186 protein-coding genes, 1 pseudogene and 1 riboswitch (2 of these 188 running past the window's edge) are annotated in these 230,686 nt (G+C 72.1%); of the genes and pseudogenes, 100 read left to right on the forward strand and 87 right to left on the reverse strand.

The annotated features are described in order from the left end of the window. Together ACZ6AA_RS26660 and ACZ6AA_RS26665 are read right to left on the reverse strand one after the other, a co-directional pair. On the reverse strand, positions 1-167 hold the 5' portion of the coding sequence (locus ACZ6AA_RS26660) for a sugar transferase (RefSeq protein ID WP_468455591.1). The gene continues 1,312 nt to the left of window position 1, outside the view; only the first 167 of its 1,479 coding nucleotides appear in the window; it begins with the start codon at positions 165-167; its stop codon lies beyond the left edge, outside the window. A 765-nt stretch (positions 168-932) separates the two neighbouring features. Further along, entirely contained in the window at positions 933-2,393 is a 1,461-nt protein-coding gene (locus ACZ6AA_RS26665) for an FG-GAP-like repeat-containing protein (protein ID WP_471460388.1), read from the reverse strand. Positions 2,394-3,348: 955 nt separating this feature from the next. On the opposite strand from ACZ6AA_RS26665, the gene ACZ6AA_RS26670 reads away from it, so the two are divergent. The 8 genes from ACZ6AA_RS26670 (at position 3,349) to ACZ6AA_RS26705 (ending at position 15,183) form a co-directional block, all read left to right on the forward strand. Further along, on the forward strand, positions 3,349-4,365 hold the full coding sequence (locus ACZ6AA_RS26670; protein ID WP_468455594.1) for a hypothetical protein: 1,017 nt from the start codon (positions 3,349-3,351) through the stop codon (positions 4,363-4,365). Positions 4,366-4,468: 103 nt separating this feature from the next. Further along, entirely contained in the window at positions 4,469-5,995 is a 1,527-nt protein-coding gene (locus ACZ6AA_RS26675) for an amino acid permease (RefSeq protein ID WP_468455596.1), read from the forward strand. Between the two features lie 110 nt (positions 5,996-6,105). Next, positions 6,106-6,912 (forward strand): GNAT family N-acetyltransferase, encoded by an 807-nt coding sequence (locus ACZ6AA_RS26680; protein WP_471460391.1) that lies wholly within the window; start codon positions 6,106-6,108, stop codon positions 6,910-6,912. A gap of 174 nt (positions 6,913-7,086) precedes the next feature. Then, the gene (locus ACZ6AA_RS26685) at positions 7,087-7,920 is read left to right on the forward strand and encodes a PIG-L family deacetylase (RefSeq protein ID WP_471460392.1); all 834 of its coding nucleotides are present in this window, start codon (positions 7,087-7,089) and stop codon (positions 7,918-7,920) included. A gap of 168 nt (positions 7,921-8,088) precedes the next feature. After that, positions 8,089-9,012, forward strand: coding sequence for an endo-beta-N-acetylglucosaminidase H (locus ACZ6AA_RS26690; RefSeq protein WP_468455602.1), 924 nt, complete (start codon positions 8,089-8,091; stop codon positions 9,010-9,012). A 309-nt stretch (positions 9,013-9,321) separates the two neighbouring features. After that, the gene (locus ACZ6AA_RS26695; RefSeq protein WP_471460394.1) at positions 9,322-10,902 is read left to right on the forward strand and encodes a DUF11 domain-containing protein; all 1,581 of its coding nucleotides are present in this window, start codon (positions 9,322-9,324) and stop codon (positions 10,900-10,902) included. Beyond that, positions 10,899-12,974: a hypothetical protein gene (locus tag ACZ6AA_RS26700; protein ID WP_471460396.1), complete on the forward strand. Its 2,076-nt coding sequence runs from the start codon at positions 10,899-10,901 to the stop codon at positions 12,972-12,974. Before ACZ6AA_RS26695 ends, ACZ6AA_RS26700 begins: the two co-directional genes overlap by 4 nt. Positions 12,975-13,062: 88 nt before the next feature. Continuing rightward, positions 13,063-15,183 (forward strand): COG1361 S-layer family protein, encoded by a 2,121-nt coding sequence (locus ACZ6AA_RS26705; protein WP_468455607.1) that lies wholly within the window; start codon positions 13,063-13,065, stop codon positions 15,181-15,183. A 105-nt stretch (positions 15,184-15,288) separates the two neighbouring features. Here the strand turns inward: ACZ6AA_RS26705 and ACZ6AA_RS26710 are convergent, their stop codons facing one another. Next, a complete protein-coding gene (locus ACZ6AA_RS26710) occupies positions 15,289-15,888 on the reverse strand; it encodes a DUF4389 domain-containing protein (protein ID WP_468455608.1) in 600 nt (199 codons plus the stop codon). A gap of 206 nt (positions 15,889-16,094) precedes the next feature. Between ACZ6AA_RS26710 and ACZ6AA_RS26715 the strand changes: the two genes are divergently transcribed. From ACZ6AA_RS26715 to ACZ6AA_RS26725, 3 genes are all read left to right on the forward strand, one after another. Beyond that, complete coding sequence (locus tag ACZ6AA_RS26715) at positions 16,095-16,664, forward strand: TetR/AcrR family transcriptional regulator (RefSeq protein WP_468455610.1); 570 nt, start codon at positions 16,095-16,097, stop codon at positions 16,662-16,664. Between the two features lie 112 nt (positions 16,665-16,776). Beyond that, positions 16,777-17,661, forward strand: coding sequence for a hypothetical protein (locus tag ACZ6AA_RS26720; RefSeq protein WP_471460399.1), 885 nt, complete (start codon positions 16,777-16,779; stop codon positions 17,659-17,661). Further along, positions 17,658-18,104, forward strand: coding sequence for an RDD family protein (locus ACZ6AA_RS26725; RefSeq protein ID WP_468455614.1), 447 nt, complete (start codon positions 17,658-17,660; stop codon positions 18,102-18,104). The genes ACZ6AA_RS26720 and ACZ6AA_RS26725 overlap by 4 nt, the downstream gene beginning before the upstream one ends. A gap of 868 nt (positions 18,105-18,972) precedes the next feature. Here the strand turns inward: ACZ6AA_RS26725 and ACZ6AA_RS26730 are convergent. Further along, a complete protein-coding gene (locus tag ACZ6AA_RS26730; protein ID WP_468455616.1) occupies positions 18,973-20,376 on the reverse strand; it encodes a DUF2252 domain-containing protein in 1,404 nt (467 codons plus the stop codon). Positions 20,377-20,529: 153 nt separating this feature from the next. Between ACZ6AA_RS26730 and ACZ6AA_RS26735 the strand changes: the two genes are divergently transcribed. Beyond that, positions 20,530-20,922 (forward strand): SHOCT domain-containing protein, encoded by a 393-nt coding sequence (locus ACZ6AA_RS26735; protein ID WP_468481825.1) that lies wholly within the window; start codon positions 20,530-20,532, stop codon positions 20,920-20,922. Positions 20,923-20,959: 37 nt separating this feature from the next. Here ACZ6AA_RS26735 and ACZ6AA_RS26740 read toward each other — a convergent pair whose 3' ends face one another. Further along, positions 20,960-21,370, reverse strand: coding sequence for a DUF7144 family membrane protein (locus tag ACZ6AA_RS26740; RefSeq protein WP_468455620.1), 411 nt, complete (start codon positions 21,368-21,370; stop codon positions 20,960-20,962). A 140-nt stretch (positions 21,371-21,510) separates the two neighbouring features. On the opposite strand from ACZ6AA_RS26740, the gene ACZ6AA_RS26745 reads away from it, so the two are divergent. Then, positions 21,511-21,762: a hypothetical protein gene (locus ACZ6AA_RS26745; RefSeq protein ID WP_468455622.1), complete on the forward strand. Its 252-nt coding sequence runs from the start codon at positions 21,511-21,513 to the stop codon at positions 21,760-21,762. Positions 21,763-21,833: 71 nt separating this feature from the next. Beyond that, positions 21,834-22,358 carry a helix-turn-helix transcriptional regulator gene (locus tag ACZ6AA_RS26750; RefSeq protein ID WP_471460404.1) on the forward strand — a complete coding sequence of 175 codons (525 nt, stop codon included), beginning with the start codon at positions 21,834-21,836 and terminating at the stop codon, positions 22,356-22,358. Positions 22,359-22,401: 43 nt separating this feature from the next. Here the strand turns inward: ACZ6AA_RS26750 and ACZ6AA_RS26755 are convergent, their stop codons facing one another. From ACZ6AA_RS26755 to ACZ6AA_RS26765, 3 genes are all read right to left on the reverse strand, one after another. Further along, complete coding sequence (locus ACZ6AA_RS26755; protein ID WP_471460406.1) at positions 22,402-24,741, reverse strand: winged helix-turn-helix domain-containing protein; 2,340 nt, start codon at positions 24,739-24,741, stop codon at positions 22,402-22,404. 109 nt (positions 24,742-24,850) lie between these two features. Further along, entirely contained in the window at positions 24,851-25,336 is a 486-nt protein-coding gene (locus ACZ6AA_RS26760) for a DUF1269 domain-containing protein (protein WP_468455628.1), read from the reverse strand. Next, a complete protein-coding gene (locus ACZ6AA_RS26765) occupies positions 25,336-25,887 on the reverse strand; it encodes a DUF1269 domain-containing protein (protein ID WP_468481824.1) in 552 nt (183 codons plus the stop codon). Before ACZ6AA_RS26765 ends, ACZ6AA_RS26760 begins: the two co-directional genes overlap by 1 nt. A 156-nt stretch (positions 25,888-26,043) precedes the next feature. On the opposite strand from ACZ6AA_RS26765, the gene ACZ6AA_RS26770 reads away from it, so the two are divergent. From ACZ6AA_RS26770 to ACZ6AA_RS26790, 5 genes are all read left to right on the forward strand, one after another. Next, entirely contained in the window at positions 26,044-27,426 is a 1,383-nt protein-coding gene (locus tag ACZ6AA_RS26770) for a hypothetical protein (protein ID WP_471460409.1), read from the forward strand. Further along, positions 27,426-27,932, forward strand: coding sequence for a hypothetical protein (locus ACZ6AA_RS26775; protein ID WP_468455634.1), 507 nt, complete (start codon positions 27,426-27,428; stop codon positions 27,930-27,932). Before ACZ6AA_RS26770 ends, ACZ6AA_RS26775 begins: the two co-directional genes overlap by 1 nt. A gap of 121 nt (positions 27,933-28,053) precedes the next feature. Further along, positions 28,054-30,753: an MGH1-like glycoside hydrolase domain-containing protein gene (locus ACZ6AA_RS26780; protein WP_471460411.1), complete on the forward strand. Its 2,700-nt coding sequence runs from the start codon at positions 28,054-28,056 to the stop codon at positions 30,751-30,753. After that, complete coding sequence (locus tag ACZ6AA_RS26785; RefSeq protein WP_471460413.1) at positions 30,750-32,234, forward strand: alpha-amylase; 1,485 nt, start codon at positions 30,750-30,752, stop codon at positions 32,232-32,234. Before ACZ6AA_RS26780 ends, ACZ6AA_RS26785 begins: the two co-directional genes overlap by 4 nt. A 73-nt stretch (positions 32,235-32,307) precedes the next feature. Continuing rightward, positions 32,308-33,603: a diacylglycerol/lipid kinase family protein gene (locus ACZ6AA_RS26790; RefSeq protein ID WP_471460668.1), complete on the forward strand. Its 1,296-nt coding sequence runs from the start codon at positions 32,308-32,310 to the stop codon at positions 33,601-33,603. Here ACZ6AA_RS26790 and ACZ6AA_RS26795 read toward each other — a convergent pair. Both ACZ6AA_RS26795 and ACZ6AA_RS26800 read right to left on the reverse strand, forming a co-directional pair. Next, positions 33,585-34,061, reverse strand: a complete 477-nt coding sequence (locus ACZ6AA_RS26795; protein WP_468455642.1) for a DUF7144 family membrane protein — start codon at positions 34,059-34,061, stop codon at positions 33,585-33,587. The genes ACZ6AA_RS26790 and ACZ6AA_RS26795 overlap by 19 nt on opposite strands. Before the next feature lie 84 nt (positions 34,062-34,145). Further along, positions 34,146-35,861, reverse strand: coding sequence for a SulP family inorganic anion transporter (locus tag ACZ6AA_RS26800; protein WP_471460415.1), 1,716 nt, complete (start codon positions 35,859-35,861; stop codon positions 34,146-34,148). Between the two features lie 286 nt (positions 35,862-36,147). Between ACZ6AA_RS26800 and ACZ6AA_RS26805 the strand changes: the two genes are divergently transcribed. Further along, positions 36,148-37,542, forward strand: a complete 1,395-nt coding sequence (locus ACZ6AA_RS26805) for an MFS transporter (protein ID WP_468455645.1) — start codon at positions 36,148-36,150, stop codon at positions 37,540-37,542. A 178-nt stretch (positions 37,543-37,720) separates the two neighbouring features. Here ACZ6AA_RS26805 and ACZ6AA_RS26810 read toward each other — a convergent pair whose 3' ends face one another. Both ACZ6AA_RS26810 and ACZ6AA_RS26815 read right to left on the reverse strand, forming a co-directional pair. Next, the gene (locus ACZ6AA_RS26810; protein ID WP_471460418.1) at positions 37,721-38,155 is read right to left on the reverse strand and encodes an STAS domain-containing protein; all 435 of its coding nucleotides are present in this window, start codon (positions 38,153-38,155) and stop codon (positions 37,721-37,723) included. A 419-nt stretch (positions 38,156-38,574) separates the two neighbouring features. Continuing rightward, positions 38,575-39,207 carry a hypothetical protein gene (locus ACZ6AA_RS26815; RefSeq protein WP_468481819.1) on the reverse strand — a complete coding sequence of 211 codons (633 nt, stop codon included), beginning with the start codon at positions 39,205-39,207 and terminating at the stop codon, positions 38,575-38,577. Between the two features lie 335 nt (positions 39,208-39,542). Here ACZ6AA_RS26815 and ACZ6AA_RS26820 point away from each other — a divergent pair, with 335 nt between their 5' ends. Both ACZ6AA_RS26820 and ACZ6AA_RS26825 read left to right on the forward strand, forming a co-directional pair. Next, complete coding sequence (locus ACZ6AA_RS26820) at positions 39,543-39,923, forward strand: hypothetical protein (RefSeq protein WP_468455653.1); 381 nt, start codon at positions 39,543-39,545, stop codon at positions 39,921-39,923. Positions 39,924-40,005: 82 nt separating this feature from the next. Beyond that, positions 40,006-40,869 carry an MBL fold metallo-hydrolase gene (locus ACZ6AA_RS26825; RefSeq protein ID WP_468481818.1) on the forward strand — a complete coding sequence of 288 codons (864 nt, stop codon included), beginning with the start codon at positions 40,006-40,008 and terminating at the stop codon, positions 40,867-40,869. Positions 40,870-40,931: 62 nt separating this feature from the next. On the opposite strand, the gene exaC is transcribed toward ACZ6AA_RS26825, so the two are convergent. The 5 genes from exaC to xylB form a co-directional block, all read right to left on the reverse strand. Next, the gene (exaC, locus tag ACZ6AA_RS26830) at positions 40,932-42,455 is read right to left on the reverse strand and encodes an acetaldehyde dehydrogenase ExaC (protein WP_468455657.1); all 1,524 of its coding nucleotides are present in this window, start codon (positions 42,453-42,455) and stop codon (positions 40,932-40,934) included. Positions 42,456-42,602: 147 nt separating this feature from the next. Then, a complete protein-coding gene (locus ACZ6AA_RS26835; protein WP_471460421.1) occupies positions 42,603-43,886 on the reverse strand; it encodes a GAF domain-containing protein in 1,284 nt (427 codons plus the stop codon). A gap of 209 nt (positions 43,887-44,095) precedes the next feature. Continuing rightward, entirely contained in the window at positions 44,096-44,740 is a 645-nt protein-coding gene (locus ACZ6AA_RS26840; protein ID WP_468455660.1) for an N-acetylmuramoyl-L-alanine amidase, read from the reverse strand. An 811-nt stretch (positions 44,741-45,551) separates the two neighbouring features. Beyond that, the gene (locus ACZ6AA_RS26845; protein WP_471460669.1) at positions 45,552-46,682 is read right to left on the reverse strand and encodes an ROK family protein; all 1,131 of its coding nucleotides are present in this window, start codon (positions 46,680-46,682) and stop codon (positions 45,552-45,554) included. 130 nt (positions 46,683-46,812) lie between these two features. After that, entirely contained in the window at positions 46,813-48,258 is a 1,446-nt protein-coding gene (gene xylB / locus ACZ6AA_RS26850; RefSeq protein ID WP_468481815.1) for a xylulokinase, read from the reverse strand. Positions 48,259-48,395: 137 nt separating this feature from the next. Between xylB and xylA the strand changes: the two genes are divergently transcribed. Together xylA and ACZ6AA_RS26860 are read left to right on the forward strand one after the other, a co-directional pair. After that, complete coding sequence (gene xylA, locus ACZ6AA_RS26855) at positions 48,396-49,562, forward strand: xylose isomerase (protein ID WP_471460423.1); 1,167 nt, start codon at positions 48,396-48,398, stop codon at positions 49,560-49,562. A 342-nt stretch (positions 49,563-49,904) separates the two neighbouring features. After that, positions 49,905-50,153 (forward strand): hypothetical protein, encoded by a 249-nt coding sequence (locus ACZ6AA_RS26860; RefSeq protein ID WP_468455665.1) that lies wholly within the window; start codon positions 49,905-49,907, stop codon positions 50,151-50,153. Between the two features lie 21 nt (positions 50,154-50,174). Here ACZ6AA_RS26860 and ACZ6AA_RS26865 read toward each other — a convergent pair whose 3' ends face one another. The 3 genes from ACZ6AA_RS26865 to ACZ6AA_RS26875 form a co-directional block, all read right to left on the reverse strand. After that, the gene (locus tag ACZ6AA_RS26865; RefSeq protein ID WP_468455667.1) at positions 50,175-51,545 is read right to left on the reverse strand and encodes an esterase-like activity of phytase family protein; all 1,371 of its coding nucleotides are present in this window, start codon (positions 51,543-51,545) and stop codon (positions 50,175-50,177) included. Positions 51,546-51,899: 354 nt separating this feature from the next. Beyond that, positions 51,900-53,264: an SWIM zinc finger family protein gene (locus tag ACZ6AA_RS26870; protein ID WP_471460427.1), complete on the reverse strand. Its 1,365-nt coding sequence runs from the start codon at positions 53,262-53,264 to the stop codon at positions 51,900-51,902. Beyond that, entirely contained in the window at positions 53,261-56,140 is a 2,880-nt protein-coding gene (locus ACZ6AA_RS26875; protein WP_471460429.1) for a DEAD/DEAH box helicase, read from the reverse strand. The genes ACZ6AA_RS26870 and ACZ6AA_RS26875 overlap by 4 nt, the downstream gene beginning before the upstream one ends. A 247-nt stretch (positions 56,141-56,387) precedes the next feature. Here ACZ6AA_RS26875 and ACZ6AA_RS26880 point away from each other — a divergent pair, with 247 nt between their 5' ends. Further along, entirely contained in the window at positions 56,388-57,452 is a 1,065-nt protein-coding gene (locus ACZ6AA_RS26880) for a fatty acid desaturase family protein (protein WP_468455673.1), read from the forward strand. A gap of 106 nt (positions 57,453-57,558) precedes the next feature. Continuing rightward, positions 57,559-57,741, forward strand: coding sequence for a hypothetical protein (locus ACZ6AA_RS26885; protein ID WP_030359293.1), 183 nt, complete (start codon positions 57,559-57,561; stop codon positions 57,739-57,741). 68 nt (positions 57,742-57,809) lie between these two features. Here ACZ6AA_RS26885 and ACZ6AA_RS26890 read toward each other — a convergent pair whose 3' ends face one another. Further along, on the reverse strand, positions 57,810-58,730 hold the full coding sequence (locus tag ACZ6AA_RS26890) for a hypothetical protein (RefSeq protein ID WP_468455675.1): 921 nt from the start codon (positions 58,728-58,730) through the stop codon (positions 57,810-57,812). Positions 58,731-59,207: 477 nt separating this feature from the next. Beyond that, positions 59,208-59,507, reverse strand: coding sequence for a hypothetical protein (locus tag ACZ6AA_RS26895; protein ID WP_468455677.1), 300 nt, complete (start codon positions 59,505-59,507; stop codon positions 59,208-59,210). Between the two features lie 99 nt (positions 59,508-59,606). On the opposite strand from ACZ6AA_RS26895, the gene ACZ6AA_RS26900 reads away from it, so the two are divergent. After that, on the forward strand, positions 59,607-60,512 hold the full coding sequence (locus tag ACZ6AA_RS26900) for an oxygenase MpaB family protein (protein ID WP_471460432.1): 906 nt from the start codon (positions 59,607-59,609) through the stop codon (positions 60,510-60,512). 20 nt (positions 60,513-60,532) lie between these two features. Here ACZ6AA_RS26900 and ACZ6AA_RS26905 read toward each other — a convergent pair whose 3' ends face one another. After that, positions 60,533-61,054, reverse strand: a complete 522-nt coding sequence (locus ACZ6AA_RS26905) for a PadR family transcriptional regulator (protein ID WP_471460434.1) — start codon at positions 61,052-61,054, stop codon at positions 60,533-60,535. Positions 61,055-61,173: 119 nt separating this feature from the next. On the opposite strand from ACZ6AA_RS26905, the gene ACZ6AA_RS26910 reads away from it, so the two are divergent. Then, positions 61,174-61,929 (forward strand): alpha/beta fold hydrolase, encoded by a 756-nt coding sequence (locus ACZ6AA_RS26910; protein ID WP_468455798.1) that lies wholly within the window; start codon positions 61,174-61,176, stop codon positions 61,927-61,929. 62 nt (positions 61,930-61,991) lie between these two features. On the opposite strand, the gene ACZ6AA_RS26915 is transcribed toward ACZ6AA_RS26910, so the two are convergent. Continuing rightward, positions 61,992-62,591 (reverse strand): class I SAM-dependent methyltransferase, encoded by a 600-nt coding sequence (locus tag ACZ6AA_RS26915; RefSeq protein WP_468481806.1) that lies wholly within the window; start codon positions 62,589-62,591, stop codon positions 61,992-61,994. Positions 62,592-62,744: 153 nt separating this feature from the next. Here ACZ6AA_RS26915 and ACZ6AA_RS26920 point away from each other — a divergent pair, with 153 nt between their 5' ends. From ACZ6AA_RS26920 to ACZ6AA_RS26940, 5 genes are all read left to right on the forward strand, one after another. After that, positions 62,745-63,518, forward strand: a complete 774-nt coding sequence (locus ACZ6AA_RS26920; protein ID WP_468455685.1) for an MHYT domain-containing protein — start codon at positions 62,745-62,747, stop codon at positions 63,516-63,518. 61 nt (positions 63,519-63,579) lie between these two features. Further along, positions 63,580-66,159, forward strand: a complete 2,580-nt coding sequence (locus tag ACZ6AA_RS26925) for a sensor histidine kinase (protein WP_471460436.1) — start codon at positions 63,580-63,582, stop codon at positions 66,157-66,159. Beyond that, positions 66,156-66,590 (forward strand): roadblock/LC7 domain-containing protein, encoded by a 435-nt coding sequence (locus ACZ6AA_RS26930; protein WP_468455689.1) that lies wholly within the window; start codon positions 66,156-66,158, stop codon positions 66,588-66,590. Before ACZ6AA_RS26925 ends, ACZ6AA_RS26930 begins: the two co-directional genes overlap by 4 nt. 18 nt (positions 66,591-66,608) lie before the next feature. Beyond that, the gene (locus tag ACZ6AA_RS26935; protein WP_471460438.1) at positions 66,609-67,031 is read left to right on the forward strand and encodes a DUF742 domain-containing protein; all 423 of its coding nucleotides are present in this window, start codon (positions 66,609-66,611) and stop codon (positions 67,029-67,031) included. Next, positions 67,012-67,662 (forward strand): GTP-binding protein, encoded by a 651-nt coding sequence (locus ACZ6AA_RS26940; RefSeq protein WP_468481804.1) that lies wholly within the window; start codon positions 67,012-67,014, stop codon positions 67,660-67,662. Before ACZ6AA_RS26935 ends, ACZ6AA_RS26940 begins: the two co-directional genes overlap by 20 nt. Positions 67,663-67,681: 19 nt before the next feature. On the opposite strand, the gene ACZ6AA_RS26945 is transcribed toward ACZ6AA_RS26940, so the two are convergent. Then, a complete protein-coding gene (locus ACZ6AA_RS26945) occupies positions 67,682-68,110 on the reverse strand; it encodes a PPOX class F420-dependent oxidoreductase (protein ID WP_468455694.1) in 429 nt (142 codons plus the stop codon). Between the two features lie 93 nt (positions 68,111-68,203). Between ACZ6AA_RS26945 and ACZ6AA_RS26950 the strand changes: the two genes are divergently transcribed. Further along, the gene (locus ACZ6AA_RS26950) at positions 68,204-68,617 is read left to right on the forward strand and encodes a roadblock/LC7 domain-containing protein (RefSeq protein WP_468455696.1); all 414 of its coding nucleotides are present in this window, start codon (positions 68,204-68,206) and stop codon (positions 68,615-68,617) included. A 283-nt stretch (positions 68,618-68,900) separates the two neighbouring features. After that, positions 68,901-69,848 (forward strand): DUF6397 family protein, encoded by a 948-nt coding sequence (locus tag ACZ6AA_RS26955; protein ID WP_471460670.1) that lies wholly within the window; start codon positions 68,901-68,903, stop codon positions 69,846-69,848. A gap of 19 nt (positions 69,849-69,867) precedes the next feature. Here the strand turns inward: ACZ6AA_RS26955 and ACZ6AA_RS26960 are convergent, their stop codons facing one another. From ACZ6AA_RS26960 to ACZ6AA_RS26970, 3 genes are all read right to left on the reverse strand, one after another. Then, a complete protein-coding gene (locus ACZ6AA_RS26960) occupies positions 69,868-70,401 on the reverse strand; it encodes a tetratricopeptide repeat protein (RefSeq protein WP_468455800.1) in 534 nt (177 codons plus the stop codon). A 67-nt stretch (positions 70,402-70,468) separates the two neighbouring features. Further along, positions 70,469-71,371, reverse strand: a complete 903-nt coding sequence (locus ACZ6AA_RS26965) for an acyl-CoA thioesterase (RefSeq protein WP_468455700.1) — start codon at positions 71,369-71,371, stop codon at positions 70,469-70,471. Between the two features lie 37 nt (positions 71,372-71,408). Beyond that, on the reverse strand, positions 71,409-73,982 hold the full coding sequence (locus tag ACZ6AA_RS26970; RefSeq protein WP_468481655.1) for a DEAD/DEAH box helicase: 2,574 nt from the start codon (positions 73,980-73,982) through the stop codon (positions 71,409-71,411). Positions 73,983-74,043: 61 nt separating this feature from the next. Between ACZ6AA_RS26970 and ACZ6AA_RS26975 the strand changes: the two genes are divergently transcribed. Next, entirely contained in the window at positions 74,044-74,838 is a 795-nt protein-coding gene (locus ACZ6AA_RS26975) for a metal-dependent hydrolase (RefSeq protein ID WP_471460443.1), read from the forward strand. 139 nt (positions 74,839-74,977) lie between these two features. On the opposite strand, the gene ACZ6AA_RS26980 is transcribed toward ACZ6AA_RS26975, so the two are convergent. From ACZ6AA_RS26980 to ACZ6AA_RS27010, 7 genes are all read right to left on the reverse strand, one after another. Further along, entirely contained in the window at positions 74,978-75,592 is a 615-nt protein-coding gene (locus ACZ6AA_RS26980; protein ID WP_468481654.1) for an FMN-binding negative transcriptional regulator, read from the reverse strand. Between the two features lie 4 nt (positions 75,593-75,596). Then, on the reverse strand, positions 75,597-76,868 hold the full coding sequence (locus ACZ6AA_RS26985; RefSeq protein WP_468455708.1) for an MFS transporter: 1,272 nt from the start codon (positions 76,866-76,868) through the stop codon (positions 75,597-75,599). 9 nt (positions 76,869-76,877) lie between these two features. Next, positions 76,878-78,254 carry a C4-dicarboxylate transporter DctA gene (gene dctA / locus ACZ6AA_RS26990; protein WP_468455710.1) on the reverse strand — a complete coding sequence of 459 codons (1,377 nt, stop codon included), beginning with the start codon at positions 78,252-78,254 and terminating at the stop codon, positions 76,878-76,880. A 173-nt stretch (positions 78,255-78,427) separates the two neighbouring features. Beyond that, positions 78,428-79,513: a tartrate dehydrogenase gene (locus ACZ6AA_RS26995; protein ID WP_471460445.1), complete on the reverse strand. Its 1,086-nt coding sequence runs from the start codon at positions 79,511-79,513 to the stop codon at positions 78,428-78,430. A gap of 72 nt (positions 79,514-79,585) precedes the next feature. After that, positions 79,586-80,494 (reverse strand): LysR family transcriptional regulator, encoded by a 909-nt coding sequence (locus ACZ6AA_RS27000; protein WP_468455713.1) that lies wholly within the window; start codon positions 80,492-80,494, stop codon positions 79,586-79,588. Positions 80,495-80,603: 109 nt separating this feature from the next. Then, entirely contained in the window at positions 80,604-82,385 is a 1,782-nt protein-coding gene (locus tag ACZ6AA_RS27005) for an ABC transporter ATP-binding protein (RefSeq protein WP_471460447.1), read from the reverse strand. Then, complete coding sequence (locus tag ACZ6AA_RS27010) at positions 82,382-84,244, reverse strand: ABC transporter transmembrane domain-containing protein (RefSeq protein ID WP_471460449.1); 1,863 nt, start codon at positions 84,242-84,244, stop codon at positions 82,382-82,384. Before ACZ6AA_RS27010 ends, ACZ6AA_RS27005 begins: the two co-directional genes overlap by 4 nt. Positions 84,245-84,404: 160 nt before the next feature. On the opposite strand from ACZ6AA_RS27010, the gene ACZ6AA_RS27015 reads away from it, so the two are divergent. Next, positions 84,405-85,184 (forward strand): L,D-transpeptidase family protein, encoded by a 780-nt coding sequence (locus tag ACZ6AA_RS27015; RefSeq protein WP_471460451.1) that lies wholly within the window; start codon positions 84,405-84,407, stop codon positions 85,182-85,184. A 42-nt stretch (positions 85,185-85,226) separates the two neighbouring features. On the opposite strand, the gene ACZ6AA_RS27020 is transcribed toward ACZ6AA_RS27015, so the two are convergent. From ACZ6AA_RS27020 to ACZ6AA_RS27035, 4 genes are all read right to left on the reverse strand, one after another. Next, positions 85,227-86,699, reverse strand: coding sequence for a Gfo/Idh/MocA family protein (locus ACZ6AA_RS27020; RefSeq protein WP_468482689.1), 1,473 nt, complete (start codon positions 86,697-86,699; stop codon positions 85,227-85,229). Positions 86,700-86,917: 218 nt separating this feature from the next. Further along, positions 86,918-87,211: a hypothetical protein gene (locus tag ACZ6AA_RS27025; protein WP_468455723.1), complete on the reverse strand. Its 294-nt coding sequence runs from the start codon at positions 87,209-87,211 to the stop codon at positions 86,918-86,920. 244 nt (positions 87,212-87,455) lie between these two features. After that, on the reverse strand, positions 87,456-90,410 hold the full coding sequence (locus ACZ6AA_RS27030; protein ID WP_471460454.1) for an FAD-binding and (Fe-S)-binding domain-containing protein: 2,955 nt from the start codon (positions 90,408-90,410) through the stop codon (positions 87,456-87,458). Positions 90,411-90,470: 60 nt separating this feature from the next. Continuing rightward, entirely contained in the window at positions 90,471-90,914 is a 444-nt protein-coding gene (locus ACZ6AA_RS27035; protein WP_468455727.1) for a MarR family winged helix-turn-helix transcriptional regulator, read from the reverse strand. 171 nt (positions 90,915-91,085) lie between these two features. On the opposite strand from ACZ6AA_RS27035, the gene ACZ6AA_RS27040 reads away from it, so the two are divergent. From ACZ6AA_RS27040 to ACZ6AA_RS27085, 10 genes are all read left to right on the forward strand, one after another. Beyond that, positions 91,086-92,894 (forward strand): ABC transporter ATP-binding protein, encoded by a 1,809-nt coding sequence (locus ACZ6AA_RS27040; RefSeq protein ID WP_468455729.1) that lies wholly within the window; start codon positions 91,086-91,088, stop codon positions 92,892-92,894. 65 nt (positions 92,895-92,959) lie between these two features. Then, positions 92,960-93,796, forward strand: a complete 837-nt coding sequence (mltG, locus tag ACZ6AA_RS27045; RefSeq protein ID WP_468455731.1) for an endolytic transglycosylase MltG — start codon at positions 92,960-92,962, stop codon at positions 93,794-93,796. Positions 93,797-93,975: 179 nt separating this feature from the next. Continuing rightward, the gene (locus tag ACZ6AA_RS27050) at positions 93,976-95,322 is read left to right on the forward strand and encodes a S8 family peptidase (RefSeq protein ID WP_471460457.1); all 1,347 of its coding nucleotides are present in this window, start codon (positions 93,976-93,978) and stop codon (positions 95,320-95,322) included. Between the two features lie 490 nt (positions 95,323-95,812). Then, on the forward strand, positions 95,813-96,718 hold the full coding sequence (locus ACZ6AA_RS27055) for a helix-turn-helix domain-containing protein (RefSeq protein WP_468482691.1): 906 nt from the start codon (positions 95,813-95,815) through the stop codon (positions 96,716-96,718). Then, positions 96,702-97,565: a hypothetical protein gene (locus ACZ6AA_RS27060; RefSeq protein ID WP_471460460.1), complete on the forward strand. Its 864-nt coding sequence runs from the start codon at positions 96,702-96,704 to the stop codon at positions 97,563-97,565. The genes ACZ6AA_RS27055 and ACZ6AA_RS27060 overlap by 17 nt, the downstream gene beginning before the upstream one ends. Before the next feature lie 142 nt (positions 97,566-97,707). Further along, the gene (locus ACZ6AA_RS27065) at positions 97,708-99,237 is read left to right on the forward strand and encodes an MFS transporter (protein WP_468455738.1); all 1,530 of its coding nucleotides are present in this window, start codon (positions 97,708-97,710) and stop codon (positions 99,235-99,237) included. A gap of 205 nt (positions 99,238-99,442) precedes the next feature. Further along, positions 99,443-99,586 (forward strand): lasso RiPP family leader peptide-containing protein, encoded by a 144-nt coding sequence (locus tag ACZ6AA_RS27070; protein WP_468455740.1) that lies wholly within the window; start codon positions 99,443-99,445, stop codon positions 99,584-99,586. A gap of 131 nt (positions 99,587-99,717) precedes the next feature. Further along, the gene (locus ACZ6AA_RS27075) at positions 99,718-101,691 is read left to right on the forward strand and encodes an asparagine synthase-related protein (protein WP_471460466.1); all 1,974 of its coding nucleotides are present in this window, start codon (positions 99,718-99,720) and stop codon (positions 101,689-101,691) included. Between the two features lie 237 nt (positions 101,692-101,928). Further along, on the forward strand, positions 101,929-102,192 hold the full coding sequence (locus tag ACZ6AA_RS27080; RefSeq protein WP_468455744.1) for a lasso peptide biosynthesis PqqD family chaperone: 264 nt from the start codon (positions 101,929-101,931) through the stop codon (positions 102,190-102,192). Next, entirely contained in the window at positions 102,189-102,626 is a 438-nt protein-coding gene (locus tag ACZ6AA_RS27085) for a lasso peptide biosynthesis B2 protein (RefSeq protein WP_471460468.1), read from the forward strand. Before ACZ6AA_RS27080 ends, ACZ6AA_RS27085 begins: the two co-directional genes overlap by 4 nt. A gap of 165 nt (positions 102,627-102,791) precedes the next feature. Here the strand turns inward: ACZ6AA_RS27085 and ACZ6AA_RS27090 are convergent, their stop codons facing one another. From ACZ6AA_RS27090 to ACZ6AA_RS27115, 6 genes are all read right to left on the reverse strand, one after another. After that, entirely contained in the window at positions 102,792-103,889 is a 1,098-nt protein-coding gene (locus ACZ6AA_RS27090) for an NAD(P)-binding domain-containing protein (protein ID WP_468482697.1), read from the reverse strand. A 53-nt stretch (positions 103,890-103,942) separates the two neighbouring features. After that, positions 103,943-105,151 carry an LLM class flavin-dependent oxidoreductase gene (locus ACZ6AA_RS27095; protein WP_468455749.1) on the reverse strand — a complete coding sequence of 403 codons (1,209 nt, stop codon included), beginning with the start codon at positions 105,149-105,151 and terminating at the stop codon, positions 103,943-103,945. Between the two features lie 2 nt (positions 105,152-105,153). Next, on the reverse strand, positions 105,154-106,227 hold the full coding sequence (locus tag ACZ6AA_RS27100) for an ABC transporter substrate-binding protein (RefSeq protein ID WP_471460473.1): 1,074 nt from the start codon (positions 106,225-106,227) through the stop codon (positions 105,154-105,156). Positions 106,228-106,372: 145 nt separating this feature from the next. After that, a complete protein-coding gene (locus ACZ6AA_RS27105) occupies positions 106,373-107,173 on the reverse strand; it encodes an ABC transporter ATP-binding protein (protein ID WP_471460477.1) in 801 nt (266 codons plus the stop codon). After that, entirely contained in the window at positions 107,146-108,048 is a 903-nt protein-coding gene (locus ACZ6AA_RS27110; protein ID WP_468455755.1) for an ABC transporter permease, read from the reverse strand. The genes ACZ6AA_RS27105 and ACZ6AA_RS27110 overlap by 28 nt, the downstream gene beginning before the upstream one ends. A gap of 177 nt (positions 108,049-108,225) precedes the next feature. Beyond that, positions 108,226-108,327, reverse strand: a complete 102-nt coding sequence (locus ACZ6AA_RS27115; protein ID WP_468455757.1) for a putative leader peptide — start codon at positions 108,325-108,327, stop codon at positions 108,226-108,228. 114 nt (positions 108,328-108,441) lie between these two features. On the opposite strand from ACZ6AA_RS27115, the gene ACZ6AA_RS27120 reads away from it, so the two are divergent. Further along, a complete protein-coding gene (locus ACZ6AA_RS27120; protein WP_471460480.1) occupies positions 108,442-108,864 on the forward strand; it encodes a secondary thiamine-phosphate synthase enzyme YjbQ in 423 nt (140 codons plus the stop codon). Here the strand turns inward: ACZ6AA_RS27120 and ACZ6AA_RS27125 are convergent. Continuing rightward, positions 108,837-109,043: pseudogene (locus ACZ6AA_RS27125) on the reverse strand (monooxygenase family protein); the annotation flags it as partial. The gene ACZ6AA_RS27120 and the pseudogene ACZ6AA_RS27125 overlap by 28 nt on opposite strands. 24 nt (positions 109,044-109,067) lie before the next feature. Beyond that, entirely contained in the window at positions 109,068-110,888 is a 1,821-nt protein-coding gene (locus ACZ6AA_RS27130) for an FAD/NAD(P)-binding protein (RefSeq protein WP_471460483.1), read from the reverse strand. Between the two features lie 202 nt (positions 110,889-111,090). Between ACZ6AA_RS27130 and ACZ6AA_RS27135 the strand changes: the two genes are divergently transcribed. Both ACZ6AA_RS27135 and ACZ6AA_RS27140 read left to right on the forward strand, forming a co-directional pair. Then, the gene (locus ACZ6AA_RS27135; RefSeq protein WP_468455762.1) at positions 111,091-111,756 is read left to right on the forward strand and encodes an LmbU family transcriptional regulator; all 666 of its coding nucleotides are present in this window, start codon (positions 111,091-111,093) and stop codon (positions 111,754-111,756) included. Positions 111,757-111,848: 92 nt separating this feature from the next. Further along, positions 111,849-113,075: a methyltransferase domain-containing protein gene (locus tag ACZ6AA_RS27140; protein WP_468455764.1), complete on the forward strand. Its 1,227-nt coding sequence runs from the start codon at positions 111,849-111,851 to the stop codon at positions 113,073-113,075. Positions 113,076-113,115: 40 nt separating this feature from the next. On the opposite strand, the gene ACZ6AA_RS27145 is transcribed toward ACZ6AA_RS27140, so the two are convergent. The 5 genes from ACZ6AA_RS27145 to rfbA all read right to left on the reverse strand — a co-directional run bounded on the left by ACZ6AA_RS27145 (position 113,116) and on the right by rfbA (position 118,034). Then, positions 113,116-114,465 (reverse strand): beta-ketoacyl-[acyl-carrier-protein] synthase family protein, encoded by a 1,350-nt coding sequence (locus tag ACZ6AA_RS27145; RefSeq protein WP_471460488.1) that lies wholly within the window; start codon positions 114,463-114,465, stop codon positions 113,116-113,118. 14 nt (positions 114,466-114,479) lie between these two features. Beyond that, positions 114,480-115,805, reverse strand: a complete 1,326-nt coding sequence (locus ACZ6AA_RS27150) for a nucleotide disphospho-sugar-binding domain-containing protein (RefSeq protein WP_471460491.1) — start codon at positions 115,803-115,805, stop codon at positions 114,480-114,482. Continuing rightward, on the reverse strand, positions 115,802-116,050 hold the full coding sequence (locus ACZ6AA_RS27155) for a hypothetical protein (RefSeq protein WP_468455770.1): 249 nt from the start codon (positions 116,048-116,050) through the stop codon (positions 115,802-115,804). The genes ACZ6AA_RS27150 and ACZ6AA_RS27155 overlap by 4 nt, the downstream gene beginning before the upstream one ends. A gap of 69 nt (positions 116,051-116,119) precedes the next feature. Continuing rightward, a complete protein-coding gene (rfbB, locus tag ACZ6AA_RS27160) occupies positions 116,120-117,130 on the reverse strand; it encodes a dTDP-glucose 4,6-dehydratase (RefSeq protein ID WP_468455772.1) in 1,011 nt (336 codons plus the stop codon). A gap of 31 nt (positions 117,131-117,161) precedes the next feature. Further along, entirely contained in the window at positions 117,162-118,034 is an 873-nt protein-coding gene (rfbA, locus tag ACZ6AA_RS27165) for a glucose-1-phosphate thymidylyltransferase RfbA (RefSeq protein ID WP_468455773.1), read from the reverse strand. Positions 118,035-118,120: 86 nt separating this feature from the next. Between rfbA and ACZ6AA_RS27170 the strand changes: the two genes are divergently transcribed. Then, positions 118,121-119,401 carry an activator-dependent family glycosyltransferase gene (locus ACZ6AA_RS27170; protein WP_471460495.1) on the forward strand — a complete coding sequence of 427 codons (1,281 nt, stop codon included), beginning with the start codon at positions 118,121-118,123 and terminating at the stop codon, positions 119,399-119,401. A 474-nt stretch (positions 119,402-119,875) separates the two neighbouring features. Here ACZ6AA_RS27170 and ACZ6AA_RS27175 read toward each other — a convergent pair whose 3' ends face one another. Together ACZ6AA_RS27175 and ACZ6AA_RS27180 are read right to left on the reverse strand one after the other, a co-directional pair. Next, entirely contained in the window at positions 119,876-122,650 is a 2,775-nt protein-coding gene (locus ACZ6AA_RS27175) for a class III lanthionine synthetase LanKC N-terminal domain-containing protein (RefSeq protein WP_471460499.1), read from the reverse strand. A gap of 142 nt (positions 122,651-122,792) precedes the next feature. Next, on the reverse strand, positions 122,793-123,488 hold the full coding sequence (locus ACZ6AA_RS27180) for a GNAT family N-acetyltransferase (RefSeq protein ID WP_471460502.1): 696 nt from the start codon (positions 123,486-123,488) through the stop codon (positions 122,793-122,795). Positions 123,489-123,716: 228 nt separating this feature from the next. Here ACZ6AA_RS27180 and ACZ6AA_RS27185 point away from each other — a divergent pair, with 228 nt between their 5' ends. Further along, on the forward strand, positions 123,717-124,496 hold the full coding sequence (locus tag ACZ6AA_RS27185; RefSeq protein ID WP_471460506.1) for a TylF/MycF family methyltransferase: 780 nt from the start codon (positions 123,717-123,719) through the stop codon (positions 124,494-124,496). A gap of 25 nt (positions 124,497-124,521) precedes the next feature. On the opposite strand, the gene ACZ6AA_RS27190 is transcribed toward ACZ6AA_RS27185, so the two are convergent. Genes ACZ6AA_RS27190 through ACZ6AA_RS27210 form a run of 5 tightly spaced genes read right to left on the reverse strand, consistent with a single transcriptional unit; the run spans position 124,522 to position 131,110 of the window. Continuing rightward, positions 124,522-126,291, reverse strand: coding sequence for a fatty acyl-AMP ligase (locus ACZ6AA_RS27190; protein WP_471460509.1), 1,770 nt, complete (start codon positions 126,289-126,291; stop codon positions 124,522-124,524). After that, a complete protein-coding gene (locus tag ACZ6AA_RS27195) occupies positions 126,288-128,174 on the reverse strand; it encodes an ABC transporter ATP-binding protein (RefSeq protein WP_468456402.1) in 1,887 nt (628 codons plus the stop codon). The genes ACZ6AA_RS27190 and ACZ6AA_RS27195 overlap by 4 nt, the downstream gene beginning before the upstream one ends. Continuing rightward, positions 128,155-129,690, reverse strand: a complete 1,536-nt coding sequence (locus ACZ6AA_RS27200; protein WP_468456403.1) for an aromatic amino acid lyase — start codon at positions 129,688-129,690, stop codon at positions 128,155-128,157. The genes ACZ6AA_RS27195 and ACZ6AA_RS27200 overlap by 20 nt, the downstream gene beginning before the upstream one ends. Next, on the reverse strand, positions 129,687-130,829 hold the full coding sequence (locus ACZ6AA_RS27205) for a class I adenylate-forming enzyme family protein (RefSeq protein WP_468456405.1): 1,143 nt from the start codon (positions 130,827-130,829) through the stop codon (positions 129,687-129,689). Before ACZ6AA_RS27205 ends, ACZ6AA_RS27200 begins: the two co-directional genes overlap by 4 nt. Positions 130,830-130,846: 17 nt before the next feature. Then, positions 130,847-131,110 carry an acyl carrier protein gene (locus tag ACZ6AA_RS27210; protein WP_078618763.1) on the reverse strand — a complete coding sequence of 88 codons (264 nt, stop codon included), beginning with the start codon at positions 131,108-131,110 and terminating at the stop codon, positions 130,847-130,849. Between the two features lie 752 nt (positions 131,111-131,862). Here ACZ6AA_RS27210 and ACZ6AA_RS27215 point away from each other — a divergent pair. The 5 genes from ACZ6AA_RS27215 (at position 131,863) to ACZ6AA_RS27235 (ending at position 137,216) form a co-directional block, all read left to right on the forward strand. Continuing rightward, entirely contained in the window at positions 131,863-132,600 is a 738-nt protein-coding gene (locus ACZ6AA_RS27215; protein ID WP_468456407.1) for an LmbU family transcriptional regulator, read from the forward strand. 40 nt (positions 132,601-132,640) lie between these two features. Continuing rightward, on the forward strand, positions 132,641-133,750 hold the full coding sequence (locus ACZ6AA_RS27220; protein WP_471460519.1) for a DegT/DnrJ/EryC1/StrS family aminotransferase: 1,110 nt from the start codon (positions 132,641-132,643) through the stop codon (positions 133,748-133,750). A gap of 185 nt (positions 133,751-133,935) precedes the next feature. Continuing rightward, positions 133,936-135,300, forward strand: coding sequence for an NDP-hexose 2,3-dehydratase family protein (locus tag ACZ6AA_RS27225; protein WP_471460521.1), 1,365 nt, complete (start codon positions 133,936-133,938; stop codon positions 135,298-135,300). A 76-nt stretch (positions 135,301-135,376) separates the two neighbouring features. Beyond that, positions 135,377-136,030, forward strand: coding sequence for a dTDP-4-dehydrorhamnose 3,5-epimerase family protein (locus ACZ6AA_RS27230; protein WP_471460524.1), 654 nt, complete (start codon positions 135,377-135,379; stop codon positions 136,028-136,030). Between the two features lie 22 nt (positions 136,031-136,052). Beyond that, positions 136,053-137,216 (forward strand): NAD-dependent epimerase/dehydratase family protein, encoded by a 1,164-nt coding sequence (locus ACZ6AA_RS27235; protein ID WP_471460527.1) that lies wholly within the window; start codon positions 136,053-136,055, stop codon positions 137,214-137,216. 303 nt (positions 137,217-137,519) lie between these two features. Here ACZ6AA_RS27235 and fabG read toward each other — a convergent pair whose 3' ends face one another. Both fabG and ACZ6AA_RS27245 read right to left on the reverse strand, forming a co-directional pair. Beyond that, complete coding sequence (fabG, locus tag ACZ6AA_RS27240) at positions 137,520-138,224, reverse strand: 3-oxoacyl-ACP reductase FabG (protein ID WP_471460528.1); 705 nt, start codon at positions 138,222-138,224, stop codon at positions 137,520-137,522. Between the two features lie 50 nt (positions 138,225-138,274). Continuing rightward, positions 138,275-139,078: a TetR/AcrR family transcriptional regulator gene (locus tag ACZ6AA_RS27245; RefSeq protein ID WP_471460530.1), complete on the reverse strand. Its 804-nt coding sequence runs from the start codon at positions 139,076-139,078 to the stop codon at positions 138,275-138,277. A gap of 148 nt (positions 139,079-139,226) precedes the next feature. Here ACZ6AA_RS27245 and ACZ6AA_RS27250 point away from each other — a divergent pair, with 148 nt between their 5' ends. Both ACZ6AA_RS27250 and ACZ6AA_RS27255 read left to right on the forward strand, forming a co-directional pair. Next, positions 139,227-140,924, forward strand: a complete 1,698-nt coding sequence (locus tag ACZ6AA_RS27250; protein ID WP_471460534.1) for an MFS transporter — start codon at positions 139,227-139,229, stop codon at positions 140,922-140,924. Positions 140,925-141,166: 242 nt separating this feature from the next. Further along, positions 141,167-141,538 (forward strand): STAS domain-containing protein, encoded by a 372-nt coding sequence (locus ACZ6AA_RS27255; RefSeq protein ID WP_468456422.1) that lies wholly within the window; start codon positions 141,167-141,169, stop codon positions 141,536-141,538. Positions 141,539-141,636: 98 nt separating this feature from the next. Here ACZ6AA_RS27255 and ACZ6AA_RS27260 read toward each other — a convergent pair whose 3' ends face one another. After that, complete coding sequence (locus ACZ6AA_RS27260) at positions 141,637-142,023, reverse strand: DUF5997 family protein (RefSeq protein ID WP_468456424.1); 387 nt, start codon at positions 142,021-142,023, stop codon at positions 141,637-141,639. A gap of 58 nt (positions 142,024-142,081) precedes the next feature. On the opposite strand from ACZ6AA_RS27260, the gene ACZ6AA_RS27265 reads away from it, so the two are divergent. Then, positions 142,082-142,933, forward strand: a complete 852-nt coding sequence (locus tag ACZ6AA_RS27265) for a LysR substrate-binding domain-containing protein (RefSeq protein WP_471460540.1) — start codon at positions 142,082-142,084, stop codon at positions 142,931-142,933. A gap of 133 nt (positions 142,934-143,066) precedes the next feature. Then, the gene (locus ACZ6AA_RS27270) at positions 143,067-144,512 is read left to right on the forward strand and encodes a M20/M25/M40 family metallo-hydrolase (RefSeq protein ID WP_471460542.1); all 1,446 of its coding nucleotides are present in this window, start codon (positions 143,067-143,069) and stop codon (positions 144,510-144,512) included. Here the strand turns inward: ACZ6AA_RS27270 and ACZ6AA_RS27275 are convergent. After that, entirely contained in the window at positions 144,410-145,354 is a 945-nt protein-coding gene (locus tag ACZ6AA_RS27275) for a helix-turn-helix transcriptional regulator (protein WP_468456430.1), read from the reverse strand. The two genes, ACZ6AA_RS27270 and ACZ6AA_RS27275, sit on opposite strands and share 103 nt — an antisense overlap. A 321-nt stretch (positions 145,355-145,675) precedes the next feature. Here ACZ6AA_RS27275 and ACZ6AA_RS27280 point away from each other — a divergent pair, with 321 nt between their 5' ends. Continuing rightward, positions 145,676-146,464 carry an SDR family oxidoreductase gene (locus tag ACZ6AA_RS27280; protein WP_471460545.1) on the forward strand — a complete coding sequence of 263 codons (789 nt, stop codon included), beginning with the start codon at positions 145,676-145,678 and terminating at the stop codon, positions 146,462-146,464. Positions 146,465-146,516: 52 nt separating this feature from the next. Here ACZ6AA_RS27280 and ACZ6AA_RS27285 read toward each other — a convergent pair whose 3' ends face one another. Further along, positions 146,517-147,773, reverse strand: a complete 1,257-nt coding sequence (locus tag ACZ6AA_RS27285) for an MFS transporter (protein WP_468456434.1) — start codon at positions 147,771-147,773, stop codon at positions 146,517-146,519. 454 nt (positions 147,774-148,227) lie between these two features. Here ACZ6AA_RS27285 and ACZ6AA_RS27290 point away from each other — a divergent pair, with 454 nt between their 5' ends. The 11 genes from ACZ6AA_RS27290 to ACZ6AA_RS27340 all read left to right on the forward strand — a co-directional run bounded on the left by ACZ6AA_RS27290 (position 148,228) and on the right by ACZ6AA_RS27340 (position 165,603). Next, on the forward strand, positions 148,228-149,559 hold the full coding sequence (locus ACZ6AA_RS27290; protein WP_468482709.1) for a condensation domain-containing protein: 1,332 nt from the start codon (positions 148,228-148,230) through the stop codon (positions 149,557-149,559). A 214-nt stretch (positions 149,560-149,773) separates the two neighbouring features. Beyond that, positions 149,774-150,775, forward strand: a complete 1,002-nt coding sequence (locus tag ACZ6AA_RS27295) for a fatty acid desaturase family protein (RefSeq protein WP_471460549.1) — start codon at positions 149,774-149,776, stop codon at positions 150,773-150,775. Between the two features lie 43 nt (positions 150,776-150,818). Beyond that, positions 150,819-151,475 (forward strand): GNAT family N-acetyltransferase, encoded by a 657-nt coding sequence (locus ACZ6AA_RS27300; protein WP_468456440.1) that lies wholly within the window; start codon positions 150,819-150,821, stop codon positions 151,473-151,475. Next, complete coding sequence (locus ACZ6AA_RS27305; protein WP_468456442.1) at positions 151,447-153,198, forward strand: aspartate aminotransferase family protein; 1,752 nt, start codon at positions 151,447-151,449, stop codon at positions 153,196-153,198. Before ACZ6AA_RS27300 ends, ACZ6AA_RS27305 begins: the two co-directional genes overlap by 29 nt. Before the next feature lie 2 nt (positions 153,199-153,200). Beyond that, positions 153,201-154,697 (forward strand): AMP-binding protein, encoded by a 1,497-nt coding sequence (locus ACZ6AA_RS27310; RefSeq protein WP_468456966.1) that lies wholly within the window; start codon positions 153,201-153,203, stop codon positions 154,695-154,697. Then, on the forward strand, positions 154,697-155,737 hold the full coding sequence (locus ACZ6AA_RS27315; RefSeq protein ID WP_468456444.1) for an amidohydrolase family protein: 1,041 nt from the start codon (positions 154,697-154,699) through the stop codon (positions 155,735-155,737). Before ACZ6AA_RS27310 ends, ACZ6AA_RS27315 begins: the two co-directional genes overlap by 1 nt. Next, positions 155,734-155,982, forward strand: a complete 249-nt coding sequence (locus ACZ6AA_RS27320) for a hypothetical protein (protein WP_289943370.1) — start codon at positions 155,734-155,736, stop codon at positions 155,980-155,982. The genes ACZ6AA_RS27315 and ACZ6AA_RS27320 overlap by 4 nt, the downstream gene beginning before the upstream one ends. After that, complete coding sequence (locus ACZ6AA_RS27325; RefSeq protein ID WP_468456446.1) at positions 155,979-156,917, forward strand: amidohydrolase family protein; 939 nt, start codon at positions 155,979-155,981, stop codon at positions 156,915-156,917. The genes ACZ6AA_RS27320 and ACZ6AA_RS27325 overlap by 4 nt, the downstream gene beginning before the upstream one ends. 172 nt (positions 156,918-157,089) lie before the next feature. Next, positions 157,090-163,614 (forward strand): amino acid adenylation domain-containing protein, encoded by a 6,525-nt coding sequence (locus tag ACZ6AA_RS27330; RefSeq protein ID WP_471460559.1) that lies wholly within the window; start codon positions 157,090-157,092, stop codon positions 163,612-163,614. 8 nt (positions 163,615-163,622) lie between these two features. Then, positions 163,623-164,630, forward strand: coding sequence for a thiamine pyrophosphate-dependent dehydrogenase E1 component subunit alpha (locus ACZ6AA_RS27335; RefSeq protein WP_471460562.1), 1,008 nt, complete (start codon positions 163,623-163,625; stop codon positions 164,628-164,630). After that, positions 164,623-165,603, forward strand: a complete 981-nt coding sequence (locus tag ACZ6AA_RS27340) for an alpha-ketoacid dehydrogenase subunit beta (RefSeq protein WP_468456452.1) — start codon at positions 164,623-164,625, stop codon at positions 165,601-165,603. The genes ACZ6AA_RS27335 and ACZ6AA_RS27340 overlap by 8 nt, the downstream gene beginning before the upstream one ends. A gap of 70 nt (positions 165,604-165,673) precedes the next feature. On the opposite strand, the gene ACZ6AA_RS27345 is transcribed toward ACZ6AA_RS27340, so the two are convergent. Continuing rightward, a complete protein-coding gene (locus ACZ6AA_RS27345; RefSeq protein WP_468456454.1) occupies positions 165,674-166,273 on the reverse strand; it encodes a TetR/AcrR family transcriptional regulator in 600 nt (199 codons plus the stop codon). 392 nt (positions 166,274-166,665) lie between these two features. Between ACZ6AA_RS27345 and ACZ6AA_RS27350 the strand changes: the two genes are divergently transcribed. From ACZ6AA_RS27350 to ACZ6AA_RS27365, 4 genes are read left to right on the forward strand one after another with little or no spacing between them, the layout of a single operon-like run. Beyond that, on the forward strand, positions 166,666-167,247 hold the full coding sequence (locus ACZ6AA_RS27350; RefSeq protein ID WP_468456456.1) for a (2Fe-2S)-binding protein: 582 nt from the start codon (positions 166,666-166,668) through the stop codon (positions 167,245-167,247). Continuing rightward, positions 167,244-168,245 (forward strand): FAD binding domain-containing protein, encoded by a 1,002-nt coding sequence (locus tag ACZ6AA_RS27355; protein WP_471460565.1) that lies wholly within the window; start codon positions 167,244-167,246, stop codon positions 168,243-168,245. Before ACZ6AA_RS27350 ends, ACZ6AA_RS27355 begins: the two co-directional genes overlap by 4 nt. Next, positions 168,242-170,389 carry a xanthine dehydrogenase family protein molybdopterin-binding subunit gene (locus ACZ6AA_RS27360; protein ID WP_468456460.1) on the forward strand — a complete coding sequence of 716 codons (2,148 nt, stop codon included), beginning with the start codon at positions 168,242-168,244 and terminating at the stop codon, positions 170,387-170,389. The genes ACZ6AA_RS27355 and ACZ6AA_RS27360 overlap by 4 nt, the downstream gene beginning before the upstream one ends. Then, positions 170,382-171,506 (forward strand): XdhC family protein, encoded by a 1,125-nt coding sequence (locus ACZ6AA_RS27365; RefSeq protein WP_468456462.1) that lies wholly within the window; start codon positions 170,382-170,384, stop codon positions 171,504-171,506. Before ACZ6AA_RS27360 ends, ACZ6AA_RS27365 begins: the two co-directional genes overlap by 8 nt. Before the next feature lie 13 nt (positions 171,507-171,519). On the opposite strand, the gene ACZ6AA_RS27370 is transcribed toward ACZ6AA_RS27365, so the two are convergent. Further along, entirely contained in the window at positions 171,520-174,057 is a 2,538-nt protein-coding gene (locus ACZ6AA_RS27370; protein ID WP_468456464.1) for a polysaccharide lyase family 8 super-sandwich domain-containing protein, read from the reverse strand. Positions 174,058-174,256: 199 nt separating this feature from the next. Here ACZ6AA_RS27370 and ACZ6AA_RS27375 point away from each other — a divergent pair, with 199 nt between their 5' ends. Then, positions 174,257-177,337, forward strand: coding sequence for an NACHT domain-containing protein (locus ACZ6AA_RS27375; RefSeq protein WP_468482715.1), 3,081 nt, complete (start codon positions 174,257-174,259; stop codon positions 177,335-177,337). On the opposite strand, the gene ACZ6AA_RS27380 is transcribed toward ACZ6AA_RS27375, so the two are convergent. The 5 genes from ACZ6AA_RS27380 to ACZ6AA_RS27400 are packed head-to-tail and all read right to left on the reverse strand — an operon-like array spanning position 177,332 to position 181,827. Next, positions 177,332-178,330 (reverse strand): ABC transporter substrate-binding protein, encoded by a 999-nt coding sequence (locus tag ACZ6AA_RS27380; protein ID WP_471460570.1) that lies wholly within the window; start codon positions 178,328-178,330, stop codon positions 177,332-177,334. The two genes, ACZ6AA_RS27375 and ACZ6AA_RS27380, sit on opposite strands and share 6 nt — an antisense overlap. Positions 178,331-178,386: 56 nt before the next feature. Beyond that, the gene (locus tag ACZ6AA_RS27385; RefSeq protein WP_468456470.1) at positions 178,387-179,157 is read right to left on the reverse strand and encodes an amino acid ABC transporter ATP-binding protein; all 771 of its coding nucleotides are present in this window, start codon (positions 179,155-179,157) and stop codon (positions 178,387-178,389) included. Further along, positions 179,154-180,179 (reverse strand): amino acid ABC transporter permease, encoded by a 1,026-nt coding sequence (locus ACZ6AA_RS27390; RefSeq protein ID WP_471460573.1) that lies wholly within the window; start codon positions 180,177-180,179, stop codon positions 179,154-179,156. Before ACZ6AA_RS27390 ends, ACZ6AA_RS27385 begins: the two co-directional genes overlap by 4 nt. Then, the gene (locus ACZ6AA_RS27395; RefSeq protein ID WP_471460576.1) at positions 180,176-180,679 is read right to left on the reverse strand and encodes a GNAT family N-acetyltransferase; all 504 of its coding nucleotides are present in this window, start codon (positions 180,677-180,679) and stop codon (positions 180,176-180,178) included. The genes ACZ6AA_RS27390 and ACZ6AA_RS27395 overlap by 4 nt, the downstream gene beginning before the upstream one ends. After that, positions 180,676-181,827 (reverse strand): LLM class flavin-dependent oxidoreductase, encoded by a 1,152-nt coding sequence (locus tag ACZ6AA_RS27400; RefSeq protein WP_471460581.1) that lies wholly within the window; start codon positions 181,825-181,827, stop codon positions 180,676-180,678. The genes ACZ6AA_RS27395 and ACZ6AA_RS27400 overlap by 4 nt, the downstream gene beginning before the upstream one ends. 570 nt (positions 181,828-182,397) lie before the next feature. On the opposite strand from ACZ6AA_RS27400, the gene ACZ6AA_RS27405 reads away from it, so the two are divergent. Continuing rightward, on the forward strand, positions 182,398-185,211 hold the full coding sequence (locus tag ACZ6AA_RS27405; protein WP_471460583.1) for a tetratricopeptide repeat protein: 2,814 nt from the start codon (positions 182,398-182,400) through the stop codon (positions 185,209-185,211). A gap of 65 nt (positions 185,212-185,276) precedes the next feature. Here the strand turns inward: ACZ6AA_RS27405 and kdpA are convergent, their stop codons facing one another. From kdpA to ACZ6AA_RS27450, 9 genes are all read right to left on the reverse strand, one after another. Further along, complete coding sequence (gene kdpA, locus ACZ6AA_RS27410) at positions 185,277-186,926, reverse strand: potassium-transporting ATPase subunit KdpA (protein ID WP_471460584.1); 1,650 nt, start codon at positions 186,924-186,926, stop codon at positions 185,277-185,279. Between the two features lie 2 nt (positions 186,927-186,928). Then, the gene (locus tag ACZ6AA_RS27415) at positions 186,929-187,822 is read right to left on the reverse strand and encodes a potassium-transporting ATPase subunit C (protein WP_471460585.1); all 894 of its coding nucleotides are present in this window, start codon (positions 187,820-187,822) and stop codon (positions 186,929-186,931) included. A 2-nt stretch (positions 187,823-187,824) separates the two neighbouring features. Continuing rightward, positions 187,825-189,999 carry a potassium-transporting ATPase subunit KdpB gene (gene kdpB, locus ACZ6AA_RS27420; protein WP_471460586.1) on the reverse strand — a complete coding sequence of 725 codons (2,175 nt, stop codon included), beginning with the start codon at positions 189,997-189,999 and terminating at the stop codon, positions 187,825-187,827. Beyond that, a complete protein-coding gene (gene kdpF / locus ACZ6AA_RS27425; RefSeq protein WP_468456486.1) occupies positions 189,999-190,088 on the reverse strand; it encodes a K(+)-transporting ATPase subunit F in 90 nt (29 codons plus the stop codon). The genes kdpB and kdpF overlap by 1 nt, the downstream gene beginning before the upstream one ends. 91 nt (positions 190,089-190,179) lie before the next feature. Further along, on the reverse strand, positions 190,180-191,547 hold the full coding sequence (lysA, locus tag ACZ6AA_RS27430; RefSeq protein ID WP_471460589.1) for a diaminopimelate decarboxylase: 1,368 nt from the start codon (positions 191,545-191,547) through the stop codon (positions 190,180-190,182). A 9-nt stretch (positions 191,548-191,556) separates the two neighbouring features. Then, on the reverse strand, positions 191,557-192,024 hold the full coding sequence (locus ACZ6AA_RS27435) for an SAV_915 family protein (protein ID WP_471460592.1): 468 nt from the start codon (positions 192,022-192,024) through the stop codon (positions 191,557-191,559). Positions 192,025-192,210: 186 nt separating this feature from the next. Further along, on the reverse strand, positions 192,211-192,774 hold the full coding sequence (locus ACZ6AA_RS27440; protein WP_468456492.1) for a universal stress protein: 564 nt from the start codon (positions 192,772-192,774) through the stop codon (positions 192,211-192,213). 148 nt (positions 192,775-192,922) lie between these two features. Further along, positions 192,923-194,002: a chitinase gene (locus ACZ6AA_RS27445; RefSeq protein ID WP_468482725.1), complete on the reverse strand. Its 1,080-nt coding sequence runs from the start codon at positions 194,000-194,002 to the stop codon at positions 192,923-192,925. Between the two features lie 75 nt (positions 194,003-194,077). Continuing rightward, positions 194,078-195,001: an MBL fold metallo-hydrolase gene (locus ACZ6AA_RS27450; RefSeq protein WP_471460599.1), complete on the reverse strand. Its 924-nt coding sequence runs from the start codon at positions 194,999-195,001 to the stop codon at positions 194,078-194,080. Positions 195,002-195,140: 139 nt separating this feature from the next. On the opposite strand from ACZ6AA_RS27450, the gene ACZ6AA_RS27455 reads away from it, so the two are divergent. From ACZ6AA_RS27455 to ACZ6AA_RS27465, 3 genes are read left to right on the forward strand one after another with little or no spacing between them, the layout of a single operon-like run. Beyond that, entirely contained in the window at positions 195,141-195,365 is a 225-nt protein-coding gene (locus ACZ6AA_RS27455; protein ID WP_468456498.1) for a hypothetical protein, read from the forward strand. Beyond that, a complete protein-coding gene (locus tag ACZ6AA_RS27460) occupies positions 195,352-196,797 on the forward strand; it encodes an amidase (protein WP_471460604.1) in 1,446 nt (481 codons plus the stop codon). The genes ACZ6AA_RS27455 and ACZ6AA_RS27460 overlap by 14 nt, the downstream gene beginning before the upstream one ends. Positions 196,798-196,813: 16 nt before the next feature. Further along, positions 196,814-197,410 carry a TetR/AcrR family transcriptional regulator gene (locus ACZ6AA_RS27465; protein WP_468482728.1) on the forward strand — a complete coding sequence of 199 codons (597 nt, stop codon included), beginning with the start codon at positions 196,814-196,816 and terminating at the stop codon, positions 197,408-197,410. A 16-nt stretch (positions 197,411-197,426) separates the two neighbouring features. Here ACZ6AA_RS27465 and ACZ6AA_RS27470 read toward each other — a convergent pair whose 3' ends face one another. Together ACZ6AA_RS27470 and ACZ6AA_RS27475 are read right to left on the reverse strand one after the other, a co-directional pair. Next, positions 197,427-198,044, reverse strand: coding sequence for a hypothetical protein (locus ACZ6AA_RS27470; RefSeq protein ID WP_471460609.1), 618 nt, complete (start codon positions 198,042-198,044; stop codon positions 197,427-197,429). Between the two features lie 343 nt (positions 198,045-198,387). Then, positions 198,388-198,825, reverse strand: coding sequence for a universal stress protein (locus ACZ6AA_RS27475; protein WP_468482730.1), 438 nt, complete (start codon positions 198,823-198,825; stop codon positions 198,388-198,390). A 345-nt stretch (positions 198,826-199,170) separates the two neighbouring features. Between ACZ6AA_RS27475 and ACZ6AA_RS27480 the strand changes: the two genes are divergently transcribed. Then, positions 199,171-201,552, forward strand: a complete 2,382-nt coding sequence (locus tag ACZ6AA_RS27480) for a phosphoketolase family protein (RefSeq protein ID WP_471460613.1) — start codon at positions 199,171-199,173, stop codon at positions 201,550-201,552. 79 nt (positions 201,553-201,631) lie between these two features. On the opposite strand, the gene ACZ6AA_RS27485 is transcribed toward ACZ6AA_RS27480, so the two are convergent. Next, positions 201,632-202,069 carry a spore-associated protein A gene (locus ACZ6AA_RS27485; RefSeq protein ID WP_471460614.1) on the reverse strand — a complete coding sequence of 146 codons (438 nt, stop codon included), beginning with the start codon at positions 202,067-202,069 and terminating at the stop codon, positions 201,632-201,634. Between the two features lie 386 nt (positions 202,070-202,455). Between ACZ6AA_RS27485 and ACZ6AA_RS27490 the strand changes: the two genes are divergently transcribed. The 12 genes from ACZ6AA_RS27490 (at position 202,456) to ACZ6AA_RS27545 (ending at position 218,514) form a co-directional block, all read left to right on the forward strand. Next, entirely contained in the window at positions 202,456-203,571 is a 1,116-nt protein-coding gene (locus ACZ6AA_RS27490) for a WD40/YVTN/BNR-like repeat-containing protein (RefSeq protein WP_471460615.1), read from the forward strand. 358 nt (positions 203,572-203,929) lie between these two features. Continuing rightward, complete coding sequence (locus ACZ6AA_RS27495; protein WP_468456506.1) at positions 203,930-205,342, forward strand: family 2B encapsulin nanocompartment shell protein; 1,413 nt, start codon at positions 203,930-203,932, stop codon at positions 205,340-205,342. 123 nt (positions 205,343-205,465) lie between these two features. Then, positions 205,466-206,851: a family 2 encapsulin nanocompartment cargo protein terpene cyclase gene (locus ACZ6AA_RS27500; RefSeq protein WP_471460616.1), complete on the forward strand. Its 1,386-nt coding sequence runs from the start codon at positions 205,466-205,468 to the stop codon at positions 206,849-206,851. A gap of 5 nt (positions 206,852-206,856) precedes the next feature. Continuing rightward, complete coding sequence (locus tag ACZ6AA_RS27505; protein ID WP_468456510.1) at positions 206,857-207,750, forward strand: geranyl diphosphate 2-C-methyltransferase; 894 nt, start codon at positions 206,857-206,859, stop codon at positions 207,748-207,750. 415 nt (positions 207,751-208,165) lie between these two features. Further along, on the forward strand, positions 208,166-209,230 hold the full coding sequence (tsaD, locus tag ACZ6AA_RS27510) for a tRNA (adenosine(37)-N6)-threonylcarbamoyltransferase complex transferase subunit TsaD (RefSeq protein WP_471460617.1): 1,065 nt from the start codon (positions 208,166-208,168) through the stop codon (positions 209,228-209,230). After that, positions 209,230-209,805 carry a GNAT family N-acetyltransferase gene (locus tag ACZ6AA_RS27515; protein ID WP_471460618.1) on the forward strand — a complete coding sequence of 192 codons (576 nt, stop codon included), beginning with the start codon at positions 209,230-209,232 and terminating at the stop codon, positions 209,803-209,805. The genes tsaD and ACZ6AA_RS27515 overlap by 1 nt, the downstream gene beginning before the upstream one ends. 83 nt (positions 209,806-209,888) lie before the next feature. Further along, entirely contained in the window at positions 209,889-212,549 is a 2,661-nt protein-coding gene (alaS, locus tag ACZ6AA_RS27520) for an alanine--tRNA ligase (RefSeq protein WP_471460619.1), read from the forward strand. Positions 212,550-212,632: 83 nt separating this feature from the next. Continuing rightward, positions 212,633-212,811: riboswitch (cobalamin riboswitch) on the forward strand. A gap of 211 nt (positions 212,812-213,022) precedes the next feature. Beyond that, positions 213,023-214,522 (forward strand): CoA-acylating methylmalonate-semialdehyde dehydrogenase, encoded by a 1,500-nt coding sequence (locus ACZ6AA_RS27525; RefSeq protein ID WP_468456518.1) that lies wholly within the window; start codon positions 213,023-213,025, stop codon positions 214,520-214,522. A gap of 5 nt (positions 214,523-214,527) precedes the next feature. Then, positions 214,528-215,676: an acyl-CoA dehydrogenase family protein gene (locus ACZ6AA_RS27530; protein WP_471460620.1), complete on the forward strand. Its 1,149-nt coding sequence runs from the start codon at positions 214,528-214,530 to the stop codon at positions 215,674-215,676. Further along, positions 215,673-216,776 carry an enoyl-CoA hydratase/isomerase family protein gene (locus ACZ6AA_RS27535; RefSeq protein WP_471460621.1) on the forward strand — a complete coding sequence of 368 codons (1,104 nt, stop codon included), beginning with the start codon at positions 215,673-215,675 and terminating at the stop codon, positions 216,774-216,776. Before ACZ6AA_RS27530 ends, ACZ6AA_RS27535 begins: the two co-directional genes overlap by 4 nt. Before the next feature lie 32 nt (positions 216,777-216,808). Then, positions 216,809-217,702, forward strand: coding sequence for a 3-hydroxyisobutyrate dehydrogenase (gene mmsB, locus ACZ6AA_RS27540; protein WP_471460671.1), 894 nt, complete (start codon positions 216,809-216,811; stop codon positions 217,700-217,702). Further along, positions 217,699-218,514, forward strand: coding sequence for an enoyl-CoA hydratase (locus ACZ6AA_RS27545; RefSeq protein ID WP_468456523.1), 816 nt, complete (start codon positions 217,699-217,701; stop codon positions 218,512-218,514). The genes mmsB and ACZ6AA_RS27545 overlap by 4 nt, the downstream gene beginning before the upstream one ends. 57 nt (positions 218,515-218,571) lie before the next feature. Here ACZ6AA_RS27545 and ACZ6AA_RS27550 read toward each other — a convergent pair whose 3' ends face one another. Further along, complete coding sequence (locus ACZ6AA_RS27550; RefSeq protein WP_471460622.1) at positions 218,572-221,508, reverse strand: ABC transporter substrate-binding protein; 2,937 nt, start codon at positions 221,506-221,508, stop codon at positions 218,572-218,574. Between the two features lie 260 nt (positions 221,509-221,768). On the opposite strand from ACZ6AA_RS27550, the gene ACZ6AA_RS27555 reads away from it, so the two are divergent. Then, the gene (locus ACZ6AA_RS27555) at positions 221,769-224,552 is read left to right on the forward strand and encodes a discoidin domain-containing protein (RefSeq protein WP_471460623.1); all 2,784 of its coding nucleotides are present in this window, start codon (positions 221,769-221,771) and stop codon (positions 224,550-224,552) included. 169 nt (positions 224,553-224,721) lie between these two features. Continuing rightward, a complete protein-coding gene (locus ACZ6AA_RS27560; RefSeq protein WP_468456528.1) occupies positions 224,722-224,943 on the forward strand; it encodes a hypothetical protein in 222 nt (73 codons plus the stop codon). 66 nt (positions 224,944-225,009) lie between these two features. On the opposite strand, the gene ACZ6AA_RS27565 is transcribed toward ACZ6AA_RS27560, so the two are convergent. The 3 genes from ACZ6AA_RS27565 to ACZ6AA_RS27575 form a co-directional block, all read right to left on the reverse strand. Beyond that, positions 225,010-225,258, reverse strand: coding sequence for a hypothetical protein (locus ACZ6AA_RS27565; RefSeq protein WP_468456530.1), 249 nt, complete (start codon positions 225,256-225,258; stop codon positions 225,010-225,012). A gap of 79 nt (positions 225,259-225,337) precedes the next feature. Next, positions 225,338-226,033: an HAD family hydrolase gene (locus tag ACZ6AA_RS27570; RefSeq protein WP_471460624.1), complete on the reverse strand. Its 696-nt coding sequence runs from the start codon at positions 226,031-226,033 to the stop codon at positions 225,338-225,340. 46 nt (positions 226,034-226,079) lie between these two features. Continuing rightward, a complete protein-coding gene (locus ACZ6AA_RS27575) occupies positions 226,080-226,562 on the reverse strand; it encodes an Lrp/AsnC family transcriptional regulator (protein WP_468456534.1) in 483 nt (160 codons plus the stop codon). 249 nt (positions 226,563-226,811) lie between these two features. Here ACZ6AA_RS27575 and ACZ6AA_RS27580 point away from each other — a divergent pair, with 249 nt between their 5' ends. The 3 genes from ACZ6AA_RS27580 to ACZ6AA_RS27590 form a co-directional block, all read left to right on the forward strand. Further along, the gene (locus ACZ6AA_RS27580; protein ID WP_468482737.1) at positions 226,812-227,507 is read left to right on the forward strand and encodes a L,D-transpeptidase family protein; all 696 of its coding nucleotides are present in this window, start codon (positions 226,812-226,814) and stop codon (positions 227,505-227,507) included. Between the two features lie 292 nt (positions 227,508-227,799). Beyond that, the gene (locus ACZ6AA_RS27585; protein ID WP_468456969.1) at positions 227,800-229,308 is read left to right on the forward strand and encodes an FUSC family protein; all 1,509 of its coding nucleotides are present in this window, start codon (positions 227,800-227,802) and stop codon (positions 229,306-229,308) included. Between the two features lie 552 nt (positions 229,309-229,860). Continuing rightward, positions 229,861-230,686, forward strand: partial view of a lactonase family protein gene (locus tag ACZ6AA_RS27590; protein ID WP_471460625.1) — the 5' portion only. 215 nt of this gene lie beyond the right edge of the window; 826 of the gene's 1,041 nt are visible here — the first part of the coding sequence; the start codon lies at positions 229,861-229,863; the stop codon falls past the right edge of the window.

Raw genomic sequence — 230,686 nt, forward strand, 5'->3', positions numbered from 1 at the left:
AAGAAGCCCCCGATCGCCGCCACCACGAAGGCGGTGGCCACGGTGTCGCTGGTGATCACGGCACGTCGGTACCGTTGTTCCCAATCGCTCGCGGGCTGGCTGCTCGTCCCGTTCGTCAGACGCCCGCGCGTCGACGGAAACGGGTTGACTAATTCCCCCTGCTGCACAGAACCCCCCCAGGTTGCGCCAGTGGTTCGACGTCTTTCCTGCTCCCCTGTTCATCCCCCCGGGAGGTCTCACCCCCGGCGCCGCGCTGTTCCTCTCAAGCGGAGGCCCCCGCCTCCCGCGCATGACTGACCGACTGCTTCAGCGCTACGTGAACAACTCACCCTGGCGGCAGAGGACTTGAAGCCCTGCCGCACTCCTGAAACATGTCGGAACCCGTCGAAACCCCCGGGTGCTCCCCGCACCCGAGCCCCCCTGCCGGGCCCCACGATGATCATCCCCAAGCCTGGCGCCGGGGACGCTACTGCTGGCTGTGCGTGGTGCTGGAACCCATAGATCATTAAGGGCCGCTTCGTCTCCGAACAGCTGAAGCACGGTCAATTTAGACCATGGGGGTCAGGTTGTAGAGGGGGTGTGTGCAATTCGTGCCCAAGCTTTGAGAATGGATTCACCAACCGGTGCCCGTCCAAAGGTGTCCGCACGCCGGTGACATGCTGTGTGACCTGCGGCGACGCAGTTCCGCGGACTGTTGGCACCGGCGACTTCAAGCCGTACCGGCGCGGATAACTTGACCGATCTGAGGGCCTATTGGGGGCCTTGACGGCGGAATCGGGGTGAGTGTGCGGAGGGTTGCGTCGAACAGGAGCGCGACTTTGCGGCCGGTCGAACTTCCTTGCTATGGCGACTGGTCGAACTCGCTTGCCATAGGGGTGTGTTGAGCCAAGGTCGTGGCGCCGTCCTCGATCAGCCACGCGCGGTGGGCATCGTCAGCTGAGCGGCTTGCCGTACTTCTGGACCGTGGAGAGGTACGGGAGGCCGAGCGTGCGCGGGGAGAAGGCCGCCGAGTCGCCGGCCGAGCCCCGGGGGAGGAGCCAGGCGGCGCCCAGGGAGGCGTTCTCGCCCGGGGATCCGACCGTCACGTCCGGCACTCCGTCACCGTTGTAGTCGCCCGTGGCGCCCGCCGCGCCGAAGGCGTCGCCCGCCTCGGCGACACCCGGGACGCCCGGCGTGTCCTGGTTCCAGGCGACGGACGTGGCGGCGCCGCCCGCGTCGAGCAGACCCCGCGCTCCGCCGCGGAGCAGCCAGGCGGCCCCCGCCCGCGCTTCGCTTCCGACGGCCTCGCCGGGCGCGCCCGCGATCAGGTCGTCGCGGCCGTCGCGGTCGACGTCGGCGACGGCGAGGGCGGCACCGAAGCGGTCGCCGTCCTCGGCCACGCCCGGGACGCCCGCGGTGTCCTGGTTGAGGGTCTGGGCGCGGGTGCCGAACGAGCCGCTCGCGGCGCTTCCGTAGTGGATGTGGACGCCGCCCCCCTTGGCGAGCTTCTCGGGGCCGCACGGGTCGTCGATGTTCTCGTCGGCGATCTCGCGGCATTCGCCGAGCGCCAGGTCGTCGTGGCCGTCGCCGTCGAAGTCGCCGGTGGCGAGGTCGGTCACACCGGCGTTGTCCGTGTTCCAGAAGTTGGCCATCTCGGACCGGTCGGCGTCCCACTTCCACAGGCGTACGTGGGACTGGGTGCTGGGGGCGCCCGCGGTCCAGTACGCCACGGCCAGGTCCGGCGTGCCGTCGCTGTCGAAGTCGCCGGTGGCCAGGACGGGCGCGCGACCGCCCATGGGGGCGGCGACGACGGTGGTGACCATGCTGTCCTCGCCCTGGATGACACGAGCGACGACCTTGTCCGTGCCGCCGACCACGATCGCCTTGTTGCCGCCGTCGGTGAGGTCGGCCGCGACGACCGACTTGCCGTACGCGGCCGACGGGGACGGCCCGGTGAGGACCGTCGACCCCGGTCCCGGCCCGCTCGTCGAGCCGCCGACGACGATGACCATGCCCGCGTCCGCGCCACGGTCGGTGACGTCCTCGCCGGGGGCACCCGCGAGCAGTTCCGCGACGCCGTCGCCGTTGAGGTCCGTCAGGGCCACGGACGCGCCGAAGCGGTCACCCGCCTCCGGCGTGCCGGGAACCTCGGGCGTGGCCTGGGTGACACGGATGCTTCCGTGGGCACCGACGCCCTTCGGGCCGCCCCAGACGACGTTCACGTACCCGGCCTTGGCCTGTCCGCCGACGGTCCCGTCCGGAACGCCGACGGCGAGGTCCGCGAAGCCGTCACCGTTGAAGTCACCGGCGGTGGCACGGGGTGCGGCGACGGCGGCGCCGGACGGGAGCACGGCCCCGGCGGCGGCCGCGGCGACTGCGATGGCGTACGTCAGGATGCGGCGGCTGTGTGGCACGGAGGCCCCCACTCGGTCGACGGGATGAGGCTTTGTCAGGTGTGACCGTCGAGCGGAGGGGCTGGTTGTACGGAGTTCACCGGTGGTTGGTGCCGGGTTCACGGTGGAGGTGAGGTTCCGGGCGGCCGAGACCCGTCGCCCCGGGGCGGCGGCGGGGCATCGTCGTGCACGAAGAAGATGGATGCACGGCGGCTCGCCGATGTGGTGGTGCCGAAGCGTGGCTTCGCCGCAGAACCCGCGGTTTCCACGCGTGGCGAGGGGGCGGTTTCCAGCCAGCCTCGGCGGGGCGTGACGAAGAGGGCGTGCTCGTGGTGAGCGGTCGTGTCGTCCGCCATCCGGCCGTGCGGTTGGTCCAGCTCGTGTTCAACCGTCCACCCGCGACGCGAGCCGACCAGCACCGCACCCTGGCGCGTGGGCGGTCGAATCCGGCGCTGAACTCGGCGTAGGGCCAGGTCACTTGGGGTGCGCCTACATCCGGTCCGGACGGCGTCCCTGGTCGCCATGCCGGTGAGCACAGGGCCGCCCGCGCCCGAACCGAGGCGGTGCGGGATCTGAGTACAGCGGTCGGCGGGTCCGGTCACAGATGGCTACGGTCGCTCACCGCGTGGCCGGAATTTGCAGCCAAATAACCAAACAATCTTGGGATTCTCTGGTCACGCGCCTCTGCAGACACATAAGTTCCTTCAGGCATTCGCTACCGGCCAAGGGCGACAGCCACCGGCCGGGTTGTGCCCCCGCGGCCGTCTCCGCCCTGCCCGTCGGTGCACGCCGCCGCCCTCCGCCCGACCGCGCCCCACCCGCCCAACTGCCCGAAGGACCCTCTGCTTATGGCCGCCAGTGAACACCGTGCGGTGTCGTGCTCACACCACACGGTGAGCCGCAGCGCCGACGGCGGCGGCCGGAAGGGCCGGTCGAAGGTGCACGGCGCCTGCCCGGTCGGCCGAGGACGGCGCTGATGGCGAGTGTGAACCCGGCCGGTCGTGACACGGACCTGTACGCGGCGGTGCAGGACATTCAGGCGGGTTACTGGATGGAGATGCGGCAGGTGCTCGCCCGGACGGGCAACTGGCCGCAGTGGACGTCCCGTACCCAGGTCCTCGGGATCGTCGCAGCCCAGGCCAACGTCGTGGAGTTGTGGCTGAAAGAGGAGCCGGAGAGCCTCGCCGCCCGGGTGATGTACGCCCGAGTCGCCACCGAACGGGTGCTGCAGGCCCACCGGAGGCAGTGGGGGCGGGACTCCCGGAAGGCGGGGGACCTGGAGAGACTGGTGGCCCGGGCCCGGGACGCGTGCCACAAGGCGAGTGAGGGCAATCCCGACGACGCGGTGCCCTGGATCTGCCGCCTGGCGCTGGCCGAGACGGACACAACAGGGCGCTACCCGGAGCACGACGTGGCTCCGCCGCCCCACGAGTATCTGCTCCCTCGCGGACCCTGGGGGCTGCTCGGAGAGGTGCACCGACGCGATCAGTTCAACCGCGAGGCATGGCACCGCATGTCCCAGGCGCTCCAGGCCCACCCGGGGCCCGCGGGCCGTCAGGCGGTCGCGACGGATTTCGCCCGCTGGACGGCCTCCTTCGCGCCGCCCGACTCGCCCCTGCTTCTGCTGCCCCTGTACGCCCGTGTGCAGGAGCACCGGGAGCGGCAGGACAGGGGCGCCGAGGTCATGCTGAACCTGCTGTGGACCCGCGAGGACATCACCCGAGCCGTCACGCAGGCGTTCGAGGGCTGGTTCCAGAAGTGCGATCCGGCCACCAGTTCCCAGCTGGATCTGAACTACCTCGCCTACGCCCTGGCGAGGGGCGGCTTCGCTCAGTGGGCGACCGAAGTGTTCGATGCCATCGGCGACTTCGCCACTCCCGCCCCGTGGCAGTTCGACGCCCGGCATCCGGCGGACCAGTGGCGGAAGGCATTCGAGGAGGACCGCGTCGCCTGTCTGAGATCCCACCCGCGGCACACGGGGAAACGCCCATGACCGTCGACCTGCCCCCACGGACGGGCACCGCCACGTCCCGCCGGCGGCCCGGCGTTCACCCCGCCTGCATCCCCTACTTTCAGCTTTCCTGTGCGGAGAACCCATGACTTCGGTAAGAGCACGGCGCCAGCAGCCGAACCCGGTCGACGACGACGGGGAGGACGCACGCATCCTCCAATCGCTGGGCTACACCCAGCAACTGCACCGCCGGATGGGGGCGTTCGGTAATTTCTCCGCCTCCCTGTCGGTCATATCGATCATGTCGGGGACCCTGCTCCTGTTCGGCTTCGGCCTGAACTCGGGAGGCCCCTCGGTGATCGTGTGGGGATGGCTCGCCGTCGGTCCGCTGGTGCTGTGCCTGGCCGCGGCCCTTGCCGAGATCACCTCCCGCTACCCCACCAGCGGCGGCCTGTACTACATGGCCCGCCAGCTCGGCGGCGAGCGGTGGAGCTGGTACACCGGCTGGCTCAACCTGCTGGGCCTGCTCGGCGGAATCGCCGCCCAGGACTACGGCATCGCGACGTTCACCGCCGCGTGGATGAACCTGCAGTTCGGCTACACGCCGACCCCGGAGTCCCTGCTGCTCGTGTACGGGATAGTCCTCGCGCTGCACGCCATCCTGAACCTCTTCGGCACCCGGCTGATGAACATCCTGACGTCCGTGAGCGCGTGGTGGCACCTGGCGGGCGCCGTCGTCATCATCGGCGCCCTGGCGTTCGTGCCCTCCGACCACCAGTCGGCCGGCTTCGTCTTCACCGAGTTCACCAACAACACGGGCTGGGGCGTCCCGGTCTACGTGATCCTCATCGGCATGCTGCTGCCGGTCTTCGCCCTGGCGGGCTACGACACCTCGGCCCACTTGAGCGAGGAGACGAACCATGCCTCCGTCGCCGCGGCCCGCGGGATCTTCCGCTCGGTGGCGGTGTCCTGGATCGCCGGTGGCATCCTGCTGCTGACGCTTTTGTTCGCCATCCAGGACTACGCCACGACCCTGTCCGGCCCGACCGGCGTACCCGTGGCACAGATCCTCCTGGACGCGCTGGGCGAGGCGGCGGCCAAGGCGCTGCTCCTTGTGATCATCGTGGCCCAGTTCCTGTGCGGCTACACCGTGACCGCCAGCGCCAGCCGGATGATCTACGCCTTCGCCCGTGACGGTGCCCTGCCCGGATCGGAGCGCTGGAAGAAGGTCAGCCCCCGCACCGCCATCCCCGCCAACGCGGTCTGGCTCGCGGTCGTCGTGGCCTTCGTGCTCGCCCTGCCGTCCCTGTACTCCAACACGGCGTTCTCGGCGGTGACCGCCATCTCGGCCGTGGGATTCACCTCGGCCTACGCCATCCCGGTGCTGCTGCGGCTGCTCCACCGCGACCGCTTCACCCCGGGGCCCTGGAACCTGGGCCGCTGGAGCCGGCCGATCGGCTGGGTCGCGGTGTTCTGGGCGGCCGGGGTCACGGTCCTGTTCCTGCTGCCGCAGAGCAGCCCGATCACGGTCGACACCTTCAACTACACCCCCGTCGCCGTCGTGGTGGCCTTCGTCATCGCCGCCGTGTGGCGACGCTTCGGACGCGGTTCCTACCACGTGCCCCGCTCCAGTTCCCCCAGCGAGGACAAGCAGTTCGAGGGCATCATCTGATGACGGCGACACCGCGTGCCGCACGCGGAGCACCCACTGGCCCGGAGGCGGCGCAGCCTTCCGCTCCCGCCTCCGGGGCCGCCACGACCTCAACGATCCAGGGGAGTACGGTGACCGGCCTCACGGAGTCCATCGAATCGGCAGAGCAGCTCGCCGTGGCCTGGCGCGCCATGGTGCTCGACCGCGCCGAGGACGCGGACGTGCGCGACCTCCCCGGCATCGCCGTCCGCTGGGCCGACAGCCCCTTCTCGTTCTGGAACTGCGTCACCCTGACCGACCAGGGAGCAGGAGCCGACCTCCTCGCACGGCGTCTGGGCGAGGCGGCGGACATCATGCGCGCGAAGAAGCACCCGGGCTTCCTGTGGCTCTTCGAGGACCTCCTCGACGACGAGGCCCGCACCGTGCTGGCCCCGGCGGCCGAGCAGGCGGGCCTGCAGTACGCCTTCCCCGGCACGGGCATGGCCTCAGACCTGCTGCCCATCCCCGACCCCGCCCACCCCGACCTGACGTTCGTGCGGGTGCGCACCGACGAGCACCTGCGGGCCTACGCGGACCTCCAGTCGCGCGCCTACGGGTTCCCCTTGGAGGAAGGCCGCGAGGGTCTGGTCGGATCCGCGCGCTGGAAGAGCGAGATGCACGCCTACCTGGCCATGCGGGGCGACGTTCCGGTGGCGTGCGCCGCGACGGTCGAAGCGGAGGGCCGCCTCTTCGTCGCCTTCGTCGCCACCGACCCGGAGTGGCAGCGCAGGGGCTATGGCGAGGCGGTCACGCGCAAGGCGCTGTACGAGGGTGCTCAGGCCACCGGGCTGACCCGCGCCACGTTGCACGCGACCGAGGCCGGGGCCCCCGTATATCCGCGGATCGGCTTCACGCCGAACACTCCCATCCACTTCTACCAGCTGAAGGTCGCGTCGTAAGAAGGAACAGCGGGTCCTGTCGGCGCTGTTGCATGAGCGAGGGACCGGCGCCGCACGGGCGGGGAACACGGCAGACCACGAGGTCGTCCGCCCCGCCAGGATCCGGTCCCTGGCGCGGCGGTATGCCCGCCGCGCCCTCGGACCGAGACGCTTTTTCCGCAGGAGGACTGTTCCATGACTGACCGGCCCTTGACGCTCATGGCTGTGCACGCCCACCCCGACGACGAGGCCACCGGAACCGGAGGGGTCCTCGCGCGGTATGCGGCGGAGGGTATCCGCACGGTGCTCGTGACCTGTACCGACGGCGGTTGCGGCGACGGACCGGACGGCGTCAAGCCGGGCGACCCCGGGCACGATCCGGCGGCCGTCGTCTCGATGCGCCTCCGGGAACTCCAGGAGAGCTGTGACGTCCTGAAGGTCAGCGATCTGGAGACGCTCGACTACGCCGACTCCGGGATGATGGGCTGGCCGAGCAACGAAGCGCCCGGATCCTTCTGGCAGACCCCCGTGGAGGAAGGCGCCGCCAGGCTCGCGGGGCTCATGCGCCACTACCGACCCGATGTGGTCGTCACCTACGACGAGAACGGCTTCTACGGCCACCCCGACCACATCCAGGCCCACCGCATCACGATGGCGGCCCTGGAGATGACCGACCTGACGCCGAAGGTGTACTGGACGACGATGCCCCACTCGGCGATGGGGCGGTTCGAAGCGGTCATGCGCGAGCTGGACGGGGACATGCCGGAGCCCGATCCGGCCGAGGCCGCCGCGATGGCCGAGATCGGACTCCCCGACGACGAGATCGGCACCTGGGTCGACACCACCGCGTTCAGCGGTCAGAAGTTCGACGCGCTGGCCGCGCACGCCAGTCAGGGCGAGAACATCTTCTTCCTCAAGATGGGCAAGGAGAAGTTCGGCGATCTGATGGGCATGGAGACCTTCGTACGGGTCCAGGACCCCACCGGCGCGGCCCTGCCCGAGGACGATCTCTTCGCCGGACTCCGCTGATCCGTCCGTGCGCGGGTGCGCCGGGCTGGGGCGCGATGTGCGGAGGAGTCGTGAAGAGATTCCGTACGATTCTTGGGATTCGGTCACGGGAGCGGAAAACTCGGAGGGCTCACTCGGCGCTTCCGAACAGGTCGGGCGCCGACCCATGCGATGGGAGACCGATCAACGATGTTCACTCTGGTACGGAGCAGAGCGCGGACGGCCGCGCTCGCGCTCTCGGCAGTCGCGGCCCTCGCCTTCGGCACGACCACCACGACCGGAGCGGCGGCGGCCCCCGCCCCCGCTCCGGTGAAACAGGGGCCGACCTCGGTGGCGTACGTCGAGGTGAACGACAACAGCATGCTGAACGTCGGCAAGTACACCCTCGCCAAGGGCGGCGGCAACGTCTTCGACGTCGCCGTGATCTTCGCGGCGAACATCAACTACGACACGGGCAAGAAGGCGGCGTATCTGCACTTCAACGAGAACGTGCAGCGCGTCCTCGACAACGCCGCCACCCAGATACGCCCGTTGCAGCAGAAGGGCATCAAGGTCGTCCTGTCGGTGCTCGGCAACCACCAGGGCGCGGGCTTCGCCAACTTCCCGTCCCAGCAGGCGGCTTCGGCGTTCGCGAAGCAGCTGTCGGACACCGTGACCAAGTACGGCCTCGACGGCGTCGACTTCGACGACGAGTACGCCGAGTACGGCAACAACGGCACCGGCCAGCCCAACGCCAGCTCGTTCGTGCACCTGGTGACGGCGCTGCGCGCGAACATGCCGAACAAGATCATCAGCCTCTACAACATCGGCCCGTCCGCGTCGCGCCTCTCCTACGGCGGCGTCAACATCTCGTCCAAGTTCGACTACGCCTGGAACCCGTACTACGGCACCTGGCAGGTCCCCGGCATCGCACTGCCCAAGTCGAAGCTCTCACCGGCGGCCGTCGAGATCGGCCGGACCTCGCAGAGCACGGCCGCCAACCTCGCCCGCCGCACCGTCAGCGAGGGGTACGGCGTCTATCTGACGTACAACCTCAACGGCGCCGACCGCAGCGCCGATGTCTCCGCGTTCACCAGGGAGCTGTACGGCAGTGACGCCGTCTACACGCCGTAGGGCGACCGCAGGCCCCGGCGTGCGGCGCTCCCTCGGGGCGGGCCGTATCCCGTAAGGCCGAGACCCGCGCAGGCCGCGCCCTCGACAACGATGTCGGGGGCGCGGTGCGGAGGGCCCGGGCAGGCGGCCTGCGTGCCGTCCTGGGCTCGCCCTGGACGCCGTCAACTGGGCTGTTCGGTGTCCCCCTCTCACTCGTTCGCTCCCCATGATCATCTCAAAGCGGCAAAAGTCGGATAAACAGAGCATGCGTTTCGGATCGCGCGAAAACGGTGCCGCTGTGCCGTGCCCGATGTGAAGGGGTCCCTCTCGATGCGACACAACCTCAGACGGCGTGCGGCCGGACGCCGTTGGCCGCGCGGCGCGGTGGCCCTCGCGGCCGGTGCGGCGGCCCTGGTGGCGCCGCCCGCGGCAGCGGTCACGGCGGTCGCCCTCGTGGCCCCGCCCGCCCCGTCGCCGTCGAGCCCGCCACCTGGCCCGGCATCAGGTCCGGTGTCCGGCGCGGCGGCCGCGGCGGTGTCGCCGTCGGGCTCCGCGTCCGGCTCGCCCTCCCCGGCGGCGTCGGCCTCCCCCTCGGGCTCGCCCTCCGGTGCAACGGCGCCCTCGGCCTCGGCGCCCCGCGCAGGAACGTCGGTGCCCGCGACCTCGGCCTCCCCGTCGGGCACGGCTTCCGGTGCGACGTCACCCTTGGCCTCGGCTCCCCGCACGGGCGCGCCGCAGCGGGGCCCGCAGGCGCTGCCCCGCGAAGCCGCGTCGGCCCTGCCGCCCACGGCCCCGACGGCGACCCCGTCCACCGTCCCGTCCGCCACCCCCGCGCGGACCGGCCCACCCCCGCACGCCCCGCGCGCCGAGCCGGAGCCCAGGCGCACCACCCCACGGGCGTCCGCCTCGTCGTCACCGTCGCCGGAGGCCCGCAGGCACCGCGGCCACCGCCCGGCGGCGGCTGCCGGGGCCGACCTGGAGGTCCGGTCGCGCCCCGGGGCGGGACCGGCGCGGCGCGCCGCGGGCTCGGTCCCGGCGCCGGACGGCGTGTACGACTACCGCATCACCGCCGTCAACCACGGCCCCTCGCAGGCCGTCGGCGTCAGGGTCCAGGACCGGCTTCCCGACTCCCTCGTCTTCGTCTCGTCCGCGGACGGCTGCACCGCGAGCGGACGCACCGTCACCTGCGGCCCCCTGCCGGAACTGGCCGTCGGCGCGTCCCACACCTGGGTCGTGACCGTTCGCCTCGCCGACGACTACGAGGGCGACGGCCGGGACATCGTGAACCTGGCCTCGGTGTCCGCGCGGACCAGCGACCCCGACACGAGCAACAACACGTCGTCCGTGACCGGCCTGCCCGTCCCACCGGACTGGGGTCGCGCCGACCTCTCGCTGACCAAGACGGCCGTGCTGCCCGGCGGCCGCTCCTGGGTCAGGCCCGGCGAGACCTTCACGTACCGGATCACCGTGCACAACAACGGTCCCGGCACGGCGCGTGGGCTGCGGGTGACCGACCCGCTGCCCGCGGGCCTGCTCTTCGTGGGCTCCCCGGACGGCTGCGCCCCGGACGACGGCGGGCGTCTCGTCGTCTGCCCGGGCCCCGACCGCCTCGCGGCGGGCGCCTCGGTCTCGTACGCGCTCACCGTCAAGGTGGCGACCGCGCGGACCCGCCACCTCGGCAGGATCGAGAACGTCGCCACGGTGACCTCCACGACGAAGGACCCGGACCCGAGCGACAACCAGAATCCGCCGCACACGGTGTACGTCAGGACCGGTCACGGCGAACTGCCGGACACCGGCGGTGACGTGCCCGCCTGGCTCGGCTGGGCCGCGGGCGCCGCGGTGGCCTGCGGCGGCCTCCTGATGGCGGCGGCCCGGCGCCGCGGGGCGGGGGAGGGGCCCCGGCGATGACGACCTCCCGGCACCCGGCGGGCCCGCGGCGGCTCGCCGCCCTGCTGCTCGCGCTCGGCGCCCTGTTCTGCGGACTGCTCGCCCCCGCGGCCTCGGCCGCGGAGGTGGCCTTCCCGGTCCACGAAAGCTTCGACAACGGCAACGACCTGGGCACCGCCACGGGCAGCGCGTCCTACCAGGACGGCTGGCTGCGCCTGACGCCCGCCCAGGCGACCAGGGCCGGGTCGTGGCAGATGAAGGACTCGTTCTCCACGAGCCTCGGCATCGTCGCGGAGTTCACCTACGCCACCTACGGGGGCAGTGCCTTCGACGGCAAGCGGGGTGACGGTCTGGCGTTCTTCCTCGCCGACGGCTCCGCGTCGACCGGGACCGGCGCCACCGGCGGCGCCCTCGGCTACGCCTGTGCCGGCAACGCGCTCCGCTGCACCAGCAACGGCGTGCCCGGCGGGTTCCTCGGCATCGGCATCGACGAGTTCGGGAACTTCTCGGCCAACTCGACCGGGGCGAGCGGACCCGGCACCCAGGCCAACAAGATCGTGCTGCGCGGCGGTGGCAACGGCACCTCCGGCTACCGCTTCGGCACCTCCGCCAACGGCCCCGGCGGCACCGTCGAGACGGGCAGCCGCACCAACTTCCGCACCGTGCGCGTCACCGTGCAGCCCCAGGGCGGCAAGCTCCTCGTGTCGGTCTGGTCCGACTCGGGACCCGGCACCACGTTCACCAAGGTCATCAGTGACTTCGACGTGTCGACCGTGAGCGGCCAGCCGTCGCTGCCGTCCACCCTGCGCGTCGGCTTCTCCGCGGGCACCGGCGGCGCCACGAACAACCACGAGATCGGCGACCTGAAGATCAACGTCCCGGCGGACCTGTCGGTCACCAAGTCCGGCAAGCCCGCGACCGCGGCGGCCGGGAGCAGACCGGTCACGTACACGGTCACCGTGGCCAACAGCAACGCCAACGCGGTCACCGGCGCGACCGTGAAGGACGCGGCACCCGGGCTCACCGACGTCACCTGGACCTGCACGGCGAGCAAGGACAGCGCCTGCGGCAAGGCGTCTGGGACCGGGCCCCTCGACACCACCGCCGACCTGGCGCGCGACGGCACCGTGACCTACACCGTCACCGGCACCGCCCCGGCCCAGCCGACGACCCTGACCAACACTGCGACCGTCATCGCCCCCGGCAACCGCACCGACACCGACCCCGCCGACAACACGGCGACCGCGTCCACGACCGTCACCGCGCGGGCCGACGCCGCCGTGACCAAGGCGGGGGTCGGGCAGGGGCCGGTGCGGCCCGGCGAGGAGTTCGCGTACCGGATCACGGTCCGCGACAACGGGCCGTCCGACACCGCCAACGTCCGGGTCACCGACACCCTCCCCACCGGCCTGACGTTCGTGTCCTCCGCCGACGGCTGTACGGCCTCCGGGCAGGCCGTCACCTGTCCCACCGTGAGCAGGCTGGCCGCGAGCGCCTCGGTGTCCTGGACGTTCCGCGTCAAGCTCGACGCCGCGTACCAGGGAGACGGCTCCGACCTCGGCAACGTCGCGAGGATCAGCCACGACGTCACCGACCCGGACACGGCCAACAACACCAGTACGGAGGCCCTGCCGCCCGGCGGGGTGCGGGCGCCCGCCGCCGACCTGTCGACCATCAAGGCGACGACGACCCGGACGACGGTGGCGCCCGGCGAGGAGTACGCGTACCGGGTGACGGTCACCAACAACGGCCCGTCGGTCGCGCGGGCCGTGCGGATCTCGGACCCGCTGCCGGCCTCGCTCACCTACGTCTCGTCCGCCGACGCCTGCGCGCTGTCGGGCCGCACCGTCACCTGCGGACCGGTCACGACCCTGGCGCCGGGCGCCTCCGTGTCGTGGACCTTCCGGGTGCGCCTGAACGCCGACTACACCGGTGACGGCACGGACGTCCTCAACGTCGCCACGGCCGACTCCGACACCGCCGACCCCGACACCGGCAACAACAGCGGCAGCGCCACCGTGCCCAGCGGCAAGGTCAGGCCGCCGACCGCCGATCTCGAATTCGGCAAGAAGGCCGAGAACACCCCCGCTTGACGGTGTCCCGCCGAGGTGGCGGGACACCTCTCCTCGCACGTCCGTACAGCGGTGTACGCGACCGGAGCACGAACGGAACCGATGTGAGATGAGTACGACACGACATCGCCGACGCGCCCTTGTGGGTGTGGCGGTCGCCGCGTTGGTCTGTGCGTTGCCGCAGTGGTCCGGCCAGGACCCGGCCCGGGCGGCGGCGCCGTCCGGCTCCGGGCCGCGGGTGACCACGCAGCTGAGCCGCGCCCTGCCCGCGGCGGGCCGGGCGGACACACCGCCCGGCGGGCTGATCACGTACACGCTGACGGCGAAGAACAACGGGCCTTCCGTGGCCCGCAACGTCACGGCGTCGGACACGCTGCCCGAGGGCATGGCCTTCGTGTCGTCCGCCGACGGCTGCTCGGCCAGCGGCCGCACGGTGACCTGCGGTCCGGAGCCTCAGCTCGGCGTGGGCCAGACCAAGAAGTGGACGTTCCTCGCCCGGCTGAGCTCCTCCTACCAGGGCGACGGCTCGGACCTCGGCAACAGCGCGTCGGGCACGTCGGACGCCACCGACCCCGACCCGGACAACAACAAGCCGGACCCGGTCAAGCCGCCGGGGCCCTTCACTCCCGAGTCGGACATCTCGACCGTGAAGACGCCCCTCGGCACCGGGCCGATCGTGCCCGGCGAGGAGTACGAGTACGAGATCGAGGCCTTCAACGCCGGGCTCTCGGACGCCCGCAACGTGAGCGCCACCGACACGCTGCCCGACGGCGTCTCGTTCGTGTCGTCGGCCGACCCCTGCACGGCCTCCGGGCAGCGGGTCGCGTGCGGACCGCACGCGAAGCTCACCCCCGGCGCCTCCGTGAAGTGGACGTTCAAGGTCAAGCTGAGCGCCGCCTACCAGGGTGACGGCTCCGACCTGCGCAACACCGCGACGTCGACGTCCGACTCCAAGGACCCCGACCTCAGCAACAACACCAGCAAGGCCGTGCTCCCGCCGGGCGGCGTCACCGAGCCCCGGGCCGACCTCTGGGCGGCCAAGGAGCCCGCGACCACCACACCCATCGCGCCGGGCGAGACCTTCGAGTACGCCGTGACCGTCACCAACGACGGCCCCTCCCGGGCGCTCAACGCGAAGGCGACCGACACCCTGCCCGCGCGCCTCGCCTTCGTGGGCTCCGCCGACGGCTGCACCGCCTCCGGCCAGGACGTCACCTGCGGGCCGCAGGCCGTCCTCGAACCGGGCGCGTCGAAGACATGGAAGTTCACCGTCCGCCTCGACTCGGAGTACACCGGCGACGGCAGCGACATCCGCAACACCGCCACCGTCTCCTCCGACACGGCGGACCCCGTCCCGGCCAACAACACCAGCGCGGCGGCGGGCCTGCCGGGCAGCAAGGTCAACAAGCCCACGGCCGACCTGGCCGTGACCAAGACCGCCGTCGGCGACATCGCGCCGCGCCCCGGCGAGACCTTCGACTACAAGATCACCGTCACCAACAAGGGCCCGTCGGCCGACGCCTACAACGTCAAGCTCACCGACGACCTGCCCATGGGCCTGTCGTACGTCGCCTCGTCGCCCGCGGGCTGCACGGTCTCCGGGCAGGTGGTGAACTGCCGGCGCACCGCCCCGCTCAAGGTCGGCGAGACGGTGGAGTACACCCTGACGGTGAAGGTCGACCCCGCCTACCAGGGCGACGGCAGCGACATCAAGAACACCGCCCACGTCACCGCCGACAACATCGACCCGAGCAGCGAGAACGACACCGACACCGCGGGACCGCCCGACGGCGGCATCGCGGCGCCCTCCGCCGACCTCGCGATCGTGAAGAAGCCCACCACGGACACGCCGGTCGCCCCCGGCGAGACCTTCGACTACACGGTGACGGTCACCAACAAGGGCCCGTCCCAGGCCGAACAGGTCCAGGTGTCCGACGTCCTGCCCACGGCGCTGAGCTTCGTCTCGTCCGACGACCCGTGCACCGCGGGCCGCACGGTCACCTGTGGGCCGCTGGCGACCCTGGCGCCCGGCGCCTCGGTCAGCTGGGTGTTCAAGGTGAAGCTCGCCGCCACCTACACCGGTGACGGCGACGACCTCGACAACACGGCCACGGTGTCGTCGGCGACCAAGGACCCGGTCACCGGCAACAACTCCAGCACCACGGGCCCGCCCGGAGGCAAGGTCACCAAGCCGAAGGCCGACCTGGAGGTGAGCAAGCAGATTCCCTGACGCGCTCCGACCCGTGCGGGACGTCGGCCTCCCTGGCCCGATTGAGGTCAGGGAGGCCGACGCGGCCGTCCGGCACATCGAGCGGGCCCGTTGCCGCGCGGCCGGTCAGCCGGCCTGCAGGCTGAAGGGCGGGTAGCTGTCGGTGAGCAGTCCGACGTAGGCCTGGACCCGCAGGTTGTAGCGGTAGACGCCGACGACGAAGTCGCGGATCCCCAGCGGGTATGCGCCCGTGATGAGCACGGCGAAGAAGCCCACGATCACGGAGGCCAGCGCGGCGATGCTCAGCAGGACAAGCACCAGGTAGTGCGGGAGGGCGAGCAGCCACTTGATCAGGGGCTGCCACCGTGACATCCGCTCGGGGTAGGCGAATGTGACGACGGTGTGCGGATCGAGACCGTCGTCGCCGGAGGCGGACTGGAAGTCGAAGGGCGGGTAGTCCGCACGCAGGAACAGCGCGTAGCTCGCGACCCGCCACTCGTAGCGGAAGGTCATGGCGATCGCGTCGAAGAGCGGACGCGGGATGCGCCGGGTGAACAGCACGGTGAAGAAGGCGATGAACGTCAGGACCTCACGCAACAGGCCGAGCACGTAGGCGATCAACAGGTGTGGAATCGCGAGGAGCCACTGCACGAGCGGCCGCCAACGGGCCATGTGCCGTGTGCTCTTGAGGCCGAGTTGAGCGGGATAGGGAGTGGCCAGTGTCATGGTGCCCTCCTTGGACGGCACTGCATGGATGAGCGCGGCGACCGCTCGCCGCCGCACGCGTGACCCGCAGGCGACCTGCTGCCCGGGACGGGCCCTTCGGTCTGCGCTGCTCGGACACCATGATCGGCCCGTGACAACGTACGCTTGCTCTGCAAGTCGTACGCTTACGCCGTAAGCATGTCAAGGCACGGGACCGGAGGGCGCGGATGAGCCACTCGGAGCCTGCCCCCCGGCCCCCGCTGACCAGGGATCGGGTGCTGCGGACCGCCATCGCCCTCGCCGACGCGAGCGGGATCGACGCGCTCACCATGCGCAAGCTCGGCGTGGAACTCGGCGTCGAGGCCATGTCGTTGTACCGCCACGTGGCGAACAAGGTCGACCTGCTCGACGGCATGATCGACACCGTCTTCGCCGAGATCGACCTTCCGGACGACGAGGCGGACTGGCGGACCGCCATGCGCCGCCGGTCCCTCTCGGCCCGCACGGTCATGTCGCGCCACCCCTGGGCGACGGGTCTCATGGAGTCGCGGGCCACTCCCGGGCCCGCGACCGTGCGCCACCACGACGGAGTCATCGCCACTCTCCGAGGAGCGGGCTTCTCGACCGAGCTGACCACCCACGTGGTGTCCGTCCTGGACAGCTACATCTACGGATTCTCGCTCCAGGAGACGACCGCCGAACACCTCCTCAAGGCGGACTACGACCGCGGCAGCGAATTCCTGTTCGGGCTCGACCTGATCCTCGACGGCCTCGAGCGGGCCCGCCACGGGGCCTGATCCCGCCGGGAGCGCGGTCAGGATCACCTGCCACGGGTGAGGGCACGCGGCCGGATTCTGTTCCACGGTGTCCTGGTCTGGGGCGGTGAGGTCTGTGGCGGTGAGTTCGCGGATGAGTGCACGCGGAGCGGAAGAGACGGGCGGCCTGCCGGAGCAGGCGTTACGGACGGCGCTCGGCCTCCTGGGGCTGACCGGGTCCGGTCTGCGGCGCCTGCTGGACCCCGCGGACGCCGAGGACACGGAGCCTGCGCGGCAGCCCGAACTGCTGCGCGTGCTGCCCCGCGCGGCCGTGGCGCTGGGCCTCGCCGCCCGACGACGCACTGCCCGGACGGTCCGTGGCACCGGCTCCCGGGTCGGCGCGGTCGTCGCGTGCGCCGCGCACCCGGTGGTGACGCGTGAGCCGTTCGTCTCGTCGTGGCGGCTCCTGCTGCGGTGGGGAGAGCGAGGGGCCGCGGAGCAGGCGCGCAATCGGGAAGTAGCCTCGGGGTTCGTCCGGGCGGTCGTCCGGGAGGCGGTGTCCGTCGTACTGGACCAGGTCGATGTGGACGCAGTGGCGGACCGCGTCGACCTCGACCGCGCGGCACGCAGGCTCGACCTGGACACGGCCGCGGACCGTCTCGACGTCGAGCGTGTCGCGAGGCGCGTGGACGTCGATCGCGTCGCGGACCGGATCGATGTCGACCGCGTCGCGGACCGGATCGATGTCGACCGCGTGGCCTCGCGGATCGATGTCGACGCCGTCGTGGCGCGGGCGGACCTCGACGCGGTGATCGCGCGTCTCGACCTCGCCGACCTGGTCCGGCGCGTGCTCGACGAGATCGACTTCGCCCGCATCGTCCGGGAGTCCAGCGGCAGCATGGCGGTCGAGTCGGTGGACGCCTTCCGGGACCGGGGCGTGAGCGCGGACCGGTTCGTGAGCAGGATCGCGGACCGGGTCCTGTACCGGTCCGGCGCGCGGAACACGGCAGGACCGCGACCCGGGCCGGAGGGGCGGTGAGTCAGGCGTCGGCGGTCCAGGGGCAGCGAGCGGGGATCGTCTCCCGGACGGTGGCGGACGTGATCGACCTCGGGCTCGTCGGCGCGCTCTGCGGAGCCGCTCTGCTCCTGTACGGCGTCGGCGACTACGTGCTGACCGGCGCTCCGTTCGCGCTCCCGCGCCTTCCGAGGCCGGGCGGCGCCGCGGGCAGCTCCCTGATCGCCGTCGGATACCTCGCCGCGGGCTGGGCGGTGGCGGGCCGGACGCCCGGGAAACAGTTCGCGGGCCTGCGCGTGGTCCGCGTCTGTGGCCGTCCCCTCACCGCCGGGCGGGCACTGCTGAGGGCCGCACTGTGCGTGCTCTTCCCGCTGGGGCTCCTCTGGGTGCTCATCAGCCGCCGCAACGCCTCGCTCCAGGATCTGCTGGTGCGCACCGCGGTGCTCTACGACTGGGGTACGAGGTGACGGGGCCCCGGCCGGACGGGGACCGGCAGCCCGACGCGAGGGGACTGCGCGCGCGACTGCGGTCAGTGGTGCGGGAGATGAAGGGCGCGGCGACGAAGCCGTCGGGCGGGGTGCGTCGTGTGGTGGCGCAGCTGGCGCGGGTGAATGTCCTCGACACGGCGACCCGTCTCGCGGCGCAGGTCTTTCTGGCCGCCCTGCCCGTGCTCTTCGTCGTGGTGTCCTTCGGGCCGCCGGTCGTGCGTGAGGAACTGCTCTCCTCGCTGCGTGCGTTGCTCGGCCTCTCGGGTGTCTCGGCGGACCAGGCACGGCAGTTCACGGCCGGGAGGCCGCCGCCCCGTGAGACGTGGGGGGCGTTCAGCATCCTCATGACGCTGCTGTCGGCGACCGCCGTCAGTCGGACGTTGCAGCGGCTGTGCGAGCGCTCCTGGCACCTGCCGCCCGCGGGCGGCAGGCCGGCCGTGTGGCGGTGGCTCGTCTGGCTGTTCGGGTGGGTCGCCTCACTGGTGTTCCACGGTGCCTGCAGGGACGGCTTCGGGGCGGGCCCCCTCGTCGGATTCCCGCTCGCGGTGGGGTCCACCGTCCTGATGTGGTGGTGGACCCAGCACCTCCTGCTGGGCGGACGCGTGCCGTGGGGGCCGTTGCTGCCCGGAGCCCTGCTCACCGGATGCGGCATCACCGTCTGCGACGCCGTGTCCCGGCTCTACCTGCCGCGGGCCCTGAACGAGAGCATTCACCGGTACGGCCCCGTCGGTTCGGTCTTCACCCTGCTCTCCTGGCTCATCGTCCTCTTCGTCGTCGTCACCCTGGGCATCGCCCTGGGGTACCTGCTGGCCCAACAGCCGCCCTTCGAACGGTGGCTGAGGCCGCGTCAGGACGTATCCGCGCGGACCCGTCCGGCGCGGACCGCCTTGCCGAGGGCCCGGAAGTCGTCCTCGTTCTGGTCCGCGTACGCCTCCGCGAACTCCGCGACGGCACGGTCGAAGGTGTCGCCGCGACCGAGATAGGCGGCGAGCGCGATGCGGTCCCCCGAGCGGGCGTGGGCCCGGGCCAGGGTGGCACCGCAGACCTGACCGAAGAGTGCCATGCCCCGCGGGCGCATGGTGTCGGTGAGGGCGATGCCCTTCCAGTCGTGCAACTGGCGTACGTAGAAGTCCCGTTGAATGCCGTCGAGGCCTTCGACCCGCTCCCAGCCGAGCATCATGTCGCTCGTGGCCTGCATCAGGCGCTGGCCCGCGACGACCCGTTCGCCCTGGTTCTCGTACCGGCTCGGCCCCACGTGGTCGGCGAGGGCCGAGGTCTGGGCCTCCTTGGCCTGGAGGAGCAGGGGGTCCTGTTCGTCGCGGCCGAGCATGAGGATGATCCAGCAGCGGGTGCCCACGCTGCCGACGCCGACGACCTTGCGGGCCATGTCCACGAGGCGGAACTGGTCGAGCAGGGCCCGCCGGTCGGACGGCAGGCTCTGGCCGTACCGCTGGATCAGCCCCTTGAGCTGCTCCTCCATCTGATCGCGCTCCATGCCGGGCAGCAGGTCGTCCACCGGGACGATCAGCGGGGGATCGGGCGTGATCCTGCGCTCGCCCTTGACCAGGTGCGTGAGCTTCTCGAACGCGTGCAAGTGATCGCGGGTGCGCGCCTTGGCCAGGGCCAGCGCCGTCCTCTTGCGGATCACGGGCCTGCCCTTGCCGCCGAGGGCCCGGTAGAGGTCGTCCGCCTCGACCTTCGCGTACCAGACGTCGAGATGGCGCATCTTCGCGAAGCCGCCCATCGACTCCCGGTACGTCCGCACCGCCCCGCGCACCACCGCCGACCGGTGCGCGTCGTTGAAGCCGTTGTTGCGGCCCGCGATGACCAGGCTCGCCGCGAGCCGCTTGACGTCCCACTCCCAGGGCCCGGGGAGCGTCTCGTCGAAGTCGTTGATGTCGAACATCAGATGGCGCTCGGGGGACGCGAGCAGCCGGAAGTTGAGCAGGTGGGCGTCCCCGCACAGCTGCACCTCGATGCCGGTGCCCGGGGTGCCCGCCAGATCGGCGGCCATGAGCGCGGCGGCACCCCGGTAGAAGCGGAACGGGGACTCCAGCATCCGCCCGTACCGCACGGGCACCAGGTCCGGCAGCCGCGTCGCCGACTGCGCCTCCAGTACGTCCACGGGGTCCGCGCGGTCCGCACGCGGCGTGAATTCCGCGTGGGCGGAGCGCGGCACGGCACCGCGGGCCGCCTTGCCACGGGCGGCCCGTTCCTGAGGAGTGAGATGCGCGGTCCCGCTGCCGGTCATGGCGAGGCCCCCTTCGCTCGGCACACCCGCTCTTCGGGCTCGTGCCGCCGACTCTCGTTCCGCGGCCCTGCCCGGACATCACCCGGCAGGGGTGAGGCGGCGCGGAGCCCGGCGCACCACCGTGCGTCTCACCGACTGCCGAGGAGGCTCACGATGGACTATCCACTCATGAACCTGTTCCTCACCATGCTGTGGTTCTTCCTGTGGATGGCATGGCTGATCCTGGTGTTCAGGACGATCGCCGACATCTTCCGCAGCCGCGACATCGGAGGCTGGGCGAAGACCGGCTGGCTGCTCTGCGTCCTCGTACTGCCGTTCATCGGCGTCTTCGTGTACCTCATCGTCCGGGGACGGACGATGGGCGAGCGGGACATGCGCCAGCTGGAGGCCCGCGACGCCGCGTTCCGCTCGCACGCACGGGAGGCGTCCGGCGAATCGACCAACGGCGGGGCGGGCCGGCTGGTGCAACTTGCCGAGCTCAGGCGGTCGGGGGACCTGACGGATCAGGAGTTCCAGCAGGCCAAGGCCATGTACCTGGATCGCTGAGGTCGGTGCCCCGCAGCCGTCGGGCCGGACCGGGCCGTCAGGTCCGGCTCGACGGTTTCCTGCCGTACACCGCGAGGGCCCAGATCACGATGACGTCCAAGGTGATGATGATGACGGACCAGACCGGGTAGTACGGGATGAAGAAGAAGCTCTCGATGGCGCTGGCCCCGGCGAGGATCATGCCGACGGCGCGCCCCCACGTGCGGCCCGCGAACACGCCGAAGGCGGCGGCCGCGACGAAGATGCCCGAGAGCAGTTGGATCCATCCCCACACCGATGTGTCGAACTCGTACGTGTAGTTGCGTGTGACCACGTAGAAGTCGTCGTCGATGATCGCGACGAGTCCCGCGATCGCGTGGTACGAGCCGACCAGCAGCATGATGCAGCCGGCGAGCATCGAGAATCCGACGGCCGCCGGGTTCCGCTCCGACACGGTTTGCTGAGTCATCAGGTGGCTCCTCCCTTGAGGTGAGGGGGAGCATCCCGCGCCGCACCCGGAGCCGTACTCACCCACGCGGGGTGATGTCCGCTCCTTCGGCCCGGACGAGGATGCGGTGCGTACCGCCCGATCCGGACGGAGGTGACGCCATGGCCGCCGCGGCCGACGGCTTCGAGATCCGGATCAGGGGACGGGTGGGGGAGTCGTTGCGGGAGGCGTTCAGCGAGCTGACGATCTCGGTGCACCCGGCGGAGACCGTGTTGCGCGGCTCGCCGCTCGACCAGGCCGCGCTGTACGGGATCCTGGACCGGATCCAGTCGCTCGGGCTCGAACTCGTCGAGGTGCGCAGGCTTCCCGGAGGCGGCGGTCCGGGCCTGGACGGCGGAGCGACGGCCACTTAGCGACTGGCGGGCCGGGCACGGCGGCCCGAGGATGTGGGCAGAAGCCGGAGTTCCCCTTGAGGGGTGAGGACATGCCCACGACATGCCAACGACCGTCGCTGCATCCGCAGTTGAGCCGAGGTCAGATCGGCTCCGTGCGCGTCGCCACGCTGCGCGGGGAGCTCCGGGCACTCGGCTGCGACCGCCGCTCCGTGGAGGCGGCGGTTTCCCTGTCCGTGTCCTGGGTCACCGATGTGCTCGCGGACGTCGCGTACGCGCTGCACGACCCGCCGCTCGCCGACGCGTTGACGGGGGAGGCCGCCGCCCTCCAGGACTCGGTGCACCCGGTCAGGGCGGCTGCGCGGACGCAGGTGGCGCCACCGCAGGGGCGGCCCGCGGAGGGGCCTCGTCCGCCGGAGCCCGCCGCCCGGCTCACCGAGCGCGAGGCGGTCGTGCTGAGACGGCTTCAGGGCGAACAGACCCTCCGGGAGATCGCCGCCGACCTGTACGTCTCGGTGAACACCGTCAAAAGTCATGTGCGGTCCATCTACCGGAAGTTCGACGTCACCTCCCGTGGCGAAGCGGTCAGCAGGGCCCGCGGACTCCAGCTCCTGTGACGCGGCCCCTGTGCGGTCCCGGGCCGACTCGTGCCGCCGCGCCTCACAGCAGACGCAGCTCGCGTGCCCGTCGTACGGCCGCCGTCCGCCGCGTGACGGCCAACTTGCGGTAGACGCTCTTGAGATGGGTCTTGACCGTGTTGACCGACAGATACAGCTCTGCGGCGATTTCCTCGGTGGTCATCATCTGCGCGAGGTGGACGAGTACGTCGAGTTCACGCGCGCTGAGGGTGCCGAGAACGCGCGGAATCGCCGCCTCCGGTGTGGGTGTCCGGTCATCCGCCGTACGGAGGCCGCCCACGGGACACGGCCGTACGACGTGCGCGGCACGCTCCGCGACATCGAGGCGCTGGGCCAGCCAAGGGGCGGGACGTGCTTCGCGCGCGCCCGCCAGCACGCGCAGGGCACGGTCGCCACGGCCTTCCGCGATATGCGTCAGGCCCAGGACCAGTGCGCGCACGGCCCGGACGAACGGGTCGGGTGACGCCTGGAGCGCGACCTCGGCCCTGCTCAGCTCGTACTCCGCGGCATCGAGCCGGTCACCGGCCAGATCCACCCAGCCCTTGGCGACGAGAACCGCCGCTCCCGCGCGGTCCGGGCGGGACCGGGTGGCCAGGGCGACGTGTTCGGCCCTCGCCGTGAACTCGGCGGCCGCACGGAACCGGCCCCGGAGCGCCTGGAGCAGCGCGAGGTCTTCCAGACAACTGCGGCGCAGGGCGGTGTTGCCCACCGTGGTCGCCGCGGCCAGACCCGTCAGGAGCGTGGTCTCGGCCGCCTTCAGCCTGCCGCCGCGCAACTCGTCGCCGCCGCGTGCCGACAGGACGAGCGCCCTCAGCTCGGGGCGGTCGGCCAGCTTTTCGGGGGAGACCTCGCCGAAGAGGGCCTGTGCCGCGGCCGCCGCGCTCACGGCGGCGGGCACGTCGCCGGTGCGTGTGCGCGCGAGGGTGATCACGGCGTGCGTCAGGCGGACCGTCGCGCTGTGCTCGCCGTCCGCCTCCGGCAGGTGTGCGAGCGCCTGTTCGGCGTGCCCGAGCGCGTCCTCGCAGGCAGGGGTGTCGCCGCGGGACAGGGCGGCCGCCGCGCACAGGAGCGCGGGCTCCGGTTCGTGGCGGGCCGCGGCCCGGGTGACCACCCGGTGCGGCATGCGCCGGAACAGTTCGGCGGTGAAGCGGTCGTGGGTCAGCCCCAGGGCCTGACCGATCGCCAGCTGATGGACGACCAGACGGCTCGCGTAGGGCCAGTCCCCGGCCTCGGCCGCACTGCGCACGGCCTCCGCGAGCAGCCCCTGGCCGCTGAACCACGCGGCGGCCTTGCGCTGGAGGTCCCCCGCGAGGCCGGGCGTCTCGTGGCGCAGGCGCAGTCGCAGGAAGGTGGCGAGCATCTGGTGGCCGCGGTACCACCCGTGCCCCAACGGCCGGAAGAAGGCGTTCTGTTCGACCATGGAGGCGAAGAGCCGGCCCGTGGTGCGGCCGACGAGTGCCGTGGCCAGTTCGGCGTTGACGCGTTCCGGGACGCTCGTCGCCAGCATGAGGCGCCGCATGTCGGCGGACTGGGTGTCGAGGACCTCTTCGAGGAGATAGCTCGCCACGGCCTGGTCGTCGCCGGTGAACTGGCGCACGAACCCCTCCGGGTCGCTGTGCCCGGCCATCGACATGGCCGCGAGGCGCAGACCGGCAGCCCACCCCTCGGTGCGCTCCCGGAGGGCGGTCACCGACGGCCTCGACAGCGAGACGCCGTGCTGGCCGAGGAGCGCGGCGGTCTCCAGATCGCTGAAGGCCAGGTCGTCCATGCGCACCTCGGCCAGGTCACCGACCAGCCGGTAGCGGTGCAGCGGCAGAGGCGGGTCGCGGCGGCCCACGACGACCAGGCGCAGTGCGGGGCCCGCCTGCTTGAGCAGATGGGTCACGCCTTCGGCGAGGACGGAGCCGGCCGCGGGCGCGAAGTCGTCGAGCACCAGGGTGACCGGCGTGCTCCTCGTGGCAAGACCGGCCGCGAGACGCGCGATGAACACGTAGTCGAGGGCGTCGCCGCGCACCGGCGCCTCGCCGACCGCGGCGACGTCGACACCGGCACGGCGCAGTGCCGCGAGCACACAGGGCCAGAAGACGCCCGGCATTTCGTCGCCGCTGTCGCAGGAGACCCAGGCCAGCGGTCCCGGCACCCTCCCCGTGTGCGCCCAGAGCAGCACGAGGGCCGACTTGCCGGAGCCCGCGGGCCCGGCCACGACCGTCAGCGGGCCGAGCGCCCCTCGGGAGAGGCGCTCGGTCTGCCGCGGCCTGGCGATCGCCCAGGTCGGCAGGGGAGGCAGGTCGATCTTGGAGTGGAGCGTCGGGAATCGTCCCGGCAGGGCGGACGAGGACACCCCTTCCGACGGGTCGGCCATCGCGGTACCGCCTCCACTGCTCAGGCTGTCGTGCGAAGGGCCAGTGTGGGACGGGAAAGGGTGAGACGGCATCGTCCGCGGTCGCCATCTCACCCGGGTGAAATGTCCCTCAGACGCCGTGCAGCGCCGCGATGAGCTCCTCCTCGCGCTCCTTCGTCAGGGATGTGCGGATCACGGTCGGTGCGAACGGACGCAGTGCTTCGCGGACCCGGTCGGGCGTGGACTTGCGTACGAGCGCGAACACCGCGGCCCGGTCGGGCTCCAGCGTCGCGGCCACCTCCTTGATGAAGGCGTCGTCGATGCCCACGTCGCGCAGCCTCCCGGCCGCCGCGCCCGCCGCGGCGCCGACCGCGGCACCGAACACCGGCATCAGGAACAGCATGCCGAACAGCGTGCCCCACACGGCCCCGGTCACGGCTCCGGCCCCGGTGGTGCTGTGTGCCTGCTGGACGTGGACCTTCCCGTCCGGGGTCCGCCAGGTGAGCGCGGCGTCCTCGAGGTCGAGCAGCTCCTGACGCGACAGGTCCGCTCCGAGACGGAGTACGGCTTCGGCCTTCTCCTTGTCGGAGAAGCCGAGGACGACGAGGTCGGTCATCACAGCCTCCCCAGGCGCCTGCGGGCATGGCGCTTCGACGTCTCCTCGGCGGCGGCCGCATCGAGCGCCCGCACGGCCTCGGCGACCTCGGCGGCCACCGGACCGAAGGTCTCCGGGGTGAGGAAGCCTTCCGCGATGGGCACGCCCCCGGCCTCGCGGATCACGCGCCGCAGCGTCCTCGCCCACACGTGCTCGAGCAGGACGAACCCGGCGGAGGCGCCGGGGTCGAGCGCGGACGCCATCTCCCTGATGTCGTCCTGCGAGAGCCCGAACGGATAGCCCTCGTCGGCCATCTCCTCCAGCGCTTCGACCTCCCGCAGGGTCCTGGTCTCCAGGCCGAGCAGGGACGCGACCGTGGTGCCCATGCCCTCGGCCTGGTAGTCGCGGCTCGCGAGCGTGCCGTCCCGCTCCTTCTGTACGAACAGCAGGTCGATGACGCGGATGAAGCCGAAGCGTTCGAGGCTCTCCAGCTCCTCGATGATCTTCCCCGCGAACTTGGCGTCCGGTCCGAACTCGACGGCCAGCATCTGAACCGGTCCGATCGTGACCATGGTGTCTCCCTCCGGTCGGTACGCCCCCATCCAGCCGCACCGCGGGCGTGCGCGCGTCACCCGCGAGGGGTGATGGACGGGCGCCCCGAAGGGCCCGAGGGTGACCGCACCGCCGACGGCGCGCACCCGCCCCGATGGCGCGGCAGAGGGGGAGTCATGCCCACTGAACTGGAGCGACTGCGCGAGGAAGTCGAGGCACTGCGCGCCGAGGCGGCGGCGCGCACCCGGCGCAGGGGCTTCGGCCTCACCGTCCGCAGGACCGTCGCCGCCGTGCTCATCGCCCTGGTCGGCTTCTGCACGGTCGCCTCGGTGATCGGCGTCTGGGGTGCGCGGACCACGCTGAACACGGACCGCTGGGTCGCCACGGTCGGCTCCTTGCCGCAGGACCGCGAGGTCAACGCGGCGGTGACGACGTTCCTCACCGACGAGATCTACGGCGAGCTGCACGTCGAGGAACGTCTGTCCGAGGCGCTGCCGCCCAAGGCGTCGTTCCTGGCCGCACCGGTCAACGGCGCCGTACGGGACTTCGTGCGCGACAAGATCTCCAAGCTCCTCGGGACGGACAGGTTCCGGTCGCTGTGGGAGCGGACGAACCGCACCGCGCACGACCGCATCGTCACCGTCCTGGAGGACCGGGCGGAGAACGTGTCGGTGGACGGCACCACGGTGACGCTGAACCTGCTGCCCCTCATGAACGACGTCCTGAAGGCCGTCGAGGAGCAACTGCCCACGCTCTTCGGCAAGAAGCTGGACCTCCCGGCCATCGGCACCGGAGAGATCCCGCCGAACCTGCACGACAGGATCGAGAAAGCCCTCGGTGTCTCGCTGCCCACCGACTTCGGGCAGATCACCCTGTACGACCGGGACAAGCTCGGCCCCCTCCAGGACGCCGTGCTGCTCTTCAAGCGAGGCGTGGTGGGCCTGGTCGTCGGCACGTTCGTCCTGCTCGGCGCCGCGCTGTGGATCTCGCCGAACCGCCGCCGCACGGTACTCCAGCTCGGCCTGTGGCTCGTCATCTCCGTGACGGTGCTGACCAGCGTGATCCGTGCCGTACGGGACGAGATCCTCGCGGGACTGCCGGAGGGCGTCTACCACGACGGCGTGCGGGCCGCCCTGTACACGGTGTTCACCACCCTGCGCGTACGGGGCGACCAACTGCTCTGGCTCGGCGTCCTCCTCGCCGCGCTCGCCTACCTCCTCGGTCCGGGACGCCTGCCGCAGGCGCTGCGCCGGTACACGACTCAAGGGGCTAGGGCGGTCGGCGGGTTCACCGCGACTGCCGCACAACAGGTCGCCACCAACGGCGGGTTGAGGACGTGGGTCCACCAACACGTCGACGCGCTCCGCGTCGCGGGTGTCGTGGTCGCCGCCGCCCTGGCCCTGCTGTTCTCCTCGTGGACCGCCCTGCTGGTCGTCGCGGCACTGCTCGCCGGATACGTCCTGCTCGTCACCGTCGTCGCCCGCTCGGCCGAGCCCGGAGAAGGGGAACACGAGCGGACTCCCGATGAGCCCGCCGTCCCGACCGGATCCCCGGGGTGATGCTCGCGCGACGGCGCAGCGGGATCGCCGTGGCCACGCTCGGAAAGTTCGCCGCGCGCGGCGTGTACGGCTGCATCATCGTCCTGTCGCTGCTGCTGGCGCTGGAGGACCATCCGCCGCCCGCGTTCGAGGCCGCCCTGCTCCTCGCGGCCACACTCATCGGCATCGTGGCCGCCGAGGCCTTCGCCTCGCTGATCGGACAGGAGGTGGAGCGAGGCCGCCCGCCCACCCGCGCCGAGCGGCGACGGACGGTCGCCGAGCGTTCCATGGCGTTCTCGGCCGCGGCCGGGCCCCTGCTCTTCTTCGTCCTCGCCGGCTTCGGACTCTTCGCCGAACGCCTCGCCTTCACGCTGTCCCGCTGGGTCACCCTGATCCTGCTGTTCGCGTTCTGCAGCGCGGCGCGCGGCCTGTCCGGACGTACGCGGACGAACGCCCTGCTGACCGGCGTCGCCGCGGCCGCGCTCGGCGTCGTACTCGCCAACTTCAAGTCCCTGACCCACGGATAGCCGCCCCGCGCATCTCACCCCCGGGAGGTGAGGCCGGACGGCAGCCCGACGCGGAAGGCTGCGCCCCAGCAGGCCGTGCGCTGGACGAGGCAGCGCAGACTACCGGCAAGGAGGCCGCCGAATGAACGCGCAGAGGAAGGCACGGACCGAGCAACAGCGCACCGCACTGACCGGCGAGGAAGGCGCCGCATGGCAGCGCTGGGGCCCGTACCTCAGTGAACGCCAGTGGGGCACCGTCCGCGAGGACTACAGCGACAACGGCGACGCCTGGTCCTACTTCCCGCACGACCACGCGCGCTCCCGCGCCTACCGCTGGGGCGAGGACGGCCTCGGCGGCATCAGCGACGACAAGCAGCGCCTCTGCCTGGCCCTCGCCCTGTGGAACGGACGCGACCCGATCCTCAAGGAGCGGGCGTTCGGGCTCACCAACAGCGAGGGCAACCACGGCGAGGACGTCAAGGAGTACTACTTCTACGTCGACAGCACGCCCACCCACTCGTACATGCGCTACCAGTACAAGTACCCGCAGGGCGCGTTCCCGTACGACGACCTCCTTGCCACCAACCGCGCCCGCGGCCGCCAGGACTTCGAGTACGAACTGCTCGACACCGGGATCTTCGACGACGACCGCTACTTCGACGTGACCGTCGAATACGCCAAGGCGGACCCCGAGGACGTACTGATCCAGATCACCGCCGAGAACCGCGGACCCGACGAGGCATCCCTCCACCTGCTGCCGACGCTCTGGTTCCGCAACACCTGGTCCTGGACGGACGGCGCCGCCAAACCCGAACTGGCCGCCGTGGCGGGCGCCAAGGGCACGTCGGTCATCCGTGCGACGCACCCCGAACTCGGCGTCCGCGAACTGCACTTCGAGGGCGACGTGCCCCTCCTCTTCACCGAGAACGAGACCGACCACGAGCGGCTCTTCGGCTCCGCCAACGCCTCGCCGTACGTCAAGGACGGCATCGGCCGCTGCGTCGTCGACGGCGCGACCGGGGCCGTGAACCCCGAGCGCACGGGCACCAAGGCCGCCGCCCACTACACGCTGACCGTACCCGCGGGCGGCTCGGCTTCCGTCCGCCTGCGACTCGCGCCCGAGGGCACGGACATCTCCCTGAGCCGCGGCTTCGACACCGTCCTGCGCGACCGCGTCAAGGAAGCCGACGCCTTCTACACCGCCCTGACCCCGCCCTCGCTCGGCGAGGACGAGGCACGCGTCCTGCGCCAGGCCCTCGCCGGAATGCTCTGGAGCAAGCAGTACTACTACTTCGACCTGGAGCAGTGGCTGGCCGAGCACGGCCTCGATCCATGGAGTCCCGAGGCACACGGCGTCCGCAACCGCGAGTGGTTCCACATGGTCAGCGACTCCATCCTGTCCATGCCGGACAAGTGGGAGTACCCGTGGTTCGCGGCCTGGGACCTGGCGTTCCACACCGTGGCGCTCGCCGTGGTCGACACGGGCTTCGCCAAGCAGCAGCTCGAACTGCTCCTGCACGACTCCTACTTGCACCCCAACGGGCAGATCCCGGCGTACGAGTGGAACTTCGGGGACGTCAACCCGCCCGTCCACGCCTGGGCCGCCTACTTCGTGCATCTGATCGAGGAGCGGCTGACCGGCAACTCCGACCACGCCTTCCTGGAGCGCACCTTCCAGAAGCTTCTCACCAACTTCACCTGGTGGGTCAACCGGAAGGACCCGAACGGCCGCAACGTCTTCCAGGGCGGCTTCCTCGGCCTCGACAACATCGGCGTCTTCGACCGCAGCGCCCCCCTGCCCACCGGCGGCCGGCTCGAACAGGCCGACGGCACGGCCTGGATGGCGCTCTACTGCCAGACCATGCTGCAGATCGCCGTCGAACTCGCCCAGGACGAGCCCGCGTACGAGGAACTCGTCGTCAAGTTCGCCGAACACTTCCTGTGGATCTCCGCGTCCATGGACCGCGTCGGTGAGCGCGGCGACGAACTCTGGGACGAGGAGGACGGATTCTTCTACGACGTGCTGCGCCTGCCCGACGGGCAGGCGACACGCCTCAAGGTCCGCTCCATGGTCGGCCTGCTGCCGCTGTGCGCGGCGACCGTGTTCCGGCCCGACCAGCTCAGCGGAATCGCCCACATCACCGAACGCCTGCGGGAGTTCGGGCGTCGGCACCCGTCCCTGAACGCGACCCTCGCGGCGGCGCAGGCGGGCAAGGCGGGCGGCGCGCGGCTCCTGTCGGTCGTCGACGAGAAGAAGCTGATCCGCGTCCTCGGCCACCTCCTCGACGAGGGGGAGTTCCTCAGCCCGTACGGCATCAGGGCCCTGTCCCGCCACCACGCGGAGCACCCCTACACCTTCTACGTCCACGGCGAGGAGCTGCGCGTCGGCTACCTCCCCGCGGAGTCCGACTCCGGCATGTTCGGCGGCAACTCCAACTGGCGCGGCCCGGTGTGGTTCCCGATGAACGCCCTCGTGATCCGCGCCCTGCTCAACCTCTACGTCTTCTACGGCGACGACTTCACGGTCGAGTGCCCGACAGGATCCGGCACTCAGATGAACCTCTTCGAGGTCGCCAAGGAGATCTCCGACCGGCTCGGCCGCATCTTCCTGCGTGACGAGGACGGGCGCCGCCCGGTCTACGGAGGCCAGGAGAAGTTCCAGAGCGACCCGCACTGGCGGGACCTGATCTCCTTCCACGAGTACTTCCACGGCGACAACGGCGCGGGCATCGGCGCCGCCCACCAGACCGGCTGGACCGGCCTGGTCGCCACCCTGATGGTGGTCTTCGGACGGGTGTCGGCCGAGGACTACCTCCACCGGCCCGGAAGGCGGACATCATGAGCGCGCTGCCACCGCAACCCGTGATCCACGAAGTCAACACCTGGGTCTGGCTCCGGGAGTTGGAGCGCCGCACCGGCCGTCCCGTCGGTCTGGGCGACGTGTCGAAGGACGCCTGGGACGAGATCACCCCGCACGGCGTCGACGCCGTCTGGCTGATGGGCGTGTGGGAGCGCAGCACCGAAGGCCTGGGCATCGCCCTCGCCGACCCCGCCCTGCGCGCCGCGTTCACCCGCGCGCTGCCGGACACGGGCGAGGACGACATCGTCGGGTCCCCGTACTGCGTCCGCCGCTACGCCGTCGACGAGCGCATCGGCGGCCGCGGAGGGCTCGTCACGGCACGGGCGGAACTCGACCGGCGCGGCATCGGCCTCCTCCTCGACTACGTGCCCAACCACGTGGCACCGGACAGCCCCTGGCTCACCGAGCACCCCGACTACTTCGTGCGGGGCACCCGCGAGGACCTGGAGCGCGACCCGGCCGCGTACTACGAGACCGGCGGCACCGTGTACGCGCGCGGCCGCGACCCCTACTTCGCGCCCTGGCCCGACGTCGTCCAACTCAACGCGTACAGCGACGCGTTGCGCGAAGCCACCACCGACGAGCTGTGGCGGATCGGCGGAATCTGCGACGGGGTCCGCTGCGACATGGCGATGCTGATGATGAACGACGTCTTCGGCAGGACCTGGGGTGAGCGGGCGGGCCCCGTTCCGTCGCGGGACTTCTGGCCGACGGTCCTCGGCGCCGTGCGCGAGCGACGGCCCGGCATGACCTTCGTCGCCGAGGCCTACTGGGACCTCGAATGGGCCTTGAAGGAGCAGGGCTTCGACTTCTGCTACGACAAGCGCCTCTACGACCGGATCGTCCACGAGGGCCCGGAGTCGGTGCGCGGCCACCTCCAGGCGGACATCGACTACCAGCGCCATCTCGTCCGCTTCCTGGAGAACCACGACGAGCCCCGCGCCGCCCGGACCCTCGGCCCCGCAAAGGAGCGCGCCGCGGCCACCCTGATCGCCACCCTGCCCGGCGCCACGCTGTGGCACGAGGGCCAGTTCACCGGTCGCCGCACCCACCTGCCCGTCTTCCTGAGCCGCCGCCCCGACGAGATGCCGGACGACCAGCAGCGGGCCTTCCACGAACAGCTCCTCGCGCGCGTCCACAAGAGCCGTATGCGCACGGGGGACTGGCGGCTCCTGGAGTGCGAAGGCTGGCCCGACAACCCCTCCCACCGGTCGCTGCTCGCGTGGTGCTGGTCGGGCGAGGCGGGTCGGCACGTGATCGTCGTCAATCTCTCGGACCGGCGGTCCCAGGCCAGGATCCGGCTGCCGTGGCCAGAACTGGCAGGATCCGTATGGCAGTTGATCGACGTGGTGGACGGGGCGCGGTACGAGCGCGAAGGCGACGAACTGCTCGCCCCCGGCCTCTACACCGATCTCGACGCGTGGGGGAGTCACGTCTTCTCGGTCGAGGCGGGCCGTGGTTGAGCGGGGTGGTGCGCCCCGCTCGTCGAGGTGGCTGGCGCGTGCGTCACTGGCGGGCGCCGCGGCAGCCGTGGCGGTGCCTGCCGTGTTCGCGGGACTGCGGACCTTCGGCCTGTTGCTCGTCGGACTCATCGGCACGGGGGCCGCGGTCGCGGCGGTCTGGTGGATCCTCACCCGCAGGGGTGTCCTGCGCGTGCTGTCCGTGGCCCTCGCGCTCGCCGCCCCTGCCTGGGTCCTCCTGGCGTACACCCGGGCCCATCTGACGTGGGTCGTCGCGGTGTCGGGCGCGCTGTGGCTGGTCGCGGTCGGCACGGGGCGCGCCGCCCTCGCGCGGCGGGAGGCTTCCGCCTCGGCGCCTTCGGCGGCCTCGACAACCTCGGCGGCTCCGGCGGCCTCGACGCGTCAGCCGGCCCCGATGGCGGAGCGCCCGGCGGCCGAGTCCCGGCACCCTTTCCTGATCATGAATCCCCGCTCGGGCGGCGGCAAGGTCAACCGGTTCGCCCTGCGCGAGAAGGCCGAGGCCCTGGGCGCCGAGGTGCTGCTCCTCGAGGGGCCCGTCGAGATCGACGTGGCCGAGGCGGCCCGCAAGGCCGCGGCGGCGGGCGCCGACCTGCTCGGGGTCGCCGGGGGCGACGGCACCCAGGCGCTGGTCGCCGACGTCGCCGCCTCGCTCGGCCTCCCCTTCCTGGTGATCCCCGCCGGTACCCGCAACCACTTCGCGCTCGACCTCGGCCTCGACCGCGACGACCCGTCCAAGGCGCTGGACGCCCTGCGCGACGGCGTGGAACTCCACGTCGACCTCGGCCGCGCGGCAGGCAGGCCGTTCGTGAACAACGTGTCGTTCGGGGCCTACGCCGAGGTCGTGCAGAGCCCCGCGTACCGCGACGGCAAGACCCGCACCACGCTGGAACTGCTTCCCGACCTGCTTCTCGGGCACGAGGGCGCACGGCTCACCGCCCGTGCCGGTGCGCACATCTTCTCCGCGCCCCAGGCCCTGCTGGTCAGCAACAACCCCTACGGCACAGGTGACGTCGCCGGGCTCGGCCGCCGTGCGCGGCTGGACAGCGGTGAGCTGGGCTGCGTCGGAGTGAACATCACCAGCGCCGCGCGGGCCGCGGCGCTGGTGGCGGGCCGACGGTCCAGCGGCATGACGCGGACGACTGCGACGGACGTCCTGGTCGAGGCCGACCAGGAGTGGATTCCCGTCGGCGTCGACGGTGAGGCTCTGCGCCTGCGCGTGCCCGTGCGCATCGAGGTGCGGCCGCTGGCACTGCGGGTGCTCGTGCCCCGGCGTCGGCCGGGCGTGCGCCGGGTCCGGCCGCCGATCGACTGGCGGCTGCTCGGCCAACTCGCCTACAGGGGTGCCCCGTAGGCCTTGTGCGCCTCCCGGTGCCCGTACACCGCCAGGGACCAGATCACCAGGACGTCGAGGACGATGAGGACCCCGGACCACACCGGGTGGTACGGGGTGAAGACGAAGTTCTCCACCGCGCTGAGGCTCGCGACGGTGATGCCGACGGCACGCGCCCAGGTGCGGCCGCTGAAGATGAGGAACGCCGCCGCCAGGACGACGACCCCGGAGACCATCTGGATCCAGCCCCGCCAGGCGACATCGAAGTCGAAGGCGTAGTCGTCCTGTTGCCGGGCGAAGTTGTGGTCGAGGACCGTGGCGAGACCCGCGATCGCGTGGTAGACGCCGATGATGCTCAGGACGCACACGGCGAACACGACACCGCCGATGGCGACCGGCTGGATGTGGGGCTCGGGCTCCGGCGCGCCGGGGCCGGTCCGACCTGAGGGGTTCTGCCCGGAGGTGGTCTGCTCGGTCATGTGTGGGCCTCCTTTTCTGTGGGCTCAGAGCGTGCTGTCCGGCCGGTCCGCGCGGCTCACCCCCAGAGGATGAGCTTCACGCGGTCACCGCGGCCCGGGTTCCCAGCCCGCGTCCATGCCGGTTTCCGCGCGGAACGCGGCGACGGCCGCCTCGACGGTGGGGAAGAAGTGCCGCGGGTCGATGGTGCGCGTCAGCTCATAGCGTTCGACCTTGCGCCGCACCGGATCCTTCAGCTCGGCGAAGACCAGGTTGATGCCGAGCTCGTTGAGCGTCCGGTCGAGTTCCTCCAGTACGTCGGCGGCGGTGGTGTCCACGTCGGTCACGGGCTCGGCCGCGATCAGGATCCAGCGCGGCTGCGGCTCGCCACGGGCGAGGCGCAGCACCTCGCCCCGGAAGGACTTGGCGTTGGCGAAGAACAGCGGGGCGTCGAAGCGGTGGATGGCCAGACCGGGCAGCTGCTCGGCGGTGGGGTAGGAGCGGATGTCGTGGTAGCCCGCCAGGCCCGGCACCCGCCCGAGGACGGTGTTGTACGGCCACCAGGCCCGCCGGAACACGTTGAGGATGGAGAGGCCGACCGCGACCGCGATCCCGGGCAGCACACCGAGCAGGGCCACACCGAGGAACGCCGCGACGGACAGCAGGAACTCCGCCTTGCGCTGCTGCCACAGCCGTCTCGTCCCCGCGAGGTCGGCCAGCGACAGCGACGCCGTGATGACCACCGCGGCGAGCGCGGGCTGCGGCAGGGTCCGGAAGAGCCCCGGCACCAGGACCAGCATGACGAGGATCAGCAACGCGCCGACGACCCCCGTCAGTTGAGTCCTCGCACCCGCACGCTCGGCCACCGCCGTCCGCGACCCGCTCGTACTGACGGGGAACCCCTGGAACAGACCGGCTGCCAGGTTCGCCGATCCGATCGCGACCATCTCCTCGCTGCCACGCACCTCCTGCCCCGAACGGGACGCGAACGCCGAGGCGTTGGAGATGGTGTCGGCGAGGGACACCAGAGCGATGCCGAGCGCCCCGACGCACAGCGGGGCGAGATCGTCGAAGCGGATGTCGGGAACCGTCAACGGCGGGAGGCCCTGCGGCAGTTCCCCCACGAGGCGTACGCCGTGGTCGTCCAGGTCGAAGAGCGCCGACGCGCCCATCGCCAGGAGCACCATCACGAGCACGGCCGGGATCTTCGGCAGCCAGCGCTGCAGCACCAGGACGAGGACGATGCCGAGGACGCCGACCGTCACGGCGGCGATCACCGTCTTCCCGTCGGCCAAACCGCTTGCGAAGTCGGCCACTTCACCGACCAGCCCGTCGGCGTCCGTACTGAAGCCGAACAGCTTCGGCAACTGGCCGATCAGGATGGTCAGGGCCAGGCCGTTCATGTAGCCGATCATGGTGGGCTTGGAGATCAGATCGGCGATGAAGCCGAGTTTCGCCACTCCGGCGAGGAGCGTGATCGCCCCGACCATCAGCGCGAGCACCGAGGCGAGGGCGACCGCCCGTTCGGGATCCCCGTCGGCGGCGATCAGCGGCAGGATCGTCGCCGCGATCATCGGGCCGAGCGAGGAGTCGGGACCGAGCACCAGGATCCGTGAGGGGCCGAAGACGGCATACCCGAGGAGGCACAGCACAGAGGTGTACAGGCCGGTGATCGGAGGCAGGCCCGCAAGTTCCGCGTACGCCATGCCCTGCGGCACCAGCAGAGTGGTGAGGACGACCCCCGCGACGACGTCCTTGACGAGCCACTCGCGGCGATAGCCCGCGAGCGTCCGCACGCCGGGCGGCGTACCGCGCACGGTCACCACGCGCCGGTGGCCGACATCAGGCGGGCGCCATGCGCGCGGTGGTCCGGCGCCGGTGCCGCGCGGTCATGGTGGCCATGGCGGGGCCTCCGTCTCCGGGTCGGGTGGGGTGACGCACAGCGTCGTCCGAGGATCCTGCTCCCGGGCGGCGGCCTCCGTCGTCACCCGCGGAGGGTGACGACGCACGCCCGGTGGCCCACGACGATGAACGGCTCCGGCACCCGCATGCCGCACACGGCGTGCAGCGGTGCCGGATGTCCTGACGGCCAGGAGCGGAGACGAGGTGATGGCCGTGGCGCCCACGTCCACCGGAGCAAGCGGCCCGGGGCGGGCACCGAGCACAGCCCGGCAGATCCTTGTGCCGCTCGCCCTCGCCCAGTTCATCTGCAGCTTCGCCGGTTCCAACATGAACGTGATGATCAACGACATCAGCGAGGACCTCGACACCACCGTGCAGGGGGTGCAGATCGCGATCACCGTCTTCCTGCTCGTGATGGCGGCGCTGATGATTCCGGGAGGCAAACTGACCGACCGCTACGGCCGCAAGCGGTGTCTCATGGCAGGTCTCGCCGTGTACGGCGTCGGCGCCCTGCTCAGCGCCGCCGCGCCCGGTCTCGGCGTCCTCATCCTCGGCAATTCGATTCTGGAGGGCATCGGCACGGCCCTGCTGATCCCGCCCGTCTACATCCTCGCCACGCTGCTGTTCACGGAAGTCGTCTCCCGCGCCCGCGCGTTCGGGGCCATCATGGCGCTCGGCGGCATCGGCGCCGCCGCGGGCCCGCTCATCGGGGGACTGATCAGTTCGGCGCTGAGCTGGCGTGCGGCGTTCGTCTTCCAGGCGCTCGTGGTCGTAGTGATCATCCTGCTCGCCCGCCGAATCGATGACCCGCTGCCCCCGGACCCGACGCGCGAATTCGACACCGGCGGGGCGGTCCTCTCGGCCGTCGGCCTCGTCCTGGTCGTCATGGGAATCCTCGCCGCCGACAACGACGTCTGGCTCATGGCCGGTCTGCTCGCGGCCGGCGCGCTCATGCTCCTGTGGTTCTTCCGGTGGACGCACGCCAAGGAGCGCTCCGGCGCGGAACCCCTCCTCTCGACCAGCTTGTTCCGTGACCGGACGTCCAACCTCGGCCTCGTCACCCAGCACACCCAATGGCTGGTGCTCATGGGGCTGTCCTTCGTGGTGTCCGCGTATCTGCAGGTGGTGCGCGGGTACGACGCGATCCGCACCGGGGTGATCTTCACGGCTGCCACGGCTGGTCTCCTCGTGGCGTCCTTCGGCGCCGAACGCCTCGCCAAGCGCTACGCGCAGCGGACCCTCATCATGGCGGGCTTCGCGCTCACCCTCGGCGGAATCGGCGTCCTCCTCGGCCTGGCGAGCGGTTCGCCGGACCCCTGGGCCCTGGTCCCCGGTCTGCTCCTGATCGGTCTGGGCATCGGTGCCATGCTGACTCCCTCGGTCAACGTGGTGCAGTCGAGCTTCCCCGAGGACCAGCAGAGCGAGATCTCGGGCCTTTCCCGCAGCGTGTCCAACCTCGGCTCCGCACTCGGCACGGCCGTCGCGGGCACCGTCATCGTCGCCGACCCGGCCGTCGGCGCGTACGCCGCCGCCCTGATCGTCCTTGCCGTCATCGGACTCGGCGGGTTCGTCGCGGCGGCGCTGCTTCCCCGGGGCGGGTAGGGTCTCGCCACTGGCGTACGAGGCTCTGCGCTGGGCAGGGGCGCTGTACCTGTTGTGGCTCGGTGGGCGCATACTGTGGGACGCACCGCGCCGCTCGGGCCGCGCTTGGCCGTGTCCGACTGACAAGGGCCGGGAAGGCCCGCATGACGTGGCCGCGGTCACCGGCTGATCTCCGGCATCAAGGCCGCCGCGCAGCCATCGACTGTCGCGCCGCCGCCCGCTCGCACCTCCTCTTCGCGCGCCGCCGCGCCGGGGCGGCGTCGGCGAGGGCGGCGTCCAAGGTGGGGTAGGGGCGGAAGACGTCGCAGAGTCGCACGATGCGCAGGAGTGCGAGCGTGCGCGGGTCGGGGCAGACCAGCAGGAGCTGTCCGCGGTGACCCGCGACACGGCTTCTGGCACGGCACAGCAGCCGCAGACCGGAGCAGTCGAAGAAGGTGGTCGGGGTCAGGTCGATCACGACCAGGGCCTCGCGCGGCTGGGTCGCGCGGTCCAGATGGGGAGTGATCTCCAAGGCGGCGGCGATGTCGATCTCGCCGTGGAACTCCAGGACCGTGTGTCCTTGGGTGCGGTACGCGCGCATGTGCCGCGTGGAGGGCGGAGGGCCGAAGGCCACGATGCTTCACCTCGGTACGCGTCGGCCTGTCCCTGAGTGGTGCAGGCGAAGCAGTTGGGGCAGAGCCACCGGGGACTTGGGCGACACGGATGTGGCGAGCTGAGGTACTGGCACGGACATGGGGCATGGGGCAGGGGAAGGGATGCCTGAGAGGGTCTCCCCGGGGTCCGGTTTCCCTCATACATGTGGTTCCCCCAATGTTCCCCTTTCAGCCATGCGCCAGCAAGGACACGGACCCGACTTGGGGTGCCCTGCCTGGTGGCGGCGCGTCGCACGCCGGGCGCACGCCCTTGGGGAGGTGTGGTTCGAGCCGGGCCGCCACCCGGCCCGGCAGATTACGTCTCCGGTGGCCCGGTGCCGCTGCTGAGCGTTCGGGTCCTTTGAGGGCCGATCAGGTCAGTCCGATCGGGCGAGGCCGGTCAGGCGAGGCCGGTCCTGAGTGCGGCGAGGGAGTCGTCCAGCGCCTTCGCGGCGGCGGGCACGTGCGGGGCGAGGGCGCAGTCCTTGGTGGAGTCGGGGCGGCTCTTGTGCCGACTGCGCCGGTAGCGGGTCTCCAGAACCGGCTTCAACTCGCCCTCGACCAGCAGGAACCGGTCGCACAGCAAGGTGTCCCGCATCAGCGGTACCTGAGACCCCGCCCCGTCCTTCACATGGTCGTCGCGCCCGGGGTCGCCCGAAGCGCCGCCGCCGTTCCGCTGGAACACCGCGTCGGGGTGTTCCGCGCCGATGGACTGCCGCATGACCACGAGGTACGTACCGTCGGACAGCACGTGGAACGGCGCCGGAGCGGTGAGGCGAGCCGTACTGGACAGGAAGGCGTCCACCTCGTCCGCCTCCAGGCGCTCGTCCTCCCGCGCCTCGACCCGGCCTCCGCGCTTGACGACCGGCATCCTCGTCGCCCCGGCCACCGCGTAGCCGACATCGGTCACTTCGGCCGGGAAGGGCAGGGGTCGGGGGTTCTCCGACCAGTAGGCGGGGTCCAGTTCGCCCTTCGCCTCGTCGTGCCGGGAGAGATCGAGCACGGTGTAGACGAGGCGGCGCTGGTCGTCCATGGCCGGCGCGACTGTCGTGCCCTGGTGTCGGCGGCGGTGGTGTGGACGTACGCGCGGTCGCTGTAGACCTTCGCGAGATGCTGCTCGCTGGACACGAACTCTCCCTTTGATGGCATGCGTTGCCTTGGTTACAGAGCGTTCACGCGGTTGTCTTCGGGGATCACGAGCTCAAGACGGCGTTTCGCGCCACTGGTCGGTGCGCGAATGCTCGGCCTGTGGCGGACGGCGGCCGCGACGCAGGTGCCCCACGGCAGGCGCGGCTCCACGTCCTCCCATGGAACAGGCTTCGGAAATCGTGCCGATTTAGCTGGAATGTCCCCTGGTAGCGTTCCGGCGTGACGTCAACGCCACCCCGGTTTCCGCCGTATCCGATCCGCGGCGTGTACGTACGGCATCAGAAGCAGAACTGCGCGCCACACTTCGCGGAGATCGCGGTTGACTTCGAGCCCGCAGCCGAGGGCTTCGCCTTCGAGGTGGCCCAAGGGCTGACGGTGGAGTACGAACCTGCTGAGGACCTGCCACGCTTCTTCGCGGCCGCCGCCGCGGGGATCGAGGAGCAGCTGGGCTTGCCCGAGCACGGAGTGGTGATCGCCACTCGGGTGGTGCTGCGGCGTGCCCGCGCCGACGCCTTCGGCTCTCACGAACTGGCCTTCAAGATCGCGGGCTACCTCGCCGCCCGCAAGGCTTTGGAACGTACGGGAGTGGCGCGACCCTGAGCGGTGCCCCTCGCGACGGTGGGTGCTTCTCCAGGCTGTCAACTCCGCTGCGCTGCGTTGTGGGACGCCCTAGGATCCCTGGATGATCGACGACTCGTTCCGGCTCACCGTCCTGGGTTCCGCGACTCCTTACGCGAGTGTGGACAACCCGTGCTCCGGCTACCTCGTATCCAGCGGCGGCACCCGGATCTGGGTGGACGCCGGCAGCGGGACGCTCGCGCAGCTGCAGCGCCACGCCCGCCTCGACGAACTCGACGCGATCTGGATCTCCCACCTGCACGCCGACCACAGCGCGGACCTGCTCACCGCCTACTACGCGGCGCTCTACGCGGACCTCCGACTCACCGCGCCCATCCCCCTGTACGGCCCGCCGGGCACCGCCGACCGCCTGGCACACTTTCTGACCAACGGCCCGGCGCGCAGCCCCGTCGAGTCCGCCTTCGCCGTCCACGAGCTGCACGACGGGCATCAAGTACGGCTGGGCGAGCTGACGTTGACGAGCGGGGCCGTGCGGCACGGCATGCCGGCCTTCGGCGTACGGATCGAGGCCGCGGGCCGTTCACTGGTCTACTCCGGGGACACCGCACCGTGCGCGGCCCTCACCCGGCTGGCCGAGGGCTGCGACGTACTGCTCTGCGAGGCCGAGGCCAACGAGGCGGCGGCCGAGGGCGATCAGGTGCACCACACGCCCGAGGACGCCGGCGACACGGCGAGCGCGGCGCGGGCGGGGCGGCTGATCGTCACCCATGTCGGCCGGTTCCTCAGCCCGGAGGACGCGGTGGCGCGGGCTTCGGAGCGGTTCGGAGGGCCGGTCGATCACGCGGCGCCCGGGGCGACGTTCGCGGTCGGCCAGGCCGCTTCGCCCGGATCATCGGGACGGCCAAGCGTGGGGACGGGTGCCGTTGACCGGTCCCGGCAACGCCAGGGCGCGTCCCTTGAGGGGTGAGTTGGGGCGGACGGAAGGCGCCTGACGGGCAGAAGACCAGGCCAGACGCCTTCCTCAGGCCCCTAGAAGAAGCCGAGCTTCTTCGGCGAGTACGACACCAGGAGGTTCTTCGTCTGCTGATAGTGCTCCAGCATCATCTTGTGCGTCTCACGGCCGATCCCGGACTGCTTGTAGCCGCCGAACGCCGCGTGTGCCGGGTACGCGTGGTAGCAGTTCGTCCATACACGGCCCGCCTGAATCGATCGTCCCGCGCGGTAGGCGGTGTTGATGTCCCGCGTCCACACCCCGGCGCCCAGCCCGTAGAGGCTGTCGTTGGCGATCTTGACGGCGTCGTCGAAGTCGTTGAACGACGCGACCGACACGACGGGGCCGAAGATCTCCTCCTGGAAGATCCGCATCCGGTTGTCGCCCTCGAAGATGGTGGGCTGCACGTACCAGCCACCCGCCAACTCGCCGTCGTACTCGATGCGCTGCCCGCCCGTCAGGACCTTCGCCCCCTCCTGCTGGCCGATGTCCAGGTACGAAAGGATCTTCTCCAGCTGGTCGTTGGAGGCCTGCGCGCCGATCATTGTGTCCGTGTCGAGCGGGTGCCCCGGCTTGATCGCCTCGGTGCGGGCGATCGCCGCCTCCAGGAACTCGCTGTAGTGACCGCGCTGGATCAATGCCCGCGACGGACACGTACAGACCTCGCCCTGGTTGAGAGCGAACATGGTGAAGCCCTCGAGCGCCTTGTCGCGGAAGTCGTCGTCGGCGGCCCATACGTCGTCGAAGAAGATGTTCGGGCTCTTGCCGCCGAGCTCCAGCGTCACCGGCTTGATGTTCTCCGAGGCGTACTGCATGATCAGCCGCCCCGTCGTCGTCTCCCCGGTGAACGCGACCTTCGCGACACGCGGACTCGACGCCAGCGGCTTGCCCGCCTCCACGCCGAAGCCGTTGACGACGTTGACCACACCGGGCGGCAACAGGTCGCCGACCAGGCTCAGCCAGACATGGATCGACGCCGGTGTCTGCTCGGCGGGCTTCAGGACGACCGTGTTCCCGGCGGCGAGCGCGGGCGCCAGCTTCCACGCCGCCATCAGGATCGGGAAGTTCCACGGAATGATCTGCGCCACCACACCCAACGGCTCGTGGAAGTGGTACGCGATGGTGTCGCCGTCGACCTCGCTGAGCGAGCCCTCCTGCGCCCGGATGACCCCCGAGAAGTAGCGGAAGTGGTCGATGGCCAGGGGAATGTCGGCGGCCAGCGTCTCCCGCACCGGCTTGCCGTTCTCCCAGCTCTCCGCCACCGCGAGGGTTTCGAGCCCGGCCTCCATACGGTCGGCGATCTGCCTCAGGATGGCCGCGCGCTCACCCACGGACGTACGCCCCCACGCGGGCGCCGCCGCGTGCGCCGCGTCCAGGGCGCGCTCCACGTCCTCGGCCGTGCCCCGGGCGATCTCCGTGAACGGCTGCCCGTTCACCGGGCTCGGGTTCTCGAAGTACTGCCCCCGCGCCGGCGCCACATACTCCCCGCCGATGAAGTGGTCGTACCGGGCCTCATAGGCGACGACTGCGCCCTCCGTACCGGGCGCTGCGTAACGGGCCATCTTGACTGCCTCCCCGGACACGCCGCCCGCCATTGGGCAGCTCTCCGCCGGAGGTTAGGGAGAGGGAGGTTGCAAGTACGTTGCGCGCCACGGGCGTGGGGCCGTGGCGCGGCGTGCATGGAGGGCCCGTGAGTCCCGGCGACGGCGTTACTGCGGGCGACGGCAGGCGTTGTCCGCCGCGTCGGCCGTCAGCTCGCTGTCGAGCGACCGCAGTCTCGCCACCACAGGCGCCGTCGGCCGCACCGCCGCCAGGGCCCGCCACACCTCCGCATCCTCCGCACCCCACGACGCGTGCACCCAGTCCGACAGGAGGTCGGGGTCACCGCGCGCGATGAGCGCCGCCCGCACCTGGTCGGACAGCCGCCGCCGCAACCGCACCACGGCCGGTGCCTGCGACCCCGGAAGCAGTGGCCCCGCGTACCCGGACACCGCCGCCGTCACCGCCCCGCACCCCAGCCGCCGCTCCACGACGTCCACATCCGACATGACCCGCACCGCCAGACGGTACGGCCGCGACCGCAGCATCTCGGGCCCGAGCACCTGCCGCAGCCGCGCCAACTCCGCCCGCAAGGTCACCGGCGTCACCGACTCGTCCTCGTACAACGCGCACAGCAACGCATCACCCGTCAGCCCCTCGGGGTGCCGGGCGAGCAGTACCACGATCTCGCTGTGCCGTCGGCTCAGCCGCATCTTGCGACCGTTCGCGACGAGCAGCGCCTCATCCCGGCCGAGCGCCGTCAGCTCCAAGGTGCCGTCCGCCTCCACCGGGGGATCCAGCAAGGCCAGTTGGGACTCCGCCGCCCGCGCCACCGCCTGCACGAATGCCAGGCTGTGCGGGTGCGCCAGACCGTCCCCGCCGGTGATGTCGACGGCCCCGAGCAGTCGGCCGGAACGAGGGTCGTGCACAGGGGCAGCCGCGCACGTCCAGGGCTGCACCCTGCGCACGAAGTGCTCCGTCGCGAACACCTGTACCGGCCTGTCCACGGCGACCGCCGTTCCCGGCGCGTTCGTGCCCATCGCCGACTCCGCCCACCGCGCGCCCGGGACGAAGTTCATCCGCCCCGCCCGCATCCGGGTGGCGGGATGCCCCTCGACCCACATCAGCCTGCCGTGCGCGTCGCACACCGCCAGGAGATGCTCCCCGTCCTTGGCGAATCCGCCCATCAGCTCACGGAACACCGGCATCACCCGCGACAACGGATGCTCCGCCCGATACGCCCCCAGGTCTCCGGCCGTCAGCTCGACCGATGCCCCGCTGTCCTCCGGACTGACCCGCGCCCGCAGCGAGCGGCGCCAGGACTCGGCCACCACGGAGCGCACGGGGCGGGTCACGGTGCCCGCCACCGTGAACCGCTCATGCGCGCTCCGTATCGTCCGGACCCGCTCGGCAGGGTCGGTGCCGAACTCCAGGGCTACCCATGGATCGGTCAACTCGGTCCTCCCGGGGCGGCGATGCGGTGCTGCCATCGTCACCCCGGGAACTCAAGCCGACAAGCGTCCGCGCAGTGACGTCGGCTGGTCCTCGACCGTCCACGGTTGGTCCTCACCCGGCCCTGGGCCGGTTCGTGGGCCCTGGGCTGGTTCGCGGGCCCTCGGCTGGTTCGCGGTCGGCGTCGGCCGCCGCGCTGTCGGTGCCGCGGTCAGGCGAAGTTCACCATGCGTATGTAGCGTGACCAGTCCCAGTACCGGCCGGGGTCGGTGTGATCCGTCCCTGGAACCTCGACGTGGCCGATGATGTGCTCCCGGTCCTTCGGGATGCCGTACTTCTTGCAGATCGCCGCGGTCAGGGCCGCGGACTGCTCATACATCTCATTGGTGAAGTACTCCGGCTTGTCCACCCACCCTTCGTGCTCGATGCCGATGCTGCGTGTGTTGTAGCTCCAATTGCCCGCGTGCCAGCCGACGTTGCGCTCGCGGACGCACTGGGCGATGTGCCCGTCCGCCGAGCGGACGACGTAGTGCGCGGAGACCTTCTTCGCCGGGTTCTTGAAGATGGCGAGTGTGTCGGCGTACGTCTCCTGTGTGACGTGAATGATCACGTACTCGACCGGATACGTGGTGGGGCGGTTGGCGGCGGTGTAGTTGGAGGTGCTGGCCGGTACCGACTCGGCCAGGGGGTAGTCGACCGCCCGTTCTCGCGCGTCGGCCGGACGTGCCGTCAGGAGCGCGGAGGGGAGGGCGGCGAGAGCGGCGCCTTGGAGGATCCGGCGTCTGGCGGGCCGGAGTATCGGTGCGGGTGTTTCGGCCTGTGGTGTGTCCTTCGCTTGGTGTTCTGCTCGATCCATGGCTGTTCTGCCTCTCGGTGGGGGGAGCAGCTGGTCGGCTCGGTTCCTCGGGGGAGGATGCGGCGCGGCGTCGTAGCGGGGAGGGGGGTGGTGCAGGGCTGTAGTGGGGGCGGGTAGGGGAGGCCGCAGGGGGAGGGTAGGCGCCCGGTGCCTGCACAGTGTGAGTGGCGAATTGGTGGGCGTCCAGGGAGTGGTGGGCGAAATTCCCGTTGGTCTGGCTGCTTGTGGTGAGTTTCGCGTCGGTCTTGAGTCGTTGAGTCGTTCCTCCGCATCCTTTCCTGAGTCGCTCAGGTGAACTGTCTGCGCTTGTTTGTCCGGGCCGACTTCCTCAAATCATTTGTGCCTCGGTGATCTTTCCGCGCCCGTGCGGCCGCGCTCCCGTCCCGTCGGCGGCCCGATGTGACCTCACGCGAAATACGTTACGGGTCAGGTCTGTTGAGGTGGAAGGGCTTGAGCGGCATCTGTGCACGGGGCCGCGAGTGTGGATAACTCGACCACTCGTGTGGGGGATAGAGGCGGACGCTTTGGGGGCGTAGGAGCGGAATCCTGGATTCATCCGCCATGTCCGCAGCGGGCTGGACGTCCGTAGGTCAGACAGGACTGAAGTCGTTTAGGCGGTTCTGTCATTGGGCTAAACCGGTGGCATTCCCGAGCACTCGAAAGGGAATTCCCGGCGAGTGAGGGCGCCCGGGCCGCGCCTAAAATGCCGGGCAGGCCGCTTGGAAGGGTCGGGGAAGCCTCCCAAAGCGGACCGGGCAGGCCGCCCCTGGAGGGGTCGGGGAAGCCGCCCGGAGCAGCCGGGCAAGCCGCCCTAAGCCACCCCCGCCGGATCATCGAGCACCGCCCGCACCACCGCATGAGCCGCCCCCAGCAGCGGGCCGTCCGACCCGATGCCGGAGACGACGACCTCGCAGCCAGGACCCGTGATGCGGCGCCCCAACTCGCCCTCCAAGGAAGGGAGAAGCCACGGCGCGAGCCGAGACAGTGCGCCGCCGAGCACCACCGCCCGTGGATCAAGGAGATTCACCGCACCGGTGAGTGCGATCCCGAGCGCGGCCCCGGCGTCATGCAGGGCCGTCCTGACCTTGGTGTCACCCGCGTGGGCCCGCTCGGCGAGTACCGTCACCCGGTCGGCCCCGGGCGCCAGACCCGCCGCCCGCAGCACCGCCTCCTCGCCCGCGTACTGCTCCAGACACCCACGGCCACCGCAGGCGCACTCCGGCCCTTCCGGCCAGACGGGCACGTGCCCCAACTCGCCCGCGAAGCCCCGGCTTCCCCGCAGCAGCCGCCCGTCGACCACCAGCGCCGCACCGATACCGATCTCCGCCGACACATGCAGAAAGTCCGCCGGTGCCGTGCCGTCGAGCCACAGTTCCGCCAGGGCGCCGAAGTTCGCCTCGTTGTCGACGGTCAGCGGAAGCTCCGATGGCAGCAGGGCGCCGAGGTCGACGTCGTGCCAGTCCAGGTTGGGGGCGCGTACGACCGTGTGGGTGTCCCTCGTGACCAGGCCGGGGACGGCGACCGCCAGGCCGGCCGGACGCAGCCCTGCCTTCGCGGCCGCGTCGACCACCTCCCGCACCAGGGAGGCGAGGTCGGCAAGCACGGCTCGGGGAACGCGGCCTCGGTTGCCGACCCGCCGCACGGCACGCGCGCGCACCTCACCGCGCAGGTCGACCGCACACACCGCCAGGTGATCGACACCGACTTCCGCCCCGATACCTGCCGGCCCCCGAGCACTGACCGCGAGCGCGGAGCCCGGACGGCCCACCCGCCCCGGACGCTCGGGGCCCAGCTCCTCCAGGAGCCCCGCACGGATCAACTCGTCCACCAACGTGGACACGGCGGCTCGTGTCAGGCCGATCCGCGACGCCACAGAGGCGCGCGACAGCGTGCCCTGCGAGGCGACCGCGTGCATCACCCGGGAGAGGTTGCGGCGGCGCATGCCCTTCTGAGTGTCCGCGAGGCGCTCGCGGGTGCCGCGGGTGGGCCGTTCCCGCGGAGCGGTGAGTGTTCGCTCCCGCGCCGCACCCGCCTCCGCCGGACCTCGGCCGTCCCCCACCCGCTCTGTTCCGTCACGCCCCATGAGCCCCATCCAGCAAGGGTGCCGCACCGGAGAGGAACGACGAGATCCTGGAGAGCGTCGACTCGTCCCGTTCGACCGCCTCCAGGACCGGCCCCCGGGCGGTGCCCCAGCGCCGTGCCACCGCGGCCGGGTCTTCCCCGGAGAGGAGCCCTGCGGCTTGTGCGGCGGCGCCCAGGGCGACGAGTTCGTGTGCTTCGGGGATCTGGACGGGCCTTCCGGAGAGGCGTCGTACGGTCTCCTGCCAGGCCGTGCCGCGCGCCCCGCCGCCGATGAGCAACAGGGGCTCGGAAGGGTCGGCATCCACGCCCTGTACGGCATCCAGCGCCCCCAGGAGGGCGTGGACCGCGCCGTCGTACGCCCCTTGGAGCACCTGCCCCGGTGTCGTGTCGTGGCGCAGGCCGTGCAGCATCCCTGATGCGTGCGGCAGTGCAGGCGTGCGCTCGCCGTCCAGGTAGGGGAGGACGGTCACGGCTCCGCCGGGCTGTACGGCTTCCCGGTCGAGGCTCAGGAGTGCGGCCACCCGGTCGATGGCCTGGGTGCAGTTGAGCGTGCAGGCCAGCGGCAGCCACGCACCGCGCGCGTCGGCGAAACCGGCGACTGTTCCGGTCGGATCCGTGGGGCGGCGTTCGGAGACGGCGTACACCGTGCCGGACGTGCCGAGGCTCAGGACCGGTGTGCCGGGCCGCAGCCCGAGGCCGAGAGCGGCGGCCGCGTTGTCGCCGGTCCCGGGGGCCACCAGCGTCCCCTTGGAGAAGGGCAGTTCGTCGCTGCCGCGCACCGTCCCGGCGACCTCTCCGGAGTGCACGACGCGCGGCAGGAGCGCGGGGTCGAGGTCCGCCAGGCGCAGGATCTCCTCGTCGTAGGACTCGGTCGCCGACGCCCACCAGCCCGTACCGGAGGCGTCACCACGGTCCGTCGTCCCGGAGCCCGTCAGACGCTGCGTCAGGTAGTCGTGGGGCAGGCGCACCGCGGCTGTGGCGCGGACCGAAGCGGGCTCGTGCTCGGTCAGCCAGGCCCACTTGGCCACCGTGAACGAGGGCCCCGGCACGCTTCCGACGCGGTCCGCCCACGCCTTGGCGCCGCCCAGCAGCTCCACCAGCCGTCGGGCCTGCGGCGCGGAGCGCACGTCGTTCCACAGGAGCGCCGGCCGCACGGACCTGCCTTGGGCGTCCAGCGTCACGAGCCCGTGCTGCTGGCCGCCGACCGACACCGCGGCGGCCTCGCGCGCGGCGGCGCCGCACTGGTGGAGGGCCTCGCAGAGCGCGTCCCACCACTGTTCGGGGTCGCTCTCCCGGAGGGCCCCGGAACTGACCGTGTGGGGGGCCTGGCCGCTCGCCACGACCTCTCCGGTGCCCGCGTCGACGACGAGGGCCTTGGTGGACTGCGTGGAACTGTCCACACCGACGACGAGGGGGCCTGATGGCGCTGATGACATCGACGACTCCGTTCTGGTGCTTCTCCCGGGCGTGCGCACGGGAACTTGTCTTCCTTCGACCTTCCCAGTGGTGTGTGAGGACACTAATTTGTAAATCGCCATGACGAAATGGTCGAGGAGCCTCTGAGGAGTCGCACATGAACTATCAGCCCACCCCTGAGGACAAGTTCAGCTTCGGCCTGTGGACCGTCGGCTGGCAGGGCCGGGACCCGTTCGGGGATGCCACCCGTGCCCCGCTGGACCCGGCCGACTCCGTGCGGCATCTGGCCGAACTGGGTGCCTACGGAGTCACCTTCCACGACGACGACCTCATCCCTTTCGGGTCGACGGACGCCGAGCGCGCCGGGCACATCAAGCGCTTCCGGGAGGCCTTGGACTCGACCGGTCTGGTCGTGCCGATGGCGACCACCAACCTGTTCACGCACCCGGTGTTCAAGGACGGCGCGTTCACCGCCAACGACCGTGACGTTCGCCGCTACGCGCTGCGCAAGACGATCCGCAACATCGATCTGGCGGCCGAGCTCGGTGCCCGCACCTACGTCGCCTGGGGCGGCCGCGAAGGCGCGGAGTCCGGCGCCGCCAAGGAAGTACGCGACGCCCTGGACCGGATGAAGGAGGCCTTCGATCTGCTCGGCGCCTATGTGACCGAGCAGGGGTACGACCTGCGTTTCGCCATCGAGCCCAAGCCGAACGAGCCGCGCGGCGACATCCTGCTCCCCACCGTCGGACACGCCCTCGCCTTCATCGAGCGCCTGGAGCGGCCCGAACTGTACGGCGTGAACCCCGAAGTGGGCCATGAGCAGATGGCGGGCCTGAACTTCCCGCACGGCATCGCCCAGGCCCTGTGGGCGGGCAAGCTCTTCCACATCGACCTGAACGGCCAGAACGGCATCAAGTACGACCAGGACCTCCGGTTCGGAGCGGGCGATCTGCGCAGCGCCTTCTGGCTGGTCGACCTCCTGGAGAGGGGCGGTTACGAGGGGCCGCGTCACTTCGACTTCAAGCCGCCGCGTACGGAGGATGCTGCCGGAGTGTGGTCTTCCGCCGCCGGGTGCATGCGCAACTACTTGATCCTGCGCGACCGAGCGGCGGCCTTCAGGGAGGACCCCGAGGTGACCGAAGCGCTTCTGGAGGCACGCCTGCCCGAATTGGCGCGCCCCACCGCCGAGGACGGGCTCGCGGGCCTTCTCGCCGACCGCGGCGCCTACGAGGCCTTCGACGTGGAGGCGGCCGCCGCGCGCGGTATGGCCTTCGAACGGCTCGACCAGCTGGCCCTGGACCACCTGCTGGGCGTGCGGGGCTGAGCCCGGTTCGGCCGCGGCGGTGCCGTCCGAAGCGCACCGGGATCTGTGCCGGAATCGTCCGGTCCGTGGGGCGGGCGTGTAGCAACCTCCGCGCGAGGGTCGCTTCTCGACCGGTTCGGGACGACTCTTGGTGGTATGAGCATGCCGCCGGTACCGCCGCAGCCTCCCCCTCCGCCGGGTGACGTACCCCCTCCAGGGAGTGGCGACTTCGGGCCACCTCCCGGAGGGTACGGCCCTCCACCGGGCGGATACGGTCCGCCTCCTGGAGACGACGGACTGCCGTCACAGCCACCGCGGGGCAGGCCGCCCGGACGGCGCAACGGACTGGTCATCCTGCTCGCCGTGATCCTGGCCGTCGCAGCCGTCGTCGTGGTGGTGCTCCTCGCCACCGGAGGCGACGACTCCCCGGACAAGAAGAGCCCTTCCGAGAAGACCAAGAGCCGCGAGCCCAGGCCCACGCCCTCGCTGAGCATCCCCTCGGAGATCCCCTCCGAGCTGCCCAGTGACATCCGGACCCGACTGCCCAGCGACCTCCCCACGCTGCCCTCGGGGCTGCCGAGCGACCTCGAATCGCTGATCCCGACGGGCTGAGGAACCTGCGCCCTGAGCGGGTCACAGCCCCCTGGGGAGCCGCACGTACGTCACGCTGGTCTCGATACCGCTGTCCACCAGCCGGCCGTGCTTGTCGAACGCCTCCGGCCCGTCGGTCATCCCGAAGTCGTTGTCGTTGATCAGTGCCAGCGTGCGGTCGTCCACCCGGGCGACGCCCTCGATCTTCCCGGGCACGCCGTCGACGGTGCCCAGGTCGACCACCAGGCGCTTGCGCAGGACCGGTACGCCGGAAGCGGCTGGGTCCTCCAACTGCTCCAAGGACGGGCGGGTCGCCGCGTCGTCCCAGCGGCCGCCGAGAATGTCCGTGCGCCGGTCAAGGCGTACGACCTGCAGCCGGGCTGCCTTGTCGGTGCGCTCCTCGACGAGCAGCCGGTCACGGCCCACGGCGACCACGGAGGAGATCTTGAGCTCGGAGGTGTCGTCCTCGCCCGGGTCCACGACACCGACCGGGTCGAACCGGTACGCGTACTCGGCGGTGACCGCCTGCTTCCGCGGCGAGAACCGCAGCAGCCGTGCCGTCCGCGAGCCGTCGCCCGCGTCCCCGTCCGGAAGTGACAACGGGCTCTGTACCGCAAGGACCAGCTCACCGTTCGGCAGGAGGGCGAGCCCTTCGAAGCCGCGGTTGATCTTCCGGTGCAGCAGCACCGCGGGCAGCGACTCAGACACCGGATAGCCCGCGCCGCGCAGCTTCAGGCCCTTGGGGACGTACCGCTTGATGACCTTCCCGCGCGCGGACACGTGGACCAGCGACGGACCGTACTCGTCGACCAGCCAGAAGGAACCGTCCTTGGCCCGGACGATGCCCTCGGTGTCCAGGCCGTTCGGGTCGTAGGAGAGCGGCTTGCGGGCGTTGTACGTGTACGGGGCCTCGTCGCGGCCCTCCTGGTTGGGCAGACCGGTGACGGGCTTCCCGGAGCGGGTGGTGATCGGCAGCGCGTCGACCACCTTCACGGAGCGCCCGGACACCCGGACCTTCACGATCGTGGGGTTGAAACCGGGCACGGGGAACGTGCGGCGCTTCTTCCCATCGATCTTGATCTGGCCGTTGGGGCCACGGTCGGTGACTGTCCAGAACTCGCCCTTGCGGCCCGCCGGGTAGATGTCGCTCCCGATGCCCCCGAGGTCAACACCGCGGTCGTCTCGCACGGTGCCGGGGAGCAGACGGTTGCTGAAGGGGCCCAGAGGGATGTCTCCGAGTGTCGCGGTGGCAGTGACGCGTGCTCCATGGCCCTTGCTCCGAGCATCGTCTGCCGAGCCGGTCGGCGCGCCCACCGCGGTTCCGGTGACCACCACGGCGGTGAGCAGGGCGAGCGGCATGCCGAAGACGACGGAGCGGTGGACACGGCGCTGGTCGGCGGCGCGCGAGGGCATCAGGCCTCCTGGGGCACGATTCGGGTGACGGCGCCACCCTTCGCCGCCGTCACGAACGCCAGGGGGCCCAAAGGTGAACGGCGCATGGCGACGCGCCGACGGCGCCTCCCGCGAGGGGCAGGAGGCGCCGTCATCACCGGGGCGATCAGCAGTGGCGGGGGCACAACGCCCTCTCATCTCCCCTTCGGCTTGACCCGCACGACTGAACCGGCGTGATCCACGGTCCTGGATGTCATGACCGCACTCAATCGCTGACCAGGGTGAGTGCGTGCGCCGGTGTTCCCGGCGCACGTGTCACCACCGCCGTCACGCCGGTGGCCGCTGACTGTGTTTCAGCCACAGCCGCCGTGCCGGTCACTCACCCGCGGTGACGGCGGCCAGCGCGGTCGCCGGGTCGTGCGCCGCCGGACCGGCGGGCATCCAACGGCCGCGCTCCTTGCGGTAGGGCCACCAGCGTCCGTCGCGCCCGTGGCGCAGCTGGGCGTCGGCACCCACCACCGTCCAGCGGTTGCGGGCCGCGCGCAGCGTGGGACGCTCGCCCTCGTCCCAGGCCGCGTCCAGCGCGGCACGCGCGCGTGCCGACGCATCCGCCTCCAAGGCCCACTCGTCCTCAAGGACGACCAGCGCGGCACGCCCCCCGTACTCCCACGCCCGTACGGCACGGGCCAGACCGTCCCGGTCGCGGCCCGAGGCCGCGGCGAGACGGTCCACGATCGCGGACTCCGGAGAGGCGGCGGCGAGCCGGACGGCATCCTCGTCGAGCGTCAGCCCCGGCTCGGCGGGCTGCTCCTCGTGCCCGGGAGCGAGCGCTTCGGTCAGCAGGCGGTGCGCCTCGGCCGCCGCGCGTGCCGCCAGGAACTCCAGCGCGGACACGTCCACACCGGGCGCGGGCTCCACCTCCGTGTCCAGCGAAGGCGGCAGGCCGGGTTCTGCGGGCAGTGCGGGCGGTTCGGGCAGCGGGGGCAGCACGGCGCCGTCCGCGTACGCCTCAGCGGCGTCCACGCCCTCCTGAGCGGCCTCCGGCGCTTCCTCCTGCGGGGAGTCCGCCACGGACTGCCGCGCGACGCTGCGGACTTGCAGCTCGTCGAGGAGTTCGCGTTCGCCGCGCCCCCGCATCAGGAGCAGCACGAACGGATCCTGGTCGAGCAGGCGGGCCATCTGGTAGGACAGCGCGGCCGTGTGCCCGCAGTGGTCCCAGGCGTCGCAGTCGCACTCCGGCTCCAGATCACCGATGCCGGGCAGCAGTTCGACGCCGGCGGCCGCGGCGTCCTCGACCAGGTGCGGGGGCATTTCCCGGTCGAGGAGCGCGGCGATGTGCCCGGCCCGTTCGACGGCCATGTCGAGGAAGCGGTCCCACTCGTCGTCGCTCAGCTCCTGGAGCAGCACGTCGGAGCGGTGCGGAGTGCGGTCCTTGTCCTGCACGACCGCGGTGATGCGCCCGGGGCGCACGGAGACCGCGCCCACGGAACCGGCCCGCGCGAGCCGACGACCGGTCTTGAGCTGCTGGAGGTCCAGCGCCGTGTCCTCCAGTGCCTTCAGCCACGCCTGGCCCCACCAGGTCTGTGCGAAGCCCCGTCCGTGGGCCGGAGGCAGCGCCGCGAAGGTCCGTTCGTTGTCCTGCCCGGTCGATTCGTCGTACCCGGTCAATGCGTCGCCCCCGCCGTCGATCCTGCTGTCCTCGTGTGCCTCGTCGTGCGTCTCGTCGTAGGTGTCACTCATCGCGTCGTCCCCCCTCGCAGCGCGACCAGGTCCGCCAGCTCGGCGTCGGTCAGCTCGGTGAGCGCTGCCTCCCCGGAGCCGAGGACGGCGTCGGCGAGTTCGCGCTTGCGCAGCAGCATCTGGGCGATGCGGTCCTCGATGGTGCCCTCCGCGATGAGCCGGTGCACCTGCACGGGCTGCGTCTGCCCGATGCGGTACGCGCGGTCGGTCGCCTGGGCCTCGACGGCGGGGTTCCACCACCGGTCGTAGTGCACGACGTGCTCGGCCCGCGTGAGGTTCAGGCCCGTACCCGCCGCCTTCAAGGAGAGCAGGAAGACCGGGACCTCACCGTCCTGGAAGCGCCGGACCATCGCCTCGCGCTCGGCCACCGGGGTGCCGCCGTGCAGGAACTGCGAGGGGATGCCGCGGGACGACAGATGCTGCTCGATGAGGCGCGCCATCTGCACGTACTGCGTGAAGACGAGCACGCTCGCATCCTCGGAGAGGATCGTGTCGAGCAGTTCGTCGAGGAGCTCCAGCTTTCCGGAGCGCCCGGTGATGCGCGGCTTGTTCTCCTTGAGGTACTGCGCGGGGTGGTTGCAGATCTGCTTGAGCCCGGTCAGAAGCTTGACGATGAGGCCGCGCCGGGCGAAGCCGTCGGCTCCGGAGATCTCGGCCAGTGTCTCCCGGACCACCGCTTCGTAGAGGCCCGTCTGTTCCGCGCTCAGGGAGACGGCGCGGTCGGTCTCCGTCTTCGGGGGCAGTTCGGGGGCGATGCCCGGATCCGACTTGCGGCGGCGCAGCAGGAAGGGGCGCACCAGCTGGGAGAGCCGTTCGGCCGCGGCCGGGTCGGAACCGCTCTCGACAGCCTGCGCGTAGCGGGTGCGGAACGTGCCGAGCTTGCCGAGCAGCCCGGGAGTCGTCCAGTCGAGGATCGCCCACAGCTCGGAGAGGTTGTTCTCCACAGGAGTACCGGTGAGCGCCACGCGCGCGCGGGCGCCGATGGTGCGCAGTTGCTTGGCCGTCGCCGAGTACGGGTTCTTGACGTGCTGCGCCTCGTCGGCCACGACCATGCCCCAGCCGACCGCGTCGAGCCGGTTCGCGTCGAGCCGCATCGTTCCGTAGGTGGTCAGTACGAACTCGCCGTCCACGAGGTCGTCGAGTCCGCGCTGCGCTCCGTGGAAGCGGCGTACGGCCGTGCCGGGTGCGAACTTCTCGATCTCGCGCTGCCAGTTGCCCATGAGGGAGGTGGGGCACACGACCAGCGTGGGGCCCGCGGTCGCCTCGTCGGTCTGACGGTGCAGATGCAGCGAGATCAGGGTGATGGTCTTGCCGAGGCCCATGTCGTCGGCGAGGCACCCGCCGAGCCCCAAGGACGTCATCCTGGCGAGCCAGTTGAGTCCCCGCAGCTGATAGTCGCGCAGGTCCGCGGCGAGAGCGGCGGGCTGTCCGACGGGCTCCATGCCCTCCGGGTCCGCCAGCCGCTCACGCAGGGTCGCGAGCCAGCCCGTGGGCTCGACGTCGACCCGGCGGCCGTCCACCTCGGTGGAGCCGGTCAGAGCGGCGCTCAGGGCGTCGATCGGGGTGACCTTGCGGTCCTGCTGTGCGCGGGCGCGCCGTGCCTCGTCGGGGTCGACGAGCACCCACTGGTCCCGCAGGCGCACCACCGGGCGGTTGGCCTCCGCGAGCCGGTCGAGCTCTGCGCGGCTCAGCTCCTGGTCGCCCAGCGCGAAACGCCAGTTGAAGGCGAGGAGCGCATCGGCCGAGAGGTACGACGGGGTGTCCGACCCGAGCTTCTCGGGCCCCTTCCCGCCCTCGCTCCCGGCATCTTCGGGGCCGATGTACGCGCGGGCGGTGAGGCTGCGTGCCAGCTCCCTGGGCCAGTGCACATCCACCCCGGCCGCTGCGAGCATGCGTGCTCCCGAGCCCAGGAGTTCGGTGACATCCTCGTCGGCGAGCTCGATCGCGTCCGGCACCGGTGCCGAGAGCAGCGGCCCGAGCGGCGCCCACGCGCGCGTGGCGCGACGCAGGGCCAGCAGGGCGTCCATCCGGGCGCGTGGCCCGAAGGCACCCGCTGCGGCGCCGGAACCGGCCCACACCTCGGCGGCGTCCGCGACGAGCGAGGGGTCGCTGACGCTGTGGATCTGCAGGACGGCCCGGAACGGCAGCCGGGTCTCGGCGGAGGAGTCGGCGAGCAGGCCGGGCACCTCGACGCGCAGCGAGATCCGGACACCGGCGTCGTGGCCCGCCGCGACGTCCATGGCCCAGGCGCGCTGGGCGGGCAGGTGCTGCGGTTCCTGTGAGGCGAACGCGGGCTGGCCTGCCGCCGCAGCGGCTGCGGGGGAGCGCGGCAGCGTATCGGCCACGGCGTCGAGGAACTGGCGCAGCAGCCGCTCCGGTGCGGGCAGACGCGGCGGCGTGGCGCTGTCGAGAGGGACGGCGTGGGCGGCCGGCGGCATCGACGCCGCGAGGTCACGCAGCCGCCGCAGGTCGTCCGAGGTGAGCGGGCCCGCACGCCAGGCGTCGTGATCGCTGTCGGTGAGGCCCGGCAACAGCAGGCCTCGGGCGGCCAGTTGCAGGGCGAGAACGGCCGCCGCCCCCCAGAAGGCGGCGGTGGGGTGCGCGCCGGATGCGGCCCGTGCACGGGTGAGGAGGGGCAGTGCGGTGCCGACCGGCAGCAGCGCCGCGGGGACGACGTCGAGGTGGATGCCGTCGGTGCCGGGCACGGCGACCGTCAACTCGCCGACGTCGCCAACCGCCGGGGCGGTCGGGGTGCGGCCGTCGGCATGCCAGAACGCGACCTGGCCGGTGCGTCCGGGGTCACCGGGGACGAACACAACAGAGCAGCGGGACAGTTCTGCGATCTCGGAAGGGGTGACAGCGGAGTGCTTGTGCACAGCTATGGCGCATTCCTCAAACTTGACTAATGTGACGGGAGCGGCCGAGGATACCTTGCAATCCACATCCTGAGGCGCTTCGCATGCTGTGATGCGCGCCACTTCTCGTGAAGGGTGTACCCAGCACCCCTGTGCGCGGGCGCTTGCCCCCGGTGGAACACGGGGGGTGGCGCCATGGTCGCCGAAGGTCACAGATCCGTACGTTTCCTGAGGTCAGAGCATCCTCACGGAGACCGGAGAAATCGTCATGGCTCAGGCTGCCGCAGCCGTCGCGGAACGCCCCGGTGGCATCAGCGCACGACATCGCTCCGGAAGCGACTTCGCACCACTCCTGAGGGCCGTCAAAACGGAAGGGCTCCTCGATCGTCGCACCGGCTGGTACGCGCGCGGCATAGCCCTGAACGCCGCGGCCCTGGCGGCCGTCGGCGCGGGACTGTTCGCCATCGGTCACACCTGGTGGGTGCTGCTGCTCGCGCCGGTGCTCTCCGTCCTGTGCGCGCGCACCGCCTTCATCGGGCACGACGCCGGGCATTCCCAGATCACCGACAACCGCGCTGTGGCGCGCCTGATCGGCCTCGTCCACGGCAACCTGCTCCTAGGGATGAGCGTGAGCTGGTGGAACGACAAACACAACCGCCACCACGCCAACCCCAACCACACCGAGAAGGACCCCGATGTCGCCGCCGACATCCTGGTGTTCACGGCACGGCAGGCCAGGCCCCGGGCCGGATTCCGGCGCTGGCTCACCCGCCATCAAGCCTGGCTGTTCTTCCCCCTGACGCTGCTCCAGGGCATCGCCATGAAGGTGTACGGATTCCGTGACCTGCGCCGCCAGAGCCGACGCGAGCGAGCCGTCGAGGGCCCTCTCCTGGTCGCCCACCTCGTGGGATACGTGACGCTTCTGCTGACGGCCATGCCCCTGGGGCACGCGCTCGCCTTCGCCGCCGTCCACCAGGCCCTCTTCGGCCTGCACCTGGGCATGGCCTTCGCCCCCAACCATAAGGGCATGGACATGCCCGATCCGGACGGCGAACGCTGGGGCCACCTGAAGCGCCAGGTCCTCACCTCGCGGAACATCCGCGGCGGCGCGGTCACCGACTGGTTCCTCGGCGGGCTGAACTACCAGATCGAACACCATCTCTTCCCGAGCATGCCCCGGCCGCATCTGCGGCTCGCCCAGCCCCTTGTCCGTGCGCACTGTCATGCTGTGGGTATGTCTTACGCGGAGACCGGGCTCGTCGACTCCTATCGGCAGGTGCTTCGCCACATGCACGAGGTGGGCGAACCGCTGAGGGCACTCAGGGTCGAGTAGGGGACGCACGTCAGGGATCGGTCAGGGTCGCGACCTGGAACTGGGTGCGGTCCGATCCCGTTTCTCAAGACAGAGAGCGGCACCTGCCGCGAAGGAGGCGACGGACATGTCGAAGAAGGCGAAGATCGCCGCAGGAGGCGTGGCGGCCGGGCTCATCCTGCTCATCTGGCTGCCCTGGTGGCTTGCGTTCCTGATCGTGGTCGGCGTCCCGGCCGCGGCCTATCTGACCCTCGATTCCGGGCAGCGGCGCAGGCTGCGTCGCGTCACCCGCAAGGAGCTTGGCCGCTGAGCCGCCAAGGCTCAGCAGCGCGCCCCGCCGCGGCTTGATATGGCATGAGGCGGTGCCGAACGCCTGCGTCAGGAGGGGCGCACCGCCATCTTGTCGAGCGCTTCGAGCAGCCCCGGGAGCTCCGGCCCGCGTCCGACCGGCAGCACCTCTCCCGGCTCCTCGTCGAGCAGGACGAAGGCGATGTCGTCGGTCCTCGCGACCATGGACCAGCCAGGACCGTCGGCGCGCAGCGTGCGTGCCTCACCGGAGGCGAAGGACGACCGCACCCGCCCCAGCGGCGGCGGCGTCTCCACGTACGCACGCGCCTCGGCGAGGACCCGTCGTACACCGGTCAAGGGTGCTGAGGCCGAGCCTTCGGGGCCGCCCCCTCCGGCGGGGCGCGCCCTGTTGGCATCCCCGCTCGGGTCTCCGCCCATGGAGGGCTCGGCCTTCGTGCCGTCGGCGCCCGCCACGCCGTCTTCCGTAGCGGCGCTGTCCGTGGCGAAGTCCGCGTCGTCGATCTGCTCGCGCCACGCGGCCCACTGGAGGGCTATCTCGTCGGCGCCCAGACGGCGCTGGGCCGGTCCCCAGGCGTCCGACTGCGGCGGGGCGAGCGGGAGTTGGTCGGGCTGTTCGGGGTCCGGCTCGGGGTCGTGCGGCGCGGGCACGCCGGGGGCCGCGACCGCCACCGCGAGGGGCCAGCCGGGCAGCGCCGCGACCACGGTGCGCTCGTCGGGCGACAGGTCGTACTCCATGCCGCAGTCCCAGGAAGCGATCGCGACGGCGACGAGCGACACATCGTCGGTGACGACGGTCCAGCGCGCACCGGCGCCGTCCTGCCCGAGCACCAGGCCGTACCCGGCGGCCAGCGGCGGCAGCCCCAGCGCGGCACAGGCTTCCGGATAGTCGTCGCCGAGCACACTCGGGAACTTCGCGGGCGTCAGCAAGACCGCCGTCAGCACGTACAGCGCGTCGTCATCGGTGGCGACAGCCTCGTCCGCCGCGGCCATGCTGCCTCCCCATCACCAGCCACTGCTTGCTCCGTCGGCGCACCTTAACCACTGGCTCAACTCGTCGTCGAGGGTGGATGACCAGGAAATTCGCTCGTACGCCGACGGAACGGCCACCTAAGCTGCCGGTCATGCCCAGCGCCAGATCGCACTTCATCTGCCTGCCGTGCCGCGCCTCCTTCAAGAAACCGGCCGACTTCACACGGGTGCGCCACGACGTCTGCCCGCAGTGCGGTGACCAACTGCTCGACGCGGGCACCGCCCTCGCCGTGCCCAAGCGCAGGGACACCGCAGCGTGGCGAGCGCTCGCGGTCCTCCTGACCGCCGGTGTGCGCTTCCGGCCGGACTGCTGCGGCTGGGGGCCCGGCTACCGGCCCCGTACGCCCCGAGAGGTCCGAGAACGCCTCCTGCACGCCGCCGATTCAGGGACACCCCTCAGCGCGGCGCTCGTGTGCCCGGATCCGACGCACACCGACGTCAGGCGGCAGGCAGGCCGAGGAGCGTACGCGCCACGGCGCTCGGCGACTCGTCGCGCTCCCGCGCGAGCGCGATGACGGCACGGCAGGCGAGTTCGTTCACCCCGAAGGACAGGGCCTCCGGAGACACCCAGCCCGCGGCCTCGTCGAGGCCCTCCTGGTCGTCCTCGGCGCACGCCGCCACATAGACGGCGGCGGCCTCGAAGAGATTGTGCGGGCGCTGCTTCTCGGCGACCGTCGCAGGGGTCGCCGGGTCCGTCGACGCGCCCCGACGCCAGAGCTTGCGGATCTTGTCGAACATGACGACCGCCTTCCCCCATATGGATCACGCCGTGAAGCGCTTGAACTACAGATCCCCAACGTAGAGTTGGAGTCCCGGCTGTAGAAGGGGGACCGTGCGGTGAAGCGTTACGAACGGCTCCGGCAGATCCGGCGTCTGGACCCGGAGAAGGACTTCCTGACGATCTACCGGCTCTCGGCGACGTACGAGTTCCCCTGGGACTTCACCCGCGCCCTCGAGCTCGCGCTCTACCGCACCTACGCCGTCCCGAGCATCGGCCGACTCCTCGCACGGACCGCGGAGCTGACGGACCGTACGCAGAAGCGGTACGACGACACGGCCCTGCTCCTCGACGCGGTCGTCGAGCACGGCTTCGACAGCGACGTGGGCCGCATGGCCCTGCGGCGCATCAACCAGATGCACGGCAGCTACGACATCACCAACGACGACATGCGGTACGTGCTCTGCACCTTCGTGGTGACGCCCAAGAGGTGGATCGACACCTACGGATGGCGCCGGTTCTCAGAGCACGAGGCCGCCGCGTCCGCCGTGTACTACCGCACGCTCGGACGGCACCTGGGTATCCAGGGCATCCCCGGCTCCTACGAGGAGTTCGCCGCGTGCCTCGACGCCTACGAAGAGGCCCACTTCGCCTGGAACGCGGACGCGCGAACGGTCTCCGACGCGACCATCGACCTGATGGCCTCCTGGTACCCCCGCCCCGCCGCTCCCCTCCTGCGCGCGGCCACCGTCGCCCTGCTCGACGACACCCTGGTGCACGCCTTCCGCTACGACCAGCCCCATCCCGTCACCAGGACGCTCGTCCGTGGTGCGGTGCGGCTGCGCGGCCGTGCGGTACGCCTGCTCCCGCCGCGCACGGCCCCGCACTACGCTCGGCAGAACCGCGAGATCAAGGGTTATCCCGACGGCTACCGGGTGGACGAGCTCGGTACGCGCCCCGTGCCCGGCGTGCGTGGCTGTCCGGTGCGCCTCGCGGATCCGTTGGCGGCGCCCCACCCTGAGTGACCGTGGTCTGTCTGTCGGCCTCAGCCGAGTGACGCCATGGTCTTGCGGAGCCAGGCGAGCTCCGCCCGGCTCGTGGCGCGGGCGATGGTGAGGATGCCCTGTCGGAACGGATCGTCGAGCTCTTCGGCACGCAGCGGTCGGTCGCCCTCGTAGAAGAAGCTCGCGGGCTCCTGCAGGAAGTCCAGACGGCGCCGCAGCACGTCGGCCTGGGCATCGGCGTCGTCGAGGTGGCGCAGGAACGCCAGCAGCGTGAACCAGCGGTTCTCGTCCGTGATGTCCGCCCGCGCGGGCTCCGTGAGGCGACGGCGGAGCTCGATCCTGCCGGCGTCGGTGAGGCTCAGGACGTGGCGCGGCGCGGCGACGGCGCCGGGCTGGGTCTCACGGGCCAGCAGCCCGGCCTTCTCCAGGCGCTTGATGGCTGGGTAGAGCGTGCTCTCCGCGACCGGGCGCACGTGCCCGGTGAGGGCGGTGATGCGTTTGCGCAACTCGTAGCCGTGCAGCGCGTGGTCGTAGAGGAATCCGAGGATGGCGAGCTCCAGCATGCCTGTATTCTGCCGCACTCACGGTGTACATCGAGACCGAGATACTACGGTGACGATGTATAGTCTCCGAGAGTTGAGGTAACGGGACGTCGGAGCGAAGGCGGGGGATGAACGTGGCCATGCGTGACGCGCGGTTCGACACGCGGGGAAGCCGGATCCGGTGGACGGAGTCCGAAGGCACGGGACCGGCGCGCGTGTACGTCCACGGCCTTGGCGCGGCCTCGGCCGCCTACCACGCGCATATCGCCGCACGGCCCGAACTCGCCGGGCGCAGATCGCTGTTCCTGGACCTGCCGGGCCACGGCCTCAGCGACCGCCCCGCCGACTTCGGCTACACACTGGAGGATCACGCGGATGCCGTGGCCGCCGCACTGGACGGGGCCGCGGTGCGTGGGGCGGAGCTCATCGCGCACAGCATGGGCGGCTCCGTCACCATCGTGCTCGCGCATCGGCGGCCGGACCTCGTGTCACGCCTGGTCCTCACAGAGGCCAACCTCGACCCAGCACCTGCCGGGACGGCGGGCAGCAGTCGAATCGCTGCATACGAAGAGGAGCAGTTCGTGAAGGAGGGACACGCCCGTGTGCTGGAGCAGGCGGGGCCCGTGTGGGCTGCGACCATGCGGCTCGCCGATCCGCGCGCACTGCACCGCAGCGCGACGGGGCTCGTCCGGGGAACCGACCCCACCATGCGCGTGATGCTGATGGGGCTCTCCGTAGAGCGCGTTTTTCTGCAGGGCGCGCTCAGCGGTGAACTCGAGGGCCACGAGGAACTGGTGACGTCCGGGGTGCGGGTCGTCACTGTGCCGGGCGCCGGGCACAACGTCATGCTGGACAACGCTGCGGCCTTCGCCGCAGTGGTCGCCGGCCGGCTCTGATCCGCTGGTGCAGCGGCTTGTGGGTGACGCCTGTCGCCGGGACCAGGCGTCACCGGCCGTCGTCAGCTCTCGCGCACGGCCAGCGCGAGGAACTGGGTGTCCTCGTCGACGTACGACTTCATGTGCCAGCCCGAACCGGACAGGAGCGGCCGGAGGTTGGGCTCCGCGCGCAGATCGTCCGGCGTGATCTGACGTCCCTGGCGGGCCGCGAGCGCTGCCCGGCCGATGGGGTGGAACAGGGCGAGCAGCCCGCCGGGGCGCACCACGCGAGCCAGCTCCCGGAGATTCGCGGCGGGCTCGGGCAGATGAGAGATCAGACCCGCGCCGAACACGGCGTCCAGGGAATGGGTGCACACCGGCAGCCGTGCCACATCGGCGAGCAGCAGCTGTCCGTGCGCGTCCCTGCCCGCCCGGACGGCGGCTTCGAGCATCGCCGGGGTGAGATCCGCCCCGAGGACGGCGCCCGAGGGCCCCACGGCGTCCCTGAGGGCGGGCAGGGCGCGCGCGGTGCCGCAGCCCGCGTCCAGGACGCGGTCGCCCGGCCGCAGACCGAGCTCGGCCACCGCCGCGCGGTACGCCGGACCGTCGTCCGGGAAGCGGTTGTCCCAGTCGGCGGCGCGTGCGGTGAAGAACTCCTGGACGTGCGTGTGGTCGTCGGTCATACGCATCATGATCCCGCACGCGCAGGTGTTCGCGTGGGGTGCGATCGTTCAGGGACAGCAGGTGTCGCATCACGGCAGCATTCGAAACTTCGGGAGCAGCTTTCGAACTGCGCCCCCGTTGTGCGCCCCCGACGGGTCTAGCGTCCATGGGCCATGGGACACCTGGACCACGCCACGTTCGGCTGGCTGACCCCCGTGCTGTCGTACGCGATGGCCTGCGTCGGTGCGGCGCTCGGACTGCAGTGCACCGTGCGAGCGCTGGGCACCACGGGACGTTCGCGCCGCAACTGGCTCATCACCGCCGCCTCCGCGATCGGCACCGGCATCTGGACGATGCACTTCGTCGCGATGCTCGGATTCGGCGTCAGCGGCACAGAGATCCGCTACGACGTGCCGCTCACGCTGCTGAGCCTGCTCGTCGCGATGGTCGTCGTGGGTGCGGGCGTCTTCGCCGTCGGCTACGGCCGTGAGCGCGGCCGCGCCCTCGCGCTCGGAGGGCTCACCACCGGCCTCGGGGTCGCGAGCATGCACTACCTGGGCATGGCCGCGCTGCGGCTGCACGGTGACGTGCGGTACGACCCGATGCTGGTCACGCTGTCCGTCGTCATCGCCGTGATCGCGGCGACGGCCGCGCTTTGGGCCGCCCTGAACATCACATCACCCCTCGCGGTGGCCGGAGCGTCGCTCGTCATGGGCGGGGCCGTGAGCAGCATGCACTACACCGGAATGCTGGCCGTCAGCGTCCGCGTCACGCCCTCGGGCGCGGAGCTGCCCGGGGCGACGACGATGCAGTTCATCTTTCCGCTCGCCGTCGGCCTCGGCTCCTACCTGTTCCTGACCTCGGCGTTCGTCGCACTGTCCCCGAGCGCCGGTGAGCGGGCGGCCACCGTGTCGGCCCAGCGGCCCGTCGAGAGCGCCACTCCGTAGCGCACGCGGACCGGCCACGGCCGGGAGGCACACGTCACGCACCCTGCCGAGCGAGGAGGCCATGGAGACACCCCGGACCACCCCCGAAACCGGCTCACCACACCCGGGCGCGGCACATGCCCGAGGCCGCCGTGCCCACGCGGGCCCGCCCGCCCACGAGAACCGCGCCACGGAGGAACCCCGTACGGACGGGCGGCCGGTCGCCTCGCCGCCCACAGCCCGGTGGCGACTGCGACCGCGGACCGTCCGGGCCAAGGTCGTCTGCCTCCTCATGGTGCCGGTCGTCTCCCTGCTCGCCCTGTGGGCGTTCGCGACGGTCAGCACCGCACAGGAGGTCGCGGGCCTGCGGCGGACGCAGCATGTGGACTCCGCCGTACGCGCGCCTGTCGTCGCGGCCGTTACCGCGCTCCAAGCCGAACGCGCCGACGCCGTGCGGTACGCGACGAAGCCCGCCGCCGACCGCGCAGCCGCCCTCAAACGGCAAGCCGCGCGCACCGACCGGGCAGTGGCGGCGTTGCGCCTCGGCAAGGGCAACACCGTGGCCGACGGCGCGGGCCTTCCCGCACCGGTGGGGGACCGGCTCGCAGAGTTCGTCACGGGGGCCGAGAGGCTGCGTACCGTGCGCACGTCCGTGCTCGACCGCCGCACCGGATGGGACGACACGTACGGGCAGTACACCAAGGCCATCACCGCCGCCTTCAAAGTCAACGGTGCGCTCTCCGCCGTCCAGAGCGGCGAATCGGGCTCCCACGCGCGCGTACTGCTCGAATTCTCACGGGCGGGCGAGATGCTGGCCCGCGAGGACGTGCTGCTGGCGAGCGCCCGGCTCGCGGGCACCTTCGACGGCGAGCGACTGCGCAGGTTCACCGGCGCCGCCGACACCCGGCAGACACTCGTCGAGACGGCGACGGCCGACTTGCGCGGCCCTGAACGCGCCGCGTGGCAGCGCCTCGTGGCAGGAACCGCGTACGCCGACGTGACGGCCACCGAGGACAAGGTGCTCCTCGCCGAACCCGGTGAGCAGGCCCTCGCGGCAGCCCCGACCGGCACCTGGGACACCGCCCACGCGACCGTGCTGGACAGGCAGCGAACCATCGCCGACCGCGCGGCGCGGGACGCGGCCGACCGCGCCGACCCCTTGACCCGAGGCGTGTTCACCGCGGCCGGGGCCGCGGTGTTCCTCGGGCTCGTCGCCGTGGTGGCCTCCCTGGTCATCTCCGTACGCATCGGCCGCGGCCTTGTCGTCGAACTCGTAGGGCTCCGCAATCGCGCCCTGGAGATCGCCCGCCGCCAACTGCCGCACGCCATAGGGAAGCTCAGGGCGGGTGACGAAATCGACATCCACGTAGAGGCGCCACAAGGACCCCCGGCCGAGGACGAGACGGGGCAAGTCGCCGAAGCGCTCGGCACGGTGCACCGCGCCGCCCTGCGCGCCGCCGTCGAGCGTGCCGAACTCGCGAGCGGCATCTCCGGAGTCTTCGTCAACCTCGCCCGCCGCAGCCAGGTCCTCGTCCACCGGCAGCTCAGCCTGCTCGACACCATGGAACGCAGGGCCGACGACCCGAACGAACTCAGTGACCTGTTCCGCCTCGACCATCTGACCACCCGCATGCGACGGCACGCGGAGAGCTTGATCATCCTCTCCGGAGCCGCGCCCGGCCGGGCCTGGCGGATGCCGGTCCCGCTCACGAACGTGGTCCGCTCCGCCCTCTCCGAAATCGAGGACTACGCGCGAGTGGAGGTACGCCAACTGTCCGCCGCCGACGTCGTGGGCGCCGCCGTCGCCGACCTCACCCACCTCCTCGCCGAACTCGTGGAGAACGCCGCGCAGTTCTCACCACCGCACACCAAGGTCCGCGTCAGCGGCGAACCCGTGGGCAACGGTTACGCCCTGGAGATCGAGGACCGTGGACTGGGCATGGGCACGGAGGTCCTGGTCGAGGCCAACCGCCGCGTCACGCAGTCCGAGGCACTGGACCTCTTCGACAGCGACCAACTGGGCCTCTTCGTAGTGAGCAGGCTCGCCGCCCGGCACAACATCAAGGTGCACCTGCGGACCTCGCCGTACGGCGGCACCACAGCCGTGGTCCTGCTGCCGACCGCACTTCTGCACAGCGGCACGGCCCAGCCCTCCACAGGGCGTACGACGGATCGTCACGAGCACGCAGAGACGCGTGAGACCGACGCCGCCGAGTACGCGAGCGTGGGCGGTGCGGCATCCCACAACGCCCGTCTCGCCGCCTCGGCCGGATGCCCCGCCCTCGGCCCGAAGGCGGAACCCGGCCGCCCCGCACCGCCGCCCCCTGGCGTCACCACGCTCCACCTGCGCAAACAACCGGAAGGCGCACCGCCCGGGACACCGGACACCGGCGCCCCGGAGGCCTCGGACGAACTCCCACGCCGGGTGCGCCAGGCGAGCCTCGCCCCACAACTGCGCCATGGCCCGCCCACTGCCGCACCCGGGGCCGCCGACGCCCGGCGCGACAACGACCGCAGCCCCGAGCACGTACGGGACCGCATCTCCGCCTACCGGGACGGCTGGGCCCGTGGCGGCGGACGGCTGCCCGGCGTCATCGGAGCCGTGCCGGACCCCGACGGGGCCCACACAAGCACTGACCGCAGCGAAGGAGAGCCCACATGATCCGGGATTCGAGTCTCACCGCCGGACGGTCCGGTGAACTGGACTGGCTGCTGGACGACCTGGTGCTGCGCGTCGGAGATGTGCGGCACGCCGTGGTGCTGTCCAACGACGGGCTCGCGGTCGGCGCCTCCACGGCGCTCACGCGTGAGGACGCCGAGCATCTGGCCGCCGTCGCCTCCGGGTTCCACAGCCTCGCCAAGGGCGCGGGTCGGCACTTCGGAGCCGGGGGCGTGCGCCAGACGATGGTCGAGATGGACGAAGCGTTTCTGTTCGTGGCCGCTGCGGGCGACGGGTCGTGCCTCGCCGTACTCAGCACGGTCACGGCCGACATCGGCCTGGTCGCGTACGAGATGGCACGCATGGTGAAGCGCGTCGGCGAGCACCTGGACACCCCGGCGCGCTTCTCCGGCCGCGAGCCGGGCTCCGGGTGACCGAGGCGGGCGGCAGCCATGACCGACGACAGGAGCGGTGCCGAGTACCGGCACGGGAGCCAGTGGTACGACGTCGAGGCCGGGCCCCTGGTCCGTCCGTACGCCATGACCGGCGGGCGGACCCGGCCGGGACCCAGCGGTGTGCGCTTCGACCTGATCGCCCTCGTCACCTTCACCGAATCCGGCATTACCGCGACCGGGCCTGGCGGCGACGGGGCACTCGGCCCGGAGCACCGTGCGCTCATCGGACTGTGCCGCGTCGAGACCCAGTCCGTCGCGGAGCTCGCCGCCGGTGCCGACCTGCCCGTGGGCGTGGTCCGGGTGCTGCTCGGCGACCTCATGGAGGGCGGCCACGTCGTCGTGCACCGGCCCGTGCCACCCGCCCAGCTACCCGACGAGAAGATCCTGCGAGAGGTGATCGATGGGCTCCGAGCGCTCTGACGCCACGGGCGGCGACACCACGGTGACCGGCCAGACCACCGGTCCCGGAGGAACCGCCGAGAGCACCGCCATGGCGTTGAAGATCCTGGTCGCCGGAGGCTTCGGCGTGGGCAAGACCACCTTGGTCGGCGCCGTCAGCGAGATCCGGCCCCTGCGTACCGAAGAACTCCTCAGCGAGGCGGGTCAGTCGGTCGACGACACCGAGGGTGTGGACCGCAAGGTCACGACGACGGTCGCGATGGACTTCGGCCGCATCACCATCAGAACCGGCCTTTCGCTGTATCTCTTCGGGACGCCGGGGCAGGACCGTTTCTGGTTCCTGTGGGACGAGCTGTCACAGGGGGCGCTCGGTGCCGTCGTCCTCGCGGACACCCGTCGGCTCGAGGACTGCTTCCCGGCCGTGGACTACTTCGAGCACCGCCAGATTCCGTTCGTCGTGGCGGTCAACTGCTTCTCGGACGCGCGGACGTACGGCGCGCACGACGTCTCACGTGCCCTGGACCTCGACCGTGGGACTCCTGTGGTGCTGTGCGACGCACGTGACCGCGATTCGGGGAAGGAGGTGTTGATCCGACTGGTCGAGTACGCCGGGCGGAGGCATACCGCCCGGCTGCTCGACTCCATCGGGTGAGCCGTCCGCGGCGCGACGGTCAGTCGGCGACCGCGTCGAAGGCCAGCACCTTGTCGATGCTGACCCGGACCAGCAGTTCACCGGGTACGCCGTTGCGCTTGCCGAACTCCTCGGCCCGGTCCTCGCCCATGTACCGGCCGCCGAGACGGGTCGCCCAGTGACGCACCTGCTCGATGTCCTCGATCAGCTCGGCGCGGCCCTGCAGGACGACGAACGCGAACGGAGGCTGATCGTCGTCCACGCACAGGGCCACGCGCCCGTCGCGCGCCAGATTGCGCCCCTTGACGGTGTCCTTTCCGGTGTTGAACACCACGTCGTCCCCGTCGAGGAGGAACCAGATCGGTGCGATGTGCGGGCTGCCGTTCGCACGAACGGTCGACAGCTTCGCGGTGCGGGTGCCGTGCGAGACGAAGGCCCGCCACTGTTCATCGGTCATCTTCTGTGCCATGTCCCCATCATGCTTGCCGGGACGCCGGAGGTGGGGAAGGCTGGCAGGGCAGATCCTCCAGCCAGGGGGAGCGACGCAGGGGGAGAAGGGACCATGGCCCAGAACACGGGGCTCGGTTGGCTGCTCGACGACTTGACCAAGCGTGTGGAGCACGTACGGCACGCCCTGGTGCTGTCCAACGACGGCCTGGTGACCGGGGCGAGCTCGGACCTGGAGCGGGAGGACGCCGAACATCTGGCGGCGGTGTCGTCCGGGCTGCACAGCTTGGCGAAGGGGTCCGGCCGCCATTTCCACGCGGGCAACGTACGCCAGACGATGATCGAGTTCGACGACGCCGTCCTGTTCGTGACGGCAGCGGGCGACGGCAGTTGTCTGTGCGTGCTCAGCTCCGCGCAGGCCGACATCGGCCAAGTCGCGTACGAGATGACGCTGCTGGTGAACCGCGTCGGCGAACACCTCGGCGTAGGCGCCCGGCATCCGGGAAAGACACCCGTTGTAGACCTCTGACCTGCGGAAACGGACCCTCAGGCAGAGTTATCCACAGGCCGAGCGGGAAATGGGGCGGCCAGGCTACGGTTTTTCCACGAGCAATGACCACGCACGGGGGAGAACCGCCATGAACGGCGAGACGCAGACTATTGCCCATCTTGTAGCCGCAGTTGGACCGGAGCCCGCATTCAGGCCTGCCGGCGCGGCCGGGCGAGTCGGGTCGGTCGCGACGCAGGCCAGGCCCAGCTCTTCGGGTCCTTCAAGTCGCCCGCCGACCTCACGGGCCGGTGCGCCGCCGACGGTGGCGCGCACCAGTGCGGCGCGAGAACTGGGTCTGAAGCGCGGCGAGTTCGACTTGGCCGTGATGCTGGGCCGGATCCGTACCGTCGCGGACCCGGCCGGAGGACGCCGTCGTGTGCGGCGAGAGGAGATCGACCGCGTGCGCGCGGTGCCGGGCTTTCCCGAGTCCTTGCGGCAACGCGTCAAAACCGTGGGGACGGCGGAGGGCGCGGCCCTCCTGCACATCACACCGGCCCGGTTCACACGTCTTGCCCGCGCGGGTGTGCTGACGCCGGTGAAGTGGTACGTGAATCGCTACCGGGCGGTTGTCTGGCTGTATCTCGAGGAAGAGCTACGTCAGTTCACCGCGTCCGCGGCCAGCACGCCTCTGCTCACCGGGCGTGCGCCGGAGGGGCTGAGTACCCGGCTGGAAGGCGGCGCCGACCTGCGGGCGCGCACCTGGCGGAGCAGGCATGCGGGGTTTCTGCTGCGCCAGTCGGAGGACCCGTGGGAGCGCGCCGCCGCCGGTGCGTCGCTGCTCGACCCGGTGCAGCTCGCGGAGGTGGTCAGGGACCCCTACGAACGCGTTTACCTCAACCGACTCAAGCCCGAGCCGCTGACGCAGGCGGCACCCGAATCACCCACGACACGCATCGTCGAGCGGATCATGACCGCCGACGACCCGAACGAGATCAGTTGGCTGCGGGCCAATCTGATCCTCGCCCTGGAGGAGGCCAGGCGACTGCGTCCCGCACCCCGGCCGGGCCGCCCACCCATTTCCGCCTCACCCCGTCCCCATCCGGCGCTCGACCCGGTGCCGTGGCCGACCGCGCACATCACCGGGGCGGCTCCCCGCCAGCGGACGCACGAGACAGAGCCGCCGGAGAGCCGGATGCCGGAACCGGACGGGGGTGGGCGGCGCGAGGAGCCGAGAGGACTCTTCAAGTGGCTGCGCCGCAGGCGGACCTAGCCGACGCGGGCGGACCTGGCTAGACCGTCGCGTCGAGATCCTTGGCGTAGTGCTCGATGGCGGGGCCGTACACGGCGATGTCCTGATCCCGGCTCGTCGCCGCGAGCAACTGCAGCAGGATCCCCATCGCGTCGTGGGCCTTGCCCGTGTTGTACAGCGCCATGGCCAGGAAGGTCTTGAGGGCTCCGTCGTCGGGGAACTCCTCGGACGCGTGGCTGAGCGCGGCGACGGCCTCCTCGTACCGACCGAGGACCCGGTAGGTACTGCCGAGGCCCAGGAGGGCTCCGCGGCGGTCGCTCTCGGACAGGCCGGGTCGCTGGATCGCGCGCAGGTAGTACGGCAGGGCCTCGGCTTCGAGGCCGAGGGTGTCGTGCACCCACGCGGTCTGGTACGCCACCTCGGGGTCGCCCGGGAAGCGCTCGCTGAGGGGGACCAGGAGAGCGCGCGCCTCCTCGCGGTGGCCGGTCTCACGGAGCCGTACGGCCTTGGCGAGTACCTCGTTGCGACTGTCGTCGGCTTCCGGACCGTTGCTTGTGCTCGTGCTGGTGCTCATCGGCTCGCTCTCGTCCGGTCTGTGGCTGTCGTTCATGCCGGTTGTCCCTTGCGATGGATGCGGTGGCTCAGGCGTCCGGAGTGGGCGTGCCCATGTGCCGGGGGGTGTGCGGACGGAAGAGCCCCTCCTGGACGACCGAGACGAGAAGTCGGCCCTCGATGTCATAGATACGGCCCCGGGCGAGACCGCGGCCGCCCGTCGCGATCGGGGACTCCTGGTCGTACAGGAACCACTCGTCGGCGCGGAAGGGCCGGTGGAACCACATGGCGTGGTCGAGCGAGGCCATGTCGAAGCCGCGCGGGCCCCACAGCGGCTCCACCGGGATGCGGACGGCGTCGAGCAGGGTCATGTCGCTGGCGTAGGTCAGCGCGCAGGTGTGCACCAGCGGATCGTCGCCGAGCGGGCCGACGGCGCGCATCCACACGGCGCTGCGCGGCTCGGCGTCCTTGATCTCCTCGGCGGTCCAGCGCAGCCGGTCCACGTAGCGGATGTCGAAGGGCTGCCGCCGGGCCATCCGCTCCAACTGCTCGGGGAGCGCGCCCAGATGCTCCTTGATCTCCTCGACGACCGTCGGCAGCGACTCCGGGGCGGGCGCCTCGATGCGGGGCGGCAGTTGGTGTTCGAAGGCGCCCTGTTCGGGCTGATGGAAGGAGGCGGTGAGATTGAAGATCGTACGACCCTGCTGGATCGCCGTGACGCGGCGCGTGGTGAACGAGCGACCGTCGCGCACCCGCTCCACCTGGTACACGATCGGCACACCCGGGCGGCCGGGACGCAGGAAGTACGCGTGCAGCGAGTGTACCGGCCGGTCGCCCTCGGTGGTGCGGCCGGCCGCGACCAGCGCCTGCCCGGCGACCTGCCCGCCGAAGACACGCTGGAGGGACTCCTGCGGGCTGCGGCCGCGGAAGATGTTGACCTCGATCTGCTCCAGGTCAAGCAGATCGACCAGGCGGTCGGCGGGATTGTTCATGACGGCTCTTCGACTCCTGTCCGGGGGCTGGGGGCGGTCAGAGCTGGCCGACGTCCGTGACGCGGACGACGGCGCGGCCCTCCTCGTCGGAGGCCGCGAGGTCGACCTCCGCACTGATGCCCCAGTCATGGTCGCCGTTCGGGTCGGCGAACGTCTGGCGGACGCGCCACAGACCGTGCTCCGGATCCTCCTCGATGCGCAGCAGCTTGGGGCCGCGCGCGTCGGGGCCGGTGCCGAGGTCCTCGTACTCGTCCCAGTACCTGTCCATGGCCGCGCCCCAGGTGTCCGCGTCCCAGCCGGACTCGGCGTCCAGCTCGCCCAGCTCCTCCACGTGGTCGAGGGCGGCGAGTTCGACGCGGCGGAACAGGGCGTTGCGGACCAGGACGCGGAAGGCGCGGGCGTTGGCCGTGACCGGCTTGACCTGGTCGGCCTTCTCCTGGGCTTCCTCGGCCGTCATCACCTCGGGGTTGGCGAGCTGCTCCCACTCGTCCAGGAGGCTGGAGTCGACCTGGCGGACCATCTCGCCGAGCCAGGCGATCAGATCCTCCAGGTCCTCGGACTTCAGGTCGTCCGGGATGGTGTGCTCCAGGGCCTTGTACGCGCTCGCGAGGTAGCGCAGGACGATGCCCTCGGTACGGGCGAGTTCGTAGAAGGAGGTGAACTCGGTGAAGGACAGCGCCCGCTCGTACATGTCCCGGATCACGGACTTCGGGGAGAGCGGGTGGTCGCCGACCCACGGGTGGCTGGTGCGGTACGTGTTGTAGGCGTGGAAGAGGAGCTCCTCCAGCGGCTTCGGGTACGTGATGTCCTGAAGGCGCTCCATCCGGTCCTCGTACTCGACGCCGTCGGCCTTCATCAGCGCGACGGCCTCACCGCGCGCCTTGTTCTGCTGGGCGGCGAGGATCTGACGCGGGTCGTCGAGGGTGGACTCCACGACGGAGACCATGTCGAGGGCGTACGAGGGGGACTCGGGGTCGAGGAGTTCGAACGCGGCGAGGGCGAAGGTCGACAGCGGCTGGTTGAGCGCGAAGTCCTGCTGGAGGTCGACCGTCAGGCGCACGATGCGGCCGGTGGCGTCCGGCTCGTCGAGCTTCTCGACGACGCCGCCGTCCAGCAGGGAGCGGTAGATGGCGATCGCGCGGCGGATGTGGCGCAACTGCTGCTTGCGCGGCTCGTGGTTGTCCTCGAGGAGGTGACGCATCGCCTCGAAGGCGTTGCCGGGCCTCGCGATCACCGAGAGCAGCATGGTGTGGGTGACGCGGAAGCGCGAGGTGAGCGGCTCGGGCTCGGAGGCGATGAGCTTCTCGAAGGTGCCCTCGGTCCAGCCCACGAAACCCTCGGGAGCCTTCTTGCGCACCACCTTCCGGCGCTTCTTCGCGTCGTCGCCGGCCTTGGCGAGCGCCTTCTCGTTCTCGATGACGTGCTCGGGGGCCTGCGCGACGACGAAGCCCGCCGTGTCGAAGCCCGCGCGCCCGGCGCGCCCGGCGATCTGGTGGAACTCCCGCGCGCGCAGCGTCCGGACGCGGCTGCCGTCGTACTTGGTGAGCGCCGTGAACAGCACCGTGCGGATCGGCACGTTCACGCCGACGCCGAGGGTGTCCGTGCCGCAGATGACCTTCAGGAGGCCCGCCTGGGCGAGCTTCTCCACGAGACGGCGGTACTTCGGCAGCATGCCCGCGTGGTGCACGCCGATCCCGTGCCGCACATAGCGCGAGAGGTTGCGACCGAACTTGGTGGTGAAGCGGAAGTTGCCGATCAGCTCGGCGATCTGGTCCTTCTCGGCCCGCGTGCACATGTTGATGCTCATCAGCGACTGCGCCCGCTCCACGGCCTGCGCCTGCGTGAAGTGCACGATGTAGACCGGCGCCTGCTTGGTCTCGAGGAGTTCGGTGAGCGTCTCGGTGATGGGGGTGAGGCGGTACTCGTACGAGAGAGGGACGGGGCGGGTCGCGGAGCGGACCACCGACGTGGGGCGGCCGGTGCGGCGCGTGAGGTCCTTCTCGAACATCGAGACGTCGCCGAGCGTCGCCGACATCAGGATGAACTGCGCCTGCGGCAGTTCGAGCAGCGGGATCTGCCAGGCCCAGCCGCGATCAGGCTCCGCGTAGAAGTGGAACTCGTCCATCACGACCTGGCCGATGTCGGCGTTCTTGCCGTCGCGCAGCGCGATGGAGGCGAGGACCTCGGCGGTGCAGCAGATCACCGGGGCGTCGGCGTTCACGGAGGCGTCGCCGGTCAGCATGCCGACGTTCTCGGTGCCGAACAGCTTGCACAGGTCGAAGAACTTCTCCGACACCAGCGCCTTGATCGGAGCGGTGTAGAAGGTGACCTTGTCCTGGGCGAGCGCGGTGAAGTGCGCGCCGGCCGCGACCAGGCTCTTGCCGGAGCCGGTGGGTGTCGACAAGATCACATTTGCCCCGGAGACCACCTCGATCAGCGCCTCCTCCTGGGCCGGGTAGAGAGTGATCCCCTGGTCCTCGGCCCACGACGAGAAGGCTTCGAAGAGGGCATCGGGGTCGGCATCCGGCGGCAGCTGATCAATAAGGGTCACACCCCCATCTTGCCTCCCTTCCCGCCCGATGAGGGAACCGGACGGCCGCACGAAGATCACGAACGCTACGCTGTGTCGCCAACAGGGCGTCAGAACAACAGGAATGGGGCGGGGAGCAGCGATGATGGGACCGGCACACTCACTGTCGGGGGCGGCGGCCTGGCTGGGCGTCGGCGCCGCCGCGGCGGCCGCGGGGCACTCGATGCCCTGGCCGGTCCTCGTCGTGGGAGCCCTGATCTGCGCCGGGGCCGCGCTCGCGCCCGACCTCGACCACAAGTCGGCGACCATCTCGCGCGCCTTCGGACCGGTCTCGCGCGGCCTGTGCGAGATCGTCGACAAGCTCTCCTACGCCGTGTACCGGTCGACCCGGAAGCCGGGCGACCCGCGTCGCTCCGGGGGCCACCGGACGCTCACACACACCTGGGTCTGGGCGGTGCTGATCGGCGCGGGCTCGTCGGTGCTCGCGGTGACGGGCGGGCGCTGGGCGGTGCTCGCGCTCCTCTTCGTGCACATGGTGCTCGCCATCGAAGGCCTGCTGTGGCGGGCCGCGCGCGGGTCGAGCAGCGATGTCCTGGTGTGGCTCCTCGCCGCCGCCAGCGCGTGGATCATGGCGGGGGTGCTGGACAAGCCGGGCAACGGTTCGGACTGGCTGTTCACGGCGCCGGGCCAGGAGTACCTGTGGCTGGGGCTGCCGGTCGTGCTCGGCGCGCTGGTGCACGACATCGGGGACGCACTGACCGTCTCCGGCTGCCCGATCCTGTGGCCCATCCCGATCGGCCGCAAGCGCTGGTACCCGATCGGGCCGCCGCGGATAATGCGGTTCCGCGCCGGGAGCTGGATCGAGCTGAAGGTGCTGATGCCGGTGTTCATGCTGCTTGGGGGAGTGGGCGGCGCGGTCGCGCTCAATTTCATCTGAAGCGCCGACGGAGATCCCGTCGGGGACTCGGCATCCGCGGGAGCGGCACAGTGCGCGTGAGTGCCCGGGCGGTGGCCCCACCCGGGCCGTGGCCCCGCGCGGGCGGTGGCCCGGTCTGCGAAGCGAGTGGCGCGGCTGCTCAGCCGTCCGACCTGCGCAGGAGGTGTTCCCGTGCGGCTGGATCCCGTGGCCCGTCGCGCGCCAACAGGCGGGTGGCGACCGCTGAGCGATGCGCCTCGTCCACGTTGCCCCCGAATTTGAACTTGCCAGTGACCTCTCTGATGGTCAGCCGCAGCGCACGGATCTCCCGGAGACGGTGCTCGTGCACGGACGGATCCGCGATGCCGCTCCCCGGCTCCAGCTCCTGGATCTGCCTTCGCAGGACTTCGAGCTTCTCCTCCGGAGTCTCCAGTACCTCGGCCGTGCATCGCAGTTGCACAGCCGCGTAATACACCGTGGGAATTCCCCGCGCGGGATCCTCGCTGTTGATCGCCTTCCAGGCGCCTGGAATGTAGGTCCAGTCGCCGACGAGGCTCAGCAGGACGGCGGGATTCTCGCGTACCGCGGGGAAGACGGGATTTCCTGATGCCAGGTGCAGCAGTACCGTCTCGTTGTTGGCCAGGAGGAACTGTGTGGGTACCGCGACGGGGAAATCGCGGTCGCGTCCTGCGGCGATGAGTTGCCCGAATCCATGACTTCGCGCGAATTCCAGGGACTCTTCGCGACTGCCGCGATCATGAGGTCGTATCAGCATGGGGTTACGGGCGCACCTCTTCTGATTCTGCGCTGGGTTCCGCCACCGCGGCTCCCTGCGTTCGGGTTCGCGTGCCCCAGCGTTCGAGCGGTGGGCCGAAGGCGCCCGCAGCGGCGAAGAAAGCGCCGAGGAGCAGCCATCCGGCGGTGCCCAGTCCAAGGACGACGGTGGTGAGGACGGCGGGGGCGAGCGCCTGGCCCGCGCTGAAGCCAAGCCCGAGAAGCCCTTGGTACTGGCCTTGGGCGTGGTCCGGTGCCAGGCCGAAACCAAGGGCGAAGCCGGCCGAGGACTCCCAGATCTCCCCGAGGCTGTGGACGAAGATCGCTGCGACCGCGAGGGCGACGGCGGCCCACACGGGGGCGTACGCGGTCAGGGCCATCATCGGGCAGCTGAGGAGGAAGAGCAGTCCCGCCGTCCGGAACGCTCTGCCACCATCACGCGGGGTTTCGATGCGGGATCCGATTCTGGTCTGCAAGAGGACGCAGACCGCGGAATTGAACGCGGATACCGCCGCCACGGTCCAGCGCGGTGCGTCTGTGTGCTCCGAGATCCAGATCGGCAGAATCAGGGACACCACTGTGTATTGCAGCCCCATCGCCCCATAGAGCGCTGTGAAGGTCATGTAGGGGCGGTCGGTGAGGGCGATCCAGCGGCGTTCCTGCGGCGGCGGCGCCAATGCCTTGTAGCGGGGAAGCAGGAAAAGGAGGAGAGCACACAAGGCAAAGCTGGCCGCGTTGCCGAGGATCAGTACGAAGTAGGCGGCACGCGTATTCACTGTCACCGCGAATCCGGCACCCACGGTTCCCAGGACGACGCCCAGATTGACGTACGTGCGGAGCTTCGCCCGGAAGAGTGCCGGGCGGTCGGTACCGACCCGGACGACCAGGGCTCCCCAGGCCGCGCCGCCGACGGCCGCGGCGAGCTGGTCGACGGTGGCGATGACAGCGAGGGCGCCCCAGCTCTCGACGAGCACGAGAGCGGACATGGCCACTGCCTGGACCATCAGAGCGAGCATCATGATCGTGCGGGGCCCACGTCGATCGGCCAGGTGGCCTCCCGGTATTCCCGCGAGGAGGCCGATCAGGCCGGCGACCGTGAGGGCGGCCCCCACCTGCACCGCCGGTAGGTCCACGATCAGCGTGAAGTAGAGCGCCGCCACCGCGTTGAAGAGCCCATTGCCGACGCGGTTCACGAAGCTGGCCAGGATCAGTACGCGCTCTGACCTGTTGCTCCCCGCCATGTGGGCTATTCGCCCGGACGATCCCCCCATGATCATGAGCGCAGGCTAGCAGCGGTCGTACACACCGTCACTGGTGCGAAGCTGCAAGCCGTCCACCGGAGGCGGATCGGGAGTCCCGGTGCGCAGGACCCGATTGACGCGGGCGGTGTCCAGGACGCCCTCCCAGCGGGCCACCAGGAGGGTCGCGACGCTGTTGCCGGCGAGGTTGGTCAGGGCGCGGCACTCGGACATGAACTTGTCGATGCCGAAGATCAGCATGATGCCGGCCGCGGGTACGGTGCCGACGCTGGAGAGGGTGGCGGCCAGGGCGATGAACCCGGCACCGGTGACGCCCCCCGAGCCCTTCGAGGTGAGGATCATCACGGCAAGGAGGCCGAGTTGCTGCCCGAGGGACAGCGGGGTGTCCGTGGCCTGGGCGATGTAGACGGCCGCCAGGGAGAGGTAGATGGAGCTGCCGTCGAGGTTGAAGGAGTAGCCCGTCGGGACCGTCAGGCCGACGATGTCACGGCGTATGCCGAGGCCTGTGAGCTTGGTCATCAGGCGGGGCAGCACGCTCTCGGAGGACGACGTGCCGAGGACGATGAGGAACTCCTCGCGCAGGTAGTGCAGCAGCCGGAAGATGCTGATCCGCAGGAGGGCCAGGGCGCCGCCGAGGACCACCACGACGAAGAAGAGCGAGGTGCCGTAGAACAGGCCGATGAGCCGGCCGAGGCTGGTCAGGGTGGAGATGCCGTACTTGCCGATGGTGAACGCCATCGCCCCGAAGGCGCCGACGGGCGCCGCCAGCATGACGTAGTGCAGGATCTTGAACACGACGGTGCTCAGCCGGTTGATCCCCTCGACGATCGGGGCTCCGGTTGGTCCCACGGCCTTCAGCGCGATGCCGAACAGCACCGAGAAGAAGATGACCTGCAGGATATTGCCCTCGGCGAAGGCGCCCACGGCGCTGGAGGGCACCACGTCGGTCAGGAAGTGCCACCAGCTCTGGCCCTCGCCGTCCTTGACGTACTGGGCGGCGTCCCCGGCGAGGCGCAGTTCGCCGGGGTCGGCGTGGACTCCCGCGCCGGGCCGGACCACGTTCACGGCGATCAGCCCGAGAGCCAGCGCCACCAGCGTGCCCACCTGGAAGCAGGCCAGGGACTTGAGCCCGACCCTGCCGACGCGGCGCAGGCTGTCGACACCGCCGATCCCGCCGACGATGGTCAGGAACACGATCGGCGCGATGAGCATCTTGATGGCGGACACGAACGTGGTGCCCACCGGCTCCAGACCCACACCGACCTCCGGCCAGAGCCAGCCGGTCAGGATGCCGCAGACGATCGCGGTCAGGACCCAGAAGTAGAGCTGCCGGTACCAGGGTTTGGGCGGCGGGCGATCAAGAGCGGGAGCGGGGGAGGGGCCTGGGGACGTGGGCGCTGCCATGGTGGTTCTCCTCGTCTCTCCTCGTCGAGGAACGTGGAACGTGAACGCGGCCGGGACGCCGGAGCGGTGAGCGCGGGTGGTGCGGCGCGAGTGGTGCGGTTTGAGCGGTGCGGCGCGAGTGGTGTGGTGCGAGCGGTGCGGCGTTCACGGTTCGCTACGAGCGGTTCGGACGGTCAGAGCAGACCGAGGAGCTTGTCGGTGAACTCGGCGGTCGTCGCGCCGCCCCCGAGGTCCGGCGTGCGGACGTCCGTCTTGGCCAGCACCGCGGCGATCGCGTCCGTGACGTCCTTGGCTGCCTCGGGGTGCCCGAGGTGGTCGAGCATCATGGCGGCCGACCAGATCGCGCCGAGCGGGTTGGCGACGCCCCGGCCAGCGATGTCGGGCGCGGAGCCGTGGACCGGCTCGAACATCGAGGGGAAGTCGCGCTCGGGGTTGAGGTTGGCGGCCGGGGCGATGCCGATGGATCCCGCGACGGCGGCGGCGAGGTCGCTGAGGATGTCACCGAACAGGTTCGAGGCGACGACCACGTCGAAGCGGGCCGGGTCGAGGACGAACTTCGCTGCCAGCGCGTCGATGTGCTCCTGGTCCCACGACACCCCCGGGTGGGCGGCGGCCCGTTCGACGACGAGTTCGTCCCAGAACGGCATGGTGTGCACGATGCCGTTGGACTTGGTGGCCGAGGTGAGCGTGCCGCCGTGCCGCGCGGCCAGGTCGAAGGCGAAATCGAGGACCCGGGTCACCCCGGCACGCGTGAAGACCGCTTCCTGGACGGCCAGCTCCTCGGGGGTCCCCCGGTTCAGTCGGCCGCCGATCTCGCTGTACTCGCCCTCCACGTTCTCGCGTACGACGACGAACTCCACGCCACCGTCGGCGCCACCGGAGGCAGCCGCACGCAGCGGGCTCCCGACCCCTTCGAAGACGCGGATCGGCCGCAGATTGACGTACTGGCGGAAGCCGCGCCGGATCGGGATGAGCAGTCCCCACAGGGAGACATGGTCGGGCACGCCCGGGTAGCCCACGGCGCCGAGCAGGATCGCGTCCTTGTCGCGGAGCCGGTCGAGGCCGTCGGCGGGCATCATCGCGCCCTCGCGTACGTACCGCTCGCAGGACCAGTCGTACGTGGTGTACGAGAACTCGATGCCGTGGCGGGCGCCGACGGCGTCCAGGACCTGCTGGGCGGGCGGCAGGACTTCGGCGCCGATGCCGTCGCCGGGGATGAGTGCGATGTGGTGGCGGGTCACGGGGTGGTGGCGGGTCATGCGCCGATTGCAGCAATCAGGTCGGTGGGCCGTCCAAGTCGCTCTGTCGATCTGGCATATAAGGCCGGGTTATCAGCGGCCCACGTGCGGTTTTCCCTGCTCTTTGACGGCCTCCAGTGCGTACGTAATGAAGGTGCGGGCAGCCGGGGACAGCCCCGCGCGGCGGCTCACCAGGGCGATGCGCAGCGTCGTCTTCGGCTCGATGTCCATGACCAGCGCCCCGGCCCGCTCGGCCATGGTGCGCCAGGACTCGGTGACGACGGCGAGCCCGACCCCGGCGAGGACCAGGGGGAGGATCGCCACCCGGTGCTCGGTCTCCGCCGCGACGGTGATGTCGATGCCGCGTTCGCGCAGGCCGTCGACGTACGCGCGCATGCCCGTGCCCGGCTGCCCGACGATCAGCCGCTGCCCGTCCAGATCCTCGCAGGCGATCGTCCGACCGGAGGGAAACGGCCCGTCGGGCGGCGTGACCAGGACAAAGCGCTGTTCCCCGGCGGCATGGGACACCACTTCCTTGTCGGGAAGCGGCCCCGACGTGGCGAGGAGGCCCAGCTCGGCGGCGCCGGTGCGCACCATGTCGACGACGTCGCGGGAGGTGAAGGCGGCCCGCACACTCACCGATACGCCGGGGTACGGGCCGCTGAACGCGCGGACCATCGTGGTCAGCGGCTCGACCGCCTGGGAGGGCATGGCGGCGATGTCCAGGCGGCCCGCGCGCAGCTCGTGCACGGCCGCGACGCTGGCGCGGGCCGTCTCCAGGCCGCGCACGGCGGCGCGGGCCGGTTCGATCAACGCCGTCCCGGCTTCGGTGAGCACCGCGCGGCGGCCGATCCGGTGGAACAGACTGCCGCCCAGGTCCCGCTCCAGCGCCTGCACGGCCTGGGAGAGCGCGGGCTGTGAGACGTACAGGGCGTTCGCCGCCCGGTTGAACCCTCCCTGATCGACGATCGCGAGGAAGTACTCCAGCTGCCGGATGTCCATGACGGCCATCCTGCCTGCGGCTCGGCGGGAGTCTCACGCACGCGGCGCCCGACGCCCCGTGCCGCCCGACATCCCCGCCGCCCGCCGCCCCCGCCGCTCAGCGGCCATCTCACCCGTGCCAGGACCTCCACAACGCCGCATACGCCCCGTCCGCCCGCACCAGCTCGTCATGGCTGCCGAGTTCGCTGATGCGGCCGTTCTCGACCACGGCGATGACGTCCGCGTCGTGCGCGGTGTGCAGCCGATGGGCGATGGCCACGACGGTGCGGCCGTCGAGGACGCGGGCCAAGCAGCGCTCCAGATGGCGGGCCGCGCGCGGGTCCAGGAGCGAGGTCGCCTCGTCGAGGACCAGCGTGTGTGGGTCGGCAAGGACCAGGCGGGCAAGCGCGATCTGCTGCGCCTGCGCGGGGGTGAGCCCGGAACCGCCGGAGCCGACCTCCGTGTCGAGCCCGTCGTCCATGCCCCGCGCCCAGTCGCCCGCGTCGACGGCGCCCAGCGCCGCCCACAGCTCGGCGTCGCTCGCGCCGGTCCGTGCGAGCAGCAGGTTGTCCCGCAGCGAGCCCACGAAGACGTGGTGCTCCTGGTTGACGAGCGCCACATGCGCGCGGACGTCCTCGGCGGGCATCCGCGTCAGCTCGGCGCCGCCCAGCGTGACCTGGCCGGTCCGCGGCCCGTAGATCCCGGCGAGCAGCCGCCCCAGCGTGGACTTGCCCGCGCCGGAAGGACCGACGAGCGCCACCCGCGAACCGGGCTCGACGGCGAGGGAGACCTCACGGAGCACGTCCACGCCCGCGCGGTAGCCGAAGTGCACGTCGTCCGCGTGGACGGCGCGCCCCTCCGGCCGCACGGAGGGGTCGCCCGCGTCCGGCTCGATGTCGCGCACGCCCACGAGCCGGGCCAGCGACACGTGTGCGACCTGCATCTCGTCGTACCAGCGCAGAATGATGTTCAGCGGGTCGACGAGCATCTGCGCGATCAGCGCGCCCGTCGTGAGCTGACCCACGCCGATCCACCCCTGGAGCACGAACACGCCGCCGATCATGAGGACCGAGCAGAGCACGATGATGTGGGTGGCGTTGATGACCGGGAAGAGGACGGAGCGCAGGTAGAGGGTGTAGCGCTCCCAGGCGGTCCACTCCTTGATGCGCTGCTCCGACTGCTCGACACGGCGCGCCCCGAGCCGGTGCGCCTCCACGGTCCGGCCCGCGTCGACGGTCTCGGCGAGCGCGGCGGCGACGGCCGCGTACCCGGCGGCCTCCGAACGGTACGCGGACGGCGCCCGGTTGAAGTACCAGCGGCAGCCGACGACCAGCAGCGGCACGGCCAGGAGCAGCGCGGGTGCGAGCGGCGGCGCGGTCACGGCGAGGCCGCCGATGAGGAGGCCCGCCCAGACCACGCCGATGGCGAGCTGCGGCACGGCCTCGCGCATGGCGTTGGCGAGCCGGTCGATGTCCGTGGTGATCCGGGACAGCAGGTCGCCGGTGCCCGCGCGCTCCAGGACGCCCGGCGGCAGGCCGACCGACCGGACCAGGAAGTCCTCCCGCAGGTCCGCCAGCATGCGCTCGCCGAGCATCGCCCCGCGCAGCCGCACCTGGTGCACGAAGAACGCCTGCACGAGGAGTGCGACGGCGAACAGGCCGATGGTGCGCTCCAGATGGAGCTCGCGGGCGTTGTCGGAGACGCTCTCGACGAGGTCCCCGAGGAGGTACGGGCCCACCATGGAGGACGTCACGCCGATCGTGTTCACGGCGATGAGCGTCAGGAAGGCGCGCCGGTGGCGCCGGAACAGCTCGCGCACATAGGCCCGTACGGTGGCGGGCGCCCCGACGGGCAGCGTCTCCGCGGTGGTCGGGGCGGCCGGGTCGTACTCCGGCGGCGCCAGGCCGATCATGCGGGCTCCTCGATGTCGATGCCGATGGGGAGGTCGATTCCGGTTTCGGTGGTGGCACTCACGCGGTCGCTGTCGGCCGCCTCGTCGTCCGTCTCGCGGGTCACCACGGCCCGGTAGCGGGGCTCGCCGACGATCAGTTCGCGGTGCTCGCCGACCGCGGCGACCTCGCCGTCGTGCAGGAACACGACACGGTCGGCCCGGTCCAGGAGCAGGGGAGACGAGGTGAGGACGACGGTCGTGCGGCCGGCGCGCAGGTCGCGCAGGCCGTCCGCGATCCGGGCCTCGGTGTGCGAGTCGACTGCGGACGTCGGCTCGTCGAGGACCAGGGCCTCCGGGTCGGTGACCAGCGACCGGGCGAGCGCGAGGCGCTGGCGTTGGCCGCCGGACAGGGAGCGGCCGCGCTCGGTGAGGCGGGCCTCCATCGGATCGTCGGCGACCGAGCCCTGGACTAGGGCGTCGAGCACGTCGTCGCACTGCGCGGCGGCGAGGGCCTGCTTGGCGCTCACGGCTCCCGACGACGGTACGTCGAGGAGCGCGCGGAGCGTTCCGGACAGCAGGACGGGGTCCTTGTCCTGGACGAGGACGGCGGTGCGGGCGGTGTCGAGGGCCAGATCGTCCAGCGGCACGTCGCCGAGCCGCACGGACGGCAGGTCCGCCGCCTCCGGGAACGCCGGGTGCCCGCCGAGCCGCTCCGCGAGCCGCCCGGCCGCGTCCGGGTCGCCGCAGACCACGGCGGTGAGGCGGCCGGCCGGGGCGAGGAGGCCGGTGGCCGGGTCGTGCAGGTCGCCGGAGGGCACGGCGTCGCCGGACGTGGCCTTCGCGGACCTGGACGTGGCCTGTGCGGACGTACCCTTCGCCGCCGTCGTCCGCTGGAGGGCGAGCACCCGCGCCGCCCGCTTCGCCGACGGCCGCGAGAAGGAGTACGCCATCGCGATCTCCTCGAAGTGCCGCAGTGGATAGTTGAGCAGCATCACCGCGCTGTACACGGTGACCAGTTCGCCCACCGTGATGCGGCCGTCGCGGGCGAGATGAACGCCGTGCCAGAGCAGTACGACCAGCAGCAGCCCCGGCAGCAGGACCTGGATCGCCGAGATCACCGCCCACATGCGCGCGCTGCGCACCGCCGCCGTCCGCACCTCCTGCGAGGCACGGCGGTAGCGCTCCAGGAACAGTTCCTCGCCGCCGATGCCGCGCAGCACCCGCAGGCCCGCGACCGTGTCCGACGCCAGCTCGGTGGCGTGCCCGGCCTTCTCCCGCTGGACGTCCGCGCGCCGCGTCGCGCGGGGCAGCAGAGGCAGGACGGCGAGCGCCAGGACCGGTATGCCGACGGCGACGACGATGCCGAGCGAGGGCTGGTACACGAGCAGGCCCACGCACACCGCGACCACGGTGAGCGCAGCCGCCGCGAACCGCGAAAGCGCCTCCACGAACCAGCCGATCTTCTCGACGTCCCCGGTGGACACCGCTACGACCTCACCTGCGGCGACGCGCCGGGTGAGCGCGGCACCGAGCACCGCGGTGCGGCGCGCGAGCAACTGCTGGGTGCGGGCCGCCGCCATGATCCAGTTGGTGACGGCGGTGCGGTGCAGCATCGTGTCACCGGCCGCGACGGCGATCCCGGCGAGCAGGATCACACCGCCCGCGAGGGCGAGCCGGGTGCCGGAGCGGTCGACGACGGCCTGCACCGCGAGCCCCACGGTGTACGGCAGCGCGGCGATGCCGAGGAAGTGCAACAGGCCCCAGCCGAGCGCCTTGAGCTGGCCGCCGAGTTGGTTGCGGCCGAGCCAGATCAGGAAACGAGGGCCGGAGCGAGTATCGGGTTCGCCCGGATCTGCATACGGAAGATCGCGAATGTGCATGATGTCCCAGCGCGCGGAGGTAACAAACCGTGAAAGGTTCGCCTCGTACGGTGGTGCGAAGCAAACGATTTTCCGTGGCCGGGCAAAGAGTCGGCCATCCCGCCGGGGCGGCGCGCGTCCGTGGCGGGGGGCGTGAGCGCCCGGTGCGACGATGGGGGACATGCGAATAGCTGCTCTGGTGCGAACGGCGGCCGCGACAGCGGCCTGCTCCGTCCTGTTGACGTCCTGCGGTGGTTCGGGCGACGACGGGGACGGCGGGGGCGAGGGCGCCGCACGCGAGGAGGGGCGCACGGGCGCCGGTGCGGCCGAGAGTTCGCGGCTCATTCCGGACGTGGGCGACCGGCTCCAGTCGCGGATCCCGAAGAACTCCCGTCAGGTCGTGGCGGTGTACGGGGAGGGAAGGAACTCGGCGGACGCGACGGTCGTTCTGTACACGAGGACGGGCGGGAAGAAGTCCGGCACGGGGAAGTCCGGGTCGGGCGCGTCCGGCCCCACCTGGAAGAAGACCCGCAGCTGGCCCGCCCACAACGGCAAGAAGGGCTGGACCCCCGACCACCGCGAGAACGACAAGCGCAGCCCTGTCGGCGTGTTCACGCTCACCGACGCGGGCGGCGTCCTCGACGACCCCGGCGCCCGGCTGCCGTACACCGAGTCGGCCGCCTTCCAAGCACCGCACTACTGGCCCAAGACCCACTGGCACGACTTCGACCACGTCATCGCCATCGACTACAACCGCGTGAAGGGCGCCCCGCCCAACGACCCGACGCGCCCCCAGGGCCAGTCCAAGGGCGGCAGCATCTGGCTGCACATGGACCACGGCAGCGGGACGTCCGGATGCGTGAGCCTGTCGAAGTCCGGCATGCGCTATCTGCTGCGCACGCTGGACCCGAAGCTGCGCCCGGTCGTCGTGATGGGGGACAGGGCGGCCCTGCGGAGCTGAGACGCGGGGTGGGCCCGGTGGGCCCGGGCCCACCCCGCGGCTTCAGGACTCCTTCGGCTTCTCCGAGTCCATGCCCGGGCGCGCCTTCTTCCACAGCCCCCGGGTGAAGTCCGGGATCGCCTGCGGAGCGCCCTTCGCCTTGATCGAGGCGTGGCTCAGCGGCACCGGCGCCGTCCACGTCGCCGCGTCGTACACGTCGAAGTCCGGCAGCAGCCCGAGCCGCATGCACTGCATCAGCCGGAAGATCATCATGTAGTCCATGCCGCCGTGCCCGCCGGGCGGGTTGGCGTGCTCCTTCCACAGCCAGTGGTCGAACTCGGCGGCGTACTTACCGAAGTCGCCCCACTCGTCGTTCGTGTGGTCGGGCTCGATGTAGATGCGCTCCGGGTAGTCCTCGAAGACGCCCCTCGTGCCGCCGAGGCTGTTGATGCGGCTGTAGGGGTGGGGTGTGGAGACGTCGTGCTCCAGGCGGATCACGCGGCCCTTGGCGGTCTGCACGAGGCTGATCGTGCGATCGCTCTCGATGTACGTCTCCTTCCAGCTCGGGTCGCCGGGCGGCATGTGCTCCTTGCGGTACTCGGCGAGGCCGAGGGAGGGCGTGCCGAAGCTGGATATGTGCGTGACGCGGTCGCCGCGGTTGACGTCCATGTAGTTGGCGACGGGGCCGAAGCCGTGGTTCGGGTAGAGGTCGCCGCGCAGCCGCGTGTGCCACAGGCGGCGCCACGGGCCCTCGTAGTACTTGGGGTCGAACATCAGGCCGCGCAGGTCGTGGTTGTACGCGCCCGCGCCGTGCAGCAGATCGCCGAACTTGCCCGCGTGCGCCATCCGCAGGACCCGCATCTCGTTCTTGCCGTAGCAGCAGTTCTCCAACTGCATACAGTGTCTGCGGGTCCGCTCGGACAGGTCGACCAGCGCCCACAGTTCGTCGAGGCGCATCGCGATCGGACACTCCACGCCGACGTGCTTGCCGTTCAGCATCGCCGACTTGGCCATGTCGAAGTGCAGGTCCCAGGGCGTCGCCACGTACACGAAGTCGAGGTCGCCGCGCTCGCACAGCTTCTCGTAGGCGTGGTCGCCATTGGTGTACGTCGCCGGGGCGGGCTGGCCGGCGGCCACCACCTTCTTCGCAGCCGCGGCCGTCTTGTCCTTGACCGGGTCGCACAGGGCGACGACGCGGACGCCGGGCAGGGCGAGGAACAGGTCGATCATGCTGCCGCCGCGGTTGCCGAGGCCGATGATGCCGACGCGGACCGTGGAGCGGCGCTCGAACGGCACGCCGATCATCGTCTTGCCCTTGCGGGCGGGGGCCTCGACGGGGGACTGGGCCGGGCCCGCGGCGGCGCCCGCGGGGGCTTCGGCGGGGGCGTCCGCATGGGCGGTGCCGGACGCGAAGGCACCAAGGCCCAGGCCTGCTCCGGCGATTCCTGCCGTGCGGAGGACCGTGCGCCTGGAGTGACCGCCAGTGGATTCGTCGGTGGACTCTTCGGGTGCCGGTGTCGCGTTCTCGTCGTGCATCGGACCTCCGTCATCGCGGTGCCTACCTAGGGGCGGAAGACACCTTGATGGCGGGGCGGTCGGGGCGCAAGAGACCGAAGTGGCCAGGGGGTTGGACTTTTCGCGGGGCGGGCTTGCACTTGCGGACCCGGCGGGTCCGGGGGAGGACGGTGATCCGCTCCGCGTCGCCGCCCCCCCACGTCGCCGACCCGCCCCGCGCCGCTGACCGAGTGCGTCGGTCAGCGCGTGACGACGTTGTGCGCCGGGATGATCTGCGGCTCGCCGTCGGCGTGGCCGAGATCGGCGAGGATCGGTTGGAGGATCTTCGCGAAGTTCTCGAGGGCTTCCTCGGACTCCCACACGTCGATGACCCGCCACCCGCCTTCGACCGGCCCGGCCGCGTGGGAGATCAGCCCGGGTGCGGGAATGTCGGCGAGCGACGCGAACTCGCCGCCGTCGGTGAGACGGCTGATGCAGGCGTCGTAGAGCTCCTGTCCGACGCCCGGAATCTCGAAAGTGACGATGATGGCCATGTCGTCCCCCCACTGCTCGCTCAACTCGTGCGGCGATCGCTCCGGTCGGTGCGACGCCCTTCATGCCTACCCGACGGCCGTGCGCGCGTCGACGTCTTGTGGGGGCCGGGCGAGGGGAGGTGAGGTGCGCGGGGGCGTCCCGCGCCCCCGGTGAGCCGACTGCCACCTGATGTGCGCCGCACGGCGCCGTTCGAGGAGGGCAGGGACGACGGTCCGGAAGCACCCACCGGAAGTACGAGCCGTGTCACTCCGGGCCCGTCGGGCGCGTGGCCCGCTCCAGCTCCTGCAGCACCGAGCCGTACTCCCGGCCCGTCGCGTGCTGCATGCCCACCTCGCACAGGCGGTTCGCCGAGAGGTGGGCGTCGAAGTGACGGGACGTCACCTCGACGGCCTCCCGGTGCGTGGCCGACTCGGTGAGTTCCTTGTGGAGCATGCCCCGGTCGCCCGCGAAGGCGCAGCAGCCCGCGTCGTCCGGGACCACGACCTCGTCGGCGCAGGCCTCGGCGACGGCGCTCAGCTGCGGCTCGTCGCCCAAGTGGCGCATGGAACAGGTGGGGTGGAGGACGGCGGAGGCCGCGGTGCGGTGGATGGTCAGGTGGGGGAGGAGGTCGTCGGCGGCCCAGACGACGGAGTCGAGGACCGTCAGCTCCTTGTGCAGTTGGTGGTTGTCGGGCGTGAGGTACGGCACGACCTCGTGCGCGATGCCGAGCGTGCAGGACGAGGCGTCCACGATCAGGGGCAGCGCGCCGCCCGCCGTCCAGCCCCAGGCCGCCTCGACGATGCGGTTGGCCATGACGCGGTTCCCCGCCTCGTACCCCTTGGAGTGCCAGATCGTGGCGCAGCACGTCCCGGCGACGTCGTCCGGGATCCACACCGGCTTGCCCGCGCGGGCCGAGACCGCGACGACGGCCTGCGCGAGGGGGATCTCGCCGGGGCTGGCGAAGATGCGGTTCACACACGCCGGGTAGTAGACGGCGGCCGCGCCCACGCGCGCGGTGCGCGGGAGCCGGGCGGGGGCGGCGCCCGGGATCTCCGGCAGCCACTCGGGGACCAGGTCGGGGCGGACGGCCTTGCGGGCGGACCGGGTGACGGCGGTCAGGAGCCGGTCGCCCCGGCCGCCGCCGAGGCGGGCGCCGAGCAGGTCGGCCGCGGCCACCGCGAGCCGGGCGGACGCCTCGACCGCCTTGAAGTTCCGCGCGGCGAGCGCTGCCGCCCTCTCCTCGCGCGGCGAGTGCCGGGTGTGCCGGAAGTCCTTCATCAGGGCGCCCGTGTCGATGCCGACCGGGCAGGCCAGCTTGCACGTCGCGTCGCCCGCGCAGGTGTCCACGGCGTCGTATCCGTACGCCGCCACGAGGCCGTCCTCGACCGGTGAGCCCGGCCGCTGGCGCAGCATCTCGCGGCGCAGCACGATGCGTTGGCGGGGTGTGGTCGTCAGGTCCTCGCTGGGGCAGGTCGGTTCGCAGAAGCCGCACTCGATGCACGGGTCCGCGAGCAGTTCGATCTTCGGGATCGTCTTGAGGCCCCGGAGATGGGCCCGCGGGTCGCGGTCCAGGACGACGCGGGGCGCGAGCACGCCGTCCGGGTCGATGACGCGCTTCGTGCGCCACATCAACTCCGTGGCCTTCCGGCCCCATTCGAGCTCCAGGAACGGCGCGATGTTGCGGCCCGTGGCGTGCTCGGCCTTCAGCGAGCCGTCGAACCGTTCCACGGTGAGGCGGCAGAACTCGTCCATGAACGCGGCGTACCGGTCCACGTCGGCAGGCCTGCCCGCGTCGAAGGCGAGCAGGAAGTGCAGGTTGCCGTGCGCGGCGTGCCCGGCGACGGCCGCGTCGAAGCCGTGCCGCGTCTGGAGTTCGAGCAGGCTCTGGCAGGCGTCCGCAAGGCGCGCGGGGGGCACGGCGAAGTCCTCGGTGATCAGCGTCGTGCCCGCGGGACGGGAGCCGCCGACGGCCGTCACGAACGCCTTGCGCGCCTTCCAGTAGCCCGCGATCGTCTTCGCGTCCCGGGTGAAGCCGTTCGTCACGGAGGCCACCGGCGCCACGAGGGTGAGGCCGTCGAGGACCCGCGCGGCCGCTGCCTCGTACGCCTCCTGGCGGGCCTCGTCGGGTGCGCGGAACTCCACCAGGAGCGCGGCGGTGTCCTTCGGCAGCCGCGCCCAGTCGGCCGGGACGCCCTGGACGCTGACGGACGCGCGCAGGGTGTTGCCGTCCATCAGCTCCACGGCCAGGGCGCCCGCCTCGTTGAAGCGCGGCACGGCGGCAGCGGCGGCGGGCAGGGACGGGAAGAAGAGCAGCGCCGTCGACACGCGCCGGTCGAGCGGCAGCGTGTCGAAGACGACTTCGGAGATGAAGCCGAACGTGCCCTCGGAGCCGACCATCAGGCCGCGCAGGATCTCCACGGGCGTGCTGCCGTCGAGGAACGCGTCCAGACGGTAGCCGTTCGTGTTCTTGATCTCGTACTTCGCTCGGATGCGGGCCGTGAGTTCCGGGTCCGCCTCGATCTCGCGCTTGATGTCGAGCAGGCCCGCGCACAGGGCGGGCTCCGCATGGGCGAGCTGCTCGTCGGCGTCCGGCTCGGCGGTGTCGACGACCGTGCCCGAGGGCAGCACGCACGTCAGGGACGCCACCGTGCGGTAGGAGTTGCGGGTGGTGCCCGCCATCATTCCGGAGGCGTTGTTCGCGACGACGCCGCCGACGGTGCAGGCGATGGCGCTTGCCGGGTCCGGGCCGAGTACGCGTCCGTGCCGGGCGAGGGTGACGTTGGCGCGCGCGATCGTCGTGCCGGGGCCGATCCGCGCGCGCGAGCCGTCCCCGAGGACCTCGACGCCCGCCCAGTGCCTGCGTACGTCCACGAGGATGTCCTCGCCCTGCGCCTGGCCGTTGAGGGAGGTCCCGGCGGCGCGGAAGACGACCTCGCGGCCCCGGCCGTGCGCGTACGACAGGACGGCCGAGACGTCGTCGATGTCCTCGGCGACGACCACGACCTGCGGCACGAAGCGGTAGGGGCTCGCGTCGGACGCGTACCGGACCAGGTCCGACACCTTCGTCAGGACCTTCTCGGCGCCGAGGATCGCGGTGAGATCGGCGCGCAGCGGCTCGGGGGTGCCGCCCGCGCGGCTGTCAGGGACCCGGTCGGGGGACGGCGCGCGGCCGTCCGGGGCGGGGCGCAGTGCGTCGGGGTCGGGCTCCAGCAGGGGCATGGCCTCTCCTCGGCAGATCGGCTGCGGTTCCTCGCGGGCTCGCCGCGGTCCCCGGCGGGGTCAGCAGCGGTGTCGCTCCGGCACGTCGAACAGGGCGTCGAGCAGGCCGCCCAGCTGCGCGCGCTGCGCGGCGTCCAACGGAGCCAGGATGTCCTCCGCGGCGGCCCGGCGCGCGCCGCGGAGCCGTCCGAGGGCCTTGAGTCCGCCTTCGGTCAGCTCGATGCGGATGACCCGGCGGTTCGTGGGGTCGGGGACGCGGCGCACCATGTCGGCCGCCTCCAGGCCGTCGACCAGGCTGGTCACGGCGCGCGGCACGACTTCCAGGCGCTCCGCGAGGTCGGCCATGCGGGGCGGCTGCTCGTAGTGCGCGAGGGTGCGCAGGAGGCGGGACTGCGCCGGGGTGACGCCGATGGGCTCCAGGTGGCGCTTCTGGATGCGGTGCAGCCGACGGGTGAGCCGCAGCAGCTGCTCGGCCAGCAGTCCGTCGGTGTCCGGGGTGTTCATGGGCGAAGGTCCGGGGTGCTCATGCCAGGAATATTATCAGGACCTGTTTCATTGTGAGTATAGGTAACAATGAGCTACGCTCTCATGGTCATCGTCGGTGCGCTCTCGACGTCGGTGCGGATGCGCCGCCGCCCGCGCGCGCCGCCCTCCGTCACCCTCCCGTAGGAGCCCATGCGCCACGACAACCCCCTGTGGAAACCCCCGACCGATGATCCCGGTGCCGCGGAGCAACCGCGCCAGTTGCGCCGGATCCTGCGTCTCTTCCGTCCCTACCGCGCCCGTCTCGGCCTCGTCGGCCTGCTGGTCGCCGCCGCGTCGCTGGTGTCCGTGGCCACCCCCTTCCTTCTGAAGGAGATCCTCGACACCGCGATCCCCGAGGGCCGCACGGGCCTGCTGAGCCTGCTGGCGCTCGGCATGATCCTCAGCGCGGTCGTCACCAGCGTCTTCGGCGTCCTGCAGACCCTGATCTCCACGACCGTCGGCCAGCAGGTCATGCACGACCTGCGCACCGCTGTGTACGGCCGCCTCCAGCGCATGTCGCTCGCCTTCTTCACGCGCACCCGCACGGGCGAGGTCCAGTCCCGCATCGCCAACGACATCGGCGGCATGCAGGCGACGGTCACGTCCACGGCGACGTCCCTGGTGTCGAACCTGACGAGCGTCATCGCGACCGTCGTCGCCATGCTCGCCCTCGACTGGCGCCTGACTGTCGTCTCCCTCCTGCTGCTCCCGGTGTTCGTCTGGATCAGCCGCCGCGTCGGCCGCGAGCGCAAGAAGATAGCGACCGAACGACAGAGACAGATGGCGGTGATGGCCGCCACGGTCACCGAGTCGCTGTCCGTCAGCGGCATCCTGCTCGGCCGCACGATGGGCCGCGCCGACTCGCTGACCCGCTCCTTCGAGGAGGAGTCCCGCCAACTCGTCGACCTCGAGGTCCGCTCGAACATGGCGGGACGCTGGCGCATGGCCGTGATCACGATCGTGATGGCCGCCATGCCCGCCGTCATCTACTGGAGCGCGGGACTCGCCTTCCAGTTCGGCGGGCCCACCGTCTCGATCGGCACCCTCGTCGCCTTCGTCTCGCTCCAGCAGGGCCTGTTCCGGCCGACCGTGAGCCTGCTGTCGACCGGCGTGCAGATCCAGACGTCCCTGGCGCTGTTCCAGCGCATCTTCGAGTACTTGGACCTGCCCATCGACATCACCGAGCGCGCCGACGCGGTCCGCCTGGAGGCGATCAAGGGCGAGGTCCGGTTCGAGAACGTCTCGTTCCGGTACGACGGCCAGGGCGCCGCCCTCCTCGACGGCATCGACCTCGCCATCCCCGCGGGCGGGAGCCTCGCGGTCGTGGGGCCGACGGGATCGGGCAAGTCCACCCTGAGCCACCTGGTGCCCCGCCTGTACGACGTGACCGGCGGCCGCGTCACGCTCGACGGCGTCGACGTGCGCGACCTGGACTTCGACACGCTCGCCCGCGCGGTCGGCGTCGTCTCCCAGGAGGCGTATCTCTTCCACGCCTCGGTCGCGGAGAACCTGCGCTTCGCCAAGCCGGACGCCACGGACGAGGAACTGCACGCGGCCGCGCGGGCCGCCCAGATCCACGACCACATCGCCTCCCTGCCCGACGGGTACGACACCGTCGTCGGGGAGCGCGGCCACCGCTTCTCCGGCGGCGAGAAGCAGCGCCTCGCCATCGCCCGCACCATCCTGCGCGACCCGCCCGTCCTCATCCTCGACGAGGCGACCAGCGCGCTCGACACCCGCACGGAGCACGCCGTGCAGCAGGCCATCGACGCCCTGTCGGCCAACCGGACGACGCTCACGATCGCCCATCGCCTGTCGACCGTCCGCGACGCCGACGAGATCGTGGTCCTCGACTCCGGGCGCATGGCCGAGCGCGGCACCCACGGCGAGCTGCTAGACCGGGGCGGCCGGTACGCCGCGCTGGTCCGCAGGGACGCCCAGCTGGAGCCGGCGACGTGAGGCAGTGGGGCGAGCTGCGCTCAGATATGCAGCAAATAAGAGGAATGTCGGGTTAGCGTGCCCGCATGCACAACACGACCCCCCGACGGGGCTTGAAGCGGGGCGCGATCCGGCTGACGCGCCGGGGCCGGATCGCCGCGATCGCGATCGGCACCGCGGCGGCGGCCACCGCCGTGGCGGTGCCGCTCCTGCTGCCCGAGGAAGAACCCCGGCCCAAGACGCTCACCATCCCCGAGGGCTGGCGCTCCGTCCAGGTGTACGAGGCCGTCGACAAGGCCCTTGACGTGCGGTCCGGCACGACGAAGCAGGCTGTGTCGAAGACCGACCTCAAGCTCCCGGGCGACGCCGGCGGCAACCCCGAGGGCTATCTCTTCCCCGCGACCTACCCCCTCAGCTCCCAGTCGACGCCCGCCTCCGTCCTGTCGTACATGGTCAACACGGCGAACAAGAAGTTCAGCGGCGGCCATGTCACCGCCGGGGCCGACCGGAACGCGGTGAACGTCTACCAGACCGTCACCATCGCGAGCATGGTCGAGGCCGAGGCGGACAACCCGGCGGACATGGGCAAGGTCGCCCGCGTCATCTACAACCGCCTCGATCGGGGCATGCCGCTCCAGATGGACTCGACCATCAACTACGCCCTGAACCGCTCCACCCTCAAGACCACCAACCGTGACACGAAGATCGGCAGCCCCTACAACACCTACGCCCGCATGGGCCTGCCGCCCACCCCCATCGCCAACCCCGGCGAGGCCGCCATGCGCGCCGCGACCAGCCCGCCCCAGGGGGACTGGCTGTACTTCGTGACGGTGAAGCCCGGAGACACGCGGTTCACCGCGAACTACGAGGAGCAGCAGCGCAACGTGGCGGAGTTCAACAGGAACGGGCAGCCGGCCGCCTGAGGAACAGCCTTGTGCCGTCCCGAGGCGGCGCGAGACGCTGGCGTGCGCTCCTCGCCGTACCGCGGGCACCCCTCGCGCCGCGCCGCACCAGAGGCACCGTACGCCCGGCGCGCGACCCGCAATGCACCGCACATGATCCGACCCATCCATGGTCCATGAAAGGTTCAGGTGCACCGCAGATGAGAACGTCCATACGTCGTCGCCCGGCAGCCCTGGTGCTGCCCGGCGTGCTGCTCGCCGCAGGTCTTCAACTCGGGTCCGGTCCCGCCGCCCAGGCCACGTCCGCCACCGAGGCCGCGCCCGCCGACCGGGCGGCCCCGGAAGGGAAGTTACGGCTGGCCGGTACCGGCGAGACCGCCGTGCCGGACAGCTGGATCGTCGTCCTGAGAGAGCCCGGGGGCACCGCGCCCGCCCCTGATTCCCCTTCCCCTTCCTCCTCGTCCACCACCGCCTCTGATGTGTCCGCGGTAGCGCGCGATCTCGTCGGGCGAGCCGAAGGGGCGCGCGTCGGGCATGTGTACCGGGCGGCGCTGCGCGGCTTCTCCGTGCGGATGAGCCACGCGCAGGCGGCCCGCACGGCCGCCGATCCCCGCGTCGCGTACATCCGCCAGGACACCCGCGTGCGGATCGCCGCGCCGCCGACACGCCCGGCACCGACGCACCTCGCGGCGACCGACGAGACGCAGCCCAACGCCCCCTGGGGCCTCGACCGCATCGACCAGCGCCGGCTCCCGCTGTCCACGACGTACACGTACCGGACCACGGCGCCGAACGTCAGCGTGTACGTGATCGACACCGGACTGCGCACCACGCACACGGAGTTCGGCGGCCGGGCCTCGGTCGGGATCGACACCGTGAACGACGGGCAGAACGGCAACGACTGCCACGGTCACGGTACGCACGTCGGCGGCGTCGCCGCGGGTGCCACCTACGGGGTGGCCAAACAGGCCAAGCTGGTGGCGGTCCGCGTCCTCAACTGCCAAGGGTCCGGCACGACGTCAGGGGTCGTCGCGGGAGTCGAGTGGGTGACGGCCAAGGCGGCGAGGCCCGCTGTGGCGAACATGAGCCTGGGCGGCGGGATCAGCGACGTCCTGGACCGCGCGGTGCGCAACTCCATCCGCTCGGGGGTCACTTACGCCGTCTCGGCGGGCAGTGCCGGACAGCCGGGCGGCGCCTGCTCCACCTCGCCCGCGCGGGTGCCCGAAGCGATCACCGTCGCCGGAAGCGACCGCTCCGACCGCGTGATGTCCTCGTCCAACACCGGCAAGTGCGTGTCGCTGTTCGCGCCCGGCGCGCAGATCCCCTCGGCCTGGAAGGACAGCGACACCGCCACGGCCACCCTCAGCGGCACGTCGATGGCCACCGCGCACGCCACCGGGGCCGCCGCGCTGCACCTCGGATTCCGGCCCGGGGACACCGCGGCGCAGGTGAAGCAGGGCCTGGTCGACAACGCCACCACCGGGGTGCTCCAGGGCCCCGCACCGGTCGCGCCCGACAAGCTCCTCTACACCCTGTATCTGCCCTAGCCGGTCCCTGAATCCGCCCCGAGCCACCCCCGCACGTACCCGGCACAACCCCTGTGGGCAGCTGGCCTGTCCGGCGGCGCCGTGCCGCCGGACAGGTCCGTGCGGGTACGAGTCGGCGGCTCCCGCCGCAGCGGCGCAGGGTGGCCGAGTGCGGTGGCCGAGGGCCGGTCAGAGGGGTCGCGCTGCTGACATCTGGTCAGTAACTGACCTCGCCGCGAACTGATTTGAGTCAGCATGAGTCACTGATTGTTCCCCGATCGCCAGTTTCAGTCGCCGACGCCGCGCGAAGGTTCCATGCTGGGCTCCCGGTTCCCGGCACGAGGGCGTCCACAGGCGTCCGAGGGGTCGGCTCCGGACTCGACGCATATCTCGAACGCATATCTCGAACGCATATGAGGAGCCTGATGCACGGGCGAGACAGGAAAGACCCAGGCGGCGGGCACGACGAGCTGGGCCCACCACCGGCCGGCCGGGGTGAGGAGGGCACCGGGTGACCGGCAAGCCCATGTCGCCCGAGGACACCCCGCGCAGCAAGCGGGGCCGCAAGCTCGGGCCGATCACGGCCGGGACGGGGCGTGCGCACCGCGCCTGGCTGGAGCCGCTGCGCGGGGCCTACCAGGCCAGCGGCCTGACCATCGGCCAGTTGGAACGCGAGACGGGCTGGTCCCGCTCGAAGATATCCGAGCTGCTGCGCGCCGCGGGACGCTACCCGCGCTGGGAGTTCACGCGCAGCCTGCTCACCGCGCTGCACTGGCCCGCCCCGTCGATGGCGGACATGCGCGCGCTCTGGGCCCTTGCCGCCCGCGAGGCCAACAAGCGAACCATCTGGATCAACAGCTGCCTGCAGGGGGACGGCCTGTCCGCCGACGACCGCCTTCCCGTGCACTTCTCCGCGTTCCAGGACCTCTACCGCGACGCCTACACCGGCTACGCGCACACGTTCCTGCGCCGCCGCGCCGAGGCGCGCCGCGCCGTCGACGACGTCTTCATCCTGCTGCTGTTCCTCTGGGACGAGGCGCTCGCCAGCGACAACCCGGAGCGGTTCGCCTGGCAGATCCTGCGCCAGACCGTCATGGAGCGCACCCCGCATCCCGACAACAGCCCCGCGCTGGTGGAAGCGGCCTTCGACACCCTCGCCCTGCGTACGGCCGCCGACCCCGTCGCGCAGATCGAGGAGTCGATGTTCCTCTTCGACGGGATGCGCAGGCTGCCGGCCGGGCAGCTCGACGTGATGGTGCTGCTGCATCTGCGCGGCCTGGACGAGACCGCTGTCGCCGCCGTCCTCGGCATTCCGCTCGCCGCGGTGCGCTCCACCGCCCGGCATGCCCGGCGCCACCTCGACGGCCGCCTCCGCACCGCCACCCAGGAGGGACACCCCGGTGACCGTAGCGATTGACGAACTGCTCGCCCGCGCCCGGCTCCTCGACGACACCGACACCCCGTACGACCATGTGCGCGCCGTCCGCCCCGGCGCCGCCCCCGCCCACGGGCGGCTCGCGGCCACCGGCGCCGGTGTGTGCGCCGCGGCCGGTCTCCCGCCGGGGTCGGTGCACGCCGTCATGCCGCAGGCGGGCCGGGGCAGGAAGGACGGCGTGGCCCGGGCCGCGGCGCGGGACCTGCAGAGCCTGTGCGAGGCCGTCGTGACCACCGCGGCGGTCACCTCGCTGAGCGACTTCCTCACCCAGGCGCTGCCGAAGCCGCCGGGCGCCCGGGTCCTCGGCTGCATCCTGCAGTTGAGCGGCGCTGAGGACTCGGCCCGGTTCTGGTGGCAGTACGCGGCGGGCGCGGGCGACACCGCCGCCTCGTACTGCCTCTATCTGCATCACCTCTCGCTCGGGGAGCGAGGTGAGGCGGCGTGGTGGCAGCAGCAGACGCCCAGCGCGGTGCTCCCGGCGCGGGCCGCGGACGAGCCGGGCGGCTGCCCGGAACCGGGCTTTCCGCTCAACCATCCGCCCGTGCGGACCGACCCGAGCGTGCCGACGACGCTGCGCGTCCTGAGCAGACTGAAGGTCTCCGAACGGGCGGCGGGTCTCGGGACCAGGCCCGCGGTCGTGGGCGCGGTCATGGACTATGTGGCGACCGCCGTCAGCTACGTCGACCCCGACATCGAACTCCCGCTGCCCGACGCCGACTTCACCGATCACATCCGCGTCCTGACGACCAGGTCCACGGGCGCCCCCCGCACGGCGTCGCGGCGCCGTCCGCTCGCCGTACGACGGCGGAGACGTTCGGAGAGCGCGTGACCGGAGCGGAGAAAAGGCGCATAGCGGGCATGTGGGTGATACTTGGACGGAATTTCCCTGACAGGTAGGTACGCAGAGGGCCTTTGGCCCGGTGCGCGGCGAGCGCACGGGGCCGGAGGGCCGCGAAGGGATGAGATGTCCCGTGGCCCGTGACCTGGACTCCTCGGGCCCCGCCGCGGTCGGCCGTGCGACGCCAGGGCGCGGCCGCTGGGCCGCGCTCGCCGTGCTGTGCGCCAGCCTGCTCCTGGTCGCGATGGACGCCACCATCCTCAATGTGGCGCTGCCGTCGCTGATCGACGACATGCGGCCCACCGCCGTCGAACAGCTGTGGATCATCGACATCTACGGTCTGGTCCTCGGCGGCCTGCTCGTCACCTCCGGCGCGGTCAGCGACCGCCTCGGCCGCAAACGCCTGTTCCTCACCGGCTTCGTGCTCTTCGGCCTCGCCTCGGTGGTGGCCGCGACCGCCGCGGACCCGTGGCAGCTCATCGCCGGACGCGTCCTGCTCGGCATCGGCGGCGCGATGGTCATGCCGTCGACGCTCTCGCTGATCCGCAACATCTTCACCGACCCGCGCGAGCGCACCCTCGCCATCGGCATCTGGGCGGCCGTCGCGGGCGCGGGGGCCGCCGTGGGCCCGCTGGTCGGCGGCCTGCTCGTCGAGAGTTCCGGCTGGTCGGCGGCGTTCTGGGTCAACGTCCCCGTCGTCGTGGTGACCGTGGTCGCCGGTGTGCGGCTCCTGCCCGAGTTCCGCAGCGGCGCGAAGGGCCCGCTGGACTGGCCCGGGGCCGCGCTCTCCGTCGTGGGCGTGATCGCGCTCGCGTGGGGCATCAAGCACGTCGCCAAGGGCAGCCTCGCCGTCGGTGACCTCGCGATCCTGGCCCTCGGCGTGGTGCTCCTCGTGGTGTTCGCCCGCAGACAGCTCACGCGCGACGACCCGCTGCTCGACGTCCGGCTCTTCACCGACCGCGCGTTCACCGCGGCCGCGCTCGCCACGTTCCTCGCGATGCTCGCCATCGGCGCGGCGCTCTTCCTGATGTCGCTGTGGCTCCAGTACGTCCACGGATACTCGCCGTTCGGCGCGGGCCTGCGGACGCTGCCCGCCGCAGGTGCGATGCTCGCGGGGTCGCTGCTCTCGCCCTTGCTGATGGAGCGGTTCGGGGTACGTGCCGTGATGGCCCTGGGGCTCGGCGGGCTGATCGCCGGGTTCCTGCTGCTCGCCCTGTCGGCGGAGCCGACCCCGTACGGCGTCGTGGCGGTCGTGTTCGTCGCGCTCGGCCTCGGCGACGGGCTCGCCATCACCGCGGCCGCTTCCGTCCTGGTGTCCACGGTGCCCGCGGCACGGGCCGGACAGGCCGGTGCCGTCTCGGAGACCTCGTACGAACTCGGCATCGGCCTCGGTGTCGCTCTGCTCGGCTCCATCCACGGCTCTGTGTACGCCGCCCACATGGAGGGCCGGACGGCGCAGGCCCGGGAGTCCGTCGGCGGGGCCGTGGAGGCCGCGGACCGTCTGGGCGGCGCGGCGGGGGAGCGGCTCATGGACGCGGCCAGGGCGGCGTTCGAGTCCGCGCTGACGACCACGGCGTACGTCAGCGCCGGGATCGTGACCGCCGTCGCGCTGCTCGTCGTGTGGCTGGTGCCGCGCGGGCTGCGGGCCGGCGGCGGCCACTGAATCCGGGATTCCGGGCGGGAGCCGAGGGGCGGCTCCCAGCGGCTCCTCGTGATCTCGATGCGTCTGTGGCGCAAGTGGCGGTGTAGACGCCTGAGTTGGGGGGTAGTCCGCTTTCCGGCAAGCAGTTCGAATACTTGCCGCGCGTCACCCGGGGCCCTCGGACCGAGGGCTCCTTCATCTGTCAGGGCACCTCACAGGAGGAACCATGGAAGACAAGACGGGTATCGACGAGCGCGACCAGGCCGCCAGCTATGAGCCCCCGGCTCTCATCGCCGTCGGCGACTTCTCGGAGGACACGCTGGGCTTCGGCAACCGGTACACCGACGTCCTCGGCGAGCAGGGCTGGTGACCAATCGTTCCGGAGCCTGACGCCAGACATGTGTGGTGCGGGTCCCCTTCCCAGGGCGAACCTCGTGCGCGAGGCAGGCCCCTTTTTGAGATCGATGGTCATGAGCTCGATGAGAACTGAGGCCGTGTGACATGAGTGCCGGTTTCGTCGTCCTTCCGGATACGCCGGGTACGCCGCCGCTCGACGACGCGTACCCCTTCGCGGCGCCCCGGCTGGTCCCCCACCCGTCAGGCCGTCTGTGGCTGGTGGGGAGCTGGGAGCCGGACGAGGTCCGGCAGGTGACGGTGGGGCCGGTACGGGTGGTGGTGATCGGGCGCTGCCCGGTCACCGCCACCCACCTGGAGCGGCTGTGCCGACGGCTGCGCACGCTGGCCGATGTCGACGCCCTGGCACGGCAGTTGCCGGGCAGTTTCCACCTGGTGGCCGCCGCCGGGAACGCCACCCGGGTGCAGGGGAGCGTCACCGGACTGCGGCAGGTGTTCCACGCGCGCCTCGACGGCGGGATCCCCGTCGCCGCCGACCGGGCCGACGCGCTCGGGGCGCTCACCGGCGCCGGGATCGACGAGCACACCCTCGCCCTGCGCGTCGTCTGCGGCGGCATGCTGCCGCCCCCGCTCTCCGACCGCAGCGCGTGGACCGGCGTGTCCACGGTGCCGCCCGACCACTGCCTCATCCTCGAACCCGACCGTGCTCGCGAGCGCCGCTGGTGGTCGCCGCCCAGCCCCGAACTCGGCCTGGAGGAGGGCGCGTCGGCGGTGCGGGAGGCGTTGGTCGCTGCGGTGGAGGGGTTGAGCGGGGCGGGGCAGGGCGGTGGAGGCACGGGCGGGGTGGCCACGGCTTCGTACGACGAAAGCAGTTCGAGCGCCGAGAGTGGTCCGGGCTCCGAGAGTGGTCCGGGTGCGGCGAGCCGTTTGAGCGCCGACACCGGCCGTAGCGCCGCAGGCAGGCTCGGCGTCGGCACCGGCCTCAGCGCCGACATGTCCGGCGGCATGGACTCCACCTCCCTCGCCTTCCTCGCCGCGCGGCACACCCCCGACCTGCTCACCTTCCGCTGGGCCGAGGCCGAGGCGGGCAACGACGACGCCCGCTTCGCCGCGCTCGCCGCGGCCGAACTGCCCGGCGCGCGCCACCTCGTGGTGGCCCAGGGCGACCTGCCGTCGATCTTCACCGATCCGGCCGCGCTCGCCGACACCGAACGGCCGTACCTCTACACCCGCACCCAGGCCCGCATGCGGCACACCGCCGCCGTCCTCGCCGAGCACGGATCCCGGCGGCACGTGGCCGGGCACGGCGCCGATGAACTCTTCGGCCGCATGCCCGGCTATCTGCACCGCCTCGCGCGCCGCCACCCCCTCACCCTGATCCGGCACCTGCGCGGCAGCCGAGCGCTCGGCCGCTGGCCGCTGTGGGGCTGTCTGACCCAGCTCGCCCGCGCCGAGAGCGTCTCCCAGTGGTGGCGCTCCCAGGCCGACGGCCTCACCGCACCGCCCCCGCCCGCCCGGCTGCCGTGCATCGGCTGGGGCCTCGCACCGCTGCGCGCGCCCGCCTGGGCCACGGACGCCGCGATCGAGGCCGCCCGGGCCGCCCTGCGCGCCACCGCCGAGCACGCCCGCCCCCTCGCCGAGGACCGGGGCCCGCACCAGAACCTCGCCGCCCTGCGGATCACGTCACCGGCCTACCGCCAGGTGTCCCGCCTGTTCGCCGCCGAGGGCGTCCGCCTCGAACAGCCCTTCCTCGACGACCGGGTCGTCGAGGCGGTCCTGGCCGTTCGCCCGCACGAACGCACCACGCCGTGGCAGTACAAGCCGCTGCTCGCCCGGTCCATGCGCGGGCTCGTCCCGGACACGATCCTGGACCGGACGACGAAGGGCGACTTCAGCGCCGACCTGCGGGCCGGTCGCCAGGCCAACCTCGCCGCGATCATCGACGTGTTCTCGTCCGGCAGCGTCCTCGTCGACCTCGGACTCATCGATGCCGACGCGGTGCGCGCCTACCTGCTGGCCCCGCAGGCCGACTCCTCCCGGGACATCGCCGTGGAGCAGCTCCTCGGCTGCGAGACCTGGGCCCGCGCCGCCCGCAGCCCCCTTCCGCTCGGGAGCCCGTGACGACCGCGACCGGGGGTTCGCCGCCCCCCTGACCGCGAGGCGTCGACCCCGCCGACGGCGAGGCCCCGATGCCCCTGACCGCAGGGAGGCACCGCGCCCCGACCGCTGCGAGGCCCCGACACCCCCGACCGCCGTGAGGCAGCGTCCCACCCGACCGCAGCGAGGCGCCGCCCCCTGACCGCCGCGAGGCACCGCCCCCGACCGACAGACCCCGACGACCGTGACCGGGAGACCCCGATGACCCTGACCCTGCACCCCGACGTCTCCCTGGCCGAGACCGACGACGGCGCCGTCCTGCTCCACCAGCGCACCGGCCGCTACTGGCAGCTCAACCCCACCGGCGTCCTGGTCCTCAGGAACCTGCTCGACGGCCGCACCCACGACCAGGCCGCCCAGGAGCTGACCACCCGCCACCGCGCCGCCCCCGACGCCGCGCACCGCGACGTGTCCCGCCTCGTCGAGGCGCTGCGCGAGGCCCGCCTCGTCGTGGAGTCGCGATGAGCGCCCCCGTCGCCCTGTCCACGAGGGACCGGCTTCCGCTGCACCGCAGGCTGCTGCCGCTGCTCGCCGTCGCGGTGGCCCGGATGCTCGCGGGCACCCGCCCCGCCCGGGTGCGCGCGGTCCTGGAGTTCCTGCGCCGCGGGGCCCGGCCCGCCACCGCCGAGCAGGCCCGCGCGGTGCGCCGCGACATCGTGTCCGTGAGCCTGCGCTGCGCGGGCCAGGCCTGTCTCCAGCGGTCCATCGCGACGGCCCTGCTGTGCCGGAGCCGGGGGGTGTGGCCGACGTGGTGCACGGGGGTGCGGACCAGCCCGTTCCAGGCGCACGCGTGGGTGGAGGTCGCGGGGGAGCCGGTGGGGGAGCCGCATCCGGCGGGGCACTATCGGACGCTGTTGGCGATCCCGCCGGTCGAGTCGGCGCGGAGCGAGAACGCCTGACGGTACGTCATGCGTCAACTCGCCGGAGCCTGAGGGCGTCTCACGGGACGGAACCGTCAAGTCGCCCGACGGCCGGTCGGCCTCGCGGAAAGCCCCGCCTGCCCTGCCTGGCGGGTAGCCCACCCCGCCCTGCCTGGCGGAAAGCCCACCCCACCCGCCAGCACCTCACACGACAGCAGGCTCCCCCTCCAGCAGCCGCACGATCTCCCGCACCGCCGCCCGCCCCGCCCGGTTGGCGCCGATCGTGCTGGCCGAAGGCCCGTACCCGACCAGGTGCACGCGCGGGTCGGCCGCCGCGCGCGTGCCGTCCATGCGGACCCCGCCGCCCGGCTCGCGAAGCCGCAGCGGAGCCAGATGCTCGATCGCCGCGCGGAAGCCGGTCGCCCAGAGGATGACGTCGGCCTCGACGTGCCGTCCGTCGTCCCACTCGACGCCGGTCGGGGTGATCCGGTCGAACATCGGGAGGCGGTCCAGGACGCCGTCCTCGCGTGCCTTGCGCACCGCGTCGTTGACGGGGAGTCCGGTGACCGACACCACGCTGAGCGGCGGCAGCCCCTGCCGCACCCGCTCCTCGACCATCGCGACGGCGGCCCGGCCCCGCTCCTCGTCGAAGGGCCCCTCGGCGAAGACGGGCGGGCGCCGCGTCACCCACCAGGTCTCGGCCGCGTACGGCGCGATCTCCATCAGGTGCTGGGTGCCGGACGCGCCGCCGCCCACGACGATCACCCGCTGGTCGCGGAAGGCCTCCGGGCCCGGGTAGATCGCGGTGTGCAGCTGCCGGCCCCGGAAGGTGTCCTGACCCGGATAGCGCGGCCAGAAGGGCCGGTCCCAGGTGCCCGTCGCGTTGATCAGCGCCCGGGTCGACCAGACGCCCGCCGAGGTCTCGACGAGCAGCCGCCCGTCGGTGCCCTCGCTGACGCGGTGCACGTCGACGGGGCGGCGTACGCGCAGGTCGAAGCGCTGCTCGTACCGCTCGAAGTACTCCCCGATCACCTCCGAGGAGGGCCGCTCGGGGTCCGCGCCCGTCAGCTCCATGCCCGGCAGCGCGTGCATCCCGTGCACCTTGCCGTACGTCAGTGACGGCCACCGGAACTGCCACGCGCCGCCCGGCCTGGGCGCGTGGTCGAGGACGACGAAGTCCCGCTCCGGCTCGAACCCCCTGCGCCGCAGGTGATAGGCGCTGGACAGACCCGCCTGACCTGCGCCTGTCACCACGACGTCCACGTCGGTGACGCCCGCGTCTCGTACCCCGATGTCGTTCACGCTTCTACTAACTACGGCAGGAGCCGAGATCTTCCCCGGGCCCGCGGGCGTGCTCAGCGCCCCCCGGCCACCAACAGCGGCGCGCCGCCCGGAGCGGACGCGGGCCGCCCGTTCGCCGCCGGGACGCCGGTCAGCGGCGAGGCCGGGATGCGGGGGAGCAGCCCGCGCGCGGCGAGGTCGGGGAGCACGCCCTCGCCGAACCAGTACGCCTCCTCCAGATGCGGATAGCCGGAGAGCACGAAGTGCTCGATGCCGAGCGCGTGGTACTCCTCGATCCGGTCGGCCACCTCGGCGTGGCTGCCCACGAGCGCGGTGCCCGCGCCGCCGCGCACCAGGCCGACGCCCGCCCACAGGTTGGGCGAGATCTCCAGGTCGTCGCGGGAGCCGCCGTGCAGCGCGAGCATCCGCTGCTGGCCCACCGACTCGCTGCGGCCGAGCGCCTCCTGGGCGGCGGCGACAGTGTCAGGATCGAGGTCGTCGAGCAGCCGTGCCGCGGTGGCCCAGGCCTCCGCGGAGGAGTCGCGGGAGATGGTGTGCAGCCGGATCCCGAAGCGCACGGTGCGCCCCTCGGCCTCGGCGAGCCCCCGGATCCAGTCGATCTTCCGCTTCACCTGCTCGGGCGGCTCGCCCCAGGTGAGGTACACATCGCTGTGCCGGGCGGCGACCGGGCCGGCGGCGGCCGACGAACCGCCGAAGAAGATCTCCGGCAGGGGGTCCGGCGGCAGCGCGGTGAGACCGCCCTCGACGTGGTAGTGCTCGCCCTCGAAGTCGTAGGGACGGCCGCTCCACACGCCGCGCACCACCGAGAGGAACTCGTCGGTGCGGGCGTAGCGGCGGTCGTGGTCCAAGTGGTCGCCGAAGCGCCGCTGTTCGGTGGAGTCCCCGCCCGTCACGACGTTCAGGAGCAGCCTGCCGCGGGTGATGCGCTGGTATGTCGCCGCCATCTGCGCCGCGAGGACCGGCGAGATCACCCCGGGCCGGAACGCCACCAGGAACTTCAGGCGTTCGGTGTGCTGGGCGAGCGCCACGGTGGTGAGCCAGGCGTCCTCGCACCAGGTGCCCGTCGGCGTGAGCACGGCCTCGAAGCCCAACTGCTCGGCGGCCTTGGCGATCTGGGCCAGATACTCGATGTCGGGGGCGCGCACGCCGGAGACCGGGGTGACGCGGGAGCGGGTGATGCCGCCGTCGGTGTAGGCGTGCCGGTCGACGAGGGTGCGGCCGTCGCCGCCGGTCGGCAGGAACCAGTGGAGGTGCACGGTCATGCTCAGGACTCCTTGTACGTACGGGGCGCGGTGGTGGAGGGCGGCAGCGAGCCGTTGAACCGGGTGTCCGTGAAGTCGCCGAAGTCGACCCGGCGCGGGATGAGCTTGAGCTCGGCGAAGGCGTCGACGATCTCCTGCTCGGAGTCGACGACGTTCTGGTCGACGGCGACGAACACGCGGGTGCCGTGGGTGCGTTTGACGGCGTCGAGCGCCACCTCGTACGGCAGCCCGGTGTCCTTCGCCCACACCTTCGCCCACGCCCCGGGGTGCTTGAAGACCCAGTCCTGGGCCTTGCGCAGCCGCTTCAGATAGTCGGCGACGGCCGCGGACTTCTTCTTGTCCTTCAGCGCGTCGGGCGCGGCCACCTGGAAGCCGAGCCCGTTGACGACCCCCTCGCCGTCGGTGAGCACCCGGGCCTTCCCGCCGCGCAGCACCTGCGAGGTGTACGGGTCCCACACCGCCCACGCGTCCACCTTGCCGCCGCTGAACGCCGCGAGCGCGTCGGCGGGTTGCAGATACTTGACGTCGACGTCCTTGAGCGTGAGCCCCGCCTTCTTGAGCGAGGCGAGGAGTTGGTAGTGCGCGGACGAACCCTGCGCCACGGCCACGGACTTGCCCTTGAGGTCCGCGGTGTCGCGCAGCTCGGAGTCCTTCGGTACGGCGATCACCTCGCCGTGCGCGGTGCCGTGCGTCGCCGCGATCACGGAGACCTTCGAGCCCGCGCCCGCGGCGAACACCGGCGGGGTGTTGCCGACCGCGCCGACGTCGACGGCCTTGGCGTTCACGGCCTCCAGGAGCGGCGGACCGGACGTGAACGTCGACCACTTGATCTTGTACGGGAGGTCGTCGAGCTCCCCGGCGGCGCGCAGCACGGCCTCCGAACCGCCTTTCTGGTCACCGACGTTGAGGGTGAGCGACCCCTTGCCGTCGGTGTTGCCGCCGCCGAGGCCCCCGCTGGAGGTGTTGGCGGAGGAGGAACCGGCGCAGGCGCTGAGCGCCAGGGCCAGAGGGAGGAGCAGGAGAGGAGCGAGATGCCGGAGGCGGCGTGCGGGCGGGGAGTGCGGTGGGCGTGGCATGGGCGGGGGTCCGTTCTACGAGGTCGGGGGGAGGAGGCGGGGGTGTCGGCGGCCGGGAGGATGCGGCGGCGGAGGTGGTCGCGGGGGCGGTCGGGGAGGATGCGGCGGCGGACATGGCCGCGGGGGGCGGTCGGGGAGGGGGTGGCTAGGAGGTGGTCGCGGCGGCGGTCGGGGAGGAGGCGGTCTGGGCGGCGGCGGTGCTCGGGGCCTCGACGCCGAGGCGTTCCAGGAGCCCGGTGCGCAGGGCGGCGAAGCGGGGGTCGGCGATGTCGCGCGGGCGCGGCAGATCGATCCGCTGCTCGTGCGCGATGACGCCCTCGTCCATGACCAGGACCCGGTCGGCGAGCAGCACCGCCTCCTCCACGTCGTGGGTGACGAGCAGGACGGCGCAGCCGCGGCGCTGCCACAGCTCGTCGACCAGACGCTGCGCCTTGACCCGGGTCAGCGCGTCGAGCGCGCCGAACGGCTCGTCGAGGAGCAGCAGATCCGGCTCCCGCACCAGCGCGCGGGCCAGCGAGGCGCGCTGGGCCTCGCCGCCGGACAGCGTCTTGGGCCAGGCGTGCGACCGACGGCTGAGCCCCACCTCATCCAACGCCCTTTCCGCCACCGCCCGTTCGGGCTTTCCGGGGAGGCCGAGGAGGACGTTGCGCCACACCCGCTTCCAGGGCATGAGGCGCGGCGCCTGGAACGCGACGGCCTTGCGGCGCGGCACGAGCACGGTGCCCTCGATGTCACGGTCGAGGCCCGCGAGGATCCGCAGGAGAGTGGACTTGCCGCAGCCGCTGCGTCCGAGCAGGGCCACGAACTCCCCGGCCTGGACGTCGAGTCGGAGCCGGTCGATGACGGCGCGCCCGTCGAAGGCGCGAGTGAGGCCGTCCACGCGGACGACGGTGGCGTCGGCCCGGCGGGAGGGGCCGATCACCGGCCGGTGAACGTCGGTCGCCATTGCAGCAGCAGCCTTTCGAGAGTGCGGACCACGAAGTCGGCGAGCAGGCCGAGGAAGGCGTACACGATCAGGCAGACGACGATCACGTCGGTCCGCAGGAAGTCCCGGGCCTGGACCATCAGGAAGCCGATGCCGGAGTCGGCGTTGATCTGTTCGGCGAAGACGAGGGCGAGCCAGGCGATGCCGAGGGAGTAGCGCAGGCCCGTCATGGCGCCGGGCAGGGCGCCGGGGAGGATCACATGCCGTACGAGGCCCCACCGCGAAAGGCCCAACGACTCACCGGCCTCGATCAGTTGGGAGTCGACGCCACGGATCCCGGCGTACACGTTGAGGTACAGCGGAAACGAGACGCCGAGCGTGATGATGGCGATCTTGGGTGTCTCGCCGATGCCGAACCAGATGATGAACAGCGGGATGAGCCCGACGAACGGCACGGTCCGCAGCATCTGCACGCTGGCGTCGACCAGGTCCTCGCCGATGCGGAAGAGGCCGGAGACGAGTGCGAGGCCGGTGCCCACGAGGGTGCCGAGCAGCAGCCCGACCGCGACCCGCTGGAGCGACACGCTCATCGCGGAGGTCAGCGAGCCGTCCTCGATCAGATCCCCGGCGACCCGGGCGATGGTCCCGGGGGAGGCGAGCACATCACTGCTCAACACCCCCGTGGCGCTGAGGAGTTGCCACAGGGCGAGCAGCAGTACGGGTCCGGTGGTGCGGCGGAGCCAGCGAGGGACGCGGGTGCGGCGGGCGGAGGAGGGGACGAGCGCGACGAGATCGGGCGGAGCCGCCGCGGGCTCGGCCTCGACCGCCTCTTTCTCGGGTTTTCCTGAAATGTCGGGTGCCGGGACGGATGAGGGCGGGGCATGGCTGATGCTCATGGCGCTCCAGGGCGGGGGAGTTCGGCGCGGGCGAGGACTCCGGCACGGGGAGGAGAAGCGGGCCCGTACGGCCGCAGGGGAGCGTCCCTCAGGGCCGGGCGGGCTCAAAGGGGACGGCTGGGGCCGGGCAGGACCGCGGAGAGGGCGGGGAAGCCGGAGAGCGGAGAAGGGAAGGCGTCAGCGGCCGCGACGACACGCGGCGGAAGCCACTCGCAGCAGGTCGATGTGACCGCGCGAAGTGAGCAGAGCTGAACGCGACATGCGCCAGAACGTAGCCATCCGCTCCGGTAACGGTCAACGATGTCTCGCAGAATGGACACCACGTATCACGGACTGGAAGAACGCCCGGTGTGCCGACTCGCCGGACAGTCGGACTGGGGGAGGATGGGAAGCATGTCCGATGCCTTCACCACCCGCATTCTGAACGTCGCGACCGGCTCGGCGGAGACCGTCGTCGACCTCACCCGCCAGTGCGAGAGCTTTCTGAGCGAGGCGGCCCGCGGCCGCGACGGCCTGCTCAATGTGTTCGTCCCGCACGCCACGGCCGGTGTCGCTGTCCTGGAGACCGGCGCGGGCAGCGACGCCGACCTCATCGCCGCGCTGCACACGCTCCTCCCGGCCGACGACCGCTGGCAGCACCGCCACGGCAGCCCCGGCCACGGCCGCGACCACGTCCTGCCCGCCCTGGTCGCCCCGCACGCGACGCTGCCCGTGATCGGCGGGTCCCTGGAGCTCGGGACGTGGCAGTCGGTGTGCCTGGTCGACACCAACAAGGACAACCCGAACCGTCAGGTGCGGTTGAGCTTCCTGGGCTGATCCGCCCGGTGCGCGAACCGCTGCGCCGCCCGCCGCCCCCGGCGTTCCACGGGCAGGCTCCCGGTGGCCGCCGCGAGGCCGAAGGGTGGCATGTCGAAGTAGATGGACTCGTACGAGCCCTCGGGGGCGATGTACGTCTCGTGCCACAGGCCGACGTGCCCGCGCAGCCTGCCCGCGCGGACTTGTCCTTCATGGCAGCAGTGCTACCACAGTGCGCCGGTGGGCCCGGCCGCCGCCCGCCGCAGGACGGCGCGGGCCATCTCGTCGTTGCGGCGGAAGAACCCCGCGTCGGTGCCCGCGTGCGGGAACTGCTCGGGACCGGCGACGTACCAGGTGTCGTGGGCGTGACCGGCCGCGTCGAGCGGGTGGCCGTCGCGGATCCGCAGGGCGCCGGTGGGGCGGGCGGCGCCCGTGGCGTCCGGCGCGGTCTCCTCGCTGATGTGGCCCGCCGCCAGGAGACGGCGAAGCAGCGGGTCGGCGGTGCGGGCGAGGTCGGGCTCGGGCAGATGGGCGTCCAGGAGGATCCGGGCCGTGTACGCCGCCCGGACCTGCGGGCTCGCGGAGCGGAAGACGGACGCTTCCTCGTCGGCGGTCACGGTGGTGCCGGGGCCGGTGAAGGTGACGACGCCCGCCTCGCTCAGCGCGATCAGCTGCTCCATGCGCAGCGGCGGCGGCCCGCTGCTGAGGAAGGCGCCGACGGAGAACCGGCGCAGGGCCACGGCGGCGGCCGCGGGCGGGAGTTCCCCCGCGTTGTACAGGTCCCCGAGGACGCCGCCGACCGCGCCGAGCGCGCGGATCACCGCCACGTGCGCGCTGTGCCGAGGCTCCCGGCGTCGGCGCACGCTGTCCCGCAGATGCGCGCGGACGCGGTGCTGGAGCGCGAGTGGGTCGGGGGAGCGGTGGTCGGCGAGCGGGGCCGTGAGCCGTTCGGGGTCGAAGTGGTCGTCGGGGTCGGGGACGGCGGCGCCGACGAGCTTGGCGGCACGGTCGTCGTGGCCCGCGAAGCGCTCGTACTGCGCGGCGAACGACGCCCAGTCCATGCGGGTGCGCTCCGGGTGGGCCGTGAACAGCTCGTGGTAGTACGCCCAGCACAGCTCCTGGAGCGCCGGTACCCAGAGGTCGCGGTCGAAGTCGAACCCCGGGCGGCGCAGCCGCGCACGGCACATCTCCGCGGTGAGGTGACGCGGCGGCGGACAGGGCGAGTTGAGGGTGTACGCGGGTTTGGGGTACGGCGGGACTCCGCGCCGGGAACCCGCGTACAGCACGGGCTCGCGGCCGGAGGGGCGGTAGGAGAGACGGCCGTCGGAGCGCGAGCGCGTGAAGCGGCCGCCGCGGCCCTCGGTGAGCAGCAGCAGACAGTCGATGAAGACGAGCCCGAGGCCGCGCACGACGACCGGGGCGCCGGTGGGTATCCGGTCGAGCCCGTCCTCGTCGGCGCGCCCGGGGCCGATGCGGGTGAGGCCACGAGGGGTGTCGGTGACGACGTCCGTGTGGCCCTGGGCGAGGACGAGTTGGGGCGCGGGCACCGGTCGGCGGCCGCGGTCGAGGACGACGGACTGGCGGTCCGTACCGGCGTGGCGGACGTCGACGGCGGTCGCGCGGTGCAGGTGCAGACGCAGGTTCGGGGGCAGGTGGGTGCGTACACCACGGAAGAACTCCTGCAAATAGCGGCCCTGCGCGGCCCGTGACGCGTAGTGGCCGTCGTGGAGCGGGCCGCGGCCGGTCTCCGCCAGCCACCGGCCCGTCGTCGGCCCGGGGTGCGCGGGCCCGGCGCAGCGCACCGCGCTGTCCGGGAACATCGTCACCTGCTCGGCCGCCGAGTTCATCCACAGCAGTTCGCTCTGCGTCGTCCGCCAGGTGCGTCCCGAGCCGGGCGGAAAGGGGTCGACCAGATGGATCGCGAATTCCCGGTCGCCAAGGATTTCCGGCGCGTTGGCCGCGATGCGTTCCAGGATCGACGTTCCGCGCGGGCCCGCGCCGATGACGCACACGGCCGCTGAAGGATCACCACGGTCCTGCTTCATGGTCCTCTTTCCGGCAGGGTGCACGAGACGGCTGGGGCGGAACGGAACGGACGGGGTGACGGCGCGGGCGGCCGGAGCGGTGCCGCGGCCGACGGCCGAGAACGGCGCACTCCCCTTGTGCCAACCCGGACCCCTCATTACTGTTTCTTTACTGACCGCTCGAATCGCTTCATGATGAGCCGTCACCGGGGGAGACAGTGACATGCCGAATCTACGACATCCCACACCGAACATCAGCGGCCCGCAGGAGAAGTTAACCGTGGACGACCGGGCGCGCACGCGACGGTCCTCGCTCTCCTTGCCCGATTATCTGCCACTGGAACACTGGAAAACCATCGGGGAGCAGATATTTGCCATTGTCGATTCATCCGCGTGGTGGTTGGGAGACTGGCTGGTATTCGGTCAGCAGACGTATCCCCGCCGATATCGCGATGCGATCGAGCAGACATCCCTGGATTACCAGACGTTGCGCAACTACGCCTGGATCGCGCGCAAGTTCCCGCCGTCCCGCCGGCGGGACGGCCTGAGCCTGCAGCACCACGCCGAGGTCGCGGCGCTGCCCGCACCGGCGCAGGACCACTGGCTCGGCCAGGCGGAGGCGCACGGCTGGTCCCGCAATGAGCTGCGCCGCCATCTGCGGGCAGCGCGCACCGAGCCGCAGGATGCGGGGGCGACGGAGGATGTGCAGGTGACCGCGTCCGCCGAGCAGTGCGACCGGTGGGAGAAAGCCGCCCAGCACATGGAGAGCGACCTCAACGACTGGATGATCCGGAAAGTCGACGAGGCCGCGGCCACCGCACTCGGCCCGGAAATCGCGGACGACCCGGCCCGTTCCCCTCACCCCGACTCGTCCGTAGCCTCTGAGTAATTCCCCGGTCCGGTGGCCGTGATATCCGCGGTCGCCGCATCGCGGTGTTCTGCCGCAGCCGGGGAGCAATCCGCTCACGGAGGAGATGCCCCATGCCGGATTCTGCCGCGTGCCGCGTCTGCGGCGGTGCGGTCGTCGCATTCATGGACTTCGGGAAACAGCCGATATCGGACTGTTTCCTGCCACCCGGATCAACGGCCCCCGAACACTTCTTCCGGCTGGTCGTCGGAGCCTGCGACTCGTGCACGATGGTGCAGCTTCTCCATGAAGTACCGCGCGAGCGCATGTTCCACGATCATTACCCTTACCATTCCTCCGGATCCGCCCGAATGCGGGAACACTTCCGGGGCGTCGCCGAACGTTTCGTCGGCACCGAACTGACCGGCGACGACGCGTTCATCGTCGAACTCGGCTGCAACGACGGGGTCATGCTCGCGACGGTCGCCGAGGCCGGTATCCGGCATCTGGGCGTGGAACCCTCCGGCTCGGTCGCCGACGTCACCGCCGCGCGCGGCATCCGGGTGCGCAAGGACTTCTTCGAGGAGGAGACCGCGCGCGCCATCCGCGCCGACGACGGCCGGGCCGCGGTCATCTACGCCGCCAACACCCTGTGCCACATCCCGTACATGGGCTCGGTGCTGCGCGGTGTGCGCGAACTCCTCGCGCCCGACGGCGTGTTCGTCTTCGAGGACCCCTACTTCGCCGACATTGTGCGGCAGACGTCCTTCGACCAGATGTACGACGAGCACTTCTACTACTTCACCGCCCGGTCGGTGACGGAGATGGCACGCCTGCACGGCCTCGACCTCGTCGACGTGGAGCGCCTGACCGTGCACGGCGGCGAGGTGCGCTACACGCTGGCACGCGCGGGCGCACGCGAGCGCACCGCGGCCGTGGGCGAGCTGCTCGCCGAGGAGGCGGCCGCGGAGCTGACCGCGCGCCACACCCTGGAGGGCTTCCGCGACCGGGTCCTGAAGGCCCGCGACGACCTCACCTCGCTCCTGCGCGACCTGCGCGCCCAGGGCAAGGACGTCGTCGGCTACGGAGCCACCGCCAAGAGCGCCACGGTCCTCAACTACTGTGGCATCGGGCCCGAGTTGATCGCATACGTCACCGACACCACGCCCGCCAAACAGGGCCGGTTGACCCCCGGATCCCACATCCCGGTGGTGCCCCACCAGCGCTTCGCCGACGACCGCCCGCCGTACGCGGTGCTGTTCGCGTGGAACCACGCGGAGGAGATCATGGCGAAGGAGCAGGAGTTCCGGGACGCGGGCGGGCGGTGGATCCGGTACGTGCCCGGGGTGCGGGTGGACTGACGGGCGGGGTGCCGGTGGGGTGGCGGGCTGGCGGGTGCCGTCAGCCCCGCCAGCGCCGCAGGACCAGCACGGCGTTGTGGCCGCCGAAGCCGAAGGAGTGGCTGACGCCGACCTCCACGTCGTGCTCCTGGGCCTGGTGCGCGACGAAGTTCATCGCCGGGTCCTCGGGGGAGTCGCAGTTGAGGGTGGGCGGCACGACGCCCGTGCGGATGGCCTCCGTGACGACCGCGGCCTCCACGGCGCCGCCCGCCGCGAGCATGTGGCCCGTCATGCTCTTGGTCGAGCTGACGGGGACGCGGGGGGCGTGGTCGCCGTACACCCGGCGGATCGCGGTGAGTTCGGTGGCGTCGTTGAGGCGGGTGCCGGTGCCGTGGGCGTTGATGTAGCCGACGTCGGCGGGCGTGGCGCGGGCGGACTCCAGGGCGGTGCGCATCGCGCGTTCGGCCTGGGCGCCGTCGGGGGAGGGCGCCGTGAGGTGGTGGGCGTCCGTGGTGGACGCGTACCCCGCGAGCTCCGCGTGGACCGCGGCGCCGCGACGCCGGGCGTGGGCGGCGCTCTCCAGGACCAGGACGCCCGCGCCCGCGCCCATCACGAAGCCGTCCCTGTCCTTGTCGAAGGGGCGGCTCGCGGCCGTCGGGTCGCCCGCCCTGCGGGACAGCACCCGGGCCCGCGCCGCCGCCGCGAGCTCCAGCCGGTCGAAGGCGTCCATCCCGCCGGCCACCACGACGTCGGCGCGGCCCTCGCGGATCCAGCGTGCCGCCTCGCCGACGCACACCGTGCCGGTGGCGCAGGCGGCGACCATCTCGGCGGACGGACCGCGCGCACCCAGCTCCAGGCACACCTCGGCGGCCGAGCTGATGCCCATCGTGGGGAACACCTGCGGGCTGACGGCGGCGTAGCCCTCGTCGCGCATGGCCATGGCGTTGCGGGAGGCGACACGTGTGGAGCCGATGATGGACCCGACGGCGACGCCGACCCGCGGCGCCAGCCCCTCGACGATCTCGATCCCGGCCTCCTGGAGCGCCGTGCGGGCCGCCGCGACGACCACCTGGATGGTCCAGTCGGTGCGCCGGACGACGTGCCGTGGCAGGTGCCGCTCGGGCTCGAAGCCGGGCACCTCGCCGCCGATGCGGACCGGCAGGTCGCCCACCTCGAACCCGGTGATGTCGCGGATGCCGCTCTTCCCGGCGACGAGGGCGGCCCAGGTGTCGGGCCAGTTCGGGGCGAGCGGGGAGACGACGCCGCGGCCGGTGACGACGACGCGCTGCGGCGCGGGGGGCGGCTCCCGGCCGGGGGGAGGGGTGGTGCGGGGCGCGTGCCCCGGTGCTGTGGCCGGGGTTCCGTCGCCCGGTGTCGCCGTGGGGTTCTCGTGTCCTGGTGCGTCGGTCATGTCGTCGCCTGCCTTCACTTGGTCTTCGCCTGGGGGTGGTGCGCGGCTGCCAGGGGTGGGCGTCGGTGCCGTTCGGCGAGGCGGAGCAGGTGGGGAACGGCTTCGGCGGCGCTCGGCATGGCGCGCAGGTCGGCGCGGAGCCGCCGGGCGCCCTCGGTGAACGAGGGGTCGGTGAGGAGCCGCCGCACTTCGTGGGCGACGCGTTCGCCGGTCGCCTCCGCCACGGAGAGGTCGATCCCGGCGCCGTAGGAGGAGACACCGCGGGCGAGCCAGATCGCGTCCAGCTGTTCGGCGATGGCGAGTTGGGGGACGGCGTGGAGCGAGGTCGTACCGATCGTGCCGAACCCGCCGTGATGAACCATCACCGCACACGTCGGAGCCAGCGCCGCCAACGGCACGAACTCCTCCACCCGCACCCGATCCCCCACCACACCCAACTGCTCCCGGATCTCCGCCGCCCCCGGCAACGCAGCCACCACCTCCACATCAAGCTCAGCCAGCGCCTTCAAGACCTCCACCACCGACACCGCATACCCGGCAAGCCGCTCCACCGCACTCAACCCCAACGTGAACCCCACCCGAGGCCGCACCGGCACCTCCCACAACCACCGCGGCACCACCGACACCCCGTTGTAGGTCCCGTAGCGGACGGGGACGTAGTCGATCGCCGTGTCGAACCGGAAGGGGGCCGGAAGCAGGTCGGCGGTGAACTGACCCGTCGTCAACTCCTCGTCGTACCCCACTCCGTAGCGCCGGCCGAGGTCACTCAGCCACGCACCGAGCGGATCCCCCGCACCACCCACCGACTCCCCCGCCTCGCCCGCGAGGCGGACGAACTGCTCCCGCACCCGCCCGAAGAAATCCACCCCCCACGTCAACCGCCCATGCGCCGCACCACACACCCGAGCCGCCACCGCACCCGCGAACGTCCCCGGCTCCCACACCACCAACTCCGGCTCCCACCACCGGCACAACCCCACCAACTCATCCACCAACGGCTCATTCACCAACCGGAACCACCACGGCACCACATCCCCATAACCCGCCCGCAGATACTCCAACGACAACAACTCACCCGGCACATCCGCCACATCGAACGGCGGCAGGTCGCTGCCCCCGAAGCGGCTTCTGAACTCCGGGCGGAGCGTGAGGAGCCGCCCCATGCCGTGGTCGCGGCCGACGGGCACGGCCGTCAGACCGGCCCGGGTGATCTCCGAGGTCAGCTCCGGCTGACTCGCCACCCGCACCTCATGACCGGCCGCCGCGAAAGCCCGCGCCAGCGGCACCTGGATGAACAGGTGGGTCTTCTCCGCGTAGAGGACGAACAGGACCCGGGTCACGCCGCATCGTTCTCCTGGCCGGCGGCCGCGACGAACGCGGCGAAGGCGTCGAAGTCGCCGCCGCTGAATCCGTGCAGTTCCTCCAGGATGACGATGTCGAACTTGTCCTCCAGATACAGCACGAGCTGCACCATGGTGAAGGAGTCGATGTCGTACATCTCGGCGCCTTCCTCCGCGCCGTCCTCGCGTGCGTAGTACTGATCCATGAAGTTCTGGATCTCTTTCCTGACGCCTGCCCGGTCCATCTCCGTGAGCCTTTCTGTGTCGTGTCCTGTGTGATTTCCTGTGTCGCTGGTTCGTGTGCGAGGTGGCCGTCAGTGGGGTTCCGCCATGGCGGCCAGGGGAAGCTCGCCGGGGCGTTTCAGCGGCTCCCACCAGTTCCGGTTGTCCGCGTACCAGCGCACGGTGTCGAGAAGTCCCTCGCGGAACGTGACGAGCGGACGGTGGCCGAGTTCTTCGCGGATCTTCCGGCAGTCGATCGAATAGCGTCGGTCGTGCCCTTTCCTGTCCTCGGTGAAGCGGACCTGGGACCAGTCGGCGTCGAGGAACTCAAGCAGCAGCTTGGTCAGTTCGGCATTGGAGATCTCCGTGCCGCCGCCGATGTTGTACGTCTCTCCCGGGCGCCCGGCACCGGCGATGAGGGCGAGCCCCCGGCAGTGGTCGTCGACGTGAATCCATTCGCGCACCTGAGATCCGTCGCCGTACAGCGGGACCGTCAGGCCGTCCAGGAGGCGGGTGACGAACAGCGGGATGAGCTTTTCGGGGAATTGATAGGGCCCGTAGGTGTTGGAGGCGCGGGCGGTGCAGACGGGGAGTCCGTACGTCCGGTGGAAGGACCGGGCGAGCAGCTCCGCCGACGCCTTCGACGCCGAATAGGGGGAGTTGGGGCGCAGCGGGAAGTCCTCGGTCCAGGAGGCCGTCTCCGTCTCGCCGTACACCTCGTCGGTGGAGACCAGGACGAATCGGTCGACCTCGGCGCGCAGCGCGGCGCGCAGCAGTTCGTAGCTGCCGACGATGTTGCTGGCGACGAACGCGTCGCCGTCGAGCAGCGACCGGTCGACGTGCGACTCGGCAGCGAAGTGCACCACCGTCCGGGCCCCCGTGATCGCGTTCCGCACGGCGTCCCGGTCGCAGATGTCGGCCTGGACGAAACGCAGCCGCGGGTCGTGGAGTGCGTCGGCGAGATTGCTCGGATTCCCGGCGTAGGTCAGCTTGTCGAGGACCACCACCTCGGCGTCCTCGAAGCCCGCGTACGCCCCCGCGAGCAGGCGCCGCACGAAGTTCGAACCGATGAACCCGGCACCGCCGGTCACCAGGACACGCATGTCCACCACCCCCTCAGGCGCTGCGCCGCGGTCACGCGAGGGCCTCCGCGACCTCGCGGACGTACCGTCCGTAGCCGGAATCGCCCATGGCCTGGCCCAGTTCGCGGCACTGCTCGGCGTCGATGAAGCCCATCCGCAGCGCGATCTCCTCCAGACACGCCACCCGCACGCCCTGGCGGTCCATCAGGACCTGGACGTACTGGCTCGCGTCGAGCAGGGACCGGAACGTGCCCGCGTCGAGCCAGGTGAAGCCGCGGCCCAACTGCACCAGGCGGGCGCCGTGGGCTTCGAGGTACAGCTTGTTGACATCGGTGATCTCCAGTTCGCCGCGGTGCGAAGGGCGCAGTCCGCGCGCCATCTCCACCACGTCGCTGTCGTAGAAATAGAGTCCCGTGATGGCGTTCTTGGACGCCGGGCAGGTCGGCTTCTCCTCGATGCCGATCAGGTTTCCGTGGGCGTCGGTCTCGGCCACCGCATAACGCTCGGGATCCGCCACCGGATAGCCGAAGAGCGTGCAGCCGTCCGACTTCTCCCGGGCCTCGCGCAGCAAGTCCTGGAATCCTGCCCCGTGGAACAGGTTGTCGCCGAGTATAAGCGCGGAACGGTCGTTGCCGACATGGTCGGCGCCGATGATGTAGGCATCCGCGATACCGCGCGGCTCCGGCTGCTCCGCGTAGGTGAGATTCATTCCGAGATGCGCGCCGTCGCCGAGCAGACCGCGCATCGATGCCATGGATTCCGGGGCCGCGATGATCAGTACGTCCCGGATTCCGGCCAGCATCAGAACCGAAAGCGGGTAGAAGATCATTGGCTTGTCGTAGATCGGCAGGAGTTGTTTCGACGTGCCTGCCGTAATCGGCATGAGACGGCTGCCCGTGCCTCCCGCGAGAACTATCCCTTTCACCTTTCCTCCCGTTGGGTCATGCTGTGCATCGGTTCCTGTCGGCCGCCATGAACGCCCGCGGCGAAACTGCGAGACATTCGGGGGACATGAACATGCGGATTCTCTTCACCGCCTATGCCGTGCGCACGCATTTCTTCAGCATGGTGTCCTTGGCGCACGCCCTGGACGCGGCCGGTCATGAGGTGCGGGTGGCGAGTCAGCCGGAGCTGACCGCGGAGATCACCCGGGCCGGTCTGACGGCCGTGCCCGTCGGCCGCGACCACCAGCTCTGGCGGGTGCTGCGGGCCCGGCACGGCGACGAACGCTGGTCGGCGCTGCCGCCGTTCGATGTGGCGGATGTGCCGGGTGAGTTGTTGTCGTTGGAGTATCTGCGGGCGGGTTATGGGGATGTGGTGCCGTGGTGGTTCCGGTTGGTGAATGAGCCGTTGGTGGATGAGTTGGTGGGGTTGTGCCGGTGGTGGGAGCCGGAGTTGGTGGTGTGGGAGCCGGGGACGTTCGCGGGTGCGGTGGCGGCTCGGGTGTGTGGTGCGGCGCATGGGCGGTTGACGTGGGGGGTGGATTTCTTCGGGCGGGTGCGGGAGCAGTTCGTCCGCCTCGCGGGCGAGGCGGGGGAGTCGGTGGGTGGTGCGGGGGATCCGCTCGGTGCGTGGCTGAGTGACCTCGGCCGGCGCTACGGAGTGGGGTACGACGAGGAGTTGACGACGGGTCAGTTCACCGTGGACCAGCTGCCCGAGGCGTTCCGCCTGGAGACCGGTATCAGGTGTCTGCCGATGCGGTTCGGCGTCTACAACGGGGTGTCGGTGGTGCCGCGGTGGTTGTGGGAGGTGCCGGTGCGGCCTCGGGTGGGGTTCACGTTGGGGTTGAGTGCGGTGGAGCGGCTTGCCGGGTATGCGGTGTCGGTGGTGGAGGTCTTGAAGGCGCTGGCTGAGCTTGATGTGGAGGTGGTGGCTGCGTTGCCGGGGGCGGCGGAGATCCGGGAGCAGTTGGGTGTGGTGGGGGATCGGGTGCGGGTGGAGGAGTTCGTGCCGTTGGCGGCGCTGGCTCCGACGTGTGCGGTGATGGTTCATCACGGCGGGTTCGGCACGATCGGTACGACCTCGCTCCACGCCGTCCCCCAACTCGCCGTCGCCGAGGAGATCGACGCCCCCATCCTCGCCAGGGGCCTGGCCGCGTACGGCGCCGGGATCGACCTGCCCGTGGCGGAGGCGACCGGCGATCGCGTCGCGCGCGAAGTGCGGCGGCTGCTCACGGAATCCTCCTTCACCGAAGGGGCACGGCGGCTGCGCGCCGACATGAGGGCCATGCCGAGTGCCGCCGACGTCGTCCCCGAACTGGTCCGGATCGCCGAACGGCACCGGGGCCGCTGAGCACCGGACGCACGGGACGACGCCAGGGCCACGCGTGCGGACGGAAAGAGACGGAACGAGGAGAGTGAGTGGGGGGTCCCTGCGCTCAGGGACCCCCCACCGCCGGCTCGGTCGGCCCGGCTGGCGGCCGCGGTGGACTGCCGCTGCGGCCCTCTCGCTCTCATCGCGTCGTCAGTGGGGTCAGCAGTTCACGCTGCCCGTGCTGCCGAGCAGCTCGTCGTCGAGGGTCGACGTCTCCAGCTCCTGAAGCTCCAGAACGTTCATGCGGTGTCACCTCCTCCCAAGCGCTCGCTGCGGTAGCGGCGGCGGTCGGCCGCCGAAGTCAGTGGTGCGACGCGGTCGGCGGCCGCCCCGGACCGCCGCCGCGGTGCTCTCGTCGTGCCGTGACAGCGGGTCAGCAGCCCACGCTGCCGGTGCTGCCGAGCAGCTCGTCGTCGAGGGTCGACGTCTCCAGCTCCTGAAGCTCCAGAACGTTCATGCGGTGTCACCTCCAACCGGCTGTTCGCAGGGAATCCGGCGGCGGTCGTCCGCCGGGAGTCCGTGGTCCGCCGCGGCCGCCGGGTGCCCGGCGCGGCGCAGGAACGGCAGCGGGGGCGGGCCGCCGTCCGTGACGTACGACAGGGCCGCGAGGACGCCCGCGTTGCCCGTCGCCAGGTCCATGGAGAGGCGCAGGCCGCTGTGGCCCGGGAACGCCACCTCGCCGTCGAGGGCGAGGGCGTGCCAGTGGAGGGAGTCCAAGTGCTCGGCCACCGGGTCCACGTCGCCCTCCGCGCCCTCGGACGCGGTAACAGGAAGGTGCCGCCGCAGCGCGTGCGCCGCCGCGACGAGCCCCGCCCGCCCGTTGAACAGCTGGCTCTCGACCGTGAGCGGCGAGCGCGCGGCGAGCGCCAGGGCGGGCAGCGCCTCGGCGGTCCGCGGATCGTCCCTCCGGTCGGCCAGCAGGTCGGCGACGAGGCCGATGCCGACCGACCCGGTCTCCAGGTACGGCAGGGAGCGGAAGCCGCCGTCGACGTGCAGCACGCCTTCCTTGCGCAGGACGCACAGGTCCAGGTCCCGGTGCACGGCGCGCACCGCGTGCCGCACATAGGCGTCCTCGCCCGTGGCCTCGTACATCCGCAGCAGGAACAGGCCGACCCCGGACCAGCCGCGCAGCAGCCCGCCGTGGGTGCCGGGCTCGCCGCGGGCGCGGTCGATGCCGTGCGGGCGGCCGTCGTCCAGGGCATCGACGGCACGTGCGGCCAGCTCCCGGGCCTCCTTGAGCCAGGCGTGCCCCGGGTCGGCCCCGGCGAAGTGCAGCAGGTTGAGGCCGACGCCCGCGAGGCCGCCGTACAGGGTGACGTCGGTCATCTCCTCGACGCCGGGGCGGGCGCGGTCGATCAGCTCCCGGGCGGCGGCGTGGTGGCCGAGGTGGTCGAGGACGTGGGCGACGCCGTGCGCGCCGTCGTAGAAACCGGGCCGCACGTGGTCGGCGCGTGCCGCCCGCAACAGCCAGCCCTCGTACGCGGGTTCGCGTTCCCCGCCCGCCACGGACAGCGCCCACAGGACGCCCGCTGCGCCGTGCGCGAAGCCGCCGGGGGCCTCGTTGAACTGCCGGGGGTCGCCGGGGAAGAGACGGTCGTCGCGGTCCGGCGTCGCGGATGCGTGCAGGGCGCGGGCGAGGGAGGCGCGTACGGCCGCCCAGTCGACGGGCGAGGTGTCCAGACGTACGTCGGCGACGGCTCCGACCCGTGGTCGGGCGCTGGGGCGGTCGGCCTGCGGGAGGGGTGGCTCGGCCAGGCCCGCCGCGACCGTCGCGGCGAAGTCCTCCGGCAGGCCGAAGCGCTGTGCCGCCGCGGCCGCGAGCCGCGCCCCCATGTCCGGGCAGATGCCGAGCGAGGTCACGAGCGGCAGGTACAGCCACAGCCGCAGCACCGCCAGCGCGTGCTCGTCGACCGCCGTGCCGGTCTTGCGGCGGGCGGCGAAGCCGGGATAGCCGAGCGTGGGGCGGGTGTTCTCGGAGGTGGGGAAAGCCATCTCGAAGTCGACGAGGCGCACGGCGCCCTCCCCGGAGTCGAACGCGCCCTCGCTGGAGTCGAACGCGTCCTCGCCGGAGCCGAGCGTGTCCTCCCCGGGACCGAACGCGTCCTCCGCCACCAGCACGTTCCCCGGGTGCAGATCCCCGAAGACGATCCCCTCGGCGTGTACGCGCCGGACCAGCGCGGCCACCTCGGCGTGCAGGGCCTCCGCGCGCCGGGCGTAGTCGCGCAGCCCCTCGGGCGAGCACGCGCTCCAGTTCACCAGCGGGTGGTGCCGCACCATCCAGCGCTGCAGCGGGATGCCGTCCAGGTGCTCCATCGCGAGCATGGAGTGGCCACCGAAGTCGAAGAGCTCGTACGCGCGCGGCACGCCGGGGACGTCGGCGAGCCGGTCCAGGACGCGCTTCTCGTGCGCCAGGCGCGCCGGGGCGTCGAGGCCCGCGCCGTCCCGGCCGGTGTGCGGCCGGGCCTCCTTGAGGACCACGGGGCTGCCGTCGTCCCGGCGTGTCGCGGCGTACACGCCACCGGCGTTGGAGAAGTGCAGGGCCTCCGTGACCCGGTAGCCGAACGCGCCGCTCGCGGCCGTGCGCCGCTCGATGTGGGGGCGCAGGACGTCCGGGACCGGCACGCCCTCGGGCAGCGCGAACGTGGGCCGCCTGCGGTCGGGCACGAGGCGTCCGTCGGCTCCGGTGAGGGCGAGCACGTGCGCGCCGTCGTCCGTCCAGCACCAGCGCTCACGGAAGGCGCCGTACCGGAAGTGGACGGGGCCCTCGCCCCAGCGGCAGTCGGTCAGGATGTACGGTCCGTCGCTGCCCGCGAGGCGTTCGTCCAGCTCGCGTGCGCAGTCGGCGAACTCCGCCTCGTCGCGCGGGTAGACGGCGATGAACTTGCCGCCGGCCGGGCGGGGCGCGTACTTGGAGTTCATGGCGTTCAGGAGGGATCGGCCGCGCAGGTGCTTGAAGGGCACACGGGCCCGCAGGCAGTGGTCGGCGACGATCTCCAGGACGCGCTCGGCGTTGTCGTGGGTCGCGGAGACATGGATCTTCCAGCCCTGGTCCACGGTGTGCGGCTGCTCGGGCTGGTACATGTCCCAGACGCGCGCGGCCCGGTGCCGCCAGCCATCGGGCAGCGGGGCGAACCGCGACGGCACCAAGTGCTCCTCGGTGGCGGACCGCGCCGGGCTCTCGAAGAACACCGGGTCCACCAGGGTGTAGATCGACCAGTCCACGGACACGAGGCACCTCCAGCGGAATTCCTGGAACGGGTCGGCCGTGCTTTCGACGGCCGTCGCGGTGATCGCCTCGTGGAGGTTTCGATCGGTAGAGGGAGTTCGGAGGAACGAGTGCGGGGGAGGGGCTTGGGTCTATGCGTGGCAGCTATTGCGTGAAGGGGCTGAGCGCGGTGTCCGGGCCCCGCCTGAGATATTCCGCGAGCGTCCGCCGTGCGGCCGCCTTCGGTTCGCTGCCCGTGTCGAACCAGGCGTCCTTGCCGGGCTTCTTCTCCCATTCCCCTCGGATGAACAGCGCCTCGTATTCATGGCGCAACATGGACCACATCGCCACATCGTGATATTCGCCCTTGAAGAACTTGCGTTCCCTGAGGACTCCTTCGAGGACGAAGAAGCGGGTGCGCATCACCATCTGGAGCATGGGTGCGTTGAACAGGCCCACCCAGAACTGGAGCCGGTGCGCGCCCAGGTCCTCGAAGAGGTGCTCCACGACGAGGCCGAAGCCCTCGGCGCCGTAGCCGCGCGACCACAGGTCGCTGCTCCCGATGGCGCCGCTGATCTCGAACGTCGTGTCCCGTTCGCCGCCGACGCGGTGGAACTTCACCATGCCCACGCGCTCGCCGTCCAGGGACCGCATCGTGCAGAAGCGCGAGCCCGACGCGGCGTCGGCCCGCAGCGCGTCCACCGTGACCCGCTCGGACACATCGCCGGTGAGGGCGGCGACATCACCTTCGGGGCTGAGCCATTGCGCGAATTGGCCGTAGTCGGCCGCGGTCGCGTATCCGAGCTCGACGCGGCGTCCGACGCGAATGGCTTCGCTGGTCTTCGGCGTCTCGATGGTCATGAACTCCTGCTTTCCCAGTGAGTGCGGCCATGGTTGCCCGGTGCCGGGCGAACGTCAACCATTCACGCGGATTCCGCTTCAACGACGGCCGGTGCAAGCGCAGTTCATGAGCCATGGCCCTGTATTCCGTCTCGCCGGCGGGACACACTGGTGCCACACTGCTGCCCATTCCGAGACCGCAAGCGACAAGCCGGAAGCGACAAGCCGGAAAGGACAAGGGGGACGCCTGTGTTCACACATTCCCGCGACCTGTATCTGGACCTGATGAAGAAGGTCGTCACCAACACCATCTATCAGGACAACGCGCACGGTTGGGTGCGGAACAAGGATTTCGACGCCGGATTGCCGAGCATCGAATACAGCGACGAACTCCGCGCCGGCGGCCGGGACATCCCGCGCGTCGCGCACACGATGATCGGAGGCAAGCGCCTCGACAACCTGCACGCGTGCGTCGAGCAGGTCCTCTCCGACGACATTCCCGGAGACCTCATCGAGACGGGGGTCTGGCGGGGCGGCGCCACGATCTTCATGCGCGCGGTGCTCAAGGCGTACGACATCAAGGACCGCACGGTGTGGGTCGCCGACTCCTTCGAGGGCATCCCCAAGGGCGACCCCGTGCGGTACCCGGGCGACGACCTCGCGCCGCTGTACCGCTTCAACGACGTCCTCGGCGTCTCGCAGGCCGTGGTGGAGGAGAACTTCCGGCGCTACGGACTCCTCGACGACCAAGTGCGGTTCCTGCCGGGCTACTTCCGCGACACGCTGCCCGACGCCCCGGTGGAGAGCCTGGCCGTGCTCCGCATGGACGGCGACCTGTTCGAGTCCACCATGGACGCGCTGGTGCACCTCTACCCCAAGCTGTCCGTCGGCGGCTATGTGATCGTCGACGACTACCGCGCCCTGCCCCCGTGCCGGGTCGCCGTCTACCAGTACCGCAGGGAGCACGGCATCACCGACCCCATCGAGGAGATCGACGGGGTCGGCGTCTTCTGGCGGCGCACCCGGTGACGCGGCGCCCGGCCCCGACCGTCCGTCAGGCCGGTTCGGGCCGGCGCGAGTAGTCCCCCGCCGCGTACCGCTCGCGGCACAGGCCGCGCTGGATCTTGCCGCTGGTGGTGCGCGGCAGCGTCCCTCTGCGGACCACCACCGTGGTGTGGACCGCGAGCCCGTGCTGGCGGCTCACCGTCTGCCGGATGCGTTCCGTCAGGGCGTCGCGGTCGGGCGCGGGCAGGGCCGTCATCGCCGCGTCGGCCTCCATCAGGACGATGAGGCGCTCCGTCGGGTCGCCCTCGACGCCGATCGCCGTCGCCGCCACCGGCGCCACCGACTCGACGGTGGCCTCGATGTCCTCCGGGTAGTGGTTGCGGCCCCGCACGATGATGACGTCGTCCATGCGGCCGACCACATAGAGCCCGCCGTCGTGCCGGAAGCCCCAGTCGCCCGTCCGCAGCCACCCGTCGGAGTACACGCGCGCCGTCCGCTCCGGCGCCCGCCAGTAGCCGTCGGTGAGGTTGGGGCCGCCCACCCAGATCTCACCGACCCGCCCCGTGGTCTCCGCGCCGGTCACCGGGTCCGCGATCCGCACCCGCACCCCGGGCACCGGCGTGCCGTTGCTCACCAGGTGCACCGAGTCCGGGCCTGCCGGCACCGGGCGCACCTCGCCCGCGGTGAGGGCGGCCCGGTCGAAGTGGCCGCCGGTCGCGCCGGTCGCGTTGGGCGTCATCGTCACCGATAGCGTCGCCTCCGCGAGGCCGTAGCACGGCACCGGCGAGCGAGGGTCGAGGCCCGCGTCGGCGAAGGCCGCCACGAACGCCGCCACCGACCGCGCGTGCACCGGCTCCCCGCCGATGGCCAGCGCCCGCAGACCGCTGAGGTCCAGCGTCGCCACCTCGTCGGCGGTGACGCGCCGCACGCAGTGGGAGAGGCCGAAGTTGGGCGTGACGGTCCAGTCGGCGCGGTAGTCCGACAGGGCGCGCAGCCAGCGGTAGGGGCGGTGCAGGAAGCCCATCGGGCTGAGGTGCACCATGTGCATTCCGGCGCTGAGGGGGCTCGCGATGGCGCAGACGAGCCCCATGTCGTGGAAGAGCGGCACCCAGGACACGGCCGTGGTCGCGGGCATGAAGCGCGAACGCATCTGGTACGCAGCCGCCGACAGGTTCGCGTGCGTGACCCGCACTCCCGCGGGCGCCCCGGTGGAACCCGACGTGTACTGCAGGTACGCCACGTCGTCGGGCGCCGCGGGCGGGCGCCGCCACTTCGCAGCGCGGTGCGGCGGCACCTCGTCGACGTGCAGCACGGGGCCCTGCTGCCAGCCCGTGCTGCTCAGCGCGTTGCGCACCGCCGGGCGCACCCGCGACGTCGTCAGGACGCAGCCCGGCTTGCTGTCCCGGAGCACCGAACGCAGCCGCGTCCGACTGCGGAACAGTTCCGGCGCGTACAGGGGCACCGCGATCACCCCCGCGTACAGACAGCCGAGGAAGGCGACCACATAGTGCTCGTCGTGCGGACACAGGACCGCGACCCGTGCCCGGGGCGGACACGCCGCCTGGAGCTCGGCCGCGACGGCCCGGGCCCGCTCGTCGAGTTCCCGGTACGTCAGCGTGACGACGGTGTCCGTGCGGCGGGCCCCGCCCCGCACCCGGCGGTCGCCGAGCACGGTCAGGGCGGGCGCGTCGCCCCGCTCGGCCGCGAGGCGGCGCACCGTGTCGGCCAGATACTCCAGGGCGACCGGCTCGGGCCCGAGCGTCGACAGCGTGAAGCCCGTCATCGGCGTGGGCCCGGTACAGGATGCCTCGATGCTCATGGGCGTTCTCCCAGGGTGTCGCCGATACGGGCGGCGGACGCTTCGAGTTCGCTGACGGGCAGCAGCATCTGCGTCGCGGCGAGTTCGCGGTACAGCGCGTCCTCACTCAGGAGCTCCTCGTGGGTGCCGACGGCGCGGATGCGGCCGCCGTCCATCACGACGATCCGGTCGGCCGTGCTCACGGTGGACAGGCGGTGCGCGACCACCACGACCGTGGTCTCGGCCGTGATGCCGGTGATGACCTCCCGCAGGGCGTTCTCGTTGCGGGCGTCGAGCTGCGAGGTGACCTCGTCGAGCAGCAGCAGCCGCGGCCGGCGCAGCAGCGCGCGGGCCACGGCGACCCGCTGGCGCTCACCCCCGGACAGCTTGGTGCCGCGGTGGCCGACCTCGGTGTCGAGGCCGTGCGGGAGACGCGCGACGAGTTCGCCGAGGCGCGCCTGCTCGACGACGCGGCGCAGCTCGTCCTCCTCGGCGTACGGCATCCCGATGCAGAGGTTGTCGCGGATGGTCCCGGCGAGGACGGGGGCGTCCTGCTCGACGTAGCCGATGGCGGCGCGCAGTTCGCCGAGGTCGAGTTCGTGGATGTCGCGGCCGTCCATGCGCACGGTGCCGCTCTGCGGCTCGTAGAACCGCTCGATCAGCGAGAACACCGTGGACTTGCCCGCTCCGGAGGGGCCGACGAACGCGGTCATCCCGGCCGCGGGGATCTCGAAGCTGATGCCGTGGTGCACCACGGGCCCGTCGCCGGGGTAGCGGAAGACGACGTCGTGGAACGACAGCGACGCGGGCGCGGGCATGGGGTCGGTGGGCACCGGCACCGGGCGCGGCGGGCTCTCCGGCTCGGTGCGCAGCCGCAGCAACTCGCTGACGCGGGACATCGCCGCGGCCACCACGTTGAACCGGATCATCGCGGTGACCAGCGCGCCCAGCGGCGGCACCAGGTAGAAGAGATAGAGCAGGAACGCGATCAGGCTGCCGAGGCTCATCGCGCCGGACGCCACCCGGGCACCGCCGACGCCCAGGACGGCGAGGAACGCCACCTGGATCGTCACGGTGATGAAGGCGCCGACGAGCGAGTCGAGCCGGGCCACCTTCAGGCTGTGCCGCCAGGCCCGGCGCGCGCCGCGCTCGGCGATCTCGGCCTCGCTGTTCTCCGCGCCGGACGCCTTGATGGTGCGGAAGGTCCCGAGCGCCCGCTCCAGGGCCGTGCTCAGCTCGGCCACGCCCTCCTGGGCGCGGCGCGCGGCGCTCTCCAGCTGAGGCAGACCCGTGGCGACGAGGATGCCGCCGAGCAGCACCACGGCCAGCGTGGTGAGCAGCAGCACCCAGTCCATGAGGCCCATCAGGACGAGGATCGCGACGAGCATCACCGAGCCGTTGACGGTCTCCACGATCGCGGTGGTGACGGCGCTGCGCATGAGTGTCGTGTCGGCGGTGGCCCGTGACATCAGGTCGCCCGGCGGGATCTTGTCCGTCTCGGAGACCCGCAGCCACAGCACCCGCCGGATCACCTCGCGGCGGGTGCTGAGGACCACGGTCTCGGAGACCCGCATCAGGATGAACGTGCCGATCGCGCCGACCACCGCCGACACGAGCACGAGAGCCGTCAGCGCGATCAGCGCGGCCATGACGGGGGAGCGCGACTCCAGGTTCTCCACCACGGACTTGGCGATCACGGGCTGGATCAGGCCGGAGAAGCCGCCGAGCAGCGACAGGCCGCCGCCGAGCAGGATGCGGCCGCGCTGGGGCCGCAGATAGCGGAGCATGTCCCGCCACGCGTCGGGGCGCAGAATGGCCGGCCGGCCGGACTCCGCCCGCTCCTCGGGCTCCCGCTCGTCCGGCGGTTCGGTCTTTCGCCCGGTGTCAGGCGCCGTACCCAGCATCCGCGCTCTCCTCCTCGCGTTCGATGAGCTCCGCCGCGAGGCGCGCGAGGACGTCGCGGGCGCCGCGCACCTCGGGCGCCAGCGGCCGGTCGGCCGCCAACGCGGGCGATACGCGGGCCAGTTCGGCCCATACGCCCGGAGCGTCGTCGCCCTGTCCGGTCAGCGCCGCGTACTGCGCCACGGCGACCGCCAGTGAGCCCACGACCAGCCACGCCTGTTCGACGGCGTCGCTCACGGCGTTCGCGCCGTTGAGGGCCATCGGCACATGGTCCTGGTTGAGGCCGTTGCTGGGCAGCGCGGTCAGGCCCGCGGGGTAGACGAGCTGGCGGATGCGGGCGACGAACGAGGTGGCGCTGAGCTGCACCCCGGCGAGACCGCTGCCGCGGCCGGGCACCGGAGTGAGCATGGGCGGCTTGCCGCCGTTGGTCTCCGGCAGGCACAGCAGGGCCAGTTGGCGCTCGGCGAGGAACGCGATCTGCTGCAGGCACAGGCCGATCTGGTCGGACGCGAGGCCCACCGGCATCGCGTGGAAGTTGCCCGCGTGCAGGAACTCGCCCTCGTAGTAGACCGGGTTGTCCGTACAGCCCACCGCCTCACGGACCAGGATGTCCTCCAGGACGGACAGCTGGTCGACGACCGCGCCGATCACCTGCGGCGCGCAGCGCAGGCTGTACGGCTCCTGCAGCGGGCGCGCCGGATCGCGGCGGTGGTCCGGCGGCAGGTCCTCTCTGATCCACCGGGCGGCGACCAACTGCCCCGCCTGGCCGCGCGCGTGGCCCACTCCCGGGTGGTACGCCTGCGGGCTCGCGCCGAGCAGCGTCACCGCCCGCGCGGTGAGCGCGGCGACCGCGCGGGCCAGACGCAGCACCTCCCGGTGGTTGAGCAGCGTGACGGCGAGGCTCACGCTGGTGCCGTTGACGAAGGACAGGGCCTGCCGGGCCCGCCACGTCACCGGGCGCGCGCCGAGCGCGGCCAGGGCCTCCGCCGACGGCCGGACCCGCCAGTTTCCGGAGCCGTCGCGCAGCCACGCCTCGCCCTCCCCGGCCAGGGCGAGGGCCGCGTGCGCGAGGGGCTGGAGGTCACCGCTCGCGCTGACCGTGCCGTCGCGCGGGATCACCGGGGTGAAGCCCTGGTTCCACAACTCGGCGACGCGGTCCCAGAATTCGGGCGACACGGCCGAGTGGCCGAGCCGCATGCTGTTGAGCCGGATCCACAGCACCAGGCGACAGACCTCCGGGGACAGCGGCCGCCCCTGGCCGCTGCCGAGGTGCGCGATGAGTCCGCTGCCCTGGTCGGTGTCCGACGCGGCGGCCGCGTACTCGACGAGCGGGCCGAAGCCCCGCGTGACCCCGTACACCTGCTCCTCGTCCGCGAGGGCCCGGGCGAGCCGGTCGACTCCGGCCCGCATCCGCTCCGCCTCCAGCGGGCTGCACGGGCGCACCCGGGCGTCGGGGCTTGCCTGGCGCACGATGTCCGCCAGGCGTTCCTTGGGCGACTCGGCTACGTCTGTGATCATGTCGCGGCTCCTGCGTCAGCGGGGCGGGTGGGGTGGATCCGGCGCGGCAGGCCGGTCGGGGAGCGGTCGATGCGGTCGACGATGTGCACTTGGCGGGGCTGGACGGTGAGGTCGTGGCCCGCGATGAGCGCGCGTACACGGGCCCGGTCGAGACGGCGGCCCGGCGGCGGTACGACGTACAGCTCCAGGTGCTCGCCGCTGAGTTCGTCGGCGACGGGCAGGCAGGCCAGATCCGCGCAGTCGACGACGGCGCGCAGCGCACGCTCCAGCGCGCCGAGTTCCACCCGACGGCCGTTGATCTTCACCAGGCCGCCGCGCCGCCCACTGAAGCGGAACCGGCCTGCGCCACAGGGCCGTACGAGGTCGTCGGTGCGCCAGACGGGGAGGGGAGCGAGGCCCGGACGGGCGGCGAGGCGGGGGCTGCGGACCGTGAGGGGGACGTCGGGGTCGGTGCCGGGGCCGTTGATGGGGTGGTGGGATTCGGGGACGAACTCCACGTCGTCGAACAGGTCCCACGGCGGGTCGTCGGGGCCCCACTCCCGCCACGCGATCCCGCCCGTCTCCGTGGACCCGAACACCTCCCGCACCGACACCCGCCCGGGGCCCGCCTCCTGGACGAAGTCGTGGGCGGCCGACGGGAGCATCGCGGTGCTGTGGAGCACGGCGACGCGCTCGCGGGCCTCGATCCACGCGAGCTTGCGGCGCAGCGCCGAGAACGACCAGGGCACCGCGACCACCGCCCACCGGCCGCCGGGGGAGGTGGGCATGGCGCCGAAGAAGTGGGGGCGGTACCAGACGGGGAGCCGGAGCCTGGCGGGGACGAGGAGGGTCGCGAGCGCCCCGTACACATGCCGGGGCGGCGCGAACGACAGGACGGCCTCGGGGCGTTCGGGCCGCAGCAGCGCGGCCAGCATGCCCGCCTCCTCCCACAGCTGGTCGCGGGTGCGCCGCCAGCACTCGCTGGGGCCGGTCGTGCCGGACGTGTGGAAGTCGAGGACCGGGGGCAGTGTCCGGCGCACCAGATCCCCGGCGTCCTCGCCGAGCAGGTCCCAACGGACCAGCCAGGGGCGCTCGTTGACGTCGGGAGCGGCGGGGCCCGCGGCCAGGACTTCGTGCGGGGTCAGCTCGGGATGGCTCACCAGGTCACCTCGTGTCGTCACTGACTGTGTTCAACCCGTTCCCGCACCAGGTCGACGAGATCCTGCACCGTGGTGATCGTGGCCAGCTCCTCGTCGGGTATCTCATCACCCGCCTGCCGCTGGAGCGTGAAAGCGATCTCCACCATGGAGAGGGAATCGATCCCGAGATCGTCCACCAAGGACTTACCGGGCTCCACCTCTTCGGCCGGAATTCCGGCTACTTCTTCCACCGCTTCGGCGACGAATCGAAGTGCGGCGCTCTGGTTCATGAGTGCGTCCATGACTATCTCCTATTTCATCGATGCGCGAACGGTCAATGCGCTCCTGTCCCGATCCCATTGGGAAATGCCGAGAAACGGCTCGTCATGCCCGGTCAGAAGTGTCGTGGAGGAAATAGCGGCGGGTTGTTGTCCACTTGTGGCCCGGGGGCGTGCGCCGGTAAGAACGCGGAAGTCGTGGGGTCCTGACGGCGGCATCGGAACGCGTCCGCGCCGTGCCCGCCGCCGACCGTCCCGCCGGCGGGACGCCGTGCCGCGTCCCGGCCCGACCCTGCCCACCGCCGCCGGGAGCTGACCCCGGCGCCCGGTCCGGCGCATCCGGAACGGCCTGCCGACACGGTCCGCCCGCCTCCGGGCCGACCACCCGCGTTGCGAAAAGCGCAGGCGCGCCCGGACCCGCCGCATGACACGGCGACGCGCCGAAACCGTCGGAATCAGACCGCGCCGGAAGGCGATCAACCGCATGCTCCGGTCCGGGTTCGCCATCGGCCCATCCGGAACAACCGGCCATTCATTCCCCTGGACACCGCGCCGTGACCTGCCGCAGACTGCCGGAGTCTCGGGACGACTCGGGGCAGGTGAGAGTACAGCACGCTCACACGGAGGATGTCTTGCCAAGCAAGAGGCACGGGGGAATACCTCCCGGCGTGAGGCCGCTACCGCACTCGATTCCCACAGCGATTCCCAACCAGATTTCCAACCCGATTCCCAGAACCCTTGCGGGAGGGCTGCCCAGAGACCACAATCCATCGAATGTGCAGGACCGTAAATTCGGATCGCAGTTGCATGTGAACGCGTCCGTGGTGGCCCGGCGCACCTCGCTCGACCTGCCGGTCGACCTGCCGCTGGACCGCTGGCGCAGCCTCGGCACGCACATCGCCGTCATCGCCGACTCGTCCAGCTGGTGGCTCGGGGACTGGCTCATCTACGGCCAGGCCCACTACCCCGACCGCTACAAGATCGCCCTCGCCGACACGTCCCTGAGCTACCAGACGCTGCGCAACTACGCCTGGGTCGCGGGCCGGTTCGGCGTGGCACGACGGCGCGGCCGGCTCAGCTTCCAGCACCACGCCGAGGTGGCGGGCCTGGAGGAGCGGGCCCAGGACCACTGGCTGGAACAGGCCGAACGGCACGGCTGGTCCCGCAACGAACTGCGCCGCCACATCAGGGAAAGCCTGCGCGCCCCCGAACGCAGACCGCCGACGGAGGCGGCGGCACGGCCGGGGCCGAGCGAGAAACAGGCGGCCATCCGCTTCAAGATCACGACAGAGCGGCGCATCCGCTGGCAGAAGGCCGCGGCCAACCAGGGCCAGGCGCTCGCCGAGTGGATCGTCTCCGTACTCGACCGCTGCGCGCCCGCGACGGTGCGCCCCGCCGACGGTGTCACCGCCGACCTTCCGCACCACCCGGTCCTCGCCGGGCGCGCGCTGGAGGAGTGCGGCGCCGCCCACGCGCGGTGCGGGCCACTGGAGCCCGCGGCGCCGCAGCCGTAGCGCGACCAGCCGACCCCGAGCGAACCGAGGACCAGTGACCATGGGCATCAAGGTCTGGAACTACCTTGCGGAGTACGACGCCGAGCGCGCCGACATCCTCGACGCCGTCGACACCGTCTTCCGCTCCGGACAGCTGATCCTCGGTCAGCGCGTCGGGGCCTTCGAGCGGGCGTTCGCGGACTACCACGGAGTGCCGCACTGCGCCGGTGTCGACAACGGCACCAACGCTCTCGTCCTGGGGCTGCGCGCCCTCGGGGTCGGCCGCGGCGACGAGGTGATCACCGTTGCCAACACGGCGGCGCCCACCGTCGTCGCCATCGACGCCGTGGGCGCGACGCCCGTGTTCGTCGACGTGCACCCCGACACGTATCTGATGGACGTGGACCGCGTACCGGACGTCATCACTGAACGCACCAAGTGCCTGCTGCCGGTGCACCTCTACGGCCAGTGCGTCGACCTGGCGGCGCTGACCGAGCACGCGGCCGCGTACGGGCTCGCCGTCCTGGAGGACTGCGCGCAGGCCCACGGCGCCCGGCAACGCGGCAGGCTCGCCGGGACGACCGGGGACGCCGCCGCGTTCTCCTTCTACCCGACCAAGGTCCTCGGCGCGTACGGCGACGCCGGGGCCGTCATCACCTCCACGGAGGCCGTCGACGCCGCGCTGCGCAGGCTGCGCTACTACGGCATGGAGGACCGCTACTACGTGGAGGCGACCCCCGGCCACAACAGCCGCCTCGACGAGGTGCACGCCGAGATCCTGCGCCGCAAGCTGACCCGGCTCGACGACTACCTGGCCGCGCGCCGGGCCATCGCTGCCCGCTACGCGGAAGGCCTGGCCGGCACGGACCTCGTGCTGCCCGCCCTGGCCGACGGCAACGACCACGTGTACTACCTGTACGTCGTGCGCCACCCCCAGCGCGACCGGATCATCGCTGAGATGGCCGCGCGGGACATCACGCTCAACGTCAGCTACCGCTGGCCCGTCCACACGATGAAGGGCTTCGCGCACCTCGGCCACCGCCGGGGCGACCTGCCCGTCACCGAGCGGGCCGCCGACGAGATCTTCTCGCTGCCCATGTACCCGACGCTGACCAAGGCCGAGCAGGACCTGGTCGTGGAGGCGCTGCGCGAGGTGCTCGCCGCGCTCTAGTCGGCTTTCGCCGGCCGGCTTCTCAGGCCGGTGTCTCAGGCCGGTGTCTCAGGTCGGCTTCTCCGCTCGGGCGGCGGGCCCTGGACCAACGGCGTTCCGTGGGAGGTGCCGTCATCGTCACGTCACGTCGAGCCGCTTCGGTCGTCGCCGCGGCTCCGGAGAGCGGGGGCCCGACCGCGGGGATCGTGAACCTGGACGCCGCGTTCGCCGCCTGGTGGGCCGAACGTCGCAGTGCTGCCCGGCTGTCCGTCACCCCCGTCCCCTTCCGCGACCTGCCGCACTGGTCGTTCACGCGGTGCGGCGACCTCGTCCACGACAGCGGGCGCTTCTTCACGGTCTCCGGGATGCGGGTGCGCGGCCCCGAGGGGTCGGGCCGCGACCAGCCGGTGATCGTGCAACCGGAGATCGGCGTGCTCGGCCTGCTCGTCAAGCAACTGGACGGCGAACCGCACGTGCTGCTCCAGGCCAAGGCGGAGCCGGGCAACATCGACGGCATCCAGCTCTCGCCCACCGTCCAGGCGACCCGCAGCAACTACACCCGGGTGCACCGGGGCGGCGCGACCCGCCACCTGGAGCACTTCACGGGCCCCGGCCGAGGCCGTGTCCTCGTCGACTCCCTCCAGTCCGAACAGGGCGCGTGGTTCTGGCGCAAACACAACCGGAACATGGTCGTCGAGCCGGTCGGGGAGGTCGCAGAGCACCCCGACTTCCGCTGGATCGCACTGCGTACGGTGCGGCGGCTCCTGGGCGTGGACCATCTGGTGAACATGGACACGCGTTCCGTACTGGGGTGTCTGCCCGCAGGACCCGTGCTCACCGAGCCTGCGCCCACCGAGCCTGTGCTCACTGCGCCTGTGCTCGCCGCGCCTGCCTCCGGTGCGCCCGTGCCGCCGGGGGCCGCCGTCGACCCGCTCTCCCTGAGCGCGCTCACCAGCTGGCTCATCGACGCCAAGCAGCACTGCCCCTGGGACGCCCGGCCGGTCCCGCTCGCGGACATCGAGGGCTGGACGCGTACGGAGACGGAGATCGTCGACGTCCGCGAGCGGTCGTTCCGCATCATCGCGGTCCGGGTGGAGGCGGGCACCCGCGAGGTGCGGCAGTGGGCCCAGCCGCTCCTCGCGCCCCGCCGCCCGGGCCTCGCGGTGTTCCTGTGCCGAACCGGCGGGGGCGTGCCGCGAGTCCTGGTCCGGGCGCGGACCGAGCCGGGCCTCGGCGATCTCGTCGAGCTGGGGCCCACCGTCCAGTGGTCCGACGACACCGGGCCCGCCGTGCCGGAGGAGGCCGGTCCCTTCGACGGCTCGGCGCTGACCGACGATCCGGCGTGCGTACGGTTCGACGCGGAGCTGTCCGAGGAGGGCGGCCGCTTCCACCGGGCGGCGACCCGCTACCGGATCATCGAGGCGGACGCCGCGCTGCCGTCCCGCGACGCCGAACTCCCCGACGACTACCGGTGGCTGACGTTGTATCAACTCCACGCGCTGGTCGCGCGCGGCCACCACGTGAATGTCCAGGCTCGCAGCCTCCTGGCCTGCCTGGCGTCTCTCCCGTGAGCCACCCGTGAACCACTCCGGGCCCTGCCCACACCCTCCGCGAACCTCGCGAACCCCGTCGAAAGGACAAGGTGCCGTGCGGACAGCCGAGTTGGGCGTACGCGGCGCGTACGCGTTCACTCCCACCGTCTTCCCCGACGAACGCGGCCTGTTCGTCGCTCCCTATCAGCGGCCCGCGTACGCCCATGCCGTCGGCGGGCCGCTGTTCCCGGTGGCGCAGACCGGGCACAGCCGGTCCCGGCGCGGGGTCGTCCGCGGCGTCCACTTCACCCGCACCCCGCCCGGCATGGCCACCTACGTGCACTGCGCCCGCGGCAGCGCCCTCGACCTCGTTGTCGACCTGCGCGTCGGCTCGCCCACGTTCGGCCGCTGGGACTGCCTGGTCCTGGACGCGGAGACGTTCCGGGCCGTACACCTGCCGGTCGGCGTGGGCCATGCCTTCCAGGCCCTCGAGGACGACACGGTGATGGAGTACCTGCTCTCCGGCGGGTACGCCGCCGACGACGAGAAGGCGGTGTCGGTGACCGACCCCGCCCTCGCCCTGCCCCTGCGCGAGGACCTGCCGCGCCTCCTGTCCCCCCGCGACCAGAACGCACCCACCCTCGCGGCGGCCGAACGAGCGGGCCTGCTGCCGGAGTACGAGACGTGCCTGCGCCTCGACGCACGGCTGCGGGAGGCGGCGCTTGCGGGGGCGGGGGAGCGGGAGGGGGAGGGGGAGCGTCGTGGGTGAGGTGGGGGTGGGAGGTGGAGGGGTGGGAGTCGGTGGGGCCGGTAGGTCCGGTGGGTCCGGTGGGTCCGACGGCACCGGCACCTCCGGCGGGATCGTCCGCGATCGTCTGTCCGTCGGCGGCGACCCGCCCCGCATCGCCGTGCTCGGTGCCTCCGGCTTCCTCGGATCCGCCGTCGCCGCGATGCTCGCGCGGCGGCGTCTGCGCCTGCGTCTGGTGGCCCGGCGTCCCAGCGCAGTCCCGGTCGGCGCGGTGGCCGACGTCGAGGTGCGTGCCGTCGATCTCACGGACACCGCGAGCCTGGCCGCCGCTGTCGTTGATGTCGACGCGATCGTCCATCTGGTGTGCCACCGTTCCGGCGCGCGCGCCTGGCGCACCGACGACGATCCGCTGGGGGAGTGGGTCAACGTCGGGATGGTGCACGCGCTCGTCGACATCCTGCGGGCGGCGCCGGAAGCGCGGCGGCCCGCGTGCGTCTTCGCCGGGTCGGCCAGCCAGGTGGGGCTGACCGCGCGCGACCGTGTCGACGGCACCGAGGAGGACCGCCCCGCCAGCGGCTACGACCGCCACAAGTCCCTGGCCGAACGGGCGCTCCTCGACGCCACCCGCGAGGGCGTCCTGCGCGCGGTGTCCCTGCGACTGCCGACCGTCTACGGCGAGAGCCGCACGCCGACCGCCGCCGACGGTGGTGTGGTGACCGCCATGGCCCGGCGCGCCCTGGCCGACGAGCCCCTGACCGTGTGGCGGGACGGCACCATCGGCCGGGACCTGCTGCACGTCGACGACGCGGCCCGCGCCCTGGTCACCGGCCTGGACCGCGTCGGCGAACTCGCCGGACGGCACTGGGTGGTGGGCACCGGCCGCATGACCACGCTCGGCGACCTCTTCCGCACCGTCGCCCGACTCACCGCCGACACCACCGGCCGCCCCCCGGTCCCGGTCGTCACCGTCGAGCCCCCGGACCACGCGACCCCCGTCGACTTCCACAGCTTCACGGTCGACGCGACCGCCTTCCACCGGGCCACCGGTTGGGCGCCACGGGTGCCGCTGCATATGGGGCTGTCCCGGACGGTGGCCGCGTTGGCGCGGAATGGTGGGGAGGGGGAGGTGTCCGGGGCGAGCTGGTCGAGCGAGGTGGACGGGACAGAGAGGTCGGACGGGCCGGACAAGGCAGGCAGGCCGGGCTAGTGGGGTGGTCGGGCTGGGCAGACCGGCTGGACCGGGCGAGGCGGAGGCTGGGCCAAGCGCGAGGGCGGGCGCGTCAGCGGACGCGGGCGGGGCAGACTGCCCGCGCCCAGGCAGCTCAAGTGGGCAGGGCGAGCAACGCGCGCGGGATCCGGGCCGGGTGTACCGGGCCTCGGCGGACAAGCGGGACGGGACCGGGGCGACCGGTGAGGCACCCGGCGTAAGGCGAAGCGCGTGGGCCGCAGGAACACGCAGACCGGAACAACGCGCCAACCGCAGACGCCCGCCGAAGCCCAGGTCGACCCCTCAGTGGCCCATCCCCAAGCCCCCGTCGACCGGCACCACGGCCCCCGTGATGTACCCGGCGTCGGGCCCCGCCAGGAACGCGACCACGGACGCCACCTCTTCCGTCGTGCCCACGCGGCCGAGCGGCACGCCCTCCGTCATGGCGGTGAGCCGGGCCTCCGGCAGGGACGCCGTCATGTCCGTGTCGATGAGACCGGCCGCGACGACGTTCACCGTGATGTCGCGGGGCGCAAGCTCCCGGGCCAGGGAGCGGCCGAAGCCGATGAGGCCCGCCTTGGACGCGGCGTAGTTCGTCTGGCCCGCCGTGCCGAGCAGCGCGGAGACCGACGAGATCAGGACGACGCGGCCCCGGCGCGCCCTCATCATGGGCCGGACGGCACGCTTGGCGACGCGGTAGGCCCCGCCCAGGTTCGTGTCGAGCACGGCGGCGAAGTCGTCCTCGGCCATCACCGCGAGCAGCCGGTCTCGGGTGATGCCCGCGTTCGCGACGAGCACCTCCACCGCGCCCTGCTCCGCCTCGACATCCTTGAACGCGCGGTCCACCTGCTCCGGGTCCGTCACATCGCACCGGACCCCGAACAGCCCCGCGGGCGGTGAGCCCGAACGGAACGTGACCGCCACCCGGTCGCCGCCCGCGGCCAGGCGGCGGGCGACGGCGAGCCCGATCCCCCGGTTGCCTCCCGTGACCAGAACCGAACGTGCCATCGCTTCCTCCCCCGTATCGCACGGACTTGCCCCGTCCCGCCCGCCGCGGCCTATGCCGAGCGGCGGAGCACCAACTGCTCGATCCCGTCCAGGAGCCGCTCGAGGCCGAACTCGAACGGAGCCCCCGAGTACGGCGTGCCGCCCGCCGCCAGCGCCCGGCTCAGGGCCGGGTAGGCACCGAAGTCCACGAGCCGTCCCAGGACTTGGTCACGCTCCCGCGTGTCCTCGTCCTCGGTGCCGGGCACGGCGTCGGACGCGACCCCGGACGCGGCGCCCGATTCCGTGCTCGGCCCGGGGCCGGACACAGTACGCCCGGCCCCGGGCCCCCGCAGCCGCCCAAGGCCCCGCACATACGCGTCCACCGTCTCGATCGCCGACAGCTTCTCCGTCTCGCTGAGCCCCGTGCCGTCGAAGATCCGCAGCGCCGAGTCGAGCCAGCGCAGCATGTTCGGACCCGGCACCTGCTCGGCCGCGCCCAGCTCCAGGACCCAGGGGTGGAGCCGGATCTCCCGCCAGTCGTCGTGCGCGAGGGCCGTCAGCTTCGCGCGCCAGTCGCCGGGCAGCTCGTGCGGCAGGGTCCGGCCGATCGCCACGGCGTCGAGCATCAGGGCCTCCAGCTCGGCCCGCCCCGGAACGTACGTGTACAGCGAGGCGACGCCGACGCCGAGCCGCGCGGCGACGCGCCGCAGCGACATGGCGGCGGGCCCCTCCCGCTCGGCCACCTCGATCGCGGCCTCGACGATCCGGTCCAGGGTCAGCCCGCGCGCCGGTCCGCGCGAGCCGCGCGTGTCGCGCCCCCAGAGCAGCGCGAGCGCGCGCTCCAGCGGGGTCGATGCGGTCAGCGGATCCGTCACCGTGCGGCACCCTCCGGCTCGTACGCCGTCGTGGGCGGCGCACCTTTTGCGATCACCACGAAACTCAGTATACCGTTCGGAGTTAACCGAACAGTGCTCGGAGATCGGGCAGCGTCAGGCGGCGTCGGTCGGAGTTTGGGGCGGACACATGATCGGAGACATTCCCGCGGCGGCCACGAAGAGCCCGCGGGCGCCCCGGCGGCGCGAGGAGCGGACGCTGCACGCCGCCGCGTTCACCAACGGGCCGAACGAGCTCTTCGACTTCATCCTGCCCCTCTGGGCGGGGGCGGCCCTCGGCCTGAGCGCCACCGAGGTCGGCATCCTGATGGCCGTCGAGATGGCCCTCTCCGTGATCGCCCGGCCGATCGCCGGCGTGCTCGCCGACCTCTTCGAGCGCCGCTACGTCGCCGCGACGGGCGCGGTCCTGTACGCGGCCTCGGCCGCCGGTTACGCCCTCGCGCAGAACGCGGCCTCCGCCTACGCCGCCGCGGCGGTCGGCGGAGTGGGCGGCGCCCTGCTGTGGGTCGCCGTCCGCGCCATCGTCAGCGAACGCCTCGCGGAGGACTCCGCGGTCTTCCCCCGGCTCCTCGCCTCCCAGGAGACCGGCTCCTGGGTGGCCTTCGTCGCGGGCATGGTGCTGATCGGCGAGATCGGCTTCGACGGGGTCTTCTGGGCCTGCGCGGGGGCCTGTCTGCTCGCCGCCGCGCTGCTGTTGTCCGCGCCCCGCAGGGAGGGTGCGAAGAGCATGGAGGGTGCGAAGAGCATGGAGGGTGCGAAGGGCGCCGCGGGCTCGGCCGTCGCCGGGCTCGGTGCCGTCGGGCGCAGGCTCCGCCCCATGCTGCTCGCCGTGGTCGTGACGATGACGGCCGAGGCCGCGATCTCGCTGCTGCTCCTGATGCACCTCCAGCGGGAGTTCGACCTGGAGGTGATCCAGGTCGCGTACGTCTTCCTGCCCGGCGCCATCGCCATGAGCGTCGCCGCCGAGCGCCTGCACGGCTACGTGGTCCGCTTCGGCCGCACCCGCATCCTGATGTGCGCGTCGTTCGCCAGCGCCGCCTTCGCGGCCGGGCTCGCCTGGGCGCCGAACCCCGTCGTCATCGCCGCACTGTGGATCCTCAGCGGGCTCGCCTGGGCCGCGGTCATCCCCATCCAGCAGGCCGTCATCGCGGAGGCGTCCGGCGAGCACACGGGCCGGGGCATGGGCGTGTACGAGTCCGCCAACCTGCTCGGCGCGCTGATCGGAGCCCTCACCGCTGGCCTGTTGTACGACGGCGCCGACTGGACCGTCGCCTGCCTCAGCGCGGCCGCGCTGATCCTGGCCGGAGCCGTAGTCGTACCTCGGGCGGTACGGAGCCTGGGCGTCGCCGACGTACCCCCGCCGCCGCCCGAACCAGAACCCGAACCGGAACCGGAGCGCGACCCCGAGCCCGAGCGCGGACCCGAGCCCGCACCGGCGCCGAAGAGCTCCCTCGCGAAGAGCCCCCTCGCGAAGAACTCCGCTGTCGAGGGCGCCGCCGTGAAGGGTGCGCCCTCGAAGGAGAAGAGTGCGCCCGCGAAGGAGGAGCCCCCGAGGACCCGGGAGCAGCTTCTTCGGGAACTCGGGCGGCACGCAGCTGTGTTCACCGTCGTCCAGGTGCTCCTGATGCTGGTGGGGCTCTCGTGGCTGCGCGATCTGGTCACCCAGGACACCGTCGATGTGCTGCTCCACGGCGGTGGACAGGAGTCGGGCTTCGCCCGGGTGCTGGAGGACGGCGGCAAGATCTGGGTGTTCGTCCTGGTCGGGCACGCGCTGTGGACGGGTGCGAAATGCCTGGCCATGGCGGTCGGCCGGGGCGGGCGCGGCTGACCGCGGCAGCGTCCTGGCCGTGCTCCCGGCGTGGGAGCGCGGGCTCCGGCACGTGTCAGTGGGATTCAGCCAACTCTTGTTTAATGCAGGGCAGTTGCATTATTCTTCGCCCGTCGGGTATGCCAAGGGCAAGAACGTGCCACCCCTGCCCCCGGTGGCGACAGCTCATCGCTCAGACCCCGCCGGTGGATCGCACGGACTCACCCCGGAGCCGCGCACTCACGGTGCCATGAGGGGGAACGATGCTCGAGGACCACGCCGAGTTCGGCCTCCGCGCCGAGGTGCGGCAGGAACGACTGGTCGTCGCGTTCTGGGGCGAGCTGGACATCCTCGCGGACGAGGTCCTCGCCGCCCCGCTCACGCGACTGGCACGGGAGAGTCACCGTGACCTTGTCCTTGACCTGCGGGCGGTGTCGTTCCTCGACTGCGGGGGGCTGACGCTGCTGTGCCGCGCTCGGGACGGGGCACAGCGGCGTCAGGCGGGGGTGGCGCTCGTCGTCGACAACGCGTTCTTCCGCAAGATCCTTCGTCTTGCCGGATTGGCGGACACGTTCGAGATCACCGGGGATCTGGAGAGCGCGCTCACCGCGGGCGCGGAAGGTTCACCGGTGTGACGCCGGGCCCGATCTCCGCGGCCCGGCTCCCTGACTTCCCATGCCCCCGGCCCGGCCCCTGACTGCCCGCCTGCCCGGCCTTCGGCTGAGCCCGTCGCTCAGTCCTCGCCGCCCTCTCGCTGCTTCTCCTTCAGGCGCGCCGCTTCCTTGCGGACGTCGGCCTGCGTGGCGCGCTCCCGGCGCAGCCACCCCGGGTCCTCCGCCTTCAGGGCGTCGATCTGCTCCGTGGTGAGCGCCTCGGTGACGCCGCCGCGGGCGAGGCCCGAGATGGACACGCCGAGCTTGGCCGCGACCACCGGGCGCGGGTGCGGGCCGGTGCGGCGCAGGTCCTGCAGCCACTGGGGCGGGTCGGCCTGCAGTGCGTTGAGCTCGGCCCGCGAGATCACGCCCTCCTGGAACTCGGCGGGGGTGGCCTCGAGGTACACACCCAGCTTCTTCGCCGCGGTCGCGGGCTTCATCGTCTGGGTGGTCTGGTGCGACGTCATGGTCACCAGGGTATCGAGCGCCTGAGCGACCTCTGACCACGCCGGGTAGCCTGGCGGGGTGACAGGCTCGGAAGTAACCCCTTCGTTCCGGCTCGCCTATGTCCCGGGGGTGACACCCACAAAGTGGGTGCGTGTCTGGAACGAGCGGCTGCCCGACGTCCCCTTGACCCTCGTACCGGTGGCGCCCGCCGACGCGGACGCGACCCTGCGGGACGGCGCCGCCGACGCCGGCCTGGTGCGGCTGCCGGTCGACCGGACGGTCCTCAGCGCCATCCCCCTCTACACGGAGACGTCCGTGGTCGTCGTCCCCAAGGACCACGTCGTGACGGCCGCCGACGAGGTGAGCGCCGAGGACCTGGCCGACGAGATCGTGCTGCACCCCGAGGACGACACCCTCGACTGGGAGAGCCTGCCCGGCCGCCCCGCGCTCGAGCGCCCCGCCACCACGGCCGACGCGATCGAGCTGGTGGCCGCGGGCATCGGCGTGCTCGTCGTACCGCAGTCGCTCGCCCGCCTGCACCACCGCAAGGACCTCACCTACCGGCCGGTCACCGACGCGCCCCAGTCCAGCGTCGTGCTCTCGTGGCCGGAGGACGCCACCACCGACCTGGTGGAGGAGTTCATCGGCATCATCCGCGGCCGGACCGTCAACAGCACCCGCGGCCGCCGCGCCCCGGAGGCGCGGGCGAAGGCCCAGAGCGCGGAGAAGGACGGCGCGCGCCGCAATGGCGGGACCGGCGGTGCCGGGGGCAAGAAGACGTCCGGCACGTCGGCGGCGGGCAAGGGCTCGGCCCGCAAGGCGTCCGGGGGCAAGCCCGGCGGAGGCAAGGCCACCGCGGGCAAGAACGTGCGCCGCGGCACGGGCGGCTCCCAGGGCGCCAAGCGGGGGAAGCCCCGCCGCCGCTCGTAGCCGTCCTGGGGGAGGTGGTCGGGCGAACGCGCCGGGCGGGGGAGCGAGGCACGGCACGGCCCGCCCGCCGTGGCTGTCCCACCCGTCCCCACGCCCCCTTGCGGCCCGTTGTGGTGTCCATGACTATGGCCGCATGGCGGAGCAGACGGGCACCTCCCGGCGCAGGGTTCTCACGGTGGCCGCGGCCGCCACCACGGCCGCCACCACGGCCGCCACCACGGCCGCCACCACGGCCGGAGCCGTAGGCCTTCAGGCGGGCCCCGCGGCGGCCCGCGACGGCGTCGGCCCGGGCCCCACCGCGCAGGATCCGTCGCGCGAACTGCGGGCGCTCCTGCGGGAGATCGACCACCGGCGCATCGAGGCGACCGTGCGGCGGCTCGCCGCGTTCGGCACCCGGCACACGCTCTCCGCGCAGGACGACCCTCGGCGCGGCATCGGCGCGGCACGGGACTGGATCCTCGCCGAGATGCGGCGCCACGCGGGCGCGGCGGGTGGCCGGATGCGCGTGGAGCTCCAGTCGTACGTCCAGGAGCCGGGCCCCCGCATCCCGGAGCCGACGCGGATCACCAACGTCGTGGCCACACTGCGCGGTTCGGAGTCCCCGGACCGGCTGTACGTCGTGTCGGGGCACTACGACTCGCGGGCGAGCGACGTCATGGACTTCACCAGCGACGCGCCCGGCGCCGACGACGACGCATCCGGGGTCGCGGTCGTCATGGAGCTGGCGCGGGTCATGGCGCGCCGACGGCTCGGCGCGACGGTCGTGTTCGCAGCCGTCGCCGGTGAGGAGCAGGGCCTGTTCGGCGCGGCGCACATGGCGGAGCAGTACAAGCTCCAGAAGGCCGACGTCCAAGGGATGTTCACCAACGACATCGTGGGCAGTCCCACCGCCGACGACGGCACCCGCGACCCGCGCACGATCCGCCTCTTCGCGGAGGGCGTGCCCTCGTCCGAGACCCCCGACGAGGCCGCCGTGCGGCGCTCGGTGGGCGGCGAGAACGACTCACCGTCGCGCCAGCTCGCCCGCTTCGTACGGGACGTCGCCGCCAACGACGCGACCGGCATGAAGGTCCGCGTCGTCCACCGCCGCGACCGCTACCTGCGCGGCGGCGACCACATTCCCTTCCTCGAACGCGCCTACCCGGCCGCCCGGTTCACCGAGCCCGCCGAGGACTACGCCCACCAGCACCAGGACGTCCGCGTCGAGGACGGCAAGCAGTACGGGGACCTGCCGGAGTTCTGCGACTTCCCGTACGTCGCGCGCGTGGCCCGCGTGAACGCCGCCGCCCTGTGGAGCCTCGCCCAGGCCCCCGGCACCCCGCGCGGCGCGAAGATCCTCACCGCCGCGCTCACCAACGCCACCGAACTCGTGTGGGAGCGGGGCCCGGAGCCGGCCCTCGCGGGGTACGAGGTCGTCTGGCGCGAGACCACCGCGTCCGACTGGACCCATGTGATCGACGTCGGTGACGTCACCCGTCACACCGTCGACCTGTCCAAGGACAACGTCTTCTTCGGCGTGCGCGCGGTCAGCCGCTCCGGCCTGCGCAGCCCCGTGGCGTTCCCCTCGCCGCAGCGCTGAGCCGCCGCGCGCGCGGAGAGCGTGGCGAGCGCCGCGCGGGACGGCGTGCCCTCGTCGGCCGCGTACGTGACCAGGGCCTGGTCGGGCGCGTCGGGCAGGCGCAGCGTCTCGCGGCGCAGGGTCAGCTCACCGGCCACCGGGTGGCGCAGCCGCTCCACGCCGTGGGAGTGCTCGCGCACCAGCTGCTCGGCCCACAGCGCGCTGAACTCGTCGCTGCGCACGGAGAGTTCGCCGAGCAGGTCGCAGAGGCGGTCGTCGCACGGGTGGCGGCCCAGGTCCATGCGCAGCGCGGCGACGGTGTCGCGGGCGGTCTCCTGCCACGCCTCCGCGTCCGGGTAGAGGCCCCGCACGCCCGCGTCGAGGAAGTGCAGCCACGCCACGTTGCGCCGCTCGGCGGGCAGCGCGTCGAAGTCGGTGAACAGCGCGCGGGCCGTGCCGTTGGAGCCGAGGATGTCCAGGCGGCGCCCGACGACGTACGCGGGCACGCCGTCCAGCGCCCCGAGCAGCACCTTGACGCCCGCCCTGACCGGCTGTGGCGCGGGCGGTGTGGAGGCGGGATGGCGCAGGGCGCGGGTGAGGTGGCCCAGGTGCGCGCGCTCGGCGTCGTCGAGCCGCAGGGCCCGGGCGACGGCGTCGAGGACGGCGTCGGAGACGTTGTGGGTCCTGCCCTGTTCCAGTCGTACGTAGTAGTCGACGCTGACCCCGGCCAGTTCCGCCAGCTCCTCGCGGCGCAGACCCGGCACGCGCCGCCGCCCGCCGAACGGCCGCGCCCCGGCGTCCTCCGGCCGCAGCCGGGCGCGGCGGGAGCGGAGGAAGGCGGCGAGTTCGGTGCGGAAGTCCATGGGGGTGATTGTCCGGCACGGGGTGGTTCGGCCCGGAGTCAGGGGTTGCCTGGTCGGGGTGGTTCGGCCCGAGCCAGGGGTTGCCAGGGCGAGGTGGTGACGCCCGGAGCAAGGGCATTGCCTGGCCGAGGTGGCGACGCGCGGAGCGATGAGGTGGCCCGGCCGAGGTGGCTCCGCCAGGCCGGGGCCACGACCGGGTGCCGCCGACGCGAGGGTGGTTCTGCCAGACCCAGGGTCGAGCGGGGCCCTGGGTGGGCGCGTGGATCTCCCGCAGAGTCGTTCCTGCGGCCACCGGGCCACTCGTACACCCAGGAGACCACCATGACCCTCACCACCGCTCAGACGACGTCCCTCGCCCGCCCCCTCACCGGCCGCGTGGCCGTCGTGACCGGTGCCTCCAGTGGCATCGGCGAGGCCACCGCGCGGGAGCTCGCCGCCCAGGGCGCGCGGGTCGCCCTGCTCGCGCGGCGCGGCGAGCGGCTCGCCGCACACGTGGCACGGATCGAGGAGGCGGGCGGCAGCGCGCTCGCCCTCCCGACGGATGTGACCGACCCCGCGTCCCTGGCGGCGGCGGCCGCCGCCGTCCGCGACCGGCTCGGCCGCGTCGACCTCGTCGTGAACAACGCGGGGCTCGCCCTGCCCGACCAGCTCGACGGGTCCACGGGGAACTGGCAGCGCATGATCGACGTGAACGTCACCGGCGCCTTCGCCGTCGTCGAGGCGTTCGTCCCCGACCTGCTCGCGGCCGTGGCCGAGCGGGGCCACGCTGACCTCGTCAACATCTCATCGGCCGCCGCCCAGAGCGTCCTGCCCGGCTTCGCCGGATACGCCGCCACCAAGGCCGCGTTCAGCCACCTCTCCCGCAATCTGAGGGCCCGCCTGAACCCCGCCGACGTACGTGTCACGAACATCGAACCCGGCACCGTCGACACCGAACTCCGCGACCACATCGACGACCCCGCGATCAGCGCCGCCGTCCAGGAGGCCGTCGGGTCCATCGAGGGCATCCCCTCCGGAACCGACGTCGCCGAACTCATCGCCTTCGCCGTCGGCCGCCCCCGCCACGTGAACCTGCCGCACCTCTCCGTGCTCCCCACCCGCGAGGTCTAGGCGCCGCACAGGGGGGAACAACACCTCGTCTGCCTGCTCGGTCCTCGCCGGTTCAGTGCTCGGAGTAGACGTCCTCGTCCGCGGGGGCCGTTCGCGGGGCGTCCGACCACGCCTTCGCGCGGCCCATGGACAGGAACTGTTCCTCCAGGAGCAGAGCCAGGGCCGCCACCGTCATCAGGCCGCCCACCAGGAACGTGCCACGGACGCCGAGGACCGGCAGGAGCAGGCCGCCGGCGAGGGCGCCCGCGGCCACTCCGGTGTTGTACGCGGCGCCGTTCGCCGCGATGGCGGTCTCCGTGCGGCCGGGCGCGAAGTGCATGACCTGGCTCTGGGTGGCCATGAAGACCGGTCCGAGCGAGGCGCCGAGGAGCACCATCATGAGCACGGCGACGATCTTGGAGCCGCCCGCCGTGTACAGACCGAGCAGCCCCACCGCCTGCGTGGCCACCGGGAGGGTGAGCGTGGCGCGCGGGTAGCGGTCCAGGAGGCGGCCGTACACCGCGACGGACACGATGCCGGTGGCACCGAGGACGAGCAGCAGCGTGCTGACCGTGGACTCGGTGAACCCGCTCTCGTCCACGAGGAACTTGGAGATGTACGTGTAGCCCGCGAAGACGCCCGTGACCGTCAGGCCGGTCACGGCCAGGACGACGGCGAAGCGGCGGGTGTCGGGGGCGACGCCGCGCACCGCGTGGCTCTCCTCCGGAGGCGTGGACGGCAGGGCCGTTGCGATGAGGACGAGCGGCGGGATGGCGAGCGCGCCGACCACCAGGAACGGCACCTGCCAACTGCTGTGCTGGCCGAGCCAGGTGCCCCCGGGCACCCCGAGGACGAGGGCCGCGGAACCGCCCACGGACAGCGCGCCGATGACCCGGCCGCGCACATGCGGCGGGAAGAGCCCGACCGCGACCGGCCCCATCACCGCCCAGAACAGCGCCTGCGCCACCGCCGTCACCAACCGGCAGGCCAGCAGCACCCAGTACGAGGAGACGACCGCCGCCACCACGCTCGCCAGGAACAGCGCGGCGAGCAGGAGGCACAGCACCAGGCGGCGCGGCACGGCCCGGGTGAGCTGGGCGATCGGCACCGAGACGACGGCGACGGTCAGGCCGTACCCCGACACCAGGAGCCCGACGGCGGCCAGGGAGACGTCCATGTCGTCCGACATGAGCTTCAGGACGCCGATCGGCAGATTCTCGGTCGTGTTGAAGGCGAACGCGCCCAGCATGAGCGCGGCCACCACGGCCACGCCGCGTCGGTTCCCGGCCCAGCCGGTGCCGGGTGGGGTAGCTGTTCGGTCCGTCGCCATCCATCCTCCACGTTCACAGTGCGTACACGAGAGTTCGGAACTGCTGGTTCTTGCTTCAACGGGCTGTAGGCAAAGGGAGTTTGCGCGGTCGCCCTGATGATCGTGAAGGCGGCCGCAGGCCAGCGTAAACCCTGGTCGTCAAGGTGTGGCCGATACGCGTCGAGTTGGCCGAGTCCAATAGCCGTCGCTTTGCGTGATTACGGCTTCGGTAACAGAGCCGGTGGCCATTGCATTCAGTGACATTGGCACATGCCCTCCGATTGGGTATGGACGTTCGATCAAGTGACGGGTAGGCTACCGTTCGTTGTCCTGGGCCCCCACCAATCCCCCCACCACTTCCCGGGCTTCGAAACTGTTCCCCACCAATGGGTACGCGCGACCGATACATGGTGTCCGTGACGTCTGTGCGATGTGGCGTCGATTTAAGCAAGTGTCCTCTTGAGGAGGGTGAACGTTGCTTAATCGCGAGAGAACAGAACTACCACTGCTGGCTACGCAGTTGCGCACATGGATGGCTCAAGCTGAAGATCTCGCCAACCCTGTCTACTGTATTTGCGACTATCTCGACATCCGCGGGCGCATTGCCCAGGAACTGATGGTGCTGGCCCATGAACAGGTCGAGCGCGAGGCCGAGGCATTGCGTCTCGCCATTGTCCCCGCAAGTGAAGTCGAGGGCGGATACCGTCAATTCCTGAGGGCCGATCCCGCTCCGCTCGACCTCATCGACGTGAGTGCCGGGTCCGACCCCGGGGCGGCGGCCAGGGAATGGATGGAAAAGGACGCCCAAGGGCCAGTCGACCCACAGCTGTTGTGCCGCGCGGCGCTTTTGAAAGTCGCCGATGACCACTTCGTCCTGTACCGGCGTGTGCACCACGCCGTCGTCGACGGATACAGCCTCGCGCTCATCTTCAACCGCACGGCCGCCGTGTACACGGCACTCGCACGCCGGCTGCCCGCCGACGCGGGCGCGTTCCCCGCGTTCACGCGCCTCACGGACGCCGAGGCCGCCTACCGCGAGGGGAAGAGCTTCGCCCGCGACCGCGCCCACTGGCTGGACAAGATGGCCGACCGCCCCGCACCGGTCAGCCTCTCCGGCCGCAGCGCCGGGCTCGCCGTCGGCCGCCGCCGCACCACCGAACTCACCCCGGACCGGGTCGGCCGCCTCGAAGGCGCGGCCGACAGACTCGGCGTGACCTGGTCGGACCTCGCCGTCAGCACCATCGCCGCCTACGTGGGCGTGCGCACCGGCACCCGCGAACTCCAGCTCGGACTGCCCACCGGCGGGCGCCTGAGCCCCCAGGTGCGCAACGTCCCCGGCATGACCATGAACATCCTGCCGCTGCGCCTCGACGTCGACACGGCCCTGCCCCTGAGCGAGTTCGCGCGGCGCGTGTCGCGGGAGGTGCGGCAGGTCCTGCTGCACTCCCGCTATCCCACCGCCGAGATCTCCCGGGAAGTCGCCGCACAGGGCGGCGGGGCACGGCTGTGGGGACCGATGGTCAACGTGATGAAGTTCGACTACAAACTGGATTTCGCGGGAGCCACCGCGTCGATGCGCACCATGTCGATTCCCCTCACGATCGATATGACCGTGTACTTCTTCCAGACCGCGGCCGACGGAACGACAGAAGTCATTCTCGACGTCCACCCCGAACTCTTCAGTCCGCGGGAAACGGACGCGCACATGGACGGGATCCTGGCCCTGCTCGACGCGATCGAGAAGGCCGACCCGCATACGCCCGTGCGCGACCTTCCCACCGCACCGGTGCCCGAGGCAGCCGGCTGACCGCCGCACCCTGAACGGAGCGGCACCCCCAGCGGTATCGAGACAGCGGCATACGGCCCGTCCGGATGCCGCCGTGATGCCGCGCCGTACCGCGCCCGGAAGCACGGGCGGACATCTTCGGGCAGCGCACGTCCACCACGCCCCGATATCGAACTGGCCCCGTCCGGTCGCCGCACGACGGTCAGTCGTGCCGTCATGCCGTGAACCGCGCGCGGTGACGCACAGCCACCGGGAAAGCTACTGGGAAATCGAGGGAACAACGATGGATCTGACAGCGGGTGACGCCGTCGACCCGGCCATGCGGAATCCACAGGAGGCCACCGAACTCAGAGCGTCACTGAAACACCTGCGCACCGAGCCCCGGGGCTGGGTGTTCTCCCTCAAATTCGCCCTGTGCGTGGCACTCACCGTCCTCGGCGTGGTGATTGTGCTGCAGCCGGTCCTGTGGTGCCGCGTCGTCGGAGTCGTCCTCATCGGAGGCATGCTCGCGCACGCCGCGGAACTCCAGCACGAAACGCTGCACAATCTCGCGTACCGCAGTCGCAAGGCGAACACGGTCACCGGCATCATCCTCGGACTGCCGATGCTGATCTCTTTCGCCGCGTACAAGGCGGCACACATGCGGCACCACCGCGATCTCGGCACACCGGAGAACCGTGAGTTCTTCGACTACGGAGATCAGTACGGAGACAAGGAACGCTCCAGGTTCGGCACCTTCGTCGACTGGACCGTGCGCTTCACCATGGTTCATCATTACGCGCTGTTCGTGGTGAATCTCGGGCGGTCCATGCTCGGCCGGGAATTCGCGGGCGAGAGCGTCCGCGTATCGCGCCGGATACGACGGGACCACTTCCTCGCTCTCGGTGCGCTCCTGGCCTTCTCCGGCCTTTCCCTGGCACTGGGTTCGGCGGTCGTGCTGTGGGTATGGCTGATCCCGCTGGTGCTGGTGGCGGGGCCCGTGCACGCCTTCATCGAACTGCCCGAGCACTTCGGCTGCGAGGTCCTGAACCGCGACCCGTTCGCCAATACGAGGACGATTCGCTCCAATCGCATTCTGACGTGGTTCACGAACGGCAACAACTACCACGTCGAGCACCACCTGATGCCGAATCTCCCACTGGAGCGACTGCCGGATCTGCACGGTGAGGTGAAGGACCGCATTCGCTACTTCAACCGCGGCTATATCGAGTACTTCGGAAAGCTGCTCCGCAAGTGAACCACCGGGTGAGCCATCGCGACACGGGTGAGAGGAGAGTCAGGTGGACGTGACCTTCAAACTGGCGCGCACCGAGGCCGACAAGGCCGATGTGCTGCGGCTCCGCGACGCCGTCTACGTCGGGGACCAGGGCCGACTCGCCGACGCGGCCGACACCGCCGCGACCTTCGACCGGTTCGACGCCCACGCCGAATACATCCTCGGATACGTCGACGGCGAGGCCGCGGGCACCGTCAAGGTCGTGCCGGACTCGGCGGCCGGACTGCCGTGCGACGACACCGTGGACATCTCGGCGCTGCGCGTCGGCAACAGGCTCGTGGAATTCGGGCACTTGATGACGCTGCCCTCGATGCGGCACCGCGAGATCGGCATGGCGCTGATGCGCGAAGCCGTGATCCACAGCGCCAGGAAACACGACATGACGCACATCCTCGGCGACTTCTTCGTGGACGACTCCGAAGGGCTGCGGGGCTTCTACAAGGAAATCGGCTTCTTCGCCCTGCACGAGCCCTACGAGGACACCCGGTTCAAAGGCGCCCCGCTCAGCCTCGTCGCCGCACTCGACGTCACCGAGGCGGTCAGCAGGGCCCGCACACCCGAAGGCCGCAAGAGCCGACTGCTCCAGTACTTCTTCGGCGACTACGACAGCTATGTGAGCGAGGAGGTGGCGGATGCGGACACGGCGCCAGCGGCTGGCTGAGACCAAAGCGGCCCACAACCATCCGGCCTACGCGAAAATGGCGTTCGTCATGGGCTGCGGCGTCCAGGGGAAAGGGACGGGAAGCCGCGTTCTGGACGACGACGAGGGAACGCCCTATCTCGCCCTCTTCGACCAGTACGGCAACCAGTCCTTCGGCTACTCCCACCCGCGCATCGTCGCCGCCGTGCGCGACCAGCTCGACACCGGCGTCCTGAACAGCACGAAGATCATGTTCGAGGAGGTGCAGATCCGGCTCTCCGAGCGCCTCGCGGAGGCCACCGGACAGCTCCTGCCCTACTCGTACCTGGCCAACGGCGGCGGCGAGACCATCGACAACGCCCTCAAGCTGGCCCGCGCCGCGACCGGCCGCCCCGGCGTCATCAGCGCCCGAGGCTGCTTCCACGGCAAGACCTTCGCCACGCTCAGCGCCTCCGACCGCCCCGAACACCGGGAGCTGCTCGGCCCGTTCATGCCGCACTTCCGGCAGGTCGGCTTCGGCGACCTGGACGAGCTGGCCGCCGCGCTCGACGACACCGTCGCCGCCGTGCTCCTGGAGCCCGTCCAGGCGGAGGCCGGGGTGATCGTGCCGCCGCCCGGCTACCTCCAGGAGGTGCGCAGGCTCTGTACGGAGGCCGGGGCGCTGCTCGTCCTGGACGAGATGCAGACGGCGTTCGGCCGCTGCGGCACCTTCTTCGCGTACGAGCAGTTCGGCATCACCCCGGACCTGGTCTGCGTGGGCAAGGCGTTCGGGGGTGGCCTGCTGCCGCTGTCGGCCGTGCTCGGCACCGAGCGGGTGTGGGAGGTCCTGCGGGTCCTGCCCTCGACCTTCGGGTCCAGCCTCGGCGGCAACCCGCTGTCGTGCCGCGTCGGCCTGGAGTCCATCGCCATCGCCTCCGAAGAGGCGTTCCTGACCGGCGTCAAGGAACGGGCCCGCACCATCGACGAGCGCCTGAGCGCCGCCGCCGAGCGCCACTGCGGCATCGTCACCGAACACCGCGGCCTCGGCATGATGCACGGCCTGGAGTTCACCGACGGGGCGACGGCGGGACTCGTCCTGGGGCGGCTGCTCGAAGAGGGCGTGACGTCCACGTACTCCCTCTACCACCCGAACGTCCTGCGGGTGCAGCCGCCCATGGTGATCTCCGAGGACGACCTCGACCACGGCCTGTCCGTGCTCGAAGGGATCCTGGCGGAGGCCGACGCCCACCGGAGCGCGGCAGCCGAAAGGCCGCAGGCGGTCGAGCTGTCCCCGGTGACCCGCTCCGTACGGCTGGCGCACCCGCCCGAGCGCGTCCTTGACCTCCTGCGCGCCCGCCCCCGCCTGCTCGACCCGTTCGCCGCCGACACCGGCCTGCGCGCGGGCGAGGGACCGGTGGCGGAGTTCGCCGGGCGGCTCGGGGACGACGCCGTGGTCTGGGCGGACCGCAGTCGACTCCGCGCGGACGGCGTCCTGTTGAGCGCCGAGCCGGACTGGCTGTGGCGCACCCTCGAACGCCGGGTGACCGTCACCGGCGACGACGGCGGCAGCCGGATCGACGTCCACGTCACCTGGGACACCGACAGCGGCACGTACGAGGACATGCTCGGAGGCCGGATCGGCTTCCTGGCGGGCACGAGGCTGGACGAGCTGATCACCGCCCTCGCGGCGGAACTCGACGCACAGGCGCACGCACCCGGCGAGGCGCGACCGGACACCCCAGGAAGGAAGTCGGCCGACACGTGAGCATGAACCTCGCGGGCCTCTTGGACCGCTCCACCCACCACACGACCGCCCGCGTCGTCGACATCGACATCTCCGGCAGGCGGCGCGAGCTGACCCAGAGCGAGCTGACCGCGCTCGCCCGCACCCGGGCCGACCAGCTCACGGCGGCCGGCGTACGCCCCGGCCACGTCATCGGCATCCGCGCGGGCAACAGCATCGACTGGCTCGCCTGGGACCTGGCGGCCCTCGCCACCGGCGCGCGCCTCAAGGCGTTCGGCGACACCACCGACATCGACGACCCGCGCGCCTTCATCGCCGAGCACCGCCTCGCCCTGCTGATCGCGGACGAGCCCGTGCCCGCCGACACGCCCGCCGTCGTCCGCCCGGGCGGCGCCCCCGCCCCGGGCGCGGCGGCCCCCGACGCCGTGGTGATCGACGTCGACGACATCCACAGCCTGGTCTACTCCTCGGGCACGTCCGGGCGGCTCAAGGGCGTCGAGATCAGCGCCAAGGGCACCGAGTACGTCATCAACCGCTTCATCGACGCCTTCGGCATGACCGAGCGCGACCGGCACCTGATCTTCCTGCCGCTGGCCAACAACCAGCAGCGCCTGTCGGTCTACCTCTGCCTGTGGCTGGGCGCCGACCTCGTGCTCGCGCCCTACCAGCGGGTCTTCCAGGCCGTCCGCAAGGAGGGCCCGACCTTCCTGATCGGGCCGCCGGTCTTCTACGACACCGTGCTCCAGCTGTACGTGAAGTCCGGCGGCGACGCCTCGCTCGGCGACTTCCTCGGCGGCCGCATCCGCTTCATGATCACCGGCATGGCGCCGATCCGGCGCGAGACCCTGGACGGCTTCTGGAGCCGCGACGTGCCGCTCCTGGAGGCCTACGGCCTGACCGAGACCGGCATGGTCGCCTGGAACACCCCCGACCGCCACCGCGTCGGCACCGTCGGGCAGTTGATGGACCCGGCGTCCGTGACGTTCCTCGACGACGGCGAGGTGATCATCACCCGGGAGGCGCCGCTCGGCCGCGGCTACTTCGACACCGACGGCGACCCGTCCGCCGAGGGCATCTTCCGGCCCGACGGCTCCATCCTCACCGGCGACTACGGCCGCCTGGACGAGGACGGGTTCCTCACCCTGATCGGGCGCAAGAAGGACGTCATCGTGCTCGGCAGCGGGCGCAAGGTGCACCCCGCCGAGATCGAGGCGGCCTTCGCGGACGTCGAGGGCGTCGCCGAGATCGTCGTCGTACCGACACCGCAGTCCAACCGGCTAGGCGCCCTCGTCACCCCGGCCGACCCCGCCGACACCGCGCTGCGCGCGCACATCGAGAAGCGGATCGAGGAGGTCAACGCGGGCCTCGACGCCCACGAGCGGGTGATGTCCCTGGTCTTCACGGACACGCCGCTGCGGGCCGACCCCGCCTTCATGACGGCCAACATGAAGCTGAGCCGGGCGCGGGCGGCCGAGCACTTCGCCGAGCGGCTCGCGGGCGGCGCCGGAGCGGGGGCCTGATGGCGGCACCGGCGGCGGACACCCCTGGGCCGGCCGGTGGTCCCGCCGGGCACCGGATCGTCGACGCGCAGGTCCAGCTCGGCAGCCAACTGGCCATCCCGCGGGCGTTCCTGGAGTACCAGGCGGCGAACGCGCACCACCGCCTCAGCGCGTACGGCCACAGCGTGCGGCCCGGGCGGATGCTGGACCGGGTGCTCTCGGTGCACCAGGACGACGACGCGGACCGGCTCGTCGCGGAGCTGGACGAGGCCGGGGTCGACGAGGCGTTCCTCGTGGTCCCCGACTACTCGCACGTGGCCCGGTGCGCGCTGACCCCGGCCGAGCTCGCCGGTCATCTGGACCAGGTGAACCGCCGTCATCCGGGGCGCTTCCGGGTCTTCTGGGGCGTCGACCCGCGCGGCGGCAAGGACGGCCTCGACCTGTTCGAGCGGTGCGTCGGCGACTACGGCTTCGCCGGGCTCAAGCTGTACCCGCTGTGCGGCTACTCGCCGAGCGACCGCCGTCTGTACCCGTACTTCGAGCTGTGCGAGGAGCGCGGCCTGCCCGTGCTCAGCCACACCGGGCCGGGCTGGGGCCAGCTCGACTTCGAGTACGGCATGCCGCTGCTCCTGGACGAGGCCGCCCGGGACTTCCCCGGGGTGAACTTCATCCTGGGACACGGCGGGGTCACCCACGTCGACGAGGCGACCTACCTGTGCGCCCACCGGCCCAATGTGCACCTGGACATCAGCCAGTTCCACTCCGTCCTCGCGGCGGACGGCTGGCAGGCCCATCTGAACCGGCTGTTCCGCCTCGGCATCAGCCACAAGATCCTCTTCGGCACCTGCTGGCCGTCGTACCGGCTCTCCGAGTCGCTGCCCGGCCTGGTCGCCGCGTTCGCCAAGGGGCAGCCGGCGGTGGCGGGGATCAAGGAGGCCGACCGAAGAATGATCATGGGCGGGAACAGCCTCCGCCTGGTCGGGGCCGCACGGACCGAGACCCGGGGCCAGGCCCGGGGCACCACCGACGACACCATCACGGAGCGGGGAGGCCGGACATGAGCGCGGACACGGCGGAGCTGGAGAAACTGCTGGTCGAGTGGGTGGAGCGGTGGATCGAGGGAGAGTCCGACATGGCCATCGGGGCCAGGACCAACCTCAGCCACACCGGTCTGCTCGACTCCATGGCCATCGTCGGCCTCATCTCGTACCTGGAGGAACAGGCGGACGCCGAGTTCGACTTCGCCACCTACGACCCCATGAAGGGCGTCAGCATCCAGGGCCTGATCAAGCACTGCGTCGGATGACCGGGATCTTCGACGGCCACTGCCACGTGGCGTCGAGCCGCTTCATCCCGCGGGCCTTCGTCGAGGACGTGGCGAGCAACGTGCAGTGCAGGCTCGGCTCGATGGGCGTCGCCCCGAAGCCGGGGCGCGTCGCCGACGGGCTCGCCGCGCAGCACGAGGACCACCTCGCCGACGGGCTCGTCACGGAGATGGACGCGGCCGGGGTCGAGCGCGCCGTGCTGCTCGTGCCCGACTTCGGGCTGCGGATGGCGGGCACGGCCGAGCCCGCGGAGGCGGCGCGGCTCCACCATGAGATCCGGCTGCGCCACCCGGGCCGCTTCTGGGTCTACATCGGCGTGGACCCCCGGCGCGGGCCCGCGGGCGTGGCCGCCTTCGAGGCCATGGTCGACGCCTACGGCCTCGACGGGGTGAAGCTGTACCCGCCGTGCGGCTACTCGCCGTCGGACCCGGGCCTGTACCCGTACTACGAGATCTGCGCGGCCCGGGCCCTGCCGGTGTTCGTGCACACCGGGCCCACCGCCCGCAGCCTCGACTACGGACCGGCGCACCCGATGCGGATCGACCGGGCGGCCCGGGACTTCCCGACCGTCCCGTTCGTCCTCGGCCACGGCGGTCTCACCCATGTCGAGACCTGCGCCTACCTCGCGGCGTACCGGCCCAACGTGTACGTGGACACCGGCGGGTTCGCCAGCGGCCCGAGCCTGCCGCACTGGCCCGGGCACCTCAACCAGCTGTTCCGGCTGGGCGTCAACCACAAGATCATCTTCGGTACGGACTGGCCGCTCGGTCGTCTGAACGGCGGCCTGAAAGGGCTGATCAGCGAGGTTGTCGACGGCCCGACCGTGTTCGCCGGGGTCTCGAGGACGGACCGGAACCTGCTGCTGCGCGAGAACCTCCTGCGCGTCCTGCCACCGGGCAGCCGCCCGGCGGGCTGAGGCGCCGGGGCATCGGCGGACGAGCGGGGTGCGCGCCGGGCACCGCCGAGCGCGCGGTGTGCGCGACCCGACGGCACCGGCATGCGGGCGGGCGCGCGGCACACACACGGCACGAGCACGGTCACGAACGGCACAACGCGACAGCGTCGGCGAGCGACCAAGGGGCTTGGCAATGGCAATCACCGGATCGGACAGTGCATACACCGGCGCGGACCGTGCCCTCACCGGATCGGACCGCGCCCTCGCCGAGGCGGACCGCGCGCTCACCGACCGCCGCGGGACGCGGCCGGGACCACCCCCGGGCACCCCCGCCGACCCCGCCCCCGGCCGGGCCGCCGCCCTCACGGACCTGTTCGAGGCGCGGGTGACCCGCCACCCGGACCGCGTCGCCCTCACCCTGGGCGGCGAACACCTCGACTACGCCACGCTGAACGCCCGCGCCAACCGGCTCGCGCACGCCCTGCTCGCCCGCGGCGCCGGGCCCGAACGCCTCGTCGCGCTCGCCCTGCCGCGCTCGGTGGACGCCGTCGTCGCGATCCTCGCCGTCCTGAAGTCCGGCGCCGGCTATCTCCCGCTCGACCTCGACCACCCGCCGGATCGCGTCGACCGGACCCTGGCCGACGCCCGCCCCGTGCTGCTCCTCAGCCAGGACCCGATGGATGTCCGCGCCGAGATCCCCCGGCTCGTGCTCTCGGCCCGCGGCACCGTCGAGGAACTCGCCGTACGGCCCGACACCGACCCCACCGACACCGACCGCCTCGGGCCCGTCACGCCCGCGACCACCGCGTACGTGATCTACACCTCCGGGTCCACCGGGCGCCCCAAAGGCGTGGTCGTCTCGCACGACAACGTCGTGCGCCTGTTCACCGAGACGGCCGCCGAGTTCCGCTTCGACGAGCACGACGTGTGGAGCCTGTTCCACTCCTACGCCTTCGACGTGTCGGTCTGGGAGATCTGGGGCGCCCTGCTCCACGGCGGCCGCCTCGTGGTCGTGCCGTACGAGACGAGCCGGGCCCCCGAGCGCTTCCGCGCGCTGCTCGCCGCCGAGCGGGTCACCGTCCTCAGCCAGACGCCGTCGGCCTTCTACCCGCTCATGGACGCCGACCGTGAAGGCGCCGCGCACGGCGCTGAACTCGCCCTGCGCCTGGTGGTGTTCGCGGGCGAGGCCCTCGACTTCGGCAAGCTCGCGCCCTGGTACGCCCGCCACCGCGACGACGCCCCCGTACTCGTGAACATGTACGGCATCACCGAGACGACCGTCCACACCACCCTGACCCGGCTCACCGCCGAGGACGCCGCCCCGCACGCCCCGAGCCGCGTCGGCGTCGGCATCCGCGACCTGTCCCTGTACGTCCTGGACGAGGCACTGCGGCCGTGCGCGCCCGGCGTCGCGGGGGAGTTGTACGTCGCCGGGCCCGGCGTCACCCGCGGCTATCTGGGCCGCCCCGGCCTGACCGCGGGGCGTTTCCTCGCCGACCCGTTCGGCCCGCCCGGCGGCCGCATGTACCGCAGCGGGGACGTGGTGCGCTGCGACGAGCACGGCGTCCTGGAGTTCGTCGGCCGCGCCGACCAGCAGATCAAGATCAGGGGCTTCCGGATCGAGCCCGGCGAGATCGAGGCCGCGCTCGGCGCGCACCCCGCCGCCCGGCAGGCCGCCGTCGTCGCCCGCGAGGACCGGCCGGGCGACCGGCGCCTGGTCGCCTATGTCGTACCGGAGTTCCGCCAGGAGCCCGACGCGGCGACGGCCGACGGCACCGCCGCACGCCAAGTGGGCGACTGGGAGAAGGTGTTCGACGCCCAGTACGCCGGAGCCGGGACCGGCGCCGGAGCAGCGCGCCCGGTGTTCGGCGAGAACTTCGCCAGCTGGTTCGACAGCTACACCGACCGGCGCCCCATCGCGCCGGACCACATGCGCGAGTGGCGCGACACCACCGTCCGCCGCATCCGGGAACTGCGTCCCCGCCGCGTCCTGGAGATCGGCGTCGGCACCGGCCTGCTGCTGTCCCGGCTCGCCCCGGAGTGCGCGGAGTACGTCGGCACGGACGTCTCGGCGCGCGCGATCGACGAGCTGACCCGCGAACTCGCCGCCCGTCCCGGCATCCAGGCCCGGGTACGGCTGCGGCACCAGGCCGCGCACGACATCAGCGGTCTGCCGCACGGCCACTTCGACGCCGTGGTCATCAACTCCGTGCTCCAGTACTTCCCCAGCGCCGACTACCTCCTCGACGTCCTCGCCAAGGCCCTGGAGCGCACCGCGCCCGGCGGCGCCGTCTTCGTCGGCGACGTCCGCGACCTGCGGGCCCTGCGCTCCTTCGGCACCGCCGTGCAACTGCGCAGGGCCGCCCCCGACGCCGAGCGCGCCAGCGTGCGGCACGCCGTCGAGCGGGCCCTGGTGCGCGAGGAGGAACTGCTGCTCGCCCCCGACTTCTTCCACGCCTTCGCGGCCCGCGAGGACGCGGTCGGCGCGGTGGACATCCAGGTGCGCCGCGGCACCCGGCACAACGAGATGACCCGGTACCGCTACGACGTCGTCCTGCACAAGGCGCCCGCGGCGACGGCACCCGGCGGCGGCACCCGGATCGGCTTCGGCGACGACGTGCCGGACACCGGCGCGCTCGGCGCCCACCTGGAGCGGCACGCCCCCGAACAGCTGCGCGTGCTCGGCGTCCCCAACCGCCGCACCGCCCAGGAGACCGCCGCCGCCCGCGCCTTCGACAACGGCGCCGCCGTCGCCGACGCCCACCGCCTCCTCGCCCAGGAGCCCCACGGCGTCGACCCCGAGGAGCTGTATCTGCTCGGGGAGCGCCTCGGCTACCGCGTCGCGGTCACTCCGGCGGCGACGGCGGTGGACGCGGTGGACGCGGTGTTCGTGCGGCGCGAGGAAGCGAGCGGGGGGAGCGGCGGGGACGGTGGCGGCGGTGGCGTCGCTGCCGGTGGTGCCGTCCTGGAGGCGTACGAGCCCGACGGCACCCCCGGCGATCCGCTGGCGTACGCCACCAGCCCGGTGGCCGCGCGCCGCGGCGGCCAGCTCACCGCCGCGCTGCGCGAGCACCTGCGGGAGCGGCTGCCCGACTACATGCTGCCGTCGGCCATCGTGCTCCTCGAACGGCTGCCGTTGACCGTCAACGGCAAGCTGGACCGCGCGGCGCTGCCCGCGCCGGTCGTCGAGGCGCAGTCGGCACGGGCCGCGCGCACCGAGCGCGAGGAGGTGCTGTGCGCCCTGTTCGCGGAGATCCTCGGCGTCGAGGGCATCGGCATCGACGACGACTTCTTCGCGCTCGGCGGCCATTCGCTGCTCGCCACCCGCCTGGCCGCGCGGGTACGGACCCGGCTCGGCGCGGAGCTGACCATCCGCGCCCTCTTCGAGCACCCCACGGTCGCCGGACTCGCCGCGCACCTGGACGCGCTCGCCGCCCCGGGGACCTCCGGCACCGCCGGTGCCCCGCCCGCCCGCCCCGTCCTGCGCGCGGCCGAGCGCCCCGACCCGCTCCCGCTGTCCTTCGCCCAGCGCCGCCTGTGGTTCCTGCACCGCCTCGAAGGCATGAGCCGCGCCTACAACGTCCCCTGGACCCTGCGGTTCGGCGGCGACCTGGACGTTCCCGCGCTGCGCGCCGCCGTCGCCGACCTCGTCGCCCGCCACGAGTCCCTGCGCACCGTCTTCCCCGACCACGACGGCGAGCCCCGCCAGCACATCCTGCCCCCGGAGCACGCCCGGCCGCCGCTGCCCGTGACCCGCACGACCGAGGCGGAGCTGCAGGGCGCCCTCGCCGCGGCGAGCGGCCACCGCTTCGACCTGGCGGCCGAGATACCGGTGCGCACCCACCTCTTCCAGGTCGGCGCGACCGACCATGTGCTGCTGCTCCTGGTGCACCACATCGCCTGCGACGGCTGGTCGTTCGCGCCGCTGACGGAGGACCTGATGGCGGCGTACGAGAAGCGCCGCACGGAGGCGGAGGCGAGCCACCGCGCACCGCACGACGGCCGGGCGTATGCCCCCGAAGCCCTCGCCCCCGCCGTCCAGTACGCCGACTACGGCCTCTGGCAGCGCGACCTCCTCGGCGACCCCGACGACTCGGCAAGCCCTCTGGCCCACCAACTCGCCTACTGGCGGCGCCAGCTCGCCGACCTGCCCGAGCAGGTGGACCTGCCCTTCGCGCGTCCGCGCCCCGCCGCACCGGGCTACGGCGGCGAGACGCTCTCCGTGGCCTGGGACGCCGAGCTGCACCGGCGGCTCTCCGCGCTCGCCCAGGAGACCGGGACCAGCCTGTTCATGGTGCTCCAGGCCGGGCTCGCGGCGCTGCTCACCCGGCTCGGCGCCGGGTCCGACATCCCCATCGGCTCCCCGATCGCGGGCCGCACCGACCAGGGCCTCGACCGCTCCGTCGGCTTCTTCGTCAACACCCTCGTCATCCGCAACGACACCTCGGGCAACCCCGCCTTCCGCGACCTGCTCCACCGGGTCAAGGACGTGTCCCTGAGCGCGTACGAGCACCAGGACGTGCCCTTCGAGTACCTGGTCGACGACCTCAACCCGCCCCGCGCCATCGGCAGGCACCCGCTGTTCCAGGTGTCCTTGGTGGTGCAGAACGCCCCGGCGCCGCGCCTGGACGTCCCCGGTCTGGAGATCGCCACCGACCTCCTGCACCCCGGCTCGGCCCGCTTCGACCTCCTCCTCAACATCGAGGAACGCTTCACCGAGGACGGCAGGCCCGCCGGTCTGACCGGGTTCTTCGAGTACAGCACCGACCTGTTCGACCCCGGGAGCGTGGACGCCGTGGCGACCCGCCTCGCCCGGCTCCTGAGTGCGGCCGCCGACGACCCGCAGCTGCCGATCGGCCGCCTCGACGTACTCAGCGCCAAGGAGCGAAGGCTCCTCCTGGAGGAGTGGAACGACACCGCACGGCCCATCCCGCCGCTCACGGCCGTGGACCTCTTCGAGCAGCAGGTGGCGCGCACCCCGGACGCCCCGGCCGTCGTCTTCGGCGACGTGTGTCTGTCGTACGCGGAGCTGAACACGCGCGCCAACCGTCTCGCGCACCGGCTCATCGCCGAGGGCACCGGCCCCGAGCAGATCGTGGCGCTGGCCCTGCCCCGCTCCGCCGAGCTGATCGTCGCCCTCGTGGGCGTCCTGAAGACCGGCGCCGCCTATCTGCCGGTCGACCCGCGCCACCCCGCCGACCGCGTCGCGTTCATGCTCCGGGACGCTGCGCCCGCCTGCGTCGTCACCGCGCACGACGTGGGCTGCGCACTCCCCGCGGACGTGCCGCGCGTGCACCTGGACACGGACGCCGACGCGCCCGCCACGGACCCCCGCGACAGCGACCGGGTCGGCCCCCTCACCCCGGCCAACGGCGCCTACGTCCTCTACACCTCCGGGTCCACCGGCCGCCCCAAGGGAGTCCTCGTCCCGCACGCCAACGTCGTGGACCTCGTGCTGTGGGGCCGCGAGACCCTGGGCGCCGCGCACCTCGCCCACACCCTGGCCGCGACGCCGCTGACCTTCGACGTCTCCGTCTTCGAGATCTTCGGACCGCTGCTGTCCGGCGGGGTCATCGAGGTCGTCGCCGATGTGCTGTCCCTCGGCGAGCGCGCGGGCGGGCGGTGGCGGGGCACCCTCGTCTGCGCCGTCCCCTCGGCCCTCGAAGAGCTCCTGAGCCACCACGACGTGGACCTGGGCGCGGACGTCGTCGCCCTGGGAGGCGAGGCGCTGCCCGCGCACACCCTGGCGGAGATCCGGGCCGCCGTGCCGGGCGCGCGGATCGTCAACGTCTACGGCCCGACCGAGGCCACCGTCTACACCACCGCGTGGTTCTCGGACGCCGACCCCGCCGACCCCGCGGACTTCGCCACCTCGGCCGACCCGGAGGCACCGCCCATCGGCCGCCCCGTCCGCAACACCCGCACCTACGTCCTCGACGAGCACCTCCAGCTCGTACCGACCGGCGTGACCGGCGAGTTGTACGTCGCCGGGGCCGGGCTCGCCCGCGGCTATCTGCACCGGCCCGGGCTCACCGCCGAGCGGTTCGTGCCCGACCCCTTCGGCGGGCCGGGGGAGCGGATGTACCGCACCGGCGACCTGGCCAGGCGCCGCGCCGACGGGAACCTGGAGTACCTGGGGCGCGCCGACCACCAGGTGAAGATCCGCGGCTTCCGGATCGAGCCGGGCGAGGTGGAGTCCGCCCTGGTGGCCCACCCCGGTGTCGCGCAGGCCGCGGTCGTCGTGCGCGAGGACCGGCCGGGGGACCGCCGGCTGGTCGCGTACTGCGTGCCGGACGCGAGCGGGCAAGGCGCCCCGGACAGCGCCGAGTTGCGGGACCAGTTGGCGCGGACCCTGCCCGAGTACATGGTGCCCGCCGTCTTCGTACCGCTCGAGCGGCTGCCGCTGAGCCCCAACGGCAAGCTCGACCGGCGTGCCCTGCCCGCCCCGGACGAGGGCGCGGGGCGTCCGGCCGGACGGAGGCCGCGTACCGCGACCGAGTCGGCGCTGTGCGCGCTGTTCGCCGACGCCCTCGGCGTACCGGACGTCGGTGTCGACGACAGCTTCTTCGACCTCGGCGGGCACTCCCTGCTCGCCGTGAAGCTCGTGTCCCGCATCCGTGCCGCGCTGGACACGCCCCTCGGGATCCGCGCGGTCTTCGAGGCACCCACCGTCGCCGCGCTCGCCCTGCGGGTGAGCCAACACGGAGAAGGGAAGTGAGTGACAGCATGCCCCAAGCCTCAGCGGACACCGGTGGACCGGGTCCGGACGCGGTGGCGCTCTACCGCACCATGCGGCTGATCCGCCGCTTCGAGGAGCGCTGTATCGAGCTGGTGAAGGCGGGCGAGATCGTCGGCGGCATCCACCCCTACATCGGCCAGGAGGCCGTGGCCGCCGGGGTGTGCGCGGTGCTGCGCCCCGACGACGTCGTCACCAGCACCCACCGGGGCCACGGCCACGTCCTGGCCAAGGGCGCCGACCTGAACCGCATGACGGCCGAGCTGATGGGCCGCACGACGGGACTGAACAAGGGGCGCGGTGGCTCCATGCACGCCGCCGACGTCGGCCTCGGCATCCTCGGCGCGAACGGCATCGTCGGCGCCGGTGCCCCGATCGCGACGGGTGCCGCGTGGGCGGCGGCGCGCGCGGGTGCCGACCGGGTCGCCGTGAGCTTCTTCGGCGACGGCGCGGTCAGCCAGGGCGTCGTCCTGGAGTCCCTCAACCTGGCGTCACTGTGGCGGCTCCCGGTCCTCTTCGTGTGCGAGAACAACGGCTACTCCTCGACGGCCACCGTGGAGGACATGGTCGCGGGCACGATCGTGGGGCGCGCCGCCGCCTTCGGGATTCCCGCCGAGACGGTCGACGGCATGGACGCCGAGGCCGTGGCCGCCGCCACGCGGGAGCACGCCGAGCGGGCCAGGGCGGGCGGGGGACCGGCGTTCCTGGAGTGCCGCACCTACCGGTTCGACGCCCATCACACCTGGGAGCACCGGTCGTTCGTGCGCTACCGCACCCCCGAGCAGGTGGACGAGGGCCGCCGCCGCGACCCCGTGCGGATCCAGGCCGACCGGATCCCGGAGGGCGAGCGCGCCCGCGTCGACGACGAGGTGGAGGCCGCCCTCGAAGCGGCGGTGCGGTTCGCGCTCGACAGCCCGAGACCCGACCCCGCCGACGCACTCGACCATCTGTACGCGACGGGCCTGCGGCCCCGGGCGGGAGTGAGCACCCATGCCTAAGCTCGGCTATCTGACCGCGCTCACCCGTGCCCTGGGCGACGAGCTGGAGCGGGATCCCGACGTCTGCGTGTTCGGCGAGGACATCCGGGTGGGCGTCGCCAACGTCACCAAGGGGCTCGTGCAGCGCTTCGGCCCGGAGCGGATCGTCGACACCCCGCTGTCGGAGCAGGCGTTCACCAGCTTCGCCACCGGCGCCGCCCTGTCCGGGCACCGGCCCGTCATCGAGTTCCAGATCCCGTCGCTGATGTTCCTGGTCTTCGAGCAGATCGCCAACCAGGCGCACAAGTTCTCGCTCATGACGGGTGGTCAGGTGAAGGTGCCGGTCACCTATCTGGTGCCCGGGTCCGGCTCCCGGACCGGCTGGGCGGGCCAGCACTCCGACCAGCCGTACAGCCTGTTCGCGCACGTCGGCCTGAAGACCGTGGTGCCGTCGGGACCCGCGGACGCCTACGGCCTCATGGTGTCGGCGATCCGTGACGACGACCCGGTCGTGGTGCTCACCCCGGCGGCCTCGTCGATGAGCTTCGAGAGCGTGAACCTCGCCGAGCTCGCGCCGCTGCCGCTCGGCGTCGGCCATGTGGCGCGGGCGGGGGCGGACGTCACGGTGGTGGCGGTCGGCCAGTTCGTGGGGCAGGCCGTGGAGGTGGCGGAGGAACTGGCCGACGAGGTGTCGGTGGAGGTGTTCGACCCGCGCACGGTGTACCCGTTCGACTGGCAGGGCCTGGCCGCGTCCGTGAACCGCACCGGGCGCCTCGTCGTCATCGACGACTCCAACCGCTTCTGCGGGCTCGGCGCCGAGATCGTCGCCGCGGCGGCCGAGGAGATGGGCCTGGTCGCGCCGCCGCGCCGGATCACTCGGCCCGACGGCGCGGTGCTGCCGTTCGCGCTGGAGCTGGACCGCGCGGCGCAGCCGCACCGCGACCAACTGGTGACGGCGATTCAGCAGGTGTGCAAGGAGGGGCGCTGGCGGTGACCGGGGGGGCGGGGCCGCCGGTGGCCGGTCCGCAGCGGAGCCCGTTGGCGGCAGGCCCGCCAGGGAGCCGCTAGCCGTCCGTGGCCGGAGCCCGGCCTCCCGGCGCGCCGGACCGCAGGCCGTCCATGACGAGGTCGAGCAGGCGCCCGGCGCGCGGCTGCCACTCCTGGTGCGGGTCGATCTGCCACAGCCCGGCGATGGCCAGCAGGAAGTCGTCGGCGGTGACGCCCGAACGGATCGTGCCCGCCTCCTCGTTGGCGTCGAGCAACAGCGTGATCGCCGATGTCAGCGGGCCGTGCGCCACGCTGATCAGCGTGCCGTGGCTGGTGGTCGCCACCCGCATCGCGTCGGCGAGGCCCACCTTGGTCATCGCGTACCGGGCGAGGTGGTCCATCCACTCCCGCAGCGCGCACTCCGGCGGCCGGGTCTCAAGGAGCCGCGCGGCCGCGTCGGCCACCTGCCGTACCTCGTTCCGGTAGACCTCCAGGACCAGTGCCTCGCGGCTCGGGAAATGGCGGTAGAACGTGCCCTGTCCGACGCCGGCCTTCTTGGCGATCGCGCTCAGCGGGGCGTCGCCGGACCGCGTCAGCTCCTCGAGCGCGACAGCCAGAATGCGCTCGCGGTTGCGCTGCGCGTCCGAGCGCAGGGGTGTCTCGCGCTTCTCCCGCACTCGTCGTCCTCCAGTCGGTTCGGGGGCACGCGTCCCGCGCCGGGCGAGGAACGGCCTTGCTAAGCGGACAGGTGTCCGCTAAATTTCCACGGGTAGCGGACAGCTGTCCGTTTGAGTCCACTCCACCATAGCGTCAGGTGTGGCCGGATGCAGACGGCCGGTGACACCCGACCGCAGGCAGCGCTCGGCGCCCTCACCAGGACGCCTGCCCTGAACCTCCGAGGAGACGCCGCCGCGCGCGGCGCCCGCCCTTCCGCTTCAGCCTGGCCGCCTCCCCGCACCCACGTCAGTTTCCGGACACCGCCCACCTCCCGAAGCTCCCCTTCCCGCGCCGCCCCAGCACTCCGGCGCCCGTCGCGCACCGCACCAGCAACCGCGAAAGAAGGCCGACCATGGCTCCACCGACGCCCGGCGCCACCACGACGTCCAGCGGCATCACCCTGAACGTCAACGGCGAGAAGCACACGCTCCCCGTCGACCACCGCACCACCCTGCTCGACGCGCTGCGCGAGCGCCTGGACCTGACCGGCACGAAGAAGGGCTGCGACCAGGGCCAGTGCGGTGCCTGCACGGTCCTCGTCGACGGCCGCCGCAGCCTGTCCTGTCTGCAGCTCGCGGTCGCCGCCGACGGCCGCGAGATCACCACCATCGAGGGCGTCGCCGACGGCGACCGGCTGCACCCGGTCCAGCAGGCCTTCCTCGACCTCGACGGCTACCAGTGCGGCTACTGCACACCGGGCCAGATCTGCTCCGCCATCGCGGTCATCGAGGAACACGCGGCGGGCTGGCCGAGCGCCGCCACCGCCGACGTCCGGCCCGAGGCGGCCCCGCCGCTCGACCCGGACGAGATCCGCGAACGCATGAGCGGCAACCTCTGCCGCTGCGGGGCGTACGTGTCCATCGTGCGGGCGGTCGCCCGCGCCGCCGACGAGATGCGGGCCGACGACACCGCGGCCAAGGAGGCGGCGGCATGAGGGAGTTCGGATACCAGCGCGCCCACGACGTCGCCGGAGCGGTCGCCCTGCTCGGCGCCGACCCCGAGGCCCGCTTCCTCGGCGGCGGCACCAACCTCGTCGACCTGATGAAGTCCGGCGTCGAACGGCCCGCGCTCCTCGTCGACGTGCGGGAACTGCCCCTCGACGGCATCGAGGTGACGGCCGACGGCGGCCTGCGCGTCGGCGCGACCGTCACCAACAGCGACCTCGCCGCCCACCCCGAGGTCCGCCGCCGCTACCCCGCGCTCACCCAGGCCGTCCTCGCGGGCGCCTCCGGGCAACTGCGCAACATGGCCACCGTCGGCGGGAACCTGCTCCAGCGCACCCGCTGCGGCTACTTCACCGACACGGCCAGGCCCTGCAACAAGCGCGTGCCCGGCAGTGGTTGCTCCGCCCGCGAGGGCGAGCACCACAACCACGCGATCCTCGGTGCCTCCGCGCACTGCGTCGCCACCCACCCCTCCGACATGGCGGTGGCACTCGCGGCGTTCGACGCGGTCATCTCGTACGAGACCGTCGACGGTCCCGGCGAGACGCCCCTGGCGGACTTCTACCTGCCCGTCGGCGACACCCCGCACCGCGAGACCGCGCTGCCGCCCGGCGCCCTCATCACCGGCATCACCCTGCCGCCCGCCGCCGTCGCCGCCCACTCGCGCTACCGCAAGGTCCGCGAGCGCGCCTCGTACGCCTTCGCCATCGGCTCGATCGCCGCCGCGCTCGACGTCCAGGACGGTGTCGTACGCGAGGTGCGACTCGCCTACGGGGCGGTCGCGTCCCGGCCGTGGCGGGCGCGGGCGGCCGAGGCGGCCCTGACCGGCGGACCGGCCACCGCCACCGCCTTCGCCGCCGCCGCGGACGCCGAACTGGCCGCCGCCGAGCCCCTGTCCGACAACGGCTACAAGGTGCCGCTCCTGCGCAACCTGACCGTGGCCCTGCTGAGCGAGCTGACCGAAGCGACCGAGGGGGCCGCCCGATGACCACCGCCACCGGAACGACCCGGGGCAAGGGCGCCGTCGGCGCCGCCCGCACCCGTATCGAGGGCCTCGCCAAGGTCACCGGAGAGGCCCGCTATTCGGGCGAGGTGCCCCACGCCGACCTCGCCCACGGCTGGATCGTCGTGTCCACCGTCGCCCGCGGCCGCGTCCGCTCCGTCGACGAAGGACCCGTCCTGCGGATGCCCGGCGTGCTCGCCGTCCTCCACCACGGCAACGCGCCCCGGCTCCAGGAGAACTTCGTCGGGCAGTTCGGGCCCGACCCGGTCGCGGAGATCCTCCAGCGCGACCGGGTGCCGCACATCGGCTGGCCGGTGGCGTTCGTCGTCGCCGAGACCTCCGAACAGGCCAGGGAGGCCGCCGAGGCGCTGGTCGTCGAGTACGACACCGAGCCGCACGACGTCGACTTCCACGCCGACCACCCCGCGCGCTACACGCCGGAAGCGAGCGCCATGGGCGCCGCGGTCACGGAGAAGGGCGACCTGGACACCGAACTCGCCGCCTCCGCCGTGCTCGTGGACGAGCGCTACAGCACGCCCGAACAGCACCACAACGCCATGGAGCCGCACGCGGCGATGGCGCGCTGGGACAACGGGCGCCTGGAGATCGTCGACTCCAGCCAGGGCACGTTCGCCACGGCCCACGACATCGCCGCGCTGTTCCAGCTCGACCCCGCGTCGGTGCGGGTGCGCTCGGAGCACATCGGCGGCGGCTTCGGCTCCAAGGCCCTGGCGCGCGCCCACAACGTGCTCGCCGTGATGGCGACCACCGTCATCGGTCGCCCCGTCCGCGTCGTCCTGACCCGCCGTCAGATGTTCTCCCTCATCGGCTACCGCAGCCCCACCGCCCAGCGCGTCAGGCTCGGCGCCGACGCCGACGGACGGCTGCGCGCCTTCGACCACGACGGGGTCTCGCTCACCTCGACCCTGACCGAGTTCGTCGAGGCGAGCAGCGCGTTCGGCCGGGCCCTGTACGACGCCGACGCGCACCGCACCGCCAACCACGTCGTGCCGCTCGACGTGCCCACGCCGACGTTCATGCGCGCGCCGGGAGAGGCACCCGGGTCGTTCGCCCTGGAGTCCGCCCTCGACGAGCTCGCCGAGAAGTGCGGCCTCGACCCGATCGAGCTGCGCGCCCGCAACGAACCCACCGTCGGCCCCGTCACGGGGCTGCCCTTCGAGGACAACGACCTGCTCGCCTGCTTCCACGAGGGCGCCCGCCGCTTCGGCTGGGCCGACCGCGACGCGCGCCCCGGCGTGCGCCGCGAAGGCCGCTGGCTCATCGGCACGGGCACGGCCGCGGCCACCTTCCCCGCCGGTGCCGCCCCGTCGACCGCCGCGGTCACCGCCGAGGCGGACGACACCTTCACCGTGCGGATCAACGCGGCCGACGTCGGCACGGGCGCCCGCACCGCGCTCGCCCAGGTGGCCGCCGAAGCGCTCGACGTGCCGACGGAGCGGGTCCGGGTGCGGATCGGCGACAGCGACCTCGGCCAGGCCTGGCTGTCCGGCGGCTCCATGGGGACCCGGTCGTGGTCCTGGGCCGTCATGGCCGCCATCACCGAACTGCGGGAACGCCTCGCCCTCGGCGCGGACATCCCGCCGGAGGGCATCACCGTCCGCTCCGACACCACCGAGGCCGTCGGCGCCCAGGCCGAGCTCGAACGGCACTCCTACGGCGCCCAGTTCGCCGAGGTCGCCGTCGACGTCGGCACCGGCGAGGTGCGGGTGCGCCGCATGCTCGGCATCTTCGCCGCCGGCCGCATCGTCAACCCCCTCACCGCACGCAGCCAGCTGATCGGCGGCATGATCTGGGGCCTGTCCATGGCCCTGCACGAGGAGGCCGTCAGGGACCGCGCGTCGGGCGCCCTCGCCAACGGCGACCTCGCGGGCTACCACTTCGCCGCCAACGCCGACGTCCCCGTCATCGAGGCGGACTGGATCGGCGAGCCCGCCCCCGGCGACCCGGTCGGCATCAAGGGCATCGGCGAGATCGGCATCGTCGGCGGCGCCGCGGCCATCGCCAACGCCGTCTGGCACGCCACCGGCGTCCGCCACCGCGCGCTGCCGATCCGCCCCGACCGGGTGCTCGGCGCGGGCGTCCGGCTCGAAGGGCGGACCCGTGCTTGACATCGCCGACGAGCTGCGCCGGTGGGCCGCGGAGGGCAGGGAGTTCGCCGTGGCCACCGTCGTGGCCGTCGGCGGCAGCGCGCCGCGGCCGCCCGGGGCCGCCCTCGCCGTCGACCGCGGGGGCACCGTCATCGGCTCCGTGTCCGGCGGCTGCGTCGAAGGAGCCGTCTACGACCTGTGCGCCCAGGCCCTCGACGACGGCCACAGCGTCCTCGAACGCTTCGGGTACAGCGACGACGACGCCTTCGCCGTCGGCCTGACCTGCGGCGGCGTCATCGACATCCTCATCACCCCGGTCGGCGTCGACGCCCCGGACCGCCCGCTGTACACGGCGGCCCTCGACGAGGCCGCCGCCGGGCGGACCGCGGCGCTCGTCCGGGTCGCCCGGGGCCCGGACGACCTCCTGGGCGGTGCGCTCCTGGTGCGGCCCGACGGCACGCACGAGGGCGGGCTCGGCGGGGAGCGGGGCCTGGACCGCACCGCGGCCGCCGAGGCGCGGGCGCTGCTCGACGCGGGCCGGACCGGGACCGTGGAGGTGTCCGAGGACGGCGCGCACTGCCCCGGCGGGCTCACCCTGCTCGTCGAGTCGAGCGTGCCGCCGCCGCGCATGATCGTGTTCGGGGCCGTGGACTTCGCGGCGGCGCTGGTGCGGGCGGGCAAGTTCCTCGGGTATCACGTGACCTTGTGCGACGCCCGGTCCGTCTTCGCCACGCCCGGCCGCTTCCCCGAGGCCGACGAGATCGTCGTCGACTGGCCGCACCGCTATCTGGAGCGCACCGACACCGACGCGCGCACCGTGCTGTGCGTGCTCACGCACGACGCCAAGTTCGACGTGCCGGTGCTGGTGCGGGCCCTGCGGATGCCGGTCGCCTTCGTCGGCGCGATGGGGTCGCGGCGCACCCACGAGGACCGCAACGCCCGGCTGCGGGACGCCGGGGTCACCGAGAGCGAGCTGGCCCGGCTGCACTCGCCCATCGGGCTCGACCTAGGCGCCCGGACGCCCGAGGAGACGGCGCTGTCCATCGCGGCGGAGATCGTCGCCGCGCGCCGTGGCGGGACGGGCGTGCCCCTGCGCGGGGCGCACACACCGATCCACCACGACGCGGTGGCCGCGTGACGAAGGGGCGGTGTCAGCGCGGCCCGCGCAGCGTCACCGTGAAGCTCCGGCCGTACGCGTGGCGCGTGGTGACGTCGATACGGGTGCCCTCGGGCACCGCCCGCACCCGCACCCCCTCGTCCGCCGTCACCTCCCGCAGCCGTCGCCCGCGCAGCAGCACGCTGACCGTGTCCCTCCGCATGGTCGGGTCGGACACGGCGAGGGACGTCGGGGCGGAGCCCGGCGGGCGGCGGACGAGGAGGGACGACGGGCCCGTGACGCGCAGGTCCCCGACCTCGTGGCGGCCCGAGGCGAAGGTGTTGAGGGCCGTGAGACCCAGGCCGCGGTGGGACACTGCTTGCACGCGGGCGGAGTTGGCGAGGACACGCAGGGGCCCCTTCGCGTACGACCGCAGCCGGGACTCGTCCGCGTTCGGGACCAGCGCGTAGGCGAGACGGATCGGGCGCGCCCCGGCCGCCTGGTCCACGGACACGCCGAGGACCTGGCGGGTCACCGCCGTGTCCGGGTTCGCGGTGCGCACGACGCGGCGGCTGCGCGTCACCCGGTCCAGGGCGACCCGCACCGGCGGCGCGTCGAGGAAGAGATAGCCGACGGCGGTGCCCTGCGTGGCGTTGGCGTACCGCAGCCAGCGCAGCTCCGCCGTGCCCGGGCCGGACCAGGGCCGCCCGTCGTCGCGCACCCCCGTGACGGACACCGCGTCGTCCGGTGCCGCGATCCGCGCGTCGACGGCCGTCGTCACCGCCCGCCCGGCCGCATCGCCCACCCCCGCCGCGAGAACGACGATCTCGTCGTCGAACAGGAACCACGACTTGGTGGCCGCCGCGTTGCGATGCACCACGAAGTCGTCCGGCAGCAACTCCCTGTCCTGGAAGGCGACATCGCTGGACTGCACCATCCCGGCCGCGCCGTACGCCCCGAGCACCGCGCCGCCGGAGTGCGCGTGGGTGCCGCGCGGGAAGTAGACGTACTTGTTCTGCGACTCCGACGAGGACGTGAAGTTCAGCGGGTGCCCGGGGTTGTCGTAGTACGGCTTGCCGTACAACTCCGGTACGGTGCGCCGCTGTTCGGCAGGGGCGGTGACACCCCCGAGTGCGTACGGCGACACCGTGGTGAAGTAGTCCACTCCGTACGCCCGGGTCTGGTCCTGCCCCGACAGATAGAGGTAGTGCGCGCCCTCGCCCTGGAACCAGGGCATGAGGTTCTCGCCGTTCATGTACTCGTACTTGCTGATCCGCGCCGAGCTGCGGGACAGCGCGAAGGCGTAGCCGGGTCTGCGGTGCACGGTCTTGTCCATCGCGTTGAAGGCGACGCTGCGCGCGGCGGGGTTGAGGTCGGCCGCGGGGACGGACGCGTCGGCGAGGATGTCGGCGTACCGCACGACGCTGATCGGGGAGACGAAGCGGGCCGGGTCGAGCGTGGCGCGGGAGGTCTCGCGGAGGTGCTTCACATAGCCCTTCAGGGCGGTGGCCACGGCGCCGTCGGCGAGCGAGGAGAGGTCGACGGCGGCCTCGACGACGACGGCGACGTCCGTGTAGCCCGAGTCGGTCCGCGACACCGCGCGCCCCTTGACGATCTCCATCATCCAGCCCTCGAAGATCAGCGGCGCGAACCCGTTCCGCACCCACCCGTGCACCACGGGCACCAGCTCCTCGCCGTGCGCGAAGCCCGTGCCGTCCAGGATCTTCAGCGTCTGCACGACCCGGGTCAGCAGCCCCTTGCCGTAGGAGCCGGTGTACGCCACGGAGGCGTGCTGGATGAACGATCCGTCGGCGTAATAGCCGTCCGTGACACCGTGGTTGAGGTGATATGGGTCGATGGTGGCGAACACCGTCAGCTGGTCGGTGAGGGCCTTGCGGATGCGGGCGGTGTCGTCCAGGAGCGCGCCCTGCAGGACGCGGTTGGTGGTGATGTCGGCGAGGTTCGCGCCGGTGTGGAAGCGCGAGTCGAGGTTCACGTCGCCGCCGGTGCCGTTGCGCAGATAGGCGTCCATGGAGGCGACATAGGTGCGCACGAGGTCCGGGCGCTGGGCGAGCACCTCGTCGTACAGCAGGACCAGGGTCTTGCTGACCTGCTGGGACATGCCGATCTCCCAGTTGAACCAGTTGCCGTAATAGCCCTTCGACTGATCGCCGTAGTACCGCTCGTGGAGCCACACCAGGCCGTCGATCACACGCCGCCGCGCGGCCGTGTCCCCGTACAGGCCGCCGCCGTGGGCGCGGGTGGCGAGGGCGATCTCGTACAGCCACCGGTAGGCGGTGTACAGGTTCGCGTCGTCCGTGCCGAGGGCCAGACCGGCGAACAGCTCGCCCGCGCCCGCGTCGTCCATCGCCTTGAGGTTCGTCCGGGCCGCCCTGTCGACGGCGGCGAGCTTCGCGGCGGTCTCAGGGCGGGCGTTGGACTCGGGCGTCCCGGCGAACACCGCCACGGTGTTGGCGCGCAGCCGTGCCACCCCTTCGGCGGCGGCCGCCGCGCCCACCGGTCCCGCCGGGACCACGGCGAGGAGTCCCGTCGCCGACAGCGCGGAGAGCAGGCGTCTGCGGGTGATGTCCATCAGGGTTCCTCCGCCCGTGAGGTGGCGCTCCGGCGGGCGGAGTCAAGCAGAAGCCCCGACCGGCAACAAGAGGGCTCGCTCGGTCGATCCGCCCTGCCGGAACGGACGCCACCGATGCGCGGCGAAACGGGGGTCCTGGCTGCTCCATTCGTGTCAGGCTGATCCCGAAGACCGCGGAACGCACGCTCAGGGGGATTGGTTGACGCCGCGCAGGTTGCTGTCGTTCGGGGACGCGCTGAAACTCCTGGGCGGGGACCCGCCCGCCGTGGCGGCGCTCGACCGCGCCCTGGGCGGCGCGCTGAACCTGGCCACCGGCGGCCTCAGCGGCGGCGTGCTCGGCATGTTCGACGCCCGGGGCAGGGTGCTCGGCCTGGGGCTCGACGCCTGGCGCGGTCTGCGGGAGCGCCTGGGGCACACCGACGGCCGGGTGGAGCGCACCGCCGTCCTGGAGGCGGCCCACACAGTGATCGTCGTCCTCGCCTTCTTCGACGCCCTGGAGAAGGTCGAACTGCCCTTCTCCCTGGACGAGGTGGCGTTGACCGGCCGGGAGCAGATGCTGGTGGCCGGTGGCGGTTTCCCCTCGGGCGAGGGCTTCACGCAGGACGCGGCAGGGGTCGACGCGCCACGCCCCGCACCGCACCTGCCCTACGAGAACCATGTCGTCGAACTCCGCGGCTGGTACGAACACTTGGCGATGCGGATGCTCGACTTCCTGCGGGGGCTCGCCGTGTGGGAGGGGCTGGACGATGCCGCCGGTGCCGCGGCCGCCCACACCGTGCGCGTCGTGGTGCCGGTCCTCGCCGTCCAGGAGTACGAGGCCCTGTACGCGCGGCTCGCCCTCGAAGCACCGGAGTTCGGCTTCTGGTCGGGCCAGGTGGAACACCAGGCCACGCGCGCCGAACTGCGCAGGGCGCTCGCCGGTCTGGAGCGGGCCCTGGCCGCGAGCGCCGCACTCCGCCAGCGCCCGGTGGACGTCGCGGGCGCCCTCTCCCGGGCGCACCAGTCGGCGCTGGAGCAGCGGATCCTCGACGCCCAGGAGGCCCCCGAGGGCATCCTGGTGCCGACCCTGGCCCAGGCGTACCTCGACCCCGACTTCCGGGTGCGGGCCGTGGACGGGCAGGGCAGTCCCGCGGACGAGGAGTGGTGGGCGCGCGCCCCGGTCCGGCAGGACCTGACCGGATACCTCGCCGGTGCGCTGACGTCGGAGGGCCTGACGGCCGCCCCGCTGCTCGTGCTCGGCCAGCCCGGCGCCGGGAAGTCCGTGCTGATGCGGATCCTCGCGGCCCGGCTTCCGGCGGCGGGATTCCTGCCGGTGCGGGTCGCCCTGCGCGACGTACGCGCGGACGACGAGATTCAGGACCAGATCGAGCAGGCCATCCGCGAGGCCACCGGAGAGCGGGCCACCTGGCCCGACCTGGTGCGCTCGGCGGGCGCCGCGGTGCCGGTCGTGCTCCTCGACGGCTTCGACGAACTCCTTCAGACCACCGGGGTGCACCAGAACGACTTCCTGGTGCGGGTGGCCCGGTTCCAGGAGCGCGAGGCGGAGCAGGGGCGTCCGGTCCTGGCCGTGGTCACCAGCCGGACCGCGGTCGCCGACCGGGCGCGCTATCCGCAGGGCACCGTCGCCCTGCGCCTCGAACCCTTCCAAGAGGAGCAGATCAAGCTCTGGATCGCGCAGTGGAACCTCACCAACGCCATGAACTTCCAGGCCATGGGGCTGCCCCCGCTCACCTGGGACGCCGTCGCACCGCACCGCGCCCTGGCCGGACAGCCGCTGCTCCTCACCATGCTCGCCCTGTACCAGGCCGCGGGGAACGACCTGCACGGCGAGGACGAACGCCCTCTGGACGAGGCCGATCTCTACGAAGCGCTGCTCGGCTCCTTCGCGCGGCGCGAGGTGTGGAAGGACACCCGGGTCTCCGAGACCGAGGTGGAGCAGCGGGTCGAGGAGGAGCTGGAACGGCTCTCGCTCGTGGCCTTCGCGATACTGAACCGGCGGCGCCAGTGGGTGTCGACCGCCGAGCTCGACGAGGACCTTGCGGCGCTCATCGGGCGGGCCTCGACACGGCACTCCGGGCTGCGCGCACCGCTCGGGCAGGCCGAGGCCGCCTTCGGGCGGTTCTTCTTCGTGCAGCGCGCGCAGTCGATCAGGGACGGCCAGACGCTGTCCACCTACGAGTTCCTGCACGCGACGTTCGGGGAGTATCTGGCGGTCCGCCTCGCCGTGCGGCTCGTGTCCGGCCTGCGCGACCACCGCCCCGTCCTCTCGACGGGCCGCGAGCCGCTCAACGACGACTTGATGTTCGCCCTGCTCTCCTTCGCGCCGCTCTTCACCCGGCAGATGCTCCGCTTCGCCCGTGCCCGCGTCGAACGGCTCCCGACGGCGGAGCGGGCGACCCTGGGCCCCCTCGTCATACGGGTCATGGAGGAGCGGGAGCTGCGTGCCGATCAGCCGTACGCGACGTACCTCCCGCGACGCATCCGGGTCGCTTCACGGCACGGCATCTACAGCGCCAATCTGATGGTGCTCGCCCTGCTGCTGACCGGCGGCACCACGGCCGGCGCGCTGTTTCCGTCCGGGGGCGACGCGGGCAGCTCGTGGCACCGGCACGCGCTGCTGTGGCGATCCTCCCTCAACGAGGCGGAGTGGACCGACCTCGCGGTCTCGCTGCGGGTGCGGCGCACCAGGCAGGGGCGGGAGCGGGATCTCGAAGTGGACGTCGAACGGGGCGAGTTGGGCGCACCGGACCAGGTGGACGCCTACTGGCTGTATCGGGCCCCGTGGGAGGAGGGGCACACCGTCTGGCACCGCACGTACTGGAACGAGATCTGGCACAAGATGGATATCTCGGCCGGGACGAACGACGGTGTCGTGCTGCAGGCGCTGCGGCCGTTGTTCGAGTCACTGGGGCCGCTGGTGACGACGTTCAGCGGCGACCGGACCCGGCTCGCCACCTCCACCGCACACGACCTGCTCCGGCTGTGGCTGATGGGCGGATCGGAGCTGACCGCCGAGGAGATCGTGGACTCGTACCGCAGGATCGGTGCGGCCTTTCCGGTCCTCGCCTCGTCGGAGGCGGTCACCCGGCGTCTCGCGCCCATCCTGATCGAACTGCTCGACCGGGACCTGCCCCGGCTCAGCCTGGAGCAGTCCCGGCTCGTCTTCAGGTGGCTGATCTTCAGAGAGCGCATGGCGCTCGTCGCTCGGATCAGCGATCACGTCGAGACCCGTCATCGCAGTCTGCTCACCATGCTCACCGACGGCAGCAACGATTCATGAGCTCTTCGGCAGCCCCCGCGGATTCAGCTCCGAGGAAGGGACCGCCTCGTCCGTAAGGCCCCAGCGCCTGAGGACCCGACCGTAGCTCCCCTCGTCGATGAGGTGCTCCAGCGCCTGGTGAAGCGCCGTCACCAGGCCGTTGTCCTTCTTCGTGGTGGCGGCGATCTTGCCCTGGAGTCCGTCGCCCGCCCCCGAGAAGCTGCCGATGACCTCGGTCTTGCCGGTGCTGAGCGCGTGGTGGGCGGCGACGGGGTTGGGGCCCAGATAGGCGTCGATGCGGCCCGAGCCGAGCGCGAGGTAGTAGTCGCTGGTGTTCTGGAAGTACTTGATGTCGGTGGCCTCGCGGCCCGCCTTCACGTTCTGCTTGCTCCAGTCGACGAGCAGCTTCTCCTGGTTGGTGCCGGAGGAGACCCCGATGACGCGGCCCGCCACGTCCTTGGGGCCCTTCACCTTCCAGCCGCGCCCCTTCTTCGCCTCGAAGGAGATGGTGTCGAGGCGGTACGTCGCGAAGTCGTACTTCTCCTTGCGCTCCTCCGTGACGGTGATGTTGCTGAAGCCGACGTCGTACTTCCCGCTGTCCAGGCCGACGAAGATGTTCGCCCAGTCCACCGCGTGCGCGCGGACCCGGAGGCCGAGCACGTCGGCGACGAGGTGGGCGATGTCCGTCTCCACACCGATGACGGTCTTGTCGTCGGTGGCGTAGAACGTCAGCGGCGGCACCGAACCCGCAGACGAGACGACCTCGAGGGTGCCCCGGTCCCGGACGCGCTTCGGTACGAGCCGGGCGATGGCGTCGACCTTCTTGGCTCTGAGGCGTTTCTGGTCGGGGCTGAGATTGACCGCGGCGCCCTTGGTGCCGGGCTCGGCGCGGCCCGCGTTCTCCGTGCCCTCGTCGTCGGGCGTGCCGCAGGCGGCGGTGGTGAGGGCGAGCGCGGAGGCCAGGGCGAAGGTGAGGGCGGAGCGGCGGCTGAGGGGGGTGGTGCGGGTGGGCACGGGGAACTCCTCGGGGCTTGGCTGGTCCCTACAGGACCGTGGAGCTTGGCTGGTCCCTACAGGACCTTGGACAGGAACGCCTGGGTGCGTTCGTGGCGCGGGCGGTCCAGGACGTCGCCGGGCGGACCCTGTTCGACGATCACCCCGTCGTCCATGAAGACCACCGTGTCGGCGACCTCGCGGGCGAACCCGATCTCGTGCGTGACGACGATCATCGTGGTGCCGGCCCGGGCGACGTCCTTGATGACGTCGAGGACCTCCCCGACCAGCTCCGGGTCGAGCGCGGACGTCGGCTCGTCGAAGAGCAGCACCCGGGGTTCGAGGGCGAGCGCGCGGGCGATGGCGACCCGCTGCTGCTGCCCGCCGGACAGCTGCCGCGGATAGGCGTCCGCCTTGTCCGCGAGCCCCACCCGGGCGAGCAGCGCCTCCGCCCGCTCCCTGGCCTCGGCGCGCGGCCTGCGCAGCGCGGAGACGGGTGCCTCGGTGATGTTCTCCAGGACCGTGAGGTGCGGGAACAGATTGAAGTTCTGGAAGACGAAGCCGATGCGGGTGCGCTGGCGCAGGATCTCCCGCTCCTTGAGCTCGTACAGCTTGTCGCCGCGCCGCCGGTAGCCCACCAGCTCGCCGTCGATGCTGACCGAGCCCCGGTTCAGCTTCTCCAGGTGGTTGATGGCGCGCAGCAGCGTGGACTTGCCGGAGCCGGAGGGGCCGATGACGACGGTGACCTCACCCGCGCGCACCTCCAGGTCGATGCCGCGCAGGACCTCGTGCGTGCCGAAGTTCTTGTGGACGCCGCGGATGTCCACCATCACGGGGCTCGTGCTCATCGGTTCTCCCGGTGGGGCTGAAGGGACGCGAGGGTCCCGCGGTTCTTGAGGGTCGTGAGGGTGCGGGTGAGCGCGCGGGCGCGCTGGAGAGGTGTGGGCGGGGGAGTGCGGTCGGCGCCGCGCGCGAAGCGCCGCTCCACGTAGTACTGGACGATGGAGAGCAGCGTCGTCAGGACGACGTACCAGGCGGTGGCGACCATGAGGAGCGGCACCACCCGGCCGTTGCGGCCGTAGATCACCTGCACCTGGTAGAACAGCTCGCCGATCGCCATCACCGAGACGATCGAGGTGCCCTTGAAGAGCGAGACGATCTCGTTGGCGGCGTTCGGCAGGACCGAACGCATCGCCTGCGGCAGCACGATCCGGCGCAGCTGGCGGAGACGGGGGATGCCGAGCGCGGCCGCCGCCTCCAACTGGCCCGGCTCCACGGCGAGGAAACCCCCGCGCAGGATCTCGGCGGCGTACGCGGCCTGATGCAGCGCGAGGCCGATGACGGCCGCCGACATCGCCCCGACGAGATGCATGGTGCCGAAGCTCCACACGACCGGGCCGAAGGGGATGCCGATCCCCAACTCCTCGTACAGGTAGGCCAGGTTGAACCAGAACAGCAGCTGCACGATGAGCGGGATGGAGCGGAACGCCCACACGTACAGCCAGGCGACGCCCGCGAGGAGCGGGCTGCGCGAAAGCCGCATCAGGGTGATGACGAGGCCGAGGGCGAAGCCGAGCGCCGTGCCGTACACCGTCAGTTGCAGCGTCACCCAGACCGCGCGCAGCACGCTGTCGGCCAGCAGATAGCGGAAGAAGACCTCCCACTCCCACGCCGGGTTGGTGACCAGGCCGTGGGCGAACTGCGCGAGCAGGACGAGGACGGCGACACCGGCCGCCCAGCGCCAGTAGTGCCGGGCGGGGACGACGGTCGGCTCGGTACCGGCCGCCGACGGGGCCGACGGTTCCTTGGTGTGCGTCCGGGCCCCGGCGCTCGGCTTCGGTCCGGCGCCCGGCTGGACCTCGGTGCTCATGGCTTCTCCAGCTGCTTCTCGAACGGCAGCGGCCCGATGGACTCCGGATCCGCCCCGGTGTCGAACAGCGGCGTGTAGCCGGTGGCCAGATACAGCTCGCGGGCCTCGGGCTGGCGCGGCCCGGTGGTGAGGTAGGCGCGCCGGTAGCCGCGCGCCGCGGCCTCGCGCTCGAGTTCCGCCACGACCCGCCGCGCCAGTCCGCGCCTGCGGTGCGCGGAGTGCGTCCAGATGCGCTTGAACTCGGCGGTGCCCGGGGCCTCGTGGCGCCGGAAGGCACCCCCGGCCACCGCCTCGCCATCGGCCACGAGCAGCAGCAGCGAGCCGTGGGGCGGCGCGAACTCCCCGGCGGGATAGCGCAGCAGCTCGGCGTGCGCGTCCTTGCCGTAGCGGGCGGAGTACTCGTCGCCCAGCTCGCGCAGCATCGGCCGCACCAGCGGATCACCGACGGCGGCCCGCACCACCGTGAGGCCCTGGTGCGCGGGCTCGGCGACCGACGTCATCCGGCCACCGCCAGTCCGCTGAGCGTGCGCTCCAGCGTCTGCGGGCCGCGCTCGGCCCGCTCCCGGTCGCGCTTGGCGACCTCCTCGCGGACGATCGGGATGACGTACCGGCCGAAGTCGATGGCGTCGTCGAGCAGGTCGTAGCCGCGGGCGGACAGGATGTCCACGCCCAGGTCGTAGTAGTCGAGCAGCGCCTGCGCGACGGTCTCCGGGGTGCCGACCAGGGCGTTGGAGTTGCCCGCGCCGCCGGTGGCCGCGGCGGTCGGCGTCCACAGGGCGCGGTCGAAGCGCTCGCCCTGCTCGGCGATGGCGATGAGGCGCTGGGAGCCGGTGTTCTCGGGGGAGTCGGCCGCGTGGCGGCGCGTGCGGGACTGCCCGCCCGCGCGCCGCTCGCGTATCGCACCGACGGTGCGGTGCGCCTTCTCCCAGGCCAGCTCCTCCGTCGGCGCGATGATGGGCCGGAAGGCGACCTGGATCCGCGGCACGTCCGTGCGCTTCGCCGCGCGGGCGGCCCGGGCGACCTCCTCGATCTGCTGCGCGGTCTGCGCCAGCGGTTCGCCCCACAGGCAGTAGATGTCCGCTTCGGCGCCGCCCGCCGCGTACGCCGCGGGCGACGAGCCGCCGAACGAAACGCCCGGGTGCGGCTGTTGGACGGGGAAGACATCGCTGACGAAGTCCTGGAACCGGTAGTGCCCGCCCTCGTGGTCGAAGGCCTCGTGCCGCGTCCAGACCTTCTTGACGACCTCGATGTACTCGCGGGTGCGGGCGTAGCGCTCGTCCTTGGTGAGCGTGTCGCCCTCGCGGCGCTGCTCGTGGTCGCTGCCGCCGGTGATGAAGTGGACGGTGAGCCGCCCGTCGCTGACCTGGTCGAGCGTCGCGAACGTCCGTGCGGCGTACGTCGGGTACGACACGTTGGGCCGGTGCGCGAGCAGGATCTGCAGCGAGTCGACCTTCGCCGCCAGATACCCGGCGGCGGCCGCGGGGATCGGCGAGCCGGATCCGTACGCGAACAGGACCCGGTCCCAGCCGTGGTCCTCGTGGGCCCGGGCGAGCCGCAGGGTGTACTCCTTGTCGAAGGAGACACCGGAGCGCGGCGTTGTCTCCGAGCCGTCGTTGGTCGCGGCGATGCCGAGGAACTCCACGGGCATGACAGGGCCTTTCGTACGCGGGATGAGCGGCCGCGGGCGTGTGGGGGCACGACCGGGCGCGGTGCGGTGGCAGCGTTGGGGTGCGCTGGAGCAGAGGTGCGGGGGCGTCCCGAACTGCCGCACGTGGCAGGCGTGTCGGCGACACGGGAACGCGGCCGGGAAGGGAAGGGGGAAGGGCCGGTCAGACGGCCCGCTGCCGGATCAGGAAGAAGCCCGCTGCCGGATCAGCAAGAGGCAGGACACGCGGCCGACCACACCCGACAGAAGTCGATGTGGCCGCGTGAGACCAGCGGCAGCGAAGGGAACATGCGGACAGTTGAGCACCGGACTTTCGACCCCGTCAACGGCCCGGGGCGCCACCCGTCGCCCTGCCACACGCTGTTCACACGGCCGTAGCAGCCGCCCGGTGCGACACCGGCACGAGACCCTGGTGAACTCCGGATTAGCATGGCGGGAACCGCCGATGGACACTTTGGCCGATTCGCAGTCGGCTGATTCCGGCGCTCGCGACGATGGGGTGCTCGTGACGAGCGGGTGACGGAGGACCAAGGTGGGACGGCAGGGGCCGAGGTGACGGTGCATCGGCAGTGGATCGAGGGCGCGACGATCCATGGGTCAGTGATTCAGGCGCGCGAGATCAACGCGGTCCACCTGGGCGCGGAGCGACCGCTCTACGCCGTGTCGGCCTTCCCGCTGACCAGACCGGCGATCTCCGACACCTGGGTGCGGCAGCAGCCCGCCCGACTGCTCGACGCCCGGTACGCCCTCGTCGACTTCACCGGCCGCCACGACGAACTGGCCCGCCTCGCCGCGTGGCGCGACGGGCCCGACCGGGTCACGGCGTTCCTGGTGCACGGCCCCGGCGGCCAGGGCAAGTCGCGGATCGCCGAGCGGTTCGCGCGGAGCAGCCATGCGGACGGCTGGCGCGTGCTGCAGGCGCGGCACGTGACAGCGGGCCTGCTGTCGTCCTCCGTGCCGATCGGCGGGCGGGCGGACGCCGGGACGGGCGTCCTGATGGTCGTCGACTACGCGGAGCGCTGGCCCACGGCCGACCTGATCGAGCTGCTCCTCGACGCCGTGCGCCAGGGCGGCCGCGTGCGCGTGCTGCTCGTCGCCCGGCCGCGCGGCACCTGGTGGCAGCACCTCGTGCACCGCCTCGGCGACTTCGACATCCCGGCGTCCGACCTGGCGCTGCCCGGGCTCTCCGACGACGCCGGGGTCTCGTCTCAGGCCCTGTTCCGCACCGCACGCGACTGCTTCGCCCAGGCCCTCGGCGTACGCGATGCGCACGCCGTCAGCCCGCCGGAGGGGCTGAGCGCCGACCCCGAGTACCGCCAGGTCCTCGCCGTCCACATGGCCGCGCTCGCTGCCGTGGACGCCCACCGGAGGGGCCGGGCCGCGCCCGACGGCGCGGCGGCGGTCTCCGCGTACCTGCTGGCACGCGAGCGCGCCCACTGGGAGACGCTGCACGGCAACGCGCGCGTCCGGATCACCCCGCACGCCTTCGGGCAGGTCGTCTACACCGCGGCGATGACGAGCGCGCTCAGCTACCGCGAAGCCCTGGGCGTGCTGTCCCGCATCGGCGTCGGCTCCGGCGAGCACGCCGACCAGATCCTCAAGGACCATGCCCTGTCGTACCCGGCCGACGGGGGCGGCACCGGCGGCACCGTCCTGGAACCCCTCTATCCGGACCGCCTCGCCGAGGACTTCCTCGCGCTGAGCGTCGCCGGACACGGCATAGACGACTTCGCCCCCGACCCATGGGCGCTGGACGCGCCCCGCCGCCTCCTCGACGGCGTTGCGCTGCCGTGCCGGCGGCGCGTCCTCGCCACCCTGGTCGCCACGGCGGCGCGCTGGCCCCACGTGCGGGAGGCGCAGCTCGGGCCCCTGCTCCGGGAACGGCCGGAGCTCGGGGTCGCGGCGGGCGGGGCGACCCTGGCCACGCTCAGCGAGATCGCCGACCTGGATCCGGAGGTCCTGGAGGGGATCGAGGCCCATCTGCCCGACGGCCCCCACACCGACCTCAACTCCGGTGCCGCCGCCCTCGCCCAGCGCCTCGCCGACCACCGGCTCGGCCGCACCCGGGACCCGGAGGAACAGGCACGGCTCCTGAACGCGCTCGCCCAGCGCCAGTCCCACGCGGGCCTGCACGACCAGGCGCTGAAGTCCGGTCGGCGGGCCATGGCGATCCGGCGCGGCATGAGCACCGCGCACACCGATGCCGCGGAGCCCTCGTTCGCCGTCGGGCTCTGCGACGTGGGCGTCTATCTGGCCAAGGACGGCCAGTTCGCGGACGCTCTCGCGGCCACCGGGCAGGCCGTCCGCCTGCTGCGCGCGCTGGGCGACGAACAGCCCGGCAGGCACGCCGACGCGCTCGCCCTCGCGCTGTCCAACCACGCCGCGGACCTGGCGACCGAGGGCCAGTGGGCGCAGGCACTCGACACCGTGCAGGAAGCCGTGGAGATCCGCCGCCGACTGGTCGCCGAGGCCGGACCCGACGTCCCCGCGGCCCAGCGGGCCCCGCTCGCCGCGACGTTGGCGAACCTGGCGATCTGTCTGTCGCACGCGGGGCGCAGGGAGGAGGCCCACACCGCCGCCCAGGAGGCGGTGGCGATCCAGCGCGACCTGGCCCGCACCAACCCGTACACCCACGAACCCGCCCTGGCCTCCGCGCTCGTCAACCTGAGCCGCCGCTCGGCCCATGTGTCCCGGCCCGTCCAGGCGCGCGAAGCCGCCCGTGAAGCCGTGGCCGTGCTGCGCCGCCTCGCCGAGGTCAGCCCCGCCGCGTACGAGGAGGACCTCTCGGCGGCCCTGCTGAATCTCGGCGCCTGCCTCGCGCCCCCGAAGCACCGGGCCGAGGCCTGTCAGGTCCTCGAGGAGACCGCGGCCATCCGGCGCCGCCTCGCCGGGCGCCACCCGCGACAGTACGAACCGGCCCTGGCCGCCTCGGTGGAGAGCCTCGGCCTGGAGGCGTTCAGGGCGGGGCAGCACGCCCGGGCGCACCTCGCCTGGAGCGAGGCGATCGACCTGCGGGGAAGGTTCGCTGCGACCGGCGGGGACCGCGAACGAGCGGACCTGGCGGGGCTGTTGTGCACCATCACCTGGATGCGTCTCACCCAGGGCCGGGAGCTGTCCCAGGCGCTGGCCACGATCGAGGAGGCCGTGGCGCTGCTGTGGCCGCTGGCGAGCAAGCCCGGTCGGCTCGGCTCGCGCCTGCCCGAGGCCGTCGACCTGCACGCGCGCACCCTCACGGCCCTGGACCGCCCGGACGAGGCCCAGGACGTGCGCCGCCGCCTGATGCGGTTCCAGACGGGCGACCTGGAACGGGGCGGTGCTCCGGCCGGGACGACCCATGGGGTGGGGGACTGGACCGGGCCCTGGTGAAGCCCCGGGGCCTCGGCCCAGGCGTACGGGGTGCCACGCGGACGGCGGCACCCCGACTCCGCGCGCTACATCAACCCGTCGGCCACCGCCCCCAGCGACAGCGCCGGCAGGAAGTTGAGCAGCGCCAGGACGAGGGACGCCGCCGTCGCCAGGACCACGAAGTTCGGGCCCTGGGCGCGCAGCGTGCCGACCGTGACCACGCCGGGCTGCTGCTTCGCCAGGCGCCCCGCGAGGGCGAGGACGCAGATCATGGGGAGGTAGCGGCCCGCCATCATCGCGCACACCATCAGGAGGTTGTGGAAGTCGGTGGCGCCGTTGAAGCCCGCCATCGAGCTGCCGTTGCTGTTGGTGTTGCTGGTGTACGCGTAGATCAGCTCGGTGAGCCCGTGCGCGCCCGGATTGCCCATGGAGGACTGGCCGTTGCCGGTGGCGAGCGCGATGCCCGTGCAGCCGAGGATCACCGTCGGCGGGATCAGGGCGTACACCACGACCCAGCGCATCTCGCCGAAGCCGATGCGCTTGCGCAGGTACTCGGGCGTGCGGCCCACCATCAGACCGCCGATGAAGACGGCCACCAGGACCACGACGACCAGGCCGTACAGACCGCTGCCCGTGCCGCCCGGCGCGATCTCGCCGAGCATCATCGCGGACAGCAGCACGCCGCCGCCGAGGCTGGAGAAGCTGTCGTAGGCGGAGTTCGCCGCGCCGTCCGCCGAGCCCGTGGCCGCCACACCGAACAGCGTGGAGCCGGGGACGCCGATGCGGGTCTCCGTGCCCTCGTGCGGGCCGCCGACCGCCTCGGTGACGGTGCCCGTGTGCGCGCTCTGGGCGATCGAACCCGCCGCGAGCAGCAGGCCGAAGAGGATCCCGACGACCGTCAGGAGCGTCCAGCTCTGCTTCAGACTGCCGATCATCCGCCCGAACATGCGGATGCAGGCCGTCGGGATGACGAGCATCAGCACGATCTCGAAGGCGTTGGTCCACGCCGTCGGGTTCTCGAAGGGGTGCGCGCTGGAGGCGTTGAAGACGCCGCCGCCGTCGCCGGAGAACAGCTTCACCGGCTCCCACGACGCGACCGGGCCGTCCAGCAGCGTCTGCTCGGCGCCCGCGACCGTGTCGACGGTGTGCCCGCCGCCCAGGCTCTGGATCACACCGCCCGCCATGAGGACGAGGCCGCCGACCACCGCGACGGGAACCAGGACACGGAAGACGACACGCAGCAGGTCGACCCAGAAGTTGCCGAGGTCGTCCGTCGAACGGCGCGTCAGACCGCGGATGAGGACGAGCGCCACACAGATGCCGACCGCCGCCGACGCGAAGGCCTGCACGCCGAGGCCCGCCATCACGGCGAGGTGCCCGGTCGTGGACTCACCCGCGTAGTTCTGCCAGCTGGTGTTGGTGGTGAAGGACACCGCCGTGTGCAGCGCGAGCCGCCACGGCATGCCCTCGTGCCCCGTCGACCAGGGCAGCTTGTCCTGGAGGGAGAACAGGGCGAACAACGCCGCGATGCTCATGAACGTGAAGGCGAGCAGCGCGGTCAGGTAGTTGCGCCAGTTCTGCTCCTTGTCGGGGGCGATGCCGCAGACGCGGTACACCGCCTTCTCCGCCCGCCCGTGCCCGCCCCCGTCGAGGACGCGGGCCATGTAGTCGCCGAGGGGCACGTGCAGGCCCACGACCACGGCGAGGACGAGCGATGCCTGGATCCAGGCCGCCATGGTCAGGCTCCCTGCTTCGAGGAGGAGGACGACTTCACGGGGTACGCGCGGTCGAGGGCGATGTTGAGCTTCACGACGTTCACGCCCGGCTCACCGAGCACCCCGAGCGAGCGCCCGGTCGTGTGCGCGGAGACGAGCGCGCGCACGGCGTCGGCATCGGCGCCCCGCTCCCGGGCCACGCGTGGCGCCTGGAGCCTCGCGTACGCGGGGCTGATGTGCGGGTCGAGGCCGCTGGCGCTCGCGGTGACCGCGTCCGCCGGGACCTTCGGGTCGGCGGGGGCGCCGCCGCGTACCGGAACCGTCAGGGCGCGGCCGTAGTCGGCGCCGGACGTGGCGCACTCGACGTCGACGCCCTTGTACGTGGCCCGGAACGGCTTGGCCGGGCAGGCCTGGTTGAGGCTGACGACCCGCGTGACGCGGCCGGTGGTGCCGTCCTCGCGGAAGACGCCGAGGACCGCGCCGACCCCGTCGGGCGTGCAGAACGGCCGGGCGCCGTCCACGCCCTCCAGTTCGCCGACGGCCTTGCTGCGCCCGCACACGAGCGTCAGCAGGCTCGGCTTGCCCTCGGCGTCCACGACGGACTCGGGACCCTGGTTCCCGGCGCCGGACGCGGCGCCGTCGTAGCCCGTACCGGCGTGGGAGGGACGGGACTGGAAGTACCGCGTGAGGGGCTTGCCCTCGGCGTCGGTGAAGGACTGGCCGATCAGGGAGCTGCCCACGTCCTCGCCGTCGGCGCCGGTGACCTCGGAGCCCTCGGCCCTGCCCTTGAGGCCCGGCACCTGGGCGGCGGCCGTCAGGACCAGCGGGTAGGCGAGGCCCACCAGCAGGGTCAGGACCAGCACGACGCGCACGGCGACGGTGTTCTGGGCGAGCCAGGGCGGCAGGTGCTCGTTCATGGTCAGACCCCTGGGACGAACTGGACGAGGGCGAAGTCGATGAGCTTGATGGCCAGGAAGGGCGCGATGACGCCACCGAGGCCGTAGATCCACAGATTGCGGGTGAGCAGGGTCGACGCGGAGGAGGGCCGGTAGCGGACACCGCGCAGCGCGAGCGGGATGAGCGCCACGATGACCAGCGCGTTGAACACGACCGCGGACAGGATCGCGGACAGCGGCGAGTGCAGGTCCATGACGTCGAGGCGGCCGAGCCCCGGATACACCGCGGCGAACATCGCGGGCAGGATCGCGAAGTACTTCGCGATGTCGTTGGCGATCGAGAATGTCGTCAACGCGCCCCGGGTGATGAGGAGTTGTTTGCCGATCTCGACGATCTCGATGATCTTCGTGGGGTCGGAGTCGAGGTCGACCATGTTGCCGGCCTCCTTGGCGGCCGAGGTACCGGTGTTCATGGCCACGCCGACGTCCGCCTGCGCGAGGGCCGGGGCGTCGTTCGTGCCGTCGCCCGTCATCGCGATGAGCTTGCCGCCCTCCTGCTCCTTCTTGATCAGGGCGAGCTTGTCCTCCGGCGTCGCCTCCGCGAGGAAGTCGTCGACCCCTGCCTCGTCGGCGATGGCCTTGGCGGTCACCGGGTTGTCACCCGTGATCATCACCGTGCGGATGCCCATGGTGCGCAGCTCGTCGAAGCGTTCGCGCAGCCCCGGCTTGACGACGTCCTTCAGGTGCAGCACGCCGAGCACCGAGGCGGTCCCACCGGCCGTCACCTCGGCCACCGCGAGCGGCGTGCCGCCGGACGCGGACACCTGGTCCACCGTCGCGTCGAGCGCGTCCGGGACCGCGCCGCCCTGCTCGCGCACCCACGCCGCCACCGCCGACGCCGCGCCCTTGCGCAGCCGCCGCCCCGACGGCAGGTCGATGCCGGACATCCGCGTGGTGGCGGAGAACGGCACCCACTCGGCGCCCGCCACGTCCCGGGTCTCCTCGACCACCGCGTGGTACTCGGTGTTGGCGAACTCCACGACGGAGCGGCCCTCGGGCGTCTCGTCGGCGAGGCTGGACAGCAGCGCCGCCGCCGCGAGCCGGTCCGCGGGGACCGACCCCACCGGCAGGAAGGCGCCGGCGCGGCGGTTGCCGTAGGTGATGGTGCCGGTCTTGTCGAGCAGCAGCGTGTTCACGTCGCCCGCGGCCTCGACGGCGCGGCCGGACATGGCGAGCACGTTGCGCTGCACCAGGCGGTCCATGCCCGCGATGCCGATGGCGGACAGGAGCGCGCCGATCGTCGTCGGGATCAGACAGACGAGGAGCGACACGAGCACGATGCCGGTGACGCCGTCCGCGGTGAGCGCCGCGGTGTCGTTCGACGCTCCCATGGCCTCCTTGGAGAAGATCGCCATCGGCTGGAGCGTCACGACCGCGACCAGGAAGACGAACGTCAGGATCACCAGAAGCAGGTTCAGGGCGAGCTCGTTGGGGGTCTTCTGCCGGCCCGCGCCCTCGACCAGGGAGATCATCCGGTCCAGGAAGCTCTGCCCGGGCTCCTGGGTGACACGCACCACCAGCCGGTCGGAGAGCACCCGGGTGCCGCCCGTGACCGCGCTGCGGTCGCCGCCGGACTCACGGATCACCGGCGCGGACTCACCCGTGATCGCGGACTCGTCGACGCTCGCCGCCCCCTCGATGACATCGCCGTCACCGGGGATCAGCTCGCCCGCGGGCACGGCCACGATGTCGCCGCGCCTGAGCTCCCCGGCGCCGACCTCCTCCTCGACACAGCCGCCGGGCGCGGCGCCGGGCTCCCAGCCCACGAGACGGCGCGCCGTGGTCTGCTGCCGGGTCCGGCGCAGCGAGTCGGCCTGCGCCTTGCCGCGGCTCTCCGCCACCGCCTCGGCGAGGTTGGCGAAGACGACCGTCAGCCACAGCCAGCCGGTGATCAGCCAGCCGAAGCCCGAGGGGTCGACGATCGCGATGCCCGTGGTGAGCGCGGCGCCGACCTCGGTCACGAACATGACCGGGTTGCGCAGCAGCGCCACCGGATCGAGCTTCCGCAGCGCCTGCGGGAGCGCCCGCCACAGCTGCGTCGGGTCGAGCATGCCGGCGCCGATCCGGCGCGGTCGCCCGGGCTCCTCGGGTGGCACGGACGCCGCGGGCGCGGGCCGTACCCGTACGGGGGCTGTCATCAGAAACGCTCCGGCTCGATGAGGGCCGACACGAGGTGGGCGAGCAGCGCGACGGCCACGATGAGGCCGACGACGTTCTCCACGGACATCGCGAGAGACCTTGTCTGGTGCGTACAGAGGGGGCCCTCCGCCGGACCGGTCCGGCGGAGGGCGAGACGTGCGGGGGCGCGGGGCGGCGGGCTAGAGGCCGACGTCCCTGCGGCTCATGTCGTCGAGGGACTCCCGGCGCACCAGCGTGCGCGCGATCCCGTTCGCCGCGGCGACCACCGGGGGGCGGCCGACGAGGTTGTAGCCGGACGCCATCGAGAGGTGGTACGCCCCGGCCGCGGGCACGGCGATCAGATCACCGGGCCGTACGTCACCGGGCAGCGGCACGTCGTCCGCGAGGACGTCCCCGGCCTCGCAGTGCCTGCCGACCACCGTGACGAGGTCGGGCGGCGCCACCGAGTTCCGGCCGATCAGACGGGGCGAGTACCGCACCCCGTACAGCGCGGGCCGGGGGTTGTCGCTCATGCCGCCGTCGACGGCCACGAAGGTGTGCGAGCCCGTGCGCTTCACCGAGAGCACCCGGTAGACGACGACTCCGGCGGGGCCCACGACCGCGCGCCCCGGCTCCAGCGTGAGCCGGGGCACGGTCAGGTCGGCGCGGTGGCAGCCCTCCTCCAGCTCGGCGCGCACCCGGCCCGCGAGCACCGACACCTTGAGGGTGTCCTCGCCGGGGCGGTAGGCGATGCCGTGCCCGCCGCCGATGTTCAGCTGGGGGAGCTGGATGCCGTGCTGGTCGCGGATGCGGGCGAGCAGACCGGTCATGCGGCGCACCGCGGCGAGGTAGGGCTTGACGGTGGTGATCTGCGAGCCGATGTGGCAGTGCAGGCCGACGAGTTCGAGTCGGTGCTGGGCCAGGACGCGGGCGACGGCGTGCTGCGCGGAGCCGTCGGTGATCGACAGGCCGAACTTCTGGTCCTCGGTGCCGGTCTGCACCTTGGAGTGCCCGCCCGCGGCGATGCCCGGCACCACCCGCACCATGACCCGCTGGCGGGAGCCCGCGGGCACGATCGCGGCCAGGCGCGCGATCTCCGACGTGCTGTCGACCACGATCCGGCCGACGCCGAGGCGCACGGCGGTCTCCAGGTCCTCCGGGCTCTTGGCGTTGCCGTGCATCACGATCTTCTCGGGCGGGAACCCGGTCGCGGCGGCGAGCGCCAGCTCACCGGCCGAGCACACGTCGAGCCCCAGGCCCTCCTCCTGCACCCAGCGCACCATGGCGCGGCACAGGAACGCCTTGGCGGCGTACACGATGTCGGCCTCGGGGAACGCGGTCTTGTAGCTGCGGCAGCGCTCGCGGACCTCCGTCTCGTCGAGGACGTAGACGGGGGTGCCGAAGCGGTCGGCGGCCTCCGTCAGCGAGACCCCGCCGACGAGGACGTCGGCGTCGGCGGCGGGAGTCGCCGAGCGGGGCCACACGGAGAGGCCGTCGCGGTCGGCTGCGGCTACGGCGGTGGACGCGTCCGGCCCGAGGGCCCGGGCGGAAGTCACGGAAACAGTCATGACGCCTCCTCAGCCGTTCAGCGGGTTCAGGGCGGGCGCGGTGCCCGGCACGGACGGCACGGACTGCACGGACTGCACGGAAGCGGTGGGGCCGCTCTGCCGTGCGGCGGTCCGCGGCCGGGCGGCACCCGCGTGCCGCGGGGTCCAGCCGCACCGCGGGTCCCGGGCGGTGCCGCCCACGGCCGCGGGGGCGGAGAGCTGGGGGTCGACGGTGACCGTGGTGACGCCCAGCGGCGCGGCGAGGGCGCGCAGCGCGGGCTCGGCGAGCCGGATCCAGGGCTGCCCCGCGCCGAGGGTGGCGGTGAGCTGTGCCGCGGAGGTGAAGCCGACGGCCGTGCGGTCACCCAGGGGGGTGCGGAAGAAGCGGGCCGCGCAGCCCGTGGTGCCCGACCGGACCGGTACGCAGAGAACGCGCCGGGATCCGGCCGGTTCGGGTTCGGAAGGCTCCGGGTCCTCGGCAGGGTCGAGTGGAGACATGGTGGTGCTCCTCGCAGGTGGTGATGTGCGCCGTCCGGCCGGGTGGCCGTTCGTGCTGCCGGTGACGCTATGCCCGCTGGTCCGGGGCCCGGCCACCGCGCTTACGGGTGCTTGACGCCGAGGGGCGCCGCCGTAACGCGATGCTGACGGCGGACCCGCCCACGCAGAGCCCGCGCGGCCCCGGAGCTAGGCCCGCCCCTCCGTCAGGTCGCTCGCGAGCAGCGTCCGACGGCGGCCGAGACGACGGTGCAGGGCGGCCAGCTCGCTCTGCAGCGGCGACGGCGGCACGGCGAGGACCGGGCAGCAGGCGTGCGCGACGCAGTACCGCACCACGTTCGGGAACAGCACATGCCGCACCCCGCCGCGCCGCCCCGCGCCGATGACCAGCACGTCCCCGGGCCGGTCGGCACTCTCCACCAGGGCGGGCCCGGGCGTGCCGCGCACGACGAACCCCTCCCAGGGGACGCCGGGCCCGTCGGCACCGAAGGCGTCGTCGACGGCGCCGAGCAGCCGCTCCGCCGCCGCGCGCCGCAGCGCGTCCTCCGGCGGCGGGAACGCGGCCTTCCGGTGCGCCGACTCACCGCCGGGCGGTACCCAGGCGAGCACGGCCACGAGCACCGCGCCGGTGCGCCGTGCCTCGTCGGCGCCCCGGTGCAGCGCGGTGAGACTGCCCAGCGAGCCGCTCACGCCGACGACGACCCGCCGCTCTCCCGGCCGCTGCCCCCGCACCCGTTCCCCGGCCTCACCCATCGCTGACCACCTCGCACCCGGCCGCGCGGCCTTCCCCGCGGCATTCGAGCCACCAGGACACGCCCCGGCACGCCCGCGCACGGCCGTCGTTGGCGCGGGCCTGACGCGGGAGGGGGCAGTCATGACGCGCCCTTGACGCGCAGCCGGGTCAGCGCCCTTGCAGCGCCTTCACGTTGTCCCCGAAGGTCCACCCCTTCGACCCGTCCCAGTTGATCGACCAGGTCATGAGGCCCTTGAGGGCGCCGTTGTAGTTCCGCCAGGCCTGGCTCACCAGGCCGGGCGACATGTGGCCGCCGCCCGCGCCCGGCTGGGCGGGCAGTCCCGGCACCTGCTTGTCGTAGGGGACCTTGATGGTCGTGCCCTGGATGACCAGGCCCTTGTTGAGGCAGTCCGTCTGGGCGACGAAGCCCTGGACGGTGCCCGCGGAGTAGGAGTCACCGGCGCAGCCGTACATGCTGCCGTTGTAGTACTGCATGTTGAGCCACCACAGGCGGCCGTTGTCCGCGTACTTCTTGACGATCGGCAGGTACGCGCCCCAGATCGACCCGTACACCACGCTGCCGCCGGTGACGTAGGCGGTCTCGGGGGCCATCGTCAGGCCGAACTCGGGCGGCATCTTGGCGAGGACGCCGTCGATGATGCGGATGAGGTTGGACTGGGACGGCGACAGCTGGTTGATGTTGCCGCTGCCGACGAGACCCGTCTCGATGTCGATGTCGATCCCGTCGAAGTTGTACTTCTTCAGGATCGGCACGATCGTCTCGACGAAGCGGTCCGCGACCTTGCTGGAGCTGAGGTCGATCCCGGCCGCCGCGCCGCCGATGGACATCAGTATCGTGGCGCCGTTGGCCTTGGCCTGGCACATCTCGGCGGGCGTCGCCACCTTCACGGTGGAGTCCATGCCGTCCTCCCACAGCACGGTGCCGTCGGAACGGATCACCGGGAAGGCGGCGTTGATGACGTTGTAGCCGTGGGCGCCGATGCGGGAGTCGGTGATCGGGGTCCAGCCGAACGGCGGGTGCACGCCGTTCGAGGCGCCGTCCCAGTTCTCCCAGTACCCCTGGAGCACCTTGCCCGCGGGTTTCGACTTCACCGCACAGGTGTCCGCTTGCGGAGCTCTGGGTGTGCTGGGCGCGCCGGGCGCGTCCGGCGCCGCCGCGGCCGGCAGCTGCGCCGCGAAGGCCAGCGCGATGGCCGCTCCCAACAGACGTACCGACCGACCGATCATGGCGTGCTCCCTCGGGGAGGCCTTGCTGCGGATGGGACGTGATGCGGCAGACGGTAAGTAGGTATAGACCTTTCGTCAATAGGTCTGGGCCAATGCGGAGTTGAAGCGGAACGCCGAGTTCGGAAGGGGCGTGCCGTCCTGGGTGGCGACCCGCCCCGCCGTCGGCGCGGCGAAGTGGCTGCCGAGCAGCAGGGTGTCGGTGTCCGCCACCGAGGCGAGCAGCGCGCGCCGGGTGCGCTCGGCGAGGGCGGGGTCGATGTCCACGCAGGAGCCGATGTCGGGCCGGGCCAGCTGGACGGGGTGGTGGACGGCGTCGCCGGTGATCAGAGCGGTCCGGTCGTCGCCGCGCAGTTCGACGGCGACCTGGCCGGGGGTGTGCCCGGGGGCGGGCAGGAGGCGCAGGCCCGGCGCGACCTCGACCGGCCCCGCCGAGACGTCGATCAGGTCGAGCAGGCCCGCGTCCCGGACGGGGTGGACGGAGTCGCGGAACATCTGGCGCCGGGGTGCCTCCATGTCTGCCGCCGCCCAGTGGTCCCACTCCGTACGGGTCGTGAGATGGCGGGCGTTGGGGAAGGTTGGTACCCAACTGCCTTCGTCCAGGCGGGTGTTCCAGCCGACGTGGTCGGCGTGCAGATGGGTGAGGACGACCAGGTCGACGGAGTCGGGCGCGAATCCTGCGCGGGTCAGGCGGTCCAGGTAGTCGGTGTCGAGGTCGTGCCAGGCCGGGTTGGCGCGCTCCTTGCCGTTGCCGATGCCCGTGTCGACGAGCACGCGGCGGCCGCCGAGGGTGAGCGCGAAGCTGTGGCTGCTGAGGCGGAGCGTGCCCGCGTCGTCGGCGAAGTCGGGGTGCAGCCAGGGTGTGCCGGTGACGACGTCCGGGGTGGCGTCGGGGAGCAGCCAGGGGCCCGTTTTGGGCGGGAGCGCCACTTCGTCGACGCGGTGGGCGACGATGCCGCCGAGGTTCCAGGTGGCGGGGGGCAGCGGGGGTGGCGGGGGCATGGAGGGCCTTTCGGGCGGGCGGCGAATCGCTAAAAGCAATCTCTTTGCGTTAAGTGACGTTAGGGGCTACGGTCCACTAACGCAAGTAGTTAGCTTTTGCGGCGCCCGGAAGGGCCCCGCCCCGTACCCGGAGGAACCCATGCCCCCCGAGGCCCCCGCGCCCGAAGACCTCACCCCCCAGGAAGCGGCCCAGTGGGCCCGCCGCGCCGGGCTCCCCCTGGACAGCGAGCGCCTGGACGCCGTGACCGCCACCGCCAACCACATCCAGGCCGTCGTCGCCACCCTGCGCGAACTGGACTTCGGCGATGTGCCGCCCGCCTCCGCCCACACCGTGGGGTCGGAGGTGCGCGATGCGGCCGTATGAGCTGACCCTCGCCGCGGCGGCGGCCGCGATCCACGCCAAGGAGCTGTCGCCCGTCGAGCTCACCGACTCCGTGCTGGAGCGCGCCGAAGCCGTCGAGGACCGGCTGCACGCCTTCGTGACCGTGCGGCCCGACGAGGCGCGCGCCGCGGCCGCGGAGGCCGCGCGCGAGATCGCAGCGGGCCGCACCCGGGGCCCGCTGCACGGCATCCCGATGGGACTCAAGGACCTCATCGACGTCAAGGGGCAGCCCACGACCGCCAGTTCGCACGTCCGCGCCGACCACGTAGCGGACGCGGACAGCGCCGTCGCCACCCGCCTCGCCGACGCGGGCGCGGTGCTGCTCGGCAAGACCCACACCCACGAGTTCGCCTACGGCCTGACGACCCCGCAGACGCGGAACGCCTGGGACGCCGAGCGGGTCGCGGGCGGCTCCAGCGGCGGCTCGGCCGTCGCCGTCGCGGCCGGTGGGGCGACCTTCGCACTCGGCACCGACACCGGCGGCTCCATCCGGGTCCCCGCCGCCCTCAACGGCGTCGTCGGACTCAAGCCGACATACGGCCTGCTGCCCCGGCGCGGCGTGACCTCGCTTTCCTGGTCCCTCGACCACGTCGGCCCCCTCACGCGCACCGCCGAGGACGCGGCCCTCGTCCTCGCCGCCCTGACCGGCGGCGACCTTCCCGGCCAGGGTCATCTCCCGCACCACGAAGGCGACTTGACAGGCCTGCGCGTCGGCGTCCCGCGGAACTACTACTTCGACCGGGTCGCCCCCGACGTGGAGTCCGCCGTACGGAACGCCATCGACCGGCTGCGCGACCTCGGGGCCGCACTCGTCGACGTGGAGATCCCCATGACCCGCTACGTCCAGGCGGTCCAGTGGGGCCTGATGGTGCCCGAAGCCACCTCGTACCACGAACGGACCCTCCGGGCGACGCCCGAGCTGTACGCCCCCGACGTACGCGTACTCCTCGAAGCGGGCGAACTGCTCCTCGCAGGCGACTACTTGCGCGCCCAGCGCGCCCGGACCCTGATGCGGCGCGCCTGGGCACGGATGCTGGACGCCGTCGACGTCGTCGTCGCCCCCACCGTGCCGCTGACCGCCGCGCCCACGGGGCAGCACTCGGTGCAGTGGGCCGACGGGAGCGTGGAGAGCGTGTCCGACAGCTATGTGCGGCTGTCCGCGCCCGCCAACATCACCGGCCTGCCCGCCCTGACCGTGCCCGTCGGGCAGGACCGGGCCGGGCTGCCCATCGGCATGCAGGTCGTCGGGCGGCCGCTGGGGGAGCGGGCGGTGCTGCGCGTGGGGCGGGCGTACGAGGCGACGCGGGCGGACGCGGGACGCCTCGCCCCGGACGTGGCCGCCCCCGCGGCGTCGGGGCCGACGCCTCCGACGGCCCCCGGGAGCCCTGCCCCCACCGTAGAAGCTAGAACTTAGCGTTAAGGTGATCGGCATGAGCCCCAAGCCCATGGCCCGCCCCGGCGGCCGCAGTGCCCGCGTGCAGGCGTCCGTGCACGCCGCCGTGCGCGAGCTGGAGGCCGAGGAGGGCCGCGCGGCCCTGACCGTGCCGCTGGTCGCGGCCAGGGCCGGGGTCACCCCGTCGACGATCTACCGCCGCTGGGGCGACCTCCAGGAACTCCTGTCGGACGTCGCCGTGGAGCGGCTGCGCCCCGACACGGAACCGGCGGACCACGGCGCCCTGCGCGCCGACCTGACGGCCTGGGCGGAGCAGTTCCTCGACGAGATGTCCTCCACCGCGGGCCGCGCCTACATCCGCGACGCGCTCCTCGGCGACCCGGACGGCGGCAACGCGGGCCAGTGCTCCGCCTACGCCGCCGCCCAGGTCGACCTCGTCCTCGACCGGGCCCGCGAGCGCGGCGAGAACGGTGCGGGCGGCGAAGGCGGTGAGGCCGGTGCGCCCGCACGCGAGGCCGTCATGGACCACGTCGTCGCGCCGATCATGTACCGCATCCTGTTCCGCCCGGAGGGCCTGTCCGCGGTGTACGCCCGTGAGCTGGTGGAGCGGGCGCTGGACGGGCTGCCGGACTGAACCCGGCGTTCTTTGCTCAGCAGGGGAGAGTGGACTTGCCGGCCGCGCCGGTAGCACCGGTGGTGCCGTCCGCGGTGAACGTGGCGGCGGTGCCGTTGCCGCCGGGCTCACCGGGGCACACCGGGCTGGCGGCGCCGCCTACGCCGCCAGTGCCGCCCAAGTGGCCGCCGCCGACCGTGGAAGCGCCGCCGTTGCCGCCCTTGCCGCCGACGATGCCGGTACCGGCATCGCCTACGCCGCCCACACCGCCTTTGCCGCCGGTGCCACCGAGGGTGGCTGCGCCGCCGTAGCCGCCGTTGCCGCCATTGCCGTTGGCCCCGCCCGCGCCGCCCGCGCCCCCGGCGCCGCCGGTGCTCGCACTGCCGTCGCCGGTGCCGCCGGTGCCTCCGTCGCCTTGGGCGCCGGCCGCACCACCGGTACCGCCGAGACCGCCGATGCCTCCGTTGGTCCCGACGCCATTGGCGCCGTTCCCGCCGGGTAGACCAAGGACGCTGAGGCTGCTGTGGGACCGGGCGCTGCCTGACTCGGCCCGGGCCGTCGCAGAAGCGAGAGTGGGAGTGAAGGCCAGGCCGGCCACAGCGATCGCGGCGATCAGGACCGTCCGGGGAATGGCGGTGGTGCGCGTGAAGCGCATGACGTACGCCCTTCTGTTTGTGCAGCCAGAGAGATTCTCCGACTGACAAAGCCTCAACTTAGCGAGAAGGGGCGCCCGCCACACCCCACAGAGTGATCAAATGTCTTTAAATAGGCGGATTGGCAAAACTATGGCCGTAAGTTCCTTTTTTGGCGTCGAACTGCGCCGAGAGTGAGTGTGCAGGATTCCCGCGTGCCGAAGGGTCCGTTTCAGGACGGCCCGTGCCCCCGTCGCGGCGTGACTTGCCTCGACGGGTCGCAGACGTACGTTCCCGACCACGCGGCCGGTCTCTGACTGCACTCCGGCCGACCAGCCCGCTAACCCCGCACGGCCGTTGCCCGGATCAGACCTCGCGGACGACGACCACCGGGCAGGTCGCGAGATGTACGCAGTGCTGGCTCACCGAACCGAGCAGGGCCTGGGTGAAGGCGCCGTGGCCCCGGTTGCCCACCACGAGCAGGTCGGCCCCGTGCGCCGCGGTGATCAGTGCCTCCGCCGCGTTGCCGTCCGCAACGGTCTTGCGGATCTCGACGCCCGGCTCGTCCGTTCTGATCTGTGCCACCGCTTCCGCGAGGGTCTTGCCGAAGGTGCTCTCGAAGTCGTCGGGCAGCGGCAGTACAGGCCATCCGGCGGTCGTCGGGTAGTCCCAGGCAATCAGCGCCTCGACGACGCTGTCCGTCAGCCGGGCCTGTCGCACCGCCCATCGCAACGCCGCTCGGGACGGGGGCGAACCGTCGACTCCGACCACGATCCTTCGCTGTTCACCGTCTTGGGTGACCATGTCGAACCTTCCAGGAGTGACCGGCCGGAGCCCAGGACGGCGGAGGCCGCTCTGAGCGGAAGGAGCGCGACATCCGATGTCGGCGTGCCGCCGGGGGCCCGGGCCGCGCGACGCACGTTAGTCCTCCGTGACGTACCTGGACAGCTTTCAAGTGGGCTACTGGATCGGGATGTTGGAGCTGTCGGCCGCGTGCGCGCAGGGCTAGGCTGCCCGGTGAGGCCCCGGTCCCCGGCAGCGCGACGTATCAGTTCGGCCCCCGAGAGGGAGCGCAGGCGTACCGGTCGCGGGCTGCCCCACACCGGGACGCGTCGGCTGCGCTCGCTCCACCCCTGGAGGTTCCAGCAGATGACCGGCATCCGCGCGGAAGCAGCAAACCACCTCGACGACGCGGAGCTGCGGGCTCTGGACGCGCACTGGAGGGCGGCGAACTACCTGGCCGCCGGACAGATCTACCTGATGGCCAACCCGCTCCTTGCCGAGCCGCTGCGGCCGGAGCACATCAAGCCGCGGCTGCTCGGGCACTGGGGCACCTCACCTGGGCTGAACCTCGTACACACCCACCTCAATCGCCTCGTCAAGGCCCATGACCAGGAGGCGATCTGCGTCTGGGGGCCGGGACACGGGGGCCCCGCCGTGCTCGCCAACTCCTGGCTGGAGGGCACGTACTCCCAGACCTACCCGGACGTCACCCGCGACGCGGAGGGGATGGCGCGGCTGTTTCGCCAGTTCTCCTTCCCGGGCGGGGTGCCCAGCCATGTCGCCCCCGAGACTCCCGGTTCGATCCACGAGGGCGGCGAACTGGGCTACGCGCTCTCGCACGCCTACGGCGCCGCCCTGGACAACCCCGGCCTCCTCGTCGCCTGCGTCATCGGCGACGGAGAGGCGGAGACCGGACCCTTGGCCGCCTCCTGGCACTCCAACAAGTTCCTCGACCCGGTGCACGACGGCGCGGTCCTGCCGATCCTGCACCTCAACGGCTACAAGATCGCCAACCCGGCCGTGTTCGCCCGGCTGCCGGAGTACGAACTGGACGACTTCATCCGAGGTCTGGGCCACGACCCCCTCCATGTCTCCGGCGACGACCCTCTCCAGGTGCACGCCGCGATGGCGCACGCGATGGACACGGCGCTGGCACGCATCGCCGCCATCCAGCGCGGCGCCCGCGAGGAGGGCGTCACCGACCGCATGCGCTGGCCGATGATCGTGCTGCGTACGCCCAAGGGCTGGACCGGCCCCGCCGAGGTCGACGGGCTGCCCGTCGAAGGCACCTGGCGCGCCCACCAGGTCCCGCTGGCCGGAGTCCGCGACTGCCCCGAACACCTGGCCCAACTGGAGGGCTGGTTAAGGTCCTACCGGCCCGCCGAGCTGTTCGACGAGCACGGCCGGCCGCGCGAACAGGTCCTGGCCTGTGTGCCCGAGGGGGCGCGCAGACTCGGCGCCTCCCCGCACGCCAACGGCGGCGTGCTGCTGCGCGACCTGCCGATCCCGCCGCTGGATCGGTACGCCGTCCAGGTCGACAAGCCCGGCGCGACCCTGCACGAGCCGACGCGCGTCCTGGGCGACCTGCTCAAGACGGTCATGGACCACACATCCGCGCGCCGTGACTTCCGCCTCGTCGGACCCGACGAGACCGCCTCCAACCGTCTCCAGGCCGTCTACGGCGCCACCGGAAAGGCCTGGCAGGCAGGGACCCGGGACAGCGACGAGAACCTCGACCGGCACGGCCGCGTCATGGAGATCCTGTCCGAACACACCTGTCAGGGCTGGCTGGAGGGCTACCTCCTCACCGGCAGGCACGGCATGTTCTCCTGCTACGAAGCGTTCGTGCACATCGTCGACTCCATGGTCAACCAGCACATCAAGTGGCTGCGCACCTCCCGCCGTCTGCCCTGGCGCCGCCCCATCGCGTCCCTGAACTACCTGCTCACCTCGCACGTGTGGCGCCAGGACAGCAACGGCTTCTCCCACCAGGACCCCGGCTTCATCGACCACGTCCTCAACAAGTCTCCCGAGGTCGTACGGGTCTACCTGCCCCCGGACGCCAACACCCTCCTCGCGGTGGCCGACCACGTGCTGCGCTCCCGCGACTACGTCAACGTGGTCGTGGCCGGCAAACAGCCCTGCTTCGACTGGCTCACCCTGGAGGAGGCCCGCGGCCACTGCGCGCGAGGCGCCGGGATCTGGGACTGGGCGGGCAGCGAGAACGGCGGCGCACCCGAAGCGGTGCTCGCCTGCGCGGGGGACGTCCCGACCCAGGAGGTCCTGGCCGCCGCCCAGTTGCTCCGCCACCACCTGCCCGACCTGCGCCTGCGCGTCGTGAACGTCGTGGACCTGGCCCGCCTCCTCCCGGCGGAGGAGCACCCGCACGGCATGGCCGACGCCGAGTACGACGCCCTGTTCACCGCCGACCGCCCCGTCGTCTTCGCCTACCACGGCTACCCGTGGCTCATCCACCGCCTCGCCTACCGCCGGGCCGGCCACGCACATCTGCATGTGCGCGGCTACAAGGAGGAAGGCACCACGACCACGCCCTTCGACATGGTCGTACGCAACGACCTCGACCGCTACCGTCTCGTCATGGACGTCATCGACCGCGTACCCGGCCTGGCGGTGCGCGCGGCCACCGTCCGGCAGCGGATGGCGGACACCCGCCTGCGCCACCACCACTGGATCCGTGAGTACGGCACCGACCTGCCCGAAGTCGCGGATTGGACGTGGACCGGCTGAGCACCGCGGCCGACCGACGCGGAGGGCCTCCAGGAGGAACCTCCCGCGGTACCTGTCGGACCAGTCCGGCCGGTACGTCTCACCGCTTGATCCGGCCGCAGTTGGTGCCGCTCCTGTCGGCTGACTCACCGGCGATCACGCCACCCCAGGAGACGCAGGCGCCTCTGGCATCGATATGGACCGGGCCCGCGTACGACCGGTAGTAGCCGTCGTCATCGGCGTAGTCCCTGGTGTCGTCCCGAAGGACCCAGGCGTACATGTGGACGGCGGGACCCGGCCTGCTGCGAATGGTCACGGCACAGTTCTTCCCGGTCGCGGAGTTGTAGGTCAGGTAGGACGTCCCCGCCTTCCCGATGTCGATGTGGTTCACGACCTTGTAGCCGGTGCCGCACGCCTTGTTGTACGCGGCCGCGGCCTTGGCCGGCGCCGCTGCCGCTCCGGTGGCCGTGACCATGACGCCCCCTGCTGCCAGTGCCACCGCGGCTCCCACCATGCGGAGGTATCCCCTGCGTTCCATGATTGCTCCCTGAGGTTGTTTTCCCATACGCGACCTGATGCACCATCACTTTTTGTCGAAGGCTCACCCGATGGCGCTCTTGCCTGTAAGGACAGGGTCGAAGTCCGTGCCAGTTGCAACCCCGCCCTCCGCATCCCCGGCGCCGGAGCAGTCCGACACCAGGGTGCACAGCGGCCCCCGTCGCATGCCGAACGGTGGGTCGGGCGCCGCCTTCCGTCGGAGCCGGGCCCGCCGATCGGCGTACACCTCCCGTCCGTGGTTGCGGGACCCGGGTGCGGAAGAGGCCCTGGACGCTGAGGTGCCCCGACTCGCCGTTCGGAAATGGCCTGTTACGGGGATAGCCGTCTCCGCAGTGGCGAACCAGTCTTCTTGGAATGCGACTTGGTGTGCGTGGGACCGCGGCCCGGATACTCGTGGTGCTCGGACTCGCGGTTGCCCTGATTGCTCCTGGGGCGACCGCCGAGTCGGTGTCGGCGGCTCGACAGGCCGAGGTGCCGTCCTGGCGCTTCACGCCGACCGCCACAAGCAACACGCTGATCACGGTCGACGTGGTGGACCGGGACGTGGTGTGGGCCGTCGGTGGCGGATTCCGGGGTGCCACCAACGACGGGGCCGTGGTGCGGACGGTGGACGGCGGACGCTCCTGGCGGAACGTCACCCCGCCGGGTGGGGTGGCCGACAAGTTCCGCGACGTCGAGGCGTTCGACCGTGACCGCGCCCTCGTCCTCACGCTTCCCAGGGGTGACGAACCTTCGCGGATCTATCGCACGGCGGACGGCGGGGCCACCTGGCAGCTGGTGTTCCGCAACTCGGTGCCGAACGCCTTCTACGACTGCATGGCGTTCTTCGACGACCGCCACGGTCTCGCGGTCAGTGACCCCGTCGGCGGCAAGTTCCCCATCCTGGAGACCGAGGACGGCGGCTCGACGTGGCGCCAGGCACCGGCCGACGGAATGCCCGCCGCGACACCCGACGACGGAGCCCTGGCGACCGGCACGTGCATGGTCGCGCACGACCGGCGCCACGCCTGGTTCGGCACGACCGGCACCCGCGGCGGAACCGGCCACAACCCGCAGGTGTTCCGCACCGGTGACGGCGGCAGGACATGGAGTGCCGCCGACACCCCGATCCCCGGCGAGACGGCGAGCATCGCCTCGCTGTCCTTCCGGGACCCCCGCCACGGCCTGGCCGTCGGCGGCGATTTCGATCCGGACAACGGGATCGATTCGGGTGCGGCTGCTTCCACTTCCGACGCCGGTGCGTCCTGGTCGCTCGGCGGCGCGCCCGGTGGGTTCCGCAACAGCGTGGCCTGGGTTCCCGGCAGTGGGCACACCGCTGTCGCGGTCGGCCCCAACGGCAGCGATGTGAGCACCGACAGCGGCAAGTCCTGGACGCTGTTCGACCGCACCCGCCTGCTGGGCATCAACTGCCGGCCCGGAGCGGGGTGCTGGGCCGTGGGGGAGCGTGGCACGGCGGCTCGGCTCGTCATCCAGCACCCTTGACGGACTGTTGTGGGCCTGACAGGGCCTGACAAGGCCTGACAGATGACGGACTGTTGGGAGTCCGGTGGGCATCGTGCAAGCGCCATGGCCACCCGGTCCGGACCCCTCGGGGGAGCCGCACTCGACCGGACGTACTGTCGATTCCGGATGAATCCCGTTGGTGTCCGGGCAAACATCGCGCAGGCGCGATCATCGTATCGAGTTAATGTCGACGACTTCCTTGGGCCGCGGGGCGAGGCGGCGATTAGTGTTCCTCGGGATCTGGACTGATTCCATCTTATTTGCCCCTCTTTCGCTCCTGTTGACCAGTGACGCCCGTATGCGCACGTCACTGCCCTGACCAAGGAGAGCTCGCCCGATGACTGTTGACGCACGCCCGGAAGCACGGCCGGAGCCGCCCCGGCAATCCAGCCTGGGCACGGCGGCCGCCCGCAACCTCGCCCATACGACCAAGTCCGCCCCGCAGATGCAGGAGATCACCTCTCGCTGGCTGCTGCGGATGCTCCCCTGGGTGGAGACCAAGGGCGGTGCCTACCGGGTGAACCGTCGCCTGAGCTACACCGTCGGCGACGGGACCGTGGAGTTCATTCAGGACGGTGGCGACGTCCGGGTGATCCCCCGTGAGCTCGGGGAACTGGCCCTGTTGCGCGGCTTCGACGACGTGGAGGTGCTGACCGCCCTCGCCGACCGTTGCGTCCAGCGCGACTTCCGGATCGGCGAGACGCTGGTGGAGCGGGGGGCACCGGCCGACCGGCTGCACCTGATCGCCCACGGCCGCATCAGCCAGACCACGGTGGGCCTTTACGGCGACGAGCTGGCTCTGGACGTACTCGCCGATGGCGACCACTTCGGAGAGGCCGCGCTGCTGGACGAGGACGCCCGGTGGGAGCAGACCGCCACCGCGGAGACCTCGGGCACCCTGCTGAGCCTGTCACGCGCCGAGTTCGCGGCCGTGGTGTCCGCGGCGCCGGACCTCCAGAGTCACCTCGAAGCGTTCACATCGCGGTCCCGGCGGCGGCAGAACCACCGCGGCGAGGCGGAGATCGCGATGTCGGCCGGTCACACCGGCGAGCATGAACTGCCGGGCGCGTTCGTCGACTACGAAGAGAAGCCGCGCGAGTACGAACTCTCCGTCGCGCAGACCATTCTGCGGATCCACACAAGGGTCGCCGACCTCTACAACGGGCCGATGAACCAGACCAAGGAGCAGCTCAGGCTCACCATCGAGGCGCTGCGCGAGCGCCAGGAGCACGAGCTGATCAACAACCGGGAGTTCGGCCTGCTGCACAACGCCGACTTCAAGCAGCGCCTCCAGCCGCACTCCGGCCCGCCGACCCCGGACGACATGGACGAGCTGCTCTGCCGCCGTCGCGGCTCGAAGTTCTATCTCGCGCACCCCAAGGCGATCGCGGCGATCGGGCGCGAGTTCAACGCGCGCGGGCTCTGCCCGGACAACGTCGACCTCGGCGGCCAGCAGGTCCCGGCCTGGCGCGGAGTCCCGATCCTCCCCTGCAACAAGATCCCCATCACGAAGGAGAAGACCAGCTCGATCCTCTGCATGCGTACCGGCGAGGAGAACCAGGGCGTCATCGGACTCCACCAGACCGGCCTGCCGGACGAGTACGAGCCAGGTCTGTCGGTCCGCTTCATGGGCCTCGACGAGAAGGCGATCACGTCCTACCTCGTCAGCACCTACTACTCCGCCGCGATCCTTGTGCCGGACGCGGTGGGTGTGCTGGAGAACGTGCAGATCGCCCGCTGGCCCAGGTAGCGGACCCGGCCGGCACCGCAGGGCAAGACGCCCCGGGCGTTCCGGGGCGGTCGCGCATGCCCGAAGTCCGCGCATGCCCGAAGTCCGGCCCGGGACAACCCCCACCCCACCAAGGAGAATTGGATGCCCTCGCCTGAGCTGACACCTCCGCGGTCGAGCCTGCCAGAGGCCGCTTCTCGCTTCGGGGCGCATGTACTCACTGACGCCGCGGCCCGTGCCTGCGACATCAAGGCCGTCACCGGCGGCCCGTCCTGCGCGCCCTCCCCGCCCGCTCCGGCTGCGATTTCCGTACCAGGCCCGCCTGCGATCTCCGTACCCGGCCCGGCTGCCATCGAGGCCCCGAAGGCCGAGGCCCCGGCAGCCGAAGTGCCGCCCCCGGGCGCCGACCTCGAACGGATTCTGCGCGGCCCCAGCGGACTGGGCACGGCGGGGCTGCGCCTGATCCTGCGGGAAGAGCTCCCGACGCCCCCGATCCTGCAGTCGCCGCCGGAGCTGTCGGAGCCGCCGCAGCCGTCGGCGGCCCCGGCGGAAGGCATGCCGATCCCGGGCCTCTACCACCACCCGGTGCCCGAGCCCGACCCGGTGCGGGTCGAGGAGGTCAGCCGCAGGATCAAGTCCTGGGCGCTGGACGAGGTCGCCCTGTACCCCGAGGACTGGGCGGAGGAGTTCGACGGCTTCTCCGTGGGCCGCTACATGGTCGGCTGCCATCCGGACGCGCCCACCGTCGACCACCTGATGGTCGCCACCCGCCTGATGGTGGCCGAGAACGCGGTGGACGACTGCTACTGCGAGGACCACGGGGGCTCGCCCGACGGCCTCGGCCAGCGCCTGCTCCTTGCGCACACCGCCCTCGACCCCCTGCACACGACGCAGGAGTACCAGCCGCACTGGGCGAAGTCGCTGCACGAGGACGCGCCCCGGCGGGCCTACCGCTCCGCCATGGAGTACTTCGTCCAAGTGGCCAGCCCCTCCCAGGCCGACCGGTTCCGGCACGACATGGCCCGGCTGCACATGGGATACCTCGCCGAGGCCGCCTGGGCCCAGATGGACCACGTCCCCGAGGTCTGGGAGTACCTGGCGATGCGCCAGTTCAACAACTTCCGACCCTGCCCCACCATCACCGACACCGTCGGCGGCTACGAACTGCCGATGGACCTGCACGCGCAGGCCGCCATGCAGAAGGTCATCGCACTCGCGGGGAACGCGACGACCATCGTGAACGACCTGTACTCGTACACCAAGGAACTCGACGCTCCCGGCCGGCACCTGAACCTGCCCGTCGTGATCGCCGAACGTGAGGGCCTCTCCGACCGGGACGCCTACCTGAAGTCGGTCGAGGTCCACAACGAGCTCATGCACGACTTCGAGTCCCACGCCGCCGCCCTGGCGGTCGACTGTCCCGTCCCGAATGTGCAGCGCTTCCTGCGGGGCGTGGCCGCGTGGGTCGACGGCAACCACCACTGGCACCAGACCAACACCTATCGCTACAGCCTGCCCGACTTCTGGTAGGAAGAATGGACTCATCTGTGACCAGCACCGAATTCACCGCCACCGACGCCCCCGTGCGCATCCCCGGCCCGGCGACGCCCTACCAGGGGGACATCGCCCGCTACTGGGACGGGGAGGCCAGGCCCGTGAACCTGCGTCTCGGCGATGTCGACGGTCTCTACCACCACCACTACGGCATCGGCGAGGTCGACGACACCGCCCTTGGCGACCCCCAGGACAGCGAGTACGAGAAGAAACTGATCGCCGAGCTCCACCGGCTGGAGTCGGCGCAGGCCGAAGTCCTCCTGGGGCACCTCGGCGACATCGGGCACGAGGACACGCTGGTGGACGCGGGCTGCGGCCGCGGGGGCTCGATGGTGATGGCGCACCAGCGCTTCGGGTGCCGGGTCGAGGGAGTCACGCTGTCGGCCAAGCAGGCCGAGTTCGCCAACCGGCGCGCCCATGAGCTGCGGATCCAGGACCACGTCCGCGCCCGTGTCTGCAACATGCTCGCCACGCCCTTCGGGACCGGGCAGGCCGCGGCCTCGTGGAACAACGAGTCGAGCATGTACGTCGACCTGCAGGACCTGTTCGCCGAGCACTCCCGCATCCTCAAGGTCGGCGGCCGCTATGTGACCATCACGGGCTGCTGGAACCCGCGGTACGGCCAGCCCTCGAAGTGGGTCTCCCAGATCAACGCGCACTTCGAGTGCAACATCCACTCGCGCCGTGAGTACATGCGCGCCATGGCCGACCATCGCCTCGTGCCGCAGGCCGTCGTCGACCTCACCCCCGACACCCTTCCCTACTGGGAGCTGCGGGCCACGTCCTCGCTGGTCACGGGGATCGAGGACGCGTTCATCAACTCCTACAAGGACGGGTCCTTCCAGTACCTCCTCATCGCGGCCGACCGGGTCTGAACCGTGGCCGACCGGGCCTGATCCAGACCGGGTCTGACCCGGCCTGGTCTGATCCAGACCGGGGCTGATCCGACCATCCGCTGACCGGGCGGGCCCGTACCCGCCGGTTGTGCCCTCGCCAGGGCATGGCCGGCGGGTACGGCGCTTCGCGGGCCGAACACGCCGCGCGCGCCGAGACGTTCGGCACGGGACCGCACGCGATGCCGCCGTCCGGCCGCCGCCTCGCCGTCGACGAGAACTGCAGCACCTTCGTGCCGTACCCCGCGATCGAGGGGGAGGCGCATCCCGGGCCGGCGGGGGAGGGGAGAGCGGCGGCCGAACGACTGAGGCTTATTGCACATTGCTTGCAACTACTATGGGAAGGCGGTAGGCGCGGAAAGAAAGCGCAAAATCGAACGGCGTCGGGAGAACAGTCATGGCCGCCCCTCGGATCGTGCTCGGAATCGAGTCGTCCTGCGACGAGACCGGCGCCGGCCTCGTCCGCGACGGACGGCTGCTCGGGCACGCGGTCGCGTCGAGCATGGACGAGCACGCCCGCTACGGCGGCGTCGTCCCCGAGATCGCCGCCCGCGCCCACGTGCACGCGCTGACCCCGGTCGTCCGCCGCGCCCTGGACACGGCGGGCCTGCGCCTCGGCGACATCGGCGCGGTCGCCGTGACGACGGGCCCCGGCCTCTCGGGCGCCCTCCAGGTCGGCCTCGCCGGGGCGAAGTCCCTCGCCTACGCCCTGGACGTACCGCTGTACGGAGTGCACCACCTCGCCGGACACGTCGCCGCCGACACCCTGGAGCACGGCCCGCTGCCCGACCCGTGCGTCGTCCTGATCGTCTCCGGCGGCCACACCTCGCTCCTGCTCGTCCGGGACCTGGCCCGCGATCCGATCACCCACCTCGGCGACACCCTGGACGACGCGGCGGGCGAGTGCTTCGACAAGGTCGCCCGCGTCTTCGGGCTGCCCTACCCGGGCGGGCCCGCCGTCGACCGGGCGGCGCGGTCCGGCGCCGCCGACGCCGTGGCGTTCCCGCGCCCGCTGACCGGCCCCGGCGACGATCCGTACGCCTTCTCCTTCTCCGGCCTGAAGACCGCCGCCGCGCGCTGGGCCGAAGGCCACGCGGACGGCGACCTGCCGGTCGCCGACGGCGCCGCCGCGCTCCAGGAGGCCATCGCCGACGTCCTGACCCGCAAGGCCGTCGCCGCCTGCGCCACGCACGGCGTGGACACCCTCGTCGTGGTCGGCGGCGTCGCCGCCAACTCCCGGGTGCGGTCCCTCGCCGAGGAGCGCTGCCGGGCCGCCGGGATCACCCTGCGCGTCCCGCCGCCCGGCCTGTGCACCGACAACGGCGCGATGATCGCCGCCGTCGGGGACCTGCTGGTGCGCGCGGGCGCCGAACCGGCTCCCCTGGACGTGTCGATCGACCCGTCGGCGCCGCTGGAGCACGCGGCCCTGCACCCCACGGCGACGCTCGCGAGGGCCGCCTGATGACCGACGCCCTCATACACCGGCTGCCGGGCCCCGACCTGCTCACCCACCGCGACGGCATCCGGCAGGTCTACGCCGCGGCCTTCGCCGAGCCGCCGTGGAACTCCGACCCCGCCGAGGCCGACGTCTACCTGGAGCGCCTCGCGGGCGACCTGGACCGCCCCGGCTTCACGGCTGCGGTGGCCCTCGACGGCGACCGGGTACTCGGCTTCGCCACCGCCTGGACGACCGAGACCCCGCTGCCCGCCACGCGCTCCTATCCGCGCGTCAGCGCCGCCCTCGGCGCCGAGCGCACCGCCGCGTGGCTGTGCGGCGGCCTGGAGGTCGACGAACTCGCCGTCCTGCCCGGCGCGCACGGCCGCGGCCTCGGTCGTAGGCTCCTCGAAGAGGTCACACGCGACGCGCCCGGCGGCCGCTGCTGGCTGCTCACGTCCGTCAAGGCCGACGCCACCGTGCGCTTCTACGAGCGGCTCGGCTGGCGACAGGTCACCCCTCCCGGGCCGAACGGATACGGCACGGCCGTCTTCCTGGGCCCGGGCCACCCCGCGTGCCCCGACGCCTTCCCGCCCGCGTAGTCCCCAGAGCCCCAGCAGCCCTCAACCTCAACAGCCAGCAGTCCCCAGCCCCTGTAGCCCTTCAGCCCTGCCCGGAGCACCCCTTGCGCACCGCCGACATCCGCACCCGCTTCCTGGACTTCTTCGCCGAGCGCGGCCACACCGTCGTCCCCAGCGCCCCGCTGCCGACGCCCGACCCGACGCTGCTCTTCGTGAACGCGGGCATGGTGCCGTTCAAGCCCTATCTGACCGGCGAGGCACAGCCGCCCTGGCCGCGGGCCACCAGCGTGCAGAAGTGCGTGCGCACCCTCGACATCGAGGAGGTCGGCAAGACCACGCGGCACGGCTCCTTCTTCCAGATGAACGGCAACTTCTCCTTCGGGGACTACTTCAAGGAAGAGGCCATCACCTTCGCCTGGGAGCTGAGCACCCGCCCTGTCGCGGACGGCGGCTACGGCCTCGACCCGGCGAAGATCTGGGTGACCGTGCACCACTCCGACGACGAGTCGCGCGGCCTGTGGCGGCGCGTCGCCGACCTGCCCGACGAGCGGATCGTGGCACGCGGCGACGAGGACAACTTCTGGTCCATGGGCGTCCCCGGGCCGTGCGGTCCCTGCTCGGAGCTGTACTACGACCGCGGCCCCGCGCTCGGCCGCGCGGGCGGGCCGGCCGTCGACGAGGACCGGTACATGGAGTTCTGGAACCTCGTCTTCATGCAGTACGAGCGCGGCCCGGGCACCGGCAAGTCCGGCTACCCGATCCTCGGTGAACTCCCGCGCCGCAACATCGACACCGGCATGGGCCTGGAGCGCATGGCCACCCTGCTCCAGGGGGTGGACAACCTGTACGAGATCGACGAGACCCGGCCCGTCCTGGACCGCGCCGCCGACCTCGCGGGCGTCCGCTACGGCGCCGACCCCGTGGCCGACGTGCGCCTGCGCGTCGTCGCCGACCACGTCCGCACCGCCCTGATGCTCCTCACCGACGGCACCGCCCCCGGCAACGAGGGCCGCGGCTACGTCCTGCGCCGCATCCTGCGCCGCGCGGTCCGCTCCATGCGCCAACTCGGCCACGAAGACCCGGTGTTGACGCAGCTCCTCGCCGTGGCCCGGGACTGCATGGCGCCGAGCTACCCGGACGTGAGCGAGGCGTACGACCGCGTCGCCGACCAGGCCGCCGGTGAGGAGGACGCCTTCCGCTCCACCCTGAAGCAGGGCACGACCGTCCTGGACACGGCCGTCACCAAGGTCAAGTCGGAGGGGGCGCGCCAACTGCCCGGCGCCCAGGCCTTCCTGCTGCACGACACCTACGGATTCCCCATCGACCTCACCCTGGAGATGGCCGCCGAACAGGGCGTGGAGGTCGACCGTGAGGGCTTCACGGCGCTCATGCGCGAGCAGCGCGAGCGGGCCCGCGCGGACGCCCGCGCCCGCAAGTCCGGCGGCGCGGTGGACACTTCGGTGCTGCGCGCCGTCCTCACCGAGCACGGGCCGACGGTCTGGCGCGCCTGGGACACCCTGACCACCGAGTCCCGTGTCCTCGCCCTCCTCGGTTCCGCGGGCCCCGTGCCCGTGGCCCGCGACGGCGAGATCGTCACCGCCGTCCTGGACCGCACGCCGTTCTACGCCGAGTCCGGTGGCCAGGACAGCGACGCGGGACAGCTCTCCGGCTCCTCCGCCGAGGCCGACGTGCTCGACGTGCAGCGCCCGCTGCCCGGCCTCGTCGTGCACCAGGTCCGCGTCACCGCGGGCGAACTGGCCGTCGGCGACGCGGTGCACGCCGCCGTCGACCCCGAGTGGCGCCTCGGCGCCCGCCAGGCCCACTCCGGCACCCACGTCCTGCACGCCGCCCTGCGCGAGATCCTCGGTCCCACCGCCCTGCAGTCCGGCTCCTACAACCGCCCCGGCTATCTGCGCCTGGACTTCCCCTGGCGCGGCGGGCTCTCCGCCACCGTCCGCAGCGAGGTCGAGGAGGCCGCCAACCGCGCGCTCCGCCGCGACCTGCCCGTCGGCGTGCGCTGGATGACGCTGCCCGAGGCCAAGGAGCTCGGCGCGCTCGCCCTGTTCGACGAGACGTACGGCGAGCAGGTGCGGGTCGTCGAGATCGGCGGCGCCTGGTCGCGCGAGCTGTGCGGCGGCACGCACGTCGAGCACGCCGCGCAGGTCGGCGTCGTCGCGCTGACCGCCGAGTCGTCCGTCGGCGCGGGCATGCGGCGCCTGGAGGCGGCCGTCGGCATCGAGGGCTTCGGCCATCTGGCGCGCGAGCGCGACCTCGTCGCCCGGATCGCCGAGCAGGTGCAGGCGCCGCGCGCCGAACTGCCCGAGCGCATCGCCGGACTCCTCGACCGGCTCAAGGCCGCCGACCGCGAGAACCAGCGGCTGCGGCAGGCGGCCCTGGCCGTCCGCGCGGCCGAGCTGGCCGACCGGGCCGTCGACGTGGCGGGCGCGAGCGTGATCACGGCCACCACGGACGGCGACGCGGGGGCCGCCCGGGCGCTGGCCCTGGACGTGCGCGGGCGGCTGCCCGGAGAGCGGCCGGGCGTGGCCGCCGTGGCCCTCACCGCCGACAAGCCGGTGCTCGTCGTCGCCGTGAACAAGGCCGGGCGCGCGGCGGGGCTGTCCGCGTCGGCGCTGGTCAAGAGGCTGCTCGGCGGGCGGGGCGGGGGCTCGGACGAGGTGGCGCAGGGCGGCGGGGCGGCCGCGGCGGACCTCGCGTCCGCGCTGGCGGGGCTGGCAGGGGTCGTGCGCGCGGAGCTGGGGGCGTAGGACCTCGGTAGGAGCCGGATAGGGGGTTCCCACGGCAAGTGGGAACCCGTCCGCTGTGGACTTACTAGGAAGTCCAAGTATATGTTCGTGACGAAGCCCGCGGTGCAGGGAAGCCGGTGTGAATCCGGCGCGGTCCCGCCACTGTGACCGGGGAGTGCGTTCTCGCGTGAGACAACGCCACTGACGGAGAAGTCCGTTGGGAAGGCGGGAGAGCGGACGCTGATCCGGGAGTCAGGATACCGGCCGTGGGGTGATCCGTGTTGTCCACGAGGATGGAGCAGACACGCATGGCCCCGGTGCGCACCCACGACCCCGGTGATCCGCCGATGCGAGCGACAACCCCCGCTGTCTGACGGCCCCCTGGCCGTTCGCGTCCCCTTCCCGTCCGTCACCCCGGCCTGCCCGCGCACGCCGCCGACGGCCGGTCGGGCGCGCCCGTCCCCGGATCCCACCTGACGAAAGAGCAGGCTCCCATGGTCCGTGAACTGACCCACTTCATCGGCGGCAAGCACATCCCGGGAACATCGGGCGCGCTCGCCGACGTGTACGACCCCAACACCGGCGAGATACAGGCCCGCGTCCCGCTCGCGAACCGCGCGGAGACCGAGGCGGCCATCGCCGACGCGGCCGAGGCGCAGCGCGAGTGGGGCGAGTGGAACCCGCAGCGCCGCGCCCGCGTCCTGATGCGGTTCCTGCGGATCGTCGAGGGCGAACGCGATGCGCTGGCCCGGCTGTTGTCGGCCGAGCACGGCAAGACCGTCGCCGACGCGCACGGCGACCTCCAGCGCGGCCTGGAGGTCGTGGAGTTCGCCGCGGGCATCCCGCACCTGCTCAAGGGCGAGTTCACCGACAACGCCGGGACCGGCATCGACGTGCACTCGCTGCGCCGCCCCATCGGCGTCGTCGCCGGCATCACGCCGTTCAACTTCCCGGCGATGATCCCCCTCTGGAAGGCCGCCCCTGCCATCGCCTGCGGCAACGCCTTCATCCTGAAGCCCTCCGAGCGCGACCCGTCCGTGCCGCTGCGGCTCGCCGAGCTCTTCCTGGAGGCGGGCCTGCCGCCCGGCATCCTCAACGTCGTCAACGGCGGCAAGGAGGCCGTCGACACCCTCCTGGAGGACCCGCGCGTCGAGGCGCTCGGCTTCGTCGGCTCCACGCCGATCGCCGCGCACATCTACGCCACCGCCGCCGCCCACGGCAAGCGCGCCCAGTGCTTCGGCGGCGCCAAGAACCACATGATCGTGATGCCGGACGCGGACCTCGACCAGGCCGTGGACGCGCTGATCGGCGCGGGCTACGGCTCCGCGGGCGAGCGTTGCATGGCGATCTCCGTGGCCGTGCCGGTCGGCGAGGCCACCGCCGACGCCCTCGTGGCCCGCCTGAAGGACCGCATCGGCGAGCTGCGCATCGGCCGCTCCGACGACCCCGAGGCCGACTTCGGCCCGCTGGTGAGCCGCGACGCCCTCGACCGCGTCCGCTCCTACGTCGACCTCGGCGTCGAGGAGGGCGCCGAACTCGTCGTCGACGGCCGGGACTTCACCCTGGCCGGGCACGAGGGCGGCTTCTTCGCGGGAGCCTCGCTCTTCGACCGGGTCACCCCGGACATGCGGATCTACCAGGAGGAGATCTTCGGCCCGGTCCTGTCCGTCGTACGTGCCGCCGACTACGAAGAGGCGCTGCGGCTGCCCACCGAGCACCCCTACGGCAACGGCGTCGCGCTCTTCACACGCGACGGCGACACCGCCCGCGACTTCACCCGCCGCGTCGACACCGGCATGGTCGGCGTCAACGTCCCCATCCCGGTCCCCGTCGCGTACCACACCTTCGGCGGCTGGAAGCGCTCCGGCTTCGGCGACCTGAACCAGCACGGGCCGGACTCCATCCGCTTCTACACCCGCACCAAGACCGTCACCTCGCGCTGGCCCTCCGGGGCCAAGGAGGGCGCGAGCTTCACCATCCCGACGATGCGGTGACCGCCATGACCAGCGCACTGCTCACCGAGGACCAGCTCGCCATCGTCGAGACCACCCTCGACTTCGCCCAGGAGCACCTCGCCCCGCACGCCCTCGCCTGGGACCAGGAGAAGCACTTCCCGGTGGAGGTGCTGCGCAAGGCCGCGGACCTCGGCCTCGGCGGGATGTACGTCGCCGAGGACGCGGGCGGCTCCGGGCTCACCCGCGCCGACGGCGTCCTCGTCTTCGAGGCCCTCGCCTCCGGCTGCCCGTCCATCGCGGGCTATCTCTCCATCCACAACATGGTCGCCTGGATGATCGACCGGTACGGCGACGAGGCCCAGCGCGCCCGCTGGCTCGGGTCGTTGACGTCCATGGACTGGCTCGGCAGCTACTGCCTCACCGAGCCCGGCGCGGGCTCCGACGCCGCCGCGCTCAGCACCCGCGCCGAACGCGACGGCGACAGCTACGTCCTGACCGGCGTCAAGCAGTTCATCTCCGGCGCCGGTGCCTCGCACGTGTACATCGTGATGGCCCGCACGGGCGACAGCGGTCCGGGCGGCGTCTCCGCGTTCGTCGTCGAGCGCGACGACCCCGGCCTGTCCTTCGGCCCGAACGAGCAGAAGATGGGCTGGAACGCCCAGCCCACCCGGCAGGTGATTCTCGACGGGGTGCGGCTGCCCGCGGACCGGCTGCTCGGCGGCGAGGGCAACGGCTTCCGCATCGCCATGAACGGCCTCAACGGCGGCCGCCTCGGCATCGCCGCCTGCTCGCTCGGCGGCGCCCGCAGCGCCCTCGACCGCAGCCTCGGCTACCTCGCCGACCGCGAGGCGTTCGGGGCGCGGCTCCTGGACGCGCAGGCGCTCCAGTTCAAGCTCGCCGACATGGCGACCGAGCTGACCGCGGCCCGCGCCCTGGTCCGCCAGGCCGCCCAGGCCCTCGACGCGGGCGACCCGCAGGCGCCCCAACTGTGCGCCATGGCCAAGCAGTTCGCCACCGACACCGGCCACTCGGTCGCCGACCGCGCCCTGCAACTGCACGGCGGCTACGGCTACCTGACCGAGTACGGCATCGAGAAGCTCGTGCGCGACCTGCGCGTCCACCGCATCCTGGAAGGAACCAACGAGATCATGCGCCTGATCGTCGCCCGCGGTCTGACGGGGGCGCTGCGATGACGCCCACCGCCGCCGGGCAGCCCGCCGCCCCGGAGCCCGACGACTCCGTGCTGCTGCGCACCGAGGGCCGCGCCGGGTACATCGTCCTCAACCGGCCCCGGGCCCTGAACGCCCTCACCCACGCCATGGTCCGCCGCATCGACGCGGCCCTCGCCGCCTGGGAGCACGACCCGGCCGTCGAGACCGTCGTGCTCACCGGCGCGGGGGAGCGCGGCCTGTGCGCGGGCGGCGACATCCGCGCCATCCACGAAGACGCCCGCACCGGCGGCAGCGCCTCCGCGGACTTCTGGCGCGACGAGTACCACCTCAACGCCCGCATCGCGCGCTACCCGAAGCCGTACGTCGCCGTGATGGACGGCATCGTCATGGGCGGCGGCGTCGGCGTCTCCGCGCACGGCGGCGTCCGCGTCGTCACCGAGCGCTCCCGGATCGCCATGCCCGAGACGGGCATCGGCTTCGTCCCCGACGTCGGCGGCACCTATCTGCTCGGCCTCGCCCCCGGCGAGCTCGGCACCCATCTGGCCCTGACCGGCCAGCAGCTGGGCGCCCGCGACGCGCTCCTGTGCGGGCTCGCCGACCACTTCGTCCCCTCCGACCTGCTGCCGCGCCTCGTCGCGGACCTCGCGTCCGATCCGGTGCGCGAGGTCCTCACCCGGTACGTCGCCGAAGCACCGCCCGGCGTCCTCGCCGACCAGCGCGAGTGGATCGACGCCTGCTACCCGGCGCACGGCGTCGAGGAGATCGTCGACCGGCTGCAGAACCACGGCGCGCAGGCCGCCAAGGAGGCCGCCGAGACCCTGCACACCAAGTCGCCGACCGCCCTGAAGGTCACGCTCTCCTCGCTGCGCCGGGCCCGGCAGCTCGGCCCGCTGGAGCGGGTCCTGGAGCAGGAGTACCGGGTGTCGTGCGCGGCCCTCGCCTCCGCCGACCTGGTGGAGGGCATCCGCGCCCAGGTCGTCGACAAGGACCGTGACCCGCACTGGTCCCCGGCCACCCTCGCCGACGTCACCGACGACGACGTGGCCCGCTACTTCGCCCCGCTCGGCACGCGCGAACTCGCCCTCGCCGCCGACCGCTCCCCGCAGGAGGTGCCCTGGTGAGCCCCGTCATCGCCTTCGTCGGCCTCGGCCACATGGGCGGCCCGATGGCCGCCAACCTCGTCAAGGCCGGATACCGGGTCGTCGGCCACGACCTGGTCCCGGACGCCGTGGACGCCGCCGTCGCCGCGGGCGTCGAGGCCGCACCCTCGGCCGTGGCGGCCGCCGCCGACGCGGACATCGTGCTCACGATGCTGCCCGCGGGCCGCCACGTCCTCGCCCTCTACCAGGACGAGGGGCTGCTCGCGGCCGCCCGGCCCGGCACCCTCTTCGTCGACTGCTCCACGATCGACGTCGCCGACGCGCGGGCCGCCCACGAAGCGGCCGTCGCCGCCGGGCACCTGGCCGTGGACGCCCCCGTCTCCGGTGGCGTCATGGGCGCCGAGGCGGGCACCCTCACGTTCATGGTCGGCGGTGCGGAGGCCGCCTTCGCGCGGGCCGAGCCGCTGCTCGCCGCGATGGGCAAGAAGGCCGTGCACTGCGGCGCGGCGGGCGCGGGACAGGCCGCGAAGATCTGCAACAACATGATCCTCGGCGTCTCGATGATCGCCGTGAGCGAGGCTTTCGTCCTCGGCGAGAGCCTCGGCCTCTCCCACCAGGCGCTGTACGACGTGGCGTCCACCGCGTCCGGCCAGTGCTGGGCCCTGAGCGTCAACTGCCCGGTGCCGGGGCCGGTCCCGGGCTCGCCCGCCAACCGCGACTACCGCCCGGGATTCGCCGCGCCCCTGATGGCCAAGGACCTCGGCCTCGCCGCGAACGCCGTGCGCGCGGGCGGCGTCGACGCCGAACTCGGCCTGCGCGCCGCCGAGCTGTACGCGGCCTTCGCCGAGGGCGGGGGAGCGGCCGAGGACTTCTCCGGGATCGTCCGGGCCATCAGGGAACGCTCCGGACAGCAACTCGCCGACGACAAGAGGAACCAGCGATCATGACCGACCCCACGGCCACCACGGATTCCACGGCCGCCACGGACTCGTACGAGACGATCCTCGTGGAACGCAAGGGCAGGGTGGCCCTGCTCACCCTGAACCGCCCCAAGGCCCTCAACGCCCTGAACCTCCAGGTGATGCGGGAGGTCGTCGCCGCGGCCGAGGCCCTCGACCGGGACCCGGAGGTTGGCTGCATCGTCCTGACCGGCTCCGCGAAGGCGTTCGCCGCGGGCGCCGACATCAAGGAGATGAGCCCGCAGAACTACCTGGACATGTACCTGAGCGACTGGTTCACCGCCTGGGACCGGCTCGGCCAGGTGCGCACCCCGACGCTCGCCGCCGTCTCCGGCTACGCCCTCGGCGGCGGCTGTGAGCTGGCCATGCTCTGCGACATCCTGCTCGCCGCCGACACGGCCGTCTTCGGCCAGCCGGAGATCAAGCTGGGCGTCATCCCCGGCATCGGCGGCTCGCAGCGCCTGACCCGCGCCGTCGGCAAGGCCAAGGCCATGGAGCTGTGTCTGACCGGCCGCACGATGGACGCAGATGAGGCCGAGCGCGCCGGACTCGTCTCCCGGGTCGTCCCGGCCGACGACCTCCTCGCCGAGGCGCTGACCGTCGCGGAGACCGTGGCGGGCATGTCCCTGCCGGTCGCCATGATGGCCAAGGAGTCGGTCAACCGCTCCTTCGAGACGACCCTCACCGAAGGCGTCCGCTTCGAACGGCGGCTGTTCCACGCGGTGTTCGCGACGGCGGACCAGAAGGAGGGCATGACCGCCTTCACGGAGAAGCGCAAGCCGCAGTTCACCCACCGCTAGAGCCGGGACGGAGCGCGGCGCCTGTCCACGGGCGCCGCACTCGGGGCAGGCCGCCGCTCAGCGCACGTACGCGTTGAGCGGCGACACGCCGTCGAGGTCGATCTGGAGCCCGTGCAGCGCCTTGGAGTACAGAAACGTGCGCATCGGCACGTACACCGGCACGGCCGCGGCCTGCTCCATCACCCGGCGGTCGACCGTCGACCACAGGTCGCCCGCGGCGCTGAGCGACTGCGCCGAACCGGCCGCGTCGATGGCCGAGTCGACGGCAGAGTTCTTCAGACGCGAGTAGTTCGACGAGGTGGGGTAGGTGTACTTGCCGTCGAAGTACTCCGGCAGGGTCGCGGAGCCGACGGGCATTCCGGCGCCCACGGGAAGCCGGAACAGGTCGTACTCTCCCCTGCCCGCGTTCTTGTAGTAGTCCGCCGTGTCGTCCTTCTGCAGCTTGACCCGGAAACCGGCCCGGTCGAGCGCCGTCTTGATCACCTGGGCCCGCTCGGCGTCCGTGGCGTCCGCGTGGCCGAGGGTCAGCTTGAACCCGCTCTCGTCCGCGTCCTTGAGCAGCGCGCGGGCCTTGGCCGGGTCGCCGCGCTCCCCGGCCCCGTACAGGTCGAAGGGGCGGGCGCCGCGCACGCCGGGCGGCAGCAGGTTGTGATGGACCGTGCCGTCCTCGCCGCTGGCCGCGAGGACGTCCCCGGCGGGCAGCGCCGTGGCGATGGCCTTGCGGACCTTGATGTCCTTCACCCGGCGGGTGTTGATCTGGTACGCGTGGATGAAGGGCGACGGCGCGGACAGGCGCCCCGCGCCGCCGGGGGCCTTGCCGAGCCCGTCCTTGCCGAGGGAACCGGTGAACGACATGATCGCCTCGCCCGAACCCGCCCCCACCGTACGGGACTTGATGTCCTCCACGGAGAGTCCGCCCTCGATGTGGTAGCTGTCCGGGTAGGCGGTCCGCAGCGGGTCGCTGTCCGCCCTCCACTCGGAGTTGCGGCTCAGGACGACGTCCTTCGCGCCGGTGAAGGTGCTCACCTCGTACGGGCCGGTGGACGGCACCGTCGGCGAGCCCGTCGAGGTGTCCTTCACCCGGTCGGGCACCGGTGCGGCGCTCGGACCCGCGAGCGCGACGTTGAAGTCCGGCCGGGCGCTCTCCAGGTGGAAGACGACGGTGCGGTCGTCGGGCGTCTCGATGGTGCCCGGCGGCAGGGTGCGCTCGCCGGTGATGCCGTCCGCCCTCTTGGGGCCGAGCAGCCAGCTGCGCAGGGTCCGGTCGCCGATCGCGAAGGACGGGTCGAGCGTGCGCTCGACGGCGTTCACGAAGTCCTTGGCCACGACCGGAGTCCCGTCGTTGTACGTCAGTCCGGGCTTGAGCGTGAACGTCCAGGTCCGGCCGCCCGACGAGACGCGGCCGCCGTCGGTGGCCAGGTCTCCGACGAGCTTGACCCTGCCGTCGGGCAGCGTCTTGAGACCCGTCAGGCTGCGGTGGACCAGACGGGACACGATCCTGTCGGTGCCGGACCACATCTTGCCGGGGTCGACGGTGGTGAGGTCGGAGGGCTCCAGGACGGTGACCTTGCCGCCCTTGCGGGCCCCCGCGACGGCGGGCGCCGGGCCCTCGGAGTCGTCCGCCGTGCCCAGGACCAGCGTCTCGGTCTTGGCCCGCTCCGCCACGGTGTCGCCCTCGGGGCCGGGCTTGGGGCGGTCCGACGTGCCCCCGGACGTCCCCGTGCCCGAGTCGTCCTTCGCCCCGTCGAACGGGTTGGTGATGGCGAGCGTCGCGACGAGCGCGGCGACGGCCACGGCCGCACCGCCGGGGACCCACCAGTTGCGCCACCACGGCCGTCCGCCGGGCGCCGGACCCTGGTGGGCGAGCGGGGCGACCGGGGCGGGCCACTGCGGGGGCGGCGCGGTCGGTCTGGGCGGGGGGAGGGGGTAGGAGGTGGGGACGGACTGGGGGCCGGAGTCGACGGGGTGTCCGTTCTGGCCCGGAAGAGGGGCCTGTGCCGCGGGCGCCGCCCCGAAGGGGGTCGGAGTGGCGGGCGCCGGGTTGGCAGGAGCGGGCGGGGTGGGCGTCGACGCCGGGGGTGTCGGTGTGCCCGGGGCGGGAGCGCCGGGAGCCTGGGCGGCCGGTGCGGCCTTCGTGAGGCCGACGGATGCCTCCTTCGCCCGTGCCTCCAGCTCGCTCCGCGTCTGCTCGGCGTCCGGCCGGTCGGCGGGCGCCTTCGCCAGCATCCGGCCCACCAGGTCGTCCCACGCGGGCGCGAGCCCCGGGCGCCGCAGGGAGGGCCGCTCCGGGGTCTCGTACACATGGCAGTGCATCAGCGCGGCCGCCGACGGGGCGTCGAACGGCGGGGCGCCGGTGAGCATTTCGTGGACCATGCAGCCCAGCGAGTACACATCGGTGCGGCCGTCGGTCTCACGGTGCGCGAACCGCTCCGGGGCCATGTAGTGCAGCGTGCCGATGGGGGAGTCGGAGGTGCGGGTGAGATAGCCGCCGGCCCCCGTCGCCGCGTCCAGGAACTTGGCGATGCCGAAGTCGAGGACCTTCACGGTGCCCTCGTCGGTGACCATCACATTGGCGGGCTTGATGTCCCGGTGCACGATGCCCGCCCGGTGCGCCACGGCGAGCGCCCGGCACACCTGCGCCGCGATGTCGGCGACCCGTTGCGGTGAGAGCCCCTTGCCGCTCCTGAGCAGGTCGGTCACCGTACGTCCGTTCAGGAGCGGCATCACCAGATAGGGGATGTCGCCCTCCGAGCCGTGGTCGAAGACCGGCACGATGTACGTGCTGTCGAGCGCCGCCGCGGCCCGCGCCTCCCGCACGAACAGCGCCAGCATGCGCTCGCGGTCCGGCGCCGACGTGTCCGCCGGAAGGCCGAGCAGTTTGACGGCCACCTCCCGGTCGAGCCGGGCGTCCCGGGCCCGCCAGACCGCCCCCATGCCGCCCGCGCCTATTCGCTCCGTGAGCGTGTACCGCCCGTCCAGGACTGCGCCGCGCATCCCCTGCTCCACCCCACCCACCCCGTAGAAACACGCCCGCTGCGGGCGGCAAGGTCAATTTACCCGTGCCGTGGAGAAGTTGGAGAGGTGTTGTGCCGCGGGCGCCGTTCTCGTCTGCGGTCGGTGCGGCAGATCGGCTGCGCGTGGCGGGTTTTCCACGCTCCGTGTTCAGGACTTGATGCGTCATGCCGAAGTTATTGACGTGACTCGTTCATGAAATTTATGGTCCGTGGACCCTCACCTCACCATGACGGAGAACAATGACGTACTCCCTCGTATCGCGGCCGAATGCCGTCGGACTGTCCGCGGCGCTGCTCGCCGGAGTGCTCGTCGCCGCGGTCCCGCCGACGGCCCCCTCCCACGCCGACGCCGCCCCCGCCTCGCGCACCGCCACCGACTGCCGCCAGGGCGACGGCTGGACGCTCGACTCCACCCGCGTCGACCCCAAGGACAACCACCACGCCTTCGTCGGCAACGGCTACCTGGGACAGCGCGTGCCGCCCAACGGCGCCGGCTACGCGGACAGCGAGGCCAAGACCGGCTGGCCCCTGTTCACCCCGCGCTACGACGGCTCCTTCGTGTCCGGCCTGTACGCGCACAACAAGCGGACCGCCGAGAACCGGCAGGCCGTCGCCGCGCTGCCCACCTGGACCCCGCTCACCGTCACCACCGGCGGCAAGGGCTCCGACACCTTCAACTCTTCGACGGCACCCGGCCGCATCTCCGCCTACCGGCAGAGCCTCAGCATGCACTGCGGCCTCGTCACCACCACCCTCACCTGGACGGCCGCGGACGGCCGCCGCACCGACCTCACGTACGAGGTCCTCGCCGACCGCGCCAACCCGCATGTGGGCGCCGTACGGTTGAAGATGCGCCCGCACTGGAGCGGCGAGGCCACCGTCACCGACGTCCTCGACGGCCGCGGCGCGCGGCGCGTGCAGCAGACCGGCGGCGGCGACCGCACCGGCGGCGAGCGGCACGGGCGCTCCGGGCCGACCATGGACGTCGCCTTCCGCACCGACGGCACCAAGGTCAAGGGCGCCGTCGCCTCCACGCTGCGCACCGGGCACGGCGTGCACGACGCCCGGGAGCGCCGGGCGGGACGGGCGGCGAAGCTGACGAACCGGCAGTCCCTCACCCTGCCGGTCCGCAGCGGAGAGTCGTACGAACTCACCAAGTTCGTGGGCGTCGACACCGCGCTGACCTCGCGTGCCCCGCGCGAGGACGCCACCGCGGCCTCGCGGCGCGCCGCCGAGCGCGGTTGGGACGCCCTGCTGCGCTCCCACACCGCCGCCTGGGCGCGGCTGTGGCGCAGCGACATCGAGGTGGCCGGGCGCCAGCGGGAGCTCCAGACATGGGTGCGCTCCGCGCAGTACGGGCTGCTGTCCAGCACACGGAAAGGCGCGGCGAACAGCATCGCCCCGGCCGGACTGACCAGTGACAACTACGCGGGACTCGTCTTCTGGGACGCCGAGACGTGGATGTACCCGGGGCTCCTCGCCACCCGCCCCGACCTCGCCAAGTCCGTCGTCGACTACCGCTACCGCACCCGCGCCGGAGCCCGCGACAACGCCCGCAAGCTCGGCTACGAAGGGCTCTTCTACCCCTGGAACAGCGGCAGTTCGGGCAACCTGGCCAAGGAGTGCCACAGCGTGGACCCGCCGCACTGCCGCACCCAGATCCACCTCCAGTCCGACATCTCCCTGGCCACCTGGCAGTACTACCTGGCCACCAAGGACACCAAGTGGCTGCGGACGCGCGGCTGGCCCGTCATGAAGGGCATCGCCGAGTTCTGGGCGGGCCGCGTCCACCGCAACAGCGACGGCAGCTACTCCATCAAGGACACCGCGGGACCCGACGAGTACAGCAACGGCGTCGACGACGCGGTGTTCACCAACGCGGGCGCCGTCACCGCCCTGCGCCACGCCACCCGCGCCGCGAAGCTCCTCGGCGAGCGCGCCCCCGCCGAGTGGACGTCGATCGCCGACCGGATCCGGATCCCGTACGACAAGGAACGCAAGGTCTTCGAGCAGTACGACGGCTACAAGGGCAGCAAGATCAAGCAGGCCGACACGGTGCTCCTGATGTACCCCCTGGAGTGGCCCATGGCCGACGGCGCCGCGGCCGCCACGCTCGACTACTACGCGCAGCGCACCGACCCGGACGGCCCGGCCATGACGGACTCGGTGCACGCCATCGACGCCGCCGGGATCGGTGAGCCGGGCTGTTCCACGTACACCTATCTGGACCGTTCCATCAAGCCGTTCGTACGTGGACCGTTCGCGCAGTTCTCGGAGGCGCGCGGCGACAAGGCGGGCGCGGAGGACCCGCTGGCGGGCTCGCCCGCGCACGACTTCCTCACCGGCAAGGGCGGCTTCCTGCAGATCTTCACCAACGGCCTGACCGGCATGCGGATGCGGGAGGACCGGCTGCACCTCGACCCGATGCTGCCCCCGCAGCTCGCCGACGGCGTCACCCTGCGCGGACTGACCTGGCAGGGCCGTACGTACGACGTCGAACTCGGCGCCCACCACACCACGGTGCGGCTCACCTCCGGCGCGCCGATGACCCTGGACACGCCGCAGGGCAAGCAGGTCGTCAGCGAGGGCGCCCCCGCCGTCCTCAAGACCCGCCGCCCCGACCTCGCGCCCACGGGCAACGCGGCCCGCTGCACCCCCGCCAAGGCGTCGTCGGAGGAGCCCGGCATGTACGCGGGCGCCGCGGTCGACGGCAACACCGCCACCGCCTGGGTCCCGGCCGAGAAGACCGGCACCCTGACCGCGGACCTCGGCGAGCCGGTGCGCGTCAAGAAGGTCACGCCGACATGGACCGGCGTGAAGCCCGTGTCGTACGACATCGAGGTCTCCTTGGACGGCCACCACTGGCACGGCGTGCAGGGCACGTCGGGCACGGAAGCCGCAGAGGGCGCAGAGAGCGCACAGAGTACGGACAAGGCGCGGCTCGCGCGTTATGTGCGGGTGACGGTGCGCGGTGCGGCGCAGGCCAAGGAGCACCCGGGCATCACGGAACTCACAGTGGGCTAGCCGGGCCTGTGGTCCCTCGTGCGGGCGGCGCGCACGGTGTCCGCGCTGCCGCCGCCCGTACGAGGGACATCCGGCATATCAGCAGGTCGGCGAGGGCAGCCATGTCGGCGCCCAGGATCTTCGGGACGCGTCCCGGAGGGCCAACACCCAAGAGAAACAAGGTGGTTCCATGCGCCGTTCCGTCGTCCTCGTAGCCGGAGCGCTCGCCGCGATGACCGCGCTCGCCACACCCGCCGTCGCCGTCACGGCGGCTCCCGCTGCGGCTCCCGCGGCGGCGAACCCCGCGCCGAGCCCGCTGCCGCCGCTGCCCGCCGCGGAGTCCCTGATCACCGAGGGCGTCACCATCGAGGGCCCGCTGATCAACAACCTGGGGCTGCCGCATCTCCTGTGACACCGACCGGGGCGGGTCCGCCCGTCCTGGAGTGGTGTCCGCGCCTGGAGTCGTGTCCGTGGCACCTCAGCCCGAGGGCTCGTCCGGCACCGGCCGGTCGGGCCCCGGGCCGTGCGCGTGCGGGGCGCCGCGCCTGCCGGTCCCGGCCTCGTCCGTGTCGGGCACATCGTCGTCGGCGTCCGGCGCGTCACCGCTGTGGGCCGCGTCGTCCTCCGGTTCCCAGGGGTCCCGCTGGTCCGTGGCCTGCTGGTCGGGCAGGTCCCGCGGCACGGGCGGGCCGTCCGTACCGGCCGAGGGGGGCTTCTGCTCGCTCACGGTCCTGCCTCCGTTCCTTCGGGGGTGCTGCGGTGCCTGCGCGGGCGCCCGCACGCGTGCGTGTCAGGGGCCGCGCCGCTCAGCGGGTACCCGGCTCGACCGCGAGCCAATCAAGTGCGGCCCGCGCTGTGAACTCCGCCTGGCCGCCGCGCAGCAGCAGGTCCGCCGCCGCGAACGCCGGGTCGTCGGCCTGCGCGGCGACGTAGGGGATCGCCACGCAGCGCATGCCCGCGGCCCTGGCGGCGAGCGCGCCCGGAGCGGCGTCCTCAAGGACCACGCAGTCGGCGGGTTCGGCGCCGAGCAGGGCGGCCGCCGCGAGGAACACATCGGGTGCGGGCTTGCCGTGGGCGACCTCGTCCGCCGAGACGAGCGTCTTGAGATGGGCGTCCAGGCCGGTGCCCGCGAGGATCGCCTCGATGGCGGCGCGCGAGGACCCCGACGCCACCGCCATCGGCACCCCGGCGTCGGACAGCCGCTCCACGAACGCGCGCATCTGCGGATACACCTGCGTGGAGGCGCGGGCCAGCTCCAGATAGCGGTGGTTCTTCTCCGCGAGCAATTCGGCGAGCGGCGCGGTCAGGCCGTACCGCTCCCGCCAGTCGGCGAGGGTCTCGCGGGTGGAGATGCCGACGTACCTCTCGTGGTCGGCCCAGGTGAAGCCGGTGACGCCGTGCGCGGCGAGCAACTGACGACCCGCTTCGAAATAGTTCGGCTCGCTGTCCACGAGGGTGCCGTCGAGATCGAAGATGACCGAGGTGTGGTTCAGGGCGCTCATGTGTCCCAGCATGCCAAGGCGGTGATCCGGCTCGCGGCGGCGGTGCTCACTTGTCCGTCGCGGCAAGCCTGCCCACCGACTCCACCAGCGGCAGGAGCCGGTGCGGCACGCGCTCGCGCAGTGCCATCTCCGTACGCGTACGGACCACGCCCGGCAGCTGGATCAGACGCTGGACGACGTCCTCCAGGTGTCCGTTGTCGCGCGCCACCACCCGGGTCAGGAGATCGCCGCCGCCGGTCATCGAGAACGCCTCGATGATCTCCGGGATGGCCGCGAGCGCGTCGCCGACCTCGTCGAGGCGCCCCTGGGTGACCTCGATGTGCACGAACGCGAGCACCGGGTGGCCGAGGGCGGCGGGGGAGAGCTTCGGTCCGGTGCCGGTGATGACGCCCTCGCGTTCGAGCCGGTCGAGGCGCGCCTGCAGGGTGCCGCGGGCGATGCCGAGGACGCGCGCGTACTCCCGCACGCTCGTGCGCGGCTGCTCCAGGAGGAGCCGCAGGATGCGGGTGTCGAGTTCGTCGACGGCCATGGTGCGTGGGCCTCCCGGTGTGCGAGTCGATCACCGTGACCGTACCAATGGCACGGCGGGCCCCGCGCGTCGCCGACCGTTGGACCGCCGCGGGGGCCGGTGCGCGGACCTGGGCGCGGATCCGCCGCGCTGTTACGTACCTGTTTCACTTCCCCCTGCAACGAGTCGGCCCCTTCCACGGTCTAGCTGTCGGAAAACGCGCAACGCACACGTATGGCGCGTACGAAGACGAACGAGGAGTGGACCGCAGTGGGGGACATACACAGACGAGCCGTCGTCGCCCTGGGGATCACCGCGCTGGTGGCCCCGCTCACGGTGGCCCTGGGGAGCACCACCGCACAGGCCGCGTCGTGCTCGGCGCAGGCCGGGCCGTACCAGAAGCAGGTCGAGAAGTTCCTGGGCCGTCCGGTGGACGGCAGGCAGTCGAGCGCCGACTGCAAGGCCATCAAAGCCTTCCAGACCAAGCACGGCATCAGCCCCAACGCGGGCTACGCGGGCTCCGTGACCTGGGGCGTCATGAGCCTGATGAACAAGCAGAAGGCCGCGGGCAACAACCCGAACAAGGCGGGCAAGTGCCCGGTCAACAAGGGCCGGATCGCCTGCGTCGACCTGACCCGGCAGCTCAGCTGGATCCAGGACGGCAAGACCCTCAAGTACGGGCCGGTGCCGGTGCGCACCGGACGCAACGGACACGAGACCCGCACCGGCCTGAAGAAGATCTACTGGCGGGACATCGACCACATTTCGAGCATTTACCACGTGCCGATGCCCTACAGCCAGTTCTTCGACGGCGGTCAGGCCTTCCACTCGGTCGGCATCAGCGTCTGGTCCCCGCCCGGCTCGCACGGGTGCGTGAACATGACGAAGAAGGATGCCACCAAGTACTGGAACACGCTGCGCAAGGGCGACGACGTCTTCGTCTACGGCCGCAAGCCCGGCACCTGAGAGCATCGCGGCGCGTAAGCCCGCAGGCGGCGTCGGTGTGGCCCGTTGGCCCGCCGACGCACCACCCTGCGGGCCCCCGACTGGGCCAATGGCCCAGTCGCGACTGCCCCGGTTGAGCCACCGGGCCCCCGAATGATGAGATGGATCCGTCGATGGCGCTGCGGGATTCCGCGGCGCCTTATTCATGTCATTGATGTCGCGCGCGGTCCCTGTCATCCGGGCCGCGAGACGTGCCGGGCCCGCAGTGGCCGCGCGCCGCGACCGCCGGGACCGTCGAGGGGTGGGCAAAGCTGTGCTGAGGTCGATGTTCGTGGCACCGGATCCGGGGCGGCTGAGGCTGCGCTTCGCGACCCGGGCCGTCCTCGGCATCTCCCTGGCGGTCACCGTCTGCGCCCTCGTCGGGCACACGCTCGTCGCGGCCATCATCGCCGGTCTGGCCGCACTCCTCGCCCTGTTCACCGTCACCGACACGACGGTGCGCGGTCAGGCCGTCACCACCGCGCTGCTGCCCGCCGTGGGCTTCCCCGTCCTTGCCCTCGCCGCCCTCCTGCACGACTACCCGGTGCTGCGCGACCTCGCGTTTTTGGCCGTCATGGGCGCCGGGGTGTACGCCCGCCGGTGGGGGCCGCGCGGCCACTCGCTCGGCGTCTTCGCGTTCATGACCTTCTTCGCCGCGCAGTTCCTGCACACCGAGCTCCCGCAACTGCCCGACCTGTACCAGGCCATCGGCATCGCCCTGCTCGCCTCGTCCACCGTCCGCTTCGGCCTGTGGTGCTACGAACGGCGGCTCCCGCCCGCCGCGGTGCCGACCCTCGCGGTACGCCGGGGGCTCGCGCGCGCCACCACCCGCCAGGCCGTCCAGGCCACCCTCGGCGGTGGCGTCGCACTCGTCATCGGCCACGCGCTGTCCGGGGACCGCTGGTACTGGGCCATCGGCGCCACCTGGTGGATCTTCGTGAACACGGTGTCGCGCGGCGAGACGCTGGTCCGGGGCTTCCGCCGGGTGCTCGGCACGCTGATCGGCATCGCCGTGGGCGTCGTCGCCGTCCTGCCGCTGCACGGCGCCCTCGTTCCGACCGCCGTGATCGTCGCCATCTGCGTCTTCGGGATCTTCTACACGGCCGCCGTCTCGTACACCTGGATGATGCTGGCCGTGACCGTGATGGCGGGCGGCCTCTACGGCCTGCTCGGCGTCCTCGACCCGGGGCTGCTCGCCCTGCGGCTCCTGGAGACCGGGGCCGGGGCACTCGGCGCGGTGCTCGCCGTGCTGCTCGTCCTGCCCATCACCACGCACGCCACGACCAACGCCTGGATCGAGCGCGCCGTCCGCACCGTGCACGCCTGCACCCGGGAGGCCGCGGCCCGCCTGTCCGGCTCGGCCACGGCCGACCCGGCCCCGCACATCGCCGACCTCGAAGTGATCCTCGGCCGGGTGCGGCTCTCGCTCGCCCCACTGGTGCACCCCCTCAGCCCGCTGCGCGCCCGCCGCGTCCGCGCACGCCAGGTCATCGCCCTCCTGGACGAGTGCGCCGACCAGGTCCGCAGCCTCACGGCCATCGCCACCGACCCGGAGGCCTCCTGCGACGACCGGCTCGCCGCGGCCTGCGCGCGGGTCGAGGCGGCCGTCGAGGCCCTCATCGCCTCGGAGGAGGCCCTCACGGCCCCCGCCGCCCCGCCCGCCACGAAGCACGCGGGAGCCCTCGAACCGGCCCTGGCCCATCTGCACGGCGTGGAGCGGGCACTGCTGGAACTGGCGACGCCGGTGCGCAGTTCGCCTCGTACGCCGTTGATCGGGGCGTGAGGGGGCCTGGCGGCGGTTGAGGGTCTGGTTGCTGCCGGTGAGGCTGGCCTCGACCTCGACCTCGACCTCGACCTCGACCTCGACCTTCAGCCTTGGCCGGGCGGGGCGTGCGCTGCTCGTCCGGGGGTGTCTGTCCTCGGGGCGGTCGCTGTGGGCTGCTCCTGGATGGTCCCGGTAGGGGTCCGAGGGGCGGTCCCAGTGGCGGTCCCTCGCCGGTCACGACACCCGCTCCTCGTCGGTTGTGGCCTGGATGTGTGGTCGGCCGGGGTGGCGGCGGCCGGATGGTTTCGGGGTCTGTCGCGGGGCTGCCCGGGTGCTGGCGGCTGCCTGGTCAGGGCGCCTGCCGCGGGTGGGTCTCGGTCCCGGCGCCTTGACGGTCGTCGTGTCTGCCTTCGGCGATCACAGCGCCCGCCCTGCGTTGGCCGCCTCCCTAGACAACGACGCCTGCCCCACAGATCGACACACCTCCCACTGGTCCAGACCAACTGCTAGCGTCCCCCCATGGACGCCGCCCCGACGCGGTGTCCCGGGGCGAGCCGAGAGGGGCATGCAGTGGGTGGTGGGCAGGCGCAGCGGGCGTACATCGGGTCCTTTACGCAGGCGGGAGGGCCGGGCATCGTCACCGCGGCGTTCGACGCCGACACCGGCGCGCTGGCCGTGCTCGGCGTGACGGACGCCGTGCCCGATCCCTCGTACCTGGCGTTGTCACCGGACGGCGCCACTCTCTACGCCGTGAACGAGACCCCCGACGGCGCCGTCGCCGCCTTCCGCACGGAGGGGGACGCCGTCCGGCCCGTCGGCACGCCCGTGCCCGTGCGGGGCGCGGGCCCCACCCACCTCGCCGTCCACGACGGCCACGTCCACACCGCCAACTACGGCTCCGGCAGCGTCACCAGCGTGCCCGTGGGCGCCGACGGAAGCCTCGCCTCCGCCCCGGCGGGCTTTCTGGAGCACAAGGGCTCGGGGCCCGACCCGGAGCGCCAGGAGGGCCCGCACGCCCACCAGGTCCTGCCCGACCCGAGCGGCCGCTGGGTGCTCAGCGTCGACCTCGGCACCGACTCGGTGCGGGTCTGCGCGCCGGGCCCCACCGGGCTCGCCCCGCGCCACGAGGTCGCGCTGCGCCCCGGCACCGGGCCACGGCACCTGGCCTTCCACCCCGGCGGCCGCGTCGCCTACGTCCTCAACGAACTCACGCCGACCCTCACCGTGTGCTCCTGGAACCCGGCCGACGGCACGCTCGGCCCGCTCGCCGAGACCCCCGTGCTGACCACCGAACCCGACGGCGACGCCTACCCCTCGGAGGTCGTCGTCGCGCCCGACGGCCGCTTCCTGTGGACCGCGACCCGCGGCGAGGACGTCATCTCGGTGTTCGCGCTCG

Source organism: Streptomyces sp. NPDC040610 (assembly GCF_055594065.1).

Bases quoted from the DNA above. Each gene is read 5' to 3' on its own strand.
- ACZ6AA_RS26670 (WP_468455594.1), top strand. From the start codon at position 3,349: ATGGCGAGTGTGAACCCGGCCGGTCGTGACACGGACCTGTACGCGGCG.
- ACZ6AA_RS26675 (WP_468455596.1), top strand. From the start codon at position 4,469: ATGACTTCGGTAAGAGCACGGCGCCAGCAGCCGAACCCGGTCGACGAC.
- ACZ6AA_RS26685 (WP_471460392.1), top strand. From the start codon at position 7,087: ATGACTGACCGGCCCTTGACGCTCATGGCTGTGCACGCCCACCCCGAC.
- ACZ6AA_RS26690 (WP_468455602.1), top strand. From the start codon at position 8,089: ATGTTCACTCTGGTACGGAGCAGAGCGCGGACGGCCGCGCTCGCGCTC.
- ACZ6AA_RS26695 (WP_471460394.1), top strand. From the start codon at position 9,322: ATGCGACACAACCTCAGACGGCGTGCGGCCGGACGCCGTTGGCCGCGC.
- ACZ6AA_RS26700 (WP_471460396.1), top strand. From the start codon at position 10,899: ATGACGACCTCCCGGCACCCGGCGGGCCCGCGGCGGCTCGCCGCCCTG.
- ACZ6AA_RS26705 (WP_468455607.1), top strand. From the start codon at position 13,063: ATGAGTACGACACGACATCGCCGACGCGCCCTTGTGGGTGTGGCGGTC.
- ACZ6AA_RS26710 (WP_468455608.1), bottom strand. From the start codon at position 15,888: ATGACACTGGCCACTCCCTATCCCGCTCAACTCGGCCTCAAGAGCACA.
- ACZ6AA_RS26715 (WP_468455610.1), top strand. From the start codon at position 16,095: ATGAGCCACTCGGAGCCTGCCCCCCGGCCCCCGCTGACCAGGGATCGG.
- ACZ6AA_RS26720 (WP_471460399.1), top strand. From the start codon at position 16,777: ATGAGTGCACGCGGAGCGGAAGAGACGGGCGGCCTGCCGGAGCAGGCG.
- ACZ6AA_RS26730 (WP_468455616.1), bottom strand. From the start codon at position 20,376: ATGACCGGCAGCGGGACCGCGCATCTCACTCCTCAGGAACGGGCCGCC.
- ACZ6AA_RS26735 (WP_468481825.1), top strand. From the start codon at position 20,530: ATGGACTATCCACTCATGAACCTGTTCCTCACCATGCTGTGGTTCTTC.
- ACZ6AA_RS26740 (WP_468455620.1), bottom strand. From the start codon at position 21,370: ATGACTCAGCAAACCGTGTCGGAGCGGAACCCGGCGGCCGTCGGATTC.
- ACZ6AA_RS26745 (WP_468455622.1), top strand. From the start codon at position 21,511: ATGGCCGCCGCGGCCGACGGCTTCGAGATCCGGATCAGGGGACGGGTG.
- ACZ6AA_RS26750 (WP_471460404.1), top strand. From the start codon at position 21,834: ATGCCCACGACATGCCAACGACCGTCGCTGCATCCGCAGTTGAGCCGA.
- ACZ6AA_RS26755 (WP_471460406.1), bottom strand. From the start codon at position 24,741: ATGGCCGACCCGTCGGAAGGGGTGTCCTCGTCCGCCCTGCCGGGACGA.
- ACZ6AA_RS26760 (WP_468455628.1), bottom strand. From the start codon at position 25,336: ATGACCGACCTCGTCGTCCTCGGCTTCTCCGACAAGGAGAAGGCCGAA.
- ACZ6AA_RS26765 (WP_468481824.1), bottom strand. From the start codon at position 25,887: ATGGTCACGATCGGACCGGTTCAGATGCTGGCCGTCGAGTTCGGACCG.
- ACZ6AA_RS26770 (WP_471460409.1), top strand. From the start codon at position 26,044: ATGCCCACTGAACTGGAGCGACTGCGCGAGGAAGTCGAGGCACTGCGC.
- ACZ6AA_RS26775 (WP_468455634.1), top strand. From the start codon at position 27,426: ATGCTCGCGCGACGGCGCAGCGGGATCGCCGTGGCCACGCTCGGAAAG.
- ACZ6AA_RS26780 (WP_471460411.1), top strand. From the start codon at position 28,054: ATGAACGCGCAGAGGAAGGCACGGACCGAGCAACAGCGCACCGCACTG.
- ACZ6AA_RS26785 (WP_471460413.1), top strand. From the start codon at position 30,750: ATGAGCGCGCTGCCACCGCAACCCGTGATCCACGAAGTCAACACCTGG.
- ACZ6AA_RS26795 (WP_468455642.1), bottom strand. From the start codon at position 34,061: ATGACCGAGCAGACCACCTCCGGGCAGAACCCCTCAGGTCGGACCGGC.
- ACZ6AA_RS26805 (WP_468455645.1), top strand. From the start codon at position 36,148: ATGGCCGTGGCGCCCACGTCCACCGGAGCAAGCGGCCCGGGGCGGGCA.
- ACZ6AA_RS26815 (WP_468481819.1), bottom strand. From the start codon at position 39,207: ATGGACGACCAGCGCCGCCTCGTCTACACCGTGCTCGATCTCTCCCGG.
- ACZ6AA_RS26825 (WP_468481818.1), top strand. From the start codon at position 40,006: ATGATCGACGACTCGTTCCGGCTCACCGTCCTGGGTTCCGCGACTCCT.
- exaC (WP_468455657.1), bottom strand. From the start codon at position 42,455: ATGGCCCGTTACGCAGCGCCCGGTACGGAGGGCGCAGTCGTCGCCTAT.
- ACZ6AA_RS26840 (WP_468455660.1), bottom strand. From the start codon at position 44,740: ATGGATCGAGCAGAACACCAAGCGAAGGACACACCACAGGCCGAAACA.
- ACZ6AA_RS26845 (WP_471460669.1), bottom strand. From the start codon at position 46,682: ATGCGCCGCCGCAACCTCTCCCGGGTGATGCACGCGGTCGCCTCGCAG.
- xylB (WP_468481815.1), bottom strand. From the start codon at position 48,258: ATGTCATCAGCGCCATCAGGCCCCCTCGTCGTCGGTGTGGACAGTTCC.
- xylA (WP_471460423.1), top strand. From the start codon at position 48,396: ATGAACTATCAGCCCACCCCTGAGGACAAGTTCAGCTTCGGCCTGTGG.
- ACZ6AA_RS26865 (WP_468455667.1), bottom strand. From the start codon at position 51,545: ATGCCCTCGCGCGCCGCCGACCAGCGCCGTGTCCACCGCTCCGTCGTC.
- ACZ6AA_RS26870 (WP_471460427.1), bottom strand. From the start codon at position 53,264: ATGAGTGACACCTACGACGAGACGCACGACGAGGCACACGAGGACAGC.
- ACZ6AA_RS26880 (WP_468455673.1), top strand. From the start codon at position 56,388: ATGGCTCAGGCTGCCGCAGCCGTCGCGGAACGCCCCGGTGGCATCAGC.
- ACZ6AA_RS26885 (WP_030359293.1), top strand. From the start codon at position 57,559: ATGTCGAAGAAGGCGAAGATCGCCGCAGGAGGCGTGGCGGCCGGGCTC.
- ACZ6AA_RS26890 (WP_468455675.1), bottom strand. From the start codon at position 58,730: ATGGCCGCGGCGGACGAGGCTGTCGCCACCGATGACGACGCGCTGTAC.
- ACZ6AA_RS26895 (WP_468455677.1), bottom strand. From the start codon at position 59,507: ATGTTCGACAAGATCCGCAAGCTCTGGCGTCGGGGCGCGTCGACGGAC.
- ACZ6AA_RS26905 (WP_471460434.1), bottom strand. From the start codon at position 61,054: ATGCTGGAGCTCGCCATCCTCGGATTCCTCTACGACCACGCGCTGCAC.
- ACZ6AA_RS26910 (WP_468455798.1), top strand. From the start codon at position 61,174: ATGCGTGACGCGCGGTTCGACACGCGGGGAAGCCGGATCCGGTGGACG.
- ACZ6AA_RS26915 (WP_468481806.1), bottom strand. From the start codon at position 62,591: ATGACCGACGACCACACGCACGTCCAGGAGTTCTTCACCGCACGCGCC.
- ACZ6AA_RS26920 (WP_468455685.1), top strand. From the start codon at position 62,745: ATGGGACACCTGGACCACGCCACGTTCGGCTGGCTGACCCCCGTGCTG.
- ACZ6AA_RS26925 (WP_471460436.1), top strand. From the start codon at position 63,580: ATGGAGACACCCCGGACCACCCCCGAAACCGGCTCACCACACCCGGGC.
- ACZ6AA_RS26930 (WP_468455689.1), top strand. From the start codon at position 66,156: ATGATCCGGGATTCGAGTCTCACCGCCGGACGGTCCGGTGAACTGGAC.
- ACZ6AA_RS26935 (WP_471460438.1), top strand. From the start codon at position 66,609: ATGACCGACGACAGGAGCGGTGCCGAGTACCGGCACGGGAGCCAGTGG.
- ACZ6AA_RS26940 (WP_468481804.1), top strand. From the start codon at position 67,012: ATGGGCTCCGAGCGCTCTGACGCCACGGGCGGCGACACCACGGTGACC.
- ACZ6AA_RS26945 (WP_468455694.1), bottom strand. From the start codon at position 68,110: ATGGCACAGAAGATGACCGATGAACAGTGGCGGGCCTTCGTCTCGCAC.
- ACZ6AA_RS26950 (WP_468455696.1), top strand. From the start codon at position 68,204: ATGGCCCAGAACACGGGGCTCGGTTGGCTGCTCGACGACTTGACCAAG.
- ACZ6AA_RS26960 (WP_468455800.1), bottom strand. From the start codon at position 70,401: ATGAGCACCAGCACGAGCACAAGCAACGGTCCGGAAGCCGACGACAGT.
- ACZ6AA_RS26965 (WP_468455700.1), bottom strand. From the start codon at position 71,371: ATGAACAATCCCGCCGACCGCCTGGTCGATCTGCTTGACCTGGAGCAG.
- ACZ6AA_RS26975 (WP_471460443.1), top strand. From the start codon at position 74,044: ATGATGGGACCGGCACACTCACTGTCGGGGGCGGCGGCCTGGCTGGGC.
- ACZ6AA_RS26980 (WP_468481654.1), bottom strand. From the start codon at position 75,592: ATGCTGATACGACCTCATGATCGCGGCAGTCGCGAAGAGTCCCTGGAA.
- ACZ6AA_RS26985 (WP_468455708.1), bottom strand. From the start codon at position 76,868: ATGATCATGGGGGGATCGTCCGGGCGAATAGCCCACATGGCGGGGAGC.
- dctA (WP_468455710.1), bottom strand. From the start codon at position 78,254: ATGGCAGCGCCCACGTCCCCAGGCCCCTCCCCCGCTCCCGCTCTTGAT.
- ACZ6AA_RS26995 (WP_471460445.1), bottom strand. From the start codon at position 79,513: ATGACCCGCCACCACCCCGTGACCCGCCACCACATCGCACTCATCCCC.
- ACZ6AA_RS27000 (WP_468455713.1), bottom strand. From the start codon at position 80,494: ATGGACATCCGGCAGCTGGAGTACTTCCTCGCGATCGTCGATCAGGGA.
- ACZ6AA_RS27005 (WP_471460447.1), bottom strand. From the start codon at position 82,385: ATGATCGGCCTGGCGCCGCCGGAGTACGACCCGGCCGCCCCGACCACC.
- ACZ6AA_RS27010 (WP_471460449.1), bottom strand. From the start codon at position 84,244: ATGCACATTCGCGATCTTCCGTATGCAGATCCGGGCGAACCCGATACT.
- ACZ6AA_RS27015 (WP_471460451.1), top strand. From the start codon at position 84,405: ATGCGAATAGCTGCTCTGGTGCGAACGGCGGCCGCGACAGCGGCCTGC.
- ACZ6AA_RS27020 (WP_468482689.1), bottom strand. From the start codon at position 86,699: ATGCACGACGAGAACGCGACACCGGCACCCGAAGAGTCCACCGACGAA.
- ACZ6AA_RS27025 (WP_468455723.1), bottom strand. From the start codon at position 87,211: ATGGCCATCATCGTCACTTTCGAGATTCCGGGCGTCGGACAGGAGCTC.
- ACZ6AA_RS27030 (WP_471460454.1), bottom strand. From the start codon at position 90,410: ATGCCCCTGCTGGAGCCCGACCCCGACGCACTGCGCCCCGCCCCGGAC.
- ACZ6AA_RS27035 (WP_468455727.1), bottom strand. From the start codon at position 90,914: ATGAACACCCCGGACACCGACGGACTGCTGGCCGAGCAGCTGCTGCGG.
- ACZ6AA_RS27040 (WP_468455729.1), top strand. From the start codon at position 91,086: ATGCGCCACGACAACCCCCTGTGGAAACCCCCGACCGATGATCCCGGT.
- mltG (WP_468455731.1), top strand. From the start codon at position 92,960: ATGCACAACACGACCCCCCGACGGGGCTTGAAGCGGGGCGCGATCCGG.
- ACZ6AA_RS27050 (WP_471460457.1), top strand. From the start codon at position 93,976: ATGAGAACGTCCATACGTCGTCGCCCGGCAGCCCTGGTGCTGCCCGGC.
- ACZ6AA_RS27070 (WP_468455740.1), top strand. From the start codon at position 99,443: ATGGAAGACAAGACGGGTATCGACGAGCGCGACCAGGCCGCCAGCTAT.
- ACZ6AA_RS27075 (WP_471460466.1), top strand. From the start codon at position 99,718: ATGAGTGCCGGTTTCGTCGTCCTTCCGGATACGCCGGGTACGCCGCCG.
- ACZ6AA_RS27080 (WP_468455744.1), top strand. From the start codon at position 101,929: ATGACCCTGACCCTGCACCCCGACGTCTCCCTGGCCGAGACCGACGAC.
- ACZ6AA_RS27085 (WP_471460468.1), top strand. From the start codon at position 102,189: ATGAGCGCCCCCGTCGCCCTGTCCACGAGGGACCGGCTTCCGCTGCAC.
- ACZ6AA_RS27095 (WP_468455749.1), bottom strand. From the start codon at position 105,151: ATGACCGTGCACCTCCACTGGTTCCTGCCGACCGGCGGCGACGGCCGC.
- ACZ6AA_RS27100 (WP_471460473.1), bottom strand. From the start codon at position 106,227: ATGCCACGCCCACCGCACTCCCCGCCCGCACGCCGCCTCCGGCATCTC.
- ACZ6AA_RS27105 (WP_471460477.1), bottom strand. From the start codon at position 107,173: ATGGCGACCGACGTTCACCGGCCGGTGATCGGCCCCTCCCGCCGGGCC.
- ACZ6AA_RS27110 (WP_468455755.1), bottom strand. From the start codon at position 108,048: ATGAGCATCAGCCATGCCCCGCCCTCATCCGTCCCGGCACCCGACATT.
- ACZ6AA_RS27115 (WP_468455757.1), bottom strand. From the start codon at position 108,327: ATGGCTACGTTCTGGCGCATGTCGCGTTCAGCTCTGCTCACTTCGCGC.
- ACZ6AA_RS27120 (WP_471460480.1), top strand. From the start codon at position 108,442: ATGTCCGATGCCTTCACCACCCGCATTCTGAACGTCGCGACCGGCTCG.
- ACZ6AA_RS27130 (WP_471460483.1), bottom strand. From the start codon at position 110,888: ATGAAGCAGGACCGTGGTGATCCTTCAGCGGCCGTGTGCGTCATCGGC.
- ACZ6AA_RS27135 (WP_468455762.1), top strand. From the start codon at position 111,091: ATGCCGAATCTACGACATCCCACACCGAACATCAGCGGCCCGCAGGAG.
- ACZ6AA_RS27140 (WP_468455764.1), top strand. From the start codon at position 111,849: ATGCCGGATTCTGCCGCGTGCCGCGTCTGCGGCGGTGCGGTCGTCGCA.
- ACZ6AA_RS27145 (WP_471460488.1), bottom strand. From the start codon at position 114,465: ATGACCGACGCACCAGGACACGAGAACCCCACGGCGACACCGGGCGAC.
- ACZ6AA_RS27155 (WP_468455770.1), bottom strand. From the start codon at position 116,050: ATGGACCGGGCAGGCGTCAGGAAAGAGATCCAGAACTTCATGGATCAG.
- rfbB (WP_468455772.1), bottom strand. From the start codon at position 117,130: ATGCGTGTCCTGGTGACCGGCGGTGCCGGGTTCATCGGTTCGAACTTC.
- ACZ6AA_RS27170 (WP_471460495.1), top strand. From the start codon at position 118,121: ATGAACATGCGGATTCTCTTCACCGCCTATGCCGTGCGCACGCATTTC.
- ACZ6AA_RS27180 (WP_471460502.1), bottom strand. From the start codon at position 123,488: ATGACCATCGAGACGCCGAAGACCAGCGAAGCCATTCGCGTCGGACGC.
- ACZ6AA_RS27190 (WP_471460509.1), bottom strand. From the start codon at position 126,291: ATGAGCATCGAGGCATCCTGTACCGGGCCCACGCCGATGACGGGCTTC.
- ACZ6AA_RS27195 (WP_468456402.1), bottom strand. From the start codon at position 128,174: ATGCTGGGTACGGCGCCTGACACCGGGCGAAAGACCGAACCGCCGGAC.
- ACZ6AA_RS27200 (WP_468456403.1), bottom strand. From the start codon at position 129,690: ATGATCACAGACGTAGCCGAGTCGCCCAAGGAACGCCTGGCGGACATC.
- ACZ6AA_RS27210 (WP_078618763.1), bottom strand. From the start codon at position 131,110: ATGGACGCACTCATGAACCAGAGCGCCGCACTTCGATTCGTCGCCGAA.
- ACZ6AA_RS27220 (WP_471460519.1), top strand. From the start codon at position 132,641: ATGGGCATCAAGGTCTGGAACTACCTTGCGGAGTACGACGCCGAGCGC.
- fabG (WP_471460528.1), bottom strand. From the start codon at position 138,224: ATGGCACGTTCGGTTCTGGTCACGGGAGGCAACCGGGGGATCGGGCTC.
- ACZ6AA_RS27250 (WP_471460534.1), top strand. From the start codon at position 139,227: ATGATCGGAGACATTCCCGCGGCGGCCACGAAGAGCCCGCGGGCGCCC.
- ACZ6AA_RS27255 (WP_468456422.1), top strand. From the start codon at position 141,167: ATGCTCGAGGACCACGCCGAGTTCGGCCTCCGCGCCGAGGTGCGGCAG.
- ACZ6AA_RS27260 (WP_468456424.1), bottom strand. From the start codon at position 142,023: ATGACGTCGCACCAGACCACCCAGACGATGAAGCCCGCGACCGCGGCG.
- ACZ6AA_RS27270 (WP_471460542.1), top strand. From the start codon at position 143,067: ATGGCGGAGCAGACGGGCACCTCCCGGCGCAGGGTTCTCACGGTGGCC.
- ACZ6AA_RS27275 (WP_468456430.1), bottom strand. From the start codon at position 145,354: ATGGACTTCCGCACCGAACTCGCCGCCTTCCTCCGCTCCCGCCGCGCC.
- ACZ6AA_RS27280 (WP_471460545.1), top strand. From the start codon at position 145,676: ATGACCCTCACCACCGCTCAGACGACGTCCCTCGCCCGCCCCCTCACC.
- ACZ6AA_RS27285 (WP_468456434.1), bottom strand. From the start codon at position 147,773: ATGGCGACGGACCGAACAGCTACCCCACCCGGCACCGGCTGGGCCGGG.
- ACZ6AA_RS27305 (WP_468456442.1), top strand. From the start codon at position 151,447: ATGCGGACACGGCGCCAGCGGCTGGCTGAGACCAAAGCGGCCCACAAC.
- ACZ6AA_RS27310 (WP_468456966.1), top strand. From the start codon at position 153,201: ATGAACCTCGCGGGCCTCTTGGACCGCTCCACCCACCACACGACCGCC.
- ACZ6AA_RS27315 (WP_468456444.1), top strand. From the start codon at position 154,697: ATGGCGGCACCGGCGGCGGACACCCCTGGGCCGGCCGGTGGTCCCGCC.
- ACZ6AA_RS27320 (WP_289943370.1), top strand. From the start codon at position 155,734: ATGAGCGCGGACACGGCGGAGCTGGAGAAACTGCTGGTCGAGTGGGTG.
- ACZ6AA_RS27325 (WP_468456446.1), top strand. From the start codon at position 155,979: ATGACCGGGATCTTCGACGGCCACTGCCACGTGGCGTCGAGCCGCTTC.
- ACZ6AA_RS27330 (WP_471460559.1), top strand. From the start codon at position 157,090: ATGGCAATCACCGGATCGGACAGTGCATACACCGGCGCGGACCGTGCC.
- ACZ6AA_RS27335 (WP_471460562.1), top strand. From the start codon at position 163,623: ATGCCCCAAGCCTCAGCGGACACCGGTGGACCGGGTCCGGACGCGGTG.
- ACZ6AA_RS27340 (WP_468456452.1), top strand. From the start codon at position 164,623: ATGCCTAAGCTCGGCTATCTGACCGCGCTCACCCGTGCCCTGGGCGAC.
- ACZ6AA_RS27350 (WP_468456456.1), top strand. From the start codon at position 166,666: ATGGCTCCACCGACGCCCGGCGCCACCACGACGTCCAGCGGCATCACC.
- ACZ6AA_RS27355 (WP_471460565.1), top strand. From the start codon at position 167,244: ATGAGGGAGTTCGGATACCAGCGCGCCCACGACGTCGCCGGAGCGGTC.
- ACZ6AA_RS27360 (WP_468456460.1), top strand. From the start codon at position 168,242: ATGACCACCGCCACCGGAACGACCCGGGGCAAGGGCGCCGTCGGCGCC.
- ACZ6AA_RS27370 (WP_468456464.1), bottom strand. From the start codon at position 174,057: ATGGACATCACCCGCAGACGCCTGCTCTCCGCGCTGTCGGCGACGGGA.
- ACZ6AA_RS27385 (WP_468456470.1), bottom strand. From the start codon at position 179,157: ATGAGCACGAGCCCCGTGATGGTGGACATCCGCGGCGTCCACAAGAAC.
- ACZ6AA_RS27390 (WP_471460573.1), bottom strand. From the start codon at position 180,179: ATGAGCACCGAGGTCCAGCCGGGCGCCGGACCGAAGCCGAGCGCCGGG.
- ACZ6AA_RS27395 (WP_471460576.1), bottom strand. From the start codon at position 180,679: ATGACGTCGGTCGCCGAGCCCGCGCACCAGGGCCTCACGGTGGTGCGG.
- ACZ6AA_RS27400 (WP_471460581.1), bottom strand. From the start codon at position 181,827: ATGCCCGTGGAGTTCCTCGGCATCGCCGCGACCAACGACGGCTCGGAG.
- kdpA (WP_471460584.1), bottom strand. From the start codon at position 186,926: ATGGCGGCCTGGATCCAGGCATCGCTCGTCCTCGCCGTGGTCGTGGGC.
- ACZ6AA_RS27415 (WP_471460585.1), bottom strand. From the start codon at position 187,822: ATGAACGAGCACCTGCCGCCCTGGCTCGCCCAGAACACCGTCGCCGTG.
- kdpB (WP_471460586.1), bottom strand. From the start codon at position 189,999: ATGACAGCCCCCGTACGGGTACGGCCCGCGCCCGCGGCGTCCGTGCCA.
- kdpF (WP_468456486.1), bottom strand. From the start codon at position 190,088: ATGTCCGTGGAGAACGTCGTCGGCCTCATCGTGGCCGTCGCGCTGCTC.
- lysA (WP_471460589.1), bottom strand. From the start codon at position 191,547: ATGACTGTTTCCGTGACTTCCGCCCGGGCCCTCGGGCCGGACGCGTCC.
- ACZ6AA_RS27435 (WP_471460592.1), bottom strand. From the start codon at position 192,024: ATGTCTCCACTCGACCCTGCCGAGGACCCGGAGCCTTCCGAACCCGAA.
- ACZ6AA_RS27440 (WP_468456492.1), bottom strand. From the start codon at position 192,774: ATGGGTGAGGCCGGGGAACGGGTGCGGGGGCAGCGGCCGGGAGAGCGG.
- ACZ6AA_RS27445 (WP_468482725.1), bottom strand. From the start codon at position 194,002: ATGATCGGTCGGTCGGTACGTCTGTTGGGAGCGGCCATCGCGCTGGCC.
- ACZ6AA_RS27450 (WP_471460599.1), bottom strand. From the start codon at position 195,001: ATGCCCCCGCCACCCCCGCTGCCCCCCGCCACCTGGAACCTCGGCGGC.
- ACZ6AA_RS27455 (WP_468456498.1), top strand. From the start codon at position 195,141: ATGCCCCCCGAGGCCCCCGCGCCCGAAGACCTCACCCCCCAGGAAGCG.
- ACZ6AA_RS27460 (WP_471460604.1), top strand. From the start codon at position 195,352: ATGCGGCCGTATGAGCTGACCCTCGCCGCGGCGGCGGCCGCGATCCAC.
- ACZ6AA_RS27465 (WP_468482728.1), top strand. From the start codon at position 196,814: ATGAGCCCCAAGCCCATGGCCCGCCCCGGCGGCCGCAGTGCCCGCGTG.
- ACZ6AA_RS27470 (WP_471460609.1), bottom strand. From the start codon at position 198,044: ATGCGCTTCACGCGCACCACCGCCATTCCCCGGACGGTCCTGATCGCC.
- ACZ6AA_RS27475 (WP_468482730.1), bottom strand. From the start codon at position 198,825: ATGGTCACCCAAGACGGTGAACAGCGAAGGATCGTGGTCGGAGTCGAC.
- ACZ6AA_RS27480 (WP_471460613.1), top strand. From the start codon at position 199,171: ATGACCGGCATCCGCGCGGAAGCAGCAAACCACCTCGACGACGCGGAG.
- ACZ6AA_RS27485 (WP_471460614.1), bottom strand. From the start codon at position 202,069: ATGGAACGCAGGGGATACCTCCGCATGGTGGGAGCCGCGGTGGCACTG.
- ACZ6AA_RS27495 (WP_468456506.1), top strand. From the start codon at position 203,930: ATGACTGTTGACGCACGCCCGGAAGCACGGCCGGAGCCGCCCCGGCAA.
- ACZ6AA_RS27500 (WP_471460616.1), top strand. From the start codon at position 205,466: ATGCCCTCGCCTGAGCTGACACCTCCGCGGTCGAGCCTGCCAGAGGCC.
- ACZ6AA_RS27505 (WP_468456510.1), top strand. From the start codon at position 206,857: ATGGACTCATCTGTGACCAGCACCGAATTCACCGCCACCGACGCCCCC.
- tsaD (WP_471460617.1), top strand. From the start codon at position 208,166: ATGGCCGCCCCTCGGATCGTGCTCGGAATCGAGTCGTCCTGCGACGAG.
- ACZ6AA_RS27515 (WP_471460618.1), top strand. From the start codon at position 209,230: ATGACCGACGCCCTCATACACCGGCTGCCGGGCCCCGACCTGCTCACC.
- ACZ6AA_RS27525 (WP_468456518.1), top strand. From the start codon at position 213,023: ATGGTCCGTGAACTGACCCACTTCATCGGCGGCAAGCACATCCCGGGA.
- ACZ6AA_RS27530 (WP_471460620.1), top strand. From the start codon at position 214,528: ATGACCAGCGCACTGCTCACCGAGGACCAGCTCGCCATCGTCGAGACC.
- ACZ6AA_RS27535 (WP_471460621.1), top strand. From the start codon at position 215,673: ATGACGCCCACCGCCGCCGGGCAGCCCGCCGCCCCGGAGCCCGACGAC.
- mmsB (WP_471460671.1), top strand. From the start codon at position 216,809: ATGGGCGGCCCGATGGCCGCCAACCTCGTCAAGGCCGGATACCGGGTC.
- ACZ6AA_RS27545 (WP_468456523.1), top strand. From the start codon at position 217,699: ATGACCGACCCCACGGCCACCACGGATTCCACGGCCGCCACGGACTCG.
- ACZ6AA_RS27550 (WP_471460622.1), bottom strand. From the start codon at position 221,508: ATGCGCGGCGCAGTCCTGGACGGGCGGTACACGCTCACGGAGCGAATA.
- ACZ6AA_RS27555 (WP_471460623.1), top strand. From the start codon at position 221,769: ATGACGTACTCCCTCGTATCGCGGCCGAATGCCGTCGGACTGTCCGCG.
- ACZ6AA_RS27560 (WP_468456528.1), top strand. From the start codon at position 224,722: ATGCGCCGTTCCGTCGTCCTCGTAGCCGGAGCGCTCGCCGCGATGACC.
- ACZ6AA_RS27570 (WP_471460624.1), bottom strand. From the start codon at position 226,033: ATGAGCGCCCTGAACCACACCTCGGTCATCTTCGATCTCGACGGCACC.
- ACZ6AA_RS27575 (WP_468456534.1), bottom strand. From the start codon at position 226,562: ATGGCCGTCGACGAACTCGACACCCGCATCCTGCGGCTCCTCCTGGAG.